The 163508-nt window shown below is 38.2% G+C and carries 174 protein-coding genes, 3 tRNA genes, 2 pseudogenes, 2 riboswitches and 1 other annotated feature; of the genes and pseudogenes, 150 read left to right on the top strand and 29 right to left on the bottom strand.

Translation table 11 applies throughout. The features are described from left to right. The first annotated feature begins 79 nt into the window (after window positions 1–79). The 3 genes from LKI_RS09720 to LKI_RS09730 are packed head-to-tail and all read left to right on the top strand — an operon-like array spanning window position 80 to window position 4575. Window positions 80–1243 (top strand): metallophosphoesterase family protein, encoded by a 1164-nt coding sequence (locus tag LKI_RS09720; RefSeq protein ID WP_013103977.1) that lies wholly within the window; start codon window positions 80–82, stop codon window positions 1241–1243. Between the two features lie 3 nt (window positions 1244–1246). Continuing rightward, entirely contained in the window at window positions 1247–3613 is a 2367-nt protein-coding gene (locus tag LKI_RS09725) for an ATP-binding protein (RefSeq protein WP_013103978.1), read from the top strand. Between the two features lie 14 nt (window positions 3614–3627). Continuing rightward, window positions 3628–4575 carry a 3'-5' exoribonuclease YhaM family protein gene (locus LKI_RS09730; protein ID WP_013103979.1) on the top strand — a complete coding sequence of 316 codons (948 nt, stop codon included), beginning with the start codon at window positions 3628–3630 and terminating at the stop codon, window positions 4573–4575. 29 nt (window positions 4576–4604) lie between these two features. Here the strand turns inward: LKI_RS09730 and LKI_RS09735 are convergent, their stop codons facing one another. Genes LKI_RS09735 through LKI_RS09745 form a run of 3 tightly spaced genes read right to left on the bottom strand, consistent with a single transcriptional unit; the run spans window position 4605 to window position 6245 of the window. Next, on the bottom strand, window positions 4605–5513 hold the full coding sequence (locus tag LKI_RS09735) for a peptidyl-prolyl cis-trans isomerase (RefSeq protein ID WP_013103980.1): 909 nt from the start codon (window positions 5511–5513) through the stop codon (window positions 4605–4607). 55 nt (window positions 5514–5568) lie between these two features. Beyond that, window positions 5569–5811 carry a hypothetical protein gene (locus LKI_RS09740; RefSeq protein ID WP_013103981.1) on the bottom strand — a complete coding sequence of 81 codons (243 nt, stop codon included), beginning with the start codon at window positions 5809–5811 and terminating at the stop codon, window positions 5569–5571. Window positions 5812–5822: 11 nt separating this feature from the next. Further along, window positions 5823–6245 (bottom strand): HIT family protein, encoded by a 423-nt coding sequence (locus LKI_RS09745; RefSeq protein WP_013103982.1) that lies wholly within the window; start codon window positions 6243–6245, stop codon window positions 5823–5825. A gap of 72 nt (window positions 6246–6317) precedes the next feature. Between LKI_RS09745 and LKI_RS09750 the strand changes: the two genes are divergently transcribed. The 7 genes from LKI_RS09750 to LKI_RS09780 all read left to right on the top strand — a co-directional run bounded on the left by LKI_RS09750 (window position 6318) and on the right by LKI_RS09780 (window position 11160). After that, complete coding sequence (locus LKI_RS09750) at window positions 6318–7061, top strand: ABC transporter ATP-binding protein (protein ID WP_013103983.1); 744 nt, start codon at window positions 6318–6320, stop codon at window positions 7059–7061. Next, complete coding sequence (locus LKI_RS09755; RefSeq protein WP_013103984.1) at window positions 7048–8307, top strand: ABC transporter permease; 1260 nt, start codon at window positions 7048–7050, stop codon at window positions 8305–8307. Before LKI_RS09750 ends, LKI_RS09755 begins: the two co-directional genes overlap by 14 nt. A gap of 46 nt (window positions 8308–8353) precedes the next feature. Continuing rightward, complete coding sequence (gene trmB, locus LKI_RS09760) at window positions 8354–9013, top strand: tRNA (guanosine(46)-N7)-methyltransferase TrmB (protein ID WP_013103985.1); 660 nt, start codon at window positions 8354–8356, stop codon at window positions 9011–9013. 229 nt (window positions 9014–9242) lie between these two features. Further along, window positions 9243–9563 carry a DMT family transporter gene (locus tag LKI_RS09765; RefSeq protein WP_013103986.1) on the top strand — a complete coding sequence of 107 codons (321 nt, stop codon included), beginning with the start codon at window positions 9243–9245 and terminating at the stop codon, window positions 9561–9563. Between the two features lie 65 nt (window positions 9564–9628). Beyond that, window positions 9629–10267 (top strand): pyridoxamine 5'-phosphate oxidase family protein, encoded by a 639-nt coding sequence (locus LKI_RS09770; protein WP_242651967.1) that lies wholly within the window; start codon window positions 9629–9631, stop codon window positions 10265–10267. A gap of 93 nt (window positions 10268–10360) precedes the next feature. Beyond that, window positions 10361–10567, top strand: a complete 207-nt coding sequence (locus LKI_RS09775) for a CsbD family protein (RefSeq protein WP_013103988.1) — start codon at window positions 10361–10363, stop codon at window positions 10565–10567. 338 nt (window positions 10568–10905) lie between these two features. Next, on the top strand, window positions 10906–11160 hold the full coding sequence (locus tag LKI_RS09780; protein ID WP_013103990.1) for a hypothetical protein: 255 nt from the start codon (window positions 10906–10908) through the stop codon (window positions 11158–11160). Window positions 11161–11714: 554 nt separating this feature from the next. On the opposite strand, the gene LKI_RS09785 is transcribed toward LKI_RS09780, so the two are convergent. Continuing rightward, window positions 11715–11788 (bottom strand) — tRNA-Arg (locus LKI_RS09785). 115 nt (window positions 11789–11903) lie between these two features. Between LKI_RS09785 and LKI_RS09790 the strand changes: the two genes are divergently transcribed. From LKI_RS09790 to LKI_RS09825, 8 genes are all read left to right on the top strand, one after another. Beyond that, a complete protein-coding gene (locus LKI_RS09790) occupies window positions 11904–12422 on the top strand; it encodes a hypothetical protein (RefSeq protein ID WP_013103991.1) in 519 nt (172 codons plus the stop codon). Window positions 12423–12458: 36 nt separating this feature from the next. Further along, window positions 12459–13037, top strand: a complete 579-nt coding sequence (locus tag LKI_RS09795; protein ID WP_013103992.1) for a TetR/AcrR family transcriptional regulator — start codon at window positions 12459–12461, stop codon at window positions 13035–13037. 54 nt (window positions 13038–13091) lie between these two features. Continuing rightward, window positions 13092–13175: a sequence feature (ribosomal protein L21 leader region), on the top strand. Window positions 13176–13186: 11 nt separating this feature from the next. Next, entirely contained in the window at window positions 13187–13486 is a 300-nt protein-coding gene (rplU, locus tag LKI_RS09800; RefSeq protein ID WP_013103993.1) for a 50S ribosomal protein L21, read from the top strand. Between the two features lie 28 nt (window positions 13487–13514). Beyond that, a complete protein-coding gene (gene rpmA / locus LKI_RS09805; RefSeq protein WP_013103994.1) occupies window positions 13515–13832 on the top strand; it encodes a 50S ribosomal protein L27 in 318 nt (105 codons plus the stop codon). Window positions 13833–13967: 135 nt separating this feature from the next. Further along, complete coding sequence (locus LKI_RS09810) at window positions 13968–15062, top strand: M24 family metallopeptidase (protein ID WP_013103995.1); 1095 nt, start codon at window positions 13968–13970, stop codon at window positions 15060–15062. Window position 15063: 1 nt separating this feature from the next. Continuing rightward, window positions 15064–15510 (top strand): hypothetical protein, encoded by a 447-nt coding sequence (locus tag LKI_RS09815; RefSeq protein ID WP_013103996.1) that lies wholly within the window; start codon window positions 15064–15066, stop codon window positions 15508–15510. Window positions 15511–15616: 106 nt separating this feature from the next. Next, window positions 15617–16978 (top strand): bifunctional metallophosphatase/5'-nucleotidase, encoded by a 1362-nt coding sequence (locus LKI_RS09820; protein ID WP_013103997.1) that lies wholly within the window; start codon window positions 15617–15619, stop codon window positions 16976–16978. Between the two features lie 17 nt (window positions 16979–16995). Beyond that, on the top strand, window positions 16996–17523 hold the full coding sequence (locus LKI_RS09825; RefSeq protein WP_013103998.1) for a YutD family protein: 528 nt from the start codon (window positions 16996–16998) through the stop codon (window positions 17521–17523). 98 nt (window positions 17524–17621) lie between these two features. Here the strand turns inward: LKI_RS09825 and LKI_RS09830 are convergent. From LKI_RS09830 to LKI_RS09840, 3 genes are all read right to left on the bottom strand, one after another. Then, a tRNA-Glu gene (locus tag LKI_RS09830) sits at window positions 17622–17693 on the bottom strand. A 137-nt stretch (window positions 17694–17830) separates the two neighbouring features. Next, a complete protein-coding gene (locus LKI_RS09835) occupies window positions 17831–18871 on the bottom strand; it encodes a branched-chain amino acid aminotransferase (RefSeq protein WP_013103999.1) in 1041 nt (346 codons plus the stop codon). A 58-nt stretch (window positions 18872–18929) separates the two neighbouring features. Further along, on the bottom strand, window positions 18930–20066 hold the full coding sequence (locus LKI_RS09840; RefSeq protein ID WP_013104000.1) for a PTS sugar transporter subunit IIC: 1137 nt from the start codon (window positions 20064–20066) through the stop codon (window positions 18930–18932). A 416-nt stretch (window positions 20067–20482) separates the two neighbouring features. Here LKI_RS09840 and LKI_RS09845 point away from each other — a divergent pair, with 416 nt between their 5' ends. The 22 genes from LKI_RS09845 (at window position 20483) to LKI_RS09950 (ending at window position 39656) form a co-directional block, all read left to right on the top strand. Further along, window positions 20483–21424: an NAD(P)-dependent oxidoreductase gene (locus tag LKI_RS09845; protein ID WP_013104001.1), complete on the top strand. Its 942-nt coding sequence runs from the start codon at window positions 20483–20485 to the stop codon at window positions 21422–21424. A 172-nt stretch (window positions 21425–21596) separates the two neighbouring features. Then, window positions 21597–22301, top strand: coding sequence for a glycerophosphodiester phosphodiesterase family protein (locus tag LKI_RS09850; protein ID WP_013104002.1), 705 nt, complete (start codon window positions 21597–21599; stop codon window positions 22299–22301). Window positions 22302–22416: 115 nt separating this feature from the next. Then, window positions 22417–23748, top strand: a complete 1332-nt coding sequence (locus tag LKI_RS09855; protein ID WP_013104003.1) for a bifunctional folylpolyglutamate synthase/dihydrofolate synthase — start codon at window positions 22417–22419, stop codon at window positions 23746–23748. Window positions 23749–23839: 91 nt separating this feature from the next. After that, entirely contained in the window at window positions 23840–24964 is a 1125-nt protein-coding gene (locus tag LKI_RS09860; RefSeq protein WP_013104004.1) for a tRNA dihydrouridine synthase, read from the top strand. 110 nt (window positions 24965–25074) lie between these two features. Further along, entirely contained in the window at window positions 25075–25260 is a 186-nt protein-coding gene (rpsU, locus tag LKI_RS09865; RefSeq protein WP_004899901.1) for a 30S ribosomal protein S21, read from the top strand. Between the two features lie 82 nt (window positions 25261–25342). After that, on the top strand, window positions 25343–25789 hold the full coding sequence (locus LKI_RS09870; RefSeq protein WP_013104005.1) for a GatB/YqeY domain-containing protein: 447 nt from the start codon (window positions 25343–25345) through the stop codon (window positions 25787–25789). 92 nt (window positions 25790–25881) lie between these two features. Beyond that, window positions 25882–26748, top strand: a complete 867-nt coding sequence (locus LKI_RS09875) for a CvfB family protein (protein WP_013104006.1) — start codon at window positions 25882–25884, stop codon at window positions 26746–26748. Then, a complete protein-coding gene (gene xerD / locus LKI_RS09880; protein WP_013104007.1) occupies window positions 26748–27644 on the top strand; it encodes a site-specific tyrosine recombinase XerD in 897 nt (298 codons plus the stop codon). Before LKI_RS09875 ends, xerD begins: the two co-directional genes overlap by 1 nt. Before the next feature lie 39 nt (window positions 27645–27683). Continuing rightward, window positions 27684–28052 carry a hypothetical protein gene (locus LKI_RS09885; protein WP_013104008.1) on the top strand — a complete coding sequence of 123 codons (369 nt, stop codon included), beginning with the start codon at window positions 27684–27686 and terminating at the stop codon, window positions 28050–28052. Further along, entirely contained in the window at window positions 28019–28795 is a 777-nt protein-coding gene (locus LKI_RS09890; protein WP_013104009.1) for a segregation and condensation protein A, read from the top strand. Before LKI_RS09885 ends, LKI_RS09890 begins: the two co-directional genes overlap by 34 nt. Next, window positions 28788–29390 (top strand): SMC-Scp complex subunit ScpB, encoded by a 603-nt coding sequence (gene scpB, locus LKI_RS09895; RefSeq protein ID WP_013104010.1) that lies wholly within the window; start codon window positions 28788–28790, stop codon window positions 29388–29390. The genes LKI_RS09890 and scpB overlap by 8 nt, the downstream gene beginning before the upstream one ends. Further along, window positions 29383–30132 (top strand): pseudouridine synthase, encoded by a 750-nt coding sequence (locus LKI_RS09900; protein ID WP_013104011.1) that lies wholly within the window; start codon window positions 29383–29385, stop codon window positions 30130–30132. Before scpB ends, LKI_RS09900 begins: the two co-directional genes overlap by 8 nt. A gap of 46 nt (window positions 30133–30178) precedes the next feature. Continuing rightward, a riboswitch (FMN riboswitch) is annotated at window positions 30179–30314 on the top strand. Window positions 30315–30380: 66 nt separating this feature from the next. Next, complete coding sequence (locus LKI_RS09905; RefSeq protein ID WP_013104012.1) at window positions 30381–30968, top strand: ECF transporter S component; 588 nt, start codon at window positions 30381–30383, stop codon at window positions 30966–30968. Between the two features lie 76 nt (window positions 30969–31044). Then, window positions 31045–31602 carry a hypothetical protein gene (locus LKI_RS09910; protein WP_013104013.1) on the top strand — a complete coding sequence of 186 codons (558 nt, stop codon included), beginning with the start codon at window positions 31045–31047 and terminating at the stop codon, window positions 31600–31602. Window positions 31603–31615: 13 nt separating this feature from the next. Continuing rightward, window positions 31616–32293, top strand: a complete 678-nt coding sequence (cmk, locus tag LKI_RS09915; protein ID WP_013104014.1) for a (d)CMP kinase — start codon at window positions 31616–31618, stop codon at window positions 32291–32293. A gap of 95 nt (window positions 32294–32388) precedes the next feature. After that, on the top strand, window positions 32389–33576 hold the full coding sequence (gene rpsA, locus LKI_RS09920) for a 30S ribosomal protein S1 (RefSeq protein ID WP_013104015.1): 1188 nt from the start codon (window positions 32389–32391) through the stop codon (window positions 33574–33576). Window positions 33577–33679: 103 nt separating this feature from the next. Further along, the gene (der, locus tag LKI_RS09925; protein WP_013104016.1) at window positions 33680–34993 is read left to right on the top strand and encodes a ribosome biogenesis GTPase Der; all 1314 of its coding nucleotides are present in this window, start codon (window positions 33680–33682) and stop codon (window positions 34991–34993) included. A 169-nt stretch (window positions 34994–35162) separates the two neighbouring features. After that, the gene (locus tag LKI_RS09930; RefSeq protein ID WP_415617560.1) at window positions 35163–35462 is read left to right on the top strand and encodes an HU family DNA-binding protein; all 300 of its coding nucleotides are present in this window, start codon (window positions 35163–35165) and stop codon (window positions 35460–35462) included. A gap of 267 nt (window positions 35463–35729) precedes the next feature. Continuing rightward, window positions 35730–36995, top strand: coding sequence for a tetratricopeptide repeat protein (locus tag LKI_RS09935; protein WP_013104017.1), 1266 nt, complete (start codon window positions 35730–35732; stop codon window positions 36993–36995). Window positions 36996–37098: 103 nt separating this feature from the next. Further along, window positions 37099–38310: a CCA tRNA nucleotidyltransferase gene (locus tag LKI_RS09940; RefSeq protein ID WP_013104019.1), complete on the top strand. Its 1212-nt coding sequence runs from the start codon at window positions 37099–37101 to the stop codon at window positions 38308–38310. Then, window positions 38297–38812 (top strand): dihydrofolate reductase, encoded by a 516-nt coding sequence (locus LKI_RS09945; protein WP_013104020.1) that lies wholly within the window; start codon window positions 38297–38299, stop codon window positions 38810–38812. Before LKI_RS09940 ends, LKI_RS09945 begins: the two co-directional genes overlap by 14 nt. Then, window positions 38805–39656, top strand: a complete 852-nt coding sequence (locus LKI_RS09950) for a DegV family protein (RefSeq protein WP_013104021.1) — start codon at window positions 38805–38807, stop codon at window positions 39654–39656. Before LKI_RS09945 ends, LKI_RS09950 begins: the two co-directional genes overlap by 8 nt. A gap of 179 nt (window positions 39657–39835) precedes the next feature. Here LKI_RS09950 and LKI_RS09955 read toward each other — a convergent pair whose 3' ends face one another. From LKI_RS09955 to LKI_RS09970, 4 genes are all read right to left on the bottom strand, one after another. Continuing rightward, window positions 39836–40891, bottom strand: a complete 1056-nt coding sequence (locus LKI_RS09955) for a site-specific integrase (RefSeq protein WP_013104022.1) — start codon at window positions 40889–40891, stop codon at window positions 39836–39838. A gap of 263 nt (window positions 40892–41154) precedes the next feature. Further along, window positions 41155–41865 (bottom strand): DUF4190 domain-containing protein, encoded by a 711-nt coding sequence (locus LKI_RS09960; RefSeq protein ID WP_013104023.1) that lies wholly within the window; start codon window positions 41863–41865, stop codon window positions 41155–41157. 46 nt (window positions 41866–41911) lie between these two features. Next, complete coding sequence (locus LKI_RS09965; protein ID WP_013104024.1) at window positions 41912–42190, bottom strand: ImmA/IrrE family metallo-endopeptidase; 279 nt, start codon at window positions 42188–42190, stop codon at window positions 41912–41914. 12 nt (window positions 42191–42202) lie between these two features. Next, window positions 42203–42541, bottom strand: a complete 339-nt coding sequence (locus tag LKI_RS09970) for a helix-turn-helix domain-containing protein (protein ID WP_013104025.1) — start codon at window positions 42539–42541, stop codon at window positions 42203–42205. 264 nt (window positions 42542–42805) lie between these two features. On the opposite strand from LKI_RS09970, the gene LKI_RS09975 reads away from it, so the two are divergent. Together LKI_RS09975 and LKI_RS09980 are read left to right on the top strand one after the other, a co-directional pair. Next, complete coding sequence (locus LKI_RS09975; protein WP_013104026.1) at window positions 42806–43030, top strand: hypothetical protein; 225 nt, start codon at window positions 42806–42808, stop codon at window positions 43028–43030. Between the two features lie 12 nt (window positions 43031–43042). After that, complete coding sequence (locus LKI_RS09980) at window positions 43043–43747, top strand: BRO family protein (RefSeq protein ID WP_013104027.1); 705 nt, start codon at window positions 43043–43045, stop codon at window positions 43745–43747. Between the two features lie 211 nt (window positions 43748–43958). Here LKI_RS09980 and LKI_RS10860 read toward each other — a convergent pair whose 3' ends face one another. Then, window positions 43959–44186 carry a hypothetical protein gene (locus tag LKI_RS10860; protein WP_013104029.1) on the bottom strand — a complete coding sequence of 76 codons (228 nt, stop codon included), beginning with the start codon at window positions 44184–44186 and terminating at the stop codon, window positions 43959–43961. A 126-nt stretch (window positions 44187–44312) separates the two neighbouring features. Between LKI_RS10860 and LKI_RS10615 the strand changes: the two genes are divergently transcribed. The 5 genes from LKI_RS10615 to LKI_RS11035 are packed head-to-tail and all read left to right on the top strand — an operon-like array spanning window position 44313 to window position 45945. Next, a complete protein-coding gene (locus LKI_RS10615; RefSeq protein ID WP_013104030.1) occupies window positions 44313–45113 on the top strand; it encodes an ORF6C domain-containing protein in 801 nt (266 codons plus the stop codon). A 10-nt stretch (window positions 45114–45123) separates the two neighbouring features. After that, a complete protein-coding gene (locus LKI_RS09995; protein ID WP_013104031.1) occupies window positions 45124–45369 on the top strand; it encodes a hypothetical protein in 246 nt (81 codons plus the stop codon). A 9-nt stretch (window positions 45370–45378) separates the two neighbouring features. Next, window positions 45379–45594 carry a hypothetical protein gene (locus LKI_RS10000; protein ID WP_013104032.1) on the top strand — a complete coding sequence of 72 codons (216 nt, stop codon included), beginning with the start codon at window positions 45379–45381 and terminating at the stop codon, window positions 45592–45594. Window positions 45595–45605: 11 nt separating this feature from the next. Further along, window positions 45606–45779 carry a hypothetical protein gene (locus LKI_RS11030; RefSeq protein WP_013104033.1) on the top strand — a complete coding sequence of 58 codons (174 nt, stop codon included), beginning with the start codon at window positions 45606–45608 and terminating at the stop codon, window positions 45777–45779. A 4-nt stretch (window positions 45780–45783) separates the two neighbouring features. Beyond that, window positions 45784–45945 (top strand): hypothetical protein, encoded by a 162-nt coding sequence (locus LKI_RS11035; protein WP_013104034.1) that lies wholly within the window; start codon window positions 45784–45786, stop codon window positions 45943–45945. On the opposite strand, the gene LKI_RS10005 is transcribed toward LKI_RS11035, so the two are convergent. Continuing rightward, a complete protein-coding gene (locus tag LKI_RS10005) occupies window positions 45926–46339 on the bottom strand; it encodes a hypothetical protein (RefSeq protein WP_013104035.1) in 414 nt (137 codons plus the stop codon). The genes LKI_RS11035 and LKI_RS10005 overlap by 20 nt on opposite strands. A gap of 162 nt (window positions 46340–46501) precedes the next feature. Between LKI_RS10005 and LKI_RS10010 the strand changes: the two genes are divergently transcribed. The 45 genes from LKI_RS10010 to LKI_RS10215 all read left to right on the top strand — a co-directional run bounded on the left by LKI_RS10010 (window position 46502) and on the right by LKI_RS10215 (window position 80213). After that, window positions 46502–46708, top strand: coding sequence for a helix-turn-helix domain-containing protein (locus LKI_RS10010; protein ID WP_013104036.1), 207 nt, complete (start codon window positions 46502–46504; stop codon window positions 46706–46708). Between the two features lie 2 nt (window positions 46709–46710). Then, complete coding sequence (locus LKI_RS10015) at window positions 46711–47520, top strand: conserved phage C-terminal domain-containing protein (protein ID WP_013104037.1); 810 nt, start codon at window positions 46711–46713, stop codon at window positions 47518–47520. A 3-nt stretch (window positions 47521–47523) separates the two neighbouring features. Continuing rightward, window positions 47524–48297, top strand: a complete 774-nt coding sequence (locus LKI_RS10020; RefSeq protein ID WP_013104038.1) for an ATP-binding protein — start codon at window positions 47524–47526, stop codon at window positions 48295–48297. Next, window positions 48294–48443: a hypothetical protein gene (locus LKI_RS11040; RefSeq protein WP_013104039.1), complete on the top strand. Its 150-nt coding sequence runs from the start codon at window positions 48294–48296 to the stop codon at window positions 48441–48443. Before LKI_RS10020 ends, LKI_RS11040 begins: the two co-directional genes overlap by 4 nt. A 94-nt stretch (window positions 48444–48537) precedes the next feature. Beyond that, entirely contained in the window at window positions 48538–48774 is a 237-nt protein-coding gene (locus LKI_RS10025; protein WP_013104040.1) for a hypothetical protein, read from the top strand. Beyond that, entirely contained in the window at window positions 48775–49176 is a 402-nt protein-coding gene (locus LKI_RS10030; RefSeq protein ID WP_013104041.1) for a hypothetical protein, read from the top strand. Between the two features lie 27 nt (window positions 49177–49203). After that, window positions 49204–49833 carry an ERF family protein gene (locus LKI_RS10620; protein WP_013104042.1) on the top strand — a complete coding sequence of 210 codons (630 nt, stop codon included), beginning with the start codon at window positions 49204–49206 and terminating at the stop codon, window positions 49831–49833. A 122-nt stretch (window positions 49834–49955) separates the two neighbouring features. Beyond that, window positions 49956–50657, top strand: a complete 702-nt coding sequence (locus tag LKI_RS10040; RefSeq protein WP_013104043.1) for a putative HNHc nuclease — start codon at window positions 49956–49958, stop codon at window positions 50655–50657. Between the two features lie 2 nt (window positions 50658–50659). Continuing rightward, window positions 50660–51091: a RusA family crossover junction endodeoxyribonuclease gene (locus LKI_RS10045; protein ID WP_013104044.1), complete on the top strand. Its 432-nt coding sequence runs from the start codon at window positions 50660–50662 to the stop codon at window positions 51089–51091. 9 nt (window positions 51092–51100) lie between these two features. Further along, window positions 51101–51358: a hypothetical protein gene (locus LKI_RS10050; protein WP_013104045.1), complete on the top strand. Its 258-nt coding sequence runs from the start codon at window positions 51101–51103 to the stop codon at window positions 51356–51358. After that, window positions 51355–52020 carry an N-6 DNA methylase gene (locus tag LKI_RS10055; protein ID WP_242651968.1) on the top strand — a complete coding sequence of 222 codons (666 nt, stop codon included), beginning with the start codon at window positions 51355–51357 and terminating at the stop codon, window positions 52018–52020. Before LKI_RS10050 ends, LKI_RS10055 begins: the two co-directional genes overlap by 4 nt. Window positions 52021–52305: 285 nt before the next feature. Continuing rightward, window positions 52306–52512, top strand: coding sequence for a hypothetical protein (locus tag LKI_RS10065; protein ID WP_148215509.1), 207 nt, complete (start codon window positions 52306–52308; stop codon window positions 52510–52512). Between the two features lie 4 nt (window positions 52513–52516). Continuing rightward, complete coding sequence (locus tag LKI_RS11045; protein WP_187286359.1) at window positions 52517–52666, top strand: hypothetical protein; 150 nt, start codon at window positions 52517–52519, stop codon at window positions 52664–52666. Between the two features lie 3 nt (window positions 52667–52669). Then, window positions 52670–53086 (top strand): DUF722 domain-containing protein, encoded by a 417-nt coding sequence (locus LKI_RS10070; RefSeq protein WP_013104049.1) that lies wholly within the window; start codon window positions 52670–52672, stop codon window positions 53084–53086. A gap of 261 nt (window positions 53087–53347) precedes the next feature. Continuing rightward, the gene (locus tag LKI_RS10075) at window positions 53348–53935 is read left to right on the top strand and encodes a hypothetical protein (RefSeq protein WP_013104050.1); all 588 of its coding nucleotides are present in this window, start codon (window positions 53348–53350) and stop codon (window positions 53933–53935) included. A gap of 158 nt (window positions 53936–54093) precedes the next feature. Further along, window positions 54094–54164: transfer RNA gene (locus tag LKI_RS10920), tRNA-OTHER, on the top strand. Window positions 54165–54267: 103 nt separating this feature from the next. Beyond that, on the top strand, window positions 54268–54405 hold the full coding sequence (locus tag LKI_RS11050; protein ID WP_013104051.1) for a hypothetical protein: 138 nt from the start codon (window positions 54268–54270) through the stop codon (window positions 54403–54405). A 31-nt stretch (window positions 54406–54436) separates the two neighbouring features. Beyond that, complete coding sequence (locus LKI_RS10080) at window positions 54437–55294, top strand: macro domain-containing protein (RefSeq protein ID WP_013104052.1); 858 nt, start codon at window positions 54437–54439, stop codon at window positions 55292–55294. Beyond that, on the top strand, window positions 55278–55778 hold the full coding sequence (locus LKI_RS10085; RefSeq protein WP_013104053.1) for a TIR domain-containing protein: 501 nt from the start codon (window positions 55278–55280) through the stop codon (window positions 55776–55778). Before LKI_RS10080 ends, LKI_RS10085 begins: the two co-directional genes overlap by 17 nt. A gap of 196 nt (window positions 55779–55974) precedes the next feature. Further along, on the top strand, window positions 55975–56145 hold the full coding sequence (locus LKI_RS11055) for a hypothetical protein (protein ID WP_013104054.1): 171 nt from the start codon (window positions 55975–55977) through the stop codon (window positions 56143–56145). Beyond that, complete coding sequence (locus LKI_RS10090) at window positions 56145–57362, top strand: hypothetical protein (RefSeq protein WP_013104055.1); 1218 nt, start codon at window positions 56145–56147, stop codon at window positions 57360–57362. Before LKI_RS11055 ends, LKI_RS10090 begins: the two co-directional genes overlap by 1 nt. Window positions 57363–57371: 9 nt before the next feature. Then, the gene (locus LKI_RS10095; RefSeq protein WP_013104056.1) at window positions 57372–57668 is read left to right on the top strand and encodes a hypothetical protein; all 297 of its coding nucleotides are present in this window, start codon (window positions 57372–57374) and stop codon (window positions 57666–57668) included. Further along, the gene (locus LKI_RS10100; RefSeq protein WP_013104057.1) at window positions 57665–58180 is read left to right on the top strand and encodes a terminase small subunit; all 516 of its coding nucleotides are present in this window, start codon (window positions 57665–57667) and stop codon (window positions 58178–58180) included. The genes LKI_RS10095 and LKI_RS10100 overlap by 4 nt, the downstream gene beginning before the upstream one ends. Then, window positions 58155–59453 (top strand): PBSX family phage terminase large subunit, encoded by a 1299-nt coding sequence (locus LKI_RS10105; protein ID WP_013104058.1) that lies wholly within the window; start codon window positions 58155–58157, stop codon window positions 59451–59453. Before LKI_RS10100 ends, LKI_RS10105 begins: the two co-directional genes overlap by 26 nt. Before the next feature lie 8 nt (window positions 59454–59461). Continuing rightward, window positions 59462–61027 carry a phage portal protein gene (locus LKI_RS10110; RefSeq protein ID WP_242651970.1) on the top strand — a complete coding sequence of 522 codons (1566 nt, stop codon included), beginning with the start codon at window positions 59462–59464 and terminating at the stop codon, window positions 61025–61027. Continuing rightward, window positions 61024–62163, top strand: a complete 1140-nt coding sequence (locus tag LKI_RS10115) for a phage minor capsid protein (protein ID WP_013104060.1) — start codon at window positions 61024–61026, stop codon at window positions 62161–62163. Before LKI_RS10110 ends, LKI_RS10115 begins: the two co-directional genes overlap by 4 nt. 87 nt (window positions 62164–62250) lie before the next feature. Beyond that, window positions 62251–62880, top strand: coding sequence for a phage scaffolding protein (locus LKI_RS10120; protein ID WP_013104061.1), 630 nt, complete (start codon window positions 62251–62253; stop codon window positions 62878–62880). Window positions 62881–62883: 3 nt separating this feature from the next. Beyond that, complete coding sequence (locus LKI_RS10125; protein WP_013104062.1) at window positions 62884–63843, top strand: N4-gp56 family major capsid protein; 960 nt, start codon at window positions 62884–62886, stop codon at window positions 63841–63843. Between the two features lie 16 nt (window positions 63844–63859). Then, complete coding sequence (locus LKI_RS10130; RefSeq protein WP_013104063.1) at window positions 63860–64285, top strand: hypothetical protein; 426 nt, start codon at window positions 63860–63862, stop codon at window positions 64283–64285. Further along, window positions 64263–64631: a putative minor capsid protein gene (locus tag LKI_RS10135; protein ID WP_041773540.1), complete on the top strand. Its 369-nt coding sequence runs from the start codon at window positions 64263–64265 to the stop codon at window positions 64629–64631. Before LKI_RS10130 ends, LKI_RS10135 begins: the two co-directional genes overlap by 23 nt. Further along, a complete protein-coding gene (locus LKI_RS10140) occupies window positions 64631–64990 on the top strand; it encodes a minor capsid protein (RefSeq protein WP_013104065.1) in 360 nt (119 codons plus the stop codon). The genes LKI_RS10135 and LKI_RS10140 overlap by 1 nt, the downstream gene beginning before the upstream one ends. Then, window positions 64990–65385: a phage tail terminator protein gene (locus LKI_RS10145; protein ID WP_013104066.1), complete on the top strand. Its 396-nt coding sequence runs from the start codon at window positions 64990–64992 to the stop codon at window positions 65383–65385. Before LKI_RS10140 ends, LKI_RS10145 begins: the two co-directional genes overlap by 1 nt. Window positions 65386–65388: 3 nt before the next feature. Next, complete coding sequence (locus tag LKI_RS10150; protein WP_013104067.1) at window positions 65389–65865, top strand: phage tail tube protein; 477 nt, start codon at window positions 65389–65391, stop codon at window positions 65863–65865. Between the two features lie 79 nt (window positions 65866–65944). Continuing rightward, window positions 65945–66358: a hypothetical protein gene (locus LKI_RS10155; RefSeq protein WP_013104068.1), complete on the top strand. Its 414-nt coding sequence runs from the start codon at window positions 65945–65947 to the stop codon at window positions 66356–66358. Further along, window positions 66358–66984 carry a Gp15 family bacteriophage protein gene (locus LKI_RS10160; RefSeq protein ID WP_013104069.1) on the top strand — a complete coding sequence of 209 codons (627 nt, stop codon included), beginning with the start codon at window positions 66358–66360 and terminating at the stop codon, window positions 66982–66984. Before LKI_RS10155 ends, LKI_RS10160 begins: the two co-directional genes overlap by 1 nt. Before the next feature lie 20 nt (window positions 66985–67004). Beyond that, complete coding sequence (locus LKI_RS10625; protein ID WP_013104070.1) at window positions 67005–72140, top strand: tape measure protein; 5136 nt, start codon at window positions 67005–67007, stop codon at window positions 72138–72140. Continuing rightward, window positions 72130–72969 (top strand): phage tail domain-containing protein, encoded by an 840-nt coding sequence (locus LKI_RS10175; RefSeq protein ID WP_013104071.1) that lies wholly within the window; start codon window positions 72130–72132, stop codon window positions 72967–72969. The genes LKI_RS10625 and LKI_RS10175 overlap by 11 nt, the downstream gene beginning before the upstream one ends. Then, window positions 72969–74078, top strand: a complete 1110-nt coding sequence (locus LKI_RS10180) for a phage tail protein (RefSeq protein WP_013104072.1) — start codon at window positions 72969–72971, stop codon at window positions 74076–74078. Before LKI_RS10175 ends, LKI_RS10180 begins: the two co-directional genes overlap by 1 nt. Window positions 74079–74080: 2 nt before the next feature. After that, entirely contained in the window at window positions 74081–75046 is a 966-nt protein-coding gene (locus LKI_RS10185; protein WP_013104073.1) for a pyocin knob domain-containing protein, read from the top strand. An 8-nt stretch (window positions 75047–75054) separates the two neighbouring features. After that, window positions 75055–77505 carry an SGNH/GDSL hydrolase family protein gene (locus tag LKI_RS10630; protein ID WP_013104074.1) on the top strand — a complete coding sequence of 817 codons (2451 nt, stop codon included), beginning with the start codon at window positions 75055–75057 and terminating at the stop codon, window positions 77503–77505. A gap of 9 nt (window positions 77506–77514) precedes the next feature. Further along, entirely contained in the window at window positions 77515–77916 is a 402-nt protein-coding gene (locus LKI_RS10195) for a hypothetical protein (protein WP_013104075.1), read from the top strand. Then, a complete protein-coding gene (locus tag LKI_RS10200; RefSeq protein ID WP_013104076.1) occupies window positions 77903–78202 on the top strand; it encodes a hypothetical protein in 300 nt (99 codons plus the stop codon). Before LKI_RS10195 ends, LKI_RS10200 begins: the two co-directional genes overlap by 14 nt. Window positions 78203–78225: 23 nt before the next feature. Next, the gene (locus LKI_RS10205) at window positions 78226–78564 is read left to right on the top strand and encodes a phage holin, LLH family (protein ID WP_013104077.1); all 339 of its coding nucleotides are present in this window, start codon (window positions 78226–78228) and stop codon (window positions 78562–78564) included. A gap of 2 nt (window positions 78565–78566) precedes the next feature. Then, the gene (locus LKI_RS10210; RefSeq protein ID WP_013104078.1) at window positions 78567–79469 is read left to right on the top strand and encodes an N-acetylmuramoyl-L-alanine amidase; all 903 of its coding nucleotides are present in this window, start codon (window positions 78567–78569) and stop codon (window positions 79467–79469) included. An 84-nt stretch (window positions 79470–79553) separates the two neighbouring features. After that, window positions 79554–80213, top strand: a complete 660-nt coding sequence (locus tag LKI_RS10215) for a DUF3800 domain-containing protein (protein ID WP_013104079.1) — start codon at window positions 79554–79556, stop codon at window positions 80211–80213. Between the two features lie 200 nt (window positions 80214–80413). Here LKI_RS10215 and LKI_RS11060 read toward each other — a convergent pair whose 3' ends face one another. Continuing rightward, window positions 80414–80572 (bottom strand): hypothetical protein, encoded by a 159-nt coding sequence (locus LKI_RS11060; RefSeq protein WP_013104080.1) that lies wholly within the window; start codon window positions 80570–80572, stop codon window positions 80414–80416. A gap of 245 nt (window positions 80573–80817) precedes the next feature. On the opposite strand from LKI_RS11060, the gene LKI_RS10220 reads away from it, so the two are divergent. From LKI_RS10220 to LKI_RS10275, 12 genes are all read left to right on the top strand, one after another. Further along, the gene (locus LKI_RS10220; RefSeq protein ID WP_013104081.1) at window positions 80818–81813 is read left to right on the top strand and encodes a nucleoside hydrolase; all 996 of its coding nucleotides are present in this window, start codon (window positions 80818–80820) and stop codon (window positions 81811–81813) included. After that, window positions 81810–82355: an ECF transporter S component gene (locus LKI_RS10225; protein WP_013104082.1), complete on the top strand. Its 546-nt coding sequence runs from the start codon at window positions 81810–81812 to the stop codon at window positions 82353–82355. The genes LKI_RS10220 and LKI_RS10225 overlap by 4 nt, the downstream gene beginning before the upstream one ends. A gap of 319 nt (window positions 82356–82674) precedes the next feature. Further along, the gene (locus tag LKI_RS10230) at window positions 82675–84612 is read left to right on the top strand and encodes a transketolase family protein (RefSeq protein ID WP_013104083.1); all 1938 of its coding nucleotides are present in this window, start codon (window positions 82675–82677) and stop codon (window positions 84610–84612) included. A 1-nt stretch (window position 84613) separates the two neighbouring features. Next, on the top strand, window positions 84614–85447 hold the full coding sequence (locus tag LKI_RS10235; RefSeq protein ID WP_013104084.1) for a shikimate dehydrogenase family protein: 834 nt from the start codon (window positions 84614–84616) through the stop codon (window positions 85445–85447). Beyond that, window positions 85444–86436, top strand: coding sequence for a 3-deoxy-7-phosphoheptulonate synthase (gene aroF, locus LKI_RS10240; protein ID WP_013104085.1), 993 nt, complete (start codon window positions 85444–85446; stop codon window positions 86434–86436). The genes LKI_RS10235 and aroF overlap by 4 nt, the downstream gene beginning before the upstream one ends. Before the next feature lie 41 nt (window positions 86437–86477). Further along, complete coding sequence (aroB, locus tag LKI_RS10245; protein WP_013104086.1) at window positions 86478–87539, top strand: 3-dehydroquinate synthase; 1062 nt, start codon at window positions 86478–86480, stop codon at window positions 87537–87539. Window positions 87540–87593: 54 nt separating this feature from the next. After that, complete coding sequence (aroC, locus tag LKI_RS10250; RefSeq protein ID WP_013104087.1) at window positions 87594–88772, top strand: chorismate synthase; 1179 nt, start codon at window positions 87594–87596, stop codon at window positions 88770–88772. 101 nt (window positions 88773–88873) lie between these two features. After that, window positions 88874–90172, top strand: coding sequence for a 3-phosphoshikimate 1-carboxyvinyltransferase (gene aroA, locus LKI_RS10255; RefSeq protein ID WP_013104088.1), 1299 nt, complete (start codon window positions 88874–88876; stop codon window positions 90170–90172). Then, window positions 90169–91029, top strand: a complete 861-nt coding sequence (locus tag LKI_RS10260; protein ID WP_013104089.1) for a prephenate dehydrogenase — start codon at window positions 90169–90171, stop codon at window positions 91027–91029. Before aroA ends, LKI_RS10260 begins: the two co-directional genes overlap by 4 nt. Beyond that, window positions 91022–91822 carry a shikimate kinase gene (locus LKI_RS10265; protein ID WP_013104090.1) on the top strand — a complete coding sequence of 267 codons (801 nt, stop codon included), beginning with the start codon at window positions 91022–91024 and terminating at the stop codon, window positions 91820–91822. Before LKI_RS10260 ends, LKI_RS10265 begins: the two co-directional genes overlap by 8 nt. Beyond that, complete coding sequence (locus LKI_RS10270; protein ID WP_013104091.1) at window positions 91819–92373, top strand: hypothetical protein; 555 nt, start codon at window positions 91819–91821, stop codon at window positions 92371–92373. Before LKI_RS10265 ends, LKI_RS10270 begins: the two co-directional genes overlap by 4 nt. Further along, window positions 92370–93251 (top strand): type I 3-dehydroquinate dehydratase, encoded by an 882-nt coding sequence (locus LKI_RS10275; RefSeq protein ID WP_013104092.1) that lies wholly within the window; start codon window positions 92370–92372, stop codon window positions 93249–93251. Before LKI_RS10270 ends, LKI_RS10275 begins: the two co-directional genes overlap by 4 nt. Window positions 93252–93280: 29 nt before the next feature. Here LKI_RS10275 and LKI_RS10280 read toward each other — a convergent pair whose 3' ends face one another. Beyond that, window positions 93281–93478, bottom strand: a complete 198-nt coding sequence (locus LKI_RS10280) for a YjzD family protein (RefSeq protein ID WP_013104093.1) — start codon at window positions 93476–93478, stop codon at window positions 93281–93283. Window positions 93479–93606: 128 nt separating this feature from the next. Between LKI_RS10280 and LKI_RS10285 the strand changes: the two genes are divergently transcribed. The 9 genes from LKI_RS10285 to LKI_RS10325 all read left to right on the top strand — a co-directional run bounded on the left by LKI_RS10285 (window position 93607) and on the right by LKI_RS10325 (window position 104642). Continuing rightward, window positions 93607–96948, top strand: coding sequence for a DNA polymerase III subunit alpha (locus LKI_RS10285; protein ID WP_013104094.1), 3342 nt, complete (start codon window positions 93607–93609; stop codon window positions 96946–96948). A 94-nt stretch (window positions 96949–97042) separates the two neighbouring features. Then, window positions 97043–98464 (top strand): pyruvate kinase, encoded by a 1422-nt coding sequence (gene pyk, locus LKI_RS10290; RefSeq protein ID WP_013104095.1) that lies wholly within the window; start codon window positions 97043–97045, stop codon window positions 98462–98464. A 182-nt stretch (window positions 98465–98646) separates the two neighbouring features. After that, the gene (locus tag LKI_RS10295) at window positions 98647–99843 is read left to right on the top strand and encodes an ammonium transporter (protein ID WP_013104096.1); all 1197 of its coding nucleotides are present in this window, start codon (window positions 98647–98649) and stop codon (window positions 99841–99843) included. Between the two features lie 61 nt (window positions 99844–99904). After that, a complete protein-coding gene (locus tag LKI_RS10300; protein ID WP_013104097.1) occupies window positions 99905–100915 on the top strand; it encodes a PhoH family protein in 1011 nt (336 codons plus the stop codon). Continuing rightward, a complete protein-coding gene (ybeY, locus tag LKI_RS10305; protein ID WP_013104098.1) occupies window positions 100896–101378 on the top strand; it encodes an rRNA maturation RNase YbeY in 483 nt (160 codons plus the stop codon). The genes LKI_RS10300 and ybeY overlap by 20 nt, the downstream gene beginning before the upstream one ends. Then, a complete protein-coding gene (locus LKI_RS10310; RefSeq protein ID WP_041762751.1) occupies window positions 101362–101838 on the top strand; it encodes a diacylglycerol kinase family protein in 477 nt (158 codons plus the stop codon). The genes ybeY and LKI_RS10310 overlap by 17 nt, the downstream gene beginning before the upstream one ends. Before the next feature lie 92 nt (window positions 101839–101930). Continuing rightward, window positions 101931–102842, top strand: coding sequence for a GTPase Era (era, locus tag LKI_RS10315; RefSeq protein ID WP_013104100.1), 912 nt, complete (start codon window positions 101931–101933; stop codon window positions 102840–102842). A gap of 43 nt (window positions 102843–102885) precedes the next feature. Further along, the gene (gene recO / locus LKI_RS10320; protein WP_013104101.1) at window positions 102886–103677 is read left to right on the top strand and encodes a DNA repair protein RecO; all 792 of its coding nucleotides are present in this window, start codon (window positions 102886–102888) and stop codon (window positions 103675–103677) included. Further along, complete coding sequence (locus tag LKI_RS10325) at window positions 103674–104642, top strand: asparaginase (protein WP_013104102.1); 969 nt, start codon at window positions 103674–103676, stop codon at window positions 104640–104642. Before recO ends, LKI_RS10325 begins: the two co-directional genes overlap by 4 nt. Window positions 104643–104729: 87 nt before the next feature. Here LKI_RS10325 and LKI_RS10330 read toward each other — a convergent pair whose 3' ends face one another. From LKI_RS10330 to LKI_RS10340, 3 genes are read right to left on the bottom strand one after another with little or no spacing between them, the layout of a single operon-like run. Then, window positions 104730–106088 (bottom strand): aspartate kinase, encoded by a 1359-nt coding sequence (locus tag LKI_RS10330; RefSeq protein WP_013104103.1) that lies wholly within the window; start codon window positions 106086–106088, stop codon window positions 104730–104732. Beyond that, a complete protein-coding gene (gene thrB / locus LKI_RS10335) occupies window positions 106085–106969 on the bottom strand; it encodes a homoserine kinase (RefSeq protein ID WP_013104104.1) in 885 nt (294 codons plus the stop codon). Before thrB ends, LKI_RS10330 begins: the two co-directional genes overlap by 4 nt. After that, window positions 106966–108252, bottom strand: coding sequence for a homoserine dehydrogenase (locus tag LKI_RS10340; RefSeq protein ID WP_013104105.1), 1287 nt, complete (start codon window positions 108250–108252; stop codon window positions 106966–106968). Before LKI_RS10340 ends, thrB begins: the two co-directional genes overlap by 4 nt. A 104-nt stretch (window positions 108253–108356) precedes the next feature. On the opposite strand from LKI_RS10340, the gene thrC reads away from it, so the two are divergent. The 3 genes from thrC to LKI_RS10355 all read left to right on the top strand — a co-directional run bounded on the left by thrC (window position 108357) and on the right by LKI_RS10355 (window position 112202). Continuing rightward, the gene (thrC, locus tag LKI_RS10345) at window positions 108357–109817 is read left to right on the top strand and encodes a threonine synthase (protein WP_013104106.1); all 1461 of its coding nucleotides are present in this window, start codon (window positions 108357–108359) and stop codon (window positions 109815–109817) included. A gap of 112 nt (window positions 109818–109929) precedes the next feature. Next, window positions 109930–111162: a serine hydroxymethyltransferase gene (gene glyA, locus LKI_RS10350; RefSeq protein ID WP_013104107.1), complete on the top strand. Its 1233-nt coding sequence runs from the start codon at window positions 109930–109932 to the stop codon at window positions 111160–111162. A gap of 56 nt (window positions 111163–111218) precedes the next feature. Beyond that, complete coding sequence (locus LKI_RS10355) at window positions 111219–112202, top strand: 5-formyltetrahydrofolate cyclo-ligase (protein ID WP_013104108.1); 984 nt, start codon at window positions 111219–111221, stop codon at window positions 112200–112202. A 52-nt stretch (window positions 112203–112254) separates the two neighbouring features. Here the strand turns inward: LKI_RS10355 and LKI_RS10360 are convergent, their stop codons facing one another. Further along, on the bottom strand, window positions 112255–112554 hold the full coding sequence (locus LKI_RS10360; protein ID WP_013104109.1) for a hypothetical protein: 300 nt from the start codon (window positions 112552–112554) through the stop codon (window positions 112255–112257). Continuing rightward, on the bottom strand, window positions 112554–113456 hold the full coding sequence (locus LKI_RS10365; protein WP_013104110.1) for an N-acetylmuramoyl-L-alanine amidase family protein: 903 nt from the start codon (window positions 113454–113456) through the stop codon (window positions 112554–112556). The genes LKI_RS10360 and LKI_RS10365 overlap by 1 nt, the downstream gene beginning before the upstream one ends. 159 nt (window positions 113457–113615) lie before the next feature. On the opposite strand from LKI_RS10365, the gene LKI_RS10370 reads away from it, so the two are divergent. Then, window positions 113616–114863: an acetate/propionate family kinase gene (locus tag LKI_RS10370; RefSeq protein ID WP_013104111.1), complete on the top strand. Its 1248-nt coding sequence runs from the start codon at window positions 113616–113618 to the stop codon at window positions 114861–114863. A 99-nt stretch (window positions 114864–114962) separates the two neighbouring features. On the opposite strand, the gene LKI_RS10375 is transcribed toward LKI_RS10370, so the two are convergent. Continuing rightward, window positions 114963–115901: a dihydroorotate oxidase gene (locus LKI_RS10375; RefSeq protein ID WP_013104112.1), complete on the bottom strand. Its 939-nt coding sequence runs from the start codon at window positions 115899–115901 to the stop codon at window positions 114963–114965. A 103-nt stretch (window positions 115902–116004) separates the two neighbouring features. On the opposite strand from LKI_RS10375, the gene LKI_RS10380 reads away from it, so the two are divergent. The 7 genes from LKI_RS10380 (at window position 116005) to LKI_RS10410 (ending at window position 122051) form a co-directional block, all read left to right on the top strand. After that, the gene (locus LKI_RS10380) at window positions 116005–117885 is read left to right on the top strand and encodes an ABC-F family ATP-binding cassette domain-containing protein (protein WP_013104113.1); all 1881 of its coding nucleotides are present in this window, start codon (window positions 116005–116007) and stop codon (window positions 117883–117885) included. Between the two features lie 73 nt (window positions 117886–117958). Next, entirely contained in the window at window positions 117959–118825 is an 867-nt protein-coding gene (gene dprA / locus LKI_RS10385; RefSeq protein WP_013104114.1) for a DNA-processing protein DprA, read from the top strand. A 217-nt stretch (window positions 118826–119042) separates the two neighbouring features. Then, window positions 119043–119474 (top strand): PTS sugar transporter subunit IIA, encoded by a 432-nt coding sequence (locus LKI_RS10390; RefSeq protein WP_013104115.1) that lies wholly within the window; start codon window positions 119043–119045, stop codon window positions 119472–119474. A gap of 15 nt (window positions 119475–119489) precedes the next feature. Beyond that, the gene (locus LKI_RS10395; RefSeq protein WP_013104116.1) at window positions 119490–119984 is read left to right on the top strand and encodes a PTS sugar transporter subunit IIB; all 495 of its coding nucleotides are present in this window, start codon (window positions 119490–119492) and stop codon (window positions 119982–119984) included. 24 nt (window positions 119985–120008) lie between these two features. Further along, window positions 120009–120872, top strand: coding sequence for a PTS mannose/fructose/sorbose/N-acetylgalactosamine transporter subunit IIC (locus tag LKI_RS10400; RefSeq protein WP_013104117.1), 864 nt, complete (start codon window positions 120009–120011; stop codon window positions 120870–120872). A gap of 1 nt (window position 120873) precedes the next feature. Then, a complete protein-coding gene (locus LKI_RS10405) occupies window positions 120874–121734 on the top strand; it encodes a PTS system mannose/fructose/sorbose family transporter subunit IID (protein WP_013104118.1) in 861 nt (286 codons plus the stop codon). 17 nt (window positions 121735–121751) lie between these two features. Next, entirely contained in the window at window positions 121752–122051 is a 300-nt protein-coding gene (locus LKI_RS10410; protein WP_013104119.1) for a PTS sugar transporter, read from the top strand. A 112-nt stretch (window positions 122052–122163) separates the two neighbouring features. Here the strand turns inward: LKI_RS10410 and LKI_RS10415 are convergent, their stop codons facing one another. After that, entirely contained in the window at window positions 122164–122808 is a 645-nt protein-coding gene (locus LKI_RS10415) for an Rgg family transcriptional regulator (protein WP_013104120.1), read from the bottom strand. Further along, window positions 122741–123004 (bottom strand): helix-turn-helix domain-containing protein, encoded by a 264-nt coding sequence (locus LKI_RS11065; RefSeq protein ID WP_041773547.1) that lies wholly within the window; start codon window positions 123002–123004, stop codon window positions 122741–122743. The genes LKI_RS10415 and LKI_RS11065 overlap by 68 nt, the downstream gene beginning before the upstream one ends. Before the next feature lie 149 nt (window positions 123005–123153). Between LKI_RS11065 and LKI_RS10425 the strand changes: the two genes are divergently transcribed. Then, window positions 123154–127803: a glycoside hydrolase family 70 protein gene (locus tag LKI_RS10425; RefSeq protein ID WP_013104121.1), complete on the top strand. Its 4650-nt coding sequence runs from the start codon at window positions 123154–123156 to the stop codon at window positions 127801–127803. 85 nt (window positions 127804–127888) lie between these two features. On the opposite strand, the gene LKI_RS10430 is transcribed toward LKI_RS10425, so the two are convergent. The 4 genes from LKI_RS10430 to LKI_RS10445 form a co-directional block, all read right to left on the bottom strand. Continuing rightward, window positions 127889–128878, bottom strand: coding sequence for a LacI family DNA-binding transcriptional regulator (locus LKI_RS10430; RefSeq protein ID WP_013104122.1), 990 nt, complete (start codon window positions 128876–128878; stop codon window positions 127889–127891). Between the two features lie 71 nt (window positions 128879–128949). Continuing rightward, window positions 128950–129192: a hypothetical protein gene (locus LKI_RS10435; protein ID WP_242651972.1), complete on the bottom strand. Its 243-nt coding sequence runs from the start codon at window positions 129190–129192 to the stop codon at window positions 128950–128952. 25 nt (window positions 129193–129217) lie between these two features. After that, complete coding sequence (locus tag LKI_RS10440) at window positions 129218–130633, bottom strand: glycoside-pentoside-hexuronide (GPH):cation symporter (protein ID WP_013104124.1); 1416 nt, start codon at window positions 130631–130633, stop codon at window positions 129218–129220. Between the two features lie 20 nt (window positions 130634–130653). Then, on the bottom strand, window positions 130654–132357 hold the full coding sequence (locus tag LKI_RS10445; RefSeq protein ID WP_013104125.1) for an alpha-glucosidase: 1704 nt from the start codon (window positions 132355–132357) through the stop codon (window positions 130654–130656). A gap of 191 nt (window positions 132358–132548) precedes the next feature. Next, window positions 132549–132698: riboswitch (FMN riboswitch) on the top strand. Between the two features lie 116 nt (window positions 132699–132814). Here LKI_RS10445 and LKI_RS11145 point away from each other — a divergent pair. The 5 genes from LKI_RS11145 to ribH are packed head-to-tail and all read left to right on the top strand — an operon-like array spanning window position 132815 to window position 136120. Next, a complete protein-coding gene (locus LKI_RS11145) occupies window positions 132815–133063 on the top strand; it encodes a deaminase (RefSeq protein WP_013104126.1) in 249 nt (82 codons plus the stop codon). Then, window positions 133026–133832, top strand: coding sequence for a bifunctional diaminohydroxyphosphoribosylaminopyrimidine deaminase/5-amino-6-(5-phosphoribosylamino)uracil reductase RibD (gene ribD / locus LKI_RS10450; protein ID WP_242651973.1), 807 nt, complete (start codon window positions 133026–133028; stop codon window positions 133830–133832). The genes LKI_RS11145 and ribD overlap by 38 nt, the downstream gene beginning before the upstream one ends. Window positions 133833–133844: 12 nt before the next feature. Then, window positions 133845–134435: a riboflavin synthase gene (locus LKI_RS10455; RefSeq protein WP_013104128.1), complete on the top strand. Its 591-nt coding sequence runs from the start codon at window positions 133845–133847 to the stop codon at window positions 134433–134435. Window position 134436: 1 nt separating this feature from the next. After that, window positions 134437–135627, top strand: coding sequence for a 3,4-dihydroxy-2-butanone-4-phosphate synthase (ribB, locus tag LKI_RS10460; protein ID WP_013104129.1), 1191 nt, complete (start codon window positions 134437–134439; stop codon window positions 135625–135627). Window positions 135628–135646: 19 nt separating this feature from the next. Then, window positions 135647–136120: a 6,7-dimethyl-8-ribityllumazine synthase gene (gene ribH / locus LKI_RS10465; RefSeq protein ID WP_013104130.1), complete on the top strand. Its 474-nt coding sequence runs from the start codon at window positions 135647–135649 to the stop codon at window positions 136118–136120. A 128-nt stretch (window positions 136121–136248) separates the two neighbouring features. Here ribH and LKI_RS10470 read toward each other — a convergent pair whose 3' ends face one another. Continuing rightward, a complete protein-coding gene (locus LKI_RS10470; RefSeq protein WP_013104131.1) occupies window positions 136249–137148 on the bottom strand; it encodes a LysR family transcriptional regulator in 900 nt (299 codons plus the stop codon). Window positions 137149–137289: 141 nt separating this feature from the next. Here LKI_RS10470 and LKI_RS10475 point away from each other — a divergent pair, with 141 nt between their 5' ends. The 20 genes and pseudogenes from LKI_RS10475 to LKI_RS10575 all read left to right on the top strand — a co-directional run bounded on the left by LKI_RS10475 (window position 137290) and on the right by LKI_RS10575 (window position 161797). Then, entirely contained in the window at window positions 137290–138918 is a 1629-nt protein-coding gene (locus tag LKI_RS10475; protein WP_013104132.1) for a malolactic enzyme, read from the top strand. Window positions 138919–138934: 16 nt separating this feature from the next. Then, window positions 138935–140197, top strand: coding sequence for a 2-hydroxycarboxylate transporter family protein (locus LKI_RS10480; protein WP_013104133.1), 1263 nt, complete (start codon window positions 138935–138937; stop codon window positions 140195–140197). 362 nt (window positions 140198–140559) lie between these two features. Further along, window positions 140560–141151 (top strand): annotated as a pseudogene (locus LKI_RS11070) (DJ-1/PfpI family protein). Window positions 141152–141708: 557 nt separating this feature from the next. Next, on the top strand, window positions 141709–143565 hold the full coding sequence (gene dnaG, locus LKI_RS10495; RefSeq protein WP_013104137.1) for a DNA primase: 1857 nt from the start codon (window positions 141709–141711) through the stop codon (window positions 143563–143565). A 68-nt stretch (window positions 143566–143633) separates the two neighbouring features. Continuing rightward, entirely contained in the window at window positions 143634–144932 is a 1299-nt protein-coding gene (rpoD, locus tag LKI_RS10500) for an RNA polymerase sigma factor RpoD (protein ID WP_013104138.1), read from the top strand. Window positions 144933–145048: 116 nt separating this feature from the next. Next, window positions 145049–145610, top strand: a pseudogene (locus LKI_RS10505) (QueT transporter family protein). Then, window positions 145610–146347 (top strand): 3-oxoacyl-ACP reductase, encoded by a 738-nt coding sequence (locus LKI_RS10510; protein ID WP_013104141.1) that lies wholly within the window; start codon window positions 145610–145612, stop codon window positions 146345–146347. Before LKI_RS10505 ends, LKI_RS10510 begins: the two are co-directional and overlap by 1 nt. 34 nt (window positions 146348–146381) lie before the next feature. Further along, the gene (locus LKI_RS10515) at window positions 146382–146954 is read left to right on the top strand and encodes a uracil-DNA glycosylase family protein (protein WP_013104142.1); all 573 of its coding nucleotides are present in this window, start codon (window positions 146382–146384) and stop codon (window positions 146952–146954) included. Between the two features lie 118 nt (window positions 146955–147072). Next, complete coding sequence (locus LKI_RS10520; protein WP_013104143.1) at window positions 147073–148122, top strand: 2,3-butanediol dehydrogenase; 1050 nt, start codon at window positions 147073–147075, stop codon at window positions 148120–148122. 109 nt (window positions 148123–148231) lie between these two features. Next, the gene (locus LKI_RS10525) at window positions 148232–148720 is read left to right on the top strand and encodes a glutathione peroxidase (protein ID WP_013104144.1); all 489 of its coding nucleotides are present in this window, start codon (window positions 148232–148234) and stop codon (window positions 148718–148720) included. 136 nt (window positions 148721–148856) lie between these two features. After that, window positions 148857–149855: an AI-2E family transporter gene (locus LKI_RS10530; protein ID WP_013104145.1), complete on the top strand. Its 999-nt coding sequence runs from the start codon at window positions 148857–148859 to the stop codon at window positions 149853–149855. Window positions 149856–149967: 112 nt separating this feature from the next. After that, a complete protein-coding gene (locus LKI_RS10535) occupies window positions 149968–150888 on the top strand; it encodes an aldo/keto reductase (RefSeq protein ID WP_013104146.1) in 921 nt (306 codons plus the stop codon). Window positions 150889–151101: 213 nt separating this feature from the next. Continuing rightward, window positions 151102–152178 (top strand): ABC transporter ATP-binding protein, encoded by a 1077-nt coding sequence (locus tag LKI_RS10540; protein ID WP_013104147.1) that lies wholly within the window; start codon window positions 151102–151104, stop codon window positions 152176–152178. Next, a complete protein-coding gene (locus LKI_RS10545) occupies window positions 152179–153120 on the top strand; it encodes a carbohydrate ABC transporter permease (protein ID WP_013104148.1) in 942 nt (313 codons plus the stop codon). It begins immediately after the preceding gene. Next, window positions 153110–153928, top strand: coding sequence for a carbohydrate ABC transporter permease (locus LKI_RS10550; RefSeq protein WP_013104149.1), 819 nt, complete (start codon window positions 153110–153112; stop codon window positions 153926–153928). The genes LKI_RS10545 and LKI_RS10550 overlap by 11 nt, the downstream gene beginning before the upstream one ends. A 62-nt stretch (window positions 153929–153990) precedes the next feature. After that, complete coding sequence (locus LKI_RS10555; protein WP_013104150.1) at window positions 153991–155319, top strand: ABC transporter substrate-binding protein; 1329 nt, start codon at window positions 153991–153993, stop codon at window positions 155317–155319. A gap of 187 nt (window positions 155320–155506) precedes the next feature. Then, a complete protein-coding gene (gene tnpA / locus LKI_RS10560) occupies window positions 155507–155908 on the top strand; it encodes an IS200/IS605 family transposase (protein ID WP_013104152.1) in 402 nt (133 codons plus the stop codon). Window positions 155909–156094: 186 nt separating this feature from the next. Next, entirely contained in the window at window positions 156095–158734 is a 2640-nt protein-coding gene (locus LKI_RS10565) for a cation-translocating P-type ATPase (protein ID WP_013104153.1), read from the top strand. Between the two features lie 219 nt (window positions 158735–158953). Beyond that, window positions 158954–159784, top strand: coding sequence for a peptide-methionine (S)-S-oxide reductase MsrA (msrA, locus tag LKI_RS10570; protein ID WP_013104154.1), 831 nt, complete (start codon window positions 158954–158956; stop codon window positions 159782–159784). 216 nt (window positions 159785–160000) lie between these two features. Beyond that, window positions 160001–161797: a papain-like cysteine protease family protein gene (locus tag LKI_RS10575; RefSeq protein WP_013104155.1), complete on the top strand. Its 1797-nt coding sequence runs from the start codon at window positions 160001–160003 to the stop codon at window positions 161795–161797. A gap of 569 nt (window positions 161798–162366) precedes the next feature. On the opposite strand, the gene LKI_RS10580 is transcribed toward LKI_RS10575, so the two are convergent. Then, window positions 162367–163392: an IS30 family transposase gene (locus LKI_RS10580; RefSeq protein WP_013104156.1), complete on the bottom strand. Its 1026-nt coding sequence runs from the start codon at window positions 163390–163392 to the stop codon at window positions 162367–162369. Between the last annotated feature and the right edge of the window lie 116 nt (window positions 163393–163508).

Here is a 163508-nt window from a genome sequence, read left to right on the forward strand (position 1 = left end):
AGGGTTTTCACAAGTTGAGAACAAGATTAAAATTTCGTATAATTAAAATAAGCGAACATTTGTTCCAAAAGAGGTAACTATGAAATTTATTCATGCAGCAGATATTCATCTTGGCAATCCGTTTATTGGGTTAGATCAGCAACTGCCTGATGACTTGAAAACGATTGTACAACAATCGACTTTGACAGCTTTTAAAAATTTGATTCGTGATGCTATCATACAGAAAGTCGACTTTTTAGTGATGCCGGGCGATTTATATAGTACGACTGTCAGTAGTCCTAAAATACAAGATATTGTGAGTCAACAATTTGATCGCCTGAATGCTGCCAATATACCAGTATATTTAAGTTTTGGAAATCATGATTTCCAAGCGGATAAACAACAACATTTACCTTGGCCACCTAATGTGCATGTTTTTAATCAGAAAGTCGAAACACTGTATTTAACCTTAAAAACAGGTGAAAACGTTGCATTGACGGGATTCAGTTATCAAACACCACGCCAAACTCAAAAAGTGATCACGTCATATCCTTTAAAAACAGGGTTAGTTGACTATCATATAGGTTTATATCATGGCGCGCTTGGTATCGATGGCGATCCATACGCACCTTTTGCTTTGAGTGACATGCTATCTAAAAATTATGATTATTGGGCCTTAGGCCACATTCATGTTCGTCAAACACTCAATCAAACGCCATTTATTGGTTATTCTGGTGACTTACAGGGACTTAACCGCAAAGAGGTTGGTGCCAAAGGTTATTATTTAGTTGAGTCAGAAAATCACCTACTAGTGCCAAAATTTCGAGAAGCAGCAGAGATAACTTGGGAGCAAGTAACACTAGAAGATGTTAAGAATGAGTCGGATATTATTAGTCAAATTGTAAATTATAATGTTGATCAAATGACATTTTTATCAGTGGAAATTATAGCACATGTAGATGGTGCGACTAGCCAACGCATTGTTGGCGGTATTACCATTGAAAAAATTCGTGCGCAATTACCAAAAAAATTATGGGTGGTTAGCTTACGCGTAAGACAAAACTTATCGACAATGCTTGCCAAGGATCATATTGATCAAATATATTGGCAAGAAGCATATGAAGCAATAATGTCAGATTTTAATATAGCAAATGAATTATCAAACCAAGCCCCGCTTGTGGTTCGTGATTATTTTATGAGTCCTGAAGGAGAGACATTATTGCGCGATAAAATGCAACAGTTGATACAGGCCAGAAAGGTGTGATCCATGATAAAAATAAAACAGATCATGATTAGTGGGTTTGGACGTTGGTCGCAGCAACGATTTGATTTTATAGATGATTTTCAAGTTATTGTTGGTCAAAACGAATCTGGCAAGTCGACTGTACGCGCATTCATTGTGGGTATGTTATTTGGTTTTCCGACAAAAAAAGGTCATGCAAACGTTTATGATCCAAAAGATGGTAGTCAGTATGGGGGAAGTTTAGTAGCTGATTTCGATGGTACAGTTGTCCGAATTACGCGCTTAGGGCGTACACAGTCTGAACTATCAATTACGTATCTTTCAAATCAAACAAGCGTGGTTGACCCAGAAAAGTGGTTATCAGAGCAGCTAGCGCCACTTACTCGAGAAATGTTCGACCATATTTTTAATTTTAGTCAACAAGACTTAGCAAAAGTATCACAGTTGAAGGCAATTGATTTACAAAAATTGTTGTTAAATATTGGTGCTGTTGGCAGCGAAGACTGGCTCGAAGTTGCAAATGATATTGAAAAACATGCTGATAAGCAATTCGCACAAAGGACAACAGGCAAAAGACCGTTGAACTTAGCTTCTAAGCAATATCAGATGCACGCTGATAGTTTAATCACTAAAGGGGATGAAGTGACAGCTTATGTGTTGGCTGAAAAAGAAACCCATGAATACACTGAGCAACTTCTTAAAAACCAAGCAATTGTTCAGCGACTGACACAAAAAATTCAAGATTTACATATTTTGGTCCAACAATATCAACTTTACCAAAGTGCACAGGTAGTAAAAGAACAACTTGATATTAATCGTGTAATTGTTTCAGATGCGGATATTGCTACTTTGCAACGTGTGACTGTTATTTCTGATATGCATCGTGAAAAAATAACACAACTTGAAGAGAACATTCAAAGCCCTAAAAAAGTGACCAAGGACGAGACGAGTGATTTGTCATCAGAGTTATCTGTCCTACAGGCTAAAGCACGTTATTTGAAAAACATAACGGCTGAACGTGTCATGTTATTAAAACGGCTGCAACATCTTCAGAATCAATTCTTTGGAAAAGAACTACCAGCGCCATTAACAGCTGATGAAAGAAAGATAATCAACAATAAGGATGTCACTTTGCCTGTTACAGTGGTTGCTCTTATTATTGGCGTCATTGCCTTCCTGACGATAAAACCATTGGTTATCATCGCCATATTGATGGTATTTTATGCCTATTATTTATTTCAGTTACGTCAAAAACAACTGCACCATATTCAATCACGGTATGGCGAAATGTCATTATTAGATATTCAATCAGTTCAGGGGGCTATCAATGAAGCACCTGAACAGCAACAGCAATTGACGATACTAGAGGCAGCTATTTTGAAAAACAAGCAGCAGCTCGTTCTGCAACTTGAGCCAATTGCAAAAAGATTTCAGGTACCGATGCAATCAGATGATTTTGAGGCTTTAATTGGGCAGCTAAACCGACTAAATGATCAAGACTGGTTGCGTCACCAAAATGAAACGTTATTGGCATCACAAAAAAACCAACAGCGGTTAACTGATATTAAACAACATCAAACCCAGTTGGCACAACAGCTTGAGACGCGACAAAATTTGTTACAAAAGTACCATGTGACGACTATAGAAGAGATCAACCACTTAAAATTAGAGAATATTGATTATTTACGAAAAAAACAACGTTATGACGACCTGATGCAGCAAATTGATTCTGACAAACTCATTCAATTACGTCAGATTAAAGATGACAATGAATTGCAGAAACAGATAATACTAACACAACAAGAATTAGAAAAAGCACAACAGTTAGTATTAACTATACAAACACAATTATCTGACTTGCAGGCACAACAAAAGCAGCGGACAAGCGATGACGCTTTTTTGAAACAACAGCAAGATCTAGCCAATGAAAGAACAGTTTTAATTGATCAATTTGGTGATTATTTGGCTGAAAAAATGGTTGTCAAATGGATTAATCAAGCGTTGCAGTTAGCGTCTCAAAATAGGTTTCCGAAAATGTCAAAGAAAGCTACGTGTTATTTTGAAAAATTAACTGCCGGGCGATATGTCGCAATTAATTTTGTAAAAGAAACATTGATAGTTATTAATCAGACGGGTCAGCAATTCAATGTTATAGAGCTATCTACGGGGACACAAGAGCAATTGTATACAGCGTTGCGGTTAGCTTTAAGTGATGTTATTTCAGATATTATTTCTTTGCCATTATTGATTGATGATGGTTTTGTTAATTTTGATGTACCGCGTCGACAAATCATGTTGACCATCTTACAAGAAATTGCCAAGCAACAACAAATTTTTTATTTTACGACGTCAGATTCATATATCGAAAAAAAGAATATGATAAGATTATAAAAAGAGGAAATCTTATGACAAAACTACTAACAGAATATCAAGATGCTGAGCATATTGATTCGTTTGCGGTACTTAAGAGTGCTGACATTCGTTTAACGAAAACAGGAAAAACTTACCTTAGTTTGGTTTTTTCTGATCGTTCTGGTGATTTACCCGGGAACCTATGGGATGCAACGGATGAACAAATTAAAACATTGTTGCCTGGAAAAGTTGTACGGTTACAAGGCGTTCGCGGTGCATATCAAGACAAGCCTCAAGTTCAAATAACTAATATACGTTTATCTATCGCCGGAGAACCTGATAATCCAGCTGATTTTATGATTCATGCACCAATCAAAGAAGATCAGATGAGTGATGAACTCAATGATTTCATACTAATGATTACCAATCCAACATGGAATCGACTCGTGCGAAAGTTATTTTCTATATATCATGATCAGTTTTTGCGTTACCCTGCTGCTAAGTCTAATCATCATGCGTTTGCTGGCGGATTAGCGTATCATTCATTATCCATTGCGAAATTAGCCCAAAACGTGGCAAGCGAATACCCACGACTTAATAAAGAGTTATTAATCGCTGGCGCGCTCTTACATGATTTAGGAAAAACAATTGAGTTGTCTGGACCAGTTGGCACGCAATATACGACTGCAGGTAATTTAATCGGGCATATCACTTTAATTGATGAGCAAATTGTCTTGGCAGCTCATGAGTTGCACTTTGATTTACAATCTGAAGAGATGATTCTTATTCGTCATGTGATTTTATCACATCATGGTTTGTTAGAATATGGTTCACCAGTTCGACCTGCTGTTATGGAAGCGGAGGTGTTACATCAACTGGACGAAATGGACGCGAGCATCCAAATGATGTCAGCTGCTTTAGATAAAACAACTGACGATACTTTCTCTGATCGTGTGTTTGGTTTAGATAACCGTCGGTTTTATAAAACATCATTAACATAAAAAAACATAACCTTTTTGGTTATGTTTTTTTACTTTGACGATGAAATACCTGCTGTCATGTAAGTATTTAATGTGTTTTTTAGTTGAGAATCTTTTACGTTGACATTTTCTTTACGTAAAATTTTTCCAACAATCGCTTGAATTTTAGATGTGTTTTTCTGATCATTCAAGAATGATGATACAATTTGGTCTGATAATTTATTTCGAACGCTATTTAAACTAGGCTTATTTGTTTTTTTGTTTAATGTTACAACGTAATAGCCGCCGTTTGAACCAGTAACAGGTGTATTTGTATAGTCTCCTGACTTGTTCAACTTGAATGCAGCTTCTTGTATAGCAGTATCAACGGCTGTACTGGTTGAATCAAATGCTGGTAATTGGCCATCTTGTTTGGCATATGTTTTATCCGCAGTATATTTTGCGTAAACTGTTTTCCAGTTGTCACCAGATTTCAAATCATCAATGGCTTTTTTTGCTGCATCTTCATTTTTCGCAGTGATTAAGGAAATCGTGGTGTTTTGATGATAATTTTTATAGGCATCATTGAGTTGCTTGTCAGTTATTTTGTAATTTGCTTTAACTGCGGCAGTCATAATTAAATTGTTTTTAATATTGATTTTTAGCTGATCTTCGGTTGTATTGTTAGATGCTAAGGCTTGTTTAAATGAATCGCCATACTGTGCTTTTTGTGTATCAAAGGCATCTTGAACATCTGATTTTGATACGTTACCACCATATTGCTTAGCAAGAACCTTGTTAATAACCATATTAGCAAATTCTTGTTGCCCAGCTGACGACTTTTTAATATCAGCCATGAATTCGTTTTCTGTGATTTTTCCGGAGTCTGACGTCATCAAAGTTTTTGATGAGTTTAACCCAAGGAAGACAAGACCCCCAATAAAAATCACTACAAGGAGCCCCCAAATAAATTTACGCATAACGTGTTTCGTTTCCTTTTCTAATGAGTATTTGAATAGTTTACCACAAAAACAGTTATTTCGCTTTAAACTTTGCTAATTCAGCGTTGAGATGATTCGTTTTTTCTTGAATACGATCCAAGTGTGGTTGGTTTTTAAAATTCATTTTTGCAATATCGCGTTGAATATCTTCTTGAACCGCTTGGGCCGCGAGTAATTTTTCAGATACAATGGCTTGTTGAGCTTGGAGTTTTTTTGTTAATGTCACAATTTTTTTAATTTGAGTAGTTAAATTTTTCAAATCGTCAAAAATTTTCATGGGTTTCTCCTTTAAAATTGAGAAGCAATTGCATGAGCAATCGTCTGATATCGTTCTGCTGAAAATTCTGAGCTGTTGTCAATTGTGGGCGCAAGTTTGTCATTCAGGCCGTCATGATCATAGCGTGGAATAAGGTGCCAATGGGAGTATAGCACTGTTTGGCCAGCTGAAGGGCCATTGTTAGATTGTATGTTAATGCCACTAATTTGGTCATTACTAGCTTTAATGGCTCGTGCAATTTTGGGTAACTTTATTAGTACTTTTTGTGCTAAATCGTCATCGTATGCAAAAATATCAGCAACTGGTTTCTTTGGTACAACTAGTGTGTGACCTGGTGTGACCTGTGAAATATCTAAAAATGCTAAGATATCATCATCTTCGTATACTTTGTAACTTGGAATGTCACCAGCAATAATTTTATCAAAAATAGTCATATGTTAACCCTCATTTCTTTTTGTTTCCTCTATTATAGCAAATAATGGGGTATGCCTGTTATAATAGAGGACATGGGATTAAACATCGAAAATTTATCCGGCGGTTACGCTGGCAATAGTGTACTCAAAAATATTTCGTTAGCGGTTGCTGATGGTGAAATTGTTGCTCTGATTGGCTTGAATGGGGCTGGAAAGTCAACAACTATTAATCATGTTATTGGAGAACTACATCCCAAACAGGGAACTATCACTTTAAATGATGTACAATTGTCGGCTGAACCTACGGTTTTTAAATCACAAATTGCATATATTCCGGAACAACCCATTTTATATGATGAACTCACTTTAGGTGAACATTTGCACTTGATGTTAGCAGCTCATGAAATGGATAATAGTACTGCTTGGAATCGTGCGCTTGCGTTATTAAAAACATTCCGTTTAGAAGATAAATTACATTGGTTACCAATTCATTTTTCAAAAGGTATGCGTCAAAAAGTGATGCTAGTATCAGCTTTCATGTTAGATGCACCATTGTTAATTGTCGATGAGCCTTTTTTAGGATTGGATACATTAGCACAAAAAGCGGTCACTAACCTTTTACGCCAACAGGCTAAGGCTGGACGAAGCGTTCTAATGACAACGCATTTGTTGACGTCAGCGGCTCAATTTGTTGATAAATTTATCGTTTTACATGAAGGGCATGTTTACTTTGAGGGTTCACCCAAAGCATTGGCAAAGAAATATGGGTTAGCAATGACGCAATTGGATGATTTTTTTGATTTGATACAAGGGGCTGGAATTGATGAGATTAAATAATCTATTCTTGCAACGTTTTGCTCGTGCACAACGTACAAATATGAAATACTTAAGATTACTTTTCAATGATCATTTTGTTGTGTTCCTTTTAATTGCTTTTGGCGTTGTTGTGCTAGGTTACAGGCAACTAATTGTTTCGCCAGTTCTTAGCCCGATTTGGAAATCAAACTGGTGGTGGTTTGTCGAGGTGATATGGTTACTTTTAGGATTAAAAGTAGGCACAATTGTGACTTACTTAAAACCCGCTGATCGTTTGTACTTAATGGGTAGTGATCACGTAATCATAAAAAAATATCTCAATCATAGTATGACTTTAAGCACTGTATATGGTGGTTTGTGGCAATTAGCTTTTGTCGCGGTCTTAATACCGATCTTAGTACAAACACACATATTTTCATTTGCACGTATGATGTTGCTCCTATTATTTATGGTGAGCTACAAGTGGCTAATGTTACTAGATAGACGATCAACTTTTTTTGTCAATTCAAAATTTGTATGGTTGAATACTCATATGATTGTACGCCGATTGTTGTTGGATTTTTTAGTGCCAGGTATGGCGATTACACTAATACGACAGCTGCCAACTAATCTTACATGGGTGTTTGGAAGTGTTTTGATTAGTTTGATTGTGTTATTTGGCAAGGTGACTTACATTAGTGAGTCAAAGGCTAACAGATTGGCGATTGATTGGCCGGTAGTTGTATCCCAAGCGATAGACCATGAGCAACGTGTGTTGCATTTTTATGCGACTTTTGCCGAAGTCCCAAACCAACCACGTACATCTAAACGGCGACGGTATCTGGATGCTATTATTAAGTTTTTGGCTAAACGGCAGCCAATCATATATCGCTTGTATTTAACACGTTTTATGCGAGATACTGAATTGTTACCACTGATTGTGCGTTTAATAACTGTGGCTGTTATCATTTTATACGCCTTAAATGATGCACCAACATGGTTAATTGCAGGGGTCGCATCGCTCATGATGTACCTTGTGGTATTCCAGCTAGTACCACTTTATACGACGACGCAACAAAATATTTGGACACGCCTATTACCTATTGATAATAGATCGAAGCAAAAAGCGTTTAGTTACCTCATAAAACAAATGACGGTGATCCTGATTCTTCTGTTTATGTGCGTCAGTGCTGTACATGGGCGGTCAATGTTAATAACTGTCGGGATCGTTATGAGCATTGTTAGTCTGTTTTTAAACCGTGTTTATATTCCTCAAAAAATAAAATAAAAAGAAAGTCATGTGTTAAACCAAATAGAACACATTGAGAAACGATATGCATCTTCGAGCAAAACCTTGGGCACCTGATTGGCTAGCAGCACATTCTGATATTGTGATTGATCAAGAACAGGCAACGGCAAAAATTGGTCAATGGCAGACGTTATTTGATCGAAATCAACCCATTCATATTGAAATTGGTTCTGGAAAAGGACAGTTCATATTGGGAATGGCATTAGCTCATCCAGAAATCAATTATATCGGCATGGAAATTCAAGAAACAGCTGTTGCGATGGCTGCACGTAGAAGTTTTGACCAAGTTGGTAAATTGCCAAACTTGCGTTATATTTATGGTAATGGGAACGGTGTAGAAACTTATTTTGAAAAAGCAGAAGTATCAAAACTATATCTTAATTTTTCTGACCCGTGGCCAAAAAATCGACACGAGTCTCGTCGTTTAACTTACAAATCATTTTTGAAATCGTATGAAGCAATTTTACCGCAACATGGTGAAGTTGAATTTAAGACAGATAATCGACACTTATTTGAATATTCAATGGTTAGTTTTATGAACTATGGGATGCGATGGACAACGGATGATTATACATTTGACTTGCACCACGATGTTGAAAAAGTTGCTGGTAATATTGAGACAGAGTATGAACAAAAGTTCATGGCTAAGGGTCAACCGATTTATAAGATTAAGGCTCACTTTTAGAACCACAAGGGTTATAGGTTTCTTTTATTAGGAAAAAAACAGCGTCTAATTTAGGCGCTGTTTTGCTTATTGGGGACATTTGAATGATTCATAATTTTAAAAAATGAATTTATGTCAATTAAAAAACATGTTAAACTATAGTGATAATTATGTCACGTTACTCAAACATCAAGTCAGAGGCTGGTTCGACCAGTCGACGTTTGTTTTTATTTGAAGGGGGATATGCCATATGTCGTGGTTTTATTTGTTACTTGCGGGGTTGTCTGAAATATTATGGTCAACAACTATGAAATTGAGCCAGGGTTTCACTAAAATAGGTTGGGCAGTGATAACAATTATTGGCTTAATTGGTAGCATGTTTTTCTTATTAAAGGCGGTGAAACAATTACCCTTTAGCTTGGCTTATCCAATTTGGACAGGCATCGGTGCTGTTGGAGCAGTTATTGTGGGCGTGTTATTATTTCATGATAAGTTTCCAGTGTCTACCTGGTTTTTTATTGTTTTATTAATCATAGCTATTATTGGCATTAAAGTTACTGCTGGCGAATAATACTTTTTTGAAATATGTCACACAGTTTTTTTAACTGCCTTGATTTTTTAAATTATGGGAACCTAATGATAGGAGTTATTATGTACGCTAAACGATTTATTCAATTATTTTTTATTTTTTTAATCACGATGTTCGTTGTTGACTATGTTGTTGATATATCAGGTGTTAATAATTATTTCTATAAGTCACTGTTGGCAACGATTATTGGTTACGTTATTTTGACAATTCCACTCACCATACTAACTATATTGAAACAAAAACGTCGATTCAACGCTGCAACTGGTTTAACAGATAAAAGTGCTTTTCAGAACGCCCTTCAAAATTTAGATAATATTTTAATATTATCAACGGTAGATGCATCGGGAGAGATTGCGTCAAATATCGTAACGTTTAAACAGTCGCATACTGATGAAAATATTCTTTATATCGTATCAGATGTGACGTCTCAAAGGGTTGGCAATATACGTGATAACCAATCAGTCGCAATCGCGACTTGGTTTGATAAGAAAACGGGTAATAGGCTGACTTCCAACCAAATTGACGTAGATCTGATTGTATCAAATCAATTACAACAGATGTTAAAGGAGCATTCAGAAATAAGGGAATTATCGGACACGTTTAAAAATAAAGTGGTCATTCAATTGAGAATTAAATCTGTTAGAGTTGAATCATTTCGAGATCAGCTTGTAGATATAACTTTTTAGGAATCTTACTATAAATATGGCATATTTGCCATATTTCATGAGGCGTGTTATAATATATATGTAACATCAAATAAAACTCAAGGAGAACATCATATGTCAATTGAAGAAAAGTTTGATAATGCAAAAGACAAAATTGCTGGTAAGGCAAAAGAGGTAGAAGGCAAAGTTACAGGAGACAAACAGCGTGAGGCTGAAGGTAAGGCACAAGGTGTTTTTGGTAAAGTAAAAGACGCAGTGACAGATGCTAAAGACTCCGTGAAAGACAGTATTAATAAGTTAAAAGATGATGTAGAAAAATAAATAGTCTGAAAAACCAATTAGATTAATGTCTAATTGGTTTTTATATGCCATAAATTGTAGTCAGATAAAAATCGGAATTTGATTAATCTATACATCTTTCTTATTTTTATCTTTCTTATAATTATTATGCAGTATACCACTAGCAAAGGCACCTATAATTCCTGATAAAAAGTCAAGTATTGCTGCTATCATGATAAGCCTCCCTAGTTTGGTTCGATTATACATCTAAATGCATATTTTGTATATTATTATTTGACTTGTAGTTTTTTATTGGAGAAATATTTGCACATGCATAATATTCATTTTTATCATATAATAGTTACAAAGGAGAAACATTCATGATTGTACTACATATTTTCTTTGGACTAATGATACTCGTTGGCGTTATTATGACGTCGGTTTCATTTCAAGGTGATACTGAAAAATTGACCAAACTACAAAAATTTTCGTTGATTTTCACAACCTCATCAATTGGATTAACAGTGGTTGCTGTAACAGCTGTGTCTAGCTCAATTTACATTGCGGTAGTAATGCTTGTTGCTTTAGCATTGTACGAATATTATGCATTTTTACGCAAGGCTACTCAAAAATAAACAAAAGGCTCAATTTTGAAAATAAGTTGTGCTTTTTGTTTGGAGACAATTATTGGAAAGTCAACTGACAATAAGAATATTGACTATTCAAAACATAACGATCTTGTATGCACAAGACGAATCGGATTGATTACTTCGACACCACGTGACCGGCAATTGGTGTATCATTAGTTTTAAAAACTGGAGTAGAGACATGAATTGAGGATATCTACATAGACAAACCACCTGATGAAAGGTGGCGTGTGTAGATAGTATGGCATAAAAATGTAAAATGAAAATCAAGCATCAACTTTATTTTACAATAACCTACCGCTGATATACTAAGAGCATAAGCCTAGCCGGTTTTTTCTCAAACGCTCACATCTTCCTAAATGTGATTATAACTTATCTGCCATTTTTTATTTTCAGTCATTTGTAGCAAAACTGTAGCACTGAGAGTTATTTTTTATGTAATCTAGTTTTTGTGAATGAAGTTGTATACTCCAAAACCAATCATACCAACACTTTCCAAACAAAAAGCCGTCTTACCAACAAATATGGTAAAACGGCCAATATGCGTTGAGGGGGAGTCGAACCCTCGACCTGCCGGGTAGAAACCGGCTGCTCTATCCAGCTGAGCTACCAACGCAATACAAATTATATCATATCATAAAAATAGTAAATATTAAAGATTTAAAACATCTATTTTTAAAATTTAATTATTCATAGTATACTAGAGGTATTAAAATGTGGGGAATTAATATATGAGAAAAGCATTTATTGCCTTAGGCGTTATTATTATTGCACTGTTAGCTGCTCTTGCGACAGTGAATCAACAACCCAAATATGCTGGTGTATCGATTCCTAGGTCGGACTATCGTCATTTAAAAGCATCTCGTAGTGATATCAATGATTTTATTGATAAATTGGATGATTTCAATTACCAGAAGCCAAAAACGATGACTGCAATTGAACAATCTGCTGATCAGATCATCAAACATAACAGTCGCAATTTGAGTAATGCTGATGCACAAGCACTTAGAGATGCTTTTTATGGTCGAGATGGCATTGTCACAATTGTCCAAGCGGCTAAAAAAGGACGCTATAACATTGATGGTAGTGTGGCATCCCGATTCCATGATAAATTTGATACGATTATAACGATGTCTGTTAATGCAGTGAATAAAAGTTCTGCACAACGTGCTGATATCGTGACGCAAATGAAGATTGATCTTAATGTTGAATCAGCAATTTACAAAATTGGCGCCAAAAATGAGGAGTGAGCACAATGGTTGTGCTTTTTTGTTAGGAGAATTGTTATGGGAAAAGAAGATGCTCGTATTTTAAGAACAAAAAAACTTATTGAGGAGACAACGATTAACCTATTAACGACACAACCAGACTTTTCAATTACAGCGTTATTAAACCGTGCACAAGTCACACGTGGGACTTTCTATAAGTACTACCGGAATAAGGAACATTTGATTTCCGAAGTGAATAATAGTTTGCTAATAGCGTTTATGGTACAAGTTCAAGGTCAATTTCATGTGGCTAAGATGATTGCAGCAATAAGTGATCGTGCAGCGTTTTATAATGCGGTACTTAATCTACATCATGATTCAATTTATTTTACAACATTGGTGTCACGTATGCGAACACAAATGCAAACTCAGTTGTCTGCAATAACTGATGATGAACTACGTCGCCGACAAACATTTCAGTGGGAAGTGATTAACGGGGGTTTTTGGGCACTCATCGCTAAATGGTTGATGGAAAATATGAATTTAGCACAAACTGAATTGTTAACAGAATTTGTTGAAATTTTGCGTATTAATACAACAGGCTGGGCGCAAACGGGCTTGATATTATTTGACTTTGAACCTCTGAATAAAAGATAACATCAAGTTATATTGACGAAGTGACTAGGTTTTGTTATAATTGAAAGGTTGTTAGCATAGCTACAACCACTCGGAACAGGTTGAAGTACGTGTCGGACTAGGGCCGACCCGCCTGGGATGGTGAGTCTAAGTATAAGGAGAATTCAATAATGGCATATGCAATTATTGTAACAGGCGGCAAACAGTATAAAGTCGCTGAAGGCGATACAATTTTCGTCGAAAAGTTAGATGCAACTGAAGGTGAAAAGGTTGTTTTTGACCAAGTTGTTTTGATTGATGGCAAAGTTGGGACACCTTTTGTTGAAGGTGCTAAGGTTGCTGGAACTGTTGAAAAGCAGGGTAAGCAAAAGAAAGTGATTACTTTCAAATACAAGGCCAAGAAGAATATGCATTCTAAGCAAGGCCATCGCCAACCATATACACGCGTGAAGATTGATTCAATCGCGTAATCATTACTTGTAAAGGAGAAATAGACTTATGTTGATGAACCAAGAAAACTTACAAATGTTCGCGCACCACAAAGGTGGCGGATCTTCAGCCAACGGTCGTGACTCAGCTGGTCGTCGTTTGGGAACTAAGGTTGCCGACGGACAAGCTTTGACAGCTGGTTCAATTATTTATCGCCAACGTGGCACACATATCTATCCAGGTGTAAATGTTAAAAAGGGTGGAGATGACACACTTTTTGCTTTATCGGATGGGGTTGTAAAGTTTGAACGTAAAGGTCGCGAAAAGCGTCAAGTATCTGTTTACTCACGTGAACAATATAATGAAATTTTGGCTGCTGCAAAGTAATCAATTTAAAAATCAGAACAATTTATTGTTCTGATTTTTTTAATATTTAAGGCAATTATGTGTTGGGTTACCATTAGACTAGGTGGCGACTTGTGCTATAATAAAATTATTGACTAAACAAGAAGGATACTTGATATGACTAAATATTTTGAAGCACGAATTACCAAATTACAGAAACTTTTAAACAAGTTATCTCTTGATGGTATGATTGTTTACCAAGGCGCTAATACAAAGTATTTAACAGGATTTAATGGTGGTACGGGTGACGGAGTTGTTGTCATTGGTCGTAATCAAGCGCGTTTAATTACTGATTCGCGTTATGAAACGGATTATAGCGATCGTCTACCTGCAGGCGTTGATTTGAAAATTACTCGTGCTTATTATGAAGAAGCAGTTGCTACTGCTGTAGAGTTCAATATTAAACAATTATCTTTTGAGGCAGACTTGCCATATAATATTTATGATTATATTGATGAATTATTGCCAGCAGATATTGCGTTTGATGCATTACCTTCAGCGATTGAAACGCTTCGAGAGGTCAAAGACGATTCAGAATTAGCTGCCTTACGAGAAGCAGCTCAGGCATCGGTTCACGCATTTAATGAGTTGCTCCCTTTGATCAAAGTGGGTATGACAGAACGTCAAGTAGCAAATGAACTGGACCGTTTACAAAAAAAATATGGTGCTGAAAAATCATCATTTGATACAATTGTTGCCTCAGGGTACCGATCAGCATTACCACATGGTGAGGCAACGGATAAGGTCATTGAATCTGGCGATTTGCTTACAATTGACTTTGGTTACTATGTTTCAAATTATACATCCGATGTGACACGCACTGTTGCTATCGGTTACATTAGCGACGAGTTAAAAGAAGTTTATGCAGTAGTCAAGCAGGCCAATGAAAATGCCATTGCAATTGTAAAACCAGGTATTTCTGGCAGTGAAATCGATCATGTTGCAAGAGATTATATTGTAGCACATGGCTATGGTGATTATTACAATCATTCAACGGGTCATGGTGTTGGTTTAGATATCCACGAAGGACCAGCATTGAGTGCACAATCAAGTGATGAAATGCAAGCTGGGCATTTATTAACAATTGAGCCAGGTGTTTATTTGGCTGGCAAAGGTGGTGTTCGCATTGAAGACGATATTATTGTGACACGAGACGGTTATGAAAACCTGACAGCGGGTATTACCAAAGATTTAATTATAGTTGAGGGTTGATATGGCACAGGCACGATTAGATTTTTTGGTGTTTTATCGTGGTAACTTGGTGACCGGATTTGATTATATTTATGTTAAACGGCATGAGGGTCATGCATTCTGGCAAATGCGAGACAAACGGCAAGAAGTTAAAAATATTTTAGACACTGATTTTGATTATTACAATCCGCATTTTAATGAAAAAGGTGAGCCATTCAAATGGCGATATCAAGAGCCTTGGGTTGATATGACAACATCTTGGGATGATTTTGCACAAGAAGCTATGTCATATATTAATACATGGATGTCTGAATACCATGGTCCTGCCCATATGAATGCGAGTTTAAATGATGAGTGGGGTGTGCGTTATAAAGTGCCAGGTGAACATGACCACATCGTTTGGGGATTAAACGCTTTCCCAGTTAATTTACAAAACTTCGTGGCGTTTTTGTATCATTTCGGTAAATAAGGCGCTGCATTTCGCAGCGCCTTATTTATGTAGTTAGTGTAAAATGGAACTATATATAATTACTGACAAATACATATTTAAAAAATGAAATTTAGGAAGGATTTAAATGCAGACTGAAACAATACATTTATTACACACGAATGATATGCATTCTCACTTTGAAAACTGGCCACGTATCTTAAGATTTTTGGTAGACAAACAAATACAGTACCCAGAGAGTTACACATTTGACATCGGTGATGCGATTGATCGTTTAAATCCATTTACGGACGCAACAATGGGACAGGGAAATGTTGCATTAATGAACGAAGCCCATTATGATGGTGTAACTATTGGTAATAATGAAGGATTAGTATTATCGCATGATGCAATGAATCATTTGTATGACCATGCTGATTTTGATGTGCTATTAAGTAATTTGAAAGAGGAGCCAAATCAAACACAACCAAGGTGGGCTCAAAATTATAAAATTATTACGACCGGTGTTGGCACAAAACTAGCTGTTTTTGCGCTAACAGCACCGTATGATCTCACATATCCTGCATTAGGATGGCATCCTCAGCAAGTTGATGACACAATTGACCAATTATTGCCCTTACTTCGTCAAGAAGCCGATGTCGTTATTTTATTATCACATTTGGGGCTGCCTACGGATGAACATATTGCCGAAAAGTATGATATTGATGTGATTATTGGGGCCCACACGCATCATTTGTTGCCACAAGGTAAACTAGTAAATGGTAGCTTACTAGCCGGAGCTGGTCGATATGGAGAGCATATTGGAGATATTACACTGTCTCTTTCTAATCACCATATTTTTAATAAGCATGCTACCACAATACCGACATATGAGTTAGCAGAAGCTGATGAAGACTACAGCTTAATTAGTGGCTGGTTACATAAAGGACAGTCATTGTTAGAAAAAAAGTATGTGACAACGTTACCGCGTAACTTAACTACCGATGAACAAAATTATGATGCGCTACGAGCTTTGAAAAAATATTTTAATGTACCGGCAGCTATGGTATCAAGTGGTATGTTTGTTGATGATTTGTCTAAAGGTGAGTTAAGTCGTTATGAGTTGTTGGAGAGTATGCCGCACGCTATCAATCCAATGCTAATCACACTAACAGGACAAGACATCAAGACGCTCTTTAAAGAAATTGACGAGCAACAAAATTGGTTAGCGACATTGGCAATGAAAGGCAGTGGCTTTCGTGGTAAAGTATTCGGGTATGTTCGTTTTTCTGGCATCGATCGTCAGCGTGATGGACAAATTTTGTATCAGGGTAAACTGCTTGAAAGTCAGAAGCAATATGAAATTGCAACACTTGATCATTATAAGTGGGTGCCATTTTTCCCAGTTATACAACAAGCTCCTGCTAAAATTCAGTTGAATATTTTATTACGAGAGTTGATGGCACAGTATTATCAAGAAAAGTACAGTGGTACCAAACACGCTGTTTAGAGGAAAGGTGACCCCATATGGATCGTGAAACATTAAAAGCTCAAACGCTGTTGCAACAGGAAGAACGTAAAACAGCATATCAAATTACACAGCACGGTGATGAAATAGAAATCGATAAATTAACGTTAGAATTGGTTGATAACTTTAAATCAGCTTTTGATACAGAAAAGTTAGCTATCCGATATACACCATTGTTGGCACAATACGATTATATTGTTGGGGATATTTCTGCAGAGCAGTTAAGGCTTAAGGGGTTTTACCGCAACGACAAAACGGTGTCAAATGGTGATAAAATAGCTGCACTTCAAGATTATTTATTTGAATATGTTAATTTTGGTGCCCCCTATTTTGTTTTGGAAAATGTTAATCCGCGTCCAGTTGAACCAGAAGAACGGTCAAAAAGCAGTAAACGAACGCATAGAAATTCACATAAGAAGACTGAAAAAAAGAGAATTAATGGTAGAGAAAAAATCAATAAAAATAAAACGGTGGCATCCAGTAACAAAAAAACTGTAAAACGGCCATTTGTAATCAAACAAAAGTAATAATTTTAATGAAAATATCCCTTAGATTGATCGTATCTAGGGGATATTTTTTAAATGGTTAGCATATAAAAAGCCGCAACCGAAGTTGCGACTTGATATAGCTCGTGAGAGAATCGAACTCTCGATTCCGCCGTGAAAGGGCAGCGTCTTAGCCACTTGACCAACGAGCCATGGTCAGTGATGCCTAATATATTTCAGACAACTACACTAGTATAACAATAAATCGTTTTATCGTCAACGATAAAACGATTTATTTACTGTACGGCATTTTGTGTTCAAGGACACGGTGTGGATTACGGATCGGAAATCAATCAAGTGGCACATCAACGGCCCAGTTTTCTGGTCCTTTTTCATCACCATATTGAATGGCAGTTAGGCGATCGTACAATTTTTGTGTCCAAGGACCAACTTCTGTCTCTGAGTAAAAGACGTGCTTGTTACCGTGATGTGTAATTGAACCAACGGGGGAAATGACTGCTGCAGTCCCCATAGCACCTGCCTCTGTGAATTGGTCCAAGTCGTTGATTGAAATGGTTGTTTCCTCAGCTTCCAGTCCCAATTCTTTTGCGACCTCAAGCAATGAGTACTTTGTTACTGATGGCAAAATTGAAGGTGACTTTGGTGTCAAAAAGCGACCGTCTTTTGTGATACCAAAGAAGTTTGCAGAACCTAGCTCTTCAATATTTTCATGCAGACGAGGATCGAGGTAAACGACATCAGAATACCCAGCAGCATGCGCTTCGTCACCAGCTAGCATTGATGCACCGTAGTTGCCGCCAGCTTTTGCGGCGCCAGTGCCACCATGGGCTGCACGATCATATTCATTTGTAACATAGGCTGTTGGTGTTAAACCGCCTTTATAATACGCACCAACAGGTGTTGCATAAACTTCAAAAACATAATTATCAGCCGGATGAACACCAACAACTGGACCACCACCAAATTCGAATGGTCGAAGATAAAGTGTTGCACCAGTACCGTATGGTGGAATGAAATCTTTATTCGCTTTAGTTACTTCTTTTAAAGCGCGTAAAAATAATTCTTCAGGGACTGGGGCCATCATAAGCCGCGCAGCTGAATTTTGTAATCTTTTTGCGTTACGGTCAGGGCGAAACAAATTAGCACCACCATCTTGGCGTCTGTATACTTTTAAACCTTCAAAAATATTTTGGCCATAATGAAGGCCGGTTGCCGCTTCATTCACTGGTAAATTAGAATCCGTTTCCAGAGCGCCGTCACTCCACTTGCCATCTTTGAAATATGCACGAAATCTGTAGGGTAAATCATGATATTCAAATCCCAGTTCGGACCAATTAAAATCTTGAGGTTGTGCTTTTTTATGTGACATTTTTTCTTCTTCTTTCTGATAAAATTATAATAATTTTACTATAACGCTTATATACAAATTAAACAACATCTAAATGTAAATCATTTTTACGTGTTTTTCCTGATCTTTTTAGAGCGTAGTACATAGCCATACTAGCAATAACCGGCATCACAATACCAAATATAGCGACTAATATTAATGCACGAGGATCAGATGAAGCTAATGCTATTGGTGCAATAAAGCCATTTAAACCCAGTCCTGCAATGGCAAATGGCACTTTCAAATGGAATATCCCGACAGCGACCATAGCTGATATGCCAGCTATGAACGCAGGTCCGAACATAAGGAGTGGACTTTTTAATAAATTAGGAAATTGTACTTTTGGTGTGACAATTGTTTGGGCAATATTAGCTCCTATATTATTTTGTGACCAACCCATAGCTGTATAAACTACAAATCCTGCGGTTGTACCGATTAAAGCGGCGCCTCCTGAAAGTGGGTCTAACATAACTGCAATCGCAAGAGCGGCAGACGAAGCTGGCGTCATTAGGAATAGGAACCAAACAACAGAAACAACGAACGAACCAAAGAAAGGATTAACACTCATTGTTGAAGCTAATGATTCTGATACCCAGTTTAAAAATGGTGTGGTCACTGCCGCGGTGCCTAAACCAAAAAATGTACCGGAAAGAACGGCGCCTAGTGGTACGAGCATCATATCTAAAGGCGTCTTGCCAGTCAACCAATTACCAACAAGTACGGCCAGTACAGCTGCTAAAACGGCAGAGATTGGCTGACCAGAAGTCAACACGATTGATCCAGCAGCTTGATCTGCTACCCAGCCTGTTGCAGTATGTGTTTGTGGGCTAATAGCTGAGGTAAAGTAGACCGCGTTGGAACCGACCGTCGCAGAAATCAGAGCAGCTCCGGTTGTTAAAATATTAGCCCGCATCATGATAGCGATACCAACGCCAAGAGCAGGTGCCAATAGCTTTTGACCCATTAATCCAGCCTGGATGAGTGGGGTATAATCAAGTAAATTACCGATTGAAGACATCAGTAGGCCCATACCAAGTACCGCGAGAATAGCATTTGAAATACCGGTTGAGATATCAAATACGACCTCGCGAACAGTTGGTTTTGATTGGCTTTTGTGACTAAACGGCGTTTTGTCGTGTTTAGCTGCCGTGAGTGGCGACGTTGATGTTTGATCCATTATAAATCCTCCTAAATATTGTTCTGCTAGTGATAAAACACTGTTTTTCAACCAACGACTGAACTTGTGCTTGCAACATAACCTAAAAAACAAAAGAAAAAGAGACCCTAGCAATAAACTAGCGCCTCTTAAGAATGTTGAAAAAGTCAACATCTTCACGCCAGTCGAGAATTTGCTTCTCGACCGGTAGACAAAACAGACCAGCGAGAAGTCAGATAATAATGACGACGTTGATCGTAATAAGATTTGTGAAGTTGTATGAGCTTAACATGAACATTATATAAGTTTCCTTTTATTTAATAATCTATATTATGGCATTTAGATTATTAAATGTCAATGTTTTAATTTAAATATCATTATATGTTAAACATCTTATGGTTTGATATAATGGTAGAAAATGAATTAGAGGGTTAGTTATGTTACTTTTGGCAGTGAAAGCGATTACTGAATCAAACCGTTCTTTTTTAGCAAAATATGGTGTAACGGTTGTAACGCCTGATACCGTTACGGCAGAGCAGATACCTGAAATTGTTATTAGTTACGCATGGGATGATGTGATTGGCAAACAAATATTAGCCAATCCGGATTCAAAATTAAAGTGGGTTCAAACACAGTCTGCTGGTGTAGACTATTTACCATTAAAGTCACTCAAAAATTTGGGTGTTGTCGTGACTAATGCTAGCGGGTTAAAAGCTGTGCCGATTGCGCAAACGGTTCTAAGTTATATTCTATATTTTGCGCGAGGTTTAAATGTCTACGCTTCGAGGACGCACTGGGAACCATTTTCGAATCAATATTTAGTCAGCGAGTTGCCCGTTCTAGTGTTTGGAACCGGACGTATTGGACAGCAAATTGCTGCCAACATTAAAGCTTTTGGTGGTACTGTTTATGGTGTGAATACAACTGGGCGCCCAGTTGTAGGCTTTGATGAAGTATATAGTATAACTAATTATCAAAAAGCATTGGCGAAATCGCGTGTCGTGGTGGATGGCTTACCTGGGACACCGAGGACCGAAAACTTTTTTAATGCCCGCTTTTTCGAACAGGTCAACCAATTATTTTTGTTCATCAATATCGGTCGAGGGACAACGCTGAATCAAGATGATTTACTAGCGGCGATTGATGATTCACGAGTAACCTACGCTGCACTGGATGTGACGACACCAGAACCATTACCTAAAAATCATCCGCTTTTTGAACGTTGGCAAGTGTTGTTAACACAACACACTAGTTGGGGTGAGCATGTTAATGCAGGTCGAACTGGTGGTTTGTTTAGCATTCTTGAAAAAAACCTACCATCGTTTGTAGCAGATGGCACCATCAAGCAAAACGTTGTGGATTTAGACCATGGCTATTAAATCGCATTTTGATACAAGAATATTGACCAAATGACGATATCTTTACACTGATTTACAAAATAGACTATGTGTGTTTAAGTAGCTTTGTTAGGATAAGGTTAGTGTAGAGGGCATATTCCTCACAGAAGTGTCTAGTATCAAAATAAATAATCGGTAATGGAGAGATAGTCTTATGAAAAAGATCGCACATCGTGGCATTTCTGCGCAGGCGCCAGAAAATACCCGCGCAGCTTTTGGAAAAATGGTTGATTTGAGTGTCGATTGGTTAGAAACTGATATTGATATGACTTCAGATGGTCAGTTAGTCTTGATTCATGATAGTAAAGTTGACCGTACGTCTAATGGCAATGGTATGGTTAATCACAATTCGCTACTTGGTTTGCAAAAATTAGATTTCGGGCAGTGGTTCGATGACCAGTATACTGGTGAGCGCATTGTCACCTTACAATGGTTGATTAATTTTATCAATGACCACGAATTTAATGTGAACTTCGAGCTTAAAACAGAAGTTAAGGACGAGCAACAAAATTTTTATCTCATGCGTGTTCATCAAGCTTTGCATCAATTAAATCAAACAAGCCAAGTCATCGTTTCTAGCTTTGATGTCGACTTATTAAAGAAATATCATGAACTGATGCCAAAAATACCGATTGGTTTACTCATTGAAGGAAAGTTACCTACTAATATTATTGAAGTAGCTCAAACTGTGGGTGCGACCTACATTCACCCCGACGTGAGTTATTTAACTGAAGATCAGGTTAAATTCTTATTGTCACATGGTCTAAAAGTTAATGTTTGGACAGTTAACGAGGCATTGCTGGCTGAAAAACTACAAAGATGGGGTGTGCATGCAATATTTACTGATTTTCCAGCATAAATCATGCTGAGTTAAAGGGCGATGAATCTGGTAATGATATAATATTCTACTTTTATCAAACGGCGTTTTTAATGAAGACATGTGATAAAATAGAGTTCAAAGAAATTATCGGAGAATGATTGTGGCAAAACCAGAAGAAAAACGCGATATACGGCTGGTAACACGTTATAGAAATGTGATTAAAAGCTTTGATAATAAGTGGCATGTGCTTGATGATACGCGTGTGTCAATTGTTCGTGAAGTATTAGATTGGTTAGGAAATCCCGATCAGAAATTAAAAATTATACATATTGCTGGAACAAACGGCAAGAGTTCGACTGGGGCAATGGTGGGCGCAGTCTTGCAGGCTAATGGTTACGACTATGGCCGCTTTTCAAGTCCATATATCAAATCCTCGCGTGAACAAATTTGCATCAATGACAATATGATCTCAGAAAAAGATTTTTTGACGTATTATGATCGTATTGTTGCCGTTCTTAAAACCCACGGTGTTTCCGCCAAGCATCTGACGTACTTTGAGTATTTCACGATTATTTCTTTATGTTATTTTGTAGAACATCATGTGGATTTTGTGTTATTTGAAGCAGGATTGGGCGGATTACGGGATGCCACTAATGCAATTAGTTCACCATTATTAACGGTATTTACAAAAATTAGTATTGATCATCAAAATTTAATTGGTCGTAATTTATTAGAAATTGCAGAAAATACAGCGGCCATAATCAAACCTGGAACATGGGTAATCGATTATGCTGGTCAAGATTTAACAGCACGTCAAGTATTAAAAAATAAAACTTTGGCTGTAGGTGCTAAGTGGTTTGAATATCAACAAGATCAGATTACGATTGCAAATACAACCCCTGCGGGTTTGGATCTTATTATCAATGGCACGCCTGGTTATTTTTTGAGTATGTCAGGTGCTTTTCAGGTACATAATTTTAGTATTGTATTACAAATTAAAGCAGCATTGATGGCGCAAGGATACCATTTTGAAGTCGAAAAAACACGGCAAGGGCTTGCAAAGGTTAAATTACTTGGTCGAATGAATTATCACAAAGATGTGAATATTTTATTTGATGCAGCACACAATGTTGATGGTATTAATGGCCTTGTGTCGGCGTTAAATGCATGGCATTTAAAAATAAAACCCACTTTGATTTTAGGTGTTTTGAAAGATAAAGATTATCACGAAATGTTGGACACAATTGTACCAAGTGTACAACGGATTATAACCGTGACACCAAACAACAAAACCCGTGCATTATCTGCCGAAGAGCTAGCAGCTGAAATATTGGTCAGTTACCCAAGTGTTGATGTTGAAATTGCTAGTGACGCCTCAGCAGCAATTTCATTGGCAATGCGTGTTCGAGAATCATCACAAGCGTTGATCGTCGTTACTGGTTCTTTTTACACGCTCAATGCCATTCAAAAAGATCATCGTATCTAATTTTTGGGGTGGTGAGTGGGGTCTTGGTACGTGCAAGGGCCACTTAAATGTGTTATATTTGATTGACTTACAATAAATAAGGAGAAGAGATATGACTTTAAAGTCTCCTCAAAACAAATTCTGGGACAGAGTAGTCCAAAACGCCCAGATTGGGCATGCTGTGACTGATAAGCAGCCTTTTTTTAGCTTGGCACCGATGGAAGCCGTTACAGACACGATATTCCGACGAGTTGTGGCACAAGCTGGTGCACCAGATGTTTATTATACTGAATTTACTAATGCGAGTTCAATGGTACATCCACAGGCAAAATTTTCTGTACAAGGTAGGCTAGCTGTCGCCGAGCATGAACAACAGCCGGTTGCTCAAATTTGGGGTTCACATCCAGAAGAAATTGCTGGCGCTGCAAAGAAACTACCAAGCATGGGTTATCAAGCAGTTGATATTAATATGGGATGCCCTGACAGCTCAGTGATTAAAAACAATGCAGGATCAGCTTTGATTCGAACGCCAGATTTAGCCTCAGAGATTGTGGCTGCAGCTAAATTATCTGGATTACCAGTTTCTGTAAAAACACGTTTAGGCTTTTATAAACCTGAAGAATTTCGCGAGTGGCTACCCATTATTTTGAAGCAAAATGTGGCTGTTTTAACTGTTCACTTGCGTTCGCGTAAAGAAATGTCAAAAGCACCCGCACATGAAGAATATATTGACGAAATCTTGGCAATGCGTGACGCAATTGCGCCTCAAACATTAATTCAAATTAATGGTGACATTAAAACACGATCAGCGGGACTTCAACTTGTCAAAAGACATTCAGGAATTGATGGCATTATGATTGGCCGCGGAATATTTGAAAATCCTTACGCATTTGAAAAACAGGAACGTCAACATACTTTATCGGAATCAATTGCATTACTTAACTTACAGTTAGATTTGTTTGACGAAGTCAATGAGACAATCACACCAAAACATTTTGAGGCGTTAAAGCGTTATTTTAAAATTTATTTGCGTGGCTTTGCGCATGCTTCAGCTTTGCGCCAAATGTTAATGGAAACTCATACAACGCAGGAAGTAAGAGCAATTTTGAGTCAGGAATTGCCAAAAGTATATGCTGCTGTTGCTCACGATAAACATGTTTATCGTGATAATCAAGCGGCAAGTGACGACATGGCTGCAGCAAATGCTGCTAAGCTCGAGTCATCGTTAGCACAATAGTCTATAAAATAAATCAATGATTGACAGTAATGCTTATTCTTGCTAAAATTAGTAAGTATTTATAGCATGTCGTTTAAACGAAATAAAATGCGAGAAAGGAGGGTTATCACATGGCAAAGGTCATCGTACGTAAGAACGAATCTTTGGATGATGCATTGCGTCGCTTTAAGCGCGGTGTTTCAAAGGACGGTACTCTCCAAGAATACCGTAAGCGCGAATTCTATGTTAAGCCTTCAGTTGCTCGTAAATTGAAGTCTGAAGCAGCACAAAAGCGTAACAAAAAGAAGGGCCGTTAATTGGTTCTAAAACGTCACTTTGGTGGCGTTTTTCTTTTGTGGTAAAATTAAGGTAACAATCTAATTAAGAAAGAAGAAAAAAATGTCATTACTCGAAACATTGAACACTGATATGAAACAAGCTATGAAGGATAAGAATAAGGATGCCTTATCAGTTATCCGTATGGTAAAATCTACAGTCATGAACGAACAAATTAGTTTGGGACATGACTTAACGCCGGAAGAAGAACTCACGGTTCTCTCACGTGAAGTTAAGCAACGTCATGAATCACTGTCAGAATTTGAAAAAGGTGACAGGCCAGACCTAGCCCAAGGTATCCGTTCTGAATTGGACACGCTTGCAAAATATTTGCCAAAACAATTGTCTGAAATAGAAGTTGAAGCAATTGTTAATGAAGCAGTCACTACAACAGGCGCAACAACACCAAAGGATATGGGAAAAGTTATGGGCATTGTAACACCTCAGGTGAAAGGTAAGGCGGACGGCAAGCTAGTAGCTAACCTTGTCAAGGCAGCGTTAAATAAATGATGGTACTCTGTTCTTCTATAACAAATTAGTTAATTCATGGTAGAATAGGATATTAAAGAAAACACGTGAAGTTGCGTGTCAGAGGAAAATTGATGACGAATCCAACAGTTGGAACAATTATTAAAGCAAATGTAACAGATGAAAATGATAAATATTTTTTCGCACAAGTCGATGGTCATACCTATGAAATCGATAAATCCGAACTTGAGAAGCCTCTAAAAGTTGGTGGCTTTGTCACGGGGTTTGCCTATGAAAATGAAAATCATAAATTTCAAATAACAAAGCAAGTACCAACCTCACAAAAAGATGTTTATGGTTGGGGAAGTGTTGTGGCTAACCGTCATGATTTAGGTGTTTTTGTGTCGATTGGGTTACCCAACAAAGATCTTGTTGTATCTTTGGACGATTTACCAACAATTACAACTTTGTGGCCGCAAAAAGGTGACAAGTTAATGTTGGCTATGAAAGAAGATAATAAAGGACGACTTTGGGGTGCTATTGCGCAACAAAATATTATTGATGCCGTATCTCGACGTGCACCACAAGAAATGAAATCCAAAACAGTTAAAGCAACGGTTTATCGCAATAAAATTGCTGGGACACTTGTTGTGACTGATGAATATTATCTTGGCTTCATTCATCCTTCGCAACGCGATGATGAGCCGCGTTTAGGGCAAGTAGTTGATGCTCGCGTTATTGGTGTGCGTGAGGATGGCTCGCTGAATCTATCTTTGAAGCCTTTAGCATATAAAACAATGGATGAAGATGCGCAGTTCTTGCTTTTACAGCTACAACGGCATGATGATCATTTCCTACCTTTTAATGACAAAAGTGCGCCAGAAGCCATTAAACGTCAGTTTGGTTTTAGTAAGAGTCAATTTAAACGAGCACTAGGCCATTTGTATAAAGACCGCGTCATTGAACAAATTGATGACGGGATTAAACTCATTGAAAAATAATGACACAAGAAATAGATAACGCCATTGCAGATTATTTACATTATATTCGCATTGAGCGTGGCTTATCGGACAACACAATTAAGAGTTATCAGCAAGATTTAAAGCAATTTAGCGTCTATATGACGGCTGAAAACCTAAATTTGAATGCGGTTGATCATGTTGTTATATTAACATGGTTAAATCAGTTACGTGAGTTAAATAAATCAAATAATTCAGTGATTCGCATGGTAACATCATTGCGTAAATTTTTTGGTTACTTGTTACAAGAAAACGTTATACGGCATAACCCAATGAGTGATGTAAAACCACCTAAAAAGGCAGAACATTTACCAGCAGTATTGAGCGTTGCAGAAATTGATGCATTGTTGCAAGTGCCGACTGAAAAAACTGCGTTAGGGTTACGGAATAGAGCACTTATCGAAGTGATGTACGCTACTGGACTACGTGTAAGCGAGCTGGTCAATTTAAAAATGAGCGACTTGCACTTGCAACTCGGCTTAATTCAAACGATTGGGAAAGGTGATAAGGAGCGAATTATCCCAATTGGTGAGATTGCTACTGAGTGGTTAGAACGCTATTTTTCTCACAGCCGGTTAACGCTATTAAAAGACAAGGTGTCACCGTTTGTTTTTTTAAATGATCGTGGAACACAATTGAGTCGTCAAGGTGTTTGGAAAATCATTAAAAATTTAGTATCAGCTGCTGGTATCGATAAAGACGTGTCGCCACATACATTGAGGCATTCTTTTGCGACGCATATTTTAGAAAATGGTGCAGATTTGCGAATCGTGCAAGAACTATTGGGTCATGCTGATATTTCAACAACACAGATTTACACACACATCTCAAAGAAAAGATTAAGCGAAGTATATGATGCTTTTCATCCGCGAGCGTAAACTGATTTTAGCCTAAATAATTCCAATTCAGGAGAAAAAATGTTAGCACAAGCTAGAAATGATAATCAGAAGACGGTTATGGGGATTCTATCGTTGTTACCAGGACTGCGTGAACTATCCCATTTGAATGCAGAAATTGCTTGGTATAATGGGAATGACGCACGTTGTTTATATGTGTGGCAGGATGGTGCGCAACTACAGGGTGTTCTAGGCGTTGAGTTCTTGTCTGAAGACATTGTGCTGATTCGTCATGTGGCGTTGACGCCAGAATCGCGTACGGCTACCAATTATTTTGCTATGTTGTCAGAATTCCAGAATCAAAACCAAACAGCATTCATCATGGGGACATTAGACAATCAAAAATTGATTAATAAATGGAGAAAGTCGACATCGCAACCAATAGTTTAACAATTAAATTAAGCGAATTTGAAGGACCACTAGATTTATTATTGCATTTGATTAAAAAATCAGAAATGGATATTTTTGATCTACCTATTGCAACGATCACAGAACAATATTTACTATTTATTCGTGAACAACAGAATATGCAGTTAGATGTTGCAAGTGAATACTTGGTTATGGCAGCTACTTTGGTTCAAATCAAATCAGCTGACTTATTGCCCCAAGAGACATTTGATGACGATTTTATTGATGATGATTTTTTTGACCCACGTGAAGAATTAATGTTGCAATTATTGACATATAAGCAATTTCAAGTCGCGAGTAGCGAACTACGTGAACGTGAAATGCAACATCAGCAATCATTTTCTAGATTGCCAATGCTGGCGCCAACAGATATGGTCTCTGAAACAAAATTATCACCAGGTTTAGGATTAATTGATTTACAGACAGCGTTTGCACATTTATTAAGTAAAAAAAAGCAACAACGCCCAATAAGTCGACGGGTCGTTCGTGAGAAATATACGTTGACGCAGGCCATTAATAACATTAAGCGACATTTTGCGTGCCATCAAGTGGGTGATGAAATTCGTTTTGAGTCATTGTTTGATGAAGTTTACGAACGTGAGCCGCTGGTGATGACTTTTTTAGCAATACTTGAGATGGCTAAGGAAGATAAAGTGTTACTGTATCAGACAGATAAACGCGCAGAAATATTTTTAAAAATTGAAAAGTTGGACGAAAATGAATAATCTTGCTCAAATAGAAGCCGTATTATTTGTGGCTGGTGATGAAGGCATCACAATTAAAGACATTTGTAGCATTACAAAGTTTGATAAGCCTGCTGTAATCACGCTGATTGATGATTTAGCTGCACATTATGATAGTGATGTGACCAGTGCTTTAGAAATTAGGGAAAGCGATGGGGCTTATCGTTTGGTCACAAAGTCAGGGCTTGGTGCTGTAGTAAAAGGTTATTTTGATGCACCTATTAACACAACTTTGTCACAAGCACAATTAGAGACGTTGGTTATTGTTGCTTACAAACAACCTATTACACGTGTTGAAATTGATCAAATTCGTGGTGTACAGTCATCAGGGACTTTGCAAAAATTAGCGTTGCGACAATTAATTATCGATACGGGCCGCAAGGATGACCCCGGTAGGCCTATTATGTATGGTACAACAGCAGAATTTTTAGATTATTTTGGTTTGAAACAATTATCAGATTTACCACCACTACCGGATTTTGATACATTAGAAATTGACGATGAGGGTGGTGAGTTATTCACTAGTGCGTTTGAAACGCGTCTAGCAGAAACGGAAGAAGAGAGCAAACATGTCTGAAGAAGCACAACGTGTACAAAAAGTGATTGCCCAAGCCGGGTTAGCTTCCCGGCGTGGCGCAGAAGAGCTGATTATTAAAGGTCGAGTTCAAGTGAACGGTCAAACAATTACGGCGCTTGGTGTGAAAGTCGAACCAACTGATACCGTGACGGTGGATAGTATACCTCTCGAGGGACGTGAAAAATTGGTTTACTATTTATTAAATAAACCACGTGGTGTGGTAACAACTAACAATGATGAAAAAGGCAGGAGAACTGTTTTAGATATTTTATCAGACGTTAATGAGCGTGTTTATCCGATTGGACGTTTAGATTACGATACAACTGGCGTTTTGTTATTAACAAATGACGGGGTAATAGCTAATCAATTGATGCATCCGAAGTCACGAGTAGATAAAGTGTACATTGCTAAGGTGGCTGGTATTGCAACAGATGATAAGTTGGCGCCGTTGAAGCATGGAGTTGTCATTAAGGGGCGTAAAACAGCACCGGCACGAGTGACAATAGAACGTATCGATAAAGATAAAAAAACTAGTATGGTCCGTGTTATTCTTCATGAAGGTCGAAATCATCAGGTTAAAAATATGTTACAAAAGGTTGGATTACCTGTTGAAAAATTGACACGAGAGCAATATGCTTTTTTTGATTTAACTGGTCTGCAGTCTGGTGAATATCGTAAATTAACAAGCCCTGAAATTAAGCGTTTAAAGGCGGAAGATTACAAAAATTACCGTAGGAAATAAAACGTTGCTCGTAGGCTGTTTATTTGTTAAAATAGCGTTAAGTGAATAAAAACTTCAGGGTAAGGTGTAATTCCTAACCGGCGGTGAGACATGTACGACATGATAAGCCCGCGACCTGTGCAAGCAGCTGATCTGGTCAAAATCCAGAGCCGACCGTAAAGTCGGGTATAAAGAAGTTAAAAAAGAAAGTTAAAGCTGCCTTTTTGTGATACCCTGACAAATTGTGCAGTTTTTTTGAGGCGAAAATTATGTCTATTTCATCAACAACACGAACACAACGGTTAACCTTAATTGCGATTCTTAGTGCAATTTCATTTGGCTTAATGTTATTTCCACAGATACCATTAATTCCAGGCGCCGATTTTTTGAAACTTGATTTTTCAATTGTGCCAATTCTTATTGCTGGTTATTGGCTTAATACATCCGCGGCAATGTGGACAATTGTTCTGCGAACGATACTAAAGCTGATTTTGGCAAACGAGGGTGTTAATACATATCTCGGGTTACCAGTTAATATTGTAGCGGTTGTTGTTTTTGCGGTCATTATGTTTTGGATTATGCCACAATTTAAAACTAAAAATATCATTAAAAGTGTGTTAGCAGTCATGTTAGCAACTCTGGGATTGACTGCTGCTGCGGTGATTATGAATTGGTTTGTGGCGGTGCCACTATATGCAAACTTTGCCCATTTTGACATTGGGAAAGTAATTGGTTTAAAGCAATATTTTATTGCTATGGTCCTACCTTTTAACTTAATACAAGGTGTGACCTGGGGCGTTGTTAGTTTGAGTATCTTATCTATTTTGAAACCGTTACAAAATAATTTAAATTCTTAATCAAACATTATACACAATGGCGAGTTCTATGTGGTAAAATTTTAAGTGAATATACTACAATGGAGGTCGTTTTATAATGAACGATTATGACCCAAATAACATGAGCCGATCTTCTCGGCAAAAAAAACAAAAACTAGAACCAAAATTTGCTCGAAAATCCGATAATAACACAACTGGACATAGAGGGTTACGCATATTTTTGAGCATCTTAGCGCTAGTTATTCTATCAAGTGTGCCGATTTATGGCTTTTGGGCGAATCAAAAGGAACCTGAACAGCAAGCTGCTAAGCCAGTTAGTTCTAAAAAAGCATCAACTTCGGATGAAAAGTCAGTTTCTTCAGAAACGTCAAACACCTCATCTGATGATGTGTCAACAAGTTCGGAAACTGAACCTGAAAGTCAATCAAGTGAGACGCCTAGTTCTGAAATCAGTTCAAGCGTTTCTTCAAGTGAAACAACAAGTAGCCAAAGTTCATCAAGTGCAACACAAACGGCTGTCCTTGGTGCTAGTCAGACGCTGTATAATTTTGCTGTAACCCATGGTATGACGACAGAACAAGTTGTTGCTTTGAACCCTGGATTGACAGTTGATAACTATACACAATATGCCGGTAGAGATTTGAATACGCAATAAGTAGAGGATAATTATGTTAAAGAATTTCCAAGTGGCAATTGATGGTCCGGCATCAGCAGGCAAATCAACAATTGCTAAAATATTAGCATCTCATCTAAAATATGTTTATGTTGATACGGGCGCCATGTATCGTACAGTGACGTTAGCGGCTAAAAAATCTGGTGTCGCTTATTCTGATGAATCTGGCATTGTTAACTTATTATCACAAATAGACATTAGATTTGAACCTGGTATACCAACCCAACGTGTTTACCTTAATAACCAAGAAGTCACTGAAGACATTCGTTCAACAGAAGTAACAAATAATGTTTCCCAAGTTGCTTCGTATGCAGCAGTACGCCAAAATTTGGTCGAAAGACAACGGCAGATTGCTAATAGCAGTGATATTATTATGGATGGTCGTGATATTGGTACAACAGTTTTACCGCATGCTCAAGTAAAAATTTTTTTAATTGCTAGTGTTGAAGAACGAGCCAATAGACGGTATAAGGAAAATGTTGCCAAAGGCATGACAGTTGACCTAGTATCGTTAAAAAAGGATATCGAGGCGAGAGATTATAAAGATTCCCATCGCGAAATTAGTCCATTAACACAGGCTAAGGATGCTGTTTTAGTTGACACAACCGGACTAAGTATTGATGATGTTGTGTCGAAAATCACAAAAATTATTCAAAATAAACAGAAACAATAACTTACAGTGTGAAAACGCTGTTTTTTACTATACAAGAACAAAATATTCTGGTAAACTATATTCATAGTGTAAATTGTAGGAGGACGTTAGACGTCATGAGTGAAACAAACAACGAGTTCTTAGCAGCTCTCGAAAGCGCAGCAGATCAAATTAAGGTGGGAGATGTTATTACAGGTGAGCTTTTGGCCATTGATAACGATAACCAAGCAGTTGTTGGTTTGCCTACCGGTGAAGAAGGAGTTGTGCCAGCACGTGAGTACTCAGACGATCGTAACATCAACCTGGCAGACGAATTGAAGATTGGTGACAGCATTGAAGCTGTTGTTATTTCGAATGTAACAAGTGATAAAGAGGGTGTGTCATACCTTTTGTCAAAGAAGCGTTTAGACGCTCGTAAAGCATGGGAAAATCTTAGCTTCGGCGAAGGTGATACAGTTGATGCAAAAGTTATCAACGCTGTTCGCGGTGGTTTGATTGTTGATGTTAATGGTGTTCGCGGCTTCGTACCTGCTTCAATGGTTGCAGAACGTTTCGTATCTGACTTGAACCAATTCAAGAATAAGGATATTAAGGCACAAGTTATCGAAATTGACCCTGCTAATGCACGTTTGATTTTGTCACGTAAGGCTGTAGCAGCACAGGAACGTGCTGCTCAACTTGCCGAAGTATTTAGCAAATTAACAGTTGGCGAAGTCGTTGAAGGTACTGTAGCACGTTTGACAGACTTTGGTGCTTTTGTTGATTTGGGTGGTGTTGATGGCTTGGTCCATGTATCAGAAATTTCACATGACCGTGTTAAAAACCCAGCCGATGTTTTGACAAAGGGTGATAAGGTTAATGTTAAGATTTTAGCCTTAGATACTGAAAAGGGTCGTATCTCACTATCAATCAAAGCAACACAACGCGGACCTTGGGATGAAGCTGCAGATCAAATTGCTGCAGGCGATGTTCTTGAAGGAACCGTTAAACGTGTAAAAGACTTTGGTGCTTTTGTTGAAATTTTACCTGGTATTGAAGGTCTTGTTCACGTATCACAAATTTCAAATAAGCGTATTGAAAATCCTTCAGAAGTATTAAAGTCTGGCGATAAAGTACAAGTTAAAGTCTTGGATATCAAGCCAGCTGAAGAGCGTATTTCATTATCAATGAAGGCTTTGGAAGAAAAGCCTGAACGTGAAGATCGTCGTAAAGATGGATCAGCCTCACGTGCAGATATCGCTGCTTATAAGCAAAATGATGATTCTGGTGCAACATTGGGCGATATTTTTGGTGATAAGTTGTAAAATTAACACGTAGAAGAGCTGGTTAGCCAGTTCTTTTATTTTGGAAGAAAAATTGAGTGGGCGTTAGTAGTGGCTCACGGTAAGAAAAGAAAGGGGTGCTATTATGTCAGCACCAATAGTAGCAATTGTTGGACGCCCAAATGTTGGAAAGTCTACGATATTTAATCGCATGGCTGGAGAACGTATTGCAATCGTTGAAGATCAACCTGGTGTGACACGGGACCGTTTATACGCGCCAGCAGAGTGGCTGAATTATGAATTCCGCATGATTGATACGGGTGGTATTGAACTTGGTGACGAACCGTTTTTGGCTGAAATTCGCGCGCAGGTTGAATTAGCAATTGACGAGGCAGATGTTATTGTTATGGTCGCTTCTGGTCGAGAAGGGGTCACGTCTGCAGACGAAGTTGTGGCTAAAATGCTATATAAAACTGCAAAACCCATTGTTCTAGCAATCAATAAGGTTGATAATCCTGAAATGCGACAAGACATTTATGACTTTTATTCACTTGGTTTGGGAGAACCCTATCCAGTGTCAGGAGCCCATGGGCTCGGGTTAGGTGATATGTTGGATGCGGTTGTTAAAAATTTCCCAGATGAAGCAGCCGAACAAGAAGATGAAGGCGTCATTAAATTTAGTATTATTGGTCGTCCAAATGTTGGAAAGTCTTCAATTGTTAATGCCATGCTCGGTGAAGATCGTGTTATTGTATCTAGCATAGAAGGTACAACTAGGGATGCTATTGATACACGTTTCGTAACACCTGAAGGTGATGAATTCATTATGGTTGATACCGCAGGTATGCGTAAACGTGGAAAGGTTTACGAAAATACAGAGAAATATTCTGTTATGCGTGCGTTAAAGGCAATCGATAATAGTAATGTAATTTTAATGGTAATTGATGCAGAGGCGGGAATTCGCGAACAAGATAAGCATGTCGCTGGTTTTGCACATGAAGCTGGTCGTGCCATGATTATTGTTGTCAACAAATGGGATGCAATTGAAAAAGATGATCGTACAATGAAAGATTTTGAAAATTTAATTCGTGCAGAATTTAAGTTTTTAGACTACGCACCAATTATTTTCGTTTCTGCTAAAACGGGACAACGTTTGGATCGTTTGCCACAACTTGTTAGAGATGTTGATGACAATCATCGAAAGCGTGTATCGTCATCAACGCTTAACGATGTTATTATGGATGCTATTGCAGTAAATCCAACACCTTCAGACAATGGCCGTCGTTTACGCGTTTACTATGCAACACAAGTAGCTATTCAACCACCAACATTTGTTATTTTCGTGAATGATGTTGAACTCATGCATTTTTCGTATGAGCGCTTCTTAGAAAATAAAATACGTGAAGCGTTTGACTTTACAGGCACACCAATTAAGTTAATTATCCGAGCTCGTAAATGAAAAAATAATGAGGTTAGTGGAATCATTTCTTTCAGAGGCATGATTTTTTTATGACAAAATGATTACGAAACGGCTAAAGTCGCGTAAACACTACACATTGGGGCATTCTTATGGTATTCTAGTTACATGAAATAATGTTTCGACACATTTCAAAACCGCTCGACGGTTAATAAATACTCTCAGGAGAAGCAAAATGGCTAACAAGCAAGAATTAGTAGATTCAGTTGCAAAAGCAACAGGTTTGACAAAGAAAGATGCCACTGCATCAGTTGACGCAGTATTTGCATCAATCGAAGCAGCTTTGAAGAACGGTGAAAAAGTTCAATTAATTGGTTTTGGTAACTTTGAAGTTCGTGATCGTGCAGCCCGTAAGGGTCGTAACCCACAAACTGGTGCAGAAATTGAAATTCCTGCATCAAAGGTACCTGCATTTAAGCCTGGTAAGGCTCTAAAAGAAGCAGTAAAGTAATATATACTGTTTTATATAACGGTAGTATTGGTAAGGACGGGCTGAATTAGCTCGTTTTTTTGTTTGAAGAGCACGACTTATCCTTGAGACAACAGAAGCTTGTTAATATACAATCGATGTGCTGTATGCTAGAAGCGAGGCTGACTGATATGTGGTTATTTTTTATGTTAAAATAGATTATTAGTTAACCATATGCTGGTGATTAAACATATAAGAACAATATATTATGATTTTTTTATAATAAGTTAATATTTGGAGGTGTAAGCAATGAAATCAAATTATGCACAGAAAATGTTAGACGCATTGTCAAGCGGTCAGCTTGACCAAGCACAGCATCTGTTTGCACAATCTTTAAGAAATGATGATGATGATTTAATTTATAGTTTAGCAGAAGAATTGTATGCCTTGGGTTTTTTAAATCAGTCACGTCGTGCTTATAAAAAATTATTAGAAAAGTATCCGGAAGAAGATGAAATTCGTGCAGCACTGGCAGATATAGCGATTGAAGACGGCGAAATTGATGAGGCACAAAATTACTTAGCACAGGTTCAACCTAACTCATCGTCTTACCTCCGGTCATTGCTTGTGAAGGCAGATATTTATCAAACAGAAGGACTCAATGAGTCAGCAGAGTATAGTTTGTTACAGGCTGAAAATATTGCACCAGAAGAAGATGTCATTCAATTTGCTTTGGCAGAATTTTATTTTGCTAACCAATCTTTTCAGCAGGCTATCTCACGTTATCGTGCGTTATTGCTAAAAGGACAGCGTGAGATTAGCCGTGTTGATATTGTTGCTCGTATCGGTGTAGCCTATGCACAAATTGGCAATTATGATCATGCGATTGGTTACTTAGAACAAATTAAACCCGAACGTATGACCTTAGATATACGCTTTCAATTGGCTATTTTATACCAGGAAACGCAACGTGAAAACGAAGCAATGACATTATTTAATGAGATTTTGGACTCAGATCCCAAATACACATCGGTTTATCCTTTGCTGGGAAAGACATACGAGCAATTACATCAAATTGAAGACGCTTATCGTACGTATCAGGCTGGTTTGGTGCAAGACGAAACAAATATACAGTTATATCGTCTAGCGGCCACAGCGGCTCAAAAAACAGGCGATTTAGATGCAGCAGAAAATTACTACCTTAAAGCATTAACAATTGATGATGCGGATGTGACAACCATTTTAAATTTGACCGATTTATATCTTGCGCAAAAGCGATTCAATGAAGTCATCAGTTATATGACAAAATACTTAGCTGATGATTTGACCGATCCGCAATTTTATTGGACTTTAGCCCGTGCTTATCAAGCAGTGGGAGACGAGAGAAAAGCACAACAATACTGGCATGATGCTGCGCCGTTGTTCGAAGAAAATGTTCAATTTTTATTGGATCTTATTAATTGGTATCATCAGCAGGGAAAACAAGATCTAGAAATTGAAACGCTAAAACAATACCTTTTCTTGGAACCAAATGACTCAGAAATGCAAATGCGTTTAGAGGATTTAGCTTTTTAAATGATTAATATAAACGGCAACTTCGATCATGTTGTACTTACTAAATCAAGTTTTGCAGCACTGGTAATCAGTTTTTGGTATAATTTTACTAAGGACTTTTATGATGAAAATTGAGACATTGCCACAAGAATTTAAAGATGCCCAACCTGCTTTAAAACGCCTTGAAGATGCTGGTCATGAGGCTTATTTTGTTGGTGGCGCAGTACGTGACATGCTCTTAAATAAACCAATACATGATGTGGATATTGCCACCTCAGCTTTTCCAGAAGAGGTGAAGCGTTTGTTTAATACGACTGTGGACACTGGTATTCAACATGGGACAGTGATGGTATTAGATTTTGGCAACGGTTATGAAATCACAACTTTTCGAACAGAATCAACCTATACTGATTTTAGACGACCAGACAAAGTGACATTTGTTCGTAGTTTGTTAGAGGATTTGAAACGACGTGACTTCACAATTAATGCTTTAGCAATGACACATACTGGTGACATAGTTGACTTGTTTAATGGGTTATCTGACCTTAAGAAAGGTATTATTCGTGCTGTTGGTGATGCTGAGGTACGTTTTACAGAAGACGCTCTCAGAATGATGCGTGCGTTACGGTTTAGTGCACAATTATCATTTGACATTGCGGTTGATACGCAGAAGGCTTTGAAAACATTAGCGCCTAACCTTGAAAAAATTGCGGTTGAGCGCATTCGTGTTGAATTCGAAAAACTTTTGCAGGGAGAAAAGGCAGCCCAAAGTATGGAAATGGCTGTTCATGATGGTGTGATACCTTACCTGCCAGGTCATCTGGAAAATTGGGACTTAACGCCACTAATTTCTGATTTAAAAATTCGACAACCTCAACATCATCAGGTCGTTTGGGCGCATTTATTGTCACGATCATCGTTGCAGGTTGAGGATATGAAAAAATTCATGAGACTCTGGAAAACAAGCCGTGAAGACATTAAAGCAGTTGCTATGATTGCGCCAATAGCCCGTCAGATTGATCAAGCAAGTATTTTTGATCTTTATCGTATTTATAGTTACCGCAATGAACTTATTGAAGTCTTGCAATTAATGGGAACTGCCACAGAAACGATTGCAAATATTGTACACATGTTGAAAACGTTGCCGATTAAACAATCATCTGATTTGGCAATTAATGGGAACAAATTACTCGCAAGAGGTCTATTTAACCCAGGGCCTGAATTAGGACGTACGCTTGAAAAGCTGGCGCGTGCTGTGTTACTTGGAGAAGTAAATAATAGGACTGATTCATTGTTAGATTATGCGAAGGAGTTGATATCATATGACAAAAATTAAAATGGTCTGGGCGGAGGATAGGGAACATGCTATTGGAAAAAATGGTAACTTACCATGGCGCCTACCAGATGATTTGAAGCTTTTTCGTGAAGAAACCACTAATACCTTGATGATCATGGGTCGTACAACATGGTCGAGCATTGGTCGCCCGTTACCAAATCGTCAAACGCTTGTGTTGACAAGACAAGCAGATTGGCAAATACCTTTTGAAGATGTTTTGGTGACACATTCAGTTGCGGAAACATTGGATACTATTCGAGCTGAATCCAAAGATGTTGCCATTGCTGGCGGCGCAGCGATTTATCGCGCGTTTATGCCGTATGCCACAGATCTGATTGTAACGCGTATTGATGGTATAATTAACGGTGATACATTTGTAGATGCGATTGATTTGACAACTTTTGAGTTAGTCAGTCGTCAGCCGCATGACAAAGATGACAGGCACGACTATGCGTTTGTTGTGGAGCGTTATAAGCGTAGAAATCGAGGAGAGAATGTCTAATATTAAGATTGTTACGGATTCAGCCGTAGCATTAACACAAGAAGAAATTAAGCAATATGATATCACAATCGTACCACTTACAGTCCAAATTGATGGTGTCGTATATGAAGATGGTGTCACAATTCAACGCAATGAATTTTTAGAAAAAATGACAACAAGTCATAGTTTGCCACAAACTTCTCAACCATCAATTGGAAAATTTCAAGCTGTTTATGAAGCAATTAATGATCAATATCCTGATGCCGAAATATTGAGTCTACATCTTTCTTCAGGCCTATCGGGTACGGTTCATGCGGCTGAACAAGCAGCAGCATTGACTTCTGCTAAAATTACGACTTTTGATACGTTAAATGCAGATCGGGCTCAGGCTTTTCCTGTTTTGGTTGCGGCTAAAATGGCGCAAGCAGGTGCTGATATGGCAGACATTGTCACTGAAATCGAAAAAGTACGGTCCCATGCGCACACATATTTGAGTTTTACATCATTGGACAACATGGTGGCTGGTGGTCGTTTGAGTAGAGCATCTGGCCTTATTGGTAATATACTGAATATCAAGGTTGGTGCTGGTGTAGATGAGAGCGGCTCAGTTGAAGTTCTGGTCAAGGGTCGTGGCATGAAAGCAATAGCTAAATTTAATGATAATGTTATCGCCAAAATGCAAGAATACTCGGATATGCTTGCCATTGGTGTTTCTCATGCCGGCGTGCCAGAAGTAGCTGAGAAAATGGCTGCACGTTTAAATGACATCTGGCCGGATATTAAAATTGAAGTGACAAATACGGGTCCTATTATATCAACACATACAGGTATTGGTGCATTAGCTATTTTGTATCATGCACATTAAAATAAAGACTATAGTCAAAACCCCAAAAATATATTTTTGGGGTTTTATTGTGCATCGATGTTTGATATGATTAATGAGCATTTATCAAAATCAATAATGAATTATTATTGGACTGGTTCGAAAACTGCCCAGGATAAAAAATAAGGCTACATATCAACGTTTATAGCTGATGTGTAGCCTTATTGTAGCCCTTTATCAAATAGGGATATTGTTTTATCAATTTCTTGTAGCCTTTTGGAGCTTAACAAGTGAGCATATACTTTCATCGTGATAGCTGTATTGGCATGTCCTAATCTTTGGCTAACATAATCAATTGAAACATCTTTAGATAATAAGTAACTCGCATGGGTATGGCGTAGTCCGTGAAATGAGACAATGTTTTTAAATTCTAACTTGGTTTGCAATTTTTTAAATGCCTTATTAACAGCACCTTGACTGATGTTAAATAACCGTCCCTGATATGATGAATTTAATCTATCAGTCAACCAGACAGGGACGTCAATTAAGCGAACAGAACTTTTGGTCTTAGTCGTATCTATCGTGCGTGTGGCTGACTGTTCTGTTTTGTTAATATCGATAACACCGTCTTTGATGTCATCCGTTGTCAGCGCTAGTATTTCGCCAATGCGAGCACCTGTTAGTGCGCCAATCAAGATGATGTCATTATTAACTGTCGGTACCAACTTAGTTTCATTTATCAGTAATAAATAATCATCAGTTTCTAAAAATTTCAAGTCATTATCTTTTGGATCAGAACCAGTGACTATTGTCCGTTCAAAAGGATTAACTTTAATAAAACCATCAAGCACGGCATCTTGATAGGCCGATTTTAGTTGTGTTTTTCGTTTAGCGGTTGTTGATCTAATATGTGTGCTACCAAATTCATTTAAATACTGTTGTGCACGCGCTCTCGTTAGTTTAAATGCCTTAGTGGTAGAAAGTATGTCGCTGCGTTCAATCGTGTGTAGGGTAGCTAAATATACCGTCATGCTACTGCTCTTGATATTGCCTTTGTAAGTTTCTAACCATTTACCAAAATATTCAGGCACGGTAATATCAGGAGCGAAAACAGCCGACAATTCATCATTATTTTTTCGATGTTCAATGTCATTTGCCCAATAGTTAGCATCGCGTTTCGTTTTAAAGCCAGATTTAGTTTTACGCACGCGTTTACCATTTTTGACAATTGACACGTTAACCGTATAAGTTGCACCACGTTTGTAAATTGATGCCATATAAAAAGCCTCCTTTAAAAGGGGGCTAACATCTGATATAATTATCAAGAACGCCCCGTGCGTTTGTATTTTTGTCTTTAGCACACCTTTAACTTTGGCGAGTAGGGTGTGCTTTTTTGTGATAAAAAAAGAGAGATTCATAAGAATCCCTCGAGCTTGTTTTAGCTCTATATAACTTAGATTAGCGTTTAACCAATCGATGCTTGTCGCACCTATAAGTTTAATTATACGCATCATAATTATTTTAAGCAATAGGGATTTAATTACTTTAATTTTATTTCAAACGTAGAGTCTAGATCTTTGATACTATTGTTATCATGGTGGACTAATAGTAACTCTTTAGTATTATTGGGATTAGTTTTACCGACAACTAAGTTTCCGGTTAATGTAGCATCTGGTTTTAAAGTACCAGAATCAAATGTATCAACGTCATCTGGAGCGATCGTGGTTACGTCTGGTTCATTTCCGTCCATTGAAAGCTTAAAATCTAAAGGATTATAGTCGTAGTCTGACTTACTCTTATTAGTAATCGTTATATTAACAACGACATATTTTTCGCCATTTTCAGCTTTTGAAAAACCGGATCCTTCATTAAAGTCCACAGAGTTAACTTTATATTCAACACCAGCGTGTTTAACCGTTTCGTTAATTGCATAAATTTTTGAGTCTTTTTTAGAAGTTTTTTCAGATGAACTTGAAGTACTCTTCTTAATATCTTCTGAAACCTTATTCATAGCATGACTGTATGCAGCTTGTGTAAATAGAACTATCGCTATTGTAACAACACTAATTACAGTACCTATAACAGCGAGAATTTTTTTATTTTTTCGATTGACAACTAAAGCGACGATGCCCAAGATTAAGGCTAAAATACCTAACACAAAAGAAAAGTTGTTGATAATCGGAATCCACGACAATAACAATCCGAACCCGCCAAATACAATACTCAAAATTCCTAATACTTTTCTTTCCATGAAATATCTCCTAAAGCTTTTTAATGTGGACGCTCGGCACATATATTTAAATAACAAAGTGTTTTGTAACGTATTCAGCCTGTTTCTCAGCTAACATTGTTGACATAGACCAGCGTTTACTGTCACCGTACATATTAAATTCAGCATGACCAGCCTCGTGAACAATGGTATTAATTTGTCGCCATTCGGGCTGTAGTGTATTTATATAAATAAATACCTTACCGCTAACTTTGTTTACTTCACCATAGTAAAGCTTGTGTTCTACTTCTATGCCGTAAAATATGTAGTCTCGAAATTTGTCGATATATATTTCTATTTCTGTCATACATGTCAGCCCTCACAGTCTACGCCTTGAGAGTTTGGCAATTTCAACTAGTTGTTTAATTTGTTCGATGTCTTCTTTAGTAGCAGCAGGGTCGATAAAATAAGCAACTTCTTTTTGCGCTGGTGTCAGGTCATCAGATGCAGTAGGATTCATCTCATCCGTGCGACCTAACAAGTAGTCGGTTGAGACGTGGAGTACGTCAGCGACTTTTTGCAAGTTGTCGGCTTTTGGTGTGGATTTTTTCCAACCATATATAGCTTTATTGCTTAAACCAGCTTTTTCATTAACAAAGTCAATGGAAAGTCCTTTTTTATTAGATATTTCTTTTATTCTATCGTAAAGCATTGTCATATCAATATTCCTATTTTATTCTGAATAAAATAGTTTGGAAAAACCAACAAAAGTGTTGACTTGTCGGAAATAACCAACTATACTTATTCTTGTAAGTTAATAGCGCAAACAAAAAAACAGTTATATCTATCAATCTTGGCGGAGGGATATGCAATAACAACGTTTATTTTGATGTGTTTACTATGCCATTATAGTTGGTTTTATCCAACTTGTAAAGTAAAACTTACAAACAATTTTACAGTAAATAATACTAAGGAGGGAATTATGAGCGTACAGGAAGCAATTCAGACACTCGAAGAAGAACGATTCAAGTTCTCACTTCATTTGAAAAAGAAGCGTTTAAAGCCTCGTATGCTTGCCCCGGTTATTGGTAAGTCTGAATCATACGTCAGACAACTACTATCTGGTGCAGCAACAGGCGACGCAGCTAAGGAACACTTGAACACGTTGTTCAAATTCACAGATTACAACGGTGATGGTTGGTTATAAGGAGAAAATAACATGAACGAAGTAGCAGTATTTAATTTTGAAACAAACGAAGTAAGAACAGTAGTGATTAACGAAGAAGTTTGGTTAGTTGCTAAAGATGTAGCAACCACGTTGGGATATTCTCGAACAGCTGATGCTGTTAAAGCACATGTTGACGAAGAAGATAAAGGGGTCGGTAAAATACAGACCCCCGGTGGAACACAACGAATGACAGTCATTAACCAATCAGGCGTTATCTCGTTAGCACTATCAAGCAAACTGCCAACAGCTAAGAAATTCAAGCGTTGGGTAACATCAGAAGTTATTCCGAGTGTATTGAAACATGGTAGTTACTCAAAACCACAAAGCACATTGCAACTATTTGATAACGCGCTTCAAGTGATGAAAGAACAAGAAACCAAAATTAACCACGTAGTTGATCGAATGGATGAGTTTGAAGACGCACAGGAAATCAGAAGCTGGGAGCAGACTGAATTATTGCGCATGAGAAAAAACAAGGTGTTTGCAATTCTAGGGAGTAAACATACGAAGCGATATAAGGCATTATCCAGTGAAGTATACCAATCAATTAGTCATGACTTTAAATCACAGTTTAACGTGCCAAGATATAACGCGTTGCCACGAAAGCAATTTGAAGACGGCAAACGGTTCTTCATTAATTGGGAACCGAGTAACTTATTAGAACTTGCCATAAAGGGCGCAGAACAACCAGCATAGAAAGGAGGTAATAAATTTGAAAGCTATATACGTAGCCGGAAAGTTAACCGGCGTAATAGTCGAGAAACAAAAAAATACATTGCTTATCAGGAAAGCGTTATTTACTTATCTGGACGATAAAGAAATAACTGTGCTTACTGGAGAAGCAATGTATGTAGATGAAAAAATACTAGACGAAGTTGAGGCAAGAATTGTCGAAGTCGAAAGCAACTCAATTGAACCAGTCAACATTAACAGACGCGTTGACTTTGTTAGAGAATTTGTCAACGTGTAATTGAACAAATTCGTCATTTATAGACATCACAATACCTTTAATAAGATAATACGGCGTCTTTGCATCAGATGATGAATTAATCAGATCACCAACTTGTGGATTAAATGGAAGTGTGAAATCAGACTTCACATTCTTTCCGTCGATGATTAGCGAATATTTAATCATGTAATTTTGTCTCCTTTCATTTATTTCAGCCTGTACGCCGATAAATAAAGGATAGCACAAAAAAACCTGACTACGGAATTAGTCAGGAGGAATATAACTCAATTATAACAGAAAAGGAATATACACATGAGTAATTTAAAAGTGATCGGTAAAGAACAAGTATCAGGATATGAATTCACTGGTATCGAGGGTGGATTCGGAGATGGCACACGAGGCATGTTGGTTCGTGATATTGCGGATATTCACAGCAAGTCAACTAAAGCTATCAATCAAGCGATCAACATGAATATCAAACGATTCAAAACAGGTGTTGATTTAATTGACTTAAAACAGAAAGATTTCGAGGTCAATCAAATTGACCTCGGATTTAGTCAAAATTCAATTAATCGTTCCTCACATATTTACATGTTAAGCGAACGTGGTTACTCAAAGTTGTTAAAGATTTTGGAAGATGATATAGCATGGGATATTTACGACAAATTTGTTGACGGATATTTCAATATGCGCAAGGCGTTTAAACAGCCAAAAAGTCCAATGGATTTCATCAAGTTACACAATGAAGCATTTATTGAAGTTGATGAACGTGTCGGCGTATTGGAAGACTTCAAGAAAGACTACGACGAAAATAGGACGATTAACGAAGATCAGGTCATTCAGATTGAAAAAGCGCGTAAGAGTAAAGCGATGAAAATTGTTGGCGGTGTTGCTACTAATGCTTATAAAGAATTTTACTCTGATATTTTGCGCAAGAAGCTGTTCCCAGATTTCAGAAAACGTTTCAATGTTAATCGCTACCGATCATTGAAAGCTAAAGAATTTAACGAAGCAATTATGTTTATTCAAAATTGGCAACCAGAAAAAGAAATGTTGTATGCCATTAAATACTCAAATGAACAAACAACATTAGATGTTAAGGAAACGGCATAGGAGAAAAAATATGGCTGAAAATATGATTATCAATGATTTAGAACGCGATGATTTAGAAATTGCGATCTGGAAAATAAACGAGGCTAAAAATATATTGAACGGCGTAATTGGAAATACTGCTGACACTGATTTCATGGCAGAACTTGAAGTGGCAACTAGTGACCTTGATGATTTCACTGAAAAGTTGCGCAGTGTTAAAAATAAATCTCAAGTGATGGATTTTGTCGAGTATCGCGATCGGTTTTTGAACAACTAAGGAGAAATTATGGCAAATGTGATAAAAGAAGAAATCCTATTCTTCCCAGACCTATTAAACAACACGCAACTTCAAAAAATGACTGGCTACAACAAAGACAATTACAGTGACCTCGTCAACATGAGGGGTTTTCCAAAGTTTGACGATGGCAGTGGACGAACAAAATATCCACGCGATGGTGTCAGACAGTTCATTAAGGCGCACACAGAATATAACTTTGATTAGGGAGGTAACACATGGCAACAGCAATCACATGGTTCATCATCATCTCAGCAGGAATCACACTGTTCAGATGGGACGAGAACCGATTTAATGAGCGAGAAGCGCAACACGATTACGAAGAACTCATCAAGAATGGCTACACACGAAAAGAAGCAGCATTCTTGATTAACAATGCAGTGGAGGATTAGGAAAATGAATAAAGAAACAACGGTAAAGCTAGTAATTAATAATATTGATGAATTATATGACTTAGTTAAAAAAGCTCAGCAACAAAGTACTGAACTTAAAGACACACTTAATTCAATTCAAATGTTTATTCCAGATGTTGAGTTCTCTAAAACGAAACAAGAATAAATTTATCATCAGGAGTAAACAGGTAATTTTTGAGAGATATATCAGATTTCATAAAACAAATATTGTAAACCCAATACGTTTCTGGTAGTTCCTGAAATTCTTCGGCTATTTTATAAATTAACTCTAATAGCGCTTCTCTATTGTTGATTAGTTTTAGCAGAGCATCTCTTGAAAACGTCTCATCTGAATACTTTGATAAATAGGTTGTTCTTAAGTTAATAGTAGTTTGTTCTTCAATTTTAAAATCAGAATCAATAAAGTCGGCACTTATTAATTCATTTTCATACTTGAAAACGAGTTTCTCAAAAGGAAAGGATATTTTATTATACTCACAGTATTCTTCCAAATTGTCCATGAAAAATTGAATGGTACGTGCTTGATGAAGTGTTAGCATAGTTCTTCTTCCTGCAACGTTTGGATAAACGGTTGCTATCAAATTTGCAAACAGGTATTCGTGTTTATAGCAGAAACATAAAACACTTGTTTGTATATATGATTATACCAGAAAAAAAGAACAGTAAGATCAAAAACAGTAGTGAAAGGACAGTTTTTGTACATGAAACTAAATGAAAAACTGAATAAATTATTACAAGAAAAAGGCAAGTCGTGGTATTGGCTTGGCAAAAATTCAGGTGTTGATATGAGTACAATTTATCGAATTAAAAACGATGAGAGTGCTGGTACAGATTTTAGCACAATGGAAAAAATAGCTGATGCATTAGATGTCAGCTTAGATGAATTTAGAAGTAATAAAGAGGGGTAGTCATGGCACAAAGAAGAATGTTCAGCAAGAAAGTTACTGATACGGATGTGTTTCTTGATATGCCACTATCAACACAAGCATTGTACTTTCATCTAAATATGCACGCAGATGATGATGGCTTCATCGATAACACTAAGACAATTCAAAGAATGATCGGGTCCAGTGAAGATGACCGAAAGCTATTAATCGCAAAACAGTTTTTATTACCATTCGATAGCGGTGTTGTAGTTATCAAAGATTGGCGTGTTCACAACTATATTCGTAAGGATACCTACAATAAAACGATTTATCCAAACGAATTAGAACAGCTTCAAATCAACGAATCAGGTCAATATGAACATCGAAATTTAGTTACGTATACAGAACGTCCACGGGACGTAGACGAAACGTTGACACAGGTAAGGTTAGGTAAGGATAGGTTAGGTAAGGTAAGGATAGATAAGGATAGTAAAGATATATTGTCTGGTTCTGACGAACCCGACCACGTGCCCTACAAAGAAATTGTTGATTATTTGAATAAAAAGACTGGGAATAAATACCGAAATAGCGGTTCAAAAACAAAATCACTGATTAAAACGCGATTTAACGAGGGATTTAGTTTAGATGATTTCAAAGCAGTGATTGATGTTAAGAGTAGTCAATGGCTTAATGATCAAAAAATGAACAAGTTCTTACGACCAGAAACATTATTTAGCAATAAGTTTGAGAGCTATCTCAACGAGAACAACGTTAAACCAAATAATACAGATATGCGCAACATGACACAGGAAGAAGGCATGAGAGCAGCATTGGGTAAATACTACAAGGAATAGATTATGAATAACGTATCAGACTTTGCAACTGAATGGATTAAATCACACGGTGGCACATTACTTAGCGAGGAAGAACTAGCAACTAAGTTAGCAGACATCGACAAGCAGGCAGAAGAAAAGGCAGCAGTTGATTATCTCGCGCTGAAACGCAAGGTATATGACCGCGATAGTTTATGGCCATCGAACCGAAAGGCAACATTCACATTTGAGAGGTGGCTACCAGAACGACAAGCAAACGTTAAGTTGGCTACAAAAATCAAAAATCAAGCAACGGATATTTTCAAACGACTAAGGTCTGATAACTTCAACATCTTCATTCTTGGCAATGCCGGTACTGGTAAAACAGCCATCACCTTAGCGCTAGTCAATGCATTGGAAAGATACAGCCACAAGACAGTGATGTTTGTTAGTACTGTGGCGTTACGTGAATCAGTCATGTATGAATTTAGTGATTTGGGTGCCAGAGCTAAATTAGATCGTATCGCAAAGTCGATGCAAGAGGTTGATGTTTTGATACTTGATGACTTTGGTTCAGAAGTAGGCATGTCTGGAAATGGCAAGCAAGCAACCGAACGTTTACAGCAGTTTTACATGAGAGTGGCTGATGCGCGCTACGAGGTGGATGAAAACGATAAAAGGACTAAGAGTACCATCGTGACGTCAAATAACGTCAGGAGCGAATTAGAGGGCATGTACAATGACAAGTTAATTAGTCGATTAGTGACTAAGAAAACAGAAAACGTGTTGTTGTTTGCTGGATTGGAGGATATCAGATGACAAAATACCAAGCAGTACGCACCGAAAACGGAGAAATAGTCGAACGTGATGTGAAGACATCCGACAGATTTAGTTGGATAGATGCACGCGTCAGGGCATTGAAATGTTTTGGCGGAGACTGGGGCTTTGAAGTAATTGAACAGTAAAAAACGTCTAGCCATTGGAGTGGTTAGACGTGAGGTATAAATGCTTTCAACGAATTTATACCTCAAGAATATCAAGAAATGAAGAGGTAGTCAAATGGTACAAGATGCAATTGATTTTTACAAGCCTGATAAAGGCTATGAAACAGTGACTTGGCAAGTGTTATTAGCCAGTGAGATGAGTTTCGCGTCCGAAACAGAAACGTTTGATAGTGAAGCAGAGGCAAGTGGTGCTGTGGCAGACAATTTAGAACTGATTGATTTGAAGATTGATCAACTCATGAAGTTACGTGACCGCATCAGTTTACAGCAGATTAGAAAGGTATTGGATTAAATGACAAACGAAGTAACAGTAATCAATGAGTGGGGCGAGGCATACACCATCGACATGCTGCGCGATAAAAAAGTCGTTGAGAATATGTCAGCTGATGCCTTGCACGATCTCGCATATGCAATCAAAGCGTTAAAGACACCAATTAAAAACGTTGAAGACGCAGTCAAGAAGAAATTAGATGACGGCGTTGAAATAAAAGGCATCAGTTACACGGAGGCGTCAAAACAGATGCTATCTAGCGATGATGAAGCACTAAAAAAAGCATTTGTTAAAAAGTACGGTTGGGACGCGGTGCAAGTCAAAACGCCAGCGCAACTAAAGAAACGATTTGGTACTGATATTCAAGAAGATTTAGATAAGGTTGTTGTTTATGAAACCCAGAACAGAGTCAAATATGACTGATATTGAAATCGAATTTAGAGGTGAATAATGAGCGTATTAAAATCATTTATTGACGTTAAAAAGCATATTAAGCAACCAGTAAAAGACGGCAATAACCCACAATTTAAAAGTGGATATGTCACATTAGACGGCGTTATTAAATCAATTGATGATGCTATATCCGAATCAAAAGAACCGTTTGGTTGGTGGCAAGAAGTTAACGACAATGTTGTCTACACAACGATTACAAACGGTGAGGACACGATTAAAATTCAAGGTTTCCCGTTGTTAGCTGTTCAAAACAACAAAGCGGTAGCTCTAGATGGTGCAACGCCACAGGCGCTGGGTTCTGGTTTGACATACGCCAAACGTTACAGCTTGGCAATGGCGTTTGGTATATCAAGTGACGTTGATGACGACGGTAATGGCGCACAAGGGCAACAATATAAGCCAGCTAACAAGTCAACGAGTCAAGATAAGCCTAAAAATCCATTACACAGTGAGTTTGGAAAGTTGGCTAAAAAGATTGAGTCAAAAAACAGCATTGACGAAACGCAAGTTTATTCAATCATATCTACGCAATTCAGCTTGCAAGTTAATGAATTCATGGACTTTGTCAAATTGAGCGATAACCAAAAACAGACGATTATTGAATTTATGCGAAAATCAGCGCAATAAAATACGACCAGATCATCGTCGTAAAACTGATTAGTCCAGTGGAATAGGTTTGTCAGAATTTCCTGCGTCCGCTCGACATGGCGTAACCATGCAGATGGGTGAGATGCCCATGAGGTGAACAGATGACAGAATTATTTGGACAGGTCAGGAAATTAGATGTTAACAGTGGACTGATTACATTGTCCGTTGATGATGAAAGCATTCATACATTGCAGCGATACCACAACAATGACAAACAACAAACCATCTCGATTGTCGTTAACGATGACAATGAGCCGTCACCACAACAGCGTAAATTCGCGTTCGCACTGCTTAATGACATTTGGTCGGCACAAGTAGGTGGCGAGTGGTTGGAGACGGTAGAGAGCACGAGAAGGCACTTTTACAACGTGTACGAATATTATTATGGGCTGGACTTTGGCGAATTTAGTCTAAGCGCCGTTAAGGGTAGCAAGACAGCAACTAACCAATTTATTAATTTTCTACTCGATTTTGCAGCAAGTCACAATATCGGCTTAAGTGTAGTGCCACTGAATGAGTTGGAAACGCAAGAGATTAAGAAATGGGAGTATATGTGCCTGATGAACAAACAATGCGTGATTTGTGGGAAGAAACCCAGTGACTTACACCATTTAGATACCGTTGGTTCGGGTATGGATCGAAAAACGATCAACCATTTGAAACATAAAGCAATTCAACTATGCCACGAACATCACAATGCCGCACATAACATGGGAGCTATTAGTTTCTTGAAAATGCATCATCTGGTTGGTATTGAAATTGATGAAAAAATAGCAAATGCACATGGATTAAACACGAGGTAATTATGATATTTAAATTTTTCATCGAGCCACAACAACAGGAACGCCCGCGAGCAGTTAGATTTGGCAATGGCGTACGAATGTATGACCCAAAAGCGACTAAGTTGTACAAAGAGACACTGGCACTCATTGCTAGGTCAGAAGTGGTTAAGAAAGGCTACAAACGTCCACAAGGCGCATTAGCGGTTAATATGACGTTTGTGCGGTCGATGCCTAAATCATTTACTGCCAAACAAAAAAAGATGGCACTTGATGGCGAGTTACTGCCACGCAAGAAACCAGATTTGAGCAATTTTGTTAAAAGCACAGAGGACGCGTTAAACGGTATCCTGTGGGACGATGACAACGCTATCGTGCAAGAAATCAGCTCAAAGATATACGGGCAACAGCCACGTGTAATCGTTGAAATTCACACGATTAATGATAATAAATTTTGAGGTAAGAACATGAGAGAACTCAGACACGACAATTTAATTTTATTTTCAGAAGACCCTGAAAATACGCACATTGGTAGATTAGTTGCTAAACAGATGTTGGCGTTGGATTACAAATATGCAGATGTGGCTCGCAGGGGGGGATTTAACGATGGGAACAACGTCATTATGATCGTTAGTGGTAGGAGACGTGACCCGTATTTTAGCTCAATTGTTAAATTATCCAAAGCGCTTGATTTAAAACTAGAAAAATTTGTAGAGGAGAAATGATGATTAAAACAGCCAGTAAAACAATACACAAGATATTTGGAGTTAAAGAGTCGTTTAAACTACCAGATGAAATGATGAAGATCGTTCTCGACAAAGAAAAACGTGAAACAGCAATGATGAGATATTTAGACGAGTACACTAGAGATTTATCATATGACGGATTTCATGAATATTACGAAGAGGAACAGGCGGAACGGAAGAAAAACAAACAAGATTTTACGCCTGATTCAATATCAGATATATTGTCAAAAATCGTTGGCACTAGTAACAGTTACTACGAGCCAACAGCTGGAACAGGTGGCATGCTAATCAGAAAATGGCATCAAGACCAAATGGCCACTAGTCCTTTTGATTACAAGCCATCTAATTACCTGTTCTTCGCGGAAGAATTGTCAGACAGGGCGCTACCATTCTTGATTTTTAACCTAGCAATACGCGGAATAAATGCTGCCGTGATACATGGTGATGTGTTGACTAGAGAAGCGCGCGGTGTGTTCTTTATTCAAAATGATAACGATGATTTTTTGGGTTTTTCAAGCGTGAATGTGATGCCTTACTCTGATGAAGTCAAAAAATATTTCGGTATTCAAAAATGGGAAGGCGAGAAATACGAAGCGCATATAGAAAGTGAGTTAAACACATATGGAATATTTGACATCTGATGTTGAAGTTGAAAGTTTAAAACAGAAAATAGTATCATCTGTTAGCAAGATGAAATTTTGGGAATATTTTGAATGGTTTGCAGTAAATTACAAAAAGGATTTCGTGACTAAAGTCACTTATTACAAGTACCAACTTACAAAAAAGTGGTTGGAAAATAATTTACACGAGTGAAATTCATACGTGGTCGATTGAAGTTTGAAGTAAATGGACAAGCAACAGATACAGCGCCGTTCCCAAGCGCGCTTGTTGTTTATGGGATTTGAAAGGCAAATAAAATGATTAAAATGACCAGAGAACAATACGAGCAAATGATGGCTTACAAACGCGTAACTTGGTTTAGCGTTTTCATTGCAAAGGTCAACGGAGCATTAGATTATGAAAATCTAACACTGCCGACTGTTATTGCCTTTGATGATTGGGGTGCTAGTAAAGAGCGTGAAATGGACTTGATGAAAGCGTGGATTTCGCCAGAAGATGTTGAGATAGTGTGATGATATGAAACGAATAAAAGAACTAATACCGGGTGCGTTAGATAATTTCAATGCGTACTATGATACGAATTATAGAAACGGCGAATTCTTAGTGTTCTGGTTGGTGTCGTTCGTATTACTGGAAGTGAGAGATATTAAGAAGTTAAAGGAGTAACGCGTGGCAGATAAGATTGATAAATTCTTAAGCGATTATTATTCAGGCGTGATCGAAATGCAGATTAGGCTACGCATTAGAGAACTGGAAACGCCAACGTCATTTGATGAAAATATAGGCGGTGGAAAGGCAGAAAATAAGCGTAACATTCAAACTGAAAATGACATCATCATTCAAGAAAGCGATTATATTTTGCAATCATTCATTAGAGACAGATGGTTTATGTCTAATTTCCTAAAGGTGCTGACCAGTGAAGAAAGAGCCATGCTTGAATTGCGTTATGATCGTAGAAGAAAGCGAAATTGGCTTCAATTGGCAAGTATATTGTCAAAGTCAGAGAGTCAGTGCTACCGAGATATGCAGAGAATTAAACAGATTTATAGGACTTCTGTTTTTGCTAGTCGGGCTGTGGATAAGTGAAAGTGCCAAAAATATGCGAGTTTTGTGAAGGTTTTTAGGCGAAAAAGGGTGTTATATTTGTATCATCAAATAGTTAACAAAAATTCCATAAAGTGTTATTTAGATGGTGTTGGATGTTAAGGCTTGATACAATAACCTCTATTTGTTGTTGTGAGTTAAAAATAATGTATAAATTAACTATTGACAACTGTATATATACAGAGTATTATCGTAAGCGTTGTGTGAAATATCGTTATAATAAGGAAAAAGTGATAGAATATCATGAAATATAAAAAAACAATCATTACTGTAGCTGCTGCGGTAGCTATCTCGTTTGGCGCTGCAACTGCTGTGGCGGATAGTGGTTCATGGGCTGGTACTCCTAACCTGTCTAACACACGTAATATAATTGACCAATTAGGTAACAAACTAACTGACCAATCAACTAAGGTGTCTAATATGACACAACAAAGTGCTGATCTCCAAAGTCAATTGACAGCAGCACAGAACAATGTATCGAAACTTCAAAATCAGATGAACGATTTGAAAAATCAATTAGGCACTGCAAGTTCAACAAACGATAGCTTGCAACAACAAATTCAACAAAAAATAGCTGAAACGCAACAGGCAATTGCCGACGGGAATAATAAGGTGGCTGCGGTTCAACAACAAGTTGATGCTAAACAAAAAGATTTAGATGCAGCAAATGCGACGATTTCTAATTTACAGAGCCAACTAAATGATGCGCAAAAAAAATTGAATGACTCAACCAATCAAAGTTCTCAAACAAAGCAACAAAACGACAATGCTTTGCAAGATGCAAAAGACACAGAAGCACATGCACAATCTGTTTTAAACGCACATCAATAAAATAAATACAATATTTAACACAACAAAAGTTAAGCCCAAAAGCGGCTTGGCTTTTTTATTTGTGGTTATTGCTCATCCATTAAAAGCAACGTTACACACGCTTCGGAAAAAGCCACTGTGTATGTAAAAATACGATAGGTTGGAATATCTATCATTACGCGAGGTGAAAGTTGGTAGCGTGCATGGTGTCATGAACCGTGATAGGGTGGTTCGATTCCACCGCCTCGCATTGCTAGCCAAGGAAGACGGACTAGCGCTTAATGTTATATGGGCAGTAATGCTCGTACATATTATTTAGCACCTTAACGGGTGCTTTTTTATTGGAGAAAATTATGGGAAAAAAGATAAATAAATATGTTCAATTAATTTTTACAATTTTGCTCGTTGTACTGGCTGCTTGGAACCACAATATAACTGCCGTTATGTTAGCTGCTGTTTCTATACTGTTAACGGTTCGTTATAATGTATAATTAAAATAAGTCATAAAAAATGGATGTATAAATGAAAATTGGTTTTGCAAATAAATATTTATTAGACAATGTCACAAGGCAAGTTGGTTATGTATTTGCTATATCTTCCGTCATATTAACATTTTTAGATTTTTCTAAAAAAATTAAGTTATTTATTTTTGTTGGCACTTTGATACTTTCACTATTCATATACATAGCAAATTTAATATTTGCCAATTTGATGAGTTTCACTACCTTTAAGGTTGGGGAATCAGAAATCAGAATTCAGAAGGGGGATATTTTCTCAAATGAAATTTTTAATAACCCTGATTTTATAAAGGTTATAAATGCTAATGAGTATTTTGACACGATTGTTAATGAAGAAATCATATCTAAAAGATCGGTTCATGGAAAATTTTTATTAAGGAGCGATGTCGACGTTTCTAAAGTAGATGATGCCATTAAAAAAGATAAAAGGCTAAATAAACGACATAAGGTGGGTGAAAATTTAGATCGTGAAGAGGGTAACCAAATAAAGTATGAGCTTGGATCGATTTTTAAATATTCAGATGACGTTTTTTTAACAGCATTGACACACTTCGATGAGTATAATAAGGCTTATTTGTCAATACAAGATTTCATTCGATTTTTAATAAATTTCTGGGATGAAATTGATGAATTATACGCTGGAAGAACAGTCGTAATAACGCTATTTGGTTCTAATCTAGCAAGGTTGGATAATAATACCTATAGCAACACACAAATTTTAGACACAATTCTCTGGACATTTAGATTAAGAAGGATTAAATTTAAGAAGCCTACTAAATTAATTATTTTATTAGACAGAGAAACAAATCAGAAAATTAATTACTATAAGATAAAGGACAGGTTTTATGGCTTACAGGAATAAAGTATATGTTGCGTTCGATGGGGACAACGATATATTGAAATACGATTTAATTAAAGCATGGTCTAAAAACCAGAATATAGATTTTCACATTGATGACGCACATGATTTGAATACATCTAAAGATTCAAGTCAAGAAGCTTCTATCAAACACAATCTGAGTATTAGATTTTTAAACTCAAAAGCGTTTATATTATTAGTTGGAGAACATACAAAATATTTGACGAAATTCGTGAAGTGGGAAATTGAAACAGCGATTAGATTAGAGTTGCCAATTATTGCTGTGAATTTGAATGGTAAAAAGAGAGCGGATGAATTGATGCCTCCACTACTAAAAGGAAATCTTTCTATTGTAGTACCATTTAAAATGGTTGCTATTAAATACGCATTGGAAAATTGGCCAGAATATGATAAGAAATACCGAAAAAACCAAGATCATAGACAATATCACTATAATGATAAAGTCTATGATAGCTTAGGGATATAAACTATCTTACCGCTAGTTAGTTAAATCTAACGGCGGTTTTTGTTTGGAGAAAATTATAGATAACAAACAAAAGCTAAAACAATTAAAACGTGCCAAACACAAGTCTGAACGGTCACAAAAAAATAATTTTCCAGACGATACGTCTAATATTTCTAGACAAAGATTTTTAATACATAAAATATTCAAATGATGAGTTATGAAAATAGATCGCGATTATGGACTTGTCGCCAGTGATGATGAATTAAACATCTATCGCAAAATTGACAAGCAAAGACAATATAGCAGGAAACAAAACAAAGCATCTAAACGCAAACGTCACACAGACAAGCGTAAAGATGCTTTTTATGAAGATAGGAAGTGGCAGTGATGATTCGTTTGAATTGGACTGATGAACAAAAGAATAGAATCATCGAATTAAGCAAACAAGGTTTATCATCAGCTAAAGTTGCACAACAGATGTTTGATGAATATGGCGTTAACTTTAGTAGACGTACGGTAGCGAGGTTTATCGCCACTGGTCAGACTAGTGGCCGTTATAAAGGTAAGACGAAACCAAAAGTCAAAGATGTAAAACGTGGCACTGAAATTGTCATCAACAAGGACGGTAGCACAACATCATCTACGACAATGCAGATGACTTCTGAACAGGCCAAAGACCCAGACTTCGTATTAAGAGCACATGGCTTTAATCCGGACGATTGGGATATCGTATCAGCACGCAATAACTTCTGGCAACAGAACAGTGTTGAGAATGGTTTGATTGATTTGTATCAGTCTAAGATTACGGTTAAGCCTAAAGTTGATAAAGAATTAACGCCACAAGATATTGCTGATCTGTTTAAGCATGACGTTAAACCATACATAGTTGAACAGGTTGCTCGAGACACGCACAATTTGGTGGTACCGCTTCCTGATATGCATTTTGGTATAACTACACTAAAAGATGTTGAAAGTCACTTAGATAAGCTGTTAGGTATCTTAAACAAAGGATACAAAACAATTGTTATTGAACAGCTGGGCGATTTGTTCCATTCTAGTCAAATATGGTCGTCACAAACTATGCGAGGAACAATGCTAGATGAAGTTGATATGGTACAAGCTATTGAAGATGCTAAACAGTTCTTTGATATTTTGGTACCAGTTTGTTTGAACAACAGCACATCTGTTTACATTAAGCAAATGGCAGGCAATCATTCAGGAAACATGGAGTATGTTTTCATGGAGTATTTGAAAGCTAAGTATCCACAGGTCATCATCAAAAATAATATTAAGTATCGTGATGCTTACTTGTTAGATAACGTTGGTATCATGATAGCTCATGGTGATTTAGCACCTAAGAATTTGCCTATGCTAATGGCTAATGAGTTTGGCGGTGTATGGTCGTTATCTCACAGTAAAGAGATACACAAGGGTCACTTTCATAAAGAGAAAGCGGTTGATGAGGGTGGCGTGATTAGTAGGCAACTTGGAACAATAAAGCCTAATGATAAGTATGAGATCAGTAATGGTTGGACGTTATCTAAGAAAGAACTATATGCACTTGAGTACGATAGTGACAACTTAGTTGCCGAGTGGCACGTTTAGGAGAATGATATGCAACAAGGACACCCAAGACATAAACAGTTGAGTAGAGCCAGGCATGAAATGTATTTGCACAACAGACACAAATCTTTGGTAGGTGTTACTGCTATAAAAAACCTATTCCTCGCATTTGGTGAGTCTGTCAAAACGGCTGGTCAAAAAATACAAAAGGCATTTGGTGTTATTAACGAACAAATGTCTGCACCCAACACTGAGCTAAACAATGTGCCTGTTGTTGATTATGACAATTTTAAGGTTAAAGGGATTGGGACTAATGCTTTTCTGAAAGGAGGTGACACAATGACATGAAACTAACATCAAAACAACAGAAGTTTGCTGATGAGTTCTTAGAGACTGGAAACATTGAACAATCAGCAATTACAGCAGGTTATTCTAAAGCTTATGCCCGAGGGAATGCACACAAATTAGTTGCAAATGTGAGCATAAAATCATACATAGAGGAACGCATGGCTGAAATCAAGTCTAAGCGTATCATGGGCATTGAAGAAGCTGTTGAAATACTCACTAGCATTGCTAGAGGTGAGATGAAAGAGACTGTTGTTGTGGGCACTCCTATTGGTGCTGAAACGATTGAGAAAGAAGCCGACTTAAAGACACGTATTAGTGCGTTGAAAGAAATAATGAAGCGCTATCCTGATAATGATAAGTTGGTTGAACAACAAATACGTAAACTTAGTGCTGAAGCTGATATATCAGAGGCACGTGCTAAAGAGTTGATGAGTGATGGATATGTTGATGATGTACAAATCATAGGATTCGATAGGAGGAAGGCAAATGCTGAACGTAGCGAAGATAGTTAACCCAGCATTTGACCACCTGTGGGAAACAAACGCATCTAATATCATTGAAAAGGGCGGACGTGCCAGTACTAAGTCGAGTGGTATTAGTATCTATCTAGCCATGGGTATGATGAGTGATCCTGATGCCAATGTGGTTTGCTATCGTAAGGTAGCTGGTAATCTCAAACGTAGCGTATATGAGCAGATTAAGTGGGCGTTAGATGAATTACATGTATCATGGTTATTTCGCTTTAAAACATCCCCTATGGAGATTATAGATAGGCGTAATGGTAGTGGGTTCTACTTCTCTGGTGTTGATGACCCAAGTAAGCAGAAGTCATTCAAGATAGCTAAAGGATATGTACGTTGGTTGTGGTTTGAAGAGGCAACAGAGTTCAGTAACTTTACCGAGATACACACGGTTCAATTATCATATACACGTCAAAAACTACCCAAAGGCATGCAAGTTGTCACGATATTCTCGTACAACCCACCCCGCAACCCATATGATTGGATTAATGAATGGGTGGAGAGTGTTAGCGATGATGCTGATTTCTTAGTAGTGCATACCACGTACCTAGATGACGAGTTACATTTTTTATCTGAACAGTATTTACACGACATTGAGAAGTACAAACACAATGACTATGACTACTACAGGTGGCAATTCTTAGGCGAACCAGTTGGACTTGGTACTAATGTTTATAAGATGGACTTATTCCAACGACTGGAACACTTAGAAGATTTAAACGACTCTGTTGTTGATTTATACTTCTCTGCCGATGTCGGACACTCCGTATCAGCGACTGCGGTTGGCTGTTATGGCGTGACTTATCATCGCAAAGTTGTGCTAATAGACATGTGGTATTACAGTCCAGAGGGTAAAGTCGACAAAATGGCACCTGACGACTTATCCAAGAACATTCATGACTTTATAGAGAAAATGTATGCAAAGTATGGTAAACCAATCAGTAACATGACTATGGATAGTGCTGAAGCTTCACTTAGAAACCAATACCATAAAGATTACGGCGTTGATTGGCATCCTGTTGCAAAACTAAAGAAACCAGACATGATCGATCGTGTGCAAAACTTACTTGCACAGGGTCGTTTTTATTATCTGCCAACTGAAAATAATATTAAATACTTTATTCCACAACATCAGAAATATCAATGGGAAGAAAAGTCTTTACAGACTGATGAACCCAAGGTGATTAAGGTAGATGATCATTCAGTGGACAGCATGCAGTATATGGTTCTTGATAATGAAGACGTACTAGACCTTGCATGGTAGGAGCGTATATGACAATCAGAGATAAACTACATGATCTTTTTACGAAAGGAAAGTTAAGCATGGGATTTGGGAAGACACTTGCAAATATCACAGATGACCCACGCATTAATTTGCCACCTAGTGAGATTGCGCGTATTAGAGATGACTTAAATTATTATAGCAATAAGTTTGGCGATATTAAGTTCTTTAATACGAAGAATGAACAGCGAACACGCAAGCAGTTCACGTTGTCGATCACGCACCAAGCAGCACGCAAATTGGCATCTGTTATCTTTAATGAACAAGTGACCATATCAGTGGCTGGCGAAGAGATTGATAAATTCATAGATGGCGTGATGCGCGATAACTTGTTTAATCTCAAATATGAAGAATACCTTGAGACAGCGATTGCTACTGGTGGCTTTGCGATACGTCCATACATTGATGATAACAATAAGGTTAAGTTGGCATGGATACGTGCAGATCAATTTGTACCGCTGCAATCTAACACTAATGATATTCAATCGGCGGTTATCGTTAATAAGACAACAGCAACAGAGAATGGACGTACGGTTTATTACTCGCTTTTGGAGTTTCACGAGTTTGATGGCGGATTAAATCAAGAGACAGTCACGAACGAGCTGTATCGTAGCGAAGATGTTAATGAGGTTGGACAACAGGTTAATTTAACAGCGTTAGATGCTTATGCAAACCTGCCAGAACAAGCAGTTATTTCTGATGTTATCCGTCCATCGTTCGCCTATTTCAAGACACCTGGCAAGAACAATCAATCGATTGAAAGCCCATTGGGTATTGGCATTGTTGAGAATAACAAGCATGTGATTGAGGCAATTAATACCACGCAAGATCAGTTCTATCGTGAAGTTAAGTTAGGTAAGAAACGTATTGCTATTGATGGCACATTAATGAAACCTAGCACGCAACACGCCGGTGATGACAACCGTGGTTACCCTATGTTTGATCCAGATGATGACGTGTTCATGCAAACAGGTGAATCTAAAGATGGTAAGCCGTTGCTTCAAGACTTAACCAATGACATTCGTGTTGGCCAATACTCTGATGCGCTTCAATTATTCATACGCGAGTTTGAAAACAATATCGGGTTATCACAAGGCACATTATCGACTGATGCCACTAAGAGCACAAAGACAGCCACAGAGGTTGTATCAGACAACAGTGAGACTTATCGGACACGTTCGAGTTACATCACACAGGTTGAGAAGCAGATTAAAGAATTGATTATCTCAATCGTGCAGTTAGCTACTAAGTCTGAATTATTTGATAGCGCACAAGCACCATTGTCGGTCGATTTAATCAATGAACCACTAGAGATTAACCTACACTTTGATGATGGCGTATTCGTCGATAAGGATAAGCAACTCGAAGAAGATTTAAAAGTTGCATCTGTTGGACTGATGCCAAAGAAACAATTCTTAATGCGTAACTACGGTTTGAGTGAGGAAGATGCGCGGGCTTGGTTAGATGAACTGCAAGCAGAAGCACCAGAAACTGATAATATGCCTGATACACAAGCCGGCATGTTGGGTGGTAGTGACGGAGGCAGTGATGAATGATTACGCCAAACTCAATGCAACAGCAAGCAGATAGCATAGCTAATATTTATGCAAAACTTGAACAGGATATATTCAGTCTATTAATCAAATCAGTTAATGATAGCGATTGGGACAAGATAAATGCTGATAACGTCATGATGTGGCAAGTCGAGCAGCTAAGTAAGATGCGCGCATTAACGCGTGATGTAATTAGATTGGTTGCTAAATCAAATAAGGTTTCAGAACGCGAGTTGACTAACTTAGTTAAACGTAACGGCTTACAAATTGTTAGTGAGATTGATACTAAGTTACAAGACATCATGAATAAACAAGTGAGCGTGGGTGCAGATACAACTAACATGTTGGACTCAATTGTACGCCAAACATTCCTTGATATTAACAACAACGTCAATCAAACATTAATCACGACTAATTATCAAAACAACGCTGCTATGAAGACGTTTCAAAGCATCGTCAAGCAATCAACACTAGAAGTCACAAGTGGGATTAAAACACCAGAGAGAGCCGTTAGAGATAATGTCTATAAGTGGGTTGATAAAGGTATTGATACAACGCTTATTGACAAAGGTGGTAACAGTTGGTCACTCGAGAGTTATTCGCGGCTGGTAATTAATGCAACCGCACATCGTACATTCAATGATTTAAGATTGAAGCGCATGAAAGACTTTGGTATGGGACAGGCAATGATGAGCTCACATGCCGCTGCTCGTGAAGCTTGTGCACATATTCAAGGCACGGTGGTTAATGTCGTGACCAGCGATAATGAAGCCTACAACCCTAAATATGACAGTATCTATAATCACGGTTATGGCACATTCGCAGGAACACAGGGCGCAAACTGTAGCCACACATTAACGCCGTTTGACCCAGATGTTAACACTGATGTGACACCTAAACATTATGACCCTGATGAGGCTATTAAACGTGGTAAAGAACAGCAGAAACAGCGCAACATGGAACGCGCTATACGCGCTAGTAAGAAACGCCTAACAGCTGCTAAACAGTTGAAAGATACTGATATGGAGGCAAAGATGAAGTCGCGTATATCTAATCAACAGAAGAATTTACGAGAATTTATTGGCGATAAGGATTATTTAGGGCGTGATTATTCAAGAGAATCTATTCAAAGCTTTTAAAACTAGACCTGAGCACGTCTATAAAAGGCTTTTTAAAGTTCAAAAAATTCGGTGACGTTACACCGTAAAAACACAAAGGAGATTTTTATGAACAGGGATACATTGCAAAAGTTTGGTCTATCAGACGACCAAGTCAACCAAGTCATGGCTGAACACGGTAAGGATTTAGAGAAGTCAAAGAGCGTTGAAAGTGAATTAGAGCAGTTGAAACAGCAAAACACTGAACTAACATCACAAATCAGTGACCGCGACAAGCAACTTAAAGACTTATCGGGTAAGGCTGACGGTAATGAAGAGCTTCAATCACAAATCAAGTCATTGCAAGAGCAAAACAAGCAATCAAAGACTGATTATGAAACTAACATTACCAAGTTGAAGCGTGATGGCGCTATTGAATTAGCATTGCGTGAAGCTAAAGCTAAAAATCCCAAAGCAGTGCGGGCGTTATTAGATGGCGAAACAATCAAGGTTGATGAAGATGGCGTACATGGTCTGAAAGAACAACTGGAGCAATTACACACGAGTGATGCTTACTTATTTGATGTTTCTGAACCAAAGGCACCGCAAGTTAAGGTTTTTACTGGCGGCAATCCATCTGGTGGAGATGGTTCAAAAACACCTAAGTTAAGTTCACTTTCATACAAAGAGGCGCTTGAGTTAAAACAATCTCAACCAGAAGTTTATGCTCAAGCCGTTTCGGAAAATCAAGGAGAATAAAGCATGGCAAATGATTTAACAACATTAGAACAGATGATTGATCCTGAAGTAATGGGTGAGATGATTCTGGCTCAACTTCAAAAAGCAATCAAGTTCGGTGCGATCGCGCCTATTGATAACACATTATCAGGACGACCCGGTGACACGGTTACAGTTCCACGATGGAAATATATCGGCGACGCTCAAGATGTTGCTGAGGGCGCAGCGATTGATTATGCACAAATGGCTAACTCAACTGACACTTTCACGGTTAAAAAAGCCGCAAAGGGTGTTAAGTTAACAGATGAAGCTGTATTATCTGGATATGGCGACCCAATTGGAGAGGCAACACGCCAAATTACAATGGCCATTGCATCAAAGCTTGATAACGATACGCTTGCCGCAGCTACTAAATCACGTCTAACATTGTCTTCTGCTGATTTCACTAAGTTAGATTTTATTGACACTATCGAAGCTGCGTTTATTGATGACACTTCTGATAACAACTTTGAGGGTGACGATGCAAATGCACAAGGTGTTATTTACATGAACCCTAAGGATGTCAACAAAGTTCGTAAAGCAGCAGCGCAAGATTGGGATCGTGCAACAGCATTAGGCGATTCAATCTTATCGACCGGCGTGTTCGGTGGCGTGTTAGGTTGGCAGTTCATTCGTTCACGTAAAGTTCCGGTTGGCTCAGCTATTGTTGCTAAGCCTGGTGCCATGAAGACGTATCTCAAACGCGCCGTTCAAGCAGAAACAGGACGTGACATGGACAACAAGTCAACTAAGTTCAATGCTGATATGCACTATGGTGTGGCTATCTATGATGATACTAAGCTATTGGCCATCAACCCATTCAACTATGCTGATGGTACTGTAATCGACCAAAACATTAAGAAGACTGAAAACGGTTCAGTCCGCAAGTCAAGTAAGACTGGAACAGAAGCACCAGTGACACCACCAGCAGGCGGCGGTGAATAATCGAAAGGAGTGAGTTATGTATTTAACTTATCCTGAATTTCAAAGTATATTGCCTAATTCTGTTTCAAATGACGTGTTTGAGCAACTACTACCAAATGCTGAAATACAAATTGATACAGTCACTAATTACTTTTACGGCATGCCTGATTCGCATGTATTAGATGATGATGCCGTTTCTGAATATAAGTGGTTAAAGTCTAGGGCAAGTGCATTTAAACGTGCTATTGCGCTGACAATTGACTACATGGACAGGAACAGTATCACAGATAGTTCTGATTTGAATAATGGATCATATTCTAGTATTGAAATTGGACGTACAACATTGCAATCTGCTAATGGTGGTGGTACATCGTCAACCAGCAGTGGTTTCGCAGTGCCTGATGAAGTTTTGTCTTTATTAGGTCGGTTCGGTATGAGATATGGGGGTGTTGCTAGTGTCTAGGATACCAACAATTCCCAAGAAATGGGCTAACCAACAAATCATTTACAAAGATCCGACTGGCGCAAAAGACAAGTATGGTAAGCAAACAGTCACAGAAACAATCATCAACAATTGTGTGGTGCAGCTCGAAACGATCTATTCGGGAACGAACAATGATCGTCAAGTTGTCGCTAATGCAGTTGTTTTTTTGTACGCAAGTGTTGCTAATCCGTTTTTGAAGTTCGACAAGAACAGCCAAGGTAACAAGATTGTTTTCGATAGCGTTGAGTACACGATTAAGCGCATTGTTGACAACCGTGACCCGTTGAGTAATGAAGTTTGGTCATATGAATTGGAGGTATTGTGATGGCAATTACACTTGATTTTAGACGAGCCAATAATATTCTGACACATAAAAATAAAGCTGCCGCGCAATACAAAGCTGCTAATCAAGCAATGATGGCTATGGAACGATTTGTACCAATGTCTAATCAGCAAAAGCAGAACAGGTTACGTACTGAAACTAGTCTATCTGCTGATGGTCAACACATTAACTACGCCATACCATACGCACGGGCACAATTCTACGGCTTCACTAACAGCGGCGCTAAGATACAGAATTACACAACACCTGGAACAAGCAGACGTTGGGATTTGCGTTTGAAAGGCAATAAAGAGCTTATGAAGACTGTAACTGATGCATTCGGAAAGGAGTTGTTGAGTTAATGGACTTAATCGAGAGACTAGCAGACAAAATTAATACGCTTGATTTGCCACAAATGATGATTATTGATCATTTAAACAGTAGTAGCGATTTCGGAATCTACATGCAACCGGGATCGCGAGTAATCAGTGAAGATTGGTCTGGTATTCAGGAACGTTTGTTACCTTTCGAGATAGCTTTCCGTACTGATGATTTTGAATTAGGAAGTAATACACTTTGGAAAATCAGCGAGCTATTGGATAGCATAAATTCGATTGAAACAGATGGCACATATGAATTCAATAAACTGAACATAGAACCACAACCGTTTTCAATCAATGTAGATGTCTCTAATAAAGGCATTTTTTTATTGGATTTCAGTGTTGAAATCACACAAAAAATTAAATTAGGAGAATAAATCATGGGTAAATTTAACGAAAACTGGCAGAATAAGCTGGAAATTGACATCAAAGGCACTACATCACTTGCTGATATTGAAAAGGCAACATGGGCACCTTTGTCAGAAGGTATTCAAACAATCACACCAGCAGCAGCTGAAACGGCTGATACAACGCCTTATTACAGTGGCGAAGGCTTTTCAGATGTTGATGTCACTGGTAAAGCGATTACATTTGCTATTGCTGGTCATCGTTTAGATGGCGATGCAGCACAAGATTACATCGCTAGCAAGTTTACATCTGTCGGTGACACATTGCGCACGTTAGCACGTTGGACTGCACCTAACGGCGACAAAGTTCAATTCGTGGCAACGTTGCAAGCAATCGTACCTTTCGGTGGTGCTGCCAACGTTAAGCAGACATTTAGTTTCACACTTGCTGCTAACGGTAAGCCACAAGCTGTACCTGCCACAACTACACCAGATGGTGGACAAGGTTAATAACTAATAAGCGACAACGGCTAAACGTTCAAATGGGGTGAGAAGCCCAATTACATAACTAGCATATAGGAGAAAATTCATGGCAATTAACATTTCAAGTTTGGTTATCAAATCAGAAAGTTTCAAGATTGGAGACAGAACATACACGGCAAAGTACACACCTGAATTAGATGATAAGTTTTCAGACTTCTTACTAAAAATGGGTGATTTGTACAAGCGTATCGAAGACGAAGATCGTGATGACGACATAACGCTTGATGAACAACGAAAAGTCGTTCGTGATGCCTACACAGAAATGGCTGACAACTCAAAAGAGTTCTTGGAAGCTGCGCTGGGTAAACAATCATCTGATGAAATTATTAAATATGTTGATAATCGTACGATCACACTTGTTAAAATTGCCAAGGCTATCTTTGAAGCTGGACAAAGTGACGAGTTGAAAGCTAAATATGGCAGCAACCGTGAACAACGCCGCAACAAAGGCAATGACTAATGTTTTCATTCACTAAACGTCCTGAGACGACGATTAAATTATTAGATGGTAAGTATCGACTTAATTTAGCTTTCAATGTCGTCATTGAGGCGTTTGGCGTGTTGGATACTGATTTAAGCGATGCAGAAAAGGTTGAGCGATGTTTTAATTTATTGGTTATTGATAAGCTACCAACTAATGATTTAGCAGTCAAAGGCGATATTGTTGCTGGTGTTTTTCAGTACATTAATGAACGACCATATGGCAACGAAGAAGATGATGGCAGTCAAGCAACTGATGAACAATCTAGCGCTGCTAATCATGCTGATTTTGATTACGAACAGGACGCAGGAGCAATCTACGCGTCTTTTTTGATGTACTACCACATTGATTTAAATCAGATGATTGACCGTATGCATTGGGATCAATTCAAGGCGTTGTTTGACAACTTAGGCGCTGATACACCTATTCAGAAGATTAGACAATATCGCAGTGATGACTTGTCACAATATGCTGATGATCCAAAGCAAGCGCAATTTGTTAGTCAAATGCAGTTCTATTACCACCTTGATAAAGAGGTTGAAAGTGATGGCTTCTCAAGTAATGCGTCATCAATATTTGACATGATGATGAATGATTCTAAATAAAGAGGAAAGGAGGAATTTAAATGGCTGATGGTTCAATTAATATCGATTTGTTACTAAATGATAAATCTGACCCCACGTGGACTGAATTTAATGCCAAAGCCGAAAAGCAAGGCAAGAGTGGCTATGAGAAGTTCAAAGATGCATTTAAAGGTGATCCATTAGTTGCAAAATTGGAGGCACAAGCTGATAAAGCTGGCATCAACGACTTTCGCGAGTTACTAAATAAGCTGCCAAAAGAGAAACAAACAGAATTATTGGCCAAAGCTGAAAAAGGCGAGGCGATAGACTTTCAAAAGTTTATCAAAGACATACCAGACGCTAAAAAGATCATGCTTGAAGCACAGGCTAAACGTGCTGGTATTGATAATTTTGAAGAGCTACTCAAAAAGTTGCCTAAAAAGACACTCACTGACTTGCAAACGCGTGCTGAAAAAGGTGAAGTCATCAACTTTGAAAAAGAGTTGAGAAAGCTGCCATCTAAAGTGGTTTCTACAGTTGAACTAAATGACAATGCATCTACCGGATTACGTTCACTAAAGCAACAAGCGGAAGAAGTTGGCGACAAGTTTCATCGTATTAAAGAGATAGCCGTAGGTACATTCATTGGCTCTGCGGTAGCTGGTGGCATACGAACAATTACGGGTTTTGTTGCAGGTCTTGGACAAGAAGCACTTAGCTCATCTGACGCGTTACAAAAATTTAAGTCAACCATGCAACTTGGTGGGTTTGGTGAGAAAGAAATTGACAGTGCGACTAAGCAGGTTAAAAAATACGCTGACGATACTGTCTACGATTTAGGGACTGTTTCAAACACCACAGCGCAATTAGCTGCCAACGGTGTTAAAGACTATATGGGGCTTACTGAAGCTGCTGGTAACCTGAATGCACAAGCTGGCGGTAATGCTGAAACGTTCAAATCAGTAGCTATGATGCTCACACAAACAGCTGGTGCTGGTAAATTAACCACTGAAAACTGGAACCAGTTAGCTGATGCGATACCTGGTGCATCTGGCGTGCTTCAAAAGGCAATGAAAGAGAATGGCGCCTACACAGGTAACTTCCGTGATGCCATGGCCAATGGACAAGTGAGTGCTGATGAATTCAACGATGCACTGACTAAATTAGGTAGTAATGATGCTGCTAAGAAGGCAGCCACTGCTACCAATACATTTGAGGGTGCATGGGGCGCGCTTGAAGCTAACGTTGTTTCTGGTCTGGATAATATCATTGATAGAATTGGTAAAGATAAGTTAACTGGTGTCATAAATAATCTAGCGGGCGTAGCAACCTCTTCTTTCGGGGTGGTTGCTGACGTTATCATGGGAGTCGGCAAGGCTTTCGGAGTAATCAGCAATGGTTTATCCATGTTTGCGACAAGTTTTAAATATAACGTTTTGGGAGCGGTTTCTGACGGTAGCGTTGGCAAAAGAGTAGATGAAATAAAACAATCATTTTCTGGGTTAATAGATGCACTAAAACCAGTTGCGCAGGCAATAGGTGGTTTGTTCGGAGTTATTACCGGAGGTATTGTTACAACAGCCATTAAGCTCATTCAAGGAATAACTGACGGCTTTATTGGTGCTGGTGATTCTGCGGATAAAGTTAAGAAAAAGTTTGATTTCAGTAATATATTTGACACCATTGTTACGATTAGCCAATGGTTAAACGTATGGCACGAGACTTTGGGAGATATTTATAAGCCATTAGGAGAAATAATCGGCGCCATCGGATCTGGCGTATTTGAAGTGTTCGTTGATGTTATTTCTGATATAGTCGGTTCCTTTAAAGCAATGATTGGAGAAACAAAGGGAGCAACCGAAAATATCAATCCGGTAGCTAAAGCTCTTGAAGGTATTGCGAAACACAAAAACGCACTAAAGGCTATTGGATTAGCTATAGGCTCTATAGCAGTGGCGTTGCTTGCTGTTAAGGGCGCTGTTGGCGTTTTCAAGATGGTAAGTGATGGCATAACCACTGTGCGTATTGCCATAATGTTATTTGGCGATGCTTGGAAAGCGCTTAATACGATTATGAAAGCAAATATATTTGTCATCATAGTCACTGCTGTTATTGCCGTTGGTTTGGCTTTCTACGAGCTATACAAGCACAACAAGAAATTCAGAGAATTTATAGACGGACTAGTTAAGGGTGCGGCAGACTTTTTCAAAGGCGTTGGTAAATGGTTCGGTGAAGCGTGGAAAACTATTTCTGACTTCTTTAAAAAGGTTATTAATTTTGTAAAAGACGATTGGAAAGAAATATTATTATTTATTGTCAATCCTTTTGCTGGAGCGTTTGCGCTACTATACAAGCATAACGCTAAATTTAAAAAATCTATCGACGATATGTTGAAAGCTGTCATTGGTTTCTTCAAGGGAATTGGTAAATCTATCGGAAGTGGTGCCGGTGCGATAGGTAAATGGTTCGATGGACTAGTTAAAGGATTTATCAAAGGCTGGGACAAATTCATTGAGATAACAGTTAAACTCGCTAAAGGTTTTGGAAAGTTATTGTTATACGCGTTGGCAGTTCCTGTTGGAATAGCTATTATTATCGCTAAGCCACTGGTTGAACCGCTTAAAAAGATATTCAATGCTTTAATCTCTTGGACTAAAAAAGCTTGGAAAGGCTTAACTAGTTTTCTTGAAAAAATATGGGACCCTATTCAAAAAACATGGACTAAATCATGGAACGCCATTAGCAGCCTGTTTAGTAAAGTTTTGAATGGTATCAAGAAGATATTTACTAATGCTATCAACAACATTGAAAAAGTTCTTACCATTGGACTTAAATTCATTTCAAAGGCTTGGTCTGCCACATGGAATGCAATCTCTAATGTGTTCGGTAAGATATGGAAAGGGCTCCAAAAGTACGTCGAGAATGAATTGAATTTTTGGAAAAAGATTTTTACCGCCGCGTTAAGTTTCATTACCAAACTATGGGACAGATCTTGGGATTATGTTTCAGATACGTTTGAAAAGATTTGGAATGGCATCAAGAAGTTCTTTAAGCCAATCATCAAATGGTTGGAAGATGTGATTTCTGATGCTTTAAATGGTATCAAAAAGGCATGGAACAGGTCTTGGGATGCCATCTTTGATTTCTTTAGCGATACTTGGAATAGTATCAAACGTACTGGAAGCAAAGGAATTAACTCACTGAAAGATACATTGAGTGGCGTCTTGGATAAGATTGGCAAAACCTTTAGCGACACATGGGACGGTATCAAGAACGGATTCAGTGCTATGTGGGACGGTCTGAAATCTCTCGCTGGTAAAGGCATTAATGCGGTTATCAACATACCTAATGCAGGTATTGAGGGTATTAATGGCTTAATCCATGACTTTGGTGGTCCTAAAAGTACATTAAGTAAGATACCTAAAGTAGCCTTTGCCACTGGTACTGGTGCGTTTGGTAATATGCGCAGAGCAATTACTAATCCAACGATGGCAATTCTCAACGATGGGAACGATAGCCCTGAAACAGGTAACAAAGAGGCACTCATACACCCTAATGGTGCTATGGAGATTGTTCAAGGCAGAAACACAGAACGTCTCTTGATGCCTGGCACAGAAGTATTAAACGCAAGTGAGTTATCAATGTTAATGGGTAGTCAACACTTTGCTAGTGGTACAGGGTTCCTTGGTTCAATCTGGGACGGTGTCAAAGGCGCAGGTAGTTGGGTTGGTAAAACAGCCAGCAATGCATGGGATGGTATAAAAAGTGCCACTGAAAAGTACACTAAAATGTTTGGTTTTATTACAAACGCTATAGCACATCCAGTCAAGACACTTGAAAATGTCTTTGATCCCAAATCTGGCGGTATGGGTAACATGATGAATGGTTTGGCAACAGGTACATTTAAGCATGTTAAATCCCAAGCCGTTGATTGGTGGAAGTCCCTATGGGGCATGGCTAACGATGAAGCGAGCGGTGGCGGTGGTAGTTCTGAACTGCTGAAAGAAGTCATCAAGTTAGGTACTGGTAAACCTTATGTATGGGGTGCTACAGGACCCGACAGTTTCGACTGTTCTGGTTTGGTACAAGATGCCTTGCGACAAATGGGGAATAGTTTCCCACATTATTCAGGCGACCAATACAATAGTTCGACAGCTGTATCAGATCCAAAGAGTGGTGATTTAGCATTTTTTGGTGAGGGCGGTAGTCAACACGTTGGGGTTTATGGCGGAAATGGCAAGATGTTCAGTGCCATGTCCCCTGGATCAAACCCTAACATTGGTTGGGCTAAAGTGTCTGATTGGTCTGAAAAGTTAGCAGGATACCATCGTGTGCCTGGTCTTAAATCAGATGATAGTAAGAGTTCAAGTAGTAACCCTATGGCTAGCCTTATTAAAGGTCAAGTTGGCGGCATGTTTGATTGGATCAAGAAGTTCATAGCACCAACACAGGACAGTCTGGCTGAACCAGCGGGCGATGGTGTCGGTCGTTGGAAAGATGATGTCACTAAGGCATTAGGCAAGTTAGGATTGAGCACATCTGGTGGTATGGTATCTAAGGTATTACGTCAAATTCAAACCGAATCAGGTGGGAATGCTAGCGCTATGGGTGGTAATGATGGACTATCTGATGGTAACGCAACAGGTTTGATGCAGGTTAAGCCTGGTACATTCAGAGCTTACGCGGCAGCAGGACACACTAACATCATGAATGGATATGACAATATTCTTGCTGGTCTAGCCTATGCTAAAAGCAGATATGGTAGTGATCTATCGTTCCTTGGCCAAGGTCATGGCTATGCTAATGGTGGACGCACTCACGGTATTGGCATTGTTGGCGAAGTTCCCGGTGAAGATGAATGGGTCACTAACCCTAATCGTCAAACGGCTGATAGAAACATTATCGGCTCAATCAAAGAAACAGCGCAAAAACAACCTAACAGTTTTGCTGCTAAGTTGGCTAATATTGTTAATGGCGCTAAAAGCGGTATGCAAAACGTGATGTCACAACAGCCAGCTATTGCTGGTGGCAACACATTTAACAACAATGGTGGTGTTGATTTGAGTGGCGATGTTCATATGACAATTCAAATGGACAGTGGTGAGGTAGCTCGCGCAACATATCCAAAGATTAAGATTTTGCAGAACCAAGAAATTCAATTGAAAGGACAGACGACAGGTAATACGTATGGTTACTAAATATCAAGGCGACATCATCATTCAAAGACGTGATGGCACAATTTATGATTTGGACAAGGAAGGTATACGTGTTATCTCGTTTGATCCACCATCTGCCAATTTTCAGCACACATACACCCAAACGGGCGATTATGGTGCCGATTTAACTAGCACACAGGTACAACAAACTACCATTCCACTGACGTTCGATGTGACTGCTCGTGACAATTATGATTACGAATTACAAAGGCTCAAGGTACTGCAAATATTTAGCAGCATCGAGCCTTTTTATGTAATTAATATGCGCACACCATTTTTGAGATGGAAAGTTGTAGCGGAAGCTTTTTCATATCCACGACTGGGTAACTTTTGGAAAGCTAAAAGTGTGGCAGTGAATCTTGTTTGTTATGAGGGATTTGCAGAAAGCACAGCTACCACCAAAGATCCATTCACGTTTGATGGCGGTACTTACGGTATTGGTATGGGCATGCCGTTTGATACACCTAAGTATTCTTTCATCAACCGGACAAAGTTTAAATTCTTGAATCCATCACTGATACCATTGTTAGCTAACGAACGACCGGTGACACTGAATTTCAGAGGCGTTGCGCCCAGCGGCATAACAATACTCAATCACACGACAGGTCAATCGTTTAAATATAAACAGCCTTTAATAAATGATGACATATTCAAATTAGTTGGCTTAATTCCAATCGTCAACGGTCTACAGCGATTTGGTAATTCTTATTCTGATCGCAGCTTCATTGATTATGCAATAGGATACAACGAAATGGAGATTGTGGGTTCAACTGATTTCACGCTAGATTTCAATACGAGGTTCTACTACTAATGACAAGAAATATAGTTTTTATTAAACAAGCGATAGGCGATGAAACGCCTGTATCCGTCTATAATTTGTCAATTACCGAATCATTAAATGAGTTAAGCACGCTAACATTTTCATTTGACAGCGAGGGGCAAAACAGTGTTGCAGCGCAAATGATGGCGCCTCAAACACGTGTTTTAGTGCCTGAAACCAATCAATGGTTTAGGTTAAGCTCTGTCAATCCAGTCCCTTTGGGAAAGACGAGGGCATATTCAGTGTCTGCAGTTCACGTAGGTACTGATTTACATGATATGTATGTGGATAAGCGTTTAACAAATACACAAAGTTTAGATGACTGTATGAAGTTCATTACTGATGGTACTGATTTTAAATACATTATTCACGATACATTTAAAAATTACTCGTTTAGTGACGGATTTGGCGGTGATTTTTCAGACAGTTTGTTAATGAATACGCTCAAGAGTGATTTTGGGTTTGAGTTCTATTTTGATAACTGGACAATTCATATTTACAAGCAGTTGGGAGACGTTGACCAATTTGTCTTTGTTGACGGATATAATGCCACTAAAATATCATGGACAGAAGATTATAGCAACATCAGGACGTCAATCAAAGGGCTTGGTAAGCAGAATGATAATGGTTCTTATGCCGCTAGCGCTGAATATAGAAGCCCTAACGCTAATATATGGGGTGTCAAACAAGCAGCGACCGTACAAGATGATAGGTTCACTGACGGTAGCTCATTGCTCGAATACATTAAGTCGCAACTACAAGATTACCCAATCATTCAATATACGATGGAGCGAGCAGAGTTTGAGCATGGTGCCAAGCTGTCAGAGTTTAACAGCATTAAGGTTGGCAATTCTGGTTTATTGAAGGACAGATTCGGCATTGACGTAGACACACGAATTGTTGGCATGACTTATTTTCCACAAGATCCAAAACAGTCAGATACTTTGACTTTTGGTAATAAAATATTTGATTACGCGCGTAATTTGGCGATGCAGCGAGATGCCAGAACGTCAAACAAAACGATAGGAACGGCTTTAAAGGCTGTTTCCAGGAGAGTTGATACGATTGTTAATGATGGCGTTTGGTATGTTTGGAGGTAACGATGGCAATTAATTGGGACGGGCAGAGACCCGCTGTTGTGGTGGACGTCAGTGCGACGAAATTTTACAAAGGGGCATATGTTTCGCCCGATGGCGATATAGATAATGCAAGATTGCTGATAGGACCCGATGGGTTCCATTTTACAAAATCAGATTTCAGTGATTTTAAATTTGACAAGGTCACTTTTGAAGCGTTAAACAGTGGTAATCACGAGTTATCATTTGACACTTCGGGTCATTTATTAGTTGATGGAAAAATATTAGTTGATGAAAACGCTAAATTTGAATTAAAATCAGAGAAAATTCCTAGTGGGAGTGATTTAGACAATTACACCCAAGAGGGATTTTTTTATTCAGACAAAGATAAAGATGTTGTTAGTATGACAAATGCACCGACAACACATGCCTTGACAATGCAAGTTTATCGTGCGGCGGGTGTTGTTCAAATCGTCACTGAATACACGACTAATGACTCAGCAGGGACGTTCATACGCTCATATTATGACGTGAACAACATATGGAGTCCGTGGCGCAGAGTTATCACGAGTGACTCCAGTGGCAATATCAAAGCACCAAGCGGGGCACTACTTCAAGAAGTTAAAAGCGTTCAAACAAAAGTTAATGGGTTAGGAACTTATTACGACGCCAGTTCTTCAATCATATTTGTTCGTTCAGGCAAGATCGTGACGGCATATGGCAATTTAAAAATTGCAATAGATATTACTGATTTGAACTCATATCATGCCGAAACGCTCATTCCTAGTGACTGCTTGCCATTTGCAGAATATCGTGTTGCAATAGCCACTAACGCACCTAGTAGTAAACAAAAAGTCCGTGGCGACTTAGTATTTCAAACTAATGGTGGTGTCACGCTAGATGACGTGTCAATCGGTGAAACAAATGTTATTGGTGGCACATTGCCGGTAGGTACCACCATTAGAATATCAGCAACATGGGTTGTTGCTTAAGGAGACACATGGAAAAATTAGAAACAAATCTTGACTTGAACCTAGGACAGGTCTTAAGAACCCAACTAGGCGATAACTTTGAAAAAATACAAGTCGCGGTTGATGGTCAAGGCGACACACTCAACAAGCAAATATTAGACATGTTGGGTGGCGTACCATTAGCCAGTCAAAACGAAGTGACACAAGCACGGATTGACCGTTCAGGAAAGCCTTATAAGACTTTGAAATCACGTGGTGACGCTGACCAAGCAACAGCTGAAACAGCATTGAATGAAGGACGTGAAACAAAATCAGAAGTCATTGAGGCACGTTCGGACAATGCAGGTAATGGGTACAGCACACTTAAAAACCGCTTAGACCACCAAGACAGTGAAATTGACACCAAGTTATCACAAATTAGCCTAACACCTGAAGTATTTGCTAACTCAGCAGCGCTAAAGAGTACCTATCCAAGTGGTAAGGCAGGTATATTTATCACGTCTGATAATGGTCACAAGTACTTGTGGTCAAATGGCTCATGGGTTGATGGTGGTGTTTATCAAGCGGTTGGCTTAGCTGATGGTGTAGTTGATTCACGAAAAATAGCTAAGCGCACAGATGTGACTAATCAAATGACCGTATTAGCTAATCGCTATATATCGACTAGCAACGTGAACATTGCTTATATTACCTCGCCTAATTTTTTTGTAACTAAGATACCAGTATTGCCACAAGGGACGATGAGATTACCAATCTTGCCCATCGACGCTAAATTTATTGCAGCCACCTTGGCAGACGGCAACACTTTGGTATTTGAAAAAACAGTCGATGAATTAAATGCTGGTGGGTCATCATTCACACGTCAAGGGTACACAGTTACTGACTCTGAATTAGTAATTGATATGCAATATGTTTTCAATCAATTGACTGAAAAATACATCTATATTGCCCAGCCATACACTCAGCAGTCTCAGCTATATGTCAAAGTAAGCAAGGAGCAATATTTAACTGATTTAATGGCGCTGAGTGACACTAATAATGTGACTAACAAGGCACTGACCGAGCTTTCAAATGAGTACTTGCCAGTTGATATTAAGCCACTCTACCGTCAACGTAATATCTCTTGGAATACCACGACAGGCGAGCTGAATTTTGGTAACAGTGATGTCTATGCTGCCATGGAATTAACTAATTTGCCCGACAAAGGTTTGATGAAATTCAAACAGACAGTATTAGACAGTGGTCAATTCATTATGTTGTTTGACAATACAGGGAAGGTCATTGCCAATTTTGGTACACAATACAATGATGGTACTAAGACACTAGATTTTCTCTACTTAGATGGCACTGATGTTGTGTTTGATTTTAAGAAGGCACTAATTGCCAACCCAAAGATGGCTAAGATGCAAATTACACAAATGCGTGGTGACATCTTTACGTTTAAACCGGTGTTCTACGGTGTTAAAAATGTTTCAGAAGTTCTTAAATGGGCAGACGCTACAAATGAGACACAAGACGAGCTAATGTTACCATCTGTTTATCCTGTCATGAATGGCAAGACTGCTAATGTCGTATTAACTAATTTGTTAAAATCAGGCAGTGTTTATGATGATAAGAATGTCATTGCAACTAAAACACTTGGTACTCAAAAGATAGGATTGGTTGAAGCAGCAGACACGCAATTAGGCGTTAAGACAAGGAATGAAGACCCTTATCAATATATCCCTGTTCAGCGTGTTGATGCCACTAAAAATGGCGGAAATAAGTCAGTCATGATTATTGGTGAGTCAACATCTGAATCACTTTATTTGTTGGATAGTATTCGTGATCGTTTGGCGTCTGATGCCACTAAATTTACCTTAGTTGGCACACGGGTAAAAGATGGCGTTAGTCACGAAGCACGAAGTGGATGGGGTGCTGGTGCGTTGCACTATGTTGACAAAACCGATGATACAGGCAATACGAACTCATTCTACAATCCAGAAAAGAAGGAATTTGATTGGGCTTGGTACTTGACACAGAATAACATGGCAGCGCCTGATATTGTCGTCATTAATTTTGGATTAAACGATCCCAACCGGTATGTTACTAATGGTACGTCGTTGTCTCAAACAGACCACTACAACTTTTTCATTAGTCAAATCAGGGCTGTTAAACCAGATACGGTGATTGTTATTGGTTTAACACACATCTACTCATCATTTGGCAATTTCCGAAATGATGCCCGTAGAGATAACATTGCAGCATTGCTCAATCAAACAATTCAAGATTTCGACAATCGCACTGATGAGCGTATTTATATTGCGCCATATTATTTGAATATCGATACCCTTTGGGATATGCAATATCAGCAAATACCAGCTAATGAATACCAGCCAGAGAGAGTGGACTATATTGGAATAGACCACTTCCACCCCTCTGAAATAGGTTACAAGAAGATGGCGGACGTGATGTATGCTGCTATCAAACAGACGATTTAGGTGTATTAAATGAAAAAACATTTTTGGAAAAATAGAAATTGGGTCACGGTAGCGGTTGAAGAAATCATCATTGGGGCGATTATCATGCTACATTATCAGCAATTAGACGGTCGTTTACCGTGGGCATTAGGCTTGCTGGACAACCCGATATTAGGGCTCATTTACGTATTGATTGGCTTTACCTTGCTAGTTAACTCATTGTGGGACTTTTACTGGTATCGCATACGTTTGGTGCTGATAGCGTTATCGGGGGGCATGTGGGCGTTACTATCAGGCAGTTACATCATGAATATTGTCGTCACTGGTAACGTGACCATTGCACCATTCATATTTATTGTCATCACGATTAATGTGTTTCTAAGCGCATGGGAAGAGCCACGCTACAAATTGAAAGGCGGTGAGCGGTATTGAGTATTTAGCCCCAACACTAGCTGTTATCGGCACCATCGCCACCGGTTTCTTTGCGTGGCGTGGCAAAAAAGAAGATACTGTTAAAAATCACGATGACACAGTTAGTGAGATGTTCGCCACGCAGGGCGCATTAGTCAAGGAGTTGTCCGATCAGGTTTCTGTTTTGAGCAGTGAGATAACTAAATTACGCACTGATAATGGCAAGTTAACTGAAGAAAACGAATCCTTGCGAACAGAAGTACGCAAACTGACATCAAAAATTGATGAACTAATGAAGACGGTTTAGCCGTCTTTTTTTGAGGAGAAAATATGAGTAAGACAGATTTAATCGGCATTTTAATCGCATTGTGGACGAGCGGCATTGTAACCGCTGTCGTCCATGCGGGCATCAAGTTGATTAATGCTAACACGAAAAACAAGCGCTTATTAGCATTTACTAAGTGGGCGGAGCAGGCGGTGGCGTTTGCTGAAAATAATGCAGATACACCGGCTGAAAAAAAGCGCGAGGCAACAGCATTCTTGTATGATCGTTTAATAAAAAATAAGGTACCATTCAATTTTTCAGACGATCAAGTAGATGCTGAAATTGAAAAGGCGGTAGCCAAGTTGCATGATTGGCACCCAGAAGTTAAAGAGGAGGAAAAATAACCATGGGAGAAGTATATTCAAAATCCATAACAAGCAAAGATCCACGTCCGATGTTTAATGGTGGATTGCGACAACGAGCTATTGATACCATTGTTGTGCATCATAATGCTACAACTAATAAAGATGTCGCACTTAACACATGGTTAGTATCAGCTGGTAATTGGACATCAGCACATTATGAAATCACAGACAATGAAATTATTGGTGCTGTTGGTGAAAACTATGTTGCCTACCATGCAGGTGGAACAGGTGGCGCAGACGTTCCTAAGATGTCTGATCCTAATGGGCGTTCCATTGGGCTCGAACATGTCAACTCAACAGGTGCACCATCATGGGGAGTATCTGATGCGACATTGCGCAATTCAGCACGATTAATTGCAGATATTTGTAAACGTTACAATTTGCCAATTAATCGCAACACGATTAAATTGCATCGTGAAGTCACATCAACAGCTTGCCCAGGTGGTTTAGATATTGATAAGTTGATTCGCTACGCGCAACAAGCAGCAGGTCAAAAACCAGCACAGCCATCAAAAGCTAGTGTAACTGCTAAAAACACAAGTGCTATTCAAGCATTTAAAAATGCTAGTAATGAATTTACGGCATACGGTAAGTTTCGTGTTGATGAGGTAAAAAATGTTAATGGCATTATGCAGCTGATCAACTATGGTCTTGCTGGTGGCAAAAACTTTAATTGGACATATAATGGTATTCCATGGGCGCTTGTCGATAATACAAGTCGTTCTAACTCCGAAAACGTTCGTGTTGGCGACTATGTGAAATTTGATAACAATAATAACACTGGTACTGTTGATGATTACGACAATGCATCTAATGGCGTTGGTATCAAATACGGAGATTATGGCGAAATTTGGTTTGATGCCACGGCGTTCTCAAAAATTTAATAACTACGAAAACACCCAACTGGATAACTCTGGTTGGGTGTTTTTATGTGATATAATGATTAAAAAAATAAAGTGAAAATAAAAATGTCGAAAAAATTTGTATATATTGATGAATCAGGCAATTTTGGTAGTGATGGGCGCTATTTCACAATTGCGGCCATTGAAGTAAGTGAATCCAACCATAAAAAATTAATTAGAAATATGAGAAGAATTACTGGTCAAGTAAAACGAAATTTTCCAAGCGTTGCTACAAGTCTTGGCGAAGTAAAGGCAGCAAATAGCGACATAGTAATTAGAGAATACGTTATTCGTAAAATAGTAAATTCTTATTTTGTTGTTCGTTATATAACCGTTGACTTAACCAAAATTGACAGCAAGTTACTTGAAAATCAGAATATTTTGTATAATTATTTGGTTTCATATATAGTTAAACCAATTATAAAACACTTAGGTGATGGCGATAGGTTAGAATTTTATATCGATGAAAGAAATCAAGCCGTGAAAAACGGATTTAACATTGATGAATATATAAAACACTTAGCTTGGTTTGAAATGAAAAAATATACATTAGGGATCGAGGTTAAATCTGTTAAATCGCATAAATTCGAGGGAATTCAGGTTGCTGATTTCATTGCGCACGCCATTCAATGTAAGTTCGAATACAATTATGAGCCTTTTCTTGATAAAATACGTCCAATAATTGGCACAAGACAACATTTTCCCTATAAAGAATTTGGAAAATAGTATTGCGTGATTTAAATAAATTTGTTATTATAATGACATAAGGGTACATTAGCCAATACATGTCGGGATTAATATGTTTATATCTCAGCTGTTGTGCACAAGCCGGTGTATTGCAATACCCGTACATATTAAAGAAACGCCTACTCGGAAAAATCCTCGCAGGTGTTTTTATTTGCGTTCTATTCAAGTATTTCACTAGCCTATTCATCTAATGTACGTTGTTGCTCACTTGTTAATTCAAGTGGCTCATTATATTTTTGGTGCGCATCAATCAAGTAAATATCAATGCCGGTCTGTTTGCGAATTGTCACGGGTGGCATGATTCTTAAAATAGTACGTATTGTTTGTTCGTTGATCATATTATGTCCTTTCAAATTAATGATACGAGATTGAATTAAAAACGCTTTTAATTGTAGCCTATTTGTAGCCCTTGTATTAGAAATTAATAGAAACATACAGAATTAAAAAAATATATTAAATTAGCTAGACTACTGTTATAATAGCAATTACAGCGGTTTTATACCATAACAGAAAATTATAGATTTATCTCAAAATTTTCTGCCCAGGATAAAAAACCAAGTAACCTTGAAAGGTAGGAGAGATGATGCAAAAAAATAAAGTCATTATTGATGCTGATCCCGGTATTGATGATAGTCTCGCGCTTTTGGTAGCGCTTAATTCACCAGAACTTGATATTATTGGTATCACAGTAGTTGCTGGTAATGTACCAACCAATATCGGTGTGAAAAATGTATTGAAAGTTTTGCAGGAGGCAGGTCGTTCTGATATTCCAGTGTTTTCCGGTGCGACTAAGCCATTGAATCATGCATACACTAGTGCGCAAGATACTCATGGTATGGATGGTCTAGGTGAAAGTTGTATACCAGATGCGCCAGATAAACCGTTAAGTGAACTTAATGCTCAATCCGGATACGTCAAGTTATTAACAGAAAACGATGACGTGTGGTTTATGGCGCTAGGACCGTTAACAAATGTGGCATTATCGCTTCAACAGCAACCAAGTATCTGGCAACATGTCTCACGTTTGATTGTTATGGGTGGTGCATACAAGAGTCATGGGAATACATCCCCAGTTGCGGAATATAATTTTTGGGTTGACCCTGATGCTGCGGATTACGTTTTGCAAAATGCACCACTTTGTATTGAATTAGTACCGTTGGACGTGACACGTAAGATTGTTTTAACGCCAAACATATTGGCATTGATGCAAAATTTAAATCCTCAAAAAGCAACCTTTGTTGTCAAAATTATTCGCTTTTATTTTCAGTTTCATTGGCAACAAGAACATGTATTAGGTGCGGTGATTAATGATCCTTTAGTTATTGTTTATGCATTACATCCAGAGCTATCACGGAGCATTCATAAATATGTGACTGTAGTTACTTCAGGTATAGCCTTGGGGCAAAGTATCGTGGACATTGCTGATTTTTGGGGTAAGTCGGCTAATGCTACAATTTTACAAGAAATTGATGCCAAACCAGCCATGGCTTATATTGTCAGTGGCTTAATTACGCAAGATGTTAGTGTCGTTGCGGCTGAGTTAGATCGTATTGCGACTGATTTGGAGCAATTAACATGAAAAAGCATATGTCAGCACAAAAAATTGCGTTAATCGCATTATTCATTGTTATTAACATTGTTGGCGCCCATCTTGCTTTATATGCTAGATTACCAATATATTTGGATACAATTGGTACGTTGATGGGAAGTGCTATTTTTGGACCTGTTGGTGGTATGATGACAGGTGTCATAACAGCACTGATCAATGGCGCTACGGGAGATCTTTTTTCAATCTATTTTATGCCTAGCCAAATAACAACGGCACTTGTGTCGGGTTTTGTTTATAAAAAAGTAAAGCCAACAGATTTTAAGAAAATATGGTGGGTAGCATTAATTATTTCAGTACCCGCCACCATCGTTAGTACAATCATTACTGTAATATTATTCCATGGGGTAACGTCATCGGGTTCTAGTATGCTAGTGCAAGTATTACATGGTATGGGTCTTAATCAAGCGATTGCTGTTTTTTTCGTACAAGTGGGGACAGATTACTTTGATCGGGTCATTGGCGTGTATATTGTTGCAATCGTGTATAAAACAATTCAGAGTTATAATCGATGAGTAGAAACACATTGTTTCTTAATTAATGTGTTGACAATTATCATTTAAAGTTGTATAGTTAAAACATTAAATAGGAATGAGAAAAATTATGAACAACAAAATCTTGAAAAACAATAGCTATTATTACTTCTGGTTTATGTAGAACCGTCGCATGTATGAAGTGCGTCGGGATACGACGCACTTAGCGACCAGAAGCTTTTCAAGGTCAGTCACTAAGTGGATTTAAAACACTTAGTGACTTTTTATTTTGCAGCATAAAACTGCTTTAAGAAATCGTGCTAAGTGTCAGCCACTAGCACGATTTTTTTAGGAGAATATTATGAGTGAAATGTTAATTCCAGTCGCAACAGAATGGCAAACTATTAATAGTTTACGTTTGATCGCTAATCAAATGATTTCAAAAGCTGGTTCTGGACATCCCGGTATCGCGCTTGGTGCTGCACCAATTCTATACGAATTATATGCGAATCAATTAGTTGTTGATCCTCAAAATGCAGATATGATCAATCGGGATCGTTTTGTATTGTCAGCTGGACATGGTGCTGCTCTGTTATATGCGACACTACATATTGCTGGTTTTAATTTATCATCTGATGATTTAGCGCAATTTAGAATGCCACACTCAAAAACACCGGGGCATCCGGAAGTAGGTGTCACACCTGGTGTTGAGGCTACGACGGGTCCGTTGGGGCAGGGATTGGGTATGGCAGTTGGCATGGCGATGGCAGAGGCAAAGTTGCATGAGCAGTTTCCTAATGTTATTGATCATTTTACCTACTCGCTTGTGGGTGATGGTGATTTAATGGAAGGGGTTAGTCACGAAACGGCCTCATTAGCTGGGCAACAATCATTAGCCAAACTAATTGTGCTGTATGATGATAATCATGTGAGCCTAGATGGGAAAAAGAGTAGGTCAGACATATCTGATAATAAAGCACGCTTTTTAAGTTATGGTTGGGACGTTCAGGAAGTGACTGACGGTAATAACTTGACGGCAATTCATGCAGCAATTGAAAAAGCTAAATTAACACCTAAGCCAACATTCATTGCTGTTAAAACAATTATTGGTGATTATGGTCCATTTGCTGGAACAAATAAAGCGCATGGCACGCCATTAAATCCAGTGCAACTCGAGGAATTAAGCGTACAGCTCAACACAACAATTCATGACTTCGCTGTGCCACAGCCTATTCTGAAAGACATGCGTGATCGTATCAATCGACGATTAGCACAACAAAAAAAGCCAAAAGCTAGTGCGTTAGCAGCATATGAAGCATTTACACGAAATCAGGTAACGCAGACGCCAATTTTAACTGAGATGGAAAAAGACCAAGCAGGTCGTAAAATTTCAAAAATAGTCTTACAATCGTTTGCGCAACAATTACCACAATTATGGGGAGGATCAGCTGATTTAGTCACGTCAACAAATTCAGAAATTGTTGATGCATCATTATTTGATAAGGAACATCGTGCTGGGAAAAACATTGCTTTTGGCGTGCGAGAATTCGGTATGGGCGCCGTGATGAACGGCATTGCCCTGCATGGTGGCACTAAAATTTTTGGATCTACCTTTCTGGCATTTTCAGATTATATGAAAGCAGCCATTAGATTAAGTGCGCTGCAAAAAGTACCGGTTATCTATGTGTTTACACATGATAGTATAACGGTTGGTGAAGATGGACCGACGCATCAACCAACGGAACAATTGATGAGTCTACGTCTGATTCCTGATGTTAACGTTTTACGTCCAGGTACTGCAGCAGAGATTGCAGAAGCATGGCGAACGGCATTAATATCAACAGATCGGCCAACTGTTTTAATTTTAAACCGTGGCACAATTGGGACACAAGGCACAGTGTCACAAGCAAAGTTAGCTATGAAATACGGTGCTGCAAAAATAAACGAGCAACCACATGCTGTTATTAATTTAATTGCTACGGGTTCAGAGGTGCAATTGGCCTTGGCAGTTAGTCAAAAATTGTCTGTTGCTAGCCGTGTCATTTCAATGCCTAATTTGCAACAATTTTTATTATTGAATACCGTTCAAAAATCCAAAATTATTCCCGAAGATAATGCAAAAAATGTGATAATAGAAGCAGGAACAACACTTGGTTGGCAAGCGTTAACTGGTCATAGTGGGCTTATATTCGGTATTGATCGGTTTGGTATGAGCGCAAATCCACAAACAATATTAGATGAGTACGGTTTGAATGCCAGTGTGATTGTTAAAAAAATAGCGCAATATTTGGAGGCATAAAATGGCAATATATGGTTTAGTGGCACATCCAGCAGGCCATTCGCAATCGCCTGTTATGCAAAATATAATGATGTCTCAACGACAAATTGAAGCTTATTATCATACTTTTGATGTTGTACCTGAAAATTTAGCAGCAGCTGTCACTGGGTTACGTGTATTAAGGGTTGGTGGATTCAATGTGTCCACCCCGTATAAATCAGAAATCATCACCTATTTGGATGAATTAACACCATTAGCACAGCGCTTACATGCAGTGAACACAGTTAAGAATATAAATGGTCATTTGGTTGGTACAAGTACGGATGGCGACGGCTTTTGGCAGAGTATCAATCCTAATCAACCACATGAAAATGTTGTTATCTTAGGCACTGGTGGCGCTGCTCGTGCCGTTATTGCCACGGCACAACAATATGGTGTTCGTCGATTAACAGCATTTAATCGACCACATGGTAACTGGTCTCAACGCGAAACAGAGGTAGCGTATTTGAGTCATGGCATTGGTCAGCTGGCAGATTTATCAGATAATCGCTCATTGACGTCAGCGCTGCAGCAAGCGGATTTATTGATTAATGCAACGACAGTAGGTATGAATGATGCTAGGACGTTATTAACAGAGTATCAAATTGGGTTGTTACCGCAGTACGCGTTAGTGGTTGATATGATTTACCGTAACCGGGAAACAGGATTATTAAAAGCAGCTAGTAAGCGTAACTTACTCACACAAAATGGTTTGCCAATGTTAGTTGGGCAAGGCGCCTTAAGTTTTGAGTTTTGGTTCAATCAACCTGCAGATCGACAACTAATGGCACAAGCCATAGAAGGAAAAATAATATGATTTTAGTCACAAAAAACAATACTATTGCACAAAAAATTGCTGAGAAGCTCGATACAAAAGATCCCATTAAACCAGTCTATGTACACAATAACCGTGTTGCTTTGGCGGGTATAAAAATTTTACCAGAGAAAACTTTGAAAGAAATATCACAAGATGTTGTTGAGATAATCACAAATCATCATTCTGCAATTGTATCATCTCGTTCGTTCCACCCTGAAGATACAATTATCAAAACAAAGCACACAATTATTGGCGGAGATCATTTTGTATTTATGGCTGGACCCGATTCAATTGAAAGTCCAGAACATGTTCTCGATATGGGTCGACAAGTTAAATCAGCTGGTGCTACAATTTTACGTGGTGGTGCTTTTAAGCCACGGACATCACCTTATTCTTTTCAAGGCAATGGTGAGGTAGGTCTAAAGGCGCATCGTGCTGCTGCTGACACGTTAGGTATGGATATGGTAACTGAAATATTAGATACACAGGATGTTGAGTTAGTTGATTCATACACTGATATTTTCCAAGTTGGCACGCGTAATATGCAAAACTTTGCCCTACTAAAGGCTTTGGGGCAAAAACGCAAACCAGTGATTCTGAAACGCGGTATGTCAGCCACGATTGATGATTTTTTAAATGCAGCAGAATATATCGCTGCAGGTGGTAATCATCAGATCATGTTAATGGAACGTGGTATCCGTACTTACGATAATAAATATACACGAAATACGCTGGATGTTTCAGCCATTCCTGTTTTACAAAGTATGACACATTACCCAGTGATTGCTGATGCATCACATGCTTCAGGTGTTGCAAAATTCGTGTCACCTTTAGCGTTAGCAGCTACTGCTGCTGGTAGTCAGGGACTTATGACGGAAATACATGACGATCCTGAGCATGCTTTTGTGGATGGCGCGCAAGCATTAACACCATCTGAATTTATACAATTAACTGAAAAAGTGAAACAGATTCATCAAATCGTACAATAGTATGCCTCAAGCTATGATGAATGAGTTAGAAAGGAAACATGATGACAACGGTACATGTATCATTTGATAACAAGACTTACGATGTTAAAATTAATTCCCAGCTACATCATAGAATTGGCAAAGAGATTGCTGATGTTTGGTCGCCGCGTAAGGTTGCTTTAATAACGGATAGCCATGTTGGTCCGCTGTATTTAATTGATACTCAAAAACAGCTAGAACAAGCTGGATTTGATGTGTTACCTTTACAGGTGCCTGCTGGTGAAACGTCAAAGTCCTTAGTGGTGGCTGGCGAACTCATCTCGCAAATGGCGGAAGCTGGATTTACCCGTGGAGATGGCTTAATTGCTCTAGGTGGGGGTGTTATTGGTGATTTAGGTGGCGTTGTGGCGTCACTTTATATGAGAGGCATTGCCTTTATTCAAATTGCCACATCACTGACTGCACAAGTTGATTCTTCGGTTGGTGGGAAAACGGCTGTCAATTTAGGTCAGACAAAGAATATTGCTGGCACGTTTTATCAACCAGATTTAGTTTTAGTTGATAGCTCTTACTTGGATACATTGACTGATCGGGATTTGGTCGAAGGGTATGGCGAAGTTGTTAAAACGTCGGCACTTGATAGCTCAGATTTTTTTGAGTTTACTGGTAAAATACAATCAATATTAGATATTCGTGTGAACGCACAAGAACTATCAAAGCGTGCAATTGCTTATAAAGCAAAAATTGTCATGGCTGATGAAAAGGAAGCAGGTCAGCGTCAATATCTTAATTTTGGACATACGATTGGACATGCTATTGAACTCATTGCGCGTGGCGAGTTGCGACATGGTGAAGCGGTAGCTATTGGTATGGTTGCAATGACTTCGCGTATGGCGCGCGATGGCATATCAAAAAATGAGTTAACTGTGGCGTTAAAGCAACGCTTAGAGGTGGTTGGTTTGCCAACTGATTCACAGTTAATTGGAACGCCTGATTTTTTTGAGCGATTAATTAATGATAAAAAGAACCATGGTGGTGTATTAAATCTCGTTGCACTAGAATCGATTGGTAAACCGACATTGATTCTGAAAAAAGTAAGTGATATGCCGGAATTTATAGGATAATTTAGAAAGGAAAGTGTGAGTATAGTTTAATCTTGTCTCGCACAAAAAAGACTTATGCGTTATACAACTGCTGGCGAAAGCCATGGTCCAGAAGAAATTGCAATTATTGAGGGTGTGCCTTCGGGTTTGCATATCACACAAGAAGATATTAATGAACAATTATCGCGTCGTCAGCATGGATATGGTCGTGGCGAAAGACAAAAGATTGAAACGGATACGGTCACCTTTTTAACTGGGGTGCGCCATCAAATGACATTAGGTTCGCCAATAACTTTAAATGTTCATAACGATGATCACAATAGTTGGTCTAAAATCATGGCGCCTAATGACGTGGCAACATCTGAAAACACATTGCGTAAAGTGTTACGACCACGACCAGGTCATGCTGATCTGGTAGGCGGTATGAAGTATCGTCATCAGAATGATCTAAGAAATGTATTAGAACGTTCATCTGCTCGGGAAACAACAATGCGTGTGGCCGTGGGGGCTGTTGCAAAAAAAATTTTGGCTGAAATTGGTGTCGATGTCCATGGCTTCGTGGTCAATATTGGACCAGCAAAATCTGATTTGGGCACGCTTACTCAATATAAAAATTTACAAGAATTACGTGAAGTGACTGAGAATTTTGAAACGCGTGCTTTAGATGCTACAGCTGATGCTGCGATGCGTGATGTCATTGATAAGGCAAAAAGAGATGCTAATACAGTTGGTGGACAAGTGCAAGTCATTGCCACAGGGATGCCTGTGGGTCTGGGGTCATATGTGTCTGCCAATGAGAAGCTGGATGGTAAAATTGCACGTGCCATTGTTGGTATTAATGCCTTTAAAGGTGTCCAATTTGGTGGTGGTTTTGACAATTCTGAGAAATATGGTGATGAAATTATGGATGAAATTTTTTGGGACGCAACCAAGGGGTTTTATCGTGGTACAGACAATTTAGGCGGTTTTGAAGGCGGGATGACAACTGGTGAGGCTATTCTTGTACGTGGTGTCGTCAAACCAATTCCAACATTATATCGGCCAATGAAATCCGTTGATATTGATACACATCAGGAACACCGTGCTTCCATTGAACGCTCCGACACGACGGCTGTCACAGCGGCAGCTGTTATTGCAGAGGCCATGGTAGCAATCGAATTAGCCAAGTCAATTTTGGATAAGTTTGATTCGGATAACATTGATCGTATGAAAGAGCAGGTTGCACAATATCGTGAAGAAATTCGCTCATTTTAAAAGTTAAGTTGTGCAATAGAAAGATAATTTTGGCTGACATGGATGTCATATGTCTTCGAGTTATCCAAATATGATGTCATGAACAATAAGGAAAAATGCAAATGATTAAATTAATGCGTGCTCAAAGTACAGGTCTTCGTGGCACGATGACCGTTCCAGGGGACAAATCCATATCTCACCGGGCATTAATGTTTGGCGCGATTGCTCAAGGTGTGACCGAAATAGAGAACTTTTTGGTGTCTGATGATGTTTTACACACGATGGCTGTTTTCCGTGAACTAGGCGTGACGATTGATCAACACGGGAAGCATGTTCGTGTTATCGGCCGAGGAAGTGAACACTTTACTCAACCTCAAAAAGCCCTTGACATGGGCAATTCAGGGACGTCTACACGGCTATTAATGGGTCTATTAAGCCGACAGCCATTTAATATTCATATTGTTGGGGATGAGTCTTTGAGTCGTAGACCAATGAAACGTGTCTTGACGCCTTTAGCACTCATGGGTGCTGATATTAGGTTATCTGAAAATGATACACTACCAGGTGTGATTTATGCGAATTCTCAGGTAACTGGTATCACCTATGAGATGCCAGTTGCATCTGCGCAAGTTAAAAGTGCTATCTTACTGGCGGGCATACAAGCAGAGGGTGTGACAACCATCATCGAAAAAATACCTTCACGCGATCATACTGAACGCATGTTACGGCAATTTGGTGGCACGATAACGGTTAAAGATGGTAGGGTTTCTGTAACGAAGCATCAACATTTGACAGGGCAACATGTGATAGTACCTTCAGATATTTCCAGTGCTGCCTTTTTCATAGTTGCTGGATTGATTACACCTAATTCAAAATTAACAATTAAAAAAGTTGGCATCAACAAAACGCGAGATGGTGTTTTACAATTATTAAAACGCATGGGTGCAAATATTGTCATGTCGAATATTAACGTGAATGGTGAACCATTTGCAGATATTACGATTGAGGCACAACAATTGAAAGGTATTGATATTACTGAAAAGGATATTCCGAGTTCAGTCGATGAACTGCCTATCATAGCTTTGGCCGCGACTCAGGCGCAAGGTGATACAACGATTACTGGCGCTGGGGAACTACGTGTTAAGGAAACAGACCGTATTGCAACCGTGATTAGTGAGTTAACTAAATTAGGTGCAAATATTGAAGCTTTAGAAGATGGGATGATTATTCATGGTGGTACGCCATTACATGTGACAAATGAATCCGCCCTATTAACATCACATGGTGATCATCGTATTGGTATGATGAATGCGATTGCAGCATTGATAACGACTGGCGGGGATGTCGTGTTGACAGGCGAAGATGCGATTAGTGTCTCGTATCCTGGATTCCTGGAAAACTTGTCTCGGGTGATGATATGAATATTGTGGTTCAAGGTTTGGGTGAAATGGGCGCTTCGCTAGCAATGGTTTTAAACCAGCAACATGATAATCGTGTCATTGGTGTCGATGCAAAAGCTGTGACACGACAGGCTGCTTTAAAAAATAATATTGTGTCTGAAGTTACTGATGACATTGTGGCTGTTGCAGGGCAAGCTGATGTGATTGTTTTAGCCACACCGGTTTCAATCATCAAACAAACGATGAAAATATTGTCGAAAATGCTTCTCAAATCTCACGTCATTGTGACGGATACTGGTTCGACCAAAAACGAAATTATGGCTATCGCTAATTCAGAGTTGCAGCATGTCGCATTCATTGGTGGACATGCCATGGCTGGCACGCACAAAAGCGGTGTTGCGTACGCAGATGCTTTATTATATGTAGGCACGCCTTATTTTTTAATGCCAAACCCAATCGGAAAACAGCGCGTAAATCAATTAAAAAAGATCTTAGCACCAATTCAGGCTCATTTTACAGCAATGGATGTGACAACACATGATGATTTGATGGCAATGATTAGTGATGTACCCCATATTGCCGCGTTTGCATTGATGAACGCTGCGGTTAAACAGTTAGGACCTTCAGAAGGTTTTGGTCAATATGTTGCTGGTGGCTTTAAAGATACAACACGTATTGCTGAAAGTGATCCTAACCTTTGGACAGATATATTATTGAGTAATAAAGCAAGTGTCATGGCAAATAATCAAGCGCTGATAGCTGAATTAGAAGCGTTTAATCAGGCATTGATTTCAGATGATGTAGCTAATCTCACTGCATTGATTCATGCCGCTCAAACATCACGTCAGCGATTATTAGGAAGGGAAAATAATGATTAAAGAACCAAAAACCCTAATGCTTGTCGGATTTATGGGTGCTGGTAAGACAACGGTAGGGCGAGAAATAGCGCGACAACATCAATCGTTGTTTATAGATGTTGACTCAGAAATAGAACGCTTGGCGAACCAATCTATTGCAGAAATATTTGTTGCGCGTGGTGAAGCTGGATTTCGTGAACTAGAAACGCAGGTTTTATCAGAAGTTCAAACTTTTAATGGTATTGTGGCTACTGGTGGTGGTGTTGTTGAAAGAAGTGAAAATTTAGCTATATTAGAACAGTCACCAGCGACAGTTATTTATTTACACGGCAATTTGGAAAGTACAATTAGTCGCTTATTGTTGGAAGGGCAACGTCCGCTACTACAAGAAAAATCAGCGGTCGATTTTTTCAACTTATGGCAACAACGCGATCCAAAATACCAACGTATTGCTAATTTTACAGTTGAAACAGTGGGTAAAACACCTGAGCGCATTGCTGCTGAGATTGTGGCACTTTTTAGCTCAAACGAAGATGAGTTAGCTTTATTACAATTGCGATCTGAAATTGATGCTTTCGATCGTCAAATTTTTCAACTGATAGAAAAACGTATGCAGGTTGTGTCATCGGTCGCGCAATATAAGAAAAAGTTTGATATGAAAACGGTTCAACAGCCGCGTATGTTGAAAATGCGTGAGTTACTCAAATATGATTTTGAGGACTCTAAAGACATTACAGATGAGATGATTGATCAAATTATGTCAATATTGACCACCTCTGCCATTAATAAAGAAAACGAACAATTAAAACGATGAAACTACATACATTAGGACCAGTGGGAACAGACTCTCAACTGGCGGCACAATATTATGCGACGCATGAGAAGTTGGTGTTACATCAAAGTTTTGAAGAAATATTAACACATTTAGACGACTATACTGGCGAACAAATCATCATGCCAGTGGCGTTTAAGTCTAATCAAGTACCTAATTTGAATTGGGCAGACATCAATTATTTAGAATGGGCACGATTAGATATTATTTCAACTTTTTCATTGCCACTTATGCCAATGAGTTTAATTGAAAATGTATCATATCAACGTAATGTGGCTATTATTCATGCAGCGACAGAGGGCTTGTTGCAGCAATATTTAAGAATCAATCAGCTAGATAATGCGTGGGGTCCCTCTATTATTTATTCAACTAGCAAGCCAGTTGCGATGTCAGACTTTATAAATGACCAAAATCGGTTTACAATTGTATCAGAAAAACAATTTTTCAAACTACCAGAAAGTGAAAATCCAAAGTATCATATTAGGCAGCAATTAGCGCCACAAATGATTTGGGTTGTGTATCAAATAAAATGACACTACGAGAAGTCCTTCAATTACCCAACAGTATCAACAATAAGCCGATTATTGCTGTGCCTTTAACGTTAGGACCAACTGATAAGTTGACGCCTTTTGCCAATCAATTACAAGAACAGAATCCAGATATTGTTGAATGGCGAGCAGATTATATTGCTGATGATTTTAGTCAAGCTGTGATGTGGCAACAAGTTAGAATGGGCGCACAAGCTGAACTTACACAAAAAAAGCTCACAGCTATGACTGAGGCTAAAATGCTTGCAGAAATGGACAAAGCACAACAAGAATTTAACGTCAACTGGCCAGCTATGAATGCGCAAATCATAAAAGAGTTAACAGGTTCTGTGTTTAATACGATTGGTAGTTTTCCGATTATTCTAACTTATCGAACACAATCTCAAGGGGGATTAGGTGAGATGTCACCCGTTGCATATGCAACTTTTATTGTGACAGCGCTGCGTTCCGGTTACCATTTTACGGCTGTTGATATCGAATATACCTTAGATAGTGATTTACGCGACAAAATTATAGCGACAGCACAACAAGTTGGCGTCCCAGTTATTTTGTCTTATCACGATTTTGAACAGACACCAGATGTGGCAGCTTTTATTCAAGATATGGCACAAAGTGATGCGGATATTATCAAATTAGCTGTGACACCTAAAAATGAGCAAGACGTGCAACGTCTCTTAGATGACACACGTGCGGTAACAGTTAAGCAACCGTTGATCACAATGAGCATGGGTGATCTAGGTCGCCGTTCACGGATTGAGGGTTATACTTATGGTTCGGAAATGACTTTTGCAACACTGGATACGGCGTTACCAAGTGCGCCTGGTCAGCTTAAAATTAGTCAATTACTGGCAGCATGGCAATAAAAAAACGTGAAATTAATTTCACGTTTTTTTTATTTTTCAGTTGAAACTTTTTTTGGTGCAGCTGATCCTGAAAGTGTTGGAATTGCAAACATTGAGATTTCTCCAATGATGAGTGTCACAATAGCAACAGTTAAGAAGGAATAAGTAACACCAGTTAATTGAGAAACGATATATCCCAAAATTTCACCGTAAATAACTGACCAAACAGCGACAGTAATAAATTTCATAAGTTTCACCTCTTTACAAAACTATCATACGCTTTTTATGAAAAATCGCAACCTTTTTAAAATTTTTTCGTGTATAATTAAAGGGAACAAATTTTCGCATCTCTAATATGAGGGTTAGTGGAGGACCAATGTACGCACCTTTACAAATTTTGAGCGCTTATAGCTTATTAAAAAATCCGAATACAATTGAACAAATTATTCAAGTAGCTAAAGAGAGACACTATGAAGCAGTGGCTCTAACAGACATTAATGTCATGTATGGTGCAGTTGACTTTTATCAAACAGCTAGAAAATACGGCATCAAGCCATTGTTTGGTCTGACATTGCTCATTAATGGATTGGTAAACACAGCAACGACTTTCCCAGTTTTACTAATTGCTGAAAATCAAGCGGGTTACCAAAATTTAATGTGGATTTCGTCTGCTAAAATGACCAGTAAATCATCAGACATGACCTTGACAATTATTGCTGATCACTTAGATGGTATCAATGTCATTTTGTCGCAAGATAGTGAATTAGCACAATTTATTGCGGCTGAATATGATGATGCAACTGACTACTGGCAAGATTTAACGACTAAAATAAAGCCAGAAAATGTATACTTGGGAATTAATCCCAGTTTGGCACCACAAATTCAATCACGTTTAGTGAACTTCAGTCTTGCCAATCAAGCACGATTAATTGCGTTGGATGATATAGATTATCTTAATCCTGATGATGCTTTTACAACACAGGTGTTAAAAGCAATTGATGCCAATGCACAATTAGATGGTGTCAAAGTATTATCACAACAATTAGGAACACACACTTTAGAAGATCTGAACCAAGTTAAGGCAGCTTATTTAACAACAGATGCGCTAAAAATGGCTTATCAGCATAATGAACAACTTGTTTCAAAAAGTCATGTTGATATTATGTTCAAACAAACAGCCTCATTGCCGTCATTTGAATTACCAAATTCTGAACAAACCTCTGGCGAATACCTACAATTTATTTCTGAAAAAGGGTTATCAAATCGCCTTAAAGGAAGAAAATTACCAGAAGATCATTATAGCAAACGACTCAAGCACGAATTACAAGTTATTAATCACTTAGGATTCAATGATTATTTTTTGATTGTGTGGGATATTGTTAATTTTGCGCACCAAAAAAATATTCAAATGGGCGCGGGACGTGGATCTGCGGCGGGTTCTTTAGTGGCCTATGCGTTAGGTATTACTGATGTTGATCCACTGCAATTTGGATTGCTTTTTGAGCGCTTTTTAAACCCAGATCGTGTTCAAATGCCTGACATTGATATTGACTGGCCAGACAATAAACGCGAAGCAATATTAACGTACCTACATGATAAGTATGGACAGCGAAATTTTGCCCAAATTATAACATTTGGCACCTTGGCTGCTAAACAAGCACTGCGAGATACGGCCCGAGTATTCGGCGTATCACAAGCCATGATGAGTCGTATTAGTCGTGCGATTCCGCAACCTAAGCAGGGGCGTAAAGTGTCCATTCAAGATGCACTGGAATCATCAGATAATCTGAAAAATACACTGTCAACCATTGAAAATGGTGATCTGTTATTGAAAGTTGCTCAGCAAATTGAAGGGTTGCCCCGTAATTACTCCACTCATGCTGCAGGAGTCGTATTGAGCGCAGATGTACTGGTTAAAACATTGCCCGTGCAATCGGGAACGGATGACCGTTTGCTAACACAATTTGAAAAAAATCCAGTAGAAGCTTTAGGATTGCTTAAAATTGATGTGTTAGGGCTATCTAATTTATCTATTTTGGCACAAACACTCTATGTGGCAAAAGCAAATTTGCCTGAATATTTCAATATTAGCGATGTGCCACTTGACGACGAAAAGACACTGGATTTATACGCCGCAGGTGATACAGATGGTATTTTTCAGTTTGAATCACCAGGTATTAAAAATGTTTTACGGCAATTAAAGCCTGCTACTTTTGAACATATTGTAGCAGTTAATGCATTGTATCGTCCAGGACCTAGTCGTAATATTGAGACATTTATTAAGCGGCGTCATGGTCTTGAAAATGTCACCATGCTAGATGCCAGTTTGAAGACAATTTTAGCGCCAACGTTTGGTATTATTGTTTATCAAGAACAAGTGATGTTGGTCGCTGAAGCGTATGCTGGATTCACTTTAGGGGAAGCTGATATTTTACGCAGTGCGATGTCTAAGAAAAAACTTGAAAAAATGACTGCAATGCATAAACAGTTTGTTACAGGTGCTGTATCATTAGGGCATGATGCTAAACAAGCCGAACAGATTTTTGCTTATATTGATGAATTCGCAAATTATGGATTTAATAGATCTCATGCCGTTGCATATAGTAAGTTATCTTTTGAACTCGCCTACATGAAAGCACATTATCCCGTTGCTTTCTTTACTGCGGTATTGAATGCTAATTTGGGTTCACCTGATAAAGTACGTCGCTATGTCACGGCTGCAAAATCACGTGGTATTACTGTTAAACCGCCAAGTATCAATCGGTCACAGCGATTTTGGACATCAGATAATCAAACGCTACAAATGGGGTTAAATAATATTCGAGGTGTGCGAACTGATTTTGTGACAACGTTGCTAGAGGAACGGCAAAATAATGGCGAGTTTCAATCCTTTCAATCGTTTGTACGTCGTTTGCCAGATAAGTTTCGTAAGCATGATATTTTGATTCAACTTGTTTATGCTGGTGCATTAGACGCTTTTGGGTATAATCGAGCAGAGTTAATTAGTGCGCTTGATGATTTGATCGAGGCTGCCAGTTTTGGAGATCTCATTTTAAATGAAACTAAAATCAAAAAAGTAGCTGAGTTTTCTTCAACTGAAAAATTAGCACACGAAAAAGATGTGATTGGCGTTAATTTATCTGGGCATCCGCTGGACAGTTATTTGGAAATGATAACGACACAACATTTTCAGCAGATAGTAGATTTCACGCAAAAAAATCAAATGATAACAGTCATTGCGCTTGTTGATAATATACGCAAGACCCGTACAAAAAAGGGTGAAGAAATGGCTTTTATCACAGTATCTGATATGACAGGTAGTATCAGTGTCACCATTTTTAGTCATTTATTAGTCAAAGTTAGTGATTTATTAAAAGTAGGATCCGTTGTTCAGATTGCTGGTAAAGTGGATCGTTATAACGATAAACTATCAGTTATTGCCAATCAAATTAGTTTGGCTCCAAACGTTCAATCGCTAATGAAAGGGACTTGGTTTTTGAGGTTCGATGACACACATGATACGGTTGAAAATCGGCAGGATGTGATTGCTGTTCTGAAAAAATATCATGGTCATAATCCTGTTGTTATTCACTGGCAAAAAAACGATCGCAATCAGAATCTTGATGCGAAATTTTGGATGAGTGATGAAACCGCTGTCATTATTGAATTGGCGCCATTACTAGGGAACGATAATATTGTGTTCCGCAGAAGTCGTTAATATTAGGCTTGTGTAAACAAGTAATAATGTATAAAATAGAGTTTGGGTAGAGTTGCACAAGCAACAACCAAGATAACTAAGGAGCTATTTAACCATGAAAAAGACGAAAATCGTCTCAACACTTGGTCCGTCATCATCTGATGTCGAAACAATCGTCAAGTTGATTCAAGCGGGTGCGAATGTATTCCGTTTTAACTTCTCACACGGTGATCACGAAGAACATTTAGGTCGTATGAACGCAGTTCACGAAGCTGAAAAAATCACTGGTAAAACAGTTGGTATTTTGTTGGACACAAAGGGTGCAGAAATCCGTACAACAAAGCAAGCTGATGGTAAGATTGAGTTCCATACAGGGGACACATTGCGCATTGCAATGGATGAAAACCTTGAAGGCACAAAGGAAAAGATTGCTGTTACCTATGCCGGTTTGTTTGATGATGTTAATGAAGGCGGACAAGTTTTGTTCGATGATGGTTTGCTTGGCACAACTGTTCTTGAAAAGGACGTAGCCAATCGTGAACTTGTTGTGCGTATTGATAACGATGGTATCTTAGGTTCACGTAAGGGCGTTAATGCACCTGGTGTGTCAATTAACTTGCCTGGAATCACCGAAAAAGATGCTGATGATATTCGTTTTGGGTTAGACCACGAAATTAATTATATTGCAGCTTCATTTGTTCGTAAGCCTGAAGACGTGCTTGAAATTCGTGCATTGTTGAAAGAAAAGAACATGGAACACGTGCAAATCATTCCAAAGATTGAGTCACAAGAAGGTATTGATAACCTTGATGCAATTCTTGAAGTTTCAGATGCTTTGATGGTGCCACGTGGTGACATGGGTGTTGAAATTCCTGCCGAAAATGTGCCTTTGGTTCAAAAAGACATGATTCGTAAGATGAACAAGTTTGGTCTGCCAGTTATTACGGCAACTCAGATGCTTGATTCAATGGAAGAAAATCCACGCCCTACGCGTGCCGAAGCTTCCGATGTTGCCAACGCTGTCTTTGATGGTACTGATGCAACAATGCTATCAGGGGAATCAGCCAATGGTGATTATCCTGTTGAAGCTGTTGCTACAATGGCTGCTATCAATGAAAAAGCTGAAACGTCATTACGTGAAAATGGCCGTCATCAAGACATTTTGTTTGATGAATCAAGTGCTACTGAATCAGTTGCGTCTGCTGTAACACGTATTTCGCGCAGTGTAGGTGCTAAGGCTGTTGTTGTGTCAACAAATTCAGGCTACACGGCTCGTATGGTTTCAAAACATCGTCCTGATGTTAACGTATTAGCCGTTACTTATTCAGAACGTGTACAACGTGGTTTGACTTTGAATTACGGTGTGGTGCCAGTTGTATATGACGCACCTGCAACAATCGATGAGATGATTGCATTAGCTAAGACAGCTGTTAAGGAACAAGGCTTGGCTAACTCTGGTGATACAATTGTTATTGCTGCTGGTGTGCCAATGTCACAATCAGGAACAACAAACATGATTACTGTTCAAACAGTATAACGTTTACTTAAAAATTTCACCTGATTTATGGGTTAAGTCTTAAACGACTACTTCTTCACTAGAAGTAGTCGTTTTTATATGTTAATTGATTATTCCATAGTGTCATAGAACCTATCATAAATAAAACACTAAAATTGGTATACCTGATATGATAGTACCAATAAGTAAAGAGGAGTTTTGTTATGAATACAGGTGATTTGGCTTGGGTGTTGATATCTTCGGCTTTGGTTTGGTTAATGACACCAGGATTGGCGCTCTTTTATGGTGGTTTAGGCGAAAAACGTAATTTGTTACATACGATGTTTATTCCAGTTTTAATTATTGGTATTGCTTCATTAACGTGGTTCTTGGTTGGTTATTCGTTAGCTTTTGGTGGTAATGGTAATCTCATCGGTAATTTTAAACATCTGTTTTTAACTCATGTTTCGTTTACAAATTCTACTAAATCACTGACGATTCCAGATGGCGCTTTTGCTTTATTTCAGGGCATGTTTCCAATCATAACAGCAGCTATTATTACTGGATCTGTCATTGGTCGAATGAAAATTAAGGCTATGATTGTGTTTATTATTTTATGGTTAATTACCGTCTATTCTCCTCTGGCACATATGGTTTGGGGTGGCGGTTTATTGGCAAAGATGGGTGCGATTGATTTTGCTGGTGGTACTGTTGTCCACATCTCAAGTGGTGTAACTGGTTTGGTATTAGCGCTGCTGATTGGGCATCGACACAATGATAAACATATTCCAGTTAGACCATCATATGTTTTGATTGGTGGCGCATTACTCTGGGTGGGTTGGTTTGGCTTTAATTCAGGGTCTGCTTTGGCTGCAAATGGGACAGCTGTGTTGGCATTGGTTAACACTTGGTTAGCCTCAGCCGTGAGTGTACTGACATGGGGGCTTGCAGAATACAAAACGCATGGTAGAGTCACACTAGCTGGTATAACTAGCGGGGGTGTTGCCGGCTTAGTAGTCATTACACCTGCTGCAGGGTTTGTGGCACCTTGGTCTGCGGTTATCATGGGGTTACTTGCAGGAATTATAGGATTTGCAGGGATTACGTTTGTTAAAAGTAGTTTTGGCTACGATGATACGCTAGATGCCTTTGGCATTCATGGTATCGGTGGTGCTGTTGGTGCCATTTTAACTGGTGTGTTTGCAGATAAAAATATCGGCGGTGTCGCTGGTTTAGTTAATGGTAATCTGTCATTAGTTTGGAAGCAATTAGTTGCTGTTCTGTTTACAGTCGCATTTGCTGCAATTGGTACGCTGATCCTAGCAAAAATTACAGCGATCATAGCATCACCATTACGATTGTCAGCAATAGAAGAAGAGAAGGGTTATGACGCTATTTTACATGATTTAACGGTTGAATGACGGGCATGGGCCCGTTTTTTGTGTTAAAATTAAAAGAAACACGATAAAGGGGATCTGTAATTTGTCAGCACAAATACAGCAAATATTTACATTTGAGAATGCAGAACAACAAACAAAGCTTATTGGTGTCAATGATAGCTTTTTACGTTTGATAGAAGAGGGCCTCAGTATTCAATTACATGCACGTGGCGATCAGATGACAATTTCTGGAGATGAAGACAAAGTTCATTTGGCTCACGCTGTGTTACAAGAATTAACCAACTTGATCAAGCATCAAATTAATATTTCGCCAACGGATGTTGTTAGTGCTGTGACAATGGCACAGCGTGGCACGCTTGATTATTTTGGAGACCTGTATTCTGAAACGCTCATTAGAGATAATAAGGGACGCGCGGTTCGGGTTAAAAATTTTGGTCAACGACAATATGTGCAAGCCATTCGAAAAAATGATATTACTTTTGGGATTGGACCTGCTGGCACTGGTAAAACTTACCTCGCTGTTGTGATGGCCATTTCCTCGTTGAAACGAGGTGAGGTTGAGCGTATTATCATTACACGACCAGCAGTTGAAGCCGGTGAATCACTGGGATTTTTACCAGGAGATCTTAAAGAAAAAGTTGATCCTTACCTCAGGCCAATATATGATGCGATGAATGCAATTGTTGGTGCAGAACAAACACAACGGTTAATGGATCGTGGTGTGATAGAAATTGCACCGTTAGCCTACATGCGTGGTCGAACTTTAGATGATGCATTTATTATTTTAGATGAAGCACAAAATACGACTAACCAACAGATGAAAATGTTTCTCACGCGTTTTGGATTTGGTTCAAAAATGATTGTGAACGGTGATATTTCACAAATTGATTTACCTAGAGGTGCGAAATCAGGACTTATTTCGGCACAACGCATATTGAAAGATGTCAATCGTATGTCTTTTGTTAATTTCAGTAGTGCTGATGTTGTACGTCACCCTGTGGTTGGTCTCATTGTCAACGCTTATGACGCTGCGGAAACAAAATTGGCAGCATTAAAAAAGGAGCAAGGAATCAATGGATTTGGCAATAATTGACCAAACGAGCAAAGGCGTGAGCCAGTATCATCAGGATTTAGTTAACGCTATTTTGAACTTTTCGGGGACATTTTTAAAACTACCAGACAACACAGAAATGTCTGTGACGTTTGTTAACAATGACGAAATCCAACAGTATAATCGTCAATATCGTGGTGTTGACAAACCAACAGATGTCATTAGCTTTGCAATTGAAGAAGGAGAAGATGATTTTGATATCTTACCAGATCAAGAGTGGGCTAATGATATTGCTAAAAATATTGGCGATATTTTAGTATCCGTGGATGTTATTGCTTCGCAAGCGACTTACTTAGGTCATAGTTATGAACGTGAACTTGGCTTCCTAGTCGTGCATGGCTTTTTGCACTTAAATGGTTATGATCATATGCTTGGTGATGCAGAAGAAAAAGAAATGTTTGATTTACAACGAAAGATTTTGGATGATTATGGCCTCAAGAGATAATGAGCGAACAAAATTAGAAGATGTGCCTGATCACGTGGCGAAACAAACTGATCGCAATGGCAACTTTTTTAAGGCAATGCGTAATTCATTGAATGGTATTTGGATGATTTTGGTTCGTGAGCGCAATATGAGAATCCATATTGTACTTGCATTCATGATTCTAGTTGCTGGTTTGCATTACGGGTTATATCGTGCGGATTGGCTATGGGTCACGATGGCAATTTTCATTGTCATTTTTAGTGAATTTTTAAATACTATCATTGAGGCAGTTGTTGACCTGGTTGTCGAAAAAAAATATCATCCATTGGCAAAACTTGCTAAAGATGTCGCAGCAGGTGCTGTATTAGTAGCAGTTGGTGTTGAGATTATCATTTTACTGATTATTTTTCAGCCATATGTTTGGCGCCAATTTGGTATTGTCACTAATTTTTCTGATTTACTGCATCAATTTCAAAAGTAAGTTATTATCAGATAAAGTAATTGTATTGTTCTAAGAAACGATTGACGTTTCTTTAGTATAGGAGAAAAGTCGGCCTAGGCGCCGCATGTATTATGACAGAAACACAATTCAAATCAGGATTCGTTGCTATTATTGGTCGTCCTAATGTTGGAAAATCAACGCTACTGAATCGTATTGTTGGCGAAAAAATAGCCATTATGTCTGATAAAGCACAAACAACACGTAATAAAATTCAAGGTATCTATACAACCGATGCAGCGCAAGTTGTTTTTATCGATACACCGGGTGTACATAAACCACAAAATTCATTAGGTGATTTTATGGTAAAATCAGCTTTTTCTGCTTTACATGAAGCAGACGCTATCTGGTTTGTGGTTGATGCCAGCATGCCAAGAGGTCGCGGTGATGATTTTATTATTAATCGCTTGCAAGAGGTTAGCAATACACCAATTTATCTTTTAATTAATAAAGTTGATTTAATTTCACCACAAGATCTATTAACTATTATTGCAAGTTATCAGACAGATGCTCCTGGATGGACAGAGGTCTTCCCAATTTCGGCACGCGAGGGGGACAATGTACCAGAATTATTAGATAATATTGTTGCTAATCTTGAAGAAGGACCACAATATTTCGATGCTGACCAATTAACAGATCATCCTGAGCGTTTCGTTATTGGTGAATTGATTCGTGAAAAGGTATTGCAGCTCACACGACAAGAAGTTCCTCATTCAGTAGCTGTTGTTATTGATAAAATTTCACGTGAGAATGAAGAAAAAATTCATATTCAAGCTTCTATTATAGTGGAACGGCCAACGCAAAAAAATATAATCATAGGTAAGCAGGGTGCTATGATTAAAGATATTGGCACACGGGCACGAAAAGACATTGAACGGTTAATGGGTGATAAAGTTTTTCTTGAAACTTGGGTTAAAGTTGAGCCTCGTTGGCGTGATCGACCACAAGCTCTCCAATCCCTTGGTTATAGTAAAGAAGATTATTAATCCAATCTACAAGCCAGTCGCCTACAGTAAATCAGAGTAAGTTATGACAGTAATTAACGGGGTTGTATTATATACAAGGCAGTATAAAGATAATGATTTGCTAGTTCGTATACTCACAGAAACAGGTGGGCTACGAACTTTTTTGGCTCGGGGAGCGAAACGACCAAAATCTCATTTATCTGCTGCTACACAGCCTTATACATTAGTCATATTTGAGGGTGCCTTTCCAAAAAGAAATCAAGGACTCGGTTACATTAATGATATACAACATATCACTAACTATCCTCGACTGATGGATGATATTGAAGCAAACGCTTATGCGGCACTTATTGTTAGCTTGCTCGATGAAATATTTGAAGAGGGAGATCCTTTGACACGTTGGTATAATCAATTAGTGTTGGCCCTGCAAAAATTAAATGAGGGGCTGGATCCGCAAATCATTGCTAATATCTTTGAAATTCAGTTACTTGTACCATTAGGTGTAGCCCCAAATTGGCGAGTTGACCCGATTAGTGGCCAATCAGATGGTCGTTTTGACTATTCAGAAAAATATAATGGTATTATTTCAGAAGCGCATTATGAGCTAGACGATCATCGATTAATGTTAGATCAAAAAACAATGTTTTATTTGCGGCAATTTAGTGTGATTGATCTCAGGCAAATTAATCAAATTAGTGTTTCAAATACTACTAAGCGTGGCTTGCAACGGGTGATTGATTACATTTATGAGAGACAAGTTGGTTTAAAGCCACGCGCAAAAACATTTATTGAACAAATGCACTTGTGGCAAAATACTTTAAAACAAACGCGTCAAAAAAAAGAGGGGACATCATGACAATAAAAAAAATACTTGTATTGCACACAGGTGGCACTATTTCCATGCATGAGGATGAAGACGGGGATGTTGAAACAGGGATTGAAAATCCGTTAACAGGCGCAAAAATGTCGCTCTCAGATGTGGACTTAACCGTTGAAAATATTTTTAATTTGCCGAGTGAGCATATCGGACCAACACATATGTTAGCGCTTCAGCACAGAATTTTGGCTGCGGGCAATGATTTTGATGGCGTTGTTATTACACATGGTACAGACACACTTGAAGAAACATCTTTTTTTCTTGACAGTACGCTATCTGTTGATTTTCCAATTGTGATCACGGGTGCGATGCGCTCTTCCAACGAGTTGGGTTCTGATGGCTTATACAATTATCAATCTGCTTTACGTGTGGCAACAGATAACAGTTCACGTCGACGAGGTGTGCTAATTGTCATGAATGATGAAATTCATGCTGCACGTTTTGTAACAAAAACACATACGACTAATGTCGCAACCTTTGGCTCACCAATTAGCGGTACTATGGGTATTTTGACCAAGCGACAAATTATCTATTTTTATGATTTGCCAAAACGTCGTGTCTTATCAGTTGAACATGTTAATAAAAGTATTCCTGTTTTAAAAGCATATGCCGGAATGGACGGGCAATTATTAGAATTACTTGCTGCTTCAAATATTGATGGGATTGTCATTGAAGCACTTGGTGCCGGTAACCTATCAAAAGAAGCGGCAAATGGCGTTATTTACCTTTTGTCGCGTCATATACCCGTTGTTATTGTATCGAGAAGCTTTAATGGTGTCGCAGAGCCAGTTTATGATTATTTAGGTGGCGGCGTACAATTAGAAAAAGCGGGCGCGATTTTTGCAACTAGCATTAACGGTCAAAAAGCACGATTAAAGCTACTTGTTGGATTGGATAACCAATTAAGTAATAAAGATTTACGAGATTACTTGCACCAAGTATGAGGCATTTCCTATGTATTCTGAAGTGACTGCATCAGGTACCATAACAATAAAACATAAAAGCCATGAGACTTCAGTGTCTCATGGCTTTTATGCTTCAAAAATATTGTCGTAAATAGCTTTAACAGCACGATCTGCTAAATCTGGTTGAATACCAAGCATGATTGAGATTTCACTCGCGCCTTGGTTAACCATTTGTAGACTAATATGATTTTCTTTCAATGGGGTGACGATGTCTGTAAGCGCACCAATACGATTACGCATGCCCTCACCAACAACCATAATAATACCATAGCTAGGTAACCATTTTAAAATATCGGGTTTGATGTCTGATGCAATATCAGCAAGCATACCGTCTACTTGCTCTTGCGATAAGCGTGTCTTATCAAATATAATAGTTAAATCATCAATTCCGGAGGGCATATGTTCATAAGAGACATTATGTCGCTTGAGTATCTCTAATATGCGTAATGTAAATCCGACCTCTTTGTTTAACAGATAGCGATGCAAATATAATGCTGAAAAACGATTTGAGTTAGCAATACCTGTTACAGGCCGTGTTTGTTGTACCTCTGTTGGTGGGACGATAAAAGTACCAGGCGCATCAGGATCATTAGTATTTTTGATGTTAATACGAATACCACCTTGAATAGCAGGAATGATAGCCTCATCATGGAAAACAGCAAAGCCAGCATAGGATAATTCACGCATTTCATCGTAAGTCATTTGTTCTATGGCTGCGGGGTGTTCAATAATGGTCGGGTTAACGGCATAAATAGCACTAACATCAGTGAAATTTTCATATAAATCGGCACTTAGCCCGCGAGCCATGATTGCCCCTGTGATATCTGAACCACCGCGTGAAAATGTCGCCATATCACCGTTTTGAGTATAACCAAAAAAGCCAGGGATGATGAGACGTTCGCTAGTTGTTAAATCAAGTTGAGCAATTGTTGTGTAAGACTTGGTATTGAATGTGGCTGATCGTGCTTGATCGTCGACTAGCAGACCAATCTCTTTAGGGTCTACAAAACGAGCAGGGACGCCGAGATGACTAAATACCTTAGCAACAAGTTGTGCATTTAAATACTCGCCATGCGCTGCAAATGCGGCGTAAAGAAAGTCAAATGAGCGATAGTGCTTTTTAGAGAGGTGATCAATTTGTTCATCTATATCAGCTAATTCATAGGCAGGTAAATCAAAATATTTGCCTATGGCATGATAACGGTTTTTGATTGTTTCAATGATATCAGTTGTATCAGTATCCTCAACGGTTGCTTTTGCATAGGCCAGGAGTAAATCAGTGACCTTTGTGTCATCTTTAAAGCGCTTTCCAGGAGCAGAGACGACAATGACTTTACGGTCTGAGTCTGATTGAATAATGTCAAAAACACGTTGTAATTGACGGCCATCAGCTAATGATGAGCCGCCAAACTTTGAAACTTTCATAGTTCTTCTTCTTTCGTAATTGTTAATCCATTGGTATCTTGTTCTAATCGGTACAGATTGCCCGGTAGATTGGCTGCAGTCAACGCGGTTAGCAAAGTAGTCGCCCGATTTTTGGGCACAATGGTAATCACTGTTGGTCCTGCACCAGACAAATAAGTACCAGTGATACCGAGTTGATGAGCAATTTGGCGAATAACAGCTAATTGTGGTACGAGTGCAGATCGAGCTAATTCATGAAATTGATCTTGTTCAATTAATGAACTGGCAGTATCAAAATGATCTGCGTTTAGCGCAGCAATCAGTGTATTGCTAATCGCACTTGCCGCAACACTTTGCTTAAAGGGGAGTGTCGCAGGCAGCGCTGTCCGCGCTTCAGAGGTTAACAATTCGTAATTTGGAATAAATGTCACAAAATCAACATTTTTCGGTATCTTCAATGGTGCATGGTAAACCTTTGAACCATCATAATAGGCTGATACACCGCCACCAAATAGAGCAGGAGCGACATTATCTGGATGACCCTCTAATCTTGTGGCGAACGATAATAGGGCATCATCAGATAATTCCAAGTGATTGATGACGTTCGCCATGGCTAACCCTGCTAAGAGTGCAGAGGAAGACGAACCCAAGCCTCGTGCCAAAGGGATGTCAGATTTTACAATGATGTGATGCGGTGTCAATTGAGGTGCTAATAGTAGTGCTTTTTGAACGATAAAATGATTTTCATCGTGTGGCATGTCATCATTAAAATCATGATCAACGATCCAGTGGGATGTTTTTTCGTGAATTTCTAGTGTGAGATAGAGTTGTAACGCCACACCAAGGGAATCAAAACCAGGGCCAATATTAGCACTAGTTGCAGGAACTTTAATGACTATCATGAGAATATTTTGTACTCCGCAGCTAAATTAATACCATCCGCATTACGAATAGTTGTTCGAATAACGTTCAATTGTGCATCACTTGAAGGGTGGGTTAGGGCAACTAAGCGGGCAGTGCCATTAGCAGCTGGTGTTTGTTTAAGATCTGTGAAACTAATTTTGGCGGCAGCAAACATCCCGGTAACTGAGTACATAGCACCAGGTGTGTCATCAACTTCGATGACAATAAAGCGACGCGCAACGCGTTGCGAAGGTTTAGCTAAATTGAGGTCTTGATTAAAAGAATTAAATGGGTTGCCTGGCGTATTGAGGGCCAAATCAGTGGCAACATTTGTTAAATCACTCAACACAGAATTAGCGGTCGGCATTTCACCAGCGCCAGGGCCATACAACATTACCTCGCCAACAGATTCACCATTGACCAAGACAGCATTATTTTCGTTATGAACGGTGGCTAAGGGATGAGTAAAAGGGACCAAATGTGGTGCCACTTCAATGCTAATAGCCTCTTTAGTATCACCAACGCGTTGCGCGACACCTAGCAATTTCACAGCATAGCCTAAAGCATTAGCATCTGCGATATCTTTGTCTGTTAAGTTTGAAATACCAGTAATTGCCAAATCACTTAACACGGGTTGAACGCCAAAAGCGAAGTTTGATAAAATAATGAGTTTAAAAGCAGCATCAAACCCCTCAACATCGTTCGTTGGATCCGCTTCAGCAAAACCTTTGTCTTGAGCTAATGCTAAGGCATCACTATAGGATAAATTATTAGTAGCCATTTGCGTTAAGATGAAGTTACTCGTGCCATTAATAATACCAGCTACGCGTGAAATTTCATCAGCAGTAAAACTAGTAGACAGTGTTCGTAATATAGGAATACCACCAGCAACGGCAGCTTCAAAGAACAAATCAACACCATTTTCTTTAGCAATAGCCACAAGTTCTTGACCACGGCTAGCAATTAAATCCTTATTAGCAGTAACCACATGTTTTTTAGAATTGAGGGCTTGCTTAATAATATCGTATGCTTGATCTAAGGTCCCCATAACTTCGACAACGATTTGAATATCGGGATTATCTAATATGTCTGTTGGTTGATCCGTAATGGGAAAGTTTTGGACAAATCCTGTCCGTGACTTGTTTAAGTTATGTACGACAGCATGTTTCACAATGAGATGTGATCCAGTACGCTTGGTAATTTGTTCTGCGTTTTCTTGTAAAATTTTGACGACACCACGGCCGACCGTTCCTAAGCCAAAAAGGCCAATTCCAATATCCATAATCCGTTCCTTAATCAGTTATTCTTATAATTCTATCATTTTTATTCATAAAATTGTAGTTATTTGTTATAATTTAATAAATAAACAAAAGGAAGAAACATAGCATGAACTATATTTCAACACGTGGTCAAGCACCAGCAGTTACAGCCAGCCAAGCTATTTTAAATGGTATCGCACCAGACGGTGGTCTGTATGTACCTGAAGATTGGCCTGACATAAAGCTTGATTGGGCAGTACTAAAAAAGCAAACTTATTCAGATATTGCGACCCAAATTTTTGATGCATTTTTTGATGATTTCAGTGTTGCTGAAATTGATCATGTGGTCACCAAGGCTTATGGCAAACAGTGGGATACAACAAACATTGTATCGACTCATCAAGAGGCAGACCTGACATATATGGAATTGTTTCATGGGCCAACGCTCGCCTTCAAGGATATTGCTTTACAGGCATTGCCACATTTACTAACAACTGCTGCAAAAAAGCAGGGCACGCGTGATAAAATTATTATTCTAACTGCTACTTCTGGTGATACAGGGACTGCTGCGATGAGCGGTTTTGGAAATGTTGAGCAGACAGAGATTGTTGTTTTCTATCCGGAAGTTGGTGTCAGTGATATTCAACGGCAACAGATGAAAACTGAATCTGCTGATAATGCTCATGTTATTGCCATTACAGGTAACTTTGATGATGCTCAAAAAGCGGTTAAATCATTATTATCTGATCAGAGATTAGTACATGACTTACAGACTAATCAGATGCAGTTTTCATCGGCTAATTCGATTAATATTGGCCGTTTAGTGCCTCAAATTGTCTATTATATTTACACGTACGCGCAATTAGTTAAAAATAATAATATTAAACCTGGTGATGCCATTAATATTGTTGTACCAACTGGTAATTTTGGTAATATCTTAGCAGCCTACTATGCGAATCAGATAGGTCTACCTGTCAAGCAGTTTGTGGTCGCATCAAATGAAAATAATGTCCTAACAGACTTCTTTAAAACTGGTAAATATGATCGTCAGCGTGCTTTTAAAGTTACAAACGCACCAGCCATGGATATTCTTGTGTCTAGTAATTTAGAGCGCTTATTATATTTTGCTAGTGGTAAAAATAGTGAAGAAATCAGAAACTACATGCGTGATTTGTCTGAAAAAGGCGAATATACGTTAAATTCTGCTACACGTCAGAATTTGTCTCAGTTTGTTTCAGGATTTGCGACGCAAACACAAGTGTCTGAAACAATTAAAGCGGTTGCAAGGGCGACACAATATACGATTGATCCACATACAGCGGTTGCACGATATGTTTATGGTAAACAAGAAATTGCAGGGCCAACACTCCTTGCTGCTACTGCTAGCCCTTATAAATTTCCACAAACTGTATTGCAGGCCTTAGGAATAACACCGCAAGCTGATTTTGAAGCTTTAAAACAATTAGCACAAGCTACTAATACTGATATACCGTCACCGGTGATGGACTTGTTTGCTAAACCAGTTCGTCATAAACAAGTCATTGCTGCTAAAGAAATTCTAGCAACTTTACGACACGAAATACTTTAAAACCGAACAAACAGATATATTGTGTTAAATAATTCGGTACTTTCTAGATTAGTTGGTGAAAAATCATCCTCCTATACGTTATAATTAACCTATTAACGTATAGGAGAACATTATGTCATTTAAAGAACGCGACCCCGAAGTTTGGAGTGCTATTCAACAAGAAGGCGCCCGTCAAAACCGAACGATCGAACTCATTGCTTCAGAAAACTTTACTTCGAAAAGTGTCCGTGCGGCACAAGGCTCTGTTTTAACAAATAAGTATGCTGAGGGTTATCCCTACAAGCGTTATTATGGTGGTACGGAATACGTTGATGTTGTCGAACAATTGGCTATTGATCGACTTAAGACACTTTTTGGTGCAGAATACGCTAATGTACAGCCACATTCTGGTTCACAGGCTAATGCTGCTGCCTACATGGCTTTCTTACAACCTGGGGATCGCATCTTAGGGATGAACTTGGATGCTGGTGGTCATTTGACACATGGTGCTAAGGTATCGTTTTCTGGTAAAATGTATGATTCATATACCTATGGTTTGGATTCAGAAACAGAACGTCTTGATTATGATGCAATTGCTGCACAAGCGCGTGAAATAAAGCCACAAATGATTGTTGCTGGGGCATCTGCGTATTCTCGGACAATTGACTTCACAAAGTTCCGTGCTATTGCTGACGAAGTAGGTGCTTACTTGATGGTTGATATGGCACATATTGCCGGTCTTGTTGCTGCAGGGTTGCATCCTAATCCAGTTGGCATCGCTGATGTGGTAACGTCAACGACCCACAAAACATTACGCGGACCAAGAGGTGGCGTGATTTTATCGCAAGAAAAGTATGCTAAAAAGATTAATTCAGCTATTTTCCCTGGCACACAAGGCGGACCATTAGAGCATGTTATAGCAGGTAAGGCGATTGCATTTGGTGAAGCCCTACAACCAGAGTTTAAGACATATGCTGCACAAGTCATTAAAAATGCACAAGCGATGGCAGCTGTTTTCAATCAGACAGATGACATTCGTGTTGTTGCTGGTGGTACAGACAATCATTTATTTAACTTGGATTTGACAAAGACCGGTTTGAACGGTAAACAAACACAAGAATTGTTAGACACGGTATCAATTACAACGAATAAGGAAGCACTGCCAAATGAAACATTGAGTCCCTTTGTGACTTCAGGTATTCGCATTGGAACGCCTGCAATCACAACACGTGGATTTAATGAGGACGATGCACGTCAAGTAGCTAATTTAATTGTTACAGCGATTCACAATTATGATGATGCCAAAGTACTAAAGACAGTTAAAAAAGAGGTAGAAATTTTAGCTATGACACATCTATTTGAGTAACTAGTGAAAGTCGACATGAGTCGACTTTTTTTGTATTACGGCATTAAGGAGTAAAAATGCAAGATAAGCAAATAATTCGTGATAATCAAAAAAAACGATTGGCCCAATATATGGGTGTGGATCGAAAAACAGAAGAAGCAGCACTACATCATTTGTTATTTCGTTCAGTACAGTGGCAGAATGCACAAGTAGTTGCTGTGGTATTAAGCACGCCAACGGAACTAAATACGCAACCTATTATTCAACGTGCGTGGTTAGAAAATAAACGAACGGTTGTGCCAAAAATTATTGATAAACATATGTTTTTTGTTGAAATAACCGAACAATCCGAGTTTTATTTAGGACCTATGTCCATTCGAGAACCGCTAAGTAGTGAGATATTTGATACTGATGCCATCGATTTAGTTATTGTACCTGGTTTAGCTTTTTCAATGGATGGCAAACGTTTAGGCTACGGTGCAGGCTATTATGACCGTTTTTTGGCACACTATGACGGCCAGTCAATCGCACTAGCATTAGGGGTACAATTAATCGATTGGTTTCCTGTTGAGCCGCATGATCAATTAGTTGATGTCATACTAAACGTGAATGCAGCGAAGATAGGTGACTATTGGGTAAACTATTTAACCCAATGGCACTTAGCATTGGACACGCCTTTGCCTGCATCAGGTCAGTTTGGTACAGTAGATGTAGCGGATGAATTAGCAGGGTTAATTATTTCAGGTACAAAAACAGCTACTGCAAGTTGGGCAGAAGGCTACGCACTAGATAATGAACCGATACCAAAAGTTGGTGATTTTTTTATTGTACTAGACAAACAAAGGTTACCAGTTGCAATCATTCAAACAACACAGGTAGTCATTGAAAAATTTAATCTTGTAGACGAACGCCATGCTTATCTTGAAGGCGAGGGCGATCGAACGCTTGATTATTGGCGACGTGTGCATACGCAGTTTTGGCAGCATGAATTAGCGCAGTATAATTATCAACTAGACGATGATACAGAAATTGTATTGGAACGGTTTGAACGTGTATTTTAGCACAAAAAATCAGCAACACTTTGATCAAAGTGTTGCTGATTTTTAGATGAATTTAATCAACAAGTGGCAAAATATTGACAATAGCAATGCGATCACTATCGTCATTCTTTAGACGAGCAATAATGTCGTTATATCGCTTTTCAGATAAGGGCTCTTTTTTATCAAATTCAAGAATTTTATTGTCAATGTGATTGCTTGTACTAGGATATTGCTCAATCCGGTATATAATTAACAGTTTTTTATAGGCGAAAGGCTGAACAATCATTCCATCTAAGTGGTCTTCAACCTGTTCAGTTGTTTGATTGGCAATGCTTTCTTCAAAGTCTTGCTTTGTTTTTTTTAATATTGACATTATTTCATCTCCGTATTTTGTTTAAAATAGGTTGCTAACCCCTGCACAGTTAGCTGAGCTACTTGCTGTTGGTACTTTGTTGTTCGGATGAGTTTAAAATTAGAAGGATTATTGATATAACCTAATTCTAATAATGTTGCAGGACGGGTGACCTTATCTAAGACGACATATTGTGCATCATCCATACCACGATTGTTGATCGGTAAATGATTCAGTGATGTATTAAGCGCTTGAGTAAGTGCTTTACCATTTTTGTGGTAATAGTATTGAGATATACCACTGGCTTCTGTTGTGCCATTTTCATTGCCAGCATGGTCAAAATGAATTGATATTTGGGCATCAGCTTGGTACTTTTCTGCTAGACGTGGAATATGAAGTAAAGGGATTAATACATCTTTATCTCGGGTCATGAGCACCCGGGCACCAGTTTTTTGAAGTGCGGTTCTCATATGTCTAGCGGTGCGTAAAGTATACGTTTTCTCAAAAAATTTACCATTCGCTGATGAGGAACCATTATCACCAGATAGGCCATCATATTTTTTACTAGGGACACCACCATGACCAGGGTCTAATACAATGGTTGCTTCACTAATCGGTGTTGCAGTGCGTAACGTTTTTGATTCAGCAACCCAACCCGCAACCCAACCGATTTGTTCATTATCAGTGCGTCTAACTTTATACCAGCCACGTGTTTTTGACATGATAATAAGATTTGTTCCGCGTTTGAGTGAAGCAGTTGCCGAATATTGTCGGCCAGGGCCACTTCGAAGTTGTACCTGGTTGGGGTATGTTGTAATCTTATTTTTATTGGCAAGAGAGTAAACTAACAGAAATGTGGTGGTTAAGATAGAAACAGTCATGATAACACCAATTAAATTACGTAATAACCACTTTTTAATCATCTTTTACCTGCTCATGCAAATTTTATATACAAATAATTGTAACATATTTTGCTGGACATCAAGTGTCCTTTACAGTCAAAAAATGTTACAATAATGCTATGACATATCAAATTATTGTATGTTACGAATAGATATAATAAAGGTAAAAAGGTAGACGCAATGTCAAAAATAATGGCAGTAAACGCCGGCAGCTCATCACTTAAATTTCAATTGTTGGAAATGCCTGAAGAAATGGTATTGATGCAAGGTATTATTGAACGCATTGGACAAGATAATGCTGAAATTTCGATCAAATATGGTAAAGATATTGAACCAAAACGCTTGATAGGCGCTGAAGAAGGCCATATTACATTAACCAAAAATGGTGGTCAAAAATTCGAACATGAGATGGCAATTAAAGACCATGATCAGGCTATTGATGTCTTGTTACAAAAGTTAACTGACCTCGGTATTGTAAAGGACTTCAATGAAATTACAGGTGTTGGCCATCGTGTTGTTGCTGGTGGTGAATGGTTTAACCATTCTGTTGTCGTTAATGATGACGTCTTAACAAAAATTGATCGCTTGGCTGATTACGCACCGCTACATAACCCAGCAAATGCTATGGGAATTCGTGCCTTCCAAAAGCTGCTACCTGACGCGTTGTCTGTAGCAGTATTTGACACATCTTTCCACCAAACGATGCCTGAAAAAAACTATCTATATAGCATTCCCTATGAATATTATGCACGTTATGGTGCGCGTAAGTATGGTGCACATGGGACATCACATCGTTATGTTACTGAACGTGCAGCGAAAAAGTTAGATATTCCACTTGACGAATTCAATGCCATTTCATTTCATTTAGGTGCGGGTGCTTCAATTACTGCAATTAAGAATGGTAAATCGTACGACACATCAATGGGCTTCACACCGTTAGCTGGTTTGACTATGGCAACACGTTCAGGGGATGTTGATCCTTCATTAGTGTATTACATTCAAGAGCGTGAAGGTCTATCAAACGAAGAAATGTTGTCTGTCTTGAATAAAAAGTCTGGGTTACTAGGTATTTCTACTATTTCAAGTGATATGCGTGATTTGGAAGAAGTACAAGAAACTAATACCCATGCTAAGTTGGCACTTGATATGTTTTATGATCGTGTTATCCGTTATGCTGGGCAATATTTTGCGGAACTTGGACGTGTTGATGCAGTAATCTTTACAGCGGGTATCGGTGAAAATGATGCTGTGACACGTGCTAAGGTTTTGGAATCATTGGCATTTGCTGGTGTTAAACTAGATGCTGAAGCTAACAATGTACGTGGTAAAGAAGCTATTTTGACGACCGATGATTCAAGTGTTACTGGCTTGCTCATTCCAACTAATGAAGAGTTAATGATTGCTCGTGACGTTGAAGCTTTGCGTTAAAAAATTGATACTAAAAAGGCGTTGAACGATTGACAAGGTTTAAAACCCGATAATCGCTATCAACGCCTTTTTATGTTTTACATACGATAGAAAACGGTATTATGAAATCGTTTTGAGTTGTCCGCGGGCATCATCAAGTATGGTATAACCTTTTTCTGTCAGAATGTCAGCTAATTCTTTTTCAAGTCGCTCAAACACACCAATACCTTCAATAGCTAATTGAGAACCAACTTCAACTAAATCTGCACCACAAAGAATATGTTCATAGACATCGCGTCCTGTAGTGACGCCACCAGTACCAATAATCTTTATTGATGAATTTAATCGTTGACGTAGCGCACGAACGTTGGCTAAAGCAGTTGCCTTAACTAATGGCCCACCGACACCGCCAAATCCTGATTTTGGTTTGATGACAACTGTATCAGTATCCTCGTCAATGACTAAGCCATTACCAATCGAATTAATAGTGTTCACAAAGGCCAGTGGAAACTTGTTTAAAATATTAGCTATCATATCAAAATGAGCAATATCAAAATACGGTGGTAATTTAACACCTAATGGTTTGGTGAAGAAAGTAAACACTTCAGATAGTATTTGTTCTGTGGTTTCAAAATCATAAGCAGTTTGTGGCTTACCTGGCACATTAGGACATGAAAGGTTTAATTCAACAAGACCATTAAACTTAGAGTCTTGTAACTGATGTAACATGTCCAGATTATCTTGTTTAGATAATCCTGCAACAGAAAAGAAGATGGGCTTGGTTGTTTGTTTTTCGGACACATACGACATATAATAATCAAAGCCAGCGTTAGGCAAACCCATTGAATTAATCGTTCCCAAATGATTAGGAATCTCGTAATAACGTGGTTCAGGGTTACCTGCCCTTAGCGCTGGTGTGGCAGACTTTGTGACAACTGCACCTGTATAATCAGAAGCTAGAACAGTATCAAGTTCAGTAGTTGTCTGGCACATGACGCCAGCTGCATTGAGTAAAATGTGGTCAAAATGATAATTTTGGATGTTAGCAGTAAGTTGCATATGAATGTCTCCTGTGACGACTACAAGTGCTAGTGAAATATTGATCTAAGTATAACAAAAATTTAGAAAGATAAAAAGGATAAATGTTAGGTATAATGATAATATGAAACAATTTAGAGTAGACAACTTAAAAAGTACGTATGGCGAAAAAGTGTTATTTAACGATATTTCATTTTTAATTACATCTGGTGATCGTATTGGCCTCATTGGTGTCAATGGGTCAGGGAAAACATCGTTACTCAATGCTATATCGGGTGTGAATCCTTCAGATTCGGGACAAGTGACAAAGCAAAATGATTATACGATTGGTTATCTCACACAGAACCCGATATTAGACGACAATGCCTTAGTGATGGATGCAATATTGTCAGGTGAACAGCCGGTTTTTAAAACAATTAGGCACTATCAATATGCTTTGGAACAGTTTGGTAAACAGCCAACAGATGTTAAAGTTGCTCAAAATTTTGAAGATGCCCAAAACGCAATGGATAGGAATGACGCGTGGACAACAGAGGCGCAAATCAAATCGATCTTAACGCAACTGCATATGCCTGAACTGCAACGCAAAGTCAGTGAATTATCTGGTGGTCAACGAAAGCGCGTAGGTTTAGCACAAGTCTTAATCGAAGCACCGGATCTCCTCATTTTAGATGAGCCTACGAACCATTTAGATTTTGATTCAATTGTCTGGTTAGAAAAATATCTGGCCAGCTACAAGGGCGCTGTTATGGTTGTTACTCATGATCGTTACTTTTTGGATGCTGTCACAACACGGATTTTTGAATTGTCATTTGGCGATCTTTATGAATACAAAGGTAATTATCAAGATTATATGATTGGAAAATCACAGCGTGTTGAACAAAGTAAAGTAGCTGAACACAAGCAACAACAATTATATAAACAAGAATTAGCTTGGATGCACAAATCTGCCCGTGCACGTACAACGAAACAAACAGCTCGTGAAAATGCATTTTCTGAACTAGAAGCACAAATGGGAACTTTAAAACTTGATGATGATGTTGCCGTTAATTTGGGTCAACAGCGTTTGGGTAAAAAGGTTATTGTCGTTGAACATGCGGGTGTGAAATTTGATGATAAGGTGTTGTTTAACGATTTTAATTTACGCGTAGCTGGTGGTGATCGGATTGGTATTACAGGTGAAAACGGTGCAGGTAAATCAACATTTTTGAATGTCATTGCTGGCAAAATACCTTTGACAAGCGGTGTCATTGAATTAGGTGAAACAGTCAAAATGGCTTATTATACGCAGGTCACCGAAGAAATTCCAGATGATAAGCGTGTGATTGCCTATTTAACAGATGTTGCGGGTTCAGTGACTGATAAGGATGGTAATCAGGTGAGTGTGTCTGAACTACTTGAACAATTCTTATTTCCGCCATTTATGCATGGCACATTGATTCGTAAATTATCAGGTGGTGAAAAGCGACGATTATATTTACTTAAACTCTTGTTACAACAACCAAATGTTTTGTTGTTAGATGAGCCAACCAACGATTTAGATATTGGGACATTAACCGTACTGGAAGACTTTTTATCAAGTTTCTCAGGTGCTGTGATCACAGTATCACACGATCGTTATTTCCTGGATAAAGTGGCTAACCAATTGTATATGTTCCAAGGAAATGGTATTGTGGAACGCTATGATGGCTTGTTCAGTGACTATTTAGCGACACATCTTGATACCAAACCGACATTAATCGAAAAAACAATCATTGAAAAACCACAACCAATAACAACACAGAAGAAGAAGTTGACTTATAGTGAGAAAAAAGAATGGGCAACGATCGAAGACGATATTGCACAGCTTGAAACACGATTGGGAGAAATTCCTAATGATATGCTTAAAAACGGCACAGATTATGTCAAATTAGGCGAACTACAAAAAGAAACTGAGGCTTTGGAACAGCAATTGGACGAAAAAATGGTACGCTGGGAATACTTGAGTGAAATCGTGGACAATTAATGTCATTGTGTTTCGGATTAAAGTGTTGTGACATCGAGGATGTTTCTTCGTATGATGGTTTGAGGAAAAAAATATGAACTTAAACCAGCAATTGTTAGCGATTCACTTGACACAAGGCATTGGCACAGCCACAACTTCATACATTATCAAATTGATTAATGAGGACGTGACACCAACGGTTTATCCTTGGTCATTAGACTTTCTATTAAAAATCGCCAAACCAACCTATCATAATCGTATCCGTGCGAGTTATGCGGGTGCTTTACGACAAGCACAAGCTGTTAATGCGTCGTATATCACATTTTTTGATGCGGTGTATCCTCAACGTTTGCGTGAAATATTTGAGCCACCAATGATTTTATTTTATGCTGGTCGATTGGATGCACTTAAGTTACCTAGTCTATCCGTTGTTGGTACGCGGCAGGCGACTTCATATGGCATGTCGACTTTACGACATATGTTACCAGACGTGATCAATGCCGGCGTTGCTATCGTGTCAGGCTTAGCTCAGGGGATAGATGTGATGTCGCATCAAATAACATTTGCGCATCAGGGGGTGCCCATTGCAGTCATTGGTACAGGAATCGATATTTTCTACCCTAGACGAAATGAGTCACTTCAAAAGCAAATTGCATTACAAGGCTTAGTATTAAGTGAATATATGCCTGGAACTGGTCCTCAGCGGTCGCATTTTCCAGCGCGTAATCGTATTATTGCGGGGCTATCTTCAGCAACTTTAGTGGTCGAAGCAAAAAATAAATCGGGTAGCTTGATCACCGCTAATATTGCGTTACAAAATAACCGTGAAGTATTAGCTGTGCCTGGTTCGATTTTTTCAGAAACTTCTCGTGGCACAAATGAATTACTCAGTCTTGGTGCAAAATTAGTGACGCAACCACGAGATATACAGGATAGTGTCCAATTACTTGATACGATTTAAAAATATCGGGTGTGGTAGTCACTATTTTTTAAAATTAGGGAGCCAAATAAAGTTAGGTTTAACTTTATTTGGTTTTTTGTTGTTTATCAATCCATTTTAAGAAATAGGATTGTTTTTTATGAGATGTAAGTGTAAAATATGTTGTAGGGAATGTAAACGCTTACATTCGTGATCTAAATATCAGTGTACACTGACATGAAAGCAAGAGGAAAAGTGAATGAAAAATCTCATTTTGGTAAGCCATGGCCAATTTTCAGAGGGTTTGAGAGATGCTCTCAGTATGTTTATCGGCGATGATATAGCAACTGTTAAAGCTATTGGATTTCAATCTGATGAAGATATTGGCCAGTTTGAAACGCGTGTTAAAAAGTTAGTCGCTAGTTTTGATGTTGATGCCTCGTTAATTGTTTTGGCTGACATTATTGGTGGTAGTCCGTTAACGGCTGTCACGAATATTTTAAATCAACAGGATAAATTGACAAACACTGTGATTCTAGGTGGCATGAATTTCCCGATGGCACTCAATGCAGCTATCCTAAAAGACAGTTTGGATCAAGACGCATTCGTAACAGCTATTTTGAACGAAGCAACAACGGCAGTAAAAAAGTTTGAAATAGCTAATGAATCAGACGATGATGAGGAAATTTGAAAGGAATAAAAACTTATGAGTATTTCATTTGTACGTATCGATGACAGAATTATACACGGTCAAACTGTGACCCGTTGGGCGAAAGAATATCCTTGTGATGGTTTGATCGCAGTGAATGATGCTGCTGCAAACAACCCTATTTTAAAGGATGCTTTTAAAAGTGCTTCTGAAAAGAAAACTTTTGTATGGACATTGGCACATTTTAAAGAAAAGGCACAACAAGTTTTAGATTCTGATCGCCAATACTTTTTAATCACTAAGACACCACAGGATATGAAAACAATTCTTGTTGACTATGGATTTGTCCCAAGTGAGATTAAAAAAGTCATTGTCGGACCGGCTAATGATCGACCTAACGCCATTAAACTTGGCAATAACCAATCAATTTTACCCGAAGAAGCAACTGCTTTTGAAGCCATTCAAAAACAGGGATATCAAGTCAAGTTTCAGCTTTTACCTGATGTTTCAATTGGTTATTGGGATGATTTCAAAGGTAAATTTGATTTGTAAACTAACATAAAAGGGGTTAGGGAAATGACAATTAGTTGGATACAAGCAAGTATTCTAGGTATTTTTGCCAGTTTGTCTTCTATGCCAGGTATGGCAGGGTCTACGATTGGTAATTACACGTTAGGGCGACCATTAGTCGGTGGTTTGGTGTGTGGTATTGTATTAGGTGATATGAAAACAGGTATTGCTGCCGGTGTTGCCATGCAGTTGGTCTATATCGCCTTAGTAACGCCAGGTGGTACAGTTTCTGCGGATTTAAGGGCCGTGTCTTATATCGGTATTCCGTTAGCCATGGTTGCTATTCATGCACAAGGACTTTCAGCAACGTCAGCAAATGCTGCTGACTTAGCCAAGTCAATGGGTACCTTGGTTGGTACTGTTGGTACTGTATTGTTTTACGGAACAGCAACGATGAACCTTGTATGGCAGCATATGGGTTGGCGTGCAGTTGAAAAAGGTGATTTTAAAAAACTGTATGCGGTTGACTGGGGTTATCCTTGGATTTCACATCTATTCTTCTCTTTCATACCAACCGTGCTGATGACGCATTTTGGTTCAAGTGCCGTTCAAGCGCTTAAAACAGCGTTACCAATGGATGGCATTCCAATGAAAACCTTATTCACAGTAGGTGCTTTACTACCCTGTGTCGGAATTGCTATTTTACTTAAGCAAATAGTAGAAGGACCACTTGACTTTATACCATTCTTTGTGGGATTTACCTTCGCGGCATCATTGAAACTTAATTTAGTTTCTGTAACAGTTGTATCGTTAATTTTTGCCATGATTTTTTACAAGTTGGATATGGCAATCAGCACTAATAAGCAACCAGTGGCTAGCGCTTCAGGTGGTACAGTGATTGATGATGACGAGGAAGAAGAGGATATTTAAGATGGCTAATACAGAAAAGAAAGTACTTTCTCGTAAGACGCTAAATCGATCTTTTCATCACTGGTTTTACGGTCATTTAACAGCATTTTCTCAAGAGCATATGCAAACGTTTGGGTACTTAACTTCAATGTTACCTATTGTTGAGGAACTGTATGATAATAAAGAAGACCAAGAAAAAGCAATGAAAACCTATACAGCGTTCTTTAATACAGAACCACAGTTAGGAACAATTATTGTTGGAATCACTGCTAGTTTGGAAGAAGCCAGAGCTAATCAAGTTAACAGTGGTAGCAGTGGAGATGTTGATGATACAACGATTAACGGATTACGTGCAGGTTTGATGGGGCCTATTGCTGGTATTGGCGATTCGTTGGTTGTCGGAACATTAATTCCTGTTATTCTGGGTATAGCCTTGGGTATGTCTGATGGTGGTTCACCGTTGGGCGCAATATTTTATATTATCGTTTGGAACCTAATTGGTTACTTTGGTATGCGTTTTGCCTACTTCAAAGGTTATGAGTTGGGTGATAAAGCAGTTGGTATTTTAATTGGCGCACAAGGTAAAGCCGTTCGAAAAGCAATTGCCACAGTGGGTGGTATGGTTGTTGGAGGCGTTGCGGCTACTTGGGTTACGGTGAAGACGTCGTTTAGATTAACAAATTCATCAGGTAAAGCTTACTTGGTATTACAAGATAAGTTAGATTCAGTTTATCCAGGACTATTGACTGCTGCTTTCATTGTTGCTTGCTGGTGGTTAATGGCTAAAAAGAATATTTCACCAATTAAAGTCATGTTGATTTTGGTTGTTGTTGCTCTAATCGGTGTGTTAGTAGGATTCTTTAACCCAGGATTAACTTATTAAGTCATGAGGGGTGTGATATGATAACAGATGCCAAAAGTATGTCACAAGGTTACAAAGATGAAATTGTGTTTCAAGAAAACATGTTACGTAATTTGCAGCATTGGCAATCTTTTTTCTCATTGTTAGTTGGTATTGGCGTGTTAATGACCTATTTTCTGAGACATCAAAGTCTTTGGATAGTTATCACTAGCGTGGGGGTAAGTGTTGTTAGTGCTATCCTAATGTTAATCGTAGGTTATGCAATTTATAAAGGTAGAAAAAATGTGACTAAAGTGATCGATAATTACGAAAAAGTGATGAAAGAAATTGTTGAATAACGTCAGAAATTTAATGATTTGTCAGATAAAAGGCGTCAACTAGGATTTAATCTAGTTAACGCTTTTTTAGTGATCGTCAATACAACGTCAGACAGTTGGTACGACCTTATCTTCAAGATAATAGTTGATAGTATTTTATTGTATGATCAAATAGTTTTTGAAGTTGAGTCATATGAAGCGACCTAACAATATTATAGGCTTCATGAATTGTGGTTTTGTTATTTTCAAATAGGCCACGTAAAAATAATAGCCAAGTTTGGAAAGTCATGTCTTGTTCAAAGTGGTCAATAAAATCCAATCGTAAGAACAGTGATTGAGTGATAGTCGTTTTTTGTTGTAACATAGTTGATTCTAAAAACGCGATTAGAGTAGGTGCTACCATATTGCTCGCTGCTGTTGATAATTTGTTGTTGAGGTATTGATTTAAAATATCATTAATATAGGGCTTTAATTTTTCAACGTTTATCATATTGTGTACAAAAAAAAACAAACAAAGATCATAGTATTGCCAATTATCAATAGCAAAAAAATAATCTATGAGTTCACGCTGTATTAATTCGCTTGCCAATGCATAGTCCAAACGATATAAGGTCGATTTAGCCATTAGAGCAAAATGTCTTCGTGTCAAATTATCTGGCTGTTCGATGGTCTTGTCTTGAGCTACATCATAAATATGTTGTAATGCAACTTTATCTTGTTTGACATACGCCTGCTCTAAAGCTGATTTTATTAAGTCTAAATTGTTTTTTTTTCCCAAATGTCGCTTCGAAGTACTCTTCAATGGGTATGTTTAAAATTTGACAAATTTCTTGTAAATTGTAATCAGTTGGGGAACTTTGATTATTCTCTATTCGGGAGATCATCGATTGGGAACCAATTAAATGACCTAATTCTTTTTGAGAAATGCCTCTCGATTTCCTAATTTTTTTAATGATTTCATCGTTTTTTATCATAGTAAATTTCTCCGGGTCATAATATTCATTTTTGAATATTATGAAGTTGTGTATTTTATTAGTGTATATTGAAAGGGTTGTTGATGTCAATAAGCATTTATTGAGAGTGACAATTAACGAAAAAATGACTATTTTTGGAGAAAAATAACATGAAGAATGAAAAAACAACATGCCGTAAGAAGCTTTATAAGTCGGGTAAATTATGGGTTGCCGCTGGTATTTTGAGCTTTGGGTTAGCAGTACAACAGCAAGTATACGCCGATACAACACATGGTGAATCGACTACTCAGGTTGTAGCAGCAACAAACGTTGATACATCTGTTTCAGATACGCCTACCGTGACAGATGCAGGTGCAAAAGATGCCACCACAAGTCATGATAACGTTATCGTACATGACGATCAAGCAGCGAATAGCACACAAACAAATAATCAGAATCAGGAAACTAATCATGCTGATGCGGTGACAGCGCCAACGGATGTGGCCCAAACAGATTCTACTGCCCAAGTTGCTCCTATAGCAAGCACGAATAGCGATGACACACAAGTTGATGTGACGACAGGCACCGTGAACGATGTCAATAATAACCAACCTGACGCTGATAAAGGCGCAAGTGATCAAAAAAGCTCTGATGTCAATCATGCTGACACGCAAACTAACGTTAATAAAGATGCTAGCGTTAGCAACACTAACAATACGGATAAAGACGTTAACACCCAAATTGCTTCTGACAAAGACGCAGGGAATCAAACAGATCCTACCCAAGATACGAATGAACAGCGCACGACAGATAAAAAAAATGATGACAATCAGGATATAACTGATACAACAACTAATAATCCGTCGGCCAAAAATGATAAACGTGACACAAACACACCTGAACCAATACAATACAGTTCAAAAAATATTCAAACAGTTAATGGTCAAACAGTTTATGTTGATGATAATGGTCAAATTAAGAAAAATTTTACTGCAATTGTAGATGGTCATGTTCTATATTTTGATAAAGATAATGGTTTTTTAGTCCCAACTGATGATTATAAATTTAAACAAGGGCTAACAAGTCAAAATGATAATTTTTCCCAACATAACGCTGTTCATGACGATACGGCAGACAGCTTTACTGACATTGATGGTTATTTAACCGCAGATAGTTGGTATCGACCAACTGACATACTCACGGATGGTAAAAATTGGACACCTTCAACGGACAACGATTTTCGACCACTATTGATGAGTTGGTGGCCAGACAAAGTCACACAAGTTAATTATTTGAACTATATGAAAAATGCTGGTTTGAGTCAACATTCAGTTGATTTTACTGACGAAGATGACCAAAGTGATTTGAACAAGGCAGCACACGATATTCAAGCTAATATTGAACAAAAAATAAGTCAAGATCAACAAACTGATTGGTTAAAACAGACAATATCTAATTTTGTTGATAGCCAACCAAATTGGAATATCGCTAGTGAGTACCAAACAACTGGTGATGACAAGGATCACTTACAAGGTGGCGCTTTACTATATGTTAATAGTGATAAAACACCTGATGCAAATTCTGATTACCGTCTTTTGAATAGGACCCCAACTAATCAAAAAGGTTATTATTCTTATTCAGAAGATCCAACGCAAGGTGGTTATGATTTCTTATTAGCCAATGATGTTGATAATTCTAATCCTGTTGTTCAAGCTGAACAACTTAATTGGTTATACTATTTGTTGAACTTTGGTTCAATTACTAATCAGGATGCCGATGCTAATTTTGATAGCATTCGTGTGGATGCTGTTGATAACGTTGATGCTGATTTATTACAAATTCAGTCTGACTATATGAAGGCAGCCTATGGGGTCGATAAGGATGACGCGACTGCGAATCAACATCTATCTATTTTAGAAGACTGGAGTGATAACGACGCTCAGTATGTCAAAGACCATGGTGATAATCAGTTGTCAATGGATAATAAACTCAGATTGTCTTTGAAATATTCTTTGACAATGCCGGTTACTGATCAAGATGGGCATGCCGTTCGTAGTGGATTAGAGCCGCTCATAACAAATAGTTTAGTGAATCGGACAGTGGATGATACGGATAATACTGCGAGACCAAACTATTCCTTTGTAAGGGCACATGATAGTGAAGTTCAGACGGTTATTGCTGAAATTATTAAACAAAAAATCAATCCTAATTCAGATGGCTTGACACCAACACAAGACGAGTTAACACAAGCATTTAAGATTTATAATGCTGATCAGTTGAAAACGGATAAAGAATTTACACAATTCAACATACCAAGCACTTATGCTTTGTTGTTAACCAATAAGGACACGGTACCGCGTGTTTATTATGGTGACCTTTTCACTGATGATGGTCAATATATGGCGAACAAATCGCCTTATTATGATGCGATTAATACATTGCTACAATCACGTTTGAAGTATGTAGCTGGTGGACAGACGATGGCAATGCACTATGTTACTGGCGATTCATCGATGGCCGCAGATTCTAATCATGGTGTACTCACATCTGTACGTTATGGTAAGGGGGCTATGTCAGCGACCGATGAAGGTACAAGTGAAACACGTACGCAGGGGTTGGCAGTTATTGAGGCGAACAATCCTGATTTGAAACTAAGCCAGTCAGACCAAATTGTTGTTACAATGGGTGCTGCTCACAAAAATCAAGCTTATCGCCCAATATTATTGACGACCAAAGATGGCCTGGTTACTGAAATTAATCAGTCAGATACGGATTTGTCAAAAATCAAATATACGAACGGCGATGGACAATTAATTTTTGATGCTTCAGAAATTCAAGGCGTTGCTAATCCACAAGTTTCAGGATATTTGGCAGTTTGGGCACCGGTTGATGCACAGGACACGCAAGATGCAAGAACAGCAGACAGCGAGCTTACGTCAATTAATAATGGTCAAACATTGCATTCGAATGCTGCATTAGATTCTCAAGTTATTTATGAAAGTTTTTCTAACTTTCAATCATTCCCAACCAATGCAGACGAATATACAAATACAATTATCGCTAAAAATACACAACTCTACAAGGACTGGGGTATTACGAGTTTTGAATTTGCACCACAGTACCGATCAAGTACAGAGGGTAGTTTCTTAGATTCGATTATTCAAAATGGCTACGCATTTACTGATCGTTATGATCTTGGATTTAACATACCAACAAAGTATGGCACAGTCGACGAATTACGCGATGCAATTAAATCTTTGCACGCATCAGGCATCAAAGCGATGGCTGACTGGGTGCCGGATCAAATTTATAACCTAACAGGTCAGCAAGTGGTTACGGCAGAACGTGTCAATAATTCAGGTGTTTATAATAATAATTCAGTGATTAATAAAACACTTTATGCGGCAAAAACTGTGGGTGGGGGCGATTATCAAAAACAATATGGTGGTGCTTTTCTTGATACCATCAAATCGCAATATCCTTCGTTGTTTACCACCAATCAAATTTCTACTGGGGTACCAATGGATCCAAGTGAAAAAATTCAGGAATGGTCTGCAAAATACTTCAATGGTAGTAACATCCAAGGACGAGGTGCTTACTATGTTTTGAAGGATTGGGCAACTAACGACTACTTTAAGGTTGCCTCAGGAGATAAAAATGCCTTTTTGCCAAAACAATTGGTGAATCAAACATCAAATACAGGATTTGTTTCGGATGACAAGGGAATGACCTATTTTTCAACGAGTGGTTATCAAGCGAAAGATACCTTTATTCAAGATAAAAATTCAAATTGGTATTATTTTGATAAGAATGGCTACATGACTTATTCTTTCCAGAAAATCAATGGCGCAACCTACTACTTCTTGCCAAATGGTGTTGAGTTGCAAGATGCCTATTTGACTGATGCTGATGGGAACACGTATTACTTTAATCAACAAGGTAAACAAGCAGCTGGTGATTATTTCATGGACAGTCAGAAGCAATGGCGCTATTTTGACAAAAATGGTGTGATGGCAAATAAAGGGTTAACAACGATTAAAATAGACCAACAAACACATGTTCAATACTTCAACAGTGACGGCATTCAAGTCAAGGGGCAACTAGTTACAAGTGCTGATGGGCAATTGCGCTACTTCTCTGCTGATTCTGGTGATATGTTGACTGATCAATTTAAGCAGTTAGAGGACAACTCATGGGTTTACTTTGGTTCAAACGGTGTTGCTGTCAAGGGTCAAAGGACTATTCAAGGACAAAAGCTGTATTTCGACGATAACTACCGTCAAATCAAAGGACATGAGTATGTTGACAATCAAGGGCGAATTACTTATTATGATGCTGATTCAGGTGAGATGATTGTTAATCGCTTTGAGAAGCTATCTAATGGTGATTGGGCATACTTTGGTGCAAATGGTCGTGCTGTCAAGGGAAGTCAAGCAATCAAAGGTCAGAAGCTTTATTTCGATGATCAATATAATCAGATTAAGGGGCATGAGTACGTTGATAATCAAGGACGGACAACTTATTATGATGCTGATTCTGGCGAAATGATTGTTAATCGCTTTGAAAAGCTGACAGATGGTTCATGGTTTTACTTTGGTGCAAATGGTCGTGCTGTTAAGGGTAATCAAACAATTAATGGTCAAAATTTGTTTTTTGATGACAATTATCACCAAATCAAAGGACAGGCGGTGACTGATAAGCAGGGCAAAACGCGTTATTATGACGCAGATTCAGGAGAGATGGTAACAGATCGCTTTGAAAGATTGTCAGATGGCTCATGGCAGTATTTCGGTGTTGACGGCGTGATGAAAATGGCTTAACAAATTTCAATTAAAAAGTGTTCTATCGTAACTTCATCAATCGTTGCGATAGAACACTTTTGCTGTATGTTGGACAATGACTGGGTTAATGCCTATCAGTCTTTGTTGTGACACCTTGTTGAAAAGTAACCGGTAATACAGTGACTGAATTTTTTTGACTATGCTGTTCTGGGTGGGGGAGTTGCAACAATAGTCTAGTCACTGCCTCTGATGCAATTTTTTCAATTGGTTGGCGAATAGCGGAGAGGAAGGTAGGTTGCCTTTGATAGGTACGGGCAGCATCAAAGCCAATAATTTGAACATCAGCAGGTACATTAATATCATACTGAAGTAAAATATGCCAGAAAGCGTTCGCATATTCATCGGAATCTGAAAAAACACCGTCGTATTTAAACGCATGATCGCTTTTATTTTCTAAAATGAAATCTCTAAAGTCATCAATGAAATTGGGGATGTCTCGTGATAAAAATGTGTCATAAGTTAGATTATTCTCTGTGCAATAATCTACAAATCCTTGTTGTCTCACACTTGAAATGTCTTTGATGGGTGATTTGGATGCAAAAAGAAGGTGTTTAGCACCGCTGTCATGTAATTTTTGAGCAGCTAATTTTCCGCCTTGATAGTTGTCTGAGATAACCATAGGAAAATTATCAGATACTTTTTTCTCGATAGAAACAAGGGCAATATTAGGCGATACTAGGTCAGCAACGTCAGCATACGACATTGTAATGATACCAGCCACCTTTTGTGTATTTGCCATTTGAATATATTCCAGTTCTTCTGTCGGTTCACTGTTGGAATTACACAAAATCATTTTATAACCAAATTTTTTGAGCTCTAGCTGAACATGATAACTCAGTTCGGAAAAAAAGGGGGTGTTAACTGTCGGTATGATAAATATTACATAATTTGAGCGACTTGTTTTTAAAGCGCGAGCGGTAGCATTTGGAACATAATTGAGTGCTTTAATTGCTTTTTCAATTTTGATTTGTGTATCAGGTCGCGTTTTTTGACCATTAATATAGTTAGAAACAGAACCGCGTGAAACACCCGCTATGCGAGCGACATCATTCATATTAGACAACATAGCACCTGCTTTATCTTATAAAAAGAACGCCCTTGGTTAGGACGTTCTTTTTTGTTTTGTTAAACAGAAAATCTTCCTGATAACATTTTATCAAATAATTCTGATATTTGTTGCTGTTTCATTTGTTCAAGTTGTGAAACTTCTAGCTGATTGAAATCATTGATCAGATAATAGGCTTCTAAATATAATGTGAGCTGACTTTTAATAAATTGTTGATTAGTCTGTTTATTGTCTTTTGGTGTTTGACCAATGATTTTCATAGCGAAGTCATTAGGATTAATATGAAGTTGTTCTTCAGACATATCGATTACCTCTTTATGATTTTTTTTATTGTGCTGCATTAAGATCTTCTTGATCCTCACGACTATGCTTTAAGGCGAGGTCACGACGCATAACCTTTTCCCGTTCCGGTGTTAAGCGGTAAAGAAGAATTAAAATAAATGAAATGACTAAGGCAATCATAGGCACCCAAACATAGTTAGCTTCAATACTGAAAAGGGCAGAAGCGCTTTGTACTTTGTTTGGCACATAGTGACCAGCTGACAAAAGCATACCTGTAATAGCGCCACCCAAGCCCATGCCAAACTTAGCAGTAAAACTAGATGCTGAAGTGACGATACCTTCGGCTCGAACATTGTTTTTCCATTCACCATAATCAACGGCATCTGCTAATAGGACAGCAATCAAAGCACCGACAAAGCCATTACCAAAATTTCCTACGATTGTACCGATAATAACTATTGGAATATTCAGAAGTTGAGCACCTAAACCAAGTATTAATTGACCACCGATACTAATGCCTAGTCCCGTTAACAGGGTTCGCTTCTTTCCGAGTTTAGTGACAACATAGGGTGTGATAAAGACAGAGATTAATCCAACAGCATTAAAGAACAGTGCTAGTGAAACAAGTCCAGGTCTTTCTAAATTGTATTTAAAGAAATAGATGGTAACTTGTCCTTTAGTTTGCATACCTAGCCAATAAATAAAATTTAATCCGACAACAATCACCCAAGGCCAATTATTCTTTAGTGCCTTTAGTGATGTTTTAATTGGTAAGGCTTTTTCTGAACTACGTGTCTTGACGTGTTCACGAATATTTGCAAAAACAATTAAATAAATAACAAAGAATACTAATGCTGCCATGACGGCTAGCCAGAAAAATCCCTTTCTAGAATTATCGCTGCCACCAAATAAGGTGACCAATGGTAGGGCAATAACGGATATTAAGGTGCCACCAAAATTTGAAAATAAAGAACGAATTGTTGATAGCAATACACGTTCATCTGGATTGGACGTCATACTTGGTAAAATAGATGTCAGTGGGATATTGACGGCAGAATAAAATACATTGATGCCAATATAAGTGACATACGCCCAAACAATTTTCCAGTTCATGGGTAAGTCAGGTGTTGTAAAGCACAGGATTGTAAAAATTGTAAATGGTGCGTTGAACCACAACAAGTAGGGCCGGCTACGACCCCATTTCGTATGGGTATGATCGATCATAATACCCCAAAATGGGCCGTCTAACGCATCAATTACACGTGCAACTAACATTAATGTACCTACAGCTGCGGCTGTTATACCAAAAATGTCGGTATAAAAATACATTAAATAAGTGCCGATTAAACTAAATGTAAAGCTGCAGGCAAAATCGCTAAGACCGTAACTAAAGCGTTCATTCCATGGTAGTTTGCCTGTAACTTGCTGATTTTGAACTACATTATGATTACTTGTCATCATATTAACCTTCTTTTTTAATATCAATGTGTAATTTTAGTGTTGTAGCGATAGGCTTTGACTTCATATGGGCGTAAGGTATCGCCTTGATCATCTTGGTAGTTTTGAATGAGTAATTCGTGTTCATTTGGAAAATCGTAATGTCGATTAAGTGTTGTATCAGTGAAATTAGCAATGATTAATACTGTTTGTGATTCATTGTATCGCTGATAAGCAAACACATCAGCGTCATCTTCATTACCTATCACGAGATCAAATTGACCATCCGTGATGACGGGTAGCGTATGTCGTAAATCAATTAAATGTTTGTAAAAATTTAAAACTGAATTCTTGTCAGATATTTCTTCCTTGACGTTAATGGTTGTATAGTTTTGATTAACAGACAACCAAGGATCATGTTCACTGAAACCTGCGTTATGGCTATTATCCCATTGCATCGGGGTTCGAGAATTGTCTCTCGAACGCGCTCTGAGGTAATTTAACATGGTTTCTGGTTCAACAAGGTGTGTCTTATTGACGGCATCTTCATAAATATTTAGTGTTTCCAAATCACGATATTGTGACAATGTTTGATAGTTCGCATTTGTCATGCCTAGTTCTTCACCTTGAAAAATGTAAGGGGTGCCTTGCATGAAATGTAGAACAGCCGCTAGCATTTTGGCAGACAATACTCTGAATTCTGGCGAATCATTGCCAAATCGAGACACGGCACGAGGTTGATCGTGATTATTCCAGTACAGACTGTTCCATGCTTTACCTGCAAGACTCTTCTGCCATTTGACTAAATTCGCACGTAATTCAGGTAAGGTGACACGGCGATCAGACCACTTACCAAGTGCTGGATTTGTATTACCATCTAAACTGACATGTTCAAATTGAAAAACCATATTTAATTCACTATCGTCAACGTTAGCATATTTTTGTGCCTCTTCAGTAGTGACGCCAGCTGTCTCACCCACAGTAATCCAGTCATGCTTGGATAACACTTTGTGATTCATTTCTTGGAGATACTCATGAACATGAGGACCATTGGCGACCATTGAACCCGAGTCACCGTATACTTGATCGTCAACTAATGGTGCGTCAGGTAAACCTTTTGGTTTGGAAATTAAGGAAATCACATCCATTCGAAAACCATCAATACCCTTGGTAGCCCACCAATTCATCATATCGAAAATATTGTTTCTGACATCAGGATTTTCCCAGTTTAAGTCTGGTTGTTCTTTTGCGAATAAATGTAAATAGTATTGACCAGATTGTTCATCATAAGTCCATGCTGGTCCTGAAAAAAATGATCCCCAATTATTTGGTTCATGTCCGTCAACAGGATCACGCCAAATGTAATAATCACGATACTGGTTATCTGGCTCGGAGCTGGCTAAACTTTTTTTAAACCACTCGTGTTCAAATGAACTATGGTTGACGACAAGATCCATCATGACTTTTAAATGACGTGCATGTGCCTTGGCAAGCAGTTCTTCAAAGTCTGACATGTTACCAAAGGTTGGATTAATATCTTGATAATCCGAAATATCATAGCCACCATCAATGTCTGGCGTTTTGTAAATTGGGTTAAGCCAAATGACATCAACCCCAAGTTGCGCAATGTAATCTAGTCGATTGATAATACCGCGTATATCACCAATACCATCGTTGTCGCTATCTTGAAAGCTTTTTGGATAAACTTGATAGACAACAGCGTTTTGCCACCATTTTTGTTTAGACATATTAGACCTCTTTTCCTTTACTTGGAACGTTCCATTTATCTGTTCAGCTATAGTATAAACCCAAAGAATAATTTATGCAAGCGCTTACAATTAAAAATATTAAGTCATTGGTTCACTGTCATCATGCGAGATAATAAAAATAATTTTATTGACTAGAGCGTACATTGCTGTTAATATTTAAACTGTTAAACAATAATCTTCGGGGCAGGGTGTAATTCCCGACCGACGGTGATGGTATGTGTATCACGTACCTCAGTCCGTGAACGAGGCAGGTTGACTGTCTTGTTGACACAGTGAAATTCTGTGACCGACAGTTAAAGTCTGGATGGGAGAAGATTTAGAATCGTTTTGGTGCTTTTTATGTATCAAACTTTTTTGAATTGACCTAAACTATCATAACCCGATGTGTATTCATAACACATCGGGTTTTTTGTTCTAACAATTCAGGAGGTGAAAGATGAATGATTTAACATGTATGGCTTTAGCTGCTCAAGAAGCAGCCAAAGCAACTACTTACAAAACGTTTGATAATCCGCGTGTTGGTGCGATTATCGTTCAAAATAATCAAATTATCGCGACGGGTCACCATGAAGCATTTGGTCAAGCACATGCTGAAATTAATGCGTTTAATCATTTGAAAGATAAAAAATCAAATTATTGGCGCAACGGTGTATGTTACTTTAGAGCCTTGTTCATCAGCTGGTAAAGTTGGTTCATGTGCCAAGGAAATGTCGACATGGGGACTCAGACGTGTCGTTGTTGGTAGTATCGATCCAAATCCGACAACGAATGGTCAGGGAATTGCTTTGTTAAAAGCGGCAGGTGTTGAGGTGGACGTTTTAAATACAAATCACAGTGCATGTCTTAATCCAGAATTTTACTATTATTTTCAATCAAAAAAACCTTATGTCCAATTGAAATTAGTTGTATCAAAAGATGGTTTTGTGTCAGCGGGTCATCACAAACGTACAAAATTAACTGATGCTCGCGCTGATATTGATGTTCATCAAGAACGCGCGGCAAAAAGTGCCATTATGATTGGCAGTCAAACGCTTCTCGTTGATCAACCGCAGCTGACGGTTAGATTAGTTGCTATTGATCATCAGCAGCCCATGCGTGTTGTTATTGATCGACGTGGTCGGTTACAAAACAGTCATTTTGATTTTTCTAATCGTTGGATTATTTATACCGAGAATGTGGCATTTGCTAATCAAAACCACAACGTTTATCTGATGACTCATGGTTTGGCGGGTGTGTTGCGCCATTTGGCCCAACAAAATATTCAATCTGTCATGATTGAAGGCGGTCCGAAACTCATGAATGCATTCATAGCAGAAAATCTGTGGCAAGAAATGTTGATCTATGAAACAAATGCGACATTAGGTAGCGGTGTACCAGGCGTGATATGCAAGCAAATGCCTGAATCAGAAACACGCGTTGGTAATGCATTGAAAAGACGTTATATCAATAATTAAGGAGGTGTAAGCATGTTTACTGGCATAACACAAAACATTGGTCAATTAGAAAATATGATGTTAATCAATGACAAAAACATGCGGTTGCGAATTTCAACCGAAACAAATTATTTTAGTGATAGCGCATTGGGCGCTAGCATCATGGTAGACGGCGTTTGTCTGACGATGATTGCATCTGAACAAAATTATGCCGATTTTGATATTATGATGCCAACATTTGAAACAACGATTGTTCAAGATTATCGTGTCGGACAACGTGTTAATCTTGAGAAGGCAATTTTGGCATCAGAACGTTTTGATGGCCATTTTGTTTTAGGACACGTTGACACTACTGCACAAGTGATTCACAGACAACAGGTAGACGAAACAGTTATGCTTACTTTTCAAGTAGGACATAATCAAGTCATGCGGCAAATTGTAGCCAAAGGATCCATCACCATATCTGGTGTTAGTTTAACTGTCGTGAAAACGGTAAATGATACTTTTCAAATTGGTTTAATTCCCTATACATTAACACATACAAACTTAGACTCACTTGAAGTAACTGATCGCGTGAATATTGAAACGGATATTTTAGCAAAATACTTAAATCAGGAGGATTAGTATGTTAACGAGTTTTGAAAAAGTAAACTTAGCAGTCGAATCGCTCAAAAAAGGGCAATTAATCATCTTAACGGATGATCAAAATCGTGAACATGAAGGGGATCTCGTTGGCTTGGCTTCATTTGCAAGTGGTGAAACAATTAATCGCGCGCTGTCAATAGGACGTGGCGTTCTGGCCGTTCCGATGACCAAAGATCGGGCACAACAACTTAATTTGGCACAAATGACAACAGACAATTCTGAAAAATTTCAAACAAAGTTTACTGTCAGTGTCGATCATGTCGATAGCACAACAGGTGTGTCGGCCTATGAACGTGCGTATACGATTAAACAGCTCGCTAACTTAAGTAGTCGGGCAAGTGATTTTGAAACGCCGGGGCATGTTTTTCCTTTAGTTGCTGAAGATCATGGTGTTTTGTCAAGGCAAGGCCATACGGAAGGCGCGGTCGATTTGGCTAAGATTGCCGGTGTACCACCAGTGGCTTATATTATTGAAATTTTGGCAGCAGACGGTACCATGGCTCGCGAAGATGCTTTGAATCAGTTAGCTGATACCTATCATTTAGTCCAATTATCAATACAAGATTTGATTGCCTATCGAGAAGCGCATCAAGCGTTTTCCATTCAGAAACAAGCAACTGTTCATTTGCCGACAGCGCATGGTGATTTTAATTTAACAGCTTATGACACCAAGAATGGTCAGCCTGATTTATTGATTAGTAGTCAAACAGTTGCTAAAGACGTTCCGTTGGTACGTTTGCAATCAGAATGTTTGACCGGAGAAGTTTTTGGATCGTTACGTTGTGAATGTGGCCCACAATTAGATGCAGCTCTGGATATGATTAATCATGAAGGTGGTGCAGTGGTCTATCTTCGCCAAGAAGGTCGTGGCATTGGTATCAATGAAAAACTTAAGAGTTATATTCTACAAGAAAATAATTATGATACCTTTGATGCTAATGTCGCTCTAGGACATCAGCCAGATGAACGTGACTACAAGCAAGCAGCTGAGATTTTAAAATTAGCGGGTTTAACTCGAATCAAACTACTGACCAATAACCCCAATAAAATGCAATCGTTGATTGATTACGGTATTGAAGTTGTTGCACACGTCCCTTTAATTACAGGTATTAATACCATCAATAAAGATTATATGACCACTAAAAAAGAAAAATTCAATCACATGTTGTGATGTTTAGGAGAAAAAATTAATGATATATAAAGGTAAGTTGGTACATCACGAAACGCGTCGTATCGCCATTGTGGCTAGTCGTTTCAATACATTGATCGTTGAGCAATTGATCAAAGGCGCAGAGGAAGCGTTAGAAATGCATGGTGTTGCATCAGAATCGATTGACATTATCTGGGTGCCAGGCGCACTGGAGATACCCTTAGCAGCAAATAAATTGGTTCAAACAAATCAGTATGATGGCATTGTGACGTTAGGTGCAGTAATTAAAGGGGATACGGATCACTATGACCTTGTTATCAACGGTGCTTCAAATGGTATTGCCCAAGTTGGCTTAAATTCAAATGTCCCAATTGTTTTTGGTGTACTAACAACTGATACTTTGGAACAGGCACAACATCGATCAGGCGCTAAAGCTGGTAACAAAGGATCAGAAGTAGCGATTAGTTTGTTGGAATTGTTGTCAGTATATGACCAAATCGATTCTGAAGAATAAATTAGATAGTAAAACAAACGGCAAATGGTAGATTGATCTATCATTTGTCGTTTGTTTTAGAGGGGATAGTGATTGATTATGATTTTTAAATGATTCAACAAATATTGTTTATCCAGTTAACCATCATTTCATTCTTTGGTACGTGAATATTGAGAGAGAATAGTAATCAACATCTTCTCTTCGGAGGTTAGAATGTGATTTTTTCTAAATGCAATACTACCTATGAATGTAGGCTGATTCTCGTTTGTTAATGGTAAGGTAACGATGTCTGCTGTTGTCGGCTTAACGATGTCAGCCAACAAGGCAATACCTAAATTTTCTGAAACCATATTCATCAAAAAATTGATATCTGAAGTTTTCATAAAAAATTTTGGCCTGATGTTTCCTGCACTGGCAAAATAAGCTATTGCTTGATTATGAATAAAGCTCGAATCTAACGCGACAAAGTGTTCTGATTTTAGATCAGCAAAGGATAGACTTTTCCTTTTTGAAAGGGGATTTTTATTCGAAACGTAAATTTTAAAATTAGCTTGTACAAAGGGTTCCTGCAGTAATTCATCGGTGACGTCACTATTTAGTGACCCTAATAATGCAATGTCAACCTCGCCATCTATCAAAGACTTTTTCAACACATTAGATCCAGCTTCATAAATGTGCATATTTTTAATATTAAAACGTTTGTCAAATTCTTTACTAGCTACTGCAATCTTTGCAAAATATGCACTTTTTAACATTGGTGGTAAACCAATTGTTGTAATATGTGATTTCAAGTGATTCAATTCGTGTAAAGCATTATCTAATTCCGTCGTAATGGAGCTGGTATGCTTATATAATTGTTCACCTGCGGGCGTAAATTTTAGTTCAGTTTGTGAATTTCCCCTGATAACTAGCTTGCTTTTAAAATACGTTTCCAATCGTTTTAATGCTGTACTAATTGATGGTTGGCTAACGCCAAAAGTTTGAGCTACTTTGGTAAAACTTTTTTTCGTATATAATTCATTAAAGTATGTAAAATCTTCTGTCTTCATTAAAAACCCCTTAATATCAATGTTAATCATGATGTATATAAAATAAATTTATAGTAAATGCCTAGTTTGACTATAAAACAAATGACCGCGTATAGTCAAATATGTTGTCAATTAAAATATAAATTTCTTGGAGGAAATAACATGACTACAACAGGATATAACATTTTGCGTAATCCATTTTTAAATAAGGGCACGGCTTTTTCTACAGCCGAACGTGAACAATTTGGTTTAACTGGTACATTGCCAAGTCAAGTGCAAACGATTGAAGAACAAGCGGATCAAGCTTACAAACAATTTCAGGCGAAAAGTCCTTTACTTGAAAAAAGAATATTTCTTATGAACTTATTTAATGAGAATGTTACATTGTTCTATCATTTAATGGATCAGCATGTTTCAGAATTCATGCCAATTGTTTATGATCCTGTTGTTGCAGAGTCTATTGAACAATATAATGAAATTTACACTAATCCGCAAAATGCAGCATTTTTGTCAATCGATCATCCAGAAAATATTGAAAATACTTTGAAAAATACTGCTGATGGTAGAGATATTAAGTTAGTGGTTGTGACCGATGCTGAAGGCATATTAGGCATGGGGGACTGGGGCGTTAATGGTGTTGATATTGCTGTTGGTAAATTGATGGTTTATACAGCTGCCGCTGGAATTGACCCAGCGACAGTATTACCAGTAAGCATTGATGCAGGTACGAACAACAAAACATTGTTGGACAATCCTTTGTATTTAGGAAACAAGCATGAACGTATTGCTGGTCAAGAGTATCTTGAATTTATTGATAAGTTTGTGGCTGCTGAACAAAAATTGTTCCCAGAGTCATTATTGCATTGGGAAGATTTTGGACGTTCAAATGCACAAGTCATTTTAGATAAATATAAAGACAGCATTGCCACATTTAATGATGATATTCAAGGAACCGGAATGATTGTTTTGGCAGGCATATTCGGTGCTCTAAATATATCGAAGGAAAAACTAGTTGATCAAAGATTCCTAACGTTTGGTGCTGGTACAGCTGGTATGGGTATTGTTAATCAGATTTTTTCAGAATTAAAACAAGCTGGGCTATCTGATGAAGAGGCTCGCAGTCATTTTTATCTTGTTGATAAGCAAGGCTTGCTATTTGATGACACTGAAGATTTAACTGAAGCGCAAAAGTCGTTCACGCGTTCTCGGGAAGAATTTGTTAATTCAGAACAATTAGATAATTTGCAGGCGGTGGTAGATGAAATACATCCAACTGTTTTAATTGGTACGTCAACACAGCCAGGAACATTCACAGAAAACATTGTAAAATCGATGGCACAAAATACAGAACGTCCAATTATTTTTCCTTTGTCAAATCCGACAAAGTTAGCTGAAGCAACTGCAGAAAACTTAATCAAATGGACTGATGGCAAGGCTTTGATAGCAACTGGCATTCCTGCAGATAATGTTACCTACAAAGGCGTGACATATAAAATTGGACAAGGAAATAATGCGTTAATTTATCCTGGATTAGGTTTTGGTCTTGTTGCCTCAACGGCCAAGTTGTTGACACAAGAAACCATATCTGCAGCAATCCATGCACTAGGTGGGCTAGTTGACGTTAATGAACCAGGTGCAGCTGTATTACCACCCGTTTCAAATCTAACTGAATTCTCACAAAAAATAGCTGAAATTACAGCGCAAAGTGTTGTAAAACAAGGGCTTAATCGCGAAAAAATTGATGATCCAAAGCAGGCTGTGCAAGATGCTAAATGGTCTGCGGAATACTAATTAGGACATAGATGAAATGACAAAAATAAAAATTAGTGGTGTTAGTTTGCCATTGTATATCCTGATGGTGATCATATTAGCCATTACGATTGCACTCAATAAATTGCCACTTAATATGCTTGGTTTGACATTGTTGTTAGTTTTGCTTGGTCATCTTTTTTACTACATTGGCAATATCTTACCTGTGTTTAAATCCTATCTTGGCGGTGGATCTGTTTTTACCATTTTCGCTTCGGCTGCATTGGCAACAAGTGGCATTATACCTGCGAATGTCGTAAATGCTACTAAAACATTTTTAAATGACCAAGGGTTATTAGACTTTTATATTGCTGCATTAATCGTTGGGGCCATTCTGGGAATGAATCGTAATTTATTGCTTAAAGCGGCTGTCAGATTTATCCCAGTATCTTTAGCAGCCATGATTATAGGATTTTTTGCTGTTGGTTTGGTTGGCATGTTATTGGGAATTGGTTTTGGACATTCAGTGATGTTTGTTTCTATGCCAATGATGGCAGGTGGTATAGGTGCTGGAGCTGTGCCACTGTCGCACATTTACGCTCAAGGTTTGGGTGTGAGTTCCGGATCAATGTTTTCTCAATTAATACCTGCCGTTACCTTGGGGAATGTTCTAGCTGTTATAGGTGCAGCATTAATCGCAAAAGTTGGCGCAAATACGAAGTATGATGGTCATGGTGTCTTATTACCAATCAATGAAGATGAAAAAAGCAAACCAATAAAGAATCTGGATGTTACGCGTATTGGGGTTGGCATGATGTTAGCCTTTTCATTCTTCTTGGTTGGCACTATTTTAAATAGCTTTATTCCTAAAATTCATGCATATGCTTTCATTATTATTTTGGTTATTATTGTTAAGGCATTTAACTTGATTCCGAATCAGCTTGAGGAGTCAGTAGTCATGTTCAACAAAATTATCATGGGCAACTTGACACATGCAGTATTAGCCGGCATAGGGTTGGCATTGATTGATTTGCATGTATTAAAACAATCATTGACCTGGGAATTTGTTCTTTTAACGTTAACCAGTGTTGTTGTAATGGGTATTGCAAGCGCCCTGATTGGAAAACTGTTTGGCCTATATCCTGTCGAATCTGCGATTGCTGCAGGAATGGCGGACAATAGTATGGGTGGCACAGGTAATGTGGCGGTACTATCCGCTTCAAACCGAATGGATATGATTGCTTTCGCTCAAATGGGGAATCGAATGGGCGGTGCAATCGTTCTGATTTTGGGAGGCGTGCTCATTCATTTCTTGCATTGAAAGAAATAAGAGATCATCATTTAAGTCGTAATGAAAATTACGATTTTTTTGTATTCATTTAATGTTATGCTTGCTTAAATGAAAACTTGTTCGTTTAATTGGATTATACATAATCGCTTTTGGAAATTGCTGATGTCAAATGGCATAAAATCCTAGCGAGTGTTTGGCATCATGATTATGAAAGCTACGTCCCATTTTACCAAACGAGATGGTATCTGGTATATTAGATTTTGCACAGCACACAAAATTGAATTGATGACGGTGTCTGAGGTGAATATTCTCAAAGGCGAAGCATACAGTGATTTTCAAATATTATCATGTGGTCATTATTGTGGGAACAGGTACAAATAGAAGGAGAAAAAATGAAACAAGTAGTTTTTGTCATGTTAGATGAATATGCAGATTGGGAAGGTGCGTACTTATCAAGTATGCTTAACCAAAGTGATGGATGGGAGGTTAAAACGGCCTCAGTAAGAAAGAAGGTAGTTCCGATCGGTGGTTTTCATACTGTAACAGACTTAACTTTGGATCAAATATCATCAGACATTGATCTTTTAATTCTGATTGGTGGTAACTCGTGGAATATTGAAAACACAGAATTAAAGCAGTTGATTGGTCAACGATTGGATAATAATCAATCTGTAGGAGCAATATGTGGTGCAGATAGATTATCTAGCAAAGAATGGGCTATTAAACAATCATAAACATACTGGAAATACGATTTATCTTTGGAATGATTTTACTAGCTATACAAATAGTCAAAAATTTATTAAAAAACAAGTTGTCTGTGATTGGAATTTGGTAACCGCTAATGGGACTGCTGCATTGGCATTCACGGCCGAAGTATTGAAAATGATTGATTTTAATGATATTTATTCTATTGAGAAGCAGGTGGCTTTGCAAACGTTAGGCTTTTATAAATATTCTGATAAATATGGAAATCCTTTTTTATAAAAAGAGTTTGAGCAAGCCAAAATTATGACTAATGATCTAGTAAGATGATTAGTACCCTCTTTCAAAATGACTATTCGTTTATTTTGTGGTGTACCAGACTTCACCATTTAAACGTGATGGATAAAATTTAAATATTGTATTGTACGATGGGTAGAGAGAACATATTTCTGAGATAGTGGTGAGAATTCGAAAAAAATAAGATTAAAGGTTAACGCTAGCATTTAGAACAGGAGACTTACAATGATAATTGATGAAAATAGGCAATGGCTAATCGACTTTTATAAAGAACGTGAATGGTATCAATAACATCTAATGCATTCTGAATGATTCGGTTGCTATGGTTTAAAAAGTATATGTGTGTTATCTAGAGTTAAAATATTTTCGGCATAAACTAGTTAACATAATATCGATAGAAAAAATTTGAAATGTTGATGTAACAGTGTTTTAGCAGACACTTCAGCACTTGACAAACTAACAAATGAGACGTATAATTTGGTATAGTTCAATTCAAATGTCGCAGACTGTGGTTTGCGACATTTATTGTTGAAAGGTGGTTTATGGCAAGTAGAATTCCAGAAGCATTTATTGCTGAAGTGCGACAAAAAGTAAATATTGTTGACGTGATTGGTCAGTATACTGATCTTGTCAAGCGTGGTCGCCAATGGACTGGTTCTTGCCCGTTTCATGACGATCGACACCCGTCGTTATTTGTTGAAGAAAATAAGCAAGTATTTAACTGCTTTTCATGTGGTCGATCAGGATCTGTGTTCTCTTTTGTAATGGAGAAAGAAGGACTTAGTTATCCAGAAGCTATTTTGGCGTTAGCTGAGCAGGCTGATATGACAGTCGATAGTGGTATTTCTGCTGGCGTAAACCATCAGGTGGACGGCACAACACAGAGTATTTATCAATTACATACAGCAGCACAGCGTCTTTATCAGCATATACTACTTAACACAACGTCTGGGGAACAGGCATTAGCGTACCTTCATGATAAACGCCAACTAACTGATGACATCATTAAGCAGTTTGGCATTGGTTTTGTACCGGAAGATAATGCGTTGTTGAGTTATGCTAAAGATCAAAATATTTCTCCTGAAATTATGACGGCATCTGAGTTGTTTATAACCAATGCTCAGGGGGATTTGAGAGATCGCTTTTCTGGACGCATTGTTTGGCCAATTAAAACGGAACGTGGGCAAGTTGTTGGTTTTTCTGGGCGTGCCTTAAATCAGGATAATAAAATTAAATACATGAATAGTCCTGAAAGTCCATTTTTTACGAAGGGCAAAATTTTATATAATTTTGACTTAGCTAAAAACCACATTCGCCAGACAAATACAGTGATGATTTTTGAAGGGTTTATGGATGTTATCTCTGCTGACATGGCTGGTAAATCAGTTGGTGTTGCAACAATGGGAACTGCGTTGACACGTGAACATGTTCAGCAGTTGGCACGCGTTGCTCAGCGTATTTTGTTAGTATATGATGGTGATGAGGCAGGTCAAAACGCAGCACGCCGTTCCATCAATCTTATTCGCGAGCACGCTAAAAATATGGATATTGGTGTGGTCCATTTACCAGATAATCTCGACCCTGATGAAGTGCGTATTCAGCGTGGATTGAAAGTGTTACAACAGGTGCTAGAGCAAAACATTCAAACACCTGTTGAATTTTTAGTTAATGCAGCGCGTTCTGGTAAAAACCTCAGTAATCAAGTACAGTATCTATCTTTTTTACAAGAAGTGATGGACACATTAAAATTAGCGACACCAGTTGAGCAAGATATCCAATTAACACGTATCGCTAATGAATTTGGTACTGAAAAGCAGGCATTACAAGCACAGCTAAAGCAAAGTATTAAGCAAAAGCCACATCAAAATCGTGATCGTAATACACAAGACGAATATGTAATGGAACCGCCTGTCTATCATGATAATTTTGAAGCTGAAGCGCCCATAAATGTTACGATTAATCAAACCATCACGCAAGTCGAGCAAGCAGAACGGGCACTTTTGATGGCGATGATTAAGTCACCCCAGGTCATGTTGCGGGTGAAAGAAACGACAGGGTTTGCTTTTCTACATTCTGACTATCAACTGCTGATGATGTTAACAAATATTTATCAGGCACAAAATCCTGGCCCGTTTAACCTTGCACAATATATGGACTTTGTTCAAAAGCCAGAGTTAAATCAAAAAATCATGGCAATGGAGCGTACATATGGCGATCTAGCTATTGAGAAAGAAGCTATTAACGATTATTTACGTATTATTATGCAAGATGCGCCTATTGAGACACAAATCCATAAACTACAGCAACTCATTACTATCGCTAAGCAGCAACACGATGATACAAAGCTGTTACAGTTAATGACAGAATTGATTAATATCAAGAAAAAACAATCACAATGATACTGTATTCAGGAGTCCATGTGCATCGCACACTTCTGACAAGCCCCTATCCTAGGAGGGAACAACTAATGACAACAATCTTATCTTCAAGTAAAATTTCAGATATTAAAGATTATCTAGATGAGCAAAACATTTCATATAATAGTCGTGCAAAAAAGGCTGAGTTGTTGGCTTTAGCACAAGGTAAGACACCTGAAGAAGCTGCAGCAGCAGGAAAAGCTTCGAAACCTAAAGTAGCCAAAAAATCAGGAATTATTAAGAATCCTGAATATGATAAAGCCGTAAAAGCGTTAATTGCTGAGTATAAAGCAGCCAAAGCGATTACATATGTTGCCTTATCACAGCGTTTGGCTGAACCATTTAATTTAGATGGTGAAAATATTGAACGTTTGATGGAAAAAATTGAAGACGCTGGTGTAGCAATTGTTGATGAAAAGGGTGAACCGGCGCCAGAAGTATTAAAAGCAAAGCAGAACAAGCCTTCAAAGGAAGAGCTGGAACAAGCGCAAGAAACACCAGCTGGTATTAAAATTAATGATCCCGTACGTATGTACTTAAAGGAAATTGGCCGTGTTAACCTCTTGAAAGGTGATGAAGAAATTAACATTGCCAAACGTATCGAAGATGGCGATGTTGAAGCCAAACAAGAATTAGCTGAGGCTAACTTGCGTTTAGTTGTTTCTATTGCGAAGCGCTATGTTGGCCGTGGTATGCAATTCTTGGATTTGATTCAAGAAGGTAACATGGGCTTGATGAAGGCTGTTGATAAATTTGACTATACCAAGGGATTCAAATTTTCTACCTATGCCACGTGGTGGATTCGTCAAGCGATTACACGTGCGATAGCTGACCAAGCGCGTACGATTCGTATTCCAGTGCACATGGTTGAAACAATTAATAAGTTGATTCGTATTCAACGTCAGTTATTGCAAGATTTAGGTCGTGAACCATTGCCCGAAGAAATTGGTGCAGAAATGGACTTAACACCTGATAAGGTACGTGAAATTCTCAAAATTGCGCAAGAACCTGTTTCGCTTGAGACACCTATTGGTGAAGAGGATGACTCCCATTTAGGAGATTTTATCGAGGATAATGAAGCAATTTCACCAGCTGATTCAGCGGCTTATGAAATGTTACGTGAACAGCTTGAGTCTGTTCTAGAGACACTAACTGACCGTGAAGAAAATGTCTTGCGTCTACGTTTTGGTCTAGAAGATGGACGAACACGAACATTAGAGGAAGTTGGTCGTGTCTTTGGCGTAACTCGAGAACGTATACGTCAAATAGAAGCAAAAGCATTACGTAAATTACGTCATCCTAGTCGCTCAAAGCAATTAAAAGACTTTATGGATGATGGCAATAACTAAAGCTAGTCATTTATAGTTCAAAACCACGATTTCGTGGTTTTTTTTATTATCCTATGGTATGCTTTTAGATAGCGGTTCATCAACCTTCCCGCTTATAAAAAAACTAGGAGATTTTTATGTTACAAAATACGTTAGAACATGGCACAGACAGTCGAGCACGGCATATCACACTAGTTGCAATTGTTGCTGCTATTTATGCTGCCATTACGTTTGTTATCCAACCAATCGCATTTGGCCCCGTTCAGCTGCGGGCATCAGAAGGTCTGAATCATTTGGCAGCTTGGAACAAACGCTATATCATTTCACTAGGATTAGGTGTCTTTATCGCTAACTTAGTGTCCCCGTTGGGGTGGATAGATTGGGTATTTGGTACGCTGGGGACAGTTATTATGACCAGTATCACGTACTTATTAACGCGTCAGGTTAAGCAAGCAGGACTTAAGATTTTAATCAGTTCTGTTGTCGTTGCAACAATTGGTATGGCAATACTAGCCGCAGAATTCACTTTGGCGTTCAACATTGGCGCAAAAAGGTGCCTTTCCGTCCGGATCAACTGGTGGTATCATGTCACAATGGTTAGCGTACTATATTAGTGTCGTGCCAGGTGAAATTGTGTCATTAATTGTTGGTGGTATCGTGATCTACGCCCTAAGTAAGGTTATTAATTTAAATAAATAATGATTGAACAAGACTATACAAATAAAATTATATTGTTAACCGGTGCCGCATCAGGCATCGGTTTTTCGCAGTTGGAAACGTACCTTGATGCAGGGGCAACTGTTTACGCGCTAGATTCACATAAAATACCTATTCATCATATGCGTTTGCACGCTTTTCAAATTGATTTAAGTCAGCATGAACAGTTAACTGTGTTGCTCGAAGAGTTAACCAATACGGTTAACTTTGACATATTGCTCAATACTGCAGGCGTTTTAGATGACTATAAGAATTCATTAAGCACTTCCTTAACACAATGGCAATCAATATTAGATACGAACTTAACATCAATGTTTATTGCAAGTAATGCGGTTTTACCTGCAATGTTAGCACGTGGACGAGGACATATTATTAATATGGCGTCAATTGCTGGTTTCTCAGCTGGTGGTGGCGGTGCGGCATACACGACAAGTAAGCATGCAATTATTGGCTATACCAAGCAACTAGCTTTTGATTATGCCTCAAAAGGCATACATGCTAATGCTATTGCGCCAGGTGCAATTAAAACACCAATGAATCACGCGGATTTTGCCGGTGATGCTAAAATGGCAAAACAAGTGGCGGATCAAACGCCTGCAAAGCGATGGGCGACAGCACAAGAAGTAGCTGACCTGACGTTATATTTGACTAGTCCACAAGCTGATTATATTAATGGCATTGTTTTGCCAATTGATGGCGGATGGACACTGGGTCATTAATTCAGTAAGGTGTCATTCAGTTAGGAGATATCATATGTCGTTATTTGATGACATTGTTCATGACAAACAAAATATTGATTATACCAAGGCTGGTTTATTACCTATTTTTGTGACACCCCCAACTGCGGAAATATTAATCATTGGTCAAGCACCTAGTTTACAAGTTCAAAATAGTGGCATTATGTGGCATGATGCTTCTGGCGAACGTTTAAGGAAGTGGCTGGGAATTGATGATGATACTTTTTATCGTTCTGGTAAAATTGGTGTTTTACCAATGGATTTTTACTATCCTGGTAAAGCAAAATCGGGCGATAAACCACCACGAAAAGGTGTTGCAGAAACTTGGCATAAGCAATTAATTGCTGAGATGCCCAATATTAAACTAACTATTTTGATTGGTGCTTATGCGCAAAGATACTATTTACCTATTGATAAAAAGGATACAATAACACACGTCATTTCGGAATACCGTATTTTTTTGCCGAAATATTTTCCGATTGTGCATCCGTCCCCGCGTAATAATATTTGGCTAAAAAAGAACCCTTGGTTTGAAGCTGATGTTGTACCAGCATTGCAACAACAGGTAGACCAGATATTGAATCGATGATTACTATCCAGAAATGTGGCATTGATGATGCCACATTTTTTTAAATTGGTGCTATAATAGTCTCAAACAATTTTGTTTGATAAAACGTAATATATTTTGGTAAAGGAGCAGCAATATAATGAAGGCAGCAGTATGGCATGATGTTAAGGATGTTCGCGTGGAAGATGTTGAGCTGAAACCAGCTAAGGATAATGAAGTAGTTGTCCGCGTTTCTTATGCAGGTATTTGTGGTAGTGATTTGCATGAATACCTTGAGGGACCAGTATTTATTCCTGTTGATAAACCGGATGAATTGACTGGTGGTCAGGCACCTCTGACAATGGGTCATGAATTCTCAGGCGTGATTGAAAAGATTGGTACTGACGTGACACACTTTAAAGTGGGAGATCATGTGTCAATTAACCCAACTGTAACCAAGGGTGTATCATCAGATGATTTAGATGTTTATGATGGTTATAGCTTTATCGGGTTGAGCACAGATGGTGGATTTACATCGTTTGTCAATGTGCCAGAAGAAAATTTGTATCATTTGCCAGAAGATTTTTCATTGAAATTGGCTGCTACAATTGAGCCAACAGCGGTTGCAGTGCAAGCTATTAAAGAAGGCGGCCTCAAATTTGGTGAAAAGGTTGTTATATTTGGTGCTGGCCCTATAGGTGTTTTAGTAGCAGCCGCCGCAAAAGCAGCTGGTGCGACTAAAATTATTGCGGTTGATTTGTCAGAAGTGCGTCTTAATAAAGCCCTTGAGATGGGTGCTACTGATGTGATAAATCCTAGCCAAGTTAGTGATACGATTGCTGCCATTAAAGAAATTATTCCAAATGGTGCTGATGTTTCTTTCGAAGTTGCAGGCGTACAACCAACTTTCGAACAAGCTATCGATGCAACACGCGCACGTGGTACAGTAGTTATTGTATCAATATTTGCTAAGCCAATTGCCTTTGACCCAATGCAGTTAACAAATGCTGGTGTTAAATTAACATCAACAATTGCTTATTCAAAAGAGACATTCGAACAAACTGTCGAACTTGTCAGCAGTGGGCAGATTGATGTCAAACCTGTCATTACTGATGTTATTGAGTTAGATAATATTTTGTCAGATGGTTTTGAATCACTGACGCATGACAAATCACAAGCTAAAATTTTAGTTGATTTAACAAAAGAATAATCAAAAAGTAGTTAGTTCCTTTTGAAACTGACTACTTTTTAATCATTTTGAAAAATGTTAAAATTAAATCAACAATAGCTATTTTATTTGATTTAGAAGGGAGAATACCATGTCTGATGATGTATACCAATTTACTGTTACGACAGAGGACGGCAAAACTTATTCTTTGGATAAATTTCGTGGCCGTCCAATGATTATTGTAAATACTGCGACAAAATGTGGTTTTGCACCACAATTTTCAGATCTTGAAAAGATCTATCAAACCTATCAAGAACAGGGATTAGTTATCTTAGGATTTCCTTCTAATCAGTTCAAGCAGGAGTTAGATTCTAGTCATGAAGCTGCCCAAGCTTGCCAATTAACTTACGGTGTGACATTTCCAATGCACCAGTTGATTGCGGTTAATGGTAAAAATACCGATCCACTATTTAAATACCTCAAAAAAAATGCAGATAGTCCATTAGGAACCACGATTAAGTGGAATTTTACGAAATTTTTAGTTAATCGTGAAGGGCAAGTTATCAAACGTTTTGCTCCTAAAACGAATCCAGCTGATATGATACCAGATATTAAACGTGTTGTAGATCAAACAGTTTAAGGTGTTTGATGTCATATTATATTAATTTGAAAAACAGAGAATCTGTTAAAAACATTAACAGGTTTTCTGTTTTTTTATATTTGGTTACCTCATAGAGATATTTCGTATATAATAAATGATGTAGAAGGAGATATATATGAACATCTTGTCGTCTTGGCAGAAACGCCAATTGTATCGTTACTTTGTCTTACTGGTTATTATCTTACTCATTTTCTTTTTAAGACAGTTTATGTCTTTGTTGTTACTAACGATTATATTTTCTTATTTAGCTATCAATGCAGCTAAACGTCTATCCCGGTTTTTGAAGTTGTCGCGATCCTTTGCGATTGTGGCAGTTTATGCCATATTTATTGCAATTATTGCCTTATCAATCAATCACGGTGCGTCGACAGTTGTACATCAAGTGAAAAGTATGATCACATTGACAATGGATTCCAGTTGGCATGCGAATGGCTTTTTGAAAGACATTTATAAAAATATCCACCAGTACATTAATTCACTTAACACCGATCAATTGATTTCCAAAGGCTTCTCACAATTAAATCAAGTAGGACATGTGCTTTACGAATTAGTCCTGGCGCTCTTGTTTAGCTTTATATTTAGTATGACCTATCCACAGCTAAAATCATGGTCTCTAAATTTTTTACACAGCCCCTATAAAAAATTTTTTGGTGAGTTTTACATCATTGTCCATCGCTTTATTATTATTTTAGGACGTTTGTTTGAAGTGCAATTGCTGATTGGTGTAATTAACACGATAGCCATGGTTATTGTCCTTTACTTTTTACATTTTCCTTATCTGATCGGTTTTACAATTTTGATTTTTATCTTAGGATTAATTCCTGTCTTTGGTGTGGTTATTTCCTTAGTACCATTAGCAATTACAGCGTTTATCATCGGTAATTGGCATACAGTTTTGATTATTTTAATCGCAGTAGCATGTATTCACTTTCTTGAATCTTATTTTTTACATCCACATTTTATGTCACAACGAACACATATGCCAATACTGGTTATTTTGCTGAACTTGATTATTATGGAAAAAATATTTGGTGTGTGGGGGTTGGTTATTGGATTACCTATTTTAACTTTTTTGTTAGATTTTTTCCGCATTCAAAAATTTCACAGTCAATAACAGTATGAATTGGATTGGTAAGGCATATGAATTATTTTACAAGCGAATTAACTGCATGATGAAAAAAATTATTATATAATGGCTCCTATAAGCAGTGAAGGAGATAAATTTTATGCTAATGGATCCAGAACAGGTAACAAAAGTAAATTTTCAGGCAAGCAAATTAGGTATTGGTACCAATAAAGTAGGCGGGCACAATTTATTTGACGGTTTGGATGATCATAACGGTTATGAGGTTATTAAAGAAGCCTTAGATTCTGGGATCCAGATGATTGATACTGCTTATATGTATGGCCTAGGTCGCTCTGAACAAATCATTGGTGAAGCCATTAAAGGCTATCCAAGAGAAAATTTTAAAATTGCAACAAAAGCGGCTCAAGATCCAGATAATCATTTATCATTGAATAACGATCCCGCTTTTTTGAAAAAGGCTGTTGACGATGCATTACGTCGACTCCAAACAGATTACATTGACATTTTCTATATTCACTTCCCAGATGAAAGAACGCCTAAAGATGAGGCAGTGGCAGCATTAAATGAGTTGAAAAACACAGGTAAGATCCGAGCAATTGGCGTGTCTAATTTCAATTTATTGCAAATTAAAGAAGCCAATAAAAATGGCCAAGTAGATTATGTTGAGGATCATTATAATCTTGTGCATCGTGACGTTGAAAAGACAATCTGGCCATATCTAAAAGAGAATCATATTCAATTTGTGCCTTATTTTCCGTTAGCGTCAGGGCTATTGACTGGAAAATATACAGCGCAGGATACGACCCAGTTCAGTGAATGGTCAACTGAGTCTTTTGAGGTCATCATTAATAATCTAAAGAAAATCAAACCAATCTCGGAAAAACACCAGGCAACAATCGCACAAACTGTTGTAGCTTGGTATATTGCTAATCCAGAAATTAGTGCTGTTATACCTGGCGCTCGTTTGCCTGAACAAGTAGCTAATAACGTGGCTGCTTTAAAAGTAACCTTGTCACCACAAGAATATCAAACAATTGATCAATTATTTGGTCAATTCTAACATAGCAAACAAAACAAGCTTTTTGATAGGCTTGTTTTTTTGTGGCAGAAATAGTAATCATTAAGCAAGTTTAAGGTTGTTTACATATTAGCAGTTTTCTTCACTTGATTGTTACGCGATAAAGATACGATATTTACATGAACTTGCTATAGTGGGTTTGTTAACAAAGCTAATTAACATCGATGTTCAATGAAAGAGGGAATATAAGCGCAAATGTCTATTGAACTACAGCACATAAAAAAGACTTATGATAATGGTGAGGAAGTCTTAACCGATATTAACGCGATAATTGAGGACGGTCAATTTTATATTTTGGTTGGCGCCTCAGGATCTGGGAAAAGTACTATTCTTAACGCAGTTGCAGGATTTTTAACAATTGACTCAGGACAGGTTATCATAAATCATCAAGATGTGACGACTTTACCACCTAAGAATAGACGTTTATCAATGGTTTTTCAAAACTATGCTTTGATGCCTAATCTAACAGTTTCAGAAAATATTATTTTTGGCTTGTCGGCCCGGCATGTTAGTAAGGAAATTAAAGCACAAAAGCTACGTGAAGCATTAAGTTTAGTTCATTTAGAAGACTATCAAGATAAGCGACCGGGAAGTTTGTCAGGTGGACAAAGGCAACGTGTCTCACTTGCGAGAGCGTTGGTTTCTGAGGCTAAAATTGTTTTAATGGATGAACCGTTATCTAATCTAGATGCAAAACTGAGAGCAGAGATGAGAAAAGAGATACGGACATTACAACAACAATTAGGATTAACTGTTATATATGTGACACATGACCAAACTGAAGCCATGACAATGGGTGATCAAGTCATGTTATTGAATCAGGGCAAAATTGAACAAATCGGTGCACCACTCGAACTTTACAATCATCCCGCCAATACATTCGTTGCTGATTTTTTTGGCTCGCCAGCTATTAATTTATTAGCCGTTGAAATTGATCAGAATAGGCTCACGTTAAGCAATGGCATAACAGTACCACTTAACAGCTCGATTAAAAGTGGCTCGTACCAAATTGGCATTCGACCAGAAAATGTTATTATAACACCGACAGGACGATTTTCAGGTGAGATTACTCAAATTGAACCTTTGGGCGATGGAACAAACATTGCGATTGACATGAAGTTGCCCGACTTAATAAGAATAAAATTGAATGAACAAACAACACACCAACTTGGTGATTCGGTAGCATTTGATTTATTAAACGCGAAAGCTATGATTTTTAATTCTGATGGTCAACTCATAGATATTGGAAAAGAATCATTGATGGTGGGGTAAATGATGATTAGTCAGACACGCCATCAAACACAACGAGGTCAACCGAAGACCAAGGTCACAAAACCAAGATATAGGCAAAATACATTAGGTTTTCTACTACTACTACCGTCTATTTTAGTTCTCAGCGTGTTTGTATTTTATCCAATGGTTAAAACATTTTGGCTCAGTACAGAACTAACAGATTTGGCAGGCCATCCGATTAAGTTTATTGGGTTAAGGAATTTTCGCAATTTGATGTTATCGGATAGTTTCATGACATCGTTTACTGTGACGGTCATTTTCGTTGTCTTAACAACATTTTTGACAATTATAATATCTTATGTATTAGCGATGTTTGCTAGTCAACGCATCCGCGGTATCGCTATTTTCAGAACCATATTTTCGTCAACTATGGGCGTTTCGGTCACAGTAGCTTCAATTTTATGGTTGTTTATATTTAATCCGCAAATTGGCTTGTTGAGTAAATTATTATCCTTGTTACATTTACCACCAATCAACTGGTTGTCTGATCCAATTTGGTCATTAGTAGCCATTATTGGTACGACTGTTTGGATGAATATTGGTTTTGCTTTCTTAGTGTTGCTAGGCGCTATCCAAGCAATTCCAGAAGATTTGTATCGCGTTGCAGATTTGGATGGTGCCTCTAAATGGTTACGGTTGCGTAAAATCACGTTGCCTGGTACAAAACCAACGACATTTTTTGTGACAGTGGTTACCCTGATTAATGCGTTTCAAACATTTGGACAGGTAGATATTTTAACAGCAGGTGGACCAGATTATCATACTAATTTATTAGTTTATGCGATTTATCAAGATGCTTTTGTTAATCACAGCGTGGGTCGGGCTAGTGCACAATCAGTTATTTTGACGCTGATTATTATGTTATGTACGGTGATTCAATTTCGAGTTAATAAGAGAAGGGCGGATAAAAATGCAAAGTAACGCCATTCAAAAAGCCATACGGTTTACTGGATTGATAGTTATAGCCATTGTTCTGATGCTACCATTGCTATTGGGATTATCCTTAAGCTTGTCATCCAGCGCGTCCATTTCTCAAGGTAGGTTAATTCCCAACCATCTAGTATTCAGTAATTACGTTCAGGTATTTACAACGACGCCGATGTTGAAGTATTTGGCGCACAGCCTTGTTGTTTCAGGGTTAGTCATGATTGGTCAGGTCATATTGTCAATTATGGCAGCATTTGCTTTTGTATTTTTAAATTTTCGGTTTAAAAAAACGATCTTCGTGCTATTCCTCAGTACTATGATGTTACCTTTTGAAGCACAAATTATTCCGAATTTTGTCACCATGCGCGATTTGAATTTACTAAATACCTATGCTTCTATTGGGTTACCATTTCTAGCATCAGCATTTGGTACTTTTATGATCAAAACTAGTTTTGAACAAGTGCCACTGGAATTAAAGCAGCTAAGCGATGTTGAAGGACTAACCCAATTTCAATTCGCGACGCGTGTCGTTATCCCCTATACCAAAGTCAATATTATCACGTTTGCTTTGTACAGTTTTTTAACAAATTGGAATATGTACCTGTGGCCTTTGATTGCAACGACAAATGACAAAGTGCGTACGGTACAAATTGGTTTACGTCAACTTCGGTCACAAGATACGGCTAGTAATTGGGGATTAATCATGGCTGTAACCATTATTTCAGTCATCCCGACCTTATTAATTATATTGTTAGGTCAAAAATATTTTAAAAAAGGCCTGACTAATGGCGTGATTAAATAAATTTTTGATAGGTTATCTCGTAGTTTAGAAAATAAGTCAAATTAAAAAGGACAAATCTAATCATGTTACAAAAAATAGCAAAGTATGCCGCCTTGACAACAATCGGACTATCTGCCATTGTGCCATTGACACAGATCCATGCAGACACGACTAGTCGTCAGAATGTTGTCTTTTGGCATTCTATGACTGGTCAGAATGCAACAGCTATTAACCGCGTTGTCGATGACTTTAATGCTTCTCAGACTAAGTATAAAGTTATTCCGGAATTTCAAGGACAGTATGTTGAAGCATTGCCTAAATTTCTTTCAGTTGGCGGTACCAAGAAGGCACCCGATTTGTTTCAATCGAACGAAATATCAACGAAACAATTATCAACGTCAGGTATGATCGAACCAATGCAAACACTCATTAAAAAATATCATTACAATACTAAAAATTTACGAAAAAACATTTTGAATTACTACACGATTGATGGCAAACTTTACTCTATGCCTTTCAACTCAAGTGCACCAGTGTTGTATTATAATAAAGACGCCTTCAAAAATGCTGGTATTGATAACTTACCGCAAAGACCGACATATGATCAGGTAACTGAAGCAGCCAAAAAATTAAAGGAAAAATCAGGCAAGGCAAGGTTGTCAATTTTACCTTATGGTTGGACTTTTGAGGAATTGTTGGCCAATCAGAAACAAACTTTAGTGAATCATGGTAATGGGCGCACTAAAACTGCTACAAAAGCAACTTTTAACAATAAAGCTGGCAAGAACATCTTAAATTGGATTAAAACAAATGCTGATGCAGGGACGCTCGTTGATTATGGTACTGGTGCTAACGCTGGTGATACTGAATTATCAGCATTTACATCAAATCAAATTGACATGTTTATTAATTCCTCTGCATCACTGGGTAATATTAAAAAAGATGCAAAGTTCAATGTTGGTGTAACCTACTTGCCAAATCCTAAGGGTGTGAAAGCAAACGGGGTTGTTATTGGTGGTGCAAGTATTTGGTTGTCAAAAGGTAAGTCAACCAAATCCCAGAAAGGGGCTTTTGAATTTTTGAAATTTGCAACATCGGTCAAAGAGCAAGCACAATGGTCAATCGATACTGGATATTTTGCTGTGAATAATAAATCTTATGATACAAAGGCATTAACTGATGCCTTTAAGGAAACCCCAATTTTGGCGGCACCTGTGTCACAGTTAAAAGCAACGACAATTAATAAAGCAAGTGCAGGCGCTTTAATTACTGCGATGCCAAAGGAACGTATTAACACGCAAAACGCTATGGAAAACGTTATTAATGGTAAAGACGTCGACTCAGAACTCGCTAAAGCTGAAAAACAAACCACTGCAGATATTAAAGCAGCAAATGAACAATCAGGTGAGTAATAGATAAAAAATAGTGTTACAAAAAACCAATGATTGGTTGATAATAATCATTGGTCTTTTGTTTTATTTGATCGGTTTTTTTATCATAAAAATCTGAAAATAGCATGCATGATTGACTTTACAAGTGATATATTTACGTCCAAAAATCCCCTGTATATCATTCAGTCGATTATGGTATAATGTATATATGACATACGAATTAGATAGAAATCAGCATTCAGTTTTTTCACTCCATTACCATCTTGTGATGGTTGTGAGACAACGTCGTGGAGTAATTGATCATACTGTTTCAGTCCGACTACAAGAAATTTTTGAGCATATTAGCCCTAATTATGCCATATCATTGCAAAATTGGCATAGTGATATTGATTACGTTTATGTGTATTTCAAAGCCGAACCTAAAACAGAATTGAGTAAATTTATCAACGCCTACAAATCAGCAAGTTCACGATTAATAAAAAAGGAATTCGTACATATGAAAGAAAGCCTCTTTGAAGAAACATTTTGGTCACATTCATATGCACTGATGTCTTCTGGCACACTATCCGATGAGACTATCCAAAATTACGTTGCTACGCAAAGGCACTAAGTTAACTAATCGACTTGTTTAGGGCGCCCTATAGGATTTCTATGTCATATCTATATTCGAATAACTAGTTAATAGCTAACTAGTAGGTTACTTAAAATAATTATACGCTGGGAAAACGTGTAATATCCAAATGATAGGTTTGGTTGGTAAGCTTCCCATAATAGCACATTTCAAGGAGGATTTTAAATGAAGGCATACCGCAAGGGTATTGAGGAAACGATTTCATCACACGCGGTGGATAGTCAAAAAGGACTAGACGCGAAGCAAGTCAATTATAACAGAGAAAAATTTGGTAATAATAGTTTTGAAACAAAGAAAAAAGAACCAATTTGGCGGAAAATATTAATCAGTTTAAATGACGTTGCAACAATTATACTGTTAATTGCAGCGGTCATCTCCATTGTCTCAACTTACATAGAAGGTACTGGGCACTACTTTGAAAGTTTGCTAATTGTTGGTATTGTGATTATTAATTCCATTTTAGCGATTGTCCAGGAAGGTAAAGCTGAAAATTCGTTAGCGGCTTTGCAAAATTTAAATCGTACACAAGTTAAAGTGATGCGTGACGGAGAAACAGCATTAATCGATGCTGACGACGTTGTATTAGGCGATCTACTCATTATTGAAAACGGCAGTGCTATAGCAGCAGACGCACGTTTAATTGAAGCGATTGAATTGCAAGCTGAGGAATCAGCGTTAACTGGCGAAAGCTTGCCAGTTGAAAAAGATGCACATGCCACGTTTGAACCTGAGGCACAGGTTAATTTAGGGGAACGTGTCACCATGGTTTATCGTGGTACCACGATTGTTAATGGTCATGGTAAAGCAGTTGTTACTGCCGTTGGTATGGCAACTGAAATGGGGACGATTGCTGGGCTATTGAGCAAAGAATCTAAAACAGTCTTGACCCCACTGCAGCGGCGATTAGTACAACTTGGAAAAAATATTTCATGGATTGCCATTGCCGCAGCAATTGTTGTCATGGGTCTTGGGATCTCACAGGGAATGGATTTGAAGCATATTTTCTTAACCGCAGTTTCCTTAGCGGTGGCTGTGGTACCTGAAACATTGCCTGTTATTGTGACTATGACACTGGCTTTGGGTGTACAAAAGATGGCACGTAAGCATGCCATTGTACGTCGATTACCGGCTGTAGAAACATTGGGTACAACTAATGTTATCGCCTCAGATAAAACAGGTACTTTGACACAAAATCGTATGACAGTTCGTAAGGTTTGGCATAATGAGAAAAATCATCTTAGTTTAATTGCCGATGGGTTAGACGATATGGCTCAAGACGTCTTGTCTTTAGCTACGATTTCAACTAATGTATCTGTCAAAACAGTTGATGGGGAACAAGTATATGATGGCCTCCCAACAGAAGTTGCGTTGGTTCGTGCGATGGCGGCTAAGAAGTCACGCGATGACTTGCTAAACATGTATCCATTAATTGATCAAATTCCTTTTAATTCCACAAAGAAGCGAATGACGACAGTTCATAGAAATCCTAGTGGTGGCTATATTGCGATTACAAAAGGGGCATTTGATGTCTTATTGCCGATGATTCAACATGGTGATAAAGATAAAGCGACGGCCATTAATACAACTTTTGGACGTGAAGCATTACGTGTATTGACTATTGCTCAGCGAACATTTACTGATATGCCGGAAAATCCAACTCAGGCCTTTTATGAGCAAGATATGACTTTGGTGGGATTAGTTGGCATTATTGATCCACCACGTGTTGAATCTGCACCTGCTGTTGAAAAAGCACGACTGGCAGGCGTCAAGACGATCATGATCACAGGGGATCATGTAGAAACGGCTAGTGCCATAGCGCGTGAAATTAATATTTTACAAGATGGTGATCAGACCATTACTGGTTCTGAGCTAGCCAAGTTATCTGATGAAGCACTCGATCAGAATATTCAAAATTATTCAGTCTACGCGCGTGTTACACCCACAGATAAAATTAGAATTATCAAATCATGGCAACGACAAGACGCGACGATTGCTATGACCGGTGATGGTGTTAATGATGCACCAGCGCTGAAAGCCGCTGATGTTGGTATTTCAATGGGAGAAACTGGAACCGATGTTGCCCGTGATGCTTCAGATATTATCTTAACAGATGATAATTTTGCAACAATTGTTGATGCGATATCTGAAGGCCGTGGTGTCTATATTAAAGTCCGTAAGACCATTAACTTTTTATTAAGTGCTAACATATCAGAAATTTTGGTTATCTTAATTGCGATGATTTTGGGATGGGGTTCACCATTGTTGCCGGTACATCTTCTATTTATTAATTTAGTTTCTGATGGTTTGCCGGGATTTGCTTTGAGTCGTGAACCGTTACTAACTAATGTGATGAATGAACCACCAATGGCAAAAAACACGAGCTTATTTGCACATGGGCTTGCTCGCCAAATTGCGATAAACGCCAGTTTGTTTGGCATTGTAACGTTAGCTGCTATTTGGATTGGTCAAAACGTTACTCTGGGCGGTCTGACTGCTAATGCGAATGTTAGCCAAACAATGGCTTTCGTTGTATTATCACTCACATCTATATTTCATGTATTCAATATACGTTCTAACAAGTCATTATTTACTGTTAAATACAGTGCCAACCCATCGTTGGTTAATATGGCCCTCTTAGCCACACTGATTACTTTGGCTGTAGCTTTGATACCACTAACACAATCGTTATTTGGACTAACATTTATTTCACTTGGACATTGGGCAATTATTATTGGGCTATCTCTTGTGCCAACAATTGTCATCGAATTTTTGAAAATGATACAACCAAATTTATTTAAAGTATAAATAAACACCTTGTCATTAAGACAAGGTGTTTTTATGATCAATCGATTCATTTTCTGCAATCGATAATAACGAGACGTCATTATCCGATTTTAAAGTGATAAAATGAGAACCGTGTTCAATCTAAATTATAGGTGTGATACATCCTTAGTGGTATACTTTGACTGAAGCAGTGTGTTTGTTTTATCAGTTTCTCGTAATATATGTTAGGAGGCGCAACACATGCACTTAAATGATAATGAAATCCAGCGAGATATTTATAACCTAATTCTGAATCCTAGTACGAGAGAATGGGAAAGAGAGTCGCTATTAAAGGTCAAAGATCGGCGTGCAGATGTTAATTTCAGTACACAACTTGATGACATTAAGTCTGATTTACGCCCTTTAGCTCTTCGGCATAACCTAACGCCAGATGTTATGGATTTTTATTTAAAAATTAGTGGTGAACCCCAACCCGATTCTTCTGATAAGGTAAGATTGCATGATGAAGCAGATCCACCTCATCAAGAGCGTGCTATTTTTGCCGGCGGCTGTTTCTGGTGTATGGTATCGCCGTTTGATAAAAGGCCAGGTATAACAGCAGTTATCTCTGGATATACTGGTGGCGAATTTGATAATCCAAACTATGATCAGGTTGTTGGACAATACACTGGACATGTAGAGGCAGTTGAAATATTGTTTGATAAGCGCCTGATAACTTATCAAGAACTTGTAGATATTTATTGGCAGTTGATTGACCCAACAGATAATATGGGTCAAATTGATGATCGGGGTGAAAGCTATCGTCCTGTTATCTTTGTCAATAACGATGAGCAGCGACAGATAGCAGAACAGTCAAGACAAGCAGTCATTGACTCAGAGATTTATTCAAAGCCGATTGTTGTGGAAATCTCTGATGTCACACGATTTTGGCCTGCAGAAAATTTTCATCAAGATTTTTATAAGAAAAATACAAGTCGTTATCGTAAAATAGAACGTACGCGACGTTTGTACTTGTCCCTACAACATTCAAAAAATATGATGCGCAAACTATTTAAAAAAGTGAAAGGATAATTGAGATATAACAGATTATTAATTGAAAGATGAGTGCACACATATTCAATTTGGAAAATGTGTATGGGATTAAAAATTGCTAACCACAAGTGTTAGATAAATTGTTATAATACATTGTAGCTTAAGTAGGGGGCTAAAGTGATCTATAAAAATAGACTGGAAGCAATACAGTCTTATAAAACGAGTGTTACATTTTAAGGGAGAATGAGAGAAATAATGATTAAGAAACACAAGCTGTACAAGTCAGGTAAATTATTAGTTACTGGTATAGTTCTAACTGCAGGTATTATGGTTGCTACTGGTGCAACAACTGTACATGCAGATACGATTACCAACGCTAAAAATACAGCAATTATTGATAAGGGCACTACAAACTCTGATGTGCTGGTTACAGATTCATCAGCGCCAAAAGGTACCACAACTCAAGAGAGTTTAATAGCTGATAATGATTCAAATGTATCAGAATCAAAAGCGACTGATCAAGTGAGTACAATGCCTGATCAAACGTTGAGTGTGCCAACCAATCAGGCAAATACAACACCTGATAATGTCAGTTCAAGCGCGCCGGCTAATCAAGTAACCACGTCAATTGATCAAAATTCAGGCGTGTCAGTTAATCAGGCAACTACAGCAACTGATAATAAGTCTTCAAATGTTTCAGTTGATCAAACGAATACAACAAGTGATCGCTCTGTGAATACGCCAACTAATCAGGTGGCTCCAGCGGCTGCTAAGGATTCAAATGTGATAACTAAAAAAGGGTGGGTTAATGAGAATGGTGTCAAACGATACTATGTTAATAATCAACTCGTTGTTGGCCAAAAAAAGATTGATAATTATTGGTATAATTTCGATAAGCAAGGTAACTATTCAGTTGGTTTAACTAATCTGTCAACGAAAACTGTGTTGTATGATAATCAAGGGCACATGAATTATGGGTACCACTGGTTTAACAGAGGGCTGATGTATTTTGATACCATTGATGGTCACGCAGTCACTGGTAAACGCTATTATGGTAACAACAAACTTGAATATTATGGGTCTGACTTTAAACAGGTGCGCAATAATTACGTCCGTACAAATGCTAAGACGATTTATTTCTTTGGTGCTAATGGTGATGCCGTAACAGGACAACGTTATTATGATAATCATAAAATGGAATTTTACGGTAATGATCACAATCAAATTCGAAATAATTATGTCCGTACAAACGCTAGCACGATTTATTTCTTTGGTGCCAATGGCGATGCTGTAAAGGGCGAACGTTACTATGCTAACTCAAAAATGGAATTTTATGGTAACGATTATAACCAAGTCAGAAATAATTACGTTCGTACGGGCAATACCTTTTATTTTATGGGTCAATATGGCGATGCTATCAAAGGTTTCAGAACTTACGGTAAGCGTTCGAATCAAGTTGAATATTATGGTACGAACTTTAAGCAATTACGTAATATGTCGATTACGGTTAATAGTCGTAAATATTCTTTTGGTAGCAATGGCGATTTAATTGTTGCTAATAAGCCAACTTATTTTTCACAATTGGATAGTCGTTGGTCTAGTCATAAATTTAATGACTATACAATGGGACAAGCTGGTTGTGTGCCAACGAGTATCGCCATGGTATTAAATGGGTCTTATGGCATGGCAGTCAATCCTGATAATGTCAGAAATGTTATGAATAAGATTAGTATTTCGTCATTTGGTGCCACTGGGCGTGATTTAGTTAATACCGTTAAATATTACGGACGTCAAGTTGAGCAACTAAGTACAGCAACTAGAACAACACAATTGTTACAACAAGGTGTTCCAGTGATATTTTATGTTAATGTTGGTGGTGGTATGACACATGCTATTACTACATTTGGATATAGTAATGGCGCCACACAAGTATATGATCCATTCAATAGAGAATACTATAACGGTTGGTATAATATTAATTATATTTCAAGCAAATTAAGTCAAGATAGCGCTGATTGGAACGCTGGGAGACCAGTATTTGGTATTATGTAAAAATATTTGTTGGTTATAAGTATGCAATGATTATTTGACGTTTTTTTATTCATTAAATAGCAAAAAAAAGATGATTAATTACAAAAATTGATCATCTTTTTTGCTATTTAATTGTGGATTCCAGTTAAAAAAGTTGAATGACTTGTGATTGGAACAGTAGGAATAGGTTTGTTTGATTAAATATTTAACTTTCGATAATATATATTATGTTAACTAAAATTGCTATTGAATTTGTCAACCCCTAAAGTAACAAATAATCTAAAAAAATTGATTTTATTTTCGCTAATCCGTTGTCGCTGTTGTGATAGCGGATTTGTTTACAATCTGATTACAAAGACTGTTTTTGTGCTATTTGTGGTTTTGCGTTTCTAAATTTCAACTACCATAATTTATTTTTGATGTTTAATGTTGGTCGCATATTTAGTTTTTGCATTGTCATTTTGACTTTTTTAAGCTAATCAAGCACTTAATTCGTGTTTATCTGGTTATTATTATACGCAAAAATGCAGCCCAAAGCTATTGACTTTGAACTGTCTTATCAATTAGCGATTTTTAGCATCTCTTGATGATTAAGCTGCCATGATTCGCTTAGTAAAGACTTTTTCAGGTGTTTTGAACCTGAGCACATTTCTAGGACGCTCATTGATGTCCTGAATGGCGTTTTGAAGCTTACGTTGGGTAATCTTAGTAAAGTCATAACCAGCAGGAAATACACGCCTTAATTCACGATTCATGCGTTCGTTTGTACCTCGTTGACCTGGTGATTGTGGATCAGCGTAATATAACTTTTTGCCGTACGTATCTTCAATGCTGTAAATAAATAAACTACTGGTGAATTCTGTGCCACGATCACATGTGATACTGTCACAAACATTTTCAAACCTTGACATAAAGGTATCAATGGCTGTTTTGACATCATCTGAACTCTTACTTTTAGCTTTGACACCAACCATAAAACGTGTTTTTCGTTCCACAAATGTGATCACGAAAGATTGGGAATCTTGAGGACTCATCACCCCATCAATTTCCCAATGACCAAATGTTGAACGATTATTGATGACTTCTGGACGGTTGTGAATTGAACGCGTTTCAATCATCATCCGTTTATGTTCTGGATTAACTGGTTTGGCTCTTAGATGCCTGCGTCTTTTGCCTTTAAGCGGTAAATCATTTAATGTTGCACTCAGGTTGCGATTAAGAATCCAGTTATAGATTGTTCGTGTGCATACACCAATTCGTGGCACACCATGTGCAATTTGTTCTGGCGACCAATGTTTCTTTTTGAGATAGTAATCTATCTTTTCGCGTTTTCTAGGTGTGATTTTAGGCTGTGAACGATGCGACTTTGATTGATAATACTCAGCACGTCTAGTGGCTTGCACAGGTTCGTAGGTATGGCGCAATATTTTCTTTTTGCCATGCCAAGTCATGACACGGGCATTACGCTGCAATTCGTGTGTAATGGTAGCTCGAGGGCGGTTTAGCTTTCGAGCAATTTCAGCATTGGTTTTACCCGCGTCAATCATATTTTTGATGGTAACGCGCTCTGTAAAATTAAGGCGACCATATTTGGAATTTGAGTTTTTCTTAGTCATGTGGTAATTATTCCTTCTCTCAATAACACTATAAAATTGACATTCGGTCAATAGTTAAAATGTTAAGAAAAACAAAAGTGAACAACTGCGCAAACGGTGTTATAGCAAGGTTTTTA

This window comes from Leuconostoc kimchii IMSNU 11154 (genome assembly GCF_000092505.1).
Classification (GTDB): Bacteria; Bacillota; Bacilli; order Lactobacillales; family Lactobacillaceae; genus Leuconostoc; species Leuconostoc kimchii.

Excerpts from the sequence above, each read along its gene's own strand:
- LKI_RS09720 (WP_013103977.1), top strand. The coding sequence starts at position 80 with ATGAAATTTATTCATGCAGCAGATATTCATCTTGGCAATCCGTTTATT.
- LKI_RS09725 (WP_013103978.1), top strand. The coding sequence starts at position 1,247 with ATGATAAAAATAAAACAGATCATGATTAGTGGGTTTGGACGTTGGTCG.
- LKI_RS09730 (WP_013103979.1), top strand. The coding sequence starts at position 3,628 with ATGACAAAACTACTAACAGAATATCAAGATGCTGAGCATATTGATTCG.
- LKI_RS09735 (WP_013103980.1), bottom strand. The coding sequence starts at position 5,513 with ATGCGTAAATTTATTTGGGGGCTCCTTGTAGTGATTTTTATTGGGGGT.
- LKI_RS09740 (WP_013103981.1), bottom strand. The coding sequence starts at position 5,811 with ATGAAAATTTTTGACGATTTGAAAAATTTAACTACTCAAATTAAAAAA.
- LKI_RS09745 (WP_013103982.1), bottom strand. The coding sequence starts at position 6,245 with ATGACTATTTTTGATAAAATTATTGCTGGTGACATTCCAAGTTACAAA.
- LKI_RS09750 (WP_013103983.1), top strand. The coding sequence starts at position 6,318 with ATGGGATTAAACATCGAAAATTTATCCGGCGGTTACGCTGGCAATAGT.
- LKI_RS09755 (WP_013103984.1), top strand. The coding sequence starts at position 7,048 with ATGAGATTAAATAATCTATTCTTGCAACGTTTTGCTCGTGCACAACGT.
- trmB (WP_013103985.1), top strand. The coding sequence starts at position 8,354 with ATGCATCTTCGAGCAAAACCTTGGGCACCTGATTGGCTAGCAGCACAT.
- LKI_RS09765 (WP_013103986.1), top strand. The coding sequence starts at position 9,243 with ATGTCGTGGTTTTATTTGTTACTTGCGGGGTTGTCTGAAATATTATGG.
- LKI_RS09770 (WP_242651967.1), top strand. The coding sequence starts at position 9,629 with ATGATAGGAGTTATTATGTACGCTAAACGATTTATTCAATTATTTTTT.
- LKI_RS09775 (WP_013103988.1), top strand. The coding sequence starts at position 10,361 with ATGTCAATTGAAGAAAAGTTTGATAATGCAAAAGACAAAATTGCTGGT.
- LKI_RS09780 (WP_013103990.1), top strand. The coding sequence starts at position 10,906 with ATGATTGTACTACATATTTTCTTTGGACTAATGATACTCGTTGGCGTT.
- LKI_RS09790 (WP_013103991.1), top strand. The coding sequence starts at position 11,904 with ATGAGAAAAGCATTTATTGCCTTAGGCGTTATTATTATTGCACTGTTA.
- LKI_RS09795 (WP_013103992.1), top strand. The coding sequence starts at position 12,459 with ATGGGAAAAGAAGATGCTCGTATTTTAAGAACAAAAAAACTTATTGAG.
- rplU (WP_013103993.1), top strand. The coding sequence starts at position 13,187 with ATGGCATATGCAATTATTGTAACAGGCGGCAAACAGTATAAAGTCGCT.
- rpmA (WP_013103994.1), top strand. The coding sequence starts at position 13,515 with ATGTTGATGAACCAAGAAAACTTACAAATGTTCGCGCACCACAAAGGT.
- LKI_RS09810 (WP_013103995.1), top strand. The coding sequence starts at position 13,968 with ATGACTAAATATTTTGAAGCACGAATTACCAAATTACAGAAACTTTTA.
- LKI_RS09815 (WP_013103996.1), top strand. The coding sequence starts at position 15,064 with ATGGCACAGGCACGATTAGATTTTTTGGTGTTTTATCGTGGTAACTTG.
- LKI_RS09820 (WP_013103997.1), top strand. The coding sequence starts at position 15,617 with ATGCAGACTGAAACAATACATTTATTACACACGAATGATATGCATTCT.
- LKI_RS09825 (WP_013103998.1), top strand. The coding sequence starts at position 16,996 with ATGGATCGTGAAACATTAAAAGCTCAAACGCTGTTGCAACAGGAAGAA.
- LKI_RS09835 (WP_013103999.1), bottom strand. The coding sequence starts at position 18,871 with ATGTCACATAAAAAAGCACAACCTCAAGATTTTAATTGGTCCGAACTG.
- LKI_RS09840 (WP_013104000.1), bottom strand. The coding sequence starts at position 20,066 with ATGGATCAAACATCAACGTCGCCACTCACGGCAGCTAAACACGACAAA.
- LKI_RS09845 (WP_013104001.1), top strand. The coding sequence starts at position 20,483 with ATGTTACTTTTGGCAGTGAAAGCGATTACTGAATCAAACCGTTCTTTT.
- LKI_RS09850 (WP_013104002.1), top strand. The coding sequence starts at position 21,597 with ATGAAAAAGATCGCACATCGTGGCATTTCTGCGCAGGCGCCAGAAAAT.
- LKI_RS09855 (WP_013104003.1), top strand. The coding sequence starts at position 22,417 with ATGATTGTGGCAAAACCAGAAGAAAAACGCGATATACGGCTGGTAACA.
- LKI_RS09860 (WP_013104004.1), top strand. The coding sequence starts at position 23,840 with ATGACTTTAAAGTCTCCTCAAAACAAATTCTGGGACAGAGTAGTCCAA.
- rpsU (WP_004899901.1), top strand. The coding sequence starts at position 25,075 with ATGGCAAAGGTCATCGTACGTAAGAACGAATCTTTGGATGATGCATTG.
- LKI_RS09870 (WP_013104005.1), top strand. The coding sequence starts at position 25,343 with ATGTCATTACTCGAAACATTGAACACTGATATGAAACAAGCTATGAAG.
- LKI_RS09875 (WP_013104006.1), top strand. The coding sequence starts at position 25,882 with ATGACGAATCCAACAGTTGGAACAATTATTAAAGCAAATGTAACAGAT.
- xerD (WP_013104007.1), top strand. The coding sequence starts at position 26,748 with ATGACACAAGAAATAGATAACGCCATTGCAGATTATTTACATTATATT.
- LKI_RS09885 (WP_013104008.1), top strand. The coding sequence starts at position 27,684 with ATGTTAGCACAAGCTAGAAATGATAATCAGAAGACGGTTATGGGGATT.
- LKI_RS09890 (WP_013104009.1), top strand. The coding sequence starts at position 28,019 with ATGGAGAAAGTCGACATCGCAACCAATAGTTTAACAATTAAATTAAGC.
- scpB (WP_013104010.1), top strand. The coding sequence starts at position 28,788 with ATGAATAATCTTGCTCAAATAGAAGCCGTATTATTTGTGGCTGGTGAT.
- LKI_RS09900 (WP_013104011.1), top strand. The coding sequence starts at position 29,383 with ATGTCTGAAGAAGCACAACGTGTACAAAAAGTGATTGCCCAAGCCGGG.
- LKI_RS09905 (WP_013104012.1), top strand. The coding sequence starts at position 30,381 with ATGTCTATTTCATCAACAACACGAACACAACGGTTAACCTTAATTGCG.
- LKI_RS09910 (WP_013104013.1), top strand. The coding sequence starts at position 31,045 with ATGAACGATTATGACCCAAATAACATGAGCCGATCTTCTCGGCAAAAA.
- cmk (WP_013104014.1), top strand. The coding sequence starts at position 31,616 with ATGTTAAAGAATTTCCAAGTGGCAATTGATGGTCCGGCATCAGCAGGC.
- rpsA (WP_013104015.1), top strand. The coding sequence starts at position 32,389 with ATGAGTGAAACAAACAACGAGTTCTTAGCAGCTCTCGAAAGCGCAGCA.
- der (WP_013104016.1), top strand. The coding sequence starts at position 33,680 with ATGTCAGCACCAATAGTAGCAATTGTTGGACGCCCAAATGTTGGAAAG.
- LKI_RS09935 (WP_013104017.1), top strand. The coding sequence starts at position 35,730 with ATGAAATCAAATTATGCACAGAAAATGTTAGACGCATTGTCAAGCGGT.
- LKI_RS09940 (WP_013104019.1), top strand. The coding sequence starts at position 37,099 with ATGAAAATTGAGACATTGCCACAAGAATTTAAAGATGCCCAACCTGCT.
- LKI_RS09945 (WP_013104020.1), top strand. The coding sequence starts at position 38,297 with ATGACAAAAATTAAAATGGTCTGGGCGGAGGATAGGGAACATGCTATT.
- LKI_RS09950 (WP_013104021.1), top strand. The coding sequence starts at position 38,805 with ATGTCTAATATTAAGATTGTTACGGATTCAGCCGTAGCATTAACACAA.
- LKI_RS09955 (WP_013104022.1), bottom strand. The coding sequence starts at position 40,891 with ATGGCATCAATTTACAAACGTGGTGCAACTTATACGGTTAACGTGTCA.
- LKI_RS09960 (WP_013104023.1), bottom strand. The coding sequence starts at position 41,865 with ATGGAAAGAAAAGTATTAGGAATTTTGAGTATTGTATTTGGCGGGTTC.
- LKI_RS09965 (WP_013104024.1), bottom strand. The coding sequence starts at position 42,190 with ATGACAGAAATAGAAATATATATCGACAAATTTCGAGACTACATATTT.
- LKI_RS09970 (WP_013104025.1), bottom strand. The coding sequence starts at position 42,541 with ATGACAATGCTTTACGATAGAATAAAAGAAATATCTAATAAAAAAGGA.
- LKI_RS09975 (WP_013104026.1), top strand. The coding sequence starts at position 42,806 with ATGAGCGTACAGGAAGCAATTCAGACACTCGAAGAAGAACGATTCAAG.
- LKI_RS09980 (WP_013104027.1), top strand. The coding sequence starts at position 43,043 with ATGAACGAAGTAGCAGTATTTAATTTTGAAACAAACGAAGTAAGAACA.
- LKI_RS10860 (WP_013104029.1), bottom strand. The coding sequence starts at position 44,186 with ATGATTAAATATTCGCTAATCATCGACGGAAAGAATGTGAAGTCTGAT.
- LKI_RS10615 (WP_013104030.1), top strand. The coding sequence starts at position 44,313 with ATGAGTAATTTAAAAGTGATCGGTAAAGAACAAGTATCAGGATATGAA.
- LKI_RS09995 (WP_013104031.1), top strand. The coding sequence starts at position 45,124 with ATGGCTGAAAATATGATTATCAATGATTTAGAACGCGATGATTTAGAA.
- LKI_RS10000 (WP_013104032.1), top strand. The coding sequence starts at position 45,379 with ATGGCAAATGTGATAAAAGAAGAAATCCTATTCTTCCCAGACCTATTA.
- LKI_RS11030 (WP_013104033.1), top strand. The coding sequence starts at position 45,606 with ATGGCAACAGCAATCACATGGTTCATCATCATCTCAGCAGGAATCACA.
- LKI_RS11035 (WP_013104034.1), top strand. The coding sequence starts at position 45,784 with ATGAATAAAGAAACAACGGTAAAGCTAGTAATTAATAATATTGATGAA.
- LKI_RS10005 (WP_013104035.1), bottom strand. The coding sequence starts at position 46,339 with ATGCTAACACTTCATCAAGCACGTACCATTCAATTTTTCATGGACAAT.
- LKI_RS10010 (WP_013104036.1), top strand. The coding sequence starts at position 46,502 with ATGAAACTAAATGAAAAACTGAATAAATTATTACAAGAAAAAGGCAAG.
- LKI_RS10015 (WP_013104037.1), top strand. The coding sequence starts at position 46,711 with ATGGCACAAAGAAGAATGTTCAGCAAGAAAGTTACTGATACGGATGTG.
- LKI_RS10020 (WP_013104038.1), top strand. The coding sequence starts at position 47,524 with ATGAATAACGTATCAGACTTTGCAACTGAATGGATTAAATCACACGGT.
- LKI_RS11040 (WP_013104039.1), top strand. The coding sequence starts at position 48,294 with ATGACAAAATACCAAGCAGTACGCACCGAAAACGGAGAAATAGTCGAA.
- LKI_RS10025 (WP_013104040.1), top strand. The coding sequence starts at position 48,538 with ATGGTACAAGATGCAATTGATTTTTACAAGCCTGATAAAGGCTATGAA.
- LKI_RS10030 (WP_013104041.1), top strand. The coding sequence starts at position 48,775 with ATGACAAACGAAGTAACAGTAATCAATGAGTGGGGCGAGGCATACACC.
- LKI_RS10620 (WP_013104042.1), top strand. The coding sequence starts at position 49,204 with ATGAGCGTATTAAAATCATTTATTGACGTTAAAAAGCATATTAAGCAA.
- LKI_RS10040 (WP_013104043.1), top strand. The coding sequence starts at position 49,956 with ATGACAGAATTATTTGGACAGGTCAGGAAATTAGATGTTAACAGTGGA.
- LKI_RS10045 (WP_013104044.1), top strand. The coding sequence starts at position 50,660 with ATGATATTTAAATTTTTCATCGAGCCACAACAACAGGAACGCCCGCGA.
- LKI_RS10050 (WP_013104045.1), top strand. The coding sequence starts at position 51,101 with ATGAGAGAACTCAGACACGACAATTTAATTTTATTTTCAGAAGACCCT.
- LKI_RS10055 (WP_242651968.1), top strand. The coding sequence starts at position 51,355 with ATGATGATTAAAACAGCCAGTAAAACAATACACAAGATATTTGGAGTT.
- LKI_RS10065 (WP_148215509.1), top strand. The coding sequence starts at position 52,306 with ATGACCAGAGAACAATACGAGCAAATGATGGCTTACAAACGCGTAACT.
- LKI_RS11045 (WP_187286359.1), top strand. The coding sequence starts at position 52,517 with ATGAAACGAATAAAAGAACTAATACCGGGTGCGTTAGATAATTTCAAT.
- LKI_RS10075 (WP_013104050.1), top strand. The coding sequence starts at position 53,348 with ATGAAATATAAAAAAACAATCATTACTGTAGCTGCTGCGGTAGCTATC.
- LKI_RS11050 (WP_013104051.1), top strand. The coding sequence starts at position 54,268 with ATGGGAAAAAAGATAAATAAATATGTTCAATTAATTTTTACAATTTTG.
- LKI_RS10080 (WP_013104052.1), top strand. The coding sequence starts at position 54,437 with ATGAAAATTGGTTTTGCAAATAAATATTTATTAGACAATGTCACAAGG.
- LKI_RS10085 (WP_013104053.1), top strand. The coding sequence starts at position 55,278 with ATGGCTTACAGGAATAAAGTATATGTTGCGTTCGATGGGGACAACGAT.
- LKI_RS11055 (WP_013104054.1), top strand. The coding sequence starts at position 55,975 with ATGAAAATAGATCGCGATTATGGACTTGTCGCCAGTGATGATGAATTA.
- LKI_RS10090 (WP_013104055.1), top strand. The coding sequence starts at position 56,145 with ATGATTCGTTTGAATTGGACTGATGAACAAAAGAATAGAATCATCGAA.
- LKI_RS10095 (WP_013104056.1), top strand. The coding sequence starts at position 57,372 with ATGCAACAAGGACACCCAAGACATAAACAGTTGAGTAGAGCCAGGCAT.
- LKI_RS10100 (WP_013104057.1), top strand. The coding sequence starts at position 57,665 with ATGAAACTAACATCAAAACAACAGAAGTTTGCTGATGAGTTCTTAGAG.
- LKI_RS10105 (WP_013104058.1), top strand. The coding sequence starts at position 58,155 with ATGCTGAACGTAGCGAAGATAGTTAACCCAGCATTTGACCACCTGTGG.
- LKI_RS10110 (WP_242651970.1), top strand. The coding sequence starts at position 59,462 with ATGACAATCAGAGATAAACTACATGATCTTTTTACGAAAGGAAAGTTA.
- LKI_RS10115 (WP_013104060.1), top strand. The coding sequence starts at position 61,024 with ATGATTACGCCAAACTCAATGCAACAGCAAGCAGATAGCATAGCTAAT.
- LKI_RS10120 (WP_013104061.1), top strand. The coding sequence starts at position 62,251 with ATGAACAGGGATACATTGCAAAAGTTTGGTCTATCAGACGACCAAGTC.
- LKI_RS10125 (WP_013104062.1), top strand. The coding sequence starts at position 62,884 with ATGGCAAATGATTTAACAACATTAGAACAGATGATTGATCCTGAAGTA.
- LKI_RS10130 (WP_013104063.1), top strand. The coding sequence starts at position 63,860 with ATGTATTTAACTTATCCTGAATTTCAAAGTATATTGCCTAATTCTGTT.
- LKI_RS10135 (WP_041773540.1), top strand. The coding sequence starts at position 64,263 with ATGGGGGTGTTGCTAGTGTCTAGGATACCAACAATTCCCAAGAAATGG.
- LKI_RS10140 (WP_013104065.1), top strand. The coding sequence starts at position 64,631 with ATGGCAATTACACTTGATTTTAGACGAGCCAATAATATTCTGACACAT.
- LKI_RS10145 (WP_013104066.1), top strand. The coding sequence starts at position 64,990 with ATGGACTTAATCGAGAGACTAGCAGACAAAATTAATACGCTTGATTTG.
- LKI_RS10150 (WP_013104067.1), top strand. The coding sequence starts at position 65,389 with ATGGGTAAATTTAACGAAAACTGGCAGAATAAGCTGGAAATTGACATC.
- LKI_RS10155 (WP_013104068.1), top strand. The coding sequence starts at position 65,945 with ATGGCAATTAACATTTCAAGTTTGGTTATCAAATCAGAAAGTTTCAAG.
- LKI_RS10160 (WP_013104069.1), top strand. The coding sequence starts at position 66,358 with ATGTTTTCATTCACTAAACGTCCTGAGACGACGATTAAATTATTAGAT.
- LKI_RS10625 (WP_013104070.1), top strand. The coding sequence starts at position 67,005 with ATGGCTGATGGTTCAATTAATATCGATTTGTTACTAAATGATAAATCT.
- LKI_RS10175 (WP_013104071.1), top strand. The coding sequence starts at position 72,130 with ATGGTTACTAAATATCAAGGCGACATCATCATTCAAAGACGTGATGGC.
- LKI_RS10180 (WP_013104072.1), top strand. The coding sequence starts at position 72,969 with ATGACAAGAAATATAGTTTTTATTAAACAAGCGATAGGCGATGAAACG.
- LKI_RS10185 (WP_013104073.1), top strand. The coding sequence starts at position 74,081 with ATGGCAATTAATTGGGACGGGCAGAGACCCGCTGTTGTGGTGGACGTC.
- LKI_RS10630 (WP_013104074.1), top strand. The coding sequence starts at position 75,055 with ATGGAAAAATTAGAAACAAATCTTGACTTGAACCTAGGACAGGTCTTA.
- LKI_RS10195 (WP_013104075.1), top strand. The coding sequence starts at position 77,515 with ATGAAAAAACATTTTTGGAAAAATAGAAATTGGGTCACGGTAGCGGTT.
- LKI_RS10205 (WP_013104077.1), top strand. The coding sequence starts at position 78,226 with ATGAGTAAGACAGATTTAATCGGCATTTTAATCGCATTGTGGACGAGC.
- LKI_RS10210 (WP_013104078.1), top strand. The coding sequence starts at position 78,567 with ATGGGAGAAGTATATTCAAAATCCATAACAAGCAAAGATCCACGTCCG.
- LKI_RS10215 (WP_013104079.1), top strand. The coding sequence starts at position 79,554 with ATGTCGAAAAAATTTGTATATATTGATGAATCAGGCAATTTTGGTAGT.
- LKI_RS11060 (WP_013104080.1), bottom strand. The coding sequence starts at position 80,572 with ATGATCAACGAACAAACAATACGTACTATTTTAAGAATCATGCCACCC.
- LKI_RS10220 (WP_013104081.1), top strand. The coding sequence starts at position 80,818 with ATGCAAAAAAATAAAGTCATTATTGATGCTGATCCCGGTATTGATGAT.
- LKI_RS10225 (WP_013104082.1), top strand. The coding sequence starts at position 81,810 with ATGAAAAAGCATATGTCAGCACAAAAAATTGCGTTAATCGCATTATTC.
- LKI_RS10230 (WP_013104083.1), top strand. The coding sequence starts at position 82,675 with ATGAGTGAAATGTTAATTCCAGTCGCAACAGAATGGCAAACTATTAAT.
- LKI_RS10235 (WP_013104084.1), top strand. The coding sequence starts at position 84,614 with ATGGCAATATATGGTTTAGTGGCACATCCAGCAGGCCATTCGCAATCG.
- aroF (WP_013104085.1), top strand. The coding sequence starts at position 85,444 with ATGATTTTAGTCACAAAAAACAATACTATTGCACAAAAAATTGCTGAG.
- aroB (WP_013104086.1), top strand. The coding sequence starts at position 86,478 with ATGACAACGGTACATGTATCATTTGATAACAAGACTTACGATGTTAAA.
- aroC (WP_013104087.1), top strand. The coding sequence starts at position 87,594 with ATGCGTTATACAACTGCTGGCGAAAGCCATGGTCCAGAAGAAATTGCA.
- aroA (WP_013104088.1), top strand. The coding sequence starts at position 88,874 with ATGATTAAATTAATGCGTGCTCAAAGTACAGGTCTTCGTGGCACGATG.
- LKI_RS10260 (WP_013104089.1), top strand. The coding sequence starts at position 90,169 with ATGAATATTGTGGTTCAAGGTTTGGGTGAAATGGGCGCTTCGCTAGCA.
- LKI_RS10265 (WP_013104090.1), top strand. The coding sequence starts at position 91,022 with ATGATTAAAGAACCAAAAACCCTAATGCTTGTCGGATTTATGGGTGCT.
- LKI_RS10270 (WP_013104091.1), top strand. The coding sequence starts at position 91,819 with ATGAAACTACATACATTAGGACCAGTGGGAACAGACTCTCAACTGGCG.
- LKI_RS10275 (WP_013104092.1), top strand. The coding sequence starts at position 92,370 with ATGACACTACGAGAAGTCCTTCAATTACCCAACAGTATCAACAATAAG.
- LKI_RS10280 (WP_013104093.1), bottom strand. The coding sequence starts at position 93,478 with ATGAAATTTATTACTGTCGCTGTTTGGTCAGTTATTTACGGTGAAATT.
- LKI_RS10285 (WP_013104094.1), top strand. The coding sequence starts at position 93,607 with ATGTACGCACCTTTACAAATTTTGAGCGCTTATAGCTTATTAAAAAAT.
- pyk (WP_013104095.1), top strand. The coding sequence starts at position 97,043 with ATGAAAAAGACGAAAATCGTCTCAACACTTGGTCCGTCATCATCTGAT.
- LKI_RS10295 (WP_013104096.1), top strand. The coding sequence starts at position 98,647 with ATGAATACAGGTGATTTGGCTTGGGTGTTGATATCTTCGGCTTTGGTT.
- ybeY (WP_013104098.1), top strand. The coding sequence starts at position 100,896 with ATGGATTTGGCAATAATTGACCAAACGAGCAAAGGCGTGAGCCAGTAT.
- LKI_RS10310 (WP_041762751.1), top strand. The coding sequence starts at position 101,362 with ATGGCCTCAAGAGATAATGAGCGAACAAAATTAGAAGATGTGCCTGAT.
- era (WP_013104100.1), top strand. The coding sequence starts at position 101,931 with ATGACAGAAACACAATTCAAATCAGGATTCGTTGCTATTATTGGTCGT.
- recO (WP_013104101.1), top strand. The coding sequence starts at position 102,886 with ATGACAGTAATTAACGGGGTTGTATTATATACAAGGCAGTATAAAGAT.
- LKI_RS10325 (WP_013104102.1), top strand. The coding sequence starts at position 103,674 with ATGACAATAAAAAAAATACTTGTATTGCACACAGGTGGCACTATTTCC.
- LKI_RS10330 (WP_013104103.1), bottom strand. The coding sequence starts at position 106,088 with ATGAAAGTTTCAAAGTTTGGCGGCTCATCATTAGCTGATGGCCGTCAA.
- thrB (WP_013104104.1), bottom strand. The coding sequence starts at position 106,969 with ATGATAGTCATTAAAGTTCCTGCAACTAGTGCTAATATTGGCCCTGGT.
- LKI_RS10340 (WP_013104105.1), bottom strand. The coding sequence starts at position 108,252 with ATGGATATTGGAATTGGCCTTTTTGGCTTAGGAACGGTCGGCCGTGGT.
- thrC (WP_013104106.1), top strand. The coding sequence starts at position 108,357 with ATGAACTATATTTCAACACGTGGTCAAGCACCAGCAGTTACAGCCAGC.
- glyA (WP_013104107.1), top strand. The coding sequence starts at position 109,930 with ATGTCATTTAAAGAACGCGACCCCGAAGTTTGGAGTGCTATTCAACAA.
- LKI_RS10355 (WP_013104108.1), top strand. The coding sequence starts at position 111,219 with ATGCAAGATAAGCAAATAATTCGTGATAATCAAAAAAAACGATTGGCC.
- LKI_RS10360 (WP_013104109.1), bottom strand. The coding sequence starts at position 112,554 with ATGTCAATATTAAAAAAAACAAAGCAAGACTTTGAAGAAAGCATTGCC.
- LKI_RS10365 (WP_013104110.1), bottom strand. The coding sequence starts at position 113,456 with ATGATTAAAAAGTGGTTATTACGTAATTTAATTGGTGTTATCATGACT.
- LKI_RS10370 (WP_013104111.1), top strand. The coding sequence starts at position 113,616 with ATGTCAAAAATAATGGCAGTAAACGCCGGCAGCTCATCACTTAAATTT.
- LKI_RS10375 (WP_013104112.1), bottom strand. The coding sequence starts at position 115,901 with ATGCAACTTACTGCTAACATCCAAAATTATCATTTTGACCACATTTTA.
- LKI_RS10380 (WP_013104113.1), top strand. The coding sequence starts at position 116,005 with ATGAAACAATTTAGAGTAGACAACTTAAAAAGTACGTATGGCGAAAAA.
- dprA (WP_013104114.1), top strand. The coding sequence starts at position 117,959 with ATGAACTTAAACCAGCAATTGTTAGCGATTCACTTGACACAAGGCATT.
- LKI_RS10390 (WP_013104115.1), top strand. The coding sequence starts at position 119,043 with ATGAAAAATCTCATTTTGGTAAGCCATGGCCAATTTTCAGAGGGTTTG.
- LKI_RS10395 (WP_013104116.1), top strand. The coding sequence starts at position 119,490 with ATGAGTATTTCATTTGTACGTATCGATGACAGAATTATACACGGTCAA.
- LKI_RS10400 (WP_013104117.1), top strand. The coding sequence starts at position 120,009 with ATGACAATTAGTTGGATACAAGCAAGTATTCTAGGTATTTTTGCCAGT.
- LKI_RS10405 (WP_013104118.1), top strand. The coding sequence starts at position 120,874 with ATGGCTAATACAGAAAAGAAAGTACTTTCTCGTAAGACGCTAAATCGA.
- LKI_RS10410 (WP_013104119.1), top strand. The coding sequence starts at position 121,752 with ATGATAACAGATGCCAAAAGTATGTCACAAGGTTACAAAGATGAAATT.
- LKI_RS11065 (WP_041773547.1), bottom strand. The coding sequence starts at position 123,004 with ATGATAAAAAACGATGAAATCATTAAAAAAATTAGGAAATCGAGAGGC.
- LKI_RS10425 (WP_013104121.1), top strand. The coding sequence starts at position 123,154 with ATGAAGAATGAAAAAACAACATGCCGTAAGAAGCTTTATAAGTCGGGT.
- LKI_RS10430 (WP_013104122.1), bottom strand. The coding sequence starts at position 128,878 with ATGAATGATGTCGCTCGCATAGCGGGTGTTTCACGCGGTTCTGTTTCT.
- LKI_RS10435 (WP_242651972.1), bottom strand. The coding sequence starts at position 129,192 with ATGTCTGAAGAACAACTTCATATTAATCCTAATGACTTCGCTATGAAA.
- LKI_RS10440 (WP_013104124.1), bottom strand. The coding sequence starts at position 130,633 with ATGATGACAAGTAATCATAATGTAGTTCAAAATCAGCAAGTTACAGGC.
- LKI_RS10445 (WP_013104125.1), bottom strand. The coding sequence starts at position 132,357 with ATGTCTAAACAAAAATGGTGGCAAAACGCTGTTGTCTATCAAGTTTAT.
- LKI_RS11145 (WP_013104126.1), top strand. The coding sequence starts at position 132,815 with ATGAATGATTTAACATGTATGGCTTTAGCTGCTCAAGAAGCAGCCAAA.
- LKI_RS10455 (WP_013104128.1), top strand. The coding sequence starts at position 133,845 with ATGTTTACTGGCATAACACAAAACATTGGTCAATTAGAAAATATGATG.
- ribB (WP_013104129.1), top strand. The coding sequence starts at position 134,437 with ATGTTAACGAGTTTTGAAAAAGTAAACTTAGCAGTCGAATCGCTCAAA.
- ribH (WP_013104130.1), top strand. The coding sequence starts at position 135,647 with ATGATATATAAAGGTAAGTTGGTACATCACGAAACGCGTCGTATCGCC.
- LKI_RS10470 (WP_013104131.1), bottom strand. The coding sequence starts at position 137,148 with ATGAAGACAGAAGATTTTACATACTTTAATGAATTATATACGAAAAAA.
- LKI_RS10475 (WP_013104132.1), top strand. The coding sequence starts at position 137,290 with ATGACTACAACAGGATATAACATTTTGCGTAATCCATTTTTAAATAAG.
- LKI_RS10480 (WP_013104133.1), top strand. The coding sequence starts at position 138,935 with ATGACAAAAATAAAAATTAGTGGTGTTAGTTTGCCATTGTATATCCTG.
- dnaG (WP_013104137.1), top strand. The coding sequence starts at position 141,709 with ATGGCAAGTAGAATTCCAGAAGCATTTATTGCTGAAGTGCGACAAAAA.
- rpoD (WP_013104138.1), top strand. The coding sequence starts at position 143,634 with ATGACAACAATCTTATCTTCAAGTAAAATTTCAGATATTAAAGATTAT.
- LKI_RS10510 (WP_013104141.1), top strand. The coding sequence starts at position 145,610 with ATGATTGAACAAGACTATACAAATAAAATTATATTGTTAACCGGTGCC.
- LKI_RS10515 (WP_013104142.1), top strand. The coding sequence starts at position 146,382 with ATGTCGTTATTTGATGACATTGTTCATGACAAACAAAATATTGATTAT.
- LKI_RS10520 (WP_013104143.1), top strand. The coding sequence starts at position 147,073 with ATGAAGGCAGCAGTATGGCATGATGTTAAGGATGTTCGCGTGGAAGAT.
- LKI_RS10525 (WP_013104144.1), top strand. The coding sequence starts at position 148,232 with ATGTCTGATGATGTATACCAATTTACTGTTACGACAGAGGACGGCAAA.
- LKI_RS10530 (WP_013104145.1), top strand. The coding sequence starts at position 148,857 with ATGAACATCTTGTCGTCTTGGCAGAAACGCCAATTGTATCGTTACTTT.
- LKI_RS10535 (WP_013104146.1), top strand. The coding sequence starts at position 149,968 with ATGCTAATGGATCCAGAACAGGTAACAAAAGTAAATTTTCAGGCAAGC.
- LKI_RS10540 (WP_013104147.1), top strand. The coding sequence starts at position 151,102 with ATGTCTATTGAACTACAGCACATAAAAAAGACTTATGATAATGGTGAG.
- LKI_RS10545 (WP_013104148.1), top strand. The coding sequence starts at position 152,179 with ATGATGATTAGTCAGACACGCCATCAAACACAACGAGGTCAACCGAAG.
- LKI_RS10550 (WP_013104149.1), top strand. The coding sequence starts at position 153,110 with ATGCAAAGTAACGCCATTCAAAAAGCCATACGGTTTACTGGATTGATA.
- LKI_RS10555 (WP_013104150.1), top strand. The coding sequence starts at position 153,991 with ATGTTACAAAAAATAGCAAAGTATGCCGCCTTGACAACAATCGGACTA.
- tnpA (WP_013104152.1), top strand. The coding sequence starts at position 155,507 with ATGACATACGAATTAGATAGAAATCAGCATTCAGTTTTTTCACTCCAT.
- LKI_RS10565 (WP_013104153.1), top strand. The coding sequence starts at position 156,095 with ATGAAGGCATACCGCAAGGGTATTGAGGAAACGATTTCATCACACGCG.
- msrA (WP_013104154.1), top strand. The coding sequence starts at position 158,954 with ATGCACTTAAATGATAATGAAATCCAGCGAGATATTTATAACCTAATT.
- LKI_RS10575 (WP_013104155.1), top strand. The coding sequence starts at position 160,001 with ATGATTAAGAAACACAAGCTGTACAAGTCAGGTAAATTATTAGTTACT.
- LKI_RS10580 (WP_013104156.1), bottom strand. The coding sequence starts at position 163,392 with ATGACTAAGAAAAACTCAAATTCCAAATATGGTCGCCTTAATTTTACA.